The organism is Runella defluvii (assembly GCF_014195535.1).
Lineage (GTDB): Bacteria > Bacteroidota > Bacteroidia > Cytophagales > Spirosomataceae > Runella > Runella defluvii.
Map to the genome: position 1 here is coordinate 1 of NZ_JACIBY010000013.1, position 208,704 is coordinate 208,704.

Genomic DNA, 208,704 nt, shown 5'->3' on the forward strand with positions numbered 1-208,704 from the left:
GTCTAACCGTTTTTCAACAACCATTTTTATCACTAAGATACAATATGTCAAAGAACTTTAAAAAGATGTGTATATCGGGTAGGTTTCAAAAACCTTATAGGTCTAAAACCTTATACATCTTCCAACAACTTAAACCCTTCGCCGTGGAGGTTCATAATTTGAAGCGCAGGGTCGTCTTTGAGGTATTTTCGTAGCTTGGTAATATAGACATCCATGCTTCGGGCATTGAAGTAAGAATCATCTCCCCAAATCAATTTTAACGCAAAACTGCGGTTGATGGGTTGGTTTTTATTTTCGCAAAACAACTTCAACAAACCTGATTCTTTGCTCGTCAGCTTCTGAGGAACGCCGTTTCTCGTGAGTAATTGATGGTCTGCGTCGAACGTATAACTTCCCAGTTGAAACACACTCGGCTGAGCCTCCAACGTAAAAGTTGTTTTTTGATAACGACGCAGTACTGCCTGAATCCGAAGCAGCAATTCTTCCATACTAAATGGCTTGGTGATGTAGTCGTCGGCGCCTACTTTAAAACCCTGGATTGTATCTTCTTTCATGCTTTTGGCCGTCAGAAAAATGATGGGCACGTCTTTGTCGGTCAGGCGAATTTCTTTGGCCAATGAAAACCCGTCTTTTTTGGGCATCATTACATCAAACAAACATAAATCGTACGTCCCCTCTAAAAATGCCTTTAACCCCGCATTCCCGTCGGTGGCTAATTCTGTTTTATAGCCTTTACTGATGAGGTATTCTTGTAAAAGTTGCCCCAAATTCGGGTCATCTTCGGTCAAAAGAATGCGGGTGATGGGTGGTTTAGTCATGTTTCAATGGCAATTTTACAGTAAATGTACTTCCTTTTCCTAGTTTACTTTCCACGTCGATAGCTCCGCCGTGCGCTTCCACCATCTTTTTGACGTAGCTAAGGCCAAGGCCAAAGCCTTTCACATCGTGAATATTTCCCGTCGGAACGCGGTAGAAAGGGTCAAAAATTTTGGTTTGTTGCTCTTTGGTCATTCCGCGCCCTTGGTCGCTTACGCTTACATAGACAAAATCATCGTCGTTGTGGGTGCCAACAGCAATGTGAGGCGCTTCGGGCGAGTACTTGTTGGCGTTATCCAGCAGGTTGGTCAAAATATTGGTCAGGTGCAACTCGTCGGCTTCTACCAATTCATTGGTGGCCTCAAAACTCAGTTCGATTTCGCCCTCGCGTTGCTCCAATTGTACACCCAAATTGTTGAGCACTTTCTCAATCACATCATGGATGTTCACCACGGTAGGTTTGAGTTTGATTTCGCCGCGATCGAGCAGCGCCATTTGTAATACCTTCTCTACGTGCCCGCCCAAGCGCTGCGTTTCGTCTCGAATGATGCCCAAATACCGCTGGATTTTGGCTTTTTCACTTTGCGGCGTTTCCACTTGTTCGCGGGCCATGCTCACGGCCAACGAAATCGTCGAAAGCGGTGTTTTGAACTCGTGGGTCATGTTGTTGATAAAATCATTTTTGACATCCGAGAGTTTTTTCTGCTTCAAAATGGTCGTCACGGCCACGTAAAAACATCCCAAAATCACCAATAATAACAACGCGGAGCTAATCAGCGTAAAGCTCATATTTTGTAAAATAAACGCTTGCCGTTCGGGAAAATAAACCAGTAACTGACTCGGCAGCGTATTGATTTCGTTGGGAAATAAACTCGCCCGAAACAGCTCGCTCCCCGTCGTGTCGGGGCGGTAAGCAACGGTTGAGAACAGCACATTCGACTGATTGTTGTTTTGAATCGCAAATTCATAAGGCAGCCCAATGCCGCGTTCGGCCAACGATTTTTTCAACAACGAATCAATCATCAAACGGTTTACGCGCTGTTCCATCGGGCGTTTGCTAAACAGCAGGTCTTTGAATACATCTTTCAGCAAATCAGTCTGCGAAGCCAGCGTTTTTGATTTTGCCTCGTTTTCGTCACGTATTGCCCTTTTTTCGAGGGGGTGACGGGCTTTTTGCACCGACGAGCGTACTGTCATCATTACCGAACTATTGCCGAGCGTATCAGCGGGTATTAGTACCCGCCCCATTTGGTCAAACCACGCTTCAAACATCCGTTCTTGTTCGGCGTGAATCCGCAAAAACCGCTCAATATGCGGCAATTCGTCGTTGCGTTGTCGTAAAATTTCATTGATAAGATTGGCCTGAAAATCAGTCATCGACCGATTGCGCGGCGTCAGTGCATCGGTCGGGTTGGTGCCCGTCAGGTTGCCATCTCGCCCCGCCGAAGCCGTATATTCGTCGGGCAGTCGGTGCTTGGGGGTTTGGGTTTTTTGGGCCAAACGGTTCTTATTCAGCGCTTCCAGTTTACGCTGCTGCTGTTCGATTTCCTCGCGTTGTCGAATCAAATAAATGATTTCCTGTTTTTCCAATTTACGGACGACATCCTGCAACGCATCCGAGACTTTGAGTTCAAACTGCTCATTGCGCAACGCCAACGCACTCGTAATCCAATACCATTGAAACCCCATCAGACTGAGCGCCGCCAGCCCCATCAGAGAAATCAATAAGCGTATTTTTTGTTTCGTCATCATTTTTTTTCCAACTCATGCAACGTTTCGTTTCCCAACCCCGACCTTCTAAACGTATCCGTCGATTGTGCATTCAAAATAACGCAATTCGGTCAACCCTTTAACACATTTTAAGAAACTTTAACACGGTCAACGTCTGAAAGTTGCCGAACTTTCGGAGCCAATTCACCAATTAACAACCAAGCAATCCTATGAAAACAAACATGACTTTTTTTGCGCTGGTAGTAGGGCTGGGAGTAGCCACTACGGCAATGTCGCAAGACGTTAAAAAAGAAGAAAAAGCCGCCGACAAAGACAAAGTGACGATTCGCGTGCGGATGTCGGAGGAGAAAGACGGTAAAGTAGAAACGTTTGAGCGGACTTATACGTACAACGGCCTTTCGGAAGAAGAACGCGAGAAGAAAGTGAAAACCATCATGGATTCGCTTCGCAACGACAGCAAAGCCGCCGCCAATCGCCGTTTAAGCGTTGAAATTGAGGAAGGGTCGAGCGTGTTACGTGACAGAGAACGTTGGGGCAACCAAGAACAGATTACCGTTATCCCAAAAGATGGCCGCAAACGCGACGTGCAAATTTATCGCTACGAGCAGCCGTCTGACCGACGCGAGCGCAATGGTGACCGCAAAAGCGAACGTACGTACGAGTTTAAGTTTGACGACGAAGCCTTTGCCGACCGTATGCAGCGGGTTGAAAAGCGGATTGAGCCTCAGATGCGTAAATTAGAACGTAATATGGAAGAATGGAGCCGCGATTTTGAACCCAAATTCAAGGAGTTTTGGCACGGCGACATCAACATCAGCGGCGCAGGAAAACCTGCTTCTATCCGTGGCCTAGAGGCGTATCCTAATAACCCCGAAAAAAATGAATTGAACGTTCGTTTTTATGCCCCCGCCAAAGGCGACGTGACCATCTCGGTAACTGACACCAAAGGCAAACAAATCGCCAAAAAAGAAGTGAAAGATTTTACGGGCGATTACGTAGGTCAATTGGATTTGGGTAAAAACGTCAAAGGCACTTATTTTATCAGTGTTGTTCAGAACGAAGACGGCACTGTGAAGCGTATTGTGGTAGAGTAAAAAAATAACTATTATAATGGCTATATAAAAAGGCGATTCCTCAAAAGAATCGTCTTTTTTATGTAAACTAAAAATATTATTTAATAATCAAAAACTTCCTCGAAATGATTTTTTTGAAGTCTCCATTCGGACGGCAGTACTGAACGATTACTTTTCTTCCCGTTGGATTGGGGTACAATTCTAAGATATTGGGCGCGCTGTCTGAGCACAAATTCTGGCTTCGGCCTTGAACTCGATCCAGCCGTCGGGAGTAGCGGTTTTGGTAAGGGCTTTGAAAGACCTGTTGTTTTCACGCAGGTATTTGGGCTGGTACTGCGAAACGCTGCCTGTTTGAGCAATTAGTTATTTTTCTCCATAGACTAAGAATAAAAAATAAAATATTATCGTATTTCTCATAATGATAGCTGTTTAGTCAATTTTTTCAATTTTGTCAATTACAATAAACGGAGATGGTCCAGCCACTAACGTAGGGCAAGAATCGCAATTAAATGCTCGTCCCCAAATACGGTATTTAAAAGGCTGAGGTTGATTAAGTATATAAGTATTCTCATAAGTAGAGAACTTTTCCAATTGAGAGGGACAAATAAAGCGCGTACCTTCTCCTTCTATCACAAACCCAGCACTTTGATATAAATCAGCCCGTGCATTTTTAATACTTTTAATGTACCTGAATTTGTTATCACTTGACCCACAGGAAGTGGGGTCTTTTTTTTCGCAACTTACGCTCACCAGCATCACTGCCGTGGCGTATAGAAATGGTTTGACTAATCGTTTCATGTTCATACGTTGTTTTTTTAGTGTGAATTTTTTGTTACTAGAATGAAGGGTATTTCATAGGCAGCAGCGTGTAAAAGGGTGGATGATCAATTGATATGCTCGTCTATCTGTTTTTGGTAGGTATCTTTGTCTTTTTGAGCCGAAGCTGACACCATAGATATAAAAGACAGCCCAATAAGGAGAAGGGTATTAACAACTCGCAATGAATTTTTAAATACTTTTTTCATAACATTGAAATTTAAAATTTGATTTTATTTGGGAAGCATCATGAAATCGTACTGCGTTTTTGAACCAATTTCTGCAGGACAACAATAATCTATTCGATTGCGGTCTTTGTAAGAAAAATAACCACGATATTTCAAAGTGTACTTTAATTTATCAAAATACCTATTTAGTACAGTTATTTTGTGATAACTATTAGGAACATCAATCGTGGTAGAGTAGTAGCCTTGTTTATCAGTATAAATTATCTTGAGTTCATCGGCATTAGAAGCAACTCCCCCTTTTCCTCCAGTAATCATAATTTGCACACTATCTACAGGCAATTTAGTATCGTTATCGGTCACTGTACCAAAGACGGTGGTTGTTCGGCTTTTAAAGGGGCTGGAAAAGCAGCCTTCTGTCAGGAGTAGCACAGCGGCGGCGTAGAGGAGCCCCTTAGCCCCTAAGGAGGGAATAACTAATCGTTTCATGTTCATACGTTGTTTTTTAGTGTGAAATTTTTTGTTACTATAATGAAGGGTGTTTCATAGGCAGCATCATGTAAAAGGGTGGATGGATGGCCAAAGATACCTACTATGTTTTTAAAGTAAATATTATTTTTTTAACGATTTAGTAAGCGGTAATTGTGTAAGTATATAAAAAGCTGAGTATTTGGCTGTGAGGGGTAATTAGTTTTCTTACATACTAGATAAGTTAAAGGGAGTATTGGGCGCTATTTTACGGTTTTGAAGATTTAGTTGACTTTCTCGATTTTGTCAATATGGAAATATTTCAATGTCCCTATTACAGCACTAGGACAGCTATCACAGCTATACAATCTCCCCCAAACTCGGTATTTGAAGGGCTGAGGATTTCCTGTATAAAAATTATAGCTTTGTTGTAACTTACCGTCATACAAAGATTCTTGCTGATAACAAATTAGAGGTTCACCTTCTACATTTTCAATAATTAAACCGCCAAAACCTACATCAGCCCGTGCATTTTCTACAGTTTTGATGTAGCTTAGCTTTTGGCCAGAGGAACCACAGCAAGAGCCGTCGTCGCAGGGGTCTTTTCGTTCGCAACTCACGCTCATCAGCATTACCACCGTGGCGTATAGAAATGGTTTGACTAATCGTTTCATGTTCATACGTTGTTTTTTAGTGTGAAGTTACTTCACCGTATAACTCCAACTGTGCTTGATGACTTTTAGTGAAAAGGTACTATTGAGCGTACCTATATTTTCAATTTTTGATAATTTGTTTCGGACAAAGTTATGGTATTCGTCCAAACTCCCTACGTTGATTTTTAACAAGAAATCCACTTGCCCCGCCATGTGGTAACATTCCTGTACTTCTTCTAATTTTTGAATTTCTTCTTCAAAACTCTCAATAAACGCTTTGTCGTGGTAACGCATCGATACTTGGCAAAAGATGGTAATCGGCTGCCCAAGCAAGTCTTTGTCCAAAATAGCCACGTACTGTTTGATAAACCCAAGCTGTTCCAAACGCCTGATTCGTTCATAAACGGGCGACAGGGTAAGGCCCAATCGGGCGGCCAATTCTTTGGTTGTGAGCTTGGCGTCGGCCTGCAAAAGCCGTAGAAGTTTTTTGTCAATATCATCGAGCGATTCGAGTGCCATAAAATTTTCTTTTTATCCTATCTCAATTAAATCCTGTTTAGCGAAATTTTCTTTAAAAACAATGATGCTCAGTAAAATTAATGGATTTTATTGGAATATATACGTCAATAGTAGTGCCTATATAACTTTGTGCCGTTAATTACACTTCATCAAAAGTTAAAAATCAGCTAAAACGCCACAGTTATGAAACAGGAAACGATTTTAGTGATTGGCGCAAATGGTCAGATTGGAACGGCATTGTTGCCTCATTTACAACGCCTCTACGGCTGGGAGAATGTCATCGCAAGTGACCTCCGAGCGGGAGAAAACCAACAAGCGATTTTTGAACGCCTAGACGCCACCGACGCCACGATGCTCGCCAGCGTTGTGCAGCGTTACCGCGTTACTCAAATCTATCATTTGGCGGCGATTCTTTCGGCCAAAGGCGAAGCCGACCCGCTTTGGGCGTGGAACCTCAACATGCAGACCCTGCTCAATGTATTGGAAGTAGCTCGCCTCCACCAAGTCAACAAAGTATTTGTGCCGAGTTCCATTGCGGCTTTTGGCACGCAAGCCCCCAAGTACGAAACGCCTCAATCGGCCCTTCTCGACCCCTCGACGGTGTATGGCATCAGCAAAGTGGCCGCCGAAAACTGGTCGGTTTATTACCACAAACGCTATGGCCTCGATGTGCGCTCGTTGCGCTACCCAGGCGTCATTAGCTACCAATCCATGCCAGGAGGAGGCACTACCGACTACGCCGTTGCCATTTACCACGAAGCCATTCAAGGCAACCGCTTCGAGTGTTTTTTAGCGGCTGATACCTTGTTGCCCATGATTTACATGGACGATGCCCTCCGTGCTACGTTGGAATTGATGGAAGCCCCCGAAGCGGCCATCACGGTACGGACGTCGTACAATTTGGCGGGAATGAGCTTTACCCCCGCCCAAGTAGCCGCTTCTATTCAGACGTATTTTCCTGATTTTCAGGTTGACTACAAACCCGATTTCCGTCAAGCGATTGCCGATTCGTGGCCCAAAACCATTGACGATTCGGTCGCGCGGCGCGATTGGGGCTGGAAACCCCGCTTCGATTTGCCCAAAATGACGAAAGAAATGATTACCCACCTCACCGAAAAAGTTATCTAAACGTATGTACGCAAGCATCAAAAACGAACTCCAACAGGAACTAGACGCCCTCAAAGAAGCAGGGCTTTATAAATCAGAACGAATCATTGTATCGCCCCAATCGGCCGAAATTACTGTTCAGAATGGCAGCGAAGTACTAAATTTTTGTGCCAACAATTACTTGGGTTTGTCGTCTCATCCAGAGGTAATTAAGGCCGCTCACGAAGCCCTCGAAACCCACGGCTTTGGCCTTTCGTCGGTACGGTTTATTTGTGGTACGCAAGACATTCACAAAGAACTTGAGCGCCAAACGGCGGCTTTTGTGGGAGCCGAAGATTGTATTTTGTACGCCGCTGCGTTTGATGCCAACGGTGGGGTTTTTGAGCCGTTGTTGGGAGAAGAAGATGCCATCATCTCCGACGAACTCAACCACGCATCCATCATCGACGGGATTCGTTTGTGCAAAGCCAAACGTTTCCGCTATCAGCACAACAACATGGAGGATTTGGAGGCACAACTCCGCGCTAGTGCCTCGTGCCGCCGCCGATTGATTGTCACCGATGGCGTATTTTCGATGGATGGCACCATTGCGCAATTGGATAAAATTTGCGACTTGGCCGACCAATACCACGCATTGGTGATGGTGGACGAATGCCACGCCAGCGGTTTTATGGGCAAAACTGGTCGCGGAACGCCCGAACACAAAGGCGTGTTAGGCCGTATCGACATCATCACTGGCACCTACGGCAAAGCCTTGGGGGGCGCGTCGGGCGGTTTTACGGCGGCCCGTAAAGAAATCGTCGAATTGCTTCGTCAGCGTTCGCGGCCGTATTTGTTTTCCAATACCCTCGCGCCATCCATTGTGGGTGCTTCGCTCAAAGTATTGGAATTGTTGCGCCAATCGACGGCCCTGCGTGATAAACTCGAAGCCAATACCCGTTATTTCAGAGAGGCCATGACGGCCGCAGGTTTTGATATTTTGCCAGGCGAACACCCCATCGTGCCCATTATGTTGTACGATGCACCCTTGGCGCAGGAGTTTGCCAAGCAGCTATTGGAAGAAGGCATTTATGTCATTGGCTTCTTCTATCCCGTCGTTCCCAAAGGCAAAGCGCGGATTCGGGTACAGATTTCGGCAGGCCACGAGCCAGAGCACTTGCAGCGCGCCGTCGAAGCGTTCGTGAAAGTGGGTCAACGTTTGGGCGTTATTGCTGGCTAAACTTTTCCCCGCAGATGCACGCAGATTTAAAACCGCAGTTGGTCGCAGACTACTATCAGCGCTATTCTGAGGGTATTCCATCTGCGCCAATCTGCGGGGAAAAAATGGATAAAAAAAGCAATTTAACGTAAAGTACTCATCTGAGCCCGAAATTCCCTGGGTGTACGTTGGTGTATTTTTTTGAACGAACGGTTGAAATACGACACGTTACTGTAACCACTTTCAAAAGCTACTTGCGTAATCGGTAAGTCGGTTTGCTGTAAAAGCTGACAGGCAAAGGCGATGCGTACTTCGTTTAAAAAATCTGAAAAAGTACGGTAAGTAAGGTTTTTAAAGAAACGGCAAAACGAATGCAATTGTAACCCTGCCACCGAAGCAGCCTGCTCAATGGTAATGTCTTCCCTGAAGTTCTGCTGAATATACTCCATCAATCGCGAAACGCGGTTCTGATTTTTATCCGTAAACGTAGAAAGCAAAGGGGCTCTATTGAGCCAAATCATGTCTTCGGGGTCAAGCAAAAGCACCATAATCTGTAAGAAAGAGGCCAACAACTGCATATTCTTACTTTCTAACATGTCCTGCAAATAGCCAATAATCCGCTCCTTTTTCTTCCCAGAAAAGCTAATTCCTTTTTTAGACTGCACAAAAAACTCTTCCAACAACTTTGTGTCCACAAAAGGCTTCAGGTATTCCGTCAGTGTAGTGGGATTGATGTACAAAGCCACTGACACCGCAGGCTCGTGCTCGCTTGCAGCGTTAAATTCACTGTACCATACGTGAGGGACATTGGGGCCAACAAAAGTTAAATCCCCGCACTCAAAACGTTCGATGGTTCCCCCGATAATCCGAGTACCAGCACCCGATAAAATATAAACCAGCTGACATTCATTGTGAAAGTGGAAGTCGGTAGCAAACGACGACCGTACAATTTGCTTCACTACAAAGGGCTTTTGAGCCGTAGTAAAATCGGGCAAAAGGGTATAGGTAGCTTTCATTTTTGCAGGGGTGGCTGGTTTTTGCAAATATAGTATTGATAAATAGCAACCAAAAATAGGTTTTTGCCAAAAATCGCCCATTATTTTGTGCAATTCCTTTGACTTACCTATTCTCATTTTCAATGAAAAAGCTTTTTATCATCCTTTGCCTATTTGCCCATGTACAAGTCTCGGCACAACAGTTGGCTAAACCTTCGGCTGTTCAGTACAAATGGCAGGAACAGGGACGCATTATGTTTGTCCACTTTGGGGTGGCAACTTGGCTCGGTCAAGAGTACGACGAAACGGGCGAATTTGACATTTCCCGCATCAATCCTACCCAACTCGACACCGACCAATGGTGCCGTGTGGCCAAATCGTGGGGCGCTAAAGAAATCATTTTTGTGGCCAAACATGCGGGTAGTTTTTGTTGGTGGCCTACCCACACCACAGAGTATTGCGTTAGGAATATTCCGTGGAAAAACGGCAAAGGGGATTTGATAAAAGACTTAGCAGTTTCCTGCAAAAAAGCGGGTTTAAACTTGGGTATCTACATCTACCCTGGCGACATCAAATGGGGCGCGGGGCTTGGAAGTGGAGGAATCACCAAAGACCCTTCCAAACAGGAAGCGTACAACAAAATTTTCAGACAACAACTCACCGAGGTATTGGCCAATTATGGCGAGATGCTCGAAGTATGGTTTGATGGCTCGTGTAAAGTGCCCGTGAGCGATATTTTACAAAAATATGCCTCCAAAGCGGTCATTTTCCAGGGCTCAGATGCCACCATCCGCTGGCCAGGCACCGAAAGCGGCATCCTTCATTATCCCGTTTGGAATTCGCTCCAAGGAAAGGTCTTAAAGTCGGGGGTAGCAACCCAATACGACGATGACCCCGACGGCGATGTTTGGGCGCCTTTGGAGGCCGATGTTACTTTGTACAACCATAATTGGTTTTGGTCGCCCAAAAACGAAGCCAAACGCCGCTCGGTGGACGAGTTGATGGAGATTTTTTACAAATCGGTTGGCCACGGAGGTACGTTACTGCTCAACTCTAACCCCGATACAACGGGGCTTATCCCAGCGGGAGATGTAAAAAGATATGCTGAATTTGGGGCAGAAATCAACCGTAGGTTTGAGCGTCCCTTGGCAGAACTAAACAACAAAGCCGCGAAAGAAGCCGTCTTGTCGCTCGAAAAACCAACGAAAATCAATCACTTGCTATTAAAAGAAGACTACCGACAAGGCCACCGAATCAGAAAATATGAAGTGTGGGGACTTACCAAAAACAAGTGGGAAAAACTGACCACAGGTAGCTCAATTGGGGTGACTAAAATTGATTATTTCGACGATGTTGAAGTCACGGCGATAAAGTTAAAAGTAACCGAACACAAAGGCACTCCCCTAATTCGGAGTTTGGCGGCCTATTACGTAACTGGCTTTGAACTCCCAAAAGCGGAGAAAGAAGCCAAAGAGTACACTATTTTGCAGGAATGGGATACCAAAGATTTTGTCAACGGTAAAGGCCAAATGAGTATCGATTTAGGAAAGTACATTACCGCCCCAGGCCAATACGAAGTAAGTTTTACCAATGCCGTCAGCGTGACGGGGATGTGGGTAGAAAAAGCGGAAATTATTTTTGATAAAGACCCCAATACATTGCAGGAATTTATCCAACGAAAACCCAAAGAGAACGTGTTTTTTATCAACCGAACGGGCCAGATTGATAAAGGAACAAGCTCCATCCTGAAAGTAGAAATGCGTTCAGACAACAAGTCGTTTCAGAATAAAGGCTTTGTCAAAATCAGAAAACGTTGAGAAGGAAGTAATTCGTTAAAGAAATAGAAACCACTATATCCTCACAACCGTTATGGTTATCTCTGCGATTCAGGTACTTGACCGACGTTTCGACCTCCCCAATGGGTCGGGTTCCGATGCAACCCACACCAATCCCCAATATGCCTATGCGGTTTGTGTGTTAAAAACCGATACCTCTCTGGAAGGAATAGGGTTGGCTTTTACCTTAGGGGCGGGCACTGAGTTGGTTTGCCAAGCCATTCAATTTTTATCCGAAAAACTGGTAGGTCAGGAGATTGAAGCCTTAATGGCCAACTTCGGGACGACCTATCGCTCACTGGTTGACTCCCCTTCTTACCGTTGGTTGGGGCCGCACAAAGGGGTTGTTCATTTGGCATTGGCCGCGATTGTCAACGCGTGCTACGACCTTTGGGCAAAATCGCGTCAGGTTCCTCTTTGGAAACTATTGCTGGACTTATCGCCCGAAGAGCTTGTCAATACGTTGGATTTGAGTTATTTAGAAGACGAGCTCACCCGCGAGCAAGCCATTCAATTACTCACTGAGCAATACAAAACGAGAGAAAATAGAAATTCGGTACTCACGACTGGCTACAAAGGCTACGATACGTCGGTCGGTTGGTTTAATTTTTCGGATGAACTTATCGTTGAAAAAACCAAACAGGCCCTCGACAAAGGTTTTACGGCGCTTAAACTCAAAGTAGGTTCTGATGACCCTCTCCGTGACCTCCGCCGAGCCACGTTGATTCGGCAAACGGCGGGAGAGGCCGCCACCATCATGCTGGATGCCAACCAAAAATGGAATGTACCGCAAGCCTTGGATATTTGTCGGCGGCTGGGCAGCATCAACCCGTATTGGATTGAAGAACCCACGCACCCTGATGATGTTTTTGGGCACCAAGCCATTGCCCGAGCCATCGCCCCTTTCAAAGTAGCCACGGGTGAGCATATTCCCAACAAGGTGATTTTTAAGAACTTTCTGCAAGCCAAAGCCATGGATTTTTGTCAAGTAGATGCCGTGCGCGTAGGGGGTATTTCGGAGTTTTTGACGATTAGTTTATTGGCCAAAAAATTCAATATCCCAGTGTTGCCACACGTCGGAGATATGGGGCAGATTCATCAGCATTTGGTGCTTTTTAATCACATCGGAATGGGGCACGAAAACCTGTTTTTAGAGCATATTCCGCATTTACGCTCCTATTTTGTGCATCCTGCCAACATCGTTGAAGGCTATTATCAAGTGCCGCAGGAAGCAGGCAGCAGCAGTGATTTGAAACCCTAAGCCACCAAAAACATGACACTATTGACCCATAAAGTAATTTTTCTCACGGGAGGTGCTTCGGGCATTGGCGAAGCTTGTGCTGAAGCGTATGTAAAGGCGGGTGCTCGGGTTTTGGTGATGGACAAAAACGAGACTTCTTTGAATCAGTTAATGAGCCGCTTGGGCAATGAACACGCTGGTTTTGTGGGAGACGTGCAACAGGAAGCGGACGTAAAATCAGCGATTGAAACGGCCATTACTCGGTTTGGAAAAATAGATGTGATACATAACAATGCTGGGATTGCCAGTCCTTCAAAACCGCTCGACCAAACCACCGAAAACGAATGGGATAGCTTGTTTTCTATCAACCTGAAAAGTGTGTATTGGACGACCCGTTATGGCATCGAAGCCCTGAAAGCGACCAAGGGCTGTATTTTAAATACCTCCAGCATGGTGGGAACGATGGGGCAGGAAAATCACGCGGCGTACGTGGCTACCAAAGGCGGTATGAGCGCCCTGACCAAAGCCATGGCCTTGGATTATGCTCCTTTTGGCATTAGGGTCAACGCCATTTGTCCTGCGGGTGTATGGACGCCCATGCTACGAGATTGGGCAACCCAACAGCCTAATCCAGTGGCCATTGAGAATTATTTGGACAACATTCACGCCCTTGGCTACTGTCCTGAAGGCGACGTCATTGCGGATGTGGCGGTGTTTTTGGTTTCTGAGGCCGCTCGGTTTGTAACGGGCTGTATCATGCCCGTAAGCGGGGGAGCTGAGTTGGGCTATAAAAAATAACGAAGATGAACACACACAGAACTTGTTTGGCGCTCGATTTGAAAGACGACGACGAACTCATTGCCCAGTACGAATACTTTCATCAGCCCGAACACATTTGGCCCGAAATTCCCCGAGGAATCAGAGCGGGCGGAATTGTGGACATGCAAATCTATCGCATTGGGACGCGGCTGTTTATGATTGTCGAAACCGAAGAAGGCATTGACGTGAATACGGCGTTTGAAGCCATTGGTAAAATGCCTCGACAGCCAGAGTGGGCGGCTTTTATGGCGGGCTTTCAACAACGGTTGGCCGATGCGAAACCCGACGAACATTGGGCGGAAATGAAACCTATTTTTATGCTAAATGAAGTTAGCAAGTAGTTTTAATTTTTTACCCGCAGAAAACCGCAGAATTACAAACGCAGATTTTCGCTGAAAAAGGACTGAAAGAAGCCATTATTCTGCGCCCATCTGCGACTTTCAATCTGCGCACATCTGCGGGCAAATTTCAAAGAAACTTACCTGACACTATAATGAATGCCTAAAGTGAAAAATCGCAATCAATTTTTGATACCACTTTTGGTGGTCATGAGCCTGATGTTTATCTGGAATTTAAGCCGAAACATCAACGATGTCCTCATTCCGCACCTCAAAAGAGCTTGTCAATTGACTGATTTTCAGTCGTCGCTGGTGCAGTCGGCTTTTTTTGGTGGGTATTTTTTGTTGGCCTTACCCGTGGGCCAATACATCCGTCGGTTTGGGTATCGGGCAGGCATGATTACGGGTCTTTTCATGGCGGCATTAGGCGCATTTTTATTTTTCCCAGCGGCCGAAACCCGCTTTTATCCGCTTTTTTTGGCCGCTTTGTTTATCATGGCCGCAGGTTTCACCTTTCTGGAAGTGACCGCCACACCTTATGTCTCGGTTTTGGGTGATCCCGAAAAAGCCTCGGGTCGGCTGAGTTTGGCGGCGGCGGTGGGTTCGGTAGGCGCTACCATCGGTCCCTACATTGGGGCGGTGTTTTTGCTTCATACGACTGATACGCCCGAAACGGTGGTTCAGCAATTTAGCCCGAGCCAATTAGCCGATTATCTCAACGCCGAAGCCCAATTGGTCAAAATGCCTTACCTAAGTTTGGGGGCTTTGTTTATGGTATTGGGGGGAATGTTATTTTTTATCAAAATGCCCGCCATTCATGAAGAAGGAGAAGAAAATGTGCGGTTAAAATCCATTTTTAAGTTTAAACATACGGTGCTGGGCGCATTGGGCGTATTTTGTTATTTGGGTGCCGAAGTCGGGATTGTCAGTTTTCTAATTCGTTATTCTAAATCACTGAATATTGAGGGAGTAGGGGAACAGAAAGCCGCGTTGTTTATTACCTTATTTATGGCGCTGGTCTTGGTGGGGCGCTTGGCAGGGGCGTATTTTTTGCAAAAAGTAAATCCCTCCAAAGCATTGATGGCCTGTGCGTTGGGAGCAATTACGCTGGTTACAGTCGCTATTTTGAGTACTGGTTATGTTTCGATTTTTTCTCTTTCCATCGTGGGGCTTTGCACGTCGGTGATGTACCCCATCTTGTTTACGTTAAGCATCAAAAATTTGGGGGCTTATACCAAAACAGGTTCGTCGTTGATTATTATGAGCATTGTAGGGGGAGCCATTGTACCTCCGCTTATGGGACTCATTTCTGATATGTACAGCATTCGCTTTGCCTTTGTGCTACCTATTTTGTGTTATGCTTACATTTTGTACTACGCCCAAAAAGGTCATATTATCCGATAGTTAAACGCCATTTTCAATGAAAAAAACATCCGTCATTCTCCTGCTTTTTCTAATTGCTTTTAACGGTACTGCTCAAAAAAACAGTTCAAAAGAGCAGCGCCTAAAGTGGTGGCAAGATGCCAAAATGGGCTTGTTTGTCCACTGGGGACCTGTGTCACTGATTGGAAAAGAAATCAGTTGGTCGCGCAATGGCTACGGTAAAAGCAAGTACGATTCGTTGTATTTGAGATTTAACCCCAAGCAATTCAACGCCAAAGAATGGGTGAAGTTGGCCCAGGCAGGGGGGATGAAGTACTTGGTTTTGACGTCAAAGCACCACGACGGTTTTTGCCTTTTTGATACCAAAACCACGTCTTACAATAGCATGAACAGCCCTTTTGGAAGGGATGTTTGCAAAGAACTTGCCCAAGCGGCCCACGAAGCGGGGATGCCCATTGGCTGGTATTTTTCGGTGGCCGACTGGAAAGACCCCGATTGTCGCAACCCCAAAACCAACGATATTTTTGCCGATCGGGTGGAGGAACAAGTTCGTGAATTGTTGACCAACTACGGAAAAATTAGCTTGTTATGGATAGATTACGAAGGCTCGCCCAGCCCAATTCACCCCAAAAGAGTATTTGATTTGGCGCGTACGTTACAACCCGAAATCATCATTAACAATCGGCTCGAACCTTTCAATCCCGACGAGTCGCACGCTCGGGTAGGGCCTTACGCCGACTATGCCACGCCCGAAGGTTTTGTGGCAGGCTACGGTGCTGTGCCTTGGGAAACCTGCACCAACATGGGGCATCAGTGGGCGTGGCGGTTCAATGATACGCCGCGCAGTTTGAAAGAATCACTGCATACGTTACTTCGATGCGTGGGTGGAAACGGCAACCTTTTGTTCAACATCGGCCCCGACAGTTTGGGCGTTTTTCCACCCAACTTTGTCGCACGGGCAACCGAAATGGGCAATTGGCTAAACAAAAATGCGGAAGCCGTTTACCAAACCAAAGGGGGGATTTATACGCCGTCAAAAGACTACGTGAGTTCGTACCGAGGAAATAAATTGTATTTGCATGTATTGAACAACACGGGCGATGAAATCAAACTCCCGCCGATGACAGCCAACGTCAAAAAAGCCTCTTTATTAGACGGAAGCACTGTTTCATTCGTACAAACGAAAACCGACGTTACCCTGAAACTCCCCCAAAAGGGACGCGATTCCATTGCTACCATTGTGACGCTTTTGTTGGATAAACCCGCTTCGCAATTGGGGCAAATTATTCCTTTTACAACCACTCATTCATTGGCGTACGGCAAAAAGGCAACGGCTTCGAGCGCGTTGGGGGCTTTTTTGCACGACCCCTCGGCAGCTTTTGATGACAACCCTGCCACGCACTGGAAAATGGGGCGACGTACCGACGTCGATTTTGAGGCGTATTATGGAAAAGACGTACATTATCAGTCAGAAGCGGCGTTCAATTTATTTCAGAACAAAGGTTGGCTGGAAGTTGATTTGGGTACTAAACAAACGGTGAAACAGCTTAAAGTGAGTGAAGCGGTGTATCAAAAGTCTCAAATTAAAGGCTTTGAAATTCAGTACGAAAAAGACGGTCAATGGCTGACGCTGGCGCAGGATGAAAAAATGGGCAATTGGAGCAAAGACATCAGTCCCGTGGTTGCGCAAAAGTTTCGGTTGGTGATTTTAGATTCTCATGGTTTTGCAGGAATCAAGGAGTTTCAACTGTTTTGAAAAGCACATTTTAGAGAACTATGTTTTCCCCGCAGACTTTCGCAGATTTTAAAACCGCAGATTTACGCAGAACTACCATCAGCGCCATTCTGCGAGTTAAATCTGCGCCAATCTGCGGGGGAAAAAACCTCAACAATTCACAGAAGACCCGCGCACAACCAACCTAGTAGGCAACTGATAGGTTTCGATGCGGGGGTTTTCCATTTGTTCCAACAAAATCCGCGCGGCTTGTCGCCCCATCTCCCAAACGGGCTGCTCGACGGTCGTAAGTGGCGGCTCAATGATGGCCGAAATGGGGTCGTTGCTAAAACCGACAATGCCTAGTTCTTGCGGAATTTTAACGCCACGGCTTTTAGCTACCAACATGATTTCGATGGCCGTAGGGTCATTGATGGCAAAAATCGCGTCGGGGGGCTGCGGAAGACTCAACAGGTAATTGGCATAAATCCGCGCTTTTTCTTCGGTCAAGTCGTAGTGAATAATCAACTCATTGTCCACGGGCAGGCCGTGTTTTTGCAGGGCATCCAAGTAGCCTTTCATCCGTAATCGGCTGACCAACAACGACACGGGCCCCGCCAAATGCGCAATGCGTCGATAGCCTTGCTGTACCAAATGCTCCACCGCCTGAAACGCTCCCGCATAATCGTCCACGATGACTTGGGGCGTATCCAGTTCAGGGCAAACACGGTTAAAAAACACCAAAGGCACTTCTTTCCGAAGCACCGTCCGAAAATGATCCACGTTGTTGGTTTGGGTAGTGACCGACACGAGCAAACCGTCCACTCGGCTGTTCATCAAGGCTTTAACATTAGCCACCTCGGTGTCGTACGACTCATCCGATTGGCAAATCATCACATTATATCCTGCTTTTGACAAAATTTCTTGCGCTCCCATGATGACGGTGGGAAAGAAGTAATGCCGAAATTCTGGCACAAGAATCCCTACGATGTTTGTCCGACTTTTCAGAAGTGCATTGGCCAAAGGATTAGGCTGATACTCCAATTGTTGGGCCAAATCCAGAATCATTTTGCGCGTTCCTTCGTGTATGTCCGTATGCCCCCGCAGCGCCCGCGACACCGTCGATTTTGAAATTCCTAACTCATTGGCAATATCAATAATCGTGACTTGATGCCGAGGTTTATTTTTGCGATTTTCGACGGCTTCGGGTAGCGTAAAATGATAATCGCATGCCTTACAAAAGTAACGTTGCTTTCCCCGCACAATCCCCGATTTTTGAACAAAATCTATTTGTCGGCATTTTGCGCATTTAATCATAACTTCTTGTACTTTTTTAATTTTTTGCTTCTTCTTCCCAAATCTATCTCTGCATCGGGATACTCCCAAACAAAGACGTATAGGTAGTTCAATTACTACTATCGCTACCAGTTTCGGGAAAGTTCCCGATAGTTTTTGTGGTTAAAATTCAATTTTTTCTGTTGATTATTTAAAATCACCTCCTAATTTCCCTCAAAATCGTCATTTCAATAGCTCATAGGGCATTTTGATAGCCGATGATTCAAACCCTTAAAAATTGTATATTTTCAATTTATTAAAACATTCAAATCCTATGCTGGGAAAATTACGAATATGGTTGCTTGTAGTAGGTCTTGTGACCCATGCTTACGCCCAAGACCTGACCATCAAAGGAAAAATCACCGACAATTCGGGAGATGGACTTCCAGGAGTAAATGTGACGGTAAAAGGTACGCAGAAAGGAATTGTTTCTGATGCTGAAGGCAAGTACCAACTCAGTGGGGTTCCTACCAAAGCAACGTTGGTGTTTTCGTTTATTGGTTACCTCAAACAAGAAATTGAGGTAAATAATCGGACTGTGATAGACGTGGTACTTGAAGCCGACGTCAAGTCCATCAATGAAGTGGTTGTAGTAGGATATGGTACGCAGCGAAAAATCGAAACTACGGGTTCGATTGCCTCCGTTAAATCTTCGGATTTAGTGCAAACACCCGTTGCCAACGTGGCACAGGGGCTACAAGCGCGCGTATCGGGGATTCAGATTAACCAAAACTCAGGCTCTCCAGGCGGAAATGTCAGCGTCCGAATTCGCGGTACCAACTCCATCAACGGAACTTCTGAACCGCTTTACGTGGTGGACGGAATTCAGATTTCTAACGGTGGAGGTATCAACGACGTGAGTCCGCTTTCGACCATCAACCCCAATGATATTGAGAGCGTAGAAGTGTTAAAAGACGCCTCCGCATCGGCTATTTACGGAGCTCGTGCGGCCAACGGCGTGGTACTAATCACCACCAAACGGGGTAAAAGCGGTGGAACGCGCGTGACGCTTGATAGCTATTTTGGGGTTCAAAAAGTAACCAAAACGCTGCCCGTGCTCAATGCTGCCGAATTTGCCCAGCTAGAAAATGAAGTGTTCAAAAATAGCTATTACAAAGACCCTGCGTCGTTGGGGGAAGGTGTCAATTGGCAAAACCTCATTTTCCGTGAAGCGCCCATTCAAAACCATCAATTATCCATCAATGGCGGTAATGAAAAAACCCAAGTAGCGCTTTCGGCCAATTATTTTGACCAAGATGGAATTATCATCAGTTCCAATTTCAAACGGTACTCGTATCGACTAAACCTCGACCATAAAATCAGCAATCGCGTCAAAGTCGGGACGAGTATTTTGGGCAGTTATTCGGTCAACTCGGGGATTCAGACGGGTTCGACCAGCCAAGGTGATGCCGACGTCGTAACGGGTACCATCTTGGGTGCGGCCATCGGTGCACCGCCCACCTTGAAACCTTATCGCTCCGACGGCAGCATTTTTCCGTTTGGCGAGCAAGAAGACGGGCGGTATCGTGAGGTGACGAATCCGCTTGGACTTGCAGCGGTGTTGAACAAAACCGCCCTCAAACGGACATTGGTGAATCTTTACGGTGAAGCTACTATTTTGAAAGGATTGACGTATCGGGCATCTTTTAACGTGGATTTACAGAACAATATCAACGACCGCTATTCACCGCGTTCAATCGTTAGTTTGAGAGACTTAAACGACAATTCTGGTTCGGGTTCAAAATCCAATAGCAATTTCTTGGGACTCTTGCACGAAAGCATTTTGACCTATTCGCAAACCATTGCCACAAACCATAGCCTGAAGTTTACGGGAGTTTTTGCCTCGCAAGCCGAGTTTTCTAATGCCAATTCTATTAGTGCTTCGGGTTTTCCCAACGACGCTACCCAAAACGAAGCGTTGCAACTCGCCCTCAACCGCACCGTCAGCAGTAGCCGTAGCAAGCAACGTTTGGACTCGTACATGGGTCGGGTAAATTATGGCTACAAAGACAAGTATTTCTTGGATTTGACCGCCCGCGTGGATGGTTCAAGCCGCTTTGGAGCCAACAATAAATACGGATTTTTTCCTGCCGTATCAGCCGCTTGGCGCTTGATTGAAGAGCCATTTTTGAAAAGCGCAACTTGGCTTTCTGACCTCAAACTACGGGCAAGCTACGGAATCACGGGGAACGCTGGCGGCATTTCGCCGTATCAGTCGCTAAGTACAGTAGCCGCCACGGGAAGCGATTATGTTTTTAACAACGCTTACGTGACGGGCATCAACCCAACGGGTATTGCTAACCCTGACTTGCGTTGGGAAAAATCAACCCAAGCCAACGTCGGATTGGATGTGAGTATCCTCAACAACCGCTTTAGCTTGATTGTGGACGTATATGATAAAATCACCCGCGACTTGCTGTATATCAAAACGTTGCCACTTTCTTCGGGTTATGCAAGCATTACGGGAAATTATGCTTCGTTGGAAAACAAAGGGGTTGAATTTGCGGCCAATGCGCGCATTTTGGACGGGCCACTCAAGTGGAACGTATCGGCCAATTTGACCCGCAATCGCAACAAAGTACTCGACCTCGACGGAGGCACCACCACGGAGCGTTTTATCACGAGCTACACTATTTTGAAAGTTGGGGAACCGTTGGGATTAATCAAATCGTATATTTTCGACGGCATTAATCAAACGGGCGAAACCATCTTGCCAGGCTACGACGGGCGTTTGGGTGGTCATAAAGTCAAAGACCTCAACGGAGACGGCACCATCACTTCTGCCGACCAAACCATTACGGGGAACCCTAATCCCAACTTTATTTTTGGTTTCTCTACCAATTTGTCATTCAAAGGCTTTGATTTGAGCGCTTTCTTGTCGGGTTCGCAAGGCAACGATATTTACAACCTCAGCCGTTTGTCGTTCGAAAACCCACTCGGACAGCGCAACTTGTTGAAAGGCGTTGTTAATCGCTGGTCGCCCACCAATCCAAGCAACCAGTACGTCAGTGCTGCGCAAGGAGGACGTTTGCCCGTGAGCAGTTATTACGTAGAAGACGGTTCGTACATTCGTTGCAAAAATCTTACCCTTGGCTACACGCTTCCTGCCATCAAAGGCGTACAAAATATTCGGGTGTATGTCTCTGGAAATAACTTATTTACCCTTACCAACTACAGTGGGTTTGATCCCGAAGTAAATACGTTTGCGGGTTCTAATACCGTCATTGGTATCGACAACTTTGTGTATCCACAAGCGCGTTCGTTCTTGGGCGGTATTCAAGTTACGTTTTAAGCCTACCCCCGATGGGACGCATTTTAGTTCAAATAATAAGAAACTTCGTACAAGACATATGAAATCAGTAACCAAAAAGCTCTTCTTTTTACTCCCTCTTTTGGGGCTGGGGAGCTGTAGCTTAGACGAAACCATTTATTCCTCCATCTATACCGAGGCTTTTTATAAAACGGCCGCCGATGCCGAAAAAGGGCTTGTCGCTGTCTATGACCCTTTGGGTGACATGGGCGTTGGGCCTGCGCTCACCATTGTGTCCGATTTTAGCGCCGACCAGTCGTATCCACGGGCGGTAGTAGGTCGCAATACCCTGACGCTTTTTGCTTATGACGCCAATTACACCACCCAACGCACGGCAGGACGTACCAACGAATCGCCACAGCAAATTTGGGCGTCGTGTTACGATGGCATCGAAAAAGCCAATTGGATTATCGAAAAAGTGCCCGCAGCGGTCATGGACGAAACCCGCAAAAAACAAATTATTGGAGAAGCCTATTTTATGCGGGCGTTTTACCACTGGAATTTGGCCAAGAACTTTGGAGACGTTCCTGTCAAAACAAAACCAAGTACATCCGAAGCCGAAGCAACCATTCCCAAAAGCGCCAAGGCCGATGTATATAAGCAGATTTACACCGACTTAGACCAAGCCCTCGCCGCAGGACTGCTCTCATATCCTGCTGTGGAAAAAGGTCGTCCTTCAAAGGAAGTTGTAAACGCCCTGTATGCGAAAGCGGCGCTGTACAACGAAGATTGGCAAAAAGCAATGCAAAAAGCCCAAGAAGTCATTAATTCGGGCAAGTACTCACTTATGCCCGATGTACGCGACGTGTATCGTTATGACAAAGAAGATGCGGCGCGGGTTGAAAACATGTGGGCGTTTGAAGTAGCACCCATTTCACCAGGGCGCGCTCACCAGTTGACGGGTCTTTGTGGCCCTCCAGGCAATGCGGGAGCAGATTACGCTCGCACCTCGTTTGGGTCGATGTTTGCGTATCAGTCATTCTTTGATTCGTTTGACCCCGCCGATAAGCGTCGCCAATTGCTAGACACAACGTACTTGGATAGAAGCGGTAAAACCGTGCCTCAACGCAGCATTACGCCGATTACGACGCAAGGGGTATTAATCAAAAAATACCAAGATCCGAACACCATCGTCGGACAGATACCGAACATTCCGATTTTGCGTCTGCCCGATATGTACCTGATTGCGGCCGAAGCTGAGGCTCGATTGAACGGAGCAACTGCCGTGGCGTATGGCTTTGTAAACATCATTAGAAAACGCGCAGGCTTACCTGATTTGAAAGCAGGATTGAGTAAAGATGCGTTCATTGATGCGGTGTTGCAGGAGCGTTCGTGGGAGTTTTTTGCCGAAGGTGATCGCTGGTACGACCTAACCCGCACCGACAAATTTATGAATGTCATTCCGAAAGCGGTGAACAACGTCTATCCAACGCGTACGCCAACGGCCAAAAACAAGTATTTCCCAATTCCATTAGACGAGATAAATGCCAATCCTAAGTTGGAACAAAACCCCGCTTGGAAGTAGTAAGTAGCGAAGCAATTGAAAAAGGGACGTATGGAGTTATAAATCCGCGTCCATCTGCGTGGATTTAATCTGTGCCATCTGCGGGTAAAATTTAAAGCAACATTAAAAATGAAAAAGAAGCGTATCCTGTGTTTGTTGTACCTTATTGGCTGGTGGCTTATGAGCTATCCTCAAGCATTTGCCCAGATTTTGGTCAACCAAGCGGGGTACAATCGCGGAGAATCAAAGCATTTTGTATGCTTAGGAGCCAAAGATGGAGCGAAGTTTAAAATCGTGAATACCGCTTCTGGTCGTGTCGAATTTCAAGGCGAAATTATCAACCAAGAAGGCTGGTTTACAGCTTTTAATCCCGTCTCCAAAGACGAATTTCGGGTCGAAATCGAAGGCTATAATGCCTCTGTTCCTTTTTGGATTGCCGACCATCTCATTGAGAAATTGTCGTCAAAACTAGGCTACGAGTTTTTTATTGATGTACGCGGTTCTGAAGACCCCATCAACGCCAATTTGCCCAAAGTCTATGGTGGAGGCCCTTCGCGCGACGGGGGAGCGTATGGCTTAGAAACAATTTTTGAGTGCCTCCAGTACGCCTCCAATCCTTCGTTGTACGACCGTTGGAAAACCGAATTTGGGGACAAAAATACGCCCGATTTGATTGACTTGATTTTGTGGCACGCGGAGTTTGCCTATGCCCACGTGGCGTACCAAGGCCCTGTGGGCACTCGCCACGGCTCACTCGGCTACGAAGGACAACCGCGCATGAATTACGATTATTGGAACCTGCTCGACCAACTTTCGGTCGTTTGTGCCGCTTACCATGATTTTCTAAAGCCCTATTTGCCCCGCGAAAAATACCTCAAGTACCGACAAGTCTGCCATGAAAAATGGACGCAGTACGACCGCCACAAAGTAGTGCGCTACTGGACGTACAGCAACAAATGGGTGGATGCAGGTTTTCAGGAATTCAACGAAATGGGCAATGCCTACGGGCAGTCGGTGTTCAGCAATTTGTTCATGTATTTGTGCGAAAAAAACGAACCCGATGGCAAGCCGCAACAGTACCTCGCGTGGGCGCAAGAAAGTGCCAAAGACATCATCCAACACTGGGATTTCAACAACCCCCGCCACATGTGGTGGATTCGGAACGCCGAGCATATCACGCCGCAAGCGTTGGCCTATTTTTTACTGATTGCTCCCGAGCACGCCCCCCAAGGCACGAAGGAAAAATTGCAGGCTTGGGCTACGCACATGCACCAAAAAACCAGTAATTTTTGGAAATACCGCGTCCACAGCGAAACCGAATGGGCTCACCCCAAAACCAAGGAATTGGGCGGTGCTCCTGCCTTGGGTGGGTCGATGTTTGCCGTGGCGCATTTGCTCAACGACCGCCGCTTGCGCGACATCGGGTGGGCACAAGTCGATTTTGTGTTTGGGGTAAATCCCGTAGGTGCGCATTTGAGTAACAAAAGTCCCGAACGACTAGCTATCAATGGTTATTGGGAAGGCGTCGAGAAAGGTTGGCCGTCGGCTCATCCCAATGGCTACGGAATGCTGGGCAAAGTGCGCGGCACGCTTGATGGCTCACCGCTCGACAAAGATTTTCAGAAATCAGCCACTACCACTCCGACGGGCAACGACCCCAAAGACTTGATTGGCAAAGATGCTTATGCCACCGAAGGCTGGTGTGTTTCGAACCGAGGCTGGCAGGCCACGCTGACGTTTTCGACGCTGGGTAGTCACCGAGTGACCCTTTTGGATGCTTCCGAAAAAGAAATCAAGCAAACCAAGGCGGGACAAACGGTAACTATTGAGCTAAAAGCCGCTTTGAACATGGACTGGAATAAGGTCGAGAAGGGGCTTGTCACGTTGAAAATAAACGGCAAAAAAAACGATACGTTAGAGGTAACCGAAACGGGTGAAAACACGGGTATTTTTAGGGCTACCTACAAAATCCCAACCGACTGTCGTTCGTTGGAAGTTGCCTACGGAACATTGGGTTTTGCCAAAAAAGTAGCGCTTTTAATCAAATGAATTAAACAAAGTTGAGTGACAAAAAACAATACGATGACCAAAACAATACGCACCTTATTGGCAGTGGTTTTCTCAATGATGTATGGGGAAATATGGGCTCAGAAAGCCTTGGTTTTAGAAAACTCATCGGTGAAAATTCGCTGGGAAAACAGCGCGGCAGGTTGGCAAATCAAAGCGTTATCGGTTAAAAAAGGCAGTAAGTGGGTGCCATTAAAAACGCCTTCGGGAGAAGGCACGTTGCTATTCAGCACCGAAAAACCCAAGCTAGAGTCAGACTCCGTTTTTAAGAGCATTACGGGCAATAAGTTTCCCGAAGATGCCTACCATTACCAAACCAAACAGTGGGCAGAAAGTACCAACCCCGTCTCGCTCAATACGGCAGGAACTGCGGCTCATTTTTACCCTCAAAAAGGGATACAAAACGCACCCAATCAGCTGACGTTTGAGCACGAAACCGAAAAGGCACGTGTGCGCTCTACCTGGCGTTTTGACCCTAAATTTCCCAACGACGTCCTCGTAACGCAAACGCTCACGTCCAAGCAAGCGGGCTATTTTTCGTTGGCTACCCCAACGTTGAGCTCCATCAGCGAGGCTGACATGGCCTGGGCGGCTGTTCCTGGGTATTTTCAGGGAAACTACATGCAACCCAATTTTGCCTTGGCGTATGCCTACGGGCATGGGGTTCCGACGTTGCCCGTGGTCTATCGCGAGCGCTCGGCCAGCACGCTTAGCCCACTCGTCACGATCAAAACAGGCATTACGGTTTCGGTCATTCCTGACCCCGATTACTGTCGTGACCCTTGGGCCAAAGACAAGCTAACCCTCCACGATTGGAATATTGGACTTTCTCACAAAAACCGCAAAGCGCAGTTAGCGCCTACGTTGTATTATCCCGTTTTGGGCGAGCCGAAATCCGACCTAAAAGCGGGCGAAACCGTCACATTTTCATTTCGTTATAGCCTGTCGGAAGGCGATTGGTTTAGCATGATTAATCACGCCGCCTATGACATTTACCAACTCAAACAAACCTTGGAGCTTCGCCAAAGTAAGCAGTCGCTGACCGACCGCATCCAAAAAATGCACCATTATTTGACCAATCCGAAAACAGCACTTTGGAACATTGAAGAATACAAAGGATTGAAAATTGGGGCGCAGTCGTACTTGGGGGGCGTGGTAGGTTCGCAGCGCGACGCCATGAAAAACTCCGACTACGGCGCTATTTGGATGCTGGCCAACGCCACCAGAGACACCCTGCTTACCAAAAATGTACTTCCTTACGCCCTCAATTTTAAATTTACCCAGCAAATCACCGAGCCAGGTTTCTTCAACGGGGCGTTGGCGGGTCAGTATTATTTGGCTAAACGAAAAAAATTCACGGAGGAGTGGGGTGAGGTAGTTGAACCCATCGCAGTGACGTATTACACTATGCTCGATTTGGGTAATATTTTATTGTTCGAGCCCGATAATCAACCACTTAGAGAGCGTCTTCAAGCAGGGGCTGAATGGTTGTTAAAGACCCAAAAAGCCAACGGAAGTTGGAGTGTTGCCTACGACCGCAAAACCGAACAAGAGGCTTTCCTCGACATCCAAGACGTACGTCCTACGTTTTATGGGTTGTTGGTGGCGTATCGTATATTGAAAGACCCCAAGTACCTCGCGGCGGCGCAAAAAGGGGCGGATTGGTTGGTGAAAAATGCGGTCGAAAAGGGAAGTTTTCTGGGCGTATGCGGCGATGCCCGCTACGCTCCCGACTTTGCCACGGCGCAGTCGGCACAAGCATTGCTGGATTTGTACGACATTACACAAAATCCTACCTACAAAACCGCTGCTATCCAAGCCGCCAAAGTCTATACCACGTCGATTTATACCCACCCTATTCCGAATCGTACCTTAAAAACTGTCAACGGTACTCAGCGCGAGGATTGGGAGATTTCGCAAGTAGGTTTGAGTTTTGAACACGGCGGGATTTTTGGCTCATCCAATGCCCACGGGCCTATCCAACTGGCAAGTCATGCGGGCTTGTTTATTAGGATGTACCAACTGACTAACGAACGTATTTTCGCAGATTTAGCCCGCTCGGCCGCTTGGGGGCGCGATGCGTTTGTCGAACCCAAAACCAGCGTAGCTTCCTATTATTGGCGGGTGATGAACCAAGGTTCGGGGCCATATCCGCACCACGCTTGGTGGCAAATCGGCTGGCTTACCGACTACCTCATGTCAGAGGCAGAATTACGTTCGGGTCGGCAAGTTACATTCCCGCGCGGTTTTGTGACGCCCAAAGTGGGGCCGCATCAGAGTTACGGTTTTGCACCTGGCGTAATCAATGGCCAAAAAGCATGGTTGAAAATTGACGAAAACCTGGTCAAAATTGACAATCCTACGGTCGATTACCTCTTGGCAGAGTCGGAGAAGAAAGATACGCTTTTTGTGATTTTGTTAAACAATTGCTTGCAATCCACTGATTTTCAAATTACTATCAACGGAAAGCCTTACAAAAAGCAATTGGCAGGTGCAGGCTTTGAAGTGATGACTGTGGCGAAGTAAGTGACCATTTCAAGACTTCTTGATAGGAAGCGGTACTTTTTTAAGTATTTCGTTTGCTTTTTCTAATTTAGGAGCTGTGGCTACTTTAAGAGCATGGTGAATTCTTTCCCATTCTTTCTCGTCAAGCACTGTCTTAGTCGTTTTCATAAAGGATTAATTTAAAGTGAAATATCTCATTTTATTTTCTATTAATCAAAAATAGCATCCATTTTCAAAATCTAACATACTTTAGACGCTTGAACTCACTGATTGATACCGCCGTCATCTTTATTTTCTCGGCTTTTGTGCTCGGAATTGGGATGCTGTTTGCCCGCACGGGGCGCAACCTCAAGTCCTTTTTTGCGGGAGGAGAAGCCGTGCCTTGGTTCATTGGTGGACTGTCGCTATTCATGTCCTTTTTTTCCGCAGGTACGTTCGTGGCGTGGGGGTCAATTGCCTACAAACACGGCTGGGTAGCCGTTACGATTCAATGGACGATGTGCATTGGAGCCATTGTAACGGGCTTGTTTTTATCTCCACGTTGGCGCGCTACGGGCAACCTCACAGCGGCAGAGTTTATCCGCGAACGCCTCGGCGAACGCGTCCAGAAAACTTATATTGGCATTTTTACCTTGGTGTCAGTTTTTATCAAAGGGTCGGTGCTGTACCCCGTGGCTAAGCTGGTGAGTGTTTCGTTAGGCTTTCCCCTGATTGAGTCCACCATCGTGTTGGGAGTTTTTATGATTGCTTACACGGCCGTTGGCGGGCTGTGGGCAGTGATGGTCACGGACATCTTGCAGTTTGTTATTTTGACGGCAGCGGTGTTTATTTTGCTTCCATTGTCGCTCAGTAAAGTCGGTGGTTTTGAGAGTTTTACCCAGCAAGTGCCCGATGATTTTTTCAACCTTCTTCACGGCGAATACACCTTCGGGTTTGTGATGGCTTTTGTGTTTTACCACATTGCGTACATTGGCGGCAACTGGACGTTTGTTCAACGTTATACCAGTGTCGATAGCCCTAAATCGGCCCGTAAAGTCGCATTTTTGTTTGCGGCGTTGTATTTCATCAGTCCCATGATTTGGATGTTGCCTCCGATGATTTATCGGGCTTTGAACCCTAGTTTGGAAGGATTAGACACCGAAAACGCCTACCTGATGATTTGCAAGGCTGTTTTGCCGCCAGGCTTGCTTGGCTTGATGCTCACGGGAATGTACTTCTCGACTTCTGCCAGTGCCAATACGACCCTTAACGTCGTTTCGGCCGTTTTTACCAATGATATTTACAAAGGTTTTATCAATCCTCAAGCCTCTGACGAACAACTCATTAAGGTAGCAAGACGCTCATCGTGGGGATTTGGGCTGGGGATGATTGTGATTGCCTTGTTGGTGCCTGCCGCGGGCGGGATTGTCGAGGTAGTACTGAGCATTTCGGCCATTTCGGGTGGGCCGCTGCTGGCTCCACCGCTTTGGGCGTTGTTTTCCAAACGTATCAACGGCAAAACCACCTTCTGGATTACGATTATTGGCCTGACCGTCAACCTGTTCTTTAAAGTGTTGTCTCCTTGGTTATTAGATTTTAAACTAAGCCGAGCCGTCGAAACCATCGTGGGCATTGGTCTGCCGTTGGTGTTACTTTTAGTTTATGAATTGTACGCCCGCTCAAAAGGACTCATAGCCGAAGAATACGAATCGTACCTGACCTCCAAAGCGACGCGTAAGGCCGAAAAGCTCGCTGAAACCGAAGAAGAAGCGACCGAAGTAAAACGCCAAAACCGCTTCGGAATGCAGGTCATTGCGGGAGCGTTGGTGTTTGTCGCAGTTGTATTGCTGGGATTAAGTGCTTTTGCAACATCGGGCGGAATGTTCACGGCGGGGATTGCAGTGGCAGTTTTGTTAGGAGCCATTATTCCGTGGCGTGCTGCTAGACGAATTACCGTCATGGGAGAAAAAATAGAGGAAGTCAGTCAGGGCTGAAGCCCGCCCATTGGGTCACTTAGCCCCTTCTCTAACCCCATGGCTTTAGCCTGGGGTAATGCAAATAAATAAAAATAGGCTTTAGCCCTGATAATCAATACATATCACACATGAAATTAACAAGTTTATTTTTCTTACTATCATTTTCAGCTTTTGCCCAATTTAGCATTCGTCACTCCGACGCCATTCCGTTGCATGGACAATGGTCGTTTGCCATGGATACGCGAGAAGTCGGAGCGACTAAAGGCTGGTACAAAGACAACTACGCCGTAGGAGCGTGGGACAAAGTGAGCGTGCCTCACTGTTTTTCGGTGGACCCGCGCTATCAGTTTTACACAGGAACCGTCTGGTACCGCAAGTCGTTTCCGTGGCAAGTGCAGTCGGGTAAACGTATTTTGTTGCACTTTGATGCAGCTTATTATGCCACAACCGTTTGGGTCAACAACCAAAAAATTGGAACGCACGAAGGTGGCTATACGCCGTTTCATTTTGACATTACTGACTACCTAAAATCGGGCGATAACATACTGGCTGTTTCTGTCAATAACGATACGTGGCAAACGGGCTCTATTCCTGGCGCGAAAGACAACGGCAATGCCAACGACCCTTTTCCAGGGTGGATTAACTACGGAGGATTAGTTCGCCCCGTTTATCTAACCATTGAGCCCGAACTATACCTCGAAAACCTTAAAATTGACGCTCAGCCCGACTTAGCGACGGGAACGGCGACCCTCCGCTTGCAAGCCCGCGTCCGCAACGCTTCTTCCCAAACCCAAAATCCCAAACTCGCTACTTCCGTTTTGTTGGGAAATCAAGCCTTAAAATTGGTTTGGAAAAATGCTTCAACCTCCGTTGGTGCTGGCAAAACGGGGCTGCTGGAAGCCGAAACTTCACTCAAAGCCGCCGATGTAAAATTGTGGAGTATCGACTCGCCTCAGCTTTATCAGCTTCAAGCCGTGGCAGGTAGCGATACCCTTTCAAGCTCGTTTGGAATTCGTAAAGTAGAAGTTAAAAATGCCCAATTGCTCCTCAACGGACAACCTATTCGCTTGGCGGGCGGGAATCGGGTGGTTGATTACCCAAGTTTGGGCTCGTTAGAACCTGATTGGTTGGTCGAAAAAGATTTTCGCTTGATGAAAGAAGCGGGAATGGAGTTTCATCGCCTGACCCACTATACCCCCAGCGAAACGTTTTACGACTTGGCCGACCGCTACGGGATGCTTATTATTACGGAAGCGGGCAACTGGCAACTGACGCCTGCTCAGATGGATAATGACACCATTCGTCAGAAGTTCAAACAGCAGTTTCGAGAAATGGCCGAACGCGACTGGAATCATCCCAGCGTGATTGCGTACAGCGTTGGGAATGAATATTTGTCCGAAACACCTTCGGGACAACGTTGGACCAAAGACATGATGGTTTATGGCAAAAGCCTTGACCCCAGTCGTTTGTTTACCTTCGCTTCCATGCGTCTGAATATTTTACCCGCCAAACCTGAAGACGAAGCTACTCAATACTGCGATTTTGTATCGACCAATACTTATGGCAACCATGCCAAGATATTTGACCACATCCACGCACTGTACCCCGACAAGCCCATTCTCATCAGCGAGTGGGGAGTCCGCGCCGATACGCCCACGGGCGAAGCAGGGCAAGTCAGCCATTTGGAAAAGGTGATGGCTGAGATTCGCCAGCGTCCATACATCGTGGGCGCTTCGTGGTGGTCTTTTAATGATTACCAAAGCCGACACGTAGGTACGAACCCCAACGGCTATCGTCCGTGGGGGTTGGTGGGGCCAGAGCGCAACAAGCGTCCCCTTTACCACGCCCATCGCCGTGAAATGTCGCCCGTTACGCTCGAAAAAGTACGTTTTCAGGGAGGAGGGCAAGGTATTCATCAGTTGGTTATTCGGGTCAAAAACCGCAGCGACTTTCCTGCCTATGCGTTGAAAAACTACACATTAAAAGCGGGCGAAGCCACTTTTAACGTCCCCGATTTAGCCCCAGGACAAAGTGTCGAAATAACGCTTCCTGTACGTGGTTTTGAACAAAAACTCACGCTGGAAGTCGTCAAACCGACGGGCTATTCGGTCATCAGTGAGACCTTTGAATTAAAATAGATGCTAGATAGACATTCCAAGTTTCCAAAACTTGGAATGTCTGACAAGGATTCGGTCATCAGTGAGACCTTTGAATTAAAATAGATTTCAGACCTGTAAGCCGGGCCGCCGGAGCGGTTTTGAAAACCTTACAGGTCTCATAACAAATAACTTTTGCAAACAAGCATGATAAAAGCAGAAGCCATAGAAAAAAGAGCTCCAAAAAGTGTTCACTATCATACCGATTTGGTCGTTGTAGGCGGAGGATTGTCGGGGCTGTGTGGTGCCATTACCGCCGCGCGCGCTGGAATCAAGGTCGTATTGGTCACCGATCGCCCCGTATTGGGCGGCAACGCGTCCAGTGAAGTTCGGCTGTGGGTGTTAGGAGCCACCTCCCACATGGGCAACAACAACCGCTGGGCGCGCGAAGGCGGCGTTCTCGACGAATTGTTGGTAGAAAACATGTACCGCAATCCCGACAGCAATCCGCTTATTTTTGACACCATTTTGCTCGAAAAAGCCATCAACGAACCCAATATCACGCTTTTGCTCAACACGAGCGTTTACGAAGTGGAAAAATCGGGGCCAGATACGATTTCGAAAATTCACGGGTTTTGTTCCCAAAACTCCACGCATTACGAACTCTCTGCACCGCTCTTCTGTGACGCGTCGGGCGACGGAATCGTAGGTTTTCTGGCAGGCGCGGCCTTTCGGATGGGGGCCGAATCTCGGGAAGAGTTTGGGGAAAAATTTGCGCCTTCCCAAGAATACGGCGAGCTGCTGGGACATAGCCTTTATTTTTATTCCAAAAACGCAGGTAAGCCCGTCAAATTTGTCGCGCCGAGTTTTGCCCACGATGTTACCCAAAAAGTCCCCAAATTCCGTTCTTTCAATGCCAACGAGTTTGGCTGTAAACTTTGGTGGGTCGAATACGGCGGTCGCCTCGATACCGTCCACGACACCGAAACCATCAAATGGGAGCTCTGGAAAGTGATTTATGGCGTTTGGGACTACATCAAAAACTCAGGAAAGTTTCCCGAAGCCGAAAATCTTACCCTTGAGTGGGTGGGGCAAATCCCTGGGAAACGCGAAAGTCGTCGCTTTGAGGGCGATTATATGCTGATTCAGCAAGACATAGTAGAGCAACGGACGCATTACGATGATGTGGCTTTGGGCGGCTGGTCTATCGACCTGCACCCTGCTGATGGTGTTTTTTCCGAAATTGGACAATCGAGTTGTAATCAGTGGCACAGCAAGGGCATTTACGGCATTCCGTACCGCTGTTTTTATTCACGCAACATCAACAACCTGTTCCTCGCGGGGCGCATCATTTCGGCCAGTCACGTGGCCTTTGCGTCGTCGCGCGTGATGGCTACGAGTGCGCACGTTGGGCAAGCCGTGGGAATGGCTGCAAAATTGTGCATCGAAAAAGGACTTTTGCCTCGTCAGCTTTCTGAGAAGCAACATATTGCGTCTCTACAGCAAGCATTGCTAAAAACGGGACAGCACATCCCTCAACTTCGCCTAAAAGACGACCAAGATTTAGTACAAACGGCCATCCTTTCGGCCAGCAGCGAGTTGGTGTTAGATGAATTATTACCGTCGGGTGAACCCCAACCGATGGTCTTTTCGGTGGCTCAAATGATTCCTTTCTCCAATGCGCCTTTAGGAAAAGTGATTCTCCATCCCTACGCCGACGAACCGACCGAGCTTCAAATCGAACTGCGGGTTTCGAGTAAGGCCGATAATCATACGCCTGATGTAACGCTTTGTCAACAAACCATTTCATTGCAAAAAGGCCGCAACTGTGTGCATTTGGCGTTTGATGAGGCTGACTATCGTCCCCAACTCAATCAACTTCGGGTCGCCCAATCCGAAAGTCCACTGGGCTACGCGTTTATGACCATCCTGAAAAATGAGAAAGTACGCTTACAATACTCAGACCAACGAATAACGGGCTTACTGACTGTCTTCAATCAAATCAACGAAGCGGTTTCTAACTACGGAAAACAGGAGCCTACGCAAGACATCGGCGTGGATACGTTCGAGTTTTGGTGTCCACAGCGCCGTCCTGCGGGTAAAAATTTATCCTTAAAGTTCGAGCCACCTCTAAGCCTATTTCAAGCCAATCACCTAAGCAATGGCCTTCAACGGCCTACTTGTCAGCCCAATGCTTGGGTCTCTAGTCCAACAGACGCACACCCAACAGTGCAGCTCTCGTGGGACAGTCCCCAGCAGATTCGGGAGCTTGTCCTGCACTTTGATACCGATTTTGACCACCCGATGGAAACGGTCTTGATGTCGCACCCCGAAAATGAAATGCCGTTTTGTGTGAAAAATGTGCGGGTTCTCAACCAGCAACAAGAAGTCATTGCCGAAATCAAAGACAACCACCAAAGCCAACGCATCATTACGTTCCGCGAGCCGATTGAAACAACAACGCTCACGATTGAAGTAGAACATCCGTCAAACGTAGTTCCTGCGGCTTTGTTTGAAATTCGGTGTTATGGAGGCTGATGCGGAGTGGAGTAGCGAAAAAAGCATTTAGGGTTTATAAAAAAGGTGATTCTTTTAGGGAGTCGCCTTTTTATCTAGGTATCATCCTAAAATCATACTGTGCCTTTGATCCCATCTCTACCTTACAACAATTTTGAGTTTGTTGTCCATTCAAATAAGTATGATAGCCTCTGTATTTCAATGCCACGTTTGGGTCGCTGTTATAGTTGTTTATCAATTCAAATGAATGAAATTCTTTAGGAAGAACAATAACTATATTGTATTTCCCAGTGGAGTCCGTATATACAGTTTTTAAATCGCCACTAACAGAACTCCATACCCCCTTTTGGCCATAAACCATAATTTCCACATTAGGTACGGGTAATTGAGTGACATTGTCAATGACCGTACCAGATATAGTTGCTTGTCGATTTATAGTAGGGTCAAATGAACAGCTTTGTGCCAATAGAATAATACCAGCGGCGTATAGCCATGGCTTGATTAATGGTTTCATGTTCATACGTTGTTTTTTAGTGCGATTTTATTAAATCAGGGGTGTTTTATATACGTATATAAAAAGTTAACTATTTGGTTGTTAATTATTTGTGTGTGTGCTTTGCTTGTTAAATTTTGCCTGCAAGACGATTTCGCAATTTTTGATGGGCCTTTTGTTAAGGCTTTTAAATGCCCTGTTATCCTCTCACATAGGTATTTGAGTTGGCACTGCGAAATACCGCTTATTTGAGCGATTTATAGATACAGGGTAAAATATTACTGTATTTTTCATGATGCAGGTTGGTTAATCAATTTTTACAATTTTGTCAATGACAATGAAAGGAGCAGGGCCAGTGGTAAAAGTAGGACAGGCATCACAGTTGAATATTCGTCCCCAAATTCGGTATTTAAAAGGTTGAGGCTTTCCCCTCACATAGGTATTTTCATAAGGTAATATTTTCTCTTCTTGAAAGGGACAAATAAGCGGTGCATCTCCTCCTTCAATGACAAAACCAGCACTTTGGTATAAATCAGCTCGTGCATCTTTGATAGTTTTGACGTAGCGGTAATGCCCATTATCTGGTCCACAAGCACTTGGGTCTTTTTTCTTACAACTCACGCTCATCAGCATTGCTACCGTAGCGTATAGAAATAGCTTGCTTAATGGTTTTATGTTCATACGTTGTTTTTTAGTGTAAAATTTTTTGTTGCAAAGTCAGAAGTTTTTCATAGGTTGCAGCGTGTAAAAGGGTAGATGGATATTCAAAGATACGTATTTTTTTAAGGTTAATGTTGTTTTTTAGTTATTTAGTAAACGGTAGATGAGTATTTGTATTGTTTAATTAGGTGTTAGATAAATAAACATAACTACGTTTTACTATGTATTGCCACTGTTGAAGTTTGGGGTGCATAGCTGTGGGAGAAGAGGGAGTGCGATGACAGTGAGACAGGGTGGGTGAGGGGAGCGTAAAAGCACCTTCGCACTAGCCTAGTTGGATAAACCTACTCCATTTTAGCAAATTCCTTTGTTAATTTGTGAGGAAAAACCGTTGAGGAGTGTTACGAAATTGTAAATTTGCATTTTATACACTTTAAACCGTAAGACTCCCTCTTCTAAACATCCTTGTATCAGATGCTTAACATTGTACTTTTTGGCCCTCCCGGTGCGGGCAAAGGCACCCAAGCGGCAAAGCTCATCGAGAAATACCAGCTATTTCACATTTCTACGGGAGATTTGTTCCGGATGCACATCAAAGAGCAAACCGAGCTCGGTAAGCGGGTGAAAGATTTGCTCGATAACGGGATTTTGGTTCCAGATTCCATCACCATCGATATGTTGGAAGAAGAAGTGCAAAAAAATCCTGACGCAAAAGGAATTATTTTTGACGGATTCCCCCGTACTGTTCCCCAAGCCGAAGCTCTCGATGCGTTTTTGGAGTCAAAAAACACCAATATCAAAGCCGTATTACAGCTGGATGTCAACGAAGAAGAATTGAAACGCCGTATTGCCGAACGCAAAAAAGTAAGCGGACGGGCCGATGACGACGAGGATAAACTGGTAAAGCGTATAGATGAATATTTCAACAAAACGGTTCACGTACTGCCTTATTATGAAGCCCAAGGCAAGCTGACGGTGGTGAACGGGATTGGCGAAATTGACCATATTTTTGGTCAACTTTGTGAGGCAATCGAGACCGAATAATAAATTTTAACGGGAGTTTCATACAGACTCTCCCTTTTCTTTCTCAACTTTGTAACTCGTGTGATGCCATTTAGGTCCATCACGCGAGTTTTTTATTTTACTATGGCAACTTCCAATTTTATAGATTACGTTAAAATAAACTGTCGCTCGGGAGCGGGTGGAGCAGGTTCTGCACACTTCCGACGTGAAAAATTTGTGGACAAAGGTGGCCCTGACGGTGGCGACGGCGGACGTGGTGGGCACATCATTATGAAAGCAAACTCGCAGCACTGGACGCTCCTCCACTTGAAGTACCGCAAGCACATCAAAGCGGAGGCTGGTGTAGGTGGCAGCGGGGCGCGTTGCAACGGAAAGCAAGGAAATGACGTCATCATAGAAGTACCGCTCGGAACCATCGCGCGCCACCCCGAAACTGGGGAGGTGATGGGCGAAGTAACCGAGCACGATCAGGAGGTGATTTTGTTAAAAGGAGGACGCGGTGGTTTAGGAAACTGGCATTTTAGATCAGCAACCAACCAAACGCCCCTCTACGCCCAACCTGGCGAACCCGGACAAGAAGAATGGATTGTTTTGGAGCTAAAACTCCTTGCCGATGTGGGATTGGTTGGGTTTCCAAACGCTGGAAAATCAACGTTGCTCTCGACGGTATCAGCGGCAAGACCCGAAATTGCCGATTATCCGTTCACAACGCTTGTCCCGAACCTCGGAGTGGTGGCTTACCGCGATTTTAAATCGTTTGTAATGGCCGATATTCCTGGGATTATTGAAGGGGCTTCGCAAGGAAAAGGACTAGGATTGCGCTTTTTGCGACACATCGAACGCAACTCTATTTTGTTGTTTTTGGTGCCCGCCACTAGCGAAAACGCAGGGGATGAATACCGTACCTTGCTTCGTGAATTAGAATTGTATGACCCAACTCTATTAGATAAGGAACGACTTTTGGCCATCTCGAAAATGGATTTAATTGACGACGAAGCCAAAGCTGATCTCATCAAAACACTTCCTACCGACATACCGTACGTATTTATTTCGGCGGTGATGCAAGAAGGAATAAACGAGCTGAAAGATTTGATTTGGAAGGTTTTAAATCCTTAAAATAAACATCCAATAAAATCAAAATAAGGTGGGTTAGTACCAAGCGTAAATAGCTATTTATTTGCGCTGTTACTAACCTTTTTTTTGCGGTAGTAAACATATATTCCACCATAAAGCTGAACAAATGAAATTTAGTAAAGCATACTTATTCTATTTTGTCAACTTTTTACTATGGCTCTTTCTACCACTTACTATAGTTGCCCAAATTAGCATTACGTTCCCTAGCAGTCGAATCGTTTTTCAGCGCGATAATGCAGGCAACGGAACGATTCCTATTACGGGGCAGTATGCTCAAAGCATCGACCGAGTGGAGGCACGTGTGGTGCCAATGGTCGGTGGGCAAGGAGAGCAAACCGACTGGCGAACTATCCAAGAAAATCCGCAAGGTGGGTTTTACTCAGGAAGTATTTCGGTCAGGGGAGGCTGGTATGAATTGCAAATCAGGGGAATGGCCAATGGAAATGTGGTAACTACTACCGAGCTTCAACGGGTGGGTGTCGGAGAAGTATTTGTCGTGGCAGGACAATCAAACGCCCAAGGTTTTTTCAACTACGGTGCACCTAGCCCTGGCGATGATCGCGTCAACTGCGTGAATTACTATAACGGTACGCACCAAAATAACTCCTTGCCTGCGCCGTCGTTTGTCAAGATGAGCGACAACAGCAATATAAGTCCGCGCGGGTTGTCTTCTTGGTGCTGGGGAAGGTTGGGAGATATTTTGACCAATCGGCTGAATGTCCCAGTGCTATTTTATAATGCAGGTTGGGAAGGAACTGCTTCCAAAAACTGGTCTGAAACCGTTGATGGAGGCACTACAAGTAGCATTTATATCAACGACACCTATCCACCTGGGCAACCCTATGCCAATTTACGTTTAGCCCTCAACTATTATGCAAGTCTTACAGGCGTGCGGGCAGTACTTTGGCACCAAGGCGAAGCCGATAATATTCTCAATACCAACGCCAACCTGTATGCGTCTAATTTGCAGACAGTCATCAACAAATCGCGGCAGCATTTTGGTAAAAATGTAGGTTGGGTAGTGGCAAGGGTTTCTCATTATAAAGGGAAAAATAGCCAAGAGGTGATTAACGGTCAAAATCAAACCGTTTTTAATACATCGGCTGCTTATTTTGGCCCTAATACCGATGAGGTTCAGATTCCGCGTCCTGATGGAGCTCACTTGCAAAATGGAGGATTATCAGATGCCGCCAACGTATGGGCTAATTCGCTCGATAATAATTTTTTTAATAATTGTTCTCCACAAACAGGTACTTATCCTTCTTTTTCGGTTCGTTGTGCGGGAGGAAATCAACTCAATATCAACGTTCAAGGGCCGTTTGTTTCGGTGCAGTGGAACAACGGTGCCACGGGGTCTTCTGCCAACTTTGGTCCAGGTACGTATCAGGCTACCGTCCGAGATGCCCAAGGAAATACCTATTTTACGCCTTCCATTACCGTTCCTAACAACCTACAAAGTGCTCCCGTTAGTATTGCGGTTGACGGGAAAGTTCCTCTTTGTCAAGGAAGTAGCATTGGCCTAACGTCGAGCAGCAGCATTGATAACAATTGGAGTACAGGAGCCACCAGCCAGCGTATTGATGTATCTTCGGGAGGAACATATACGGTGACTACTAGAAACCTGTATGGTTGTAGCAGTGCAGCCTCGTTTACCGTGAGTACCGTCAATTCGCCTCCGCCAGCCAAACCTACCATTAATGCGTCAGGAGCGCTTACTTTCTGTCAGGGTGGTTCGGTGAGCTTAACGGCCAGTGGTGCCAACGAATACCGCTGGTCAAACGGCGAGCGTGGCCAAACGATTGCCGCCCGTACGTCGGGAATTTATGAAGTACGGGTACTCGATAGCCAAGGTTGTACGTCGGAGCCTGCGAGTGTGGTGGTGGTAGTAAACACGCCACCTGCCGCCCCAAGTATTAGTGCTTCGGGTAACACCTCGTTTTGTGAAGGGGGAGAAGTGACATTATCTTCCAATTATTCGGCAGGAAATGTGTGGAGCAACGGCGAACAAGGCACTAGCATTAAAGTAACGACGTCGGGCACATATAATGTTCGTTTTAGGGATAACAATGGCTGCGATGCCATTTCTAACTCCATCAAAGTAACGGCTAATCCGCTTCCCGCCAAACCCGTGATTACGGCGGAGCGCCCACTTACGTTTTGTGAAGGCGATAGTACGGTTCTTACTTCTACCAATTCGGCCCAGTACAATTGGAGTAATGGAGCTCGTAATCGTCGCATCAGTATTTTACAAGCGGGGACTTTTACTGTGGCTATCACAGATGTCAATGGCTGTTCTTCACCTGTTTCTGACCCTGTTACTATTAAAACCAATCCGCTGCCAGCTGCCCCAACCATCAGCGCTGATCGGACGCCTACTATTTGTGAAAATGAAGTGATTACGCTAATTTCTTCTGCTCAAGCGGGCTACATTTGGAGCAATGGCCAGAATACAAGGACTGTGACGGTCAACCTCACGGGGCGTTATTCAGCACGCACGGTGGACGCCAATCAGTGCCAATCACCGTCTTCTAATGTCATTGCCGTAACCGTCAACCGCCTTCCTGACAAACCTACTATTACGGCACTTGGTGCCACAACTTTTTGTGTAGGTGGGCAAGTACAGTTGACAACCAATTATAGCTCGGGTCTTTCGTGGAGTAATTTTCAAACAACCCAAACGGTCACAGCCACTACTGGGGGCGACTACCGAGTGCGGTATCGGGATGGCAACAACTGTGAGGCCATTTCTGATCCATTTAAAGTAACGGTTCATCCTTTACCCACGGCTCCTTCGGTGATTAGTGAAAGACCTACGACTTTTTGCTTGTTTGATAATACGGTGCTCACCATTACCTCGGCGGGGAGTTCGTTTAAATGGAGTACGGGCGATGAAGGCCGAAGCATAAAAACGTACTCGGCGGGTAGTGTTACCGCCACCGTTTATGACCCAACCACGGGTTGTACTTCCCCTTCTTCAAACCCCATTAAGATTACGGTTAATCCGCTCCCTGAAAAACCGACCATCAATGTAACGGGCTCAACGACGATTTGTGCGGATAAATCTGTAACCCTCACCGCCTCACAAGCGGCGGGCTATCAGTGGTCTAACTCCGCAACGACGCAAAGTATCAATGCCAACGTGGCGGGAAATTACACGGTTGCCGTCAAAAATGAATTTGGCTGTTTTTCTTCGGCCTCTGATCCTATCACGGTTCGGGTGATTCAACTGCCTAATCCGCCATCCGTTATTGCTGAAGGGCGCACTACGTTCTGCGAAGGCGAACAAGTGGGGTTGAGGGTAGAAAGCCCCTATCAGGTGATTTGGAATACGGGCGAAACAACAAGTAGAATTATCGCCAAACAATCAGGTAATTACGCGGCTAGTATTCGTGATGAATCGGGCTGTCAGTCGCCATATACGGGTGCGGTTCGGGTGGAGGCTAAAACCCTGCCCGCTACGCCCGTCATTCAAAAATCGGGAATTTATGCCTTACAAGTGAGTAACCCGACCGAAGGCGCGACTTATGCTTGGACAAACAACGGCCAAGCCCTCAGCGAAACCGCCGCGACCATCCGAACGACACAAGCAGGAAGTTATACGGTGATTTCGTCGATTAAGCACAGTACTACGTTGACATGTACGTCCAAAGCATCGGCGGCGTATGAGTTTGTGCTGGAAAGTGGCAACGCCCGCATAGGTGTTTTTCCCAACCCAAGTACCGATGGAAATGTCACCATCGAAGCATTAGAAAATTTGAGCGATGTCACCATCATCGTCTATGACCAAACGGGGCGTACGTTGATGACCAAAACGTTTGCTAGTTTGGTAGGTCAACAAAAACTAGATTTGAGCGACCTGCCCTACGGAACGTATCATATCAAAGTCCGAACCCCAACATTTAACGAAAGTCAAAAAATTGTTTTAAGCCAACCATGAGATTATTTGCCCTAATTGGATTCCCGTTGACTCACTCTTTCTCAAAAAAATATTTTACCGAAAAATTTGAAAAAGAAGGCATCAGCGGATGCCGCTATGAGTTGTTAGAATTGCCGAATTACCAAGATTTTCCCCAACTCATTGCCGCACATCCCGATTTGGTTGGCCTCAACGTGACCATTCCGCACAAGCAAAACGTTATTCCTTTTTTGGATGAATTGGACGCGGCCTCTGCGGCGCGGATTGGGGCGGTCAATACCATTAAAATTCTTCCCAATGGGAAATTAAAAGGGTATAACACCGACTATTACGGTTTTCGGTCGTCGTTGGAGCAATGGCTCGACTCGTTGCAAAGAACGCCTGTCAATCTCAAAGCATTGGTATTAGGCAACGGAGGTGCTGCTAGGGCGGTTTTTGCAGCTTTGAACGACTTGCAAATTGCGTATCAGGTGGTTTCTCGTCAAAAAACTGAAACGACCATCAGCTACGATGACCTTACTGAGGAAGTTATCCACAGTCATTCGTTGATTATCAACACTTCGCCCGTTGGAACTTACCCCAAGGTAGAGGATTGCCCCGCGATTCCGTATCATTTATTGGGAGAGCAGCACCTTTTGTACGACTTGGTGTATAATCCTGCGGAAACGTTGTTTTTACAAAAAGGAAAAGAACAAAACGCCCAAACGCACAACGGCCTTCCGATGCTCCATCTACAGGCTGAAAAAGCGTGGGAAATCTGGAATGCAGCACAATAACTATATTTTCACCAGCGAGCGTCTCGGTTTTCGACAATGGCAGGACAGCGATGTGCCTCGGTTCGTGGCTATGAACCAGGACGCACGTGTGATGAAGTTTTTCCCAAACCTTCTTCCCGAAAACGAAACCCGCGAGATGGTCGAACGAATGAAAGCGCTCATCGACCAGCGTGGTTATAGTTGGTTTGCGGTGGACGAACTTTCGAGCGGTCAGTTTATTGGATTCATTGGCCTCAACCATCCTCGTTTTGAGAGTTTTTTTACACCTTGTTTGGAAATAGGCTGGCGGCTTCATCCCGATTTTTGGCACAAAGGCTATGCCACGGAAGGTGGTAATGCCTGTCTTGATTTTGCGTTTAATACCCTCAAAGTAGAAAAAGTATATGCCTTTACGGCTGATACCAACCAGCCTTCTGAGCAGGTAATGGTTCGACTCGGAATGACGAAGGTAGGTGAGTTTTTACATCCTCTTTTGCCTAATCATCCGTTGAGTAATCATGTATTGTATGTAACTTCGAAGCGGGTTGTGAGCAACTCTTGATACTTAATCGGGTTATGAGCAACCCTTAACACTTTTTTTATGATACGTCGCGAATTTCTCCAGCTTTCCGTAGGTCTTGTAGCGCTTGGTTGCCAACCACCTTCGACCAAGTCTTCCCGTCGATTGCGTTTTGCTGTGGCCTCCGATGGCCATTATGGGCAAGCAAAAACCGATTATAAAGCCTACCACGAAAACATCATTAAGTACTTTAAGCAAGAACGGGCTGAAAAAGGGCTTGATTTTGTGGTTTTTAACGGAGACTTATTTCACGATAACATTCAGTTTTTGCCCGAAGTCAAGCAGTACTTTGACCAATTGGGCTTTCCGTATTACGTTACTCGTGGCAACCACGACCACGTTACACCTGCTCAATGGCGCGAAACTTGGGGATATGACCTTAATCACAGCGTAGAAATTGGTAAAAATGCGATTATTTTGGCCGATACGTCCAACGAAAAAGGAGAATACCTTTGCCCTGATATTCCGTGGATTGACGCTCAATTGGCCAAATTTACCAAAAAAGAACACGTATTTTTGTTCATGCACATTCCTGCCAAGCTTTGGTCTGAGCACGGCACAACGTGCCCCGAATTAGAAAAAACGCTGGCTAAATATCCCAATCTCCGAGCCATGTTTCACGGGCATGACCACGCCATCGACATGGGTAAAACGCTTTCAAAACCTGCCTTTTTCGACGGGCATTTTGGTGGAAACTGGGGCGTTGACTACAAAGGTTACCGCATTGTAGAGGCCCGTAGCAGCAGCAGTTGCTACACGTTTCAGTGGAATCCCGAGAAACAATTAAAAATCAACGAGCAAGTATTTTAGATTTTGTCGAAACAAAGTGGGAAGGTAGCGTGTTATAAAAACGTTCGTCGTACCTTTGCAGCGACGGTCTAAGCAACCCATTTTTTTATCCACGTCTAATTCTGCTCCAACAGCATGAAGACTTTCCAAATACCCGAATTTTATCGTAGTCGGATTATCACTCCTATCAAAGAGCTACGTCGCAAAAACGACAAGTTGAAGCGCGATTTGTCGCCGACCGTGCTGGATTTCGGGTCGGTGAAGTTTCTCATTGCGCGGCATTTTGGGTTTTGCTACGGCGTCGAAAACGCCATCGAAATCGCCTACCGGGCCATCGAAGAAAATCCTGATAAGCGTATCTTTTTGTTGAGCGAAATGATTCATAATCCTGACGTTAATCGGGATTTATTGGAACGTGGCGTGCGTTTTTTGATGGAAACCACTGGCCGTCAAATCATTCCTTGGGAAGAATTAAAGTCGGACGACATCGTTGTTGTTCCTGCTTTTGGAACGACCATCGAAATCCAAAATCGCTTGCAACTTCTTGGCATCGACGCCTACAAATACGATACTACTTGCCCGTTTGTGGAAAAAGTGTGGAACCGCGCCGCCCAAATCGGTCAGAAAAATTATACGATTGTCGTACACGGAAAACCGTTACACGAAGAAACGCGGGCTACGTTTTCGCATAGTAAAGAGGATGCTCCCACGGTTATTGTTAAAAACCAAAAACAAGCCGAACGCCTGGCCCGTTACATTACGGGAGAGGCCAATAAAGAAGAATTTTTTGAGGAGTTTAGTGGGCAATATTCCGTAGGTTTTGACCCAGAACAAGATTTGCAACGCATTGGAGTTGTCAACCAAACAACGATGCTCGCTTCGGATACGCAGGGAATTGCGGATTATCTTAAGCAGGTAATGATAAAACATTTCGACCTTGCCCCGCACGAAGTAGAAAGTCGTTTTGCCAACACGCGCGATACCCTTTGCTACGCCACCAACGACAATCAAGATGCGACCTACGCTTTGTTGAAAGAACAAGCTGATTTTGTGTTGATTGCAGGCGGCTATAATAGCTCCAATACTTCCCACATTGTAGAACTTTGTGAGACCAAATTTCCAACGTATTTTATTGAGTCGGCCAACAAAATTTTGGATCGCAACCTCATCAAACACTACGACTTACACCGAAAGAAAGAAAAAGTCACCGAAAACTTCATTCCAGATAAAGATTCGGTGACTGTCATGCTCACTTGCGGGGCGTCTTGCCCTGATGCCATCATTGAAGGCGTCTTGACGCGGGTGTTGTCCTTTTTTCCCGATGCCCGTTCGTTGGACGAAGTAATGGGAGAGGTGTTGTAAGGTCGAACAAAAACATTACGGTTTTTCTACCCGAAACGTTTTTGTTTGGGTAAACGTCCGCCCAAACATGTCTTTGGCACGAACTTCAATCGTGTGCGTACCTTCTACTTTGGTATTTGGAAATGCCACCGACCACAAGTGCGTTGACTTGACGGGATTGCTTGGCCGACGTCCTGGCATCAACTTCTCCGAGGCATCCCAGCGGTAAAGAGCCGCCACATAGCGAGGGTCGGCTTCCCGTGTGTAGGTCATGGGTTTCCAATCGCCGTTATCGAGGCGGTATTCAACCACATCTTTTTCACTTCCCATAAAAAAGTTGGCATACACTTTGGCCGCCGTTCCACGGTCAGACGGAATGACGTTTGGCGCATAAATATCAATCTGATAATCGCTAGGTTTGCCCACCACTTTGTAGTCGATGGTATATTGATTGCCGTTGAAATTTAGGAAAACGTAGCCCTTGGGTGTGCCATCGCGCATGGTAGAAGCAGGGACGCCCTGGTCATTTTTTTCGCCCGAATACCAGTCGCCCGAGGTTGTGCCAACGTTAAATTCATAGAAAGGTTTAGCGCCTTGCCATCCCTCTTTTGCACCGAAAAAGTTTTGTTGCTGGAAGTGCGTGTGGGCCGAAAGTGCGAGTGTATTGGGATAGTCTTTGAGGATAGAAAAAAGACGTTGGCGGTCTTCCAAACGAAACGATTCTCCCTCTAATTCCAAAGGAATATGGAATGCTAAAACCACCAAATTTTCTTTAGGAACAAACTTGAGGTCATTTTCTACAAAATCGAGCTGGTCTTTGCGGAAGCCACCCCAATAGCCCTTGCCGTCGCGCGGGTCAGGATAGAGGATGTCGTCAAGCACGATAAAATGGACTTTGCCGTAATTGAACGAATAATTGACGGGGCCTAAATGCGATTGAAACGCCTCGTTGGCATGTTCGTCTTGGGTCACGTCGTAGTTCATGTCGTGGTTGCCTGTAAGATTATACCACGGAAGTCCCACTTTTCGAATCGTTTCTTTGTACGCTTGGTGAAGGTCGAGGTTGTCGCCCACCAAATCGCCCAGACTCAACCCAAAAGCGACCTCTTTGATGCCTGCTACCTCTTGGACAACCCCTTTTTCAAAGTGTTTTATTTCGTCTAAAGTATAGGGTTGTGGGTCACCAAAAATGAGGGCTTTGAAGTTATCGGCTTCGGGAGAGGCCGTCAAGGCAAAATCCAATGAAGCAGGAAGTGCACCCGTTGGTGCTGCTCCTTTGTACTTCAATTCGGGTGCACCTTTGGGTTTGTGCAAATAGTAAGATTTGGGGAGGTTGTTTTCGTCCAAGGCTACTTTATAACCTGTGGGTTTGATGACAAAGAAGATATTATCGTCGCCAACGGGCAACTGATATTCACCCTTTGCGTTGGTAAGCACCACGTCTGTACCGTTGGAAACGGCAACGTTGGCAATGCCTTTTTCTTTTTTGTCTTTCTTAAAATTGCCATTTAGGTCTTCGTAAACAATTCCTTTGGCAACATTTTGGGCCGTAGCCGTGCCGAGCAGGAACGTGGATAAGAGCAGGAGTGTAAATTTGTTCATAGGGGAGAGGTTTGATTGAAACGGGGATAATTAACTGCAAAAGAACAATTGGTATGTTAACTCATGATGAAGGCAGGATTATTATACGCGCTAACCCATAAAAAAAGGCAGCTTTTGAGGGCTGCCTTGGGGTTTCGCGCGGAAGGTTTACCAGTTGATACCTGACTCTCCAAATCCTAACTTCCTAGTAAACTGCGACGAAAGCTTTGACTTACTTGAGATATAACGCACACTGGCTCCAATGAAGGGGGCAATGTTTGGGTTCTGAGTTCCGAGGTTTTCGCGAGCGGCATTGAAGGTGCGGATTTGGCGGAAGGTGCCCAAACCAGCCTCTAACGACACATTGAAAACGGTAAATAAGTGTGCATTGGCGGCAACCGAAAATTTCACCTGCTGGTAATTGCTCCGTCGGAGCATTTTTTCTACACTGGTTACTTGTTGAAAACCACCACTATAACCGTCGAATGCTCCAATCATGTCGAAGTTTAGCCATTCATTGAAACGGTAGTTGACATCAGCACGAAACGGCAACAACGCCGACACGCGCCATTGTTTGTTGATGCGTTTATTAATACCGAAAACGGGTACAAAGCGAATTTTTTGGTTATAAATCAGCACCGTTCCGTAAGCGATTTGGGTATGGATTCCTAAAATTCGCATCCGCGCCCCTCCGCCCCAAAAGAAAGGCTGAGGTGTAAAAAACGTCTCGTTTGACTCCGTTAGTCCCAGACCACCGCCATAAATCCACAGGCGGTCGCGGAGGCTGGCTTGAAGCATCAACACACCCGCAGAAAACGTTTTGTAGCCATTGTCGGGCGTGATGGTACTGTTGATACTTGGGTTGATTTGTGACGCATTGGCCAACATCAAAAAGTGACGGGCGCGTAAGTCCAGTTTTTTACGAAGACTAAATGCCACATCCACTTCGCTGCGGAGTGGAATGATGGCATTGAACGACGTTCTAGTAAGCCCAAAACGTTGATTGTTTCCCATATTGGCATCGGCCATCATATCGGCGCGAAGCGTAGCATTGGGGTAAAAAAGACGACTCAAAGCAAAGTGCTGGGCGCGAGCGTGGGGAAAAATGAAAATCAAGAAAAAAGGAACGCACAAACGCAGTCTGGTCATAAAAATGTCATTTGGTGGAATTAACGTGTAAAAATGCACGATATTGCAAAAAAACTCAATTTAGGCAAATGTGAGGAGGGTTGCTAACGTGAGGAGGGTTGCTCACAACCCGACCGATTTGGAATGTCGAGTGCAGAGGGTAGAATGTCGAATGTGAGGAGGGGGGGTAATGTGAGGAGGGCTGCTAACGTGTGGAGGGTTGCTCACAACCCGACCGATTTGGAATGTCGAGTGCAGAGTGTAGAATGTCGAATGTGAGGAGGGGCGTTAATGTGTGGAGGGTTGCTAACGTGAGGAGGGTTGCTCACAACCCGACCGATTTGGAATGTCGAGTTTAGAGTGCAGAATGTCGAATGTGGGAAGGGGGGGGAATGTGAGGAGGGTTGCTCACAACCCGACCGATTTGGAATGTCGAGTGTAGAATGTCGAATGGGAGGAGGGGTGTTAATGTGAGGAGGGTTGCTAACGTGTGGAGGGTTGCTTACAACCCGACCGAATATGGGGCTCGCAACCCGATGAGTAAAAACAAGAAATAGATACTTCCTATCGTCAGCATGACAGGGAATTCTAAAGAAAAAACAGGAAACCGAATATAAATGAACCTAACCAATAAAGTTGTTTGGATAACGGGGGCTTCGTCGGGAATTGGCGAGGCTTTGGCCCATGAATTTGCCAAAGAAGGTGCCAAACTAGTGCTTTCAGCACGGCGTCTCGAAGAACTGGAGCGCGTCAAACGAGAATTATCTTTGCCAGAAAACGCGGTGATGACACTGCCGATTGACATGCTTCGCCCCGAAGAATTTGCGGCTAAAACTCAGAGCGTATTGGCGCATTTTGGTCGTATCGACGTGCTGGTACCCAACGCAGGAGTAAGTCAGCGCGAAAAGTTTTTGGACATTGCCCCTGCTGATTTTAAGCGATTGATGGATACCAATTTTACGAACCTTGTCCTGCTCACGCGCGAAGTCCTGCCGCATTTGTTGGCACAAAAATCGGGAGGAATACTGGTAACAAGCAGCGTAAGTGGCAAAATTGGTACGTCATTTCGCACGTTTTACAGTGCTTCCAAACACGCCATTCAAGGTTTTTTTGATTCGTTGCGCGGGGAAGTATGGCAAGAAGGAGTGCAGGTGACGATTGTGTGTCCTGGCTATATCAAAACCAATATTTCGTACAATGCCATTGGAAAAGACGGAAAACCCTTTGGCAAGATGGACGAAAACCAAGCCAAAGGGATTCCAGCCGATGTGTGTGCGCGTAAAATGATCGCAGCCTTCAAAGCAGGAAAGCGTGAGGTTGTTATTGCAGGTTTTATGGAAACCCTTGGCACGTACCTCAAGCGTTTTGCGCCAGCGTTGTTGTGGCAGTTTACCAAAAATTACAGTATCAAATCCGTTGACCAATAGTTGATTACCAATTGAGCAAGGCTGTTACGGCGTCATCGCCGATGGCCGCATTGCTAGGGCGTGGGTGGTCGGCGTTGAATACTTCCAACAGCTTACGGTCGAGCAGTTGCGCATTACTTTCGTCGATATTGCCATCGGCCTTGGTCACTTTCGAAATATCTAAACGTAGGTGTTTAGCCAAAAAACGATAGGCTGCGGCTCTTTTTGAAGGGCCGTAGTCGTGTTTTTCGGTGGGTAAGTGGACGTTTTCTACCAAATTAGCTTTTCCGTATAAGCTATAAATCTTCTGCAAATGCGGGTATTCCACCTCAGGATTGTGCTTGGTCCAGTCGGCACCATCCGAAACGATAAGCAAGGGTCGAGGTGCAGCAAGAGCTGCAATTTCTACGTTATTGGTCTGAAAATCTCCTTTTTTATGAACAGGCATGCCACTTTCGCAGGTACATCCGCCAAAAAAGTGCGCCGAAACCATCACGACAGGAACGGCCACTTTTACGCGCGGGTCGAGGGCGGTAAGCATGAAGGTTTGAGTACCTCCGCCTGATTCACCTGTCACACCTACCCGATTTTTATCGATACCAGGTTGGTCTAGCAAAAAATCCAATGCCCGAATGCTATTCAAGGCTTGCAGTTTAAACGCTTTGGGAAGTTTGTGTTGGCATTGTTGGGCGTCGCTGTACCCCAGCATGTCAAACGCAAAAACAACGGCACCCATGCGGGCCAGGTTGGCACAACGAAACTGCATTGCCTCCAAAAAACGAGCATCGGCGTTTTGGGTATGTCCGTGTGGACAAAGTACGGCCGCAAATGGCCCTTTTTGCTGGAGGGGGCGGTACAAATTTCCCGTTACATAATAGCCCTCTACGCTCTCAAAAGCCACATTTTCAACGCTGTATCCGTTTAGCTCTCGTCGGCTGTGGACAATAGGTTTAGATGTTGGGCGGGGTGGAAGGTTGTTGAGTTCACCTCCTTCCAAAATGCGATTACGGATTTGGGCAGCGCGGTTTTCCCATTCTTTTTTGGAAGAAGGAACGTGTTTTTCTAAAAATTCTTTGCCCTGTGCTTCGGTAAAATAGCCACCCTGACATAATTCTGGGGTTGTTTGACCAAAGGCTAACTGACAACTCATGCCAACAATGAGAAAAGATAAAAGACGGTTCATGGTGATGGGAAGGATTGGTTTTATCCAAAAGCCATCGTTGCTTCCAACCTACCGTTGGGATAGGCAGGATGTAACCGTACAACTTCTCCGATAACGATGATGGCAGGGTTGGCCAATTGCTCTTTTTCAACCACTTCTACAATCGTATCAACGGTGCCTAGGCCAAGCTTTTGTTGGGGTGTGCTGCCGTTCTGGATAATAGCGACGGGCGTATGACCACGTCCTGCCTCCGAAAGCAGGGCGGTAATTTGGCTGAGGTGTTGCATTCCCATCAAAATCACGAGGGTAGCCGTGCTATGAGCGGCTTTGGCGACGTCGTTGGAGAGGCTGTGGTTTTTGGTGGTGCCCGTGAGTACCCAAAAACTTTCGCTCACTCCTCGGCAGGTAAGCGGAATACCCGCCAGGGCAGGTACCGAAATGCTGCTCGAAATGCCAGGAATTACGGCGGTTTGAATGCCAAATTCTTGGGCGAACGCAATTTCTTCGTATCCCCTGCCAAAGACAAAAGAGTCACCACCTTTGAGGCGAACGACATGCCCATACGTGAGGGCATAGTCAACAATGAGTTGGTTGAGGTCGCTTTGGGCAAATTCGCAGCGCCCACGCCGTTTGCCTACATAAACCAGCTGCGCGTGAGCAGGGGCGTAGGTGAGGAGTTCGGTGGATACCAAAGCGTCGTAAAGAACAACGTCTGCTTGTTGTAATGCTTTGATGCCTTTGAGTGTGATGAGTTCGGGGTCGCCAGGGCCAGCCCCTACCAGTGTCAATGTTGGTTTCATAATCAGTCCCTAATTTAACTTATTTACTCACCAAAGAGCCGCCACCCTTTTGGTGTATTTTGTACTTTATAAATACTTTTTTGAAATATTATTTTACCAATGTGCATATTGATAGAATAATAAATTAAAATTAAGTATTTTTTCAAAATTAAGTATTATTTTTAAGTATTCGTAGGAAATAATATTCTATTTTTGCAAAAGCTAGTTTTAAAAATAGCCATCATTGGTGTAAAAATTGTAAAAATCAGAATATTTGGTTTTTGTTCTAAGTAGCACAGGATTCAACTTTTATAAGAATTACTCATTAAAAATTGAAGTACATATAGAGGATTAAATTAGGGATTGTAAAAACAATTTTCTCCATGACACAACCGCTAAAGGTAGTGGTAGTAGGCAACGGAATGGTAGGCTATAAGTTCTGCGAAAAGTTGCTGACAAAAGTAGGTGGCGGCCTATTTTCTATCACGGTAATTGGTGAAGAACCTCGTCCAGCGTACGATCGGGTTCATCTCTCCGCGTATTTTTCGGGCACGTCAGTCGAAGAACTGACAATGGCGCCCGCAAGCTGGTATGCCGAGCACGGCATCCAACTACTTACTGGGGAGTGTGTGGTCAAAATCGACCCCGCAGCTCACTATGTTCAGACCCACACAGGGCTACAAATTCCTTACGACAAGCTGGTGTTGGCTACGGGCTCAGGGGCCTTTGTACCTCCTGTGCCAGGCGTAGAAAAAGAAGGGGTGTTTGTGTATCGAACCATCGAAGACCTCGACGCCATCATTGGTTATTCCAAAGGGGCAACGCGTGCTGCGGTGATTGGAGGAGGGCTTTTGGGGCTAGAAGCCGCCAAAGCAACCCTCGATTTGGGCTTAGAGACCCACGTAGTGGAGTTTGCACCGCGACTTATGCCACGGCAATTGGACGCGGCAGGGGCTGGGATGCTCAAACGAAAAATGGAAGCGTTGGGGATTCAAATTCACCTCAATAAAAACACGTCACAGTTTGACGGAGGAGCGGCAGTTGTTGGGCTTTCGTTTGCGGACGGAACCTCGCTGGAGGTGGATATGGTCGTGATTTCGGCAGGAATACGCCCCCGCGACGAGCTGGCAAAACAAGCCGCTATCGCCGTTGGGCCAAGGGGGGGCATTGTGGTGAATGACCAACTTCAGACGTCGCATCCTGATATTTATGCCATCGGTGAATGTGCGCTTCATCAAGGAATGATTTATGGACTCGTTGCCCCTGGCTACGAAATGGCCGAAGTGGTGGCAAACAACCTAGTACAAGGCCCAACTGTCAAGGAATTTAAGGCGTTTGATATGTCCACAAAACTGAAACTCATCGGTGTCGATGTGGCAAGTTTTGGCGAGCCTTTCTGTGAACAAACTCCCCACGATACGATTGTGGTGGAAGACAAACTCAAAGGTATTTATAAGCGTCTGAATGTGACGACGGATGGGAAATACCTGTTAGGGGGGATTTTGGTGGGAGAAGCCGAAAACTACAACATGCTTCTTCAAACGGTCAAAAATCGTTTGGTATTGCCACCTAACCCCGAAGATTTGGTGCTGCCTGCGCGTAAAGGTGATGGTGCCTCGGCGGGAGCAGGCGTTGCTGCCCTGCCAGACGAGGCCAGTATTTGTTCGTGCGAAAACATTACCAAAGGAGCTATTTGTCAGGCCATTGAAGAACACAACTTGCCCGATGTAGCGGCCATCAAGAAGTGCACAAAAGCAGGAACAGGCTGCGGAGGTTGTGTACCGATGCTGTCTGATTTGTTGACAGAAACCCTCAAAAAGCAAGGTAAGGTTGTAAAAAAAGTGCTTTGCGAGCACTTCGATTATTCGCGCCAAGAAATGTATCACTTGATTCAAACGTCGGGGACACGTACCTACGATGAAGTGGTAGCGAAGTTTGGAAAAGGGTGTGGCTGTGAGGTGTGTAAACCAGCCGTCGCTTCGATGTTGGCCAGTATTTATAACGATGTCATTGCCAAACAGGCGGTAATTCAAGACACGAACGACCGTTTTATGGCCAATATTCAACGAGGAGGGACGTATTCGGTCGTGCCCCGTGTGCCAGGTGGGGAAATAACTCCCGAACAACTCATTGCGCTCGGAACAGTCGCTAAAAAGTATGATTTGTATTGTAAAATTACTGGTGGACAGCGGGTTGACTTGTTCGGAGCGCGGGTTGAGCAACTGCCTTCAATTTGGGAAGAGCTGCTCGAAGTAGGCTTTGAAAGTGGTCATGCCTACGGAAAATCGTTGCGTACGGTCAAAAGTTGTGTGGGAAGTACGTGGTGCCGATTTGGGGTACAAGATGCGGTCGGATTTGCGATTCGGGTAGAAAACCGATACAAAGGCATTCGTTCGCCACATAAACTTAAAAGCGCCGTTTCGGGCTGTACGCGTGAGTGTGCCGAAGCCCAAAGCAAAGATTTTGGCATCATCGCAACCGACAAAGGGTGGAATTTGTACGTATGCGGAAACGGCGGAATCAAGCCTCAGCACGCGCTGCTGCTAGCCAGCGACCTCGACGATGAAACTTGTTTGAAGTACATCGACCGCTTTTTGATGTTTTACATCAAAACCGCTGAACCACTCCAACGCACCGCTACTTGGTTCAATAAATTAGAAGGGGGAATGGAGTACCTCCGCGACGTGATTATCAATGATAGTTTAGGGATTGCGGCTGAATTGGAACGCGAGCTGCAATACTTGGTTGATACGTACCACGATGAGTGGCGAGTGGCCGTAGAAACGCCTGAAATCAGGGCTCGTTTTTCTCATTTTGTCAATGTGGAAGAGCCTGATCCAACGTTGGAGTTTGTGGAGATGCGTGGACAAAAACGCCCCGCTGATTGGTAATCTATCCAAGTTTCACCCTAAAACTGAATTAAAATGAATAATCAACCTACTACTTGGTTCAAAGCAGCACCCATTTCTGCTTTTCCCGAAAATGGGGGGGCTTGTGTTAAATACAACGACAAACAAATTGCGGTGTTTCATTTCAAACAACTCGATAAATGGTACGCGACCGACAACGAATGCCCCCACAAGCATCAAATGGCCTTGAGCCGTGGGATGATTGGCGACCAGCAGGGGCATCCGAAAGTAGCGTGTCCTTTTCATAAAAAAACGTTTTCCCTTGAGACAGGACTGAACTTACAAGGCGAAGATTATTGCATCAATGTGTATCCCGTTAAGATAGAAGACGGATTTGTGTTTATCGGAATTTAACATTCCAACTTATGCCATTACGCGTACCTAAACGTTTTACTCGGCTGTATATCATGGCCTTATCGTTGGTTGCATTTCTGACGATACTCGGACAATTATTGGTTCAAAATTCCTTGGAGGGGTCGCTGCACGACTCTTGGCTGGTGAATTATGCGGGCCGTCAACGCTTTCAAAGTCAGTTGATTGCCAAATGCGCCCTTTTACTTACCCAGCGACCAGATTTGGCCGATAAAGCAACGCACGTGACAGAGTTAAAAAAGGTGTTACGCGATTGGGAAGATCACCACGACCAATTAAAAACGGGAAACCTTCGGGATATTAAAGCGACTTCGGTAAACAGCGATACCGTACGGGCGATGTTTGAGGACATTGATGTGCATTTTCAGGCAATTGCGCGCAGTACCCATGCGGTCATCGGCTGGCTCGAACAGCCCGTCCGCGAAGGAACTGTGGATGTTCACCTAAAAAATATCTTTGCGCATGAACTTGTGTTTTTGCGCAAAATGGATCGAATCGTATTTCAATACGACCAAGAAGCCAAAGCCAAAGTGACAACGCTCCGACGCATTGAACTTTGGCTGATGGCTTTTACGCTTTGTGTTTTGTTAGTGGAGGGATTATTTATTTTTCGCCCTGCCGTCGTAAAACTTTCCGAAACGCTTCATCAGCTCATAGAAGCACGTGAAAAAACGCATCAGGCCAACCAAGAACTTCAAAAAGCCTATCAAGAGCTGCGCGCTACGCAAGCCAAGTTGCTAGAAGTCACGCAACATCGGCACCGCCAAGAACTGAAAGAACAAAAAATTCACACTTCAGCGCTGCTGCAAGGGCAAGAAGAAGAGCGTCGCCGCCTTTCCAAAGAGCTTCACGACGGGGTAGGGCAGATGCTAACTGGGCTGAAATTGATGGCCGAAAGCTTTTCAAATGGAACGGGATGGTCAGAAAAAGACCGCCAACAAGCTATCAATCTTCGACAATTGGTAGGGCAAACAATCCAAGAAGTACGAGGAATTTCTAACAACCTGATGCCTACCGTTCTGAATGATTTTGGGGTGAAGTTAGCTCTGAAACAGCTTGTGGATTCTACCGTCCGAAATACAGGCGCGCCGTTGGTTTTTGAGTCAAATCTTAACGACGAACGTTTTGATCCACGGATTGAAATAGGGCTTTACCGAATTGCCCAAGAGGCCATTCACAATGCCGTCAAACACGCGCAAGCCACCACTATTGCTGTTCGCATTTTTCGTCAAGAAAAAGACATTGTACTCAAAATTACCGACAACGGCAAAGGGTTCCGAATCAATAAAAAAACGCAATCAACGCTCGTGCCTACGCATGGCTTGACCAACCTCCAAGAACGTACGCGTTTGCTGGATGGGAAAATCAAAATTCATTCAACAGTAGGCCAAGGCACCGAAATCATTGTAAATATTCCTCAACATAACTAACAACATGAAGAAAATCCAAGTAGTACTCGTCGATGACCACACAATAGTCCGAAATGGGCTGCGGTCGATTTTAGAAAGTACCGACGAAATCGAAGTCATTGGCGAAGCCGCCAATGGGGAAGAAGCCCTCGAAAAAATTGCCTACTTAAAGCCTCAGGTGATGCTCATTGACATTTCGATGCCAGGCATGTCGGGTATTGAGTTGGTAGGTAAAGTGGTGAAGCAAAGCACTGCCATCCGACCTGTCATTTTATCAATGCACAACGATGACGCGTACATCCTCAAGTCTGTGGAGGCAGGGGCGTACGGTTATTTGTTGAAAGATGCCACGCGTGATGAAATTTTAGCGGCCCTACATTCGGTTAAAAATGGCGAAAAATATTTCAACCCTTCAGTAGCGGCGGTGATTGTGAATGGGTATTTGTCGCAGGTTCAAAAAGTGGAAAAAGCGTCAGAATCACGAAAAACATTACTTTCCAAAAAAGAAAAAGAAGTGCTAAAATTGCTGGTGGAAGGCATGAGTAGTCGTCAAATTGCTGATACTCTTGATCTTAGTGTTCGTACCGTTGACAACCACCGTGCCAACATGATGCGCCGCCTTCAAGTACATAATGCGGCCGAATTGGTAAAATTAGCCTTAGAAGAAAAGTTACTGTAAATTTGTAAAGCACAGTTAGTCGCCAAACCATCCTCCTAGCTGTGCTTTACTTTTATGGAAATCATTGGGTACGCAGGAGCGCTTGTGATGGGGCTTTGCTTGGGACTTATTGGTAGCGGTGGAGCTATTCTTACCGTACCCATTTTAGTATATTTGTTTGGCGTTGAGCCACTTCTAGCCACCACTTATTCTCTTTTTATTGTGGGGCTCACGAGCCTAGTCGGAGCCACGGTCCGAGCGGGTGCGGGGCATATTCATTGGCCACTGACGTTAACTTTTGGAATTCCCTCAGTGGTGAGTGTGTTTTTGACGCGTACCTATTTGCTGCCCCTTATTCCCAATCCAATACTTCAAGCTGGTACTTTTATTCTTTCTCGTTCGAGCTTTTTACTGGCATTGTTTGCGGTATTGATGGTTTTTTCATCATTTTCGATGATAAAAAATCCGCCAAACCAATTCCCAAGGAATAGCAATCCATCAGCAGGTGGGTACTGGCACGTCATAAATATGTTGCTCAAGGGTTTTTTAGTGGGCGGAATCACGGGATTGCTGGGAGCGGGAGGTGGTTTTTTGATTATTCCAGCGCTGGTGCTGATTGCTCGCCTTCCGATGCAACAGGCTGTAGGGACATCGTTAGTCATCATTGCTACGAACTCCCTGACGGGTTTTTGGCGCGATTACGAATTCCATTCGCGCATCAACTGGCCATTTCTTGTGCATTTTTCAACCCTTGCAGTCATCGGTATTTTACTGGGGAGTTCGCTGGCTCGCAAAATCAGTGGTGATAAATTAAAGCCAATTTTTGGTTATTTTGTGCTCGTGATGGGCTTTTACATTTTATTCAAAGAACTGTTTTTATCTTAACTTTTTTCACAACATGAAAACGCTGCTTGCAACTTTTACTTTTGTTATTGTGCTATTGGCTGGCACCTCTTTGCGTGCCCAAGAAAACTTAGCCCCTAAAGACTTTATTCAAAAACTCAAGACCACACCCAATGCCCAATTGTTGGACGTCCGTACCCCCAACGAATGGAATGCGGGAAAAATAGCGTCGTCGAAATGTATTAATTACAACGACCCAGCATTCAAAGAGCAAGTCCAAAAGCTTGATAAAAACAAACCCGTCTTTGTCTATTGTGCCGTAGGAGGGCGTAGTACGAAGGCATCACAAATTTTAAAAGAGTCAGGCTTTAAATTAATCTACAATTTGCAGGGTGGTGGCTACGCCGACCTAGCCAAGGAAGGAATAAAATAGGGATTTGTAACGTAGAAGTGGCGTCAATAACCTATATTTGTTTTGAAACAAAAACGTTTTTATGGAAAAATTGTTCTCATTTCAAAACAATATACTGCAAAATACGCCTCTATCGTTTAAACGGTATTTATATCAGCAGATCCCTTTTCATAGCCGTTTAGTAGGTGTGAAGGGAATTCGGGGAGTAGGAAAAACAACGTTATTGTTGCAATATTTTAAAACACAGTCGTTGTCAACGTCCTTGTACGTCACAGCTGACCATCCGTGGTTTTACCAACATTCATTGCTCGAAACCGCTGAAGAATGGCACAAACAGGGCGGGCGTTTACTAGTTATTGATGAAGTGCATAAATACGCTCATTGGTCGGCGGAGTTAAAGAATATTTATGATGGCTTTCCTGAAATGCGGGTACTTTTTACGGCTTCATCTGCCCTTGATATTTACCGAGGAGAGGCCGATTTAAGCCGTAGGGCTTTGAGTGTTACCTTACATGGAATGTCGTTTCGAGAGTATTTATCATTATACCAACTGGCTGATTTGCCTTCTTTTCCATTAAGTGACCTGCTCGAAAACCATCAAATAATAGCAATGGAGTTGATGCAAACACTAAAGACTCCATTGCTCCACTTCAAAAAATATCTTCAAACTGGCTATTTACCACTTGGAGTTCAAACTTCTTCTGAGCAAGAATATGGGATGAGAACTTTCCAGCTCATTGATGCTGTATTGGGCTTTGATTTAGCTTTTTTGCATGATTATTCAGCGAGTCATCAATCTAAAATTAGACGATTGTTGGGAGTTCTAGCTGATACAGTTCCTTACATTCCCAATATTCAAGAACTAGCTACGGTACTACAAGTTAGCCGAAATACCGTACTAATGTGGCTTCAACATCTAGAACAAGCGGCGATCATTCGTAATATTCACAAAGAAGGCCATGGAACTTCGGTACTTCAAAAGCCTGATAAAATTGTTTTGGAGAATACGAATTTCAATTACGCGTTAGGTAAAACGCCCAATGAAGGTACCCTACGTGAAACATTTGTGGCAAATCAACTCTGTAATAAAGGACACCATTTGGTATTAGCTGAACAAGGTGATTTTATGGTAGATGATAAATATACGTTAGAGGTAGGAGGAAAAAACAAAAAAAAGAAGCAAATAGCGGCATTATCCAACGCTTGGATTGTGAAAGATAACATTGAAATAGGCTATACTAATGTTATCCCCTTGTGGCTATTTGGTTTTTTATATTGAACCACAGTTTTGAGAATATTTTTCTCCAAATAGCATACTTACTAAAAAAACTTAGCGTATATTCTTGGTGATCAGAAGATAATCTTCTATTTTTGCACTCCCATTTTTGGGGTGGTATAACCATTTTTGAAAAAAACAGTATAAAATGCCAACTATTTCACAGTTAGTACGCAAAGGACGCGAACAAATGACGTGGAAATCTAAGTCACCAGCCTTAGATTCTTGCCCACAACGTCGCGGTGTATGTACGCGTGTATACACCACGACCCCGAAGAAGCCAAACTCGGCTTTGCGCAAAGTTGCGCGTGTACGTTTGTCAAACATGAAGGAAGTCAACGCTTATATCCCAGGCGAAGGACACAACCTCCAAGAGCACTCAATCGTATTGGTGCGTGGTGGTCGTGTGAAAGACCTTCCAGGGGTACGTTACCACATCGTTCGTGGTGCGCTTGATACCGCAGGTGTAAACGGTCGTAAACAAAGCCGCTCACTTTATGGTGCTAAACGTCCGAAACCAGGACAAGTAGCTCCAGTAGGAAAGGGTGGAAAACCAGCACCAGGTAAGAAGAAGTAATTAAAACGCGTTAGCGTTCGTCCTTTTGTTTGCATAGTACATTATAGCATAAAAGGGTAGTAATCCCGAAGTTAGTTTGGGATGAATCAGTTGAAAAACGAAACCTACATTGATTAACAACTCAGTACAATGAGAAAAGCAAAACCTAAAAAAAGATACCTATTGCCTGACCCTAAGTACAGGGACGTAATGGTAACCAAGTTTGTGAACAACTTGATGTTGGAAGGTAAAAAAAGTACAGCGTACGAAATTTTCTACGGTGCATTGGAAATTGCTGAAAAACGTCTTAACGAAAGTGGCCTTGAAGTATGGCGCCGTGCGTTGAACAACGTAATGCCTGCTGTAGAGGTAAAAAGCCGCCGCGTAGGTGGTGCTAACTTCCAAGTTCCAACTGAAGTTCGTCCAGATCGTAAAGTTGCTTTGGGAATGAAGTGGATGATTAAGTACGCTCGTTTGCGCGGTGAAAAAACCATGCGTGACCGTTTAGCAGCTGAAATCGTTGCGGCATCAAAAGGTGAAGGTGCTTCTGTGAAGAAGAAAGACGATACGCACCGTATGGCTGAAGCCAACAAAGCGTTCTCGCACTTCCGTTTCTAGTAAACTGAAGCGCCTGACTAGGCAAAATATAAAAGCCGACTCTCTTGAGGGTCGGCTTTCTTTTTGTTCGTGCTTTTGGGCGGTTATTTCTTAAATAAAGAATCGACAAATTGGGTACGGTCAAACACTTGTAGGTCGTCCATACGTTCGCCTACGCCAATGTATTTGACAGGAATTTTGAACTCGTCCGAAATACCAATCACAACGCCCCCTTTGGCAGTGCCGTCGAGCTTCGTAATCGCCAGTGAAGTAACTTCGGTGGCTTTGGTAAATTCACGTGCCTGAATCACGGCATTTTGGCCGGTACTTCCATCTAACACCAATAATACTTCATGAGGAGCGTCGGGCAATACTTTTTGCATGACACGCTTAATTTTCGTTAGCTCGTTCATCAAGTTTACTTTGGTGTGTAAGCGTCCAGCAGTATCTACAATCACCACGTCAGCACCCATTTCTACCCCTTTCTTGACGGCATCGTGTGCCACGGCAGCAGGATCGGTATTCATACCATGCTCGATGACGGGCACGCCGGCGCGCTGTCCCCAGGTTTTGAGCTGATCTACAGCAGCAGCGCGGAAAGTGTCACCTGCGCCCAAGACTACCTTCTTACCACGTTTGTTGAACTGGTGGGCCAGTTTTCCAATGGTTGTTGTTTTGCCAGCGCCGTTTACCCCCACAACCATAATAACATAAGGTTTCGGTAGGTTGTCGGTTTCAAAGCTGTCTTTAACATCAAGTGATTGATTCTCGGTAAGCAAGGCAGCAATCTCGTCACGAAGGATACGGTCGAGCTCGCCAGTGCTTGTATATTTGTCTTTTGAGACGCGTGCTTCGATGCGTTCAATGACTTTGACGGTCGTACCAACGCCCACGTCTGAGCTAATCAGAATCTCCTCTAACTCATCTAAGACTTCCTCATCGACGGTTGATTTACCGACGAGTGCGCGGCTCAATTTCCCAAAGAAGCTTTCTTTTGATTTTTCGAGCCCTTTATCGAGCGTCTCTTTTTTTTCTTTCGAGAAAAAATCAAATAAACCCATGTTATCGTTTGTATAAATTCTGTCACAAATGTACAACAAAAAAAGTCCCTCATGGGGACTTTCTTAGAATATCGTTACGGTAACAGAGATTGCGAATTAGTTTTTCAACGCAGCCTGTACCTCATCGGTAGGAACGATAACCTCTTTAAAAGTGTAAGCACCAGTCTTTGGAGATTTCACAGCTTGAATCACCTTAGCATAAGTCTTACCACCTTCTTTTTTCAGGGTTGCAACTACTTTCTTTGCCATTGTAAGTATCAGTTAAGATTGTTAAAAGTTAGTGTCTAATCGTTTAACAGTACCAATTAACTAGTTAACGATCAACAAATAACAAATTATTTAATTTCTTTGTGAACCGTTACTTTCTTCAAGTATGGATTGTATTTCTTCATTTCCATACGGGCAGGTGTGTTTTTACGGTTCTTTGTCGTGATGTAACGCGACATGCCAGGAACGCCTGATTCCTTTTGAACCGTACATTCCAAAATTACTTGTATTCTGTTACCTTTCTTTGCCATTGCTTTTCAAAAATTTCAAAACGGAGCGCAAAGTTACAGATAGTCAAGCATAAGACAAAACATTTTCTTAAAATTTCAGGAAAAATATTTGCGTAACTTTGCGGCAGAGACATCTTTACCCTCATGCGATTTACGCCACGTATCATTGCTTTCTTACTTGCTTTGGCCATTTCGGCCATTACTGTCGCCTTTCTTTCGTTTGTAAGTGGTACCAACGGAAGTATGTTTTTTGTGGCAGGTCTCGCCAGTTTTTCGGCCGCTTTTTTTCTCATAATGTACGCCATTGAGATTTTGGTGTACCGTGAAGTGACCAAAATGCACCAGACCATTCAACGCCTGAAACTCAAGGACTTTAGCTTTCCAAGGAAGTCGATTGTGAGCGATGCCAATCCGTTGAAAAAACTCAACCAAGAGATTTTTGTCTATGTGGCTCGAAAGCAGCAAGAAATCGACGAACTAAAAAAACTAGAAATATTCCGTCGGGAGTTTTTGGCGGATGTTTCGCACGAATTGAAAACGCCCATTTTTGCGGCGCAAGGGTTTATTCATACCCTGCTGGATGGTGCCATGGACGATGTAAAAGTGCGGGATAAGTTTCTGCAAAAAGCCGCCAAAAGCTTGGATGGGCTCGATGCACTCGTCAAAGATTTAGTGGCGCTGTCGCAGATGGAAACGGGAGAAATCCGAATGCACAAGGAAATGGTGGACTTGCGTTTGCTGACCTTGGAAGTCTGTGAACAGCTTGAACACAAAGCAAACTTGCGCAAAACCCTCCTAAAAATTAAACCCGATCAACTGGCGCACGTTTGGGTAAAAGCCGACGCCTATCGAATTACGCAAGTGATGACAAACCTCATCGAAAACGCCATTAAATACGGAAATGACAACGGAAAAGTCGTTGTCCATTTTGAGGAAGAGAAAAAACATTTTGTGATATCCGTACGTGACAATGGCCCTGGGATTCCGTCGGAACACTTGCCGCGCTTGTTTGAGCGGTTTTATCGGGTGGACAAAAGCCGCTCGCGTGAAAAAGGAGGAACGGGGCTGGGACTGGCCATTGTGAAGCATATTTTGAGTGCGCACGGGTCAAAGATTTCGGTAGCGAGCAAAGTGGAAAAAGGGACAACCTTTAGTTTTAAACTGGAGAAAGCTGACTAACTGACTTATTTTACGGATTAGGCGAATTGAACTTTTTTGACTTATTTTACGCCTTTAAAAGAGAAAAATAGAAATTTTCCAATATACATAACACTTCAAAAGACGATTCTTGTATGAACATTGCACTTGTCACTGGTTCGGCTGGATTGATTGGAAGCGAGTCGGTCGCTTTTTTTGCTGATAAATTTGACCTCGTGATTGGGGTAGATAATAATTTACGTCAATATTTCTTTGGGCAAGACGGAAACACGGAATGGAACCGTAACCGTTTGCAAGATGCGTACACGAATTATAAGCACTACAGCGCTGATATCCGTGAAGTGAGCCAGTTGGAGCCCATTTTTAAAGAATATGGTGCCGACATTAAGCTAATCGTTCATGCCGCGGCCCAACCAAGCCACGACTGGGCGGCACGTGAGCCTTTTACTGACTTCGGAGTAAACGCGGTCGGAACGCTCAACATGCTTGAAATGACCCGCCAAAACTGCCCAGAGGCGGTGTTTATCTTTACTTCGACCAACAAAGTATATGGCGATAACCCTAATTACTTGCCATTGGTAGAACTAGAAAGCCGTTGGGAGATTTCGGAAGACCACGCGTACTTCAAAAATGGTATCGACGAGCACCACAGCCTTGACCATACCAAACACTCTATCTTCGGAGCGTCGAAAGTAGCGGCAGATATTATGTGCCAAGAGTACGGTCGTTATTTTGGCATGAAAGTAGGCGTATTCCGCGGTGGATGTTTGACTGGTCCTAACCATTCAGGTGCGCAGTTGCACGGCTTTTTGGCGTATTTGATGAAGTGTACGATTACCAATAACCCTTACACCATCTTCGGTTACAAAGGAAAGCAAGTACGTGACAACATCCACAGCTACGACTTGGTGAATATGTTCTGGCATTTCTACCAAAACCCACGTCCAGGAGAAGCCTACAACGCAGGTGGTGGCCGCTATGCCAACTGCTCGATGTTGGAAGCAATCGCCATTTGTGAGAAAATTGCGGGCAAAAAATTAACGTATCATTACTCAGAAACCAACCGTATCGGTGACCACATTTGGTACGTAAGTGACTTGACGAAATTCAAGAGCCACTATCCAGATTGGAACTGGACTTATAACCTCGAACAAACACTTGTTCAAATCCACGACGGTATCGCCGCTCGTTTGGCGATGGCGGTGTAGAACTGTTATCTGTTAAACTGATAACAAACTCAATGACTTCAAAATACGTCATACTCATACCGCAATACAACGATTGGGAGGCGTTAAACCTGCTTATCGAACGCATTAATCAAGACGTAGTGGCCGAACTGTTGGCCACTACGTCTTTGGTTATTGTAGATGATTGTTCTAGCCAAGATTTAGAGCATTTGGTGGCGTTTCGGGGGCAACAGGTGCAAATTGTGCGTCTATATCGCAATTTGGGCCATCAACGAGCCATTGCGATTGGGTTGTCTTACATTGCCAAGGAGGTATCGTGCGAAAAAGTGATTGTGATGGATGCCGACGGCGAAGATGCGCCCAAAGACATCAATGCCTTGGTGGCTGCCTCGGAGCAATCGCCTGACCGTATCGTTTTTGCGCAACGTACCAAACGCCAAGAAAGCTTTACTTTTCGTTTTTTCTACGGTATTTATAAATTTATCTTTCGTCAGTTGACGGGGAAAGTGATTACGTTTGGAAACTTCTCTTTGATTCCGCAACGACGTTTGCAAAACCTTGTGCGCGTTTCCGAAATATGGAACAATTTTCCTGGGGGCATTATTAGGTCAAGGATTCCGTACGTAGCCATTCCTACCGAACGTGGAAAACGTTTGGCGGGCGAAAGCAAGATGAATTTTGTGTCGCTGGTATTGCATGGACTAAGTACGATTTCGGTACTGATTGACGTAACGGCGGTTCGCATTTTAATCTTTTCGATTGGGATGTCATTGGCGGCGTTGCTGGTCATTTGTGTCGTATTGTTTTTGAAATGGATGAACGACGCCTCGCCAGGCTGGGCATCTACGCTCAGTTCGGCTTTGTTGATTGTGGTACTTCAGTCGTTTTTGATTTCGCTTTTTCTTGTTTTTATGGTGCTTCAATACCGTACCCAACAGCAGTTTATTCCCGTGCTTCAGTACCGCGATTTTATCGAGAAAGTAGAAGACATAAGTTAAAATCAGTGTTCATCAGCGAATAACCAATAAGCAATTGTGTTGAGTTTCGACGATTTTCCAATAGTGTATTTTGCCCTTGGCTATCTCCTTGCAGGAGCGATAGTGGTGCTGACATTATTGAAAAATAAGCGCTTTCAAGAAATTCTTTTTCTGGGTTTGTCGGCGGCATTGTTGTTGTTTATGCGCCTGCCCGTGGTGATTTTCAACCAAGAAATTAACCCCGACGAAAGCCAAATGTTGGCGCACGCCATTACCCTCAAACAGTATCCTATTTATTGGCAGTCGGTGGATGGAACTACCATTGGCCCACTCGATAATTATGCTCTTTTGCTGCCCTCGTTTTTTGGACGTGCGATAGACTATACCTCGGGGCGTTTGGTGGGCTTGCTTTGTGTGCTGGGAAGTTTGTGGTTTTTTTACCGCAGTGTGAAAAATTGGTGGGGAGAAAACGCTGCTCGCGTTGCGCTACTGCCGCCGTTGTTTTTGCTCGCATTTACCCAGGAAGCGGATTATGTGCATTATTCGAGCGAACAACTCCCCGTTTTGGTACTAAATATAGGGCTCTGGCTACTGTCCAAAAATTGGAATCCTTCGCCCAAAATAGCCCCTTGGTTTTTGCTTGGGCTGGTCTTAGGCATAAGCCCATTTGCTAAAATTCAAGTAGTGCCTCAAGCTGCGGTGATTGGGCTATTTGCAATCATACAGGGGTGGAATACGGAGAAACGGATAACCAAACTCAGTGCCTTGGTGCTTGGGGCAGTGACATTTCCGATATTGACCTTAGTGTGGGCGTGGGCGTACGACGTGCTCGACGATTTTTGGAATTTTTACGTTCTTGGAAACCTCATTTATGCAGGTGGTAGTTCGTTGATAGATTCGATTCTTCGTTTACCGCATTTTTTTGCCAAAAGCCCCAGTTTTATGGCGTTTTTGCTGACTACCTTGCCGTTGGTATTGTTGGCTTTTAGAGGAGCAAAAAATAAAACAACATTGTTCTATTTTGCCGTGCTTTGGCTGTTGACAGCGTTGTATGCCGCCACCAAGTCGGGAAATGATTTTGTACATTACCTCAACCTGTGTATTTATCCATTTGGATTGATGGCGGCGTTGGGTATCAATACCTTGGTGGCCCAATCCAAAACAATGGCGGCGCTGGTAATACTTACCGTGGGGGTGTGGGTAGGCTGGTTTGGCTACAAAGTGCTGAAACGCGAACCGCTCAATGCTTATCTTTCGACGGCCGACCACCGCGTGCCTGTAAGTCAAGTGTCAAAATTGATTCAACAGTACGCTTCCTCTAACGACCGCTTGGTGATTTGGGGTTGGATGTGTCGGTATCACGTAGAAACCCAAATGCCTCAAGGAACGGCCGAGAACCATTCGGAGCGATGTATTTATCCGCATCCGATGCGGGAGATTTATTACAAACGTTATCTAGCTGATTTAAAACAGAATACCCCTAAAGTATTTGTAGATGCCGTAGGGCCGAATAGCTTGTGGCTCTACGATCGCGCAACGCAAGCGCATGAAGCTTTTCCAGAACTAAAAGCCTTGATTGCAGCGCACTATCGACTGGTGGGAGAAGTAGAAAATACCCGCGTTTTTGTACGAACCGAATAATAAATCCCTCCTTTGGCCTAGAAACCATCTTTGCCAAAGTATAAAAGTTGCGTTAATTTTGACCCTCTTGATGATTAGTTTAGAATCCTAATAGAATGACACATACTCAATTCCTTGCTTCATTGGTTTGCCCTAAAACGGGACAGCCGCTACAAGTTGCCGAAGATGGCCAATCGCTTACTGCTCCTGATGGTACAGTTTATCCTGTGTTGGATTCAAACATCATCGACATGGTGCATCCGCGTGAGTTGTTTGAAGATGATGCCCGCGAGCAGCATCTCTACGACCAAGCGTATCAACGCTACGACCGTGGCGTTTCGTGGGTGTTTGAAACATTGAACCACTCTGACGAAGCAGCCACTCGCCAATTTATGATTGGATTGATGAACTTGCAACCTGGCCAAACTGTGCTTGAAGTAGGAGCAGGAACGGGAAAAGATTCGGCTTTGATTATTGAGCAAATTAGCCCAGGTGGAACGGCGGTGTTGTCAGATCTTTCACCTAATATGTTGCGCCTTGCTACGCAGAAATTGAAGGCGGAGGACGTAAATATTCATTTCTTTTTGGGAAATGGCTCATACTTACCTTTTGCGGACGGGACGTTTGATTCTGTATTCCATTTTGGAGGTATTAATACATTCTCAGAGCGTAAAAAAGCCTTTGCGGAACTTACTCGCGTGGTGAAAGTAGGAGGGAAAGTCGTGATTGGAGACGAAAGTATGGCGCCATGGCTTCGCAACGAGCCTACGTACCAAACGCTTTGGAAAGCCAACCCGTTGTTCCGTGCGGAGGTGCCCATCGCCGATTTGCCTGCCAACGTAGAAAACTTTAAGTTACACTATATCTTTGGAAATTGCTTTTATGTGATGGAATACACCGTCGCTGCGAAAGCCCCTGAAATTGACATTGATTTACCAATTCCAGGCAAAGATTTTGTGGATAACTGGCGCTTGAGAGCAGAAAAAGCCTAGTGTTAGTGTTGAGGGTTGCTCACAACCCGACTTTAGCGCGTCTGACTGTCGTCTGACGCATGACAACAGTAAGTACGGCGTCAGACGATAGTCAGACGCAAAACAGATTGTACGTGCAAAGGGTTGCTCACAACCCGACTTTAGCGCGTCTGACTGTCGTCTGACGCATGACAACAGTACGGCGTCAGACGATAGTCAGACGCAAAACAGATTGTACATACAAAGGGTTGCTCACAACTGACTAGATGATACAGTATCAAAATACAAAGCAGAAAATCTGAAAACAGTAAACTGCAAACAAAAATGGCTTGGCAAAAAAAAGGAGTAATTTATAAACCAGATGGGTCGTTGGCGCACAGTCGTTCGCACGCACAAGTGCCGTATGCGTACAAGCACCCTGATTTTTTACGTATTTATTTTTCGTCACGCGATGACAAAGGGCAGTCGCGTCCTACGTTTATCGACGTGGACTACGACGATCCTAAAAAGATTTTATACATCCACGACAAGCCCGTATTGGAGCTTGGCGGCCCAGGTGAATACGACGAAACAGGCGCCATGCCAGCGTGGTTTGTTGATATGCCCAACGGTGATATTTGGTTGTACTACACGGGCTGGAACCGCACGCACAACTCATACCGCCTTTCGATGGGACTTTCAGTAAGTCACGACGGGGGACTGACTTTTAATAAGATGTTTACGGGGCCTATCATGGACCGTAGCATTCAGAATCCCATTTGGGCAGCGCAGCCATCGGTAATGCGCGAAGAAGATGGAACGTGGCGGATGTGGTACATTTCAGGGCATAAATGTGAGTACATTCACGGCTACCCTGAGCCCTACTATCGTTGTCAGTCGGCCACTTCTACCGATGGCATTCACTGGAATATCAGCGACGTACCAACGCTCGATTTTGACGATTTCTTGCACGCCGTTGGTCGTCCAAGTGTATTTAAGGAAGATGGTGTTTATAAAATGTACTATTCATTCCGCCACACGCGCGACTACCGTACCGACCGCAACCAAAGTTACCGCCTTGGCTATGCCGAGTCGGTGGATGGAGTGCATTGGGAGAGAAAAGACCATTTGGTGGGTATTCATAAATCAGAGACGCCAGGTGACTTTGATTACAACATGATTGACTACGCTTATTGCTACGAACACAAGGGTAAAAAATACCTATTGTACAATGGCAACGGTTTCGGAGCGGCTGGTTTTGGCTATGCCGTGTGGGAAGACTAAAAGTTGGAAGGTTTGTTGTAACTTTACTTTTGATTTTTGACCAAGGTCATTCTTTCAAAAGGCCGTGATTCGTAACATTGGGGGTTGTTAAACCAAACAAATCAGTACCATGTCAACATTAGCAGAGCAATTTCGTCAAGATGGGTTTTTACTCATTCGCAACTTCTTAGATAAAAGCGTGGTGGAAAACATCTACCGCGAAGCACGTGAAATATTTGCCGTTCAGATAAAGCACGTTACAGGCCGTACGGTTGATATCGACGACCGAGACGCCTTTGAAAACGCTATGTTTGAGTTTTTTCAAAAAGACTTTACTGCATTTCGAAATACAGGCGTTACGGTACAGCACAGCTTGTCGCTTCACCAGTTTGCTGTGAGTGAGAAAATTGTCAATCTGTTGAAAGAAGTAGGCATCGAACAACCCGTTGTGGGTGCGCGTCCTGCCATGCAGTTCAACAGCCGTTTTTTGTCAAAAGATGGTAGCAAACACTGGAAATTGGATGCGCACCAAGACTGGCGTACGGGCCAAGGCTCGCTCGATAGCACGGTGATTTGGTTTCCGATGGTGGATGCAGGGGCTGACTTGGGAGCATTACAGGTGATTCCGCGTAGCCATACGTGGGGACTGCTGGAGTCGAGTACGTCGGGATATCAAGGAGGAATTACTGCTCAACTGAACGACGAGGATTTTGTCCAAACCGAATTCCAAGTAGGAGATTTGCTGATTTTCTCAGCCTTTTTGGTACATCAATCGGGCAATAATATCACTAATAACATTCGCTGGTCGGTACAGCTTCGTTACAACAACTTGGCCGAAGCCACTTTTATTGAAAGAGGTTACCCAATGGCCTATATATACAAACCAGAGGCTGAATTGGTGACACCAAATTTTCCAACTGTAGAACAACTTGAAGCTGTTTTTGCTTCACCAACACCTGCCGTATGATTAAAGTAAGCGTCACGATTCTTACGTACAACCAGAAACAATTTATTGGCAAAGCCATTGAAAGTGCGTTGTCTCAGAAAACAAATTTCGATGTTGAAATATTGGTAGGAGACGATTGCTCGACGGACGGTGCGCAAGAAACTATTTTAGCTTACCAAGAAAAATATCCTGATAAAGTAAAGGCCGTTTTGCATTCCAAAAACTTGGGGCAAAATGGCCTTTTCAATACTATCGAAACCCTCAAACTGGCCAAAGGAACGTACATTGCCCCGATGGACGGGGACGATTACTGGACCGACGACCAGAAACTGCAACGCCAAGTCGATTTCATGGAGGCTCATCCTGATTTTTCGGCTTGTTTTCATAATGCCCTCATTACCTACGAAGACGGTACGCCCTCGCACGAACTCAATTCGCCCGACCAGAAAGAAGTCATTACGGCGGCAGATTTGGTAGGAGAAGACGAAATTTGGTTCATGGCGACGTCAGCAGTCATGTTTAAAAATGGCATTATGCACTATCCTGACTGGTTTTTGAAATCGTCGAGTGGAGATATTCCCCGTTACGTGATTTTGGCCAAGCATGGCCCAATTGGGTACGTACCAGGGGTAATGTCGGTGTATCGAAAAAATAGGGGAGGGGCAAGTTTTAAAGACCACTACCGCGATGCACGCTTTTTGTACAACCGAATTGCGATGTACGAAGGCATTGATAAAGAGCTTGATTATCGCCACCATGATTTGCTACGGCTCAACATCGCGCGCTATTATCGCATGCTTCTGGATGCCAAGCAGTATCAAAAAAGCTACTTCCGCCGCGCAAGGTTGGCGTTGAAATACCTTCAATTGGGGCAACCACCCCGCGAAATTTCCAAAGAAGTTATCCGAGATTACGTGCTTCCAAAGTGGATGATGAATGTTTATAGCTTTTTTGCGCTGTTGCCTCACCGTTTGAAAGAATCTTCCCGATGAAAGTTAGCGTTTGTGTTCCCACTTTCAACCACGAAAAATACATTGCACAAATGCTCGAAGGAGCGTTGATGCAACAAACGACGTTTCCATTTGAGATTGTGGTGGGCGACGATGCTTCTACTGACGCAGCCCCGCGTATCATTCGGGAATACGCCGAGCGGTTTCCTGATAAAATCAGGGCGTATCTGCATCCCGAAAACTTAGGACCGAAAGAACCTCGGGAGTTTGGCGGGCGAAACAACGTGCTTTTTTTGCTCAAAGCTTGCCAAGGCGATTACGTGGCGCTTTGCGAAGGCGATGATTATTGGACCGACCCGCTGAAGTTGCAAAAGCAAGTCGATTTTATGGAAGCTCATCCCGATTTTGCCATTTGCCACCATAATTTGGAGGTAATTTACGAAGATAATTCCCCTAGCCACCCCTTCAATGAACCCGACCAAAAGGCGATTTCTACGGTAAAAGATGTGTTGGAAGACCGTTGGTTTATTGGAACGGCCAGTTTGTTGTACCGAAATTTTTTCCGTACCGAAGATTTTGCCGAATGGCATCATTGCGCGGCGGCGGGCGATTGGGCGTTGGTGATTCAATTGGCAGCGCGCGGGAAAATTGGGTATTTGCCCGAAACAATGGGGAAATATCGAAAACACCGTGGAGGACTCAGCCATGTTCACGCAACGACCAACCCGTACTTTCTCCAAAACCGACGCCAAATGTTTGCCGATGTAAACGAATGGCTTGATTTTATTTACGACGATACGGTTCAGAAAACCTTGCAGTATTACGACCGTTTACTGGAAAAAATTGGAAATTAGGTCAAAATGACCCAATTTTGCTGTATAATCCTCTTAGGGTCATTCTCTCAAAATCATTCATAAAACGCCCGCGCCCAGACAATTGTCGTAGCGAAAGCGGGCCTGCCACATAGATGAAATTAAGCGTTGTCATACCCGCCTATAACGAACAAGATTCTTTGCCACAAACATTAGGCACGTTATACCAAACGTTGTCGAAGTACGACATCCCGCACGAGATTTGGGTGACCAACGACAACTCAAAAGATAAAACATTACAGGTTTTACAAGAGCTGTCGAAAGAAATTCCGACCTTAGTTTACGAAACCAACCCTGGGCCGAATGGTTTTGGGTACGCCGTTCGCTATGGCCTTGAGCGTTTTTCGGGCGACTGTGTGGCGGTTTTTATGGCCGACTTATCGGACGACCCTGAAGACTTGGTGAAGTTTTACAAAAAGATGGTCGAAGGAAACTACGATGCAGTGTTTGGGTCGCGTTGGGGAAAAGGCGGCAATGTGTATGATTATCCGACGATCAAAAAAGTAATCAACCGTTTGGCCAATTTTATCATTCGGATGGTGATGGGCATTAAATACAACGATACCACCAATGCCTTCAAACTCTACAAACGCGAAACCATGGAAGGGCTCAAGCCTTTTCTTTCTCCTCACTTTAACTTAACGGTAGAATTGCCGCTCAAAGCAATTGTGCGAGGATATAGCTACGCTGTGGTTCCCAACAGCTGGACTAATCGTAAATACGGCGAATCGAAACTCAAGATCAAAGAAATGGGAAGCCGTTATTTCTTTATTTTGATGTACTGCTTTATCGAAAAAACGTTCTCTCGCGGTGATTATCGCAAGAAAAATTAACGTGCCGAGGGTTGCTCACAACCCGACCTTTGTCACTTTCCTTCCCGAAAGTTTTGAACTTTCGGGAAGGTCTAAAAACCCGAACGTCTGGTTGTGAGCAACCAGACGCACATTCCGTGAGCAATCAGACGTACATCCCTCTTAATTCGTATCGACAGTCACGGTGGCAGAAGGGCCGTTAATTACGCCCGTTCCGCAGGTGTTGTTGAGCGATACTACTTTGTATTCGGTGGTAGTACGAGGGTTGACCGTAATTTGGTAGGGATTGATGAAGGTACCGTTTACGGTAGTTCCGTCAGACAACACAAACGACCAAGGCGGCAAACCATTTTTGAACGCTACTCGAATCCGAGCCGCTCCCCCAGGCCGAATTACTCCCCCGCCCGTAACGGCCGTCGAAGCCGCGTTTTGCATCATCACGTTGATATTGGTAGGAACCCCCTCGGTAAATGGAAACGTACCAATGACGCGTAATTGATGCGTAGTGAGGGTGTCTTTGAGAAACGGTGGGGAAATCTTGGCACGAAGTGCACTTAATCCTCCTACCGTAGGAAGGTTTACCCACTTACCGCTCGTATCGGCAATTTGTACAATGAATTTATTGGCATTCTCAAAACGCCCCGTCGTCGTGAAAGGCACGGTAATTTCTGTGCCCGAGCAAATGATTTTATCCGAAAGGTTACCCGTGGAGATGGTCGCAGGTGGAATTTTCACTTTGACCACGGCTGTCCCCGAAAATGTTCCTACGCCGCAATAGCCTCCCGCCGACGTAATTTTATAAGTCGTTGGGTCGTTAGGACTTACTTTTAATGTGTAGGGCGTCACCCGAATGTCGTTTTGGTACGTGCCGTCCGATAGCAAGACAAACCAAGGACCACCACCCCCAAAATTAACGGTAAGGTTGGTAGAGCCTCCTTCGGGGATTTCGAGCGAGTCGCGGCGAAGGGTTGCTGTGGCTGGAGCCGAAACGTTGACATCGACGGTATCACTGGAAATCGTTGGAAAAGTAGAAACGACCCGAAGTTTATAATTGCCCGCCTTCAACGAAAAAGGCGTTTTGGCCATGATGGGGCTTTCGGTGGCGAGTTCGGAAATGTTGGTAAAATTTTGTCCTGTGGTATCGCTAAGTTGGACGACGAAGCCGTTGCCAATGTTGTATTTCCCCGTCGCGTTAAAATTTATTTGAAAGGGCGTTCCTGTACAAATACGAAATCCTGCTTTGGGCACGGCTTTGAGGGCAATGACGGGCAAGGTATCTTGGCTTACTTGTACGACCAATTCGCCCGAGCTAGTACCACTTCCGCAGGCATTGAGGATGGACGTAACTTTGTACGAACTGGTTTCTTTGGGGCTTACTTGGGTCACGTAGGGGTTGACCAAGGTATTGGTGACAACGGTGCCGTCCGAAATGGTGAATGACCAAGGAGCGGCTCCCGTGAGAGATACGCGGTAAGTGGCGGCTTGGCCTGGGCCAATTTTAGCGATGCTTCCGCCGTCGTTGGTTTCTATTTTAGCTTGGGGCAAAGGCAAGACCATCAGGCGCGTAGGTGTACTGACCACGCTAGGATGCGTCGAAATCACGCGAACAGCGACCAAACCCGCGCGATTTTGGGGAAGGACAATGCGGGCAGGCCCGTGTCGAAGGGAGTCAGAAATGGTACTAAACCGTCCTGATACGTCCGAAATCTGAACCAAAAAGCGATTTTTTTCTTCAAATTTGCCATCGAAGTCGAACGGGACAAAGATGGTGCTGCCAGGGCAAACCGAAACGTGCGATAAGTCGTAGATACGGACGGCGGCGGTGATGACTACAGCGGCGGTGTCGGCGCGGTAGGTAGTGTCTCGTTGAAGGCCCACAGGGCTGGGAGCCGTTTGCTGTGCGTACGAACTCAACCCTATCCCTGCGCAAATGACTAAAAGACAACTAACAATGATTCTGTGCATAATGAACAATTTATGCACAAAATTAGGTGTTAAGGCGTTCTTTTTACCAGTAAATGCCGAAAAATACTTAAAATACGTTTCTTAACTGTATGAAAATACCACTATTTGGCGATTTTTACAAGTTCCCCACCGCTTGGTGAATATGCGCGGCCATTTTGGGCTCATACACTACGCACGGAAACCCAAACAGACACTTGTTTTTAATCATGTCGGCTACTTCGGTGGGTACGCTCTCTTCCCAGCCAGGCTCGCCTCGCTTGATGAGTTCGAGAACGCGGTCGGTCGAAATCCGTAGGTTTTCTTCGTTGTAGTCGCGGATGTCCTCGATTTTATCGTTGCACACCAAATAGTGGAAAAGCGGCTGCAAATTGGTGGACAACTCGAAGTTTTGGCAGTTGTAAAGCTTCCCGTTTTTAAACGTAGGATACACAAACAGCTTCACGTTGCGACTAAACAAGGTCGAAAACGACTCCAAAATGCCGCCTGGGAGGTTTTGGTAATAACTTTCTTCAAAAATGTACTCCAAATTAGGAACTCCCAACACCAACCCAATTTTGAGGCGGGTGGTTTTAGCCAAAAACGCCACCAAACGGTGGTACTCGTGGTAGTTGGAAATCATTACCGTTTGACCAATCGAACTCAGCACGTCCACGCGGTCGAGGAAATCCTTCTCGTTGATGTCTTTTTCGAGGCCACGGAGGTTTTGGAGCGTCAGCTCGGCTACCATCATCACTTTTTTCTCGTCCACGTCGGGTTCAGCCTTAAACTGTTTGAGGCCATTGCGAAGCATGTCGATGTGGACGTTGGTGATGGGACGAAGCCGCCCGCGCAGTAGCAAAATATGTTTTTTGTAGAGGGCTTCCGACGGCTGCAATACTTGCCCGTCGGGGCCAAACATGGCTACTTCGGTAAAGCCGTGTTTGACCAAATACAAACTTAAAAGTCGGTTGTCAACGTGGTTAAAATCAGGGCCTTGAATCCGAATCATGTCGATATGGACACGGTCGGGGCCGAGGTCGTCCATCAACGACATCAATAACGTTTCGGGCGATTTGTAGTAATTAAAACAAGCATAAATCAAATTCACCCCAATCACCCCCAGGGCTTGTTGCTGCAAAATGCTGTCGTTGTCGAGCATTTTGATGTGAATCACCACGTCGTTATATGGGGCACGGGGCGTGAGTTGAAAACGCAGCCCGAGCCAGCCGTGGCCTTCGTTGCTTTTTTGGTAATTGAGGGCAACGACGGTGTTGGCAAATGCAAAAAACAAACTATCGGCGCCGCGCTTTTCGGCCAAACGCTGTTCGACGAGGTCATACTCGTGCTGAATCATTTTCATCAAGCGCGATTCTACCACGTAGCGACCGCTAGGTTCGGGACCGTAAATTTCGTCGCTAAACTTCATGTCGTAGGCCGACATGGTTTTGGCGATGGTTCCTGAAGCACCTCCTGCCTTAAAAAAGTGAGCGGCAGTGTCTTGCCCCGCCCCGATTTCGGCAAAAGAGCCATAAATGCGGCGGTCTAAGTTGATGCGAAGGGCTTTTTGTTTGGTGCCGATGTGTTTATCGTACTTGATGCTCATGGGAAAGACGTTTGTTGATACCCAGTTTTGTAATCTTTTCAAGGTTTTTTAAGACAATAGCTTGAAAAGAAAAGCGACTACTTGGTCTTGACAAAAATACAATAAACTCCCATATCAGCACGCTTGCTCGTGGACAAACTACTCTTTTTCTGACATAAAATATGCTACGATGGTATAGGCAACGCCTACTAAAATCACCCTGAAAAACCAGTTTATGATTGTTTCCATGGTCGAATGTGAATGTTCATTGACCTCAATCAACGCGTGGACAGCGTAAATGGCTACAAGGATAAACAATGCCCAACCAACGGGGGAGGTGGGCTTAAAAAAAATACCTTTTCGAACAAACCAGTGCATAAAAGTGGTGATTGTATAGTATATGGATGAAAAAATGAGTCTGAAAACATCAATGGAAATGCTGGAGAAGCGCGTGGAATCCGATGAAGAGGGCAGCTCCAAATCCCACAAAAATCAAGAAAAGATTCCAGAAACGTACTTTGAGTGTGATGATAAGCTCACGGCGTTCGGCATCGTAAAGCACGTTGAGGAGCGAGAGCAGGTTCATCCCCGCTGCTACCATTGGAAAAAGTACAAAGACTAAAGGAGAAAACCAGCCGCCGTGCGAGCGGTCAAAGGTTTCGAGGGTGCTGAATAGCATGTCCAATACGCGAATGCTACCGCCCGAGATGAGCTGCATGACAACGCAGGCCAGCAACAAACATGGAAGTGCCACCAGCCACCAGCCCATGGCCGCCGATTTGCGGGTGTTGAGGATGGGTAATTTTAAATACGCTTGATGTTCGGTCATCACCTGAGGTTTTTTTAGGTTTTGTAATTTTTTTTCGAATTCGTCCATTGGTTCCATGGCCAACTTGAGTTAAAGTGGTTGGGTAATTAGCCGCATTTTTGCCGTAAATAGTCGATGCCCCGCGACAACAGCGACTTGATGGTGCCTTCGGGTTTGTCTAAAATAAGACTGATTTCAGCAATGCTTTTTTCTTCAAAATACTTGAGCGCAATCACCTCTTGGTACTTGATGTCAAGGGTTTTGAGGTGACGTTGTACGTCGGCAAATGCTTCATAGTCGGCCATTTGGCGCTCGGTTTCGTTCTTTTCGCGTTCAAAAACGGTGAGCAGTTCGCGGTCAGAAAGCATGTCGTCCGACAACTGTCCAAACAAATCGGGGCGGTATTTTTGGTTACGAAAAAAGAGCTTGATTTCGTTGGTGGCAATTTTGTACAACCAAGCCGAAATGTGGTGTCCTTCAAAACGGTATTTTTTTAGGTTTAAAAACGCCTTTAAAAACGTTTCGGCGGCCACGTCGCGGGCAATGTCATAATCTCCTACCCGACGAAAAGCGTATCCAAAAATTTTGGAATAATACGCATCATAGAGATGCCCAAATGCCTGCGCATCGAGGGGTTGAGAGACGTTTATGGGGTCAGCGACGGTTTTCAAACTCAATAACAATTTGAATCCATAATGCAAGAGAAGAAAAAAGGTTGCAGTTTTCCACCAAAATAATTTCTGATTCCTTCAAATTGTGGATAAAGTGATAATTTTGTGGAAAAATTGAGAGAATGCAAATAGATAAAGATACGCTTCACAAGATTGCGCATTTGGCGCGTTTGGAAGTGAAACCCGAAGAAGAAGCTCCGTTGTTGAAAAGCCTAGAAAGCGTGTTGTCGTGGATGGAGCAGTTGGATGAATTGGATACGACAGATGTAGCACCTCTGACGCATATATCGGCCGAAATCAACGTGATGCGCGAAGATGTGGTCGGAAATCACTTGCCTAGAGAACAAGCGTTGGTCAATGCGCCTTCGCAAGACGGAACGTACTTCCGCGTGCCTAAGGTGATTGAATAAAAAACGGAACCTCCCGAAAGTTTTAAACTTTCGGGAGGTTTGAACTTTCGGGAAGTTGTATATTACACGGGCAAAACAATTTGCTGCACGGCTTCTTCAAACTGCGCCAACTCCGCCCGCATTTCATTTAAGTAGCTTTCGGCCTCGTTTTTGAGGTGAGGAATCAGCCGCTGATAATACGAAATCCCCTCCAAAAGATTGGCCTTGAACAACTGTAGCGACCGAAGTTTTTTGGCCGTAAGCTGTTCGGTATTTTTCTTCAAATCTTTCTCAAAATAGTCGATATACATCCGCAGTTCGTTCACAAACAAATTGGAACGCTTCACCGAATTGAGCAAATTAGTGCGTCCGTAAATGTGGTCCACCATTTGTTTGAACGAAAATATGCCCGAAAAATACGCCAAGTTAGGGCCTGGGCATACCGATACTGCCTTTAAGTTGTGAGCGGGAGCAAGGCCGTCTTTCAACAAAGCCGAAGCACCTAGCCCTTCACATAAACAATCTTTTTCGACTACTGTCGCAAGTTGTGTTTCGTAGTCGGTGGTAGGTAGCCCTTGTTCTTGCAATTGCTTGATTTTTAGGTGCTGATACTGGCGAGAGGCGGCACAAATGGGGATTTCGGTAAACTCGGTATTGGATACCAAAAATTTCTTGTAGCAGGGACTTCCAGGGCGGTTTTTGGCAATGCGTTTTTCAATTTGCAGGTGCGCGGAGCTTTTACGAAAATTGTTGAACGGAATCCCAAGCGGCGACGCGTGGCTCAAGTAATAATCGTCGGGCTTGGCCGTGGCAAGTTGATGAAGCGTGACCTCATCGACACTGGTTGCTTCAGGAACCAATAAAAACGGACTCCCCCAGCCAGTGGCGTCGGCTTGGTAGTAGTCGAGCAAAAATTGGTTTTCGTTGGCCGTGCCAATGCCTCCTTGTACCGTAATCCTAAGGTGAGGAACGGTCGCGAAGGTAGGCACTCCTTTAGCTAAGAGTGCTTGGTTGCAAAGTGTCCAAAGCTCAGTGGCAAGGGCTTCGCGGTTGTTTTTGAATTCCTCCATGATGGGGCCTAACAATAAGCCGTCGGTAGCGAACGCGTGCCCGCCGCAGTTGAGACCCGATTCAATCCGAAATTCGGAAACCCATAAACCTTTTTTTGCCAATATTTTTCCTTGTGTAAGCGCTGAACGGTAGTCGCTTACTTTTAGGATAATTTTTTTCTTCAACCGCCCCGTTTCGTCGGGCAAAAAGTCGGGGAAGGTGTCGATGTAGGCGTACAAACGCGGGTTATAACCTGCCGAAAACACCACTGACGATTCCAATTCGCTAGTCGCAAATCCGCGTAAGCTCGACAACGCATCCGAAAATTCTTTTGGAAGCATTTCGCCGTCTTTGGTGTAGGTATTACGATCGACTTTGGACATAATATTGACGTCGATAGCCCCTACTCTTACTTCGCTCCGAAGTTGTTCTTGAAGCTCTACTTTGGCAGGGCCGTCTTCGAGCGTTGTCATTTTTTGGTAAATAAACTTGACGGGTGAGTCGTCAGGAAGGAGTTCAAAGTACTTCACGAGGTCGTTTCCAAGGGAAAAAGGAAGGTTTCGCAACGTTTCGATTTGTTGTTTGACGATACGATTGACCAAGTTGAGGTACGACGCAATCCGACGCGCGCGGTAGTCTTCTTCGTGGGGAGCGATGGGGGCAAAAGAATCGTTTACCCACGGACTGTATAATTCGCGGAGGCGTTCCATGAGTTCGTCTTCGATGATTGAAATCACGGACGAAATCCCGTAACGAGCGACTTTAATGGGTGTTTCCATTGTAAACCCCAGCCCCATGACAGGAATATGAAAGGTGTGTTGTTTGGCCATGTGAAAGCAGTTGTTAGTAAAATCAAATACATAGATAGGCAAGCATACCTCTTCAAAAGTCGCGATATTCTGCGGGGGAAAAGATGACGTAGGTCAGGAAAAGTAGGATTAAAAACGTAGGCAGGTGAATTTTTTAGCCTCCGAATGAGTTTGTAGAATAGCTAATAGCCTATCGAATGTATTAGTTTATTTCCCAAAACAAAATCCTAAAAATTCAAATGAAAAAAGTCGCTGTACTTCTTTTGTCCCTCATTTCGTTGGGGTCAATGGCGCAAGGAATCAAGACGCCTGCTCCTAGTCCAACCCAAACCCTCAAGCAAGATTTTGCTCTTTCTTCTATCGAAATCAACTACTCACGCCCTGCTGCGAAAGGCCGTAAAGTATTTGGTGACTTAGTGCCTTTCGGAAAAATCTGGAGAACAGGTGCCAATGGCGCTACAAAAATTACGTTTGGCGAAGATGTAAAAGTAGGTGGAATGCCCGTAAAAGCAGGTTCGTATGCTATCTATTCAGTGCCTAATGCCAACGAATGGGAAATCATCATCAACAAAGGCGCAAACAACTCGGGTTTGACAGGTTACAAAACGGAAGACGATGTAGCTCGTTTTAAAGTGAAGCCTATGCAATTGCCAATGAACATTGAATCGTTCACAATTTTGTTGGGCAACTTAACGGCTTCATCAGCAAGCGTACAAATTTTGTGGGAAAATACGGCGGTAGAATTCCCTGTTGTAGCCGACATCGACAGCAAAATCATGGCGCAAATCAACTCGGCCATGACCGTAGATAGCCGTCCCTATTTCCAAGCGGCTAGTTATTATTTCGACAACGGAAAAGACAATAGCAAAGCGTTGGAGTGGGCAAATAAAGCGGTAGAAGCGCAGCCTACGGCGTTTTGGGTAATGCACTTGAAAGCTAAAATCCAAGCAAAAGCAGGTGACAAAGCAGGTGCAAAAGCAACTGCGATGAAGTCGATTGAATTGGCCAAAGAAGCTAAAAATGACGACTACGTAGTGCTTAATCAAAAATTGATTGCTACACTTTAGTCTTTAAATGAGTTAGTTGGAGATGATTACACCTCCAACTAACTCTCATATTCTCCTTCTATTTTTTCTTCCGTTTTTTCTTATCAGTCGGAGCAGGTTCTGGGGCGGGTTGTTCAACGGGCGGAACCACCGTCAAATCTTTTACGCGAATGTTGCGGAAACGAACCACATCGCCGTGACCCAAAAAGCCGATGTATCCCGAAGTACGGTTCACCCCTGGGTGTTCGCGGTGGTCGGCAGTTCCATTTTTAGAAGCTTCGGCTAGGTCGCCGTCCAAAATGACCGTTCCGTTGAGGGTTACTTTTATTTTTGATCCTTTTACTACTACTTCTTGGTAGTTCCATTGTCCAAGCGGTTTGTGGAATCCTCGTTTGGCAGGAATAATTCCGTAAGCCGAGCCGTGGTACTGGTAAGGCTGCAACGACTTATAAATCTCCGCGTCGTTGTCCAAAATCTGTAATTCAGTCATGCCTACATAAGCCGCATCACCTTGGAGTGGAGCGCGTATTCCTAGGCCGTTGTTGGCGCCAGGTGTTAGTTGGAACTCAAAACGGAACTCAAAATCGCTGTATTCGTCTTTGGTATAAAGATTGCCTTTTCCACCACGATTAGGATAAATCACCATATCGCCGTTTTCGATGATGTAGTCGGTGGTGTTTCCTTGCCAGTCAAACATGTTGGTGCCATCAAACAGTACCTTGAAACCATCTTTTTTCTCTTGTTCACTCAATACAAATGGCTCAGGACTAGGCAATTCTTTAACATAAATGTCGCGGTAGGCTACCAACGTTCCATGGGCTTGAAGTTCAAGCTGCTCGCTGGCAAAAATGGGAAGTTTTCTATCCCAATAATTTTCCAAAATCACGTTGTCCACCACTAACTCACCGTTCAAATACACCGTCACGCGGTCGCCTTTCATGATAATACGGAAGGTGTTCCAGTCACCAATCGCATTGTCGGCTACTTTGAGTGGCTTGCTTGGGTTCTTTTGGTTGTTGTACAATCCTCCCGAACCAACTTGCGCACCCACCTCTACGCGTGAGGTATCCCAGACTTGCACTTGAGGAGAGCCGCGCAAATAAATACCTGCGTCTCCTTTGGGTTCGATTTTCCAGTCCACAAACATCTCAAAATCGCGGTATTTTTTCACCGTGCAGAGGTTATCGCCGTGGCCCGTGAAAACCAAATCACCCTCTTTGACGACCCAGCCTTTGCGCATGTTTTCGTCGGCTTTGAGTTGTTTGGCGGCGAGTGTATCGGGGTGCATTTTGGCGCGGGCAATTGGGTTGGCGACCAATCCTTTCCAGCCTGTCAGGTCTTTGCCATTAAACAATGAAACAAAGTCATCTCCCGCAGGAAGCTCGGCCAAATGTTTGCGCACTGCTTCTTTCTGCGCATCGCTAGAGGCAAAGTTGAGGGCTTTGTTAAGGTAAGAACGAACGGTCGTACCGTTGAAGTCTTTGTTGGATAGCGCGGCATTGATGACCACTTGGGCGGCTGTTTGTTGGAGAGAAGCATCGTCTAAGTAAGGGCCTGCCAGCAAGAGTGCATTGAACGTACGGTTGCGCACCAATTCTTTTAAAACACTTTCTTTTTGTGCCGATGTTTTGGCGATGGACAAGGCTTCGCGCAGTGAAAGTACACGCTGTGTCGGGTTTTGTTTCGATGCCGTTACCGCGCGGATAATTCCTGCCACGGCTTGCTCGGTGACAGAGGCGTCGGTCGCGCTTTTTCCAATGTTGTGCAACTCAGGAATGGCACTTACATCCGACCAATTGGCCAGCGCAGAAAGTGCTGCTTGTTGGGCTGAACTTGAACCATTGGCAAAAGAAGAACTCACAAATTGCAACGCTTTACGGGTACCAATGTTGGCCAAAACGCGCAAGTAAGCAGGCTTTTTCTCTGCACTTACGTTGTTGATTTGACCCAATAAAAGTTGGGTTTGTTGATTGGCGTTTCCTGTACCTTTGAGGGCAGCGGTGATGGCTTCTTGGGTGGCGAGCAGCTCAGTAGGTGCAGAAACCGTGCCTAATAGTTCGTACAAGGTTGGTAAATCCTTCGGCATCGAAACGCGCTTGAGGGCAGAAAAAGCCGCATTTTTAACGCTGGGGTCGTTATTCTTTAATTGTCCTACTACCACGTCAATTTTTGAATCAGCCGCGCGGGCAGCCAAAAACTCAAGCAAAGCCACTTGGGCGTTGGCTGGTTGTGTCGGCAGTGCCGTGGCTACTTGATTGACCACATTGTCTCCTTTGAGCGACAAAAGCGCCGTTTTTACGGCCTTCACTTCGTCGTCTGAGCTTTTTTTCAAGACGTCCAATAAGTTCTTTAAGACGCTTTCTTGGCCAATCTTTGCGGAAGCGCCAATCGCCGCAATTTTAACCATACTTACTTTGCTAGAAAGTTGCTTGAGGAGGGCAGGAAGGGCAGTTTTGGCGTCGGCTTGTCCTAACATCGTAATCACCTCGGCTTGGGCTTCGGGTTTGAAACGTGGCAAAGCGGCTATCCATTGTTGCGTATTGGCGGGAGTAAGGAATTTTTGAGCCAGTTTCAAAGCGGCAATTCGCTCCTCAATGGCAGGACTAGCTACTGCTTTTTGGAGACTTGGGACGCTCAACGCTCCTTGTGCATCGGCCAAAATTTTTAAGGCAGCCGTGCGAGTAGGCGTTTGTTTGTCGGAGATGGCATTCTTTAAGAGCGCAGTAGCGCTTTTAACCGCCAACGCTTTTTGACCATTTTCAACCAAACGTTCTAAATAGACAAGGTACGACGAGGTAGCGTTCGCGACGTCGTACGAATAATTGGCTTTAGCAGCGGCATTCGATAACGTATATACAGAGGTGTTACCCCCAATTTGGGCCAAAGCGTAAAGTGTTACCTTTTGCAAATTGCCCGTAGCACCCGCAGCGATTCGCTCAATGGCAGGGGCGGCGTCGCTAACTTTGGCGTCGCCAAGGGCTTCGATGAGGGAGATTTGTGCCTCACCCGTTGCGGTGGAAAGCGCTTGGTTCAAGGCTTTTGTTGCTTGAGCGGTTCCAATTTTACCAAGAGCGCGTGCGGCAGGGCCACTCAATTGTGCGTCTGTCAAGTAGTTGGCCAACGTGCCTACGACCTCGTCTTTACCCACTTGTTGAAGTTGAAAAATCAAAAAGGCTTGGTTGTTTTTATCGCTCACGCGGGGCAGTGCTTCGGCGTAGGCTTCGGCCGCCATTTTCCGCCATTCGTCCTTGCCAGCTTGGGTAACGTAATACGTAAATCCACCCACTGCATATTGTACTTTGGCGTGTTCTGCCTTATCGGGTGATGAGAGTTGGGAAGCCAACGCCGTGATTCCAGTTTTGCCAAGCGCGGCCATGTCATCCATGTTTTTTTGCTGCTGTTTGGCGTTTTGGGATGGAAATTGCCGTAAAAGATTGGTAATTCGGACATCCACCTGCGCCATGGCAGCGGTGGTACTTAGCCAGAGTCCTAAAAGTAAATGTATGGTATATTTCATAGAAAGTCGAAGTTTTAATTTTGCAATTTGAAAATGAGTAAATTTGAAAATGAAGTCCTAAATTGTCTCAGTAATCATTCTTCAAATTTTCAAATTACCACATTATCTAATTAATTTACATAGTCCAAGGGCCGCGCATGGGTTGGTCGATGAGGCGGTTGGCACCTTCGTCGTCCACAAAAAGCTGCTTAACGGGGTCAAATTTGAGCGAGCGACCCAAACGCAATGCCGTTAATCCCATGTTGACAATCGTGCAAGAACGGTGGCCATTTTCTTCGTTGAGCGCAAATTTTTGACGTTTTCTTACCGCTTCGGCAAAGTCCGTTACTTGAGGTTCGGGGTCGGGGAAAGCGGCTAGTTTTTTCTCCAAATCAGGAATATCTGACCTGAAATTGGGGTAAAGCTTGCCTTTTGGTCCTTCGATGTACGGAACATTTTCGTCTTTTCCTTCGCCGTCGAGGATGATTTTACAGCCGTCGGCGTAGGTGTATTCGATACGGCGCCAAGTACCTACGGCGTCCGTATGTTGCTGTGGCGCATCAATTTCCACGCTGATGGGGCTGGTATCGTCTTTGCCTAGGAAATACTGGATAGGGTCTAAGTAATGCTGCCCCATGTCGCCCAAACCGCCGCCGTCGTAGTCCCAGTAACCACGGAAGGTATTATGGACGCGGTGGGTGTTGTAGGGTTTGTATTGCGCAGGGCCGAGCCACATGTCGTAGTCGAGGTCGGCGGGAACGGGTTCGGGCGTTAGGTCGGTTTTACCTACCCAGTAAAACTTCCAATCGAAGCCCGTGTGGCGGCTTACGGTGACCTTGAGTGGCCAACCCAATAGTCCACTTTCTACCAATTTTTTGATGGGTCGAACGGTAGAGTTCATGCCATAAAAGTTGGACTCGAACCGAAACCAAGTATTGAGGCGGAAAATCCGACCGTGTTGCTGTACGGCTTCTACCAAACGTTTCCCTTCGCCGATGGTTCGGGTCATGGGTTTTTCGCACCATACGTCTTTGCCTGCGCGGGCGGCGTCGGCGGCAATGATACCGTGCCAGTGGGGGGGAGTAGCCACGTGAACAATGTCCACTTCGGGCAATTGAATCAGTTCTCGGTAATCCCCAAAGGTTTTTACGCCAGAGGCATTGGTGCCCAGTTCATCGAGGGCTAGTTTGATGTGTCGTTTGTCCACATCGCACACGGCCACTACCCTCGTTCCTGCGTATGGAATGTGGCCGCGGCCCATGCCGCCTACGCCGACGATTCCTTTGGTAAGTTGGTCGCTAGGAGCGAGATAGCCTTTGCCCAGCACATGCCGAGGCACAATAGAAAACGTGGCTAAGGTAGCCAGCGAACCTTTGAGAAATTTTCTCCGAGAAGTCTGTGAGGTCATAGCAGATAGTCAATTAGGTGCTTATGTCAGTAAGGCAACAGTGACTATACATTACTCATTTTTTTTAAAATAAGGCCAAGGGTTATTGAAGAAAAATAGAAAAGGGGGAGGGGCGAATTACAAAATATACAAGCACAGCCTGTCTTCGAGAAGACAGGCTGTGTCCATTTGCTTACTTAGGCGTAGCGTAAATATTAATGGTTTTTTTCCATTTTGTAATTTCTTCCTTGGTGTTGATTGGAATGACCTCAGCCGTTGTTTCAAACGCTTCAACGTAATAAATTTCGTATCCGTGTTGGGCAATCGTGGTAAAAAGCTCCATTTTTTCGGCATCGGTATTTTTACCAAAGCTCTCAGCGATAATCACGGGTTTATACTGGGCAATCAAATCCGCAATCGACTTGAGAATTTCTTTGTCATAGCCTTCGGTATCTACCTTAATAAACGACAACTTAGGCAACGATTCGGCATAATTTTTTTCTAAAAATTGCTTCATTGGCACCCCTTTGATTTTTTCGGGATGGACAAATTTACCATGACGACTCTCTTTGGTGGGCGAAATCCCTCCGTTGACAAACGAAGCTTCGGAAGAAATAAAATAAAACTCTTCTTCTTGCACCGAAATAGCAAACGGCAAAGGATGAATCGTTGCTTTATCCCGATTGAGCAAAGCATTTTCCTGTAGAATTTTAAAGACGTACGGATTTGGGTCAAACCCTAAAACAAGACCTTTCGGGCCAGCAGCCAAGCCCATCGGAACGGTGGTATCTCCAATATTGGCACCAATATCAATGGCCAAATCCCCCTCTTTGATAAACTGACGGAAAAAATCTACCGTTTCTTGTTTCAGCCCAAGTGGTGTCACAAAAGGGTTTGTCCATTCGGCAAAGTCAACTTTACCTTCCTTTTCTAAATAGTAGGGATGAATGTGTGACGGGTACTCTTTGGTAAAACGCCGAGCAATTTTTCGCCGAAACGAATTTTTTAAATACGTGAGCATGTAGAGTGTAATGGTTTTAATACAGTAGTTGAATTCGGAGATAAGCTACAGGTTTTTCTTGATATAAACTAATAATACTTTTTATTTTAATTATTAGGTAACAAAAAAGCCTGTCTCCTCGAAGACAGGCTTTCAAATATAAAAATCGTTGGGGATTAGCCTTGCGATAAGGCTTCGGCACCACCCACGATTTCGAGGATTTCTTTGGTAATGGCCGCTTGGCGTGAGCGGTTGTATTCCAAACGCAACGCTTTCAAAAGCTCTTGGGCGTTGTCGGTGGCTTTGTCCATCGCCGTCATACGCGCACCGTGTTCCGAAGCGTTTGATTCGAGTACGGCACGGTACAATTGAATTTTGAGCGTTTTAGGAATCAAATCTTGCACGATTTGCTCTTCTGATGGCTCAAATACGTAGTTAGCACCCGAAGCGGATACATTTTGTGATGCTGTTTCGTCAGCGACGATAGGCAAAAACTGCTCGGTACGGATGATTTGGGTTGCAACGTTTTTAAATTCGTTGAAAACCACTTCTACCGCGTCGTATTTTCCAGCTTCAAAGTCGGCCATGATGCTTTCAGCGGCTTCTTTTACGACGCCAAAGCTCAAACGAGTATATACATCCATGTAGGTTGTATTTACGTTGAAGCCCCTGCGCTGAAATGCCTCACCTCCTTTTTTTCCCAACGCCAAAATTTCTACGTTGCCTTTGGCAGCTTGCGTAGCGTATTTTTCGTTGATGAGAAGGTTGGCGGCTTTAGCGATATTGGAATTGAACGCCCCACAAAGGCCACGATCAGAAGTAACAGTGACAATCAACACTTTTTCTACCGAACGGACCTGCTTAAATGGGCTTTCTGCGGCGGTTTCAGCTCCTGCTGATACCGTTGCAAGCATTTCACTCAACTTCTTGGCGTAAGGGCGCATCTGAATGATGGCGTCTTGCGCACGGCGAAGTTTAGCGGCGGCCACCATTTTCATGGCCTTCGTAATTTGTTGCGTCGAGTTAACCGACGTGATTCTACTGCGAACTTCCTTCAGTGAAGCCATTGTGTGTTACCGTTAACTGTTATTTGTTAATAGTTTCCGTACAGGATAAAACTATTTAAACTTACTGCTTTTTACTTGGTTTTTCTCAGCCATATACTCGACCCTCGTCCACGCGTGGCGTAGGTTGGCATGTGCTGAGCTAACCACTCTGAATGAAACGTTTGAAGAAAATCGTTGTAAAACAACACTTCAAACTGGTTTTGGTACATCAAAAATGCCCGCATCATGTAGGCTTCGTTCCAGCCAAAACGCCCGTTTCCGTCGATTACCCACGCTTTGGGGTACTCAAAAGGATAGAATACGTCGTGAACGTGAACGATAACCCCAGGTTGGAGGCGAGGGAATATCTCGAACAAGAAATAGTTGACGTCGCTTCCTGTTTTTGAGACGTGGGTCGAATCAATAAACAAGATGTCGTTTTCGCCTAATTGCTCAAAATACGTCACAGGAATATCCTGCAATGTTTTTTCAAATATGGTTGTCTGTTGGCGGTCGGCGGGAGTCAACAACGAATACAAACGATCAGGATAAGGCTCAATAAACGTGAACTTTACGCTTTGGTTCAAAAACCGTTCGTTGGTATCCAACATCACAGCCGACGAAAACCCAGACCCTGCTTCAATAATGTGCTTGGGCTTAAAGTGCCGCATCATGCAATGCAGCGTGGTGGCGTCGGCGTGAATAAAATATTTGTTGACAAAATAATACCGAAAGCCTTCTTGAGGATTGTCCGTAAACGGAACACTCCCAAAGTAAGACGAGGCAAACGTCTGCATCAAGGCGACTTGCGCTTCTTCGCGAAGATCAATACCTGGCAACGTCCGTGGTGGAGGGGTGGGGTAAATCTGTTCTTCACGTTTACGTATTTCGTCCACCGATACAATCGGGCTATAAAAGTGCCCTGCGGGTACCCGTGTGCGATATTTTCCGATAAATCGGGCTACGTCCCCAATGAGGGGCGTAGCCTTTACGATTTCTTTGATGCGAGACATTCGATATGAACCTGCTAATGCAGTAAATTAAGCGTATTTAGGAGCGAGTTCGCGACCTAGTTTCTTGATAGTATCTGTTACTGAATCGTCCAATTTACCAGCAGCCAATGCTTTCAACACTTCTGGATGCGAAGCTTTCAATTGGTGGATAAATTCGGTTTCAAATTCTTTTACTTTTGAAACGTTTACTTTATCCAATACTCCGTTGATAGAAGCATAGATAATCGCTACTTGGTCGCCCACACTTACTGGTGAGAACTGACCTTGTTTCAAGATTTCTTGGTTGCGGCGACCACGGTCGATGGTCAATTTAGTAGAAGCATCAAGGTCTGAACCAAACTTGGCAAACGCTTCCAATTCACGGAACTGCGCTTGGTCAAGTTTAAGCGTACCTGCTACTTTCTTCATTGACTTGATTTGTGCGTTACCACCCACGCGAGATACTGAGATACCTACGTTGATGGCTGGACGGATACCTGCGTTGAAGAGGTTTGATTCCAAGAAAATCTGACCATCAGTGATCGAGATTACGTTGGTTGGAATATACGCCGATACGTCACCCGCTTGTGTTTCAATGATTGGAAGGGCGGTCAATGAACCACCACCTTTTACTTTGTCTTTCAACGAAGGTGGCAAGTCGTTCATGTTTCTCGCAATTTCGTCTGACGTGTTGATTTTCGCGGCACGTTCTAGCAAACGGCTGTGAAGATAGAATACGTCTCCTGGATAAGCTTCGCGGCCTGGTGGGCGACGGAGCAAAAGAGATACCTCGCGGTAAGCAACGGCTTGTTTTGACAAGTCATCGTAAACTACCAAAGCAGGACGGCCAGTGTCGCGGAAATATTCCCCGATGGCAGCACCCGTAAATGGTGCAAAGAACTGCATTGGTGATGGATCTGCTGCTGACGCCGAAACGATCACAGTGTAGTCCATTGCTCCATAACGACGGAGGGTAGCTTCTACTTGCTTCACGGTAGAGGCTTTCTGACCGCAAGCTACGTAGATACAATATACTGGCTCACCTTTGTCGTAGAATTCTTTTTGGTTGATGATGGTATCGATACAAACGGCTGTTTTACCCGTTTGACGGTCACCAATCACCAATTCGCGTTGGCCACGTCCGATAGGAATCATGGCGTCGATTGATTTGATACCTGTTTGAAGAGGCTCAGTTACAGGCTGACGATAGATAACCCCTGGTGCTTTACGCTCAAGTGGCATTTCGTACGTTTCGCCTTGGATAGGTCCCATACCGTCGATAGGTTCCGCAAGCGTGTTTACTACACGTCCGATGATTCCTTCACCTACTTTTACAGAGGCGATTTCGCCAGTACGTTTTACGGTATCACCTTCTTTAATTTCGGACGATTCGCCGAGCAATACCGCTCCGACGTTGTCTTCTTCGAGGTTGAGGGCAAGGGCTTTGAGGCCATTTGCAAACACGAGAAGCTCTCCTGCTTGTACTTTGGTAAGGCCATAGATACGGGCTACACCGTCACCTATTTGGAGCACCGTACCTACTTCTTCGAGTTGGGCGTCGGTTTTGGCTCCTGCCAATTGTTCCCGAAGTATCGCCGAAACCTCATCCGGTCTTACAGCTACCATATTATGATATAAAGTTTATAGTGATTCATAAATTTGCCGCAAAATTAACGATAAATTTTCTTTGATAACAGACGAGCGTATAAAAAATGTACAATTTTTTGCTAAACAGCAGGTAGATGCTCTTGTGAGACCAAACAGCCTATTTTTGAGGCCAAAATTACAAAGCATAACTACCGAGAGAATAAACCCCCATCGGGGGCTGATTTGAAAGGGTATCGGTAAAATTTTATTTTGGATGCACTTTTTCTTGTACCTTTGAGGGTCTTTTGTTACCCCAAAAAAATCAGCACCAACCCAGAGGTGGTATGAACCCAGTCGTCGTCGTTATTCCTGTATATAAATCTAATTTTACTGCATACGAACGGATTGCTTTTGTTCAATGCCTGAAAGTTTTAGGAAAATACTCCATTCAAATTGTTAAACCTCAATCACTCGACCTTCAATTTTTGACAGAAGTTCGGCCTCAATTGCATTTTGAGTCTTTTGATGATAGCTATTTTAAAAGTGTTCAGACGTACAACCGATTGATGCTTTCGACGGAGTTTTATGAGCGTTTCGCTAGGTATGAGTACATGTTGATTTACCAATTGGATGCGTTTGTGTTTCGGGATGAGTTGCTGGAATGGTGCCAGAAAGGATACGATTACATTGGAGCACCTTGGCGTCTTGAACGCGATTTTTCATCGGTAACGGACAAGCTGATTTTTCGTCTCAAGAAACAATTGGCGATTTGGTTTGATTTGCGCGACAAAAACCGGAACAATCAACCGTTGGATGTTATTCTTAAAATGACCGTAGGCAACGGTGGTTTTTCGCTTCGTAAGGTTCAGAAAATGCTTGATATTGTGCGTTCACAACGCCCTATGATTGAGCGCTATTTGGCAGGAAAAGGTTCTTTTTACAACGAAGACGTCTTTTTTTGCATCGAAATGAACCGATACTTCCAGCGGGTACGGGTACCGCATTGGCGCGAAGCATTGCGGTTTGCTGTGGAAGATAAACCGTCCAAATCGTTTGAGCTCAACGGCCAACAGCTTCCGTTTGGATGCCACGCTTGGGATATTCATGAGTTAGAGTTTTGGAAAGAGAAATTTAGCCAACTGGGTTACACTTTGTAAATAAAGAATTATAATTGATTGATGAAGCGATATTACAGCGGCACCCCTCGCGAGACAATTCCAATGCGTTTGACTGATTTTTTTATAGATGCCTATGCAAGGTGGTTCTATAAAAGGAGAGAACGTGGGTCTATTTCGAGTAGCCCCAAGGTGTTGATTGCTTCGTTGGGGCACATGGGCGATGCCCTGACGGTTTCGTACCTGTTTCCGCTGATTCGTCAAAAATACCCCAATGCCATCATTGATGTGATTACGCCGACGTGGTGCAAGGCCGTTAATGAACATAATCCTTACATTCGTCAGGCTATTTACCTCGACCACATCTTGAGTAATCGTGCCAAAAGTAGTAACTGGCAGAAAATCAAGCAGTTTTGTGCTACGTTCAAAACGGCAATTGCGATTTTAAAACAGGAGGAGTACGACTATTATATTGATGTACGTACCTCCAACTCAGTTTCGCATTTTATTTTACCCTTTACGACGGTTAAAAAAGCCATTGGTTTCAACCGTCGTGGGCAAGGGGGATTGTTGGACGTAGAGTTAACAATACCAGAAAATACGTGTTTCCATCATTTTGACACTTATGCAGCGCTCTTGAAAGAGATGAATATTACGGCCAAACTCGAAGATGTAAAGCCGTATTTTCATATTCTTCCGTCAGTTTCTTGGGAATCCGTTGGGACAAAACTTCCCTATCCGCTGGTCAATTCCTACGTCATGCTTTTTCCTGAAACGGGAGAGCCGCATCGACAAATGAGCCTTGCTTTTTGGGCAGACATTGTCCGAAAAGTTTTGCAAGAATCGTCTTATTCAGTAGTGTTTTGTGGTCAAACTGATTTATCTGCCCGCATTATCAACGAAATAAATCCCTCGTCAGTCGATTCAAATCGCCTTTTAAATGCGTCGCGGCTGTTGTCGATTCAGGAGTTGGCATTGGTGGCTACCCAAGCAGAATATGCCTTAACGCTTGATTCTTTTCCTGAACATTTGGCCTGTATTTTTTGTAAAACCATCACCATTTATCGGGTTTCGGGCTTGCCGTTTTTCCCGATTGCTAATTTTCCTGCATTGCTCTTCCACGGGCATCAACCCAGCGTAGGCATAGAATACGTCCGCAAAAATGTTGAAATCCATTACTATCCCGAAACGGACATTCCTGAAGTGAAGAATAAGATTACGGAACGAATACTACTAGAGAAAGTGGTTAGCTAATCGGGTTGTGAGTAATCCTTTACACTTGTTTTCGGGTTTTGAGAAACCCGACTCACCGTGCTGAGGGTTTCTCAAAACCCGACTGATTCACCGCTACCACTCAAACAAATACTCTCCACTCCCAACTTCCAATGCTCCTTCTACAAGCTTGAGGCGTTGGGTTTGGGCAAGTTGATTTAACTTATCTGCACCAATGCTAGGAAGTTTGACAAGGGCTTTTGAATTGGCAGGTACGCTTATTTTTAAGGTAGTTTTTCCGTTTTGCTGTTCCCACGACGAAGCTATCGTTCCATACGGAGATTCATAGGTAGCTTTGGTGGAAGTAAACCCGCCGCCAAGTTTGGGTGCAATCACAAATTTTTTGAAACCAGGCTCTACCAAATCAATCCCTGCCATGTTTTGATACATCCAATCGCCAATGGCACCGTAGGCATAATGGTTGTAAGAGTTCATGCTAACATCCTGAAAACTTCCATCGGGTTTAATTCCGTCCCAACGCTCCCAAATCGTGGTTGCGCTTTTCTTAACGGGGTAGAGCCACGAAGGGTACGTTTCTTGATTCAGTAGGTCGTAAGCGACGTCGTTTTTGCCAAAACGAGTCAGGACGTGGCACAAATAAGGCGTACCCAAGAAGCCAGTAGTGAGGTGGTTGCCGTGTCGCTTGATGTCTTGCACGAGTCGCTCAACGGCCTGTGGACGAAGGTTTTCGGGTAATAAATCGAAATGAAGTGCCAACACATAAGCCGTTTGGGTATTGCAAACCAACCGACCATTGGGTGAAACGTATTCTTGCAAAAAGGCCTTTTTGATGTTTTGGAACAATTCCCCGTATAAGACTGCATCCGTGGCTTTGCCTAGGGTAAGTGCCGCTTTGGACGTTAGGTTAGCCGAATGGGCAAAAAAGGCCGTCGCAATAAAGTCATTGTCGGTAACAGGCTCTCCAAATTGTGCGGCACCACGGTACGACAGCCAGTCACCAAAGTGTTCGCCGTTGGTCCATAGAAGCTTAGCCCCCGCGTTTTTACGGACATACTCCACCCATTTTTTCATGGATTCGTACTGCGTTTCTAACAGACGACGGTCGGAATATACTTGGTAAAGTGTCCAAGGGGCAATCGTAGCGACGTCGGCCCAGCCTGCCGATGACTTAATGTCGTCAGGGTTTTTATTTTGAATCACGTCGGGTATGACGTGCGGAACGCCGCCGTTGGGCTTTTGATCAATCGCCACGTCGCGTAGCCATTTGCTAAAAAAGCCTGCTACTTCTTTGTTGAACGTAGCGGTACGAACAAATGCTTGGGCGTCGCCCGTCCAGCCTAGGCGCTCATCCCGCTGCGGACAATCGGTGGGTACGTCCACAAAATTGCCAATTTGCCCCCAAACAATGTTTTTTTGAAGCTGATTTACCAGCGGTTTTGACGTTTCAAACGTTCCTGAATTGGGGAAATCAGAGTGAATGACGATGCCCGTGAGGTTATCGAGGACGGGGGGATTGGGAAGCCCTTCGATGCGGGCATAGCGAAAACCCATGAACGTAAAATGAGGTTCATAGACTTCGATGCTGTCGCCTTTCAGGGTGTAATTGAGTTCACATTTGGCCGAGCGGAGGTTGGCGGTGTAAAAATTGCCTTTTTGGTCGAGGACTTCGGCGTGGGTAATGCGGATTTTGGTGCCAGCAGGACCTTGCACGCGCAACCGAACCCATCCGACCATGTTTTGGCCAAAATCATAAACGGTTTCTCCCGCGGGCGTTGTCAGTACCTTGAGGGGTTTCAACTCTTGGGTACGGCGTACGGGCGGACCAGCGGGGGCAATGAGGTTGTCTTTGGGGTAATTGCCAAGACGGACATTCCACCACGCGCTTTCGTCGAAACCAACGGCTGCCCAGCCTTTTTTCTCCAAACGTGCGTCGTAGGTTTCACCGTTGTAGAGGTCATTTTCGCGGACGGGGCCGTTGTTGTTGGCCTTCCATGTTTCGTCGGTACCAATGATTTGTTCGGTTCCGTCTTCGTATTTAATCACCAATTGACTCAGCAGGGCGACGCGTTCACCCCATACGTTGCGGTTGTTTTCCCACACCAAATAGCCACGGTACCAGCCATCGCCCAGCATGGCGCCTATCGCATTGTTGCCTGCTTGAATAAATGCTGTGACATTGTAGGTAAAATACTGAATACGAGCTTGGTAGGCCGTCCATCCTGGGCTGAGGACGTCTTTGCCGATGCGTTGGCCGTTGATGTACATTTCGTTGAGTCCACGGCTGGTGACGTACAAACGGGCGGAGGCTATTTTTCCTTTGGGTTTGGTGACAAACTCTTTGCGGAGAAGCGAAGCGGGCTGTTGTTTTTTGAAATCAATTCCTTCTTTTTCGGGTTCAATCCACTTGGCTTGCCAGTCGGAAGAGGCCAAAAGCCCCATTTCAAAGAAATTGACGGCTGATTCTGCTACATTTCCATAATTATCGATGACTTTGACTTTCCAGAAATACCGTTGGCGACTTTGGAGGTTAGGGCCTTGGTAATCAATGAGGTGAGAAGCGTCAGAAACAACGTCGCCCGATTGCCAAATAAGCCCTTTTTTGGAAAATTTATCGTCTTTTGAAACTTGGATTTGATATGATTTTTGAAGGGTATTGCGCTCCTTGGAAAAGAGCTTCCAGCTGAAACGAGGCAAAAAGGCATCAATACCAACGGGATTGGTTTTGTACTCTACCCGCAGCTGCTCCACGCGCAAAGGGGAAGGCGGAGGTGTTTGTCCAATTACCGAAAGCGACAAACACAAAAAGAACAACAAAAAACGATTCATTGGGGAAAACGATTGATTTACTAGATAAAGGCTGAAAAAGCCGTAATCTACACACCCTCTCCCTATTTAGAAGCAAAAGCTGTTCGTAAATTCTTCGTAATATTGTAAAAATTAAGAACCGTTGAAACGGCGAAAAACATGACAGATAAGCTAATTGTGACAAATTTTGGCCCGATTCGCCATGCCGAAATGGACATCAAAAAAACGACTGTGCTCATTGGCCCTCAAGGAAGTGGTAAAAGTACGTTGGCGAAATTGGTGGCCTTAATGATTGATAAACCTAATCATAGTTCTGACCCTGAACTTTTTAATTTTAATAGTGAAAGCCAACGATATGGAATTGCAGGTTACGGAGGAGAAATGACAGAAATAGATTATGATAGTTTAAAAATCAAATTTAATGTCAAGGCAAATAAGTTTGATTTTGAGAATAGGGATTTAATGCTATCTGTCTTCATTCCTACCGAGAGGATTTTACTTCCTGTTTTATCTATCTCTATCATGGGACTTCTAAATAATAATGTTGCTTTACCAAGATTTATAACAGCATTTGGAACAAAATATGAGTTTGCTAGAAAATCGTCAGATGGATTAGTTGTTGATTATCTTGATTTGGAGTATAGGTTTCGAGGGGAAGAGTACTTAGTTAAAAATGGAATTCCCGTAAAATTGAGCGAGAGTGCATCTGGTTATCAAGCTATTATTCCTTTGAAAATTGTAGTGGAAAACTACTTGCCTAATAGAGAAAAAGTCTTCATCATTGAAGAACCCGAGCTTAATCTTTATCCAACAACTCAAAAAAGCTTAATTTATTACTTGGCTGACCGCTGTACAAAAGGGGACAATGAGCTAATGATGACCACGCACAGCCCTTATGTACTTGCCGCGCTCAATAATTTGATTTTTGCTCATAAAGTAGCCTACGAAAGACCCGAACTAGCGCCTGAAGTAGAGAAAGTAATTCCACGAGATTCTTGGCTTAACCCAGCTGATTTTGCTGCGTATTTTGTGGCCGATGGAACTGTACGCTCAATCATCAATCCTAAAACGGGGCTGATTTCTGAAAATGAATTGGATAGTGTTTCAGATGAAATTGGGGATGAGTTTGATAGTTTAATGGATTTATACCGACAAAAAAGGAATGAAGCAGTCCGTTGAAAGTGCTTTCCCGCAGGTTTTAGCGGGAAATTGTCTTGAAAGTACAACGCAGCCCCAATTTGAATTATTTGACAGTCAAGTCCCTCCTCAGCGTTGTTACATAAAGCATAGTGATGAGCAGGAAGGCCATTTCTCGGTGACAAATGATTCTCAAAAAACAATTCATTTTCTAGCGATTGATAAGTGTGTTTTTGGTGATGACGCCGAGACGCATTGTGATTGTGCATTGTTTGACGAAAATGTGTTTTGCTTTATAGAAATAAAAGATGCGGGAAAACGAACGCGTAAAGAGCACCGCCGTAAAGCGTATCAACAGCTTAAATCAACAATTCTAGTTTTTAGATTTAGGGAGGTGTTTAGGGAAGAAACTCAGGTGGAAGCAATTATCAGTTTTGTTAGCAAAAGTAGTTACCCCGTGCGGACTAGCAGCAGTGCGGATGCTGCTTTGATGTTTGAGTTGGAGTGTAATGCCCAACTCATGGAGGGAAATCAAAAAGAGTTTTAGGACATAAAAAAGCGGCGGCCAGTTCTAAACTGACCGCCGCTTTTTTATGTGTAGAGGGTTGCTCACAACCCTCTAAGCTAGTACAGTCGGGTTGTGAGCAACCCTCTACACCTATTAGTGCTTAAAGTGACGAACGCCTGTTGTCACCATTGCCATGCCGTTGGCGTCGCAGTATTCAATCGAATCTTTATCGCGGATAGAGCCACCTGGTTGTACCACTGCTGTTACGCCTGCATTGTGCGCGATTTCGACGCAGTCAGCAAAGGGGAAGAACGCATCCGAAGCCATTACCGAACCTTTCAATTCAAAGCCAAACGACTTCGCTTTTTCAATGGCCTGACGAAGGGCATCCACGCGTGACGTTTGACCCGTACCACTTGCAATAAGTTGGTTTTCGTTGGCCAATACAATTGTGTTTGATTTGGTATGTTTACACACCTTCAACGCAAACTCCAATGCTTTTACTTCCGCGTCAGTGGGAGCTACTTTCGTCACGGTTGTAAATTGAGAAGCGGTTTCTACCACCAAATCTTTGTCTTGCTCCAGTACCCCGTTGAGGATGGTTTTGAACATTTTGGTAGGCAACTCAATGTTTTTACGTTGGAGAAGAATGCGGTTTTTCTTCGATTGCAACAACGCCAACGCATCTGCTTCGTAGGCAGGAGCAATCAAAATCTCCATGAAAAGCTTGTTAAGTTCTTCAGCCGTAGCCAAGTCCACCGTTGTGTTGGTGATAATAACCCCTCCGAAAGCCGAAACAGGGTCGCAGGCCAAGGCATTTACGTAAGCCTGATGAGACGTAGCGGCCGTTGCTACGCCACAAGCATTGGTATGTTTGATAATCGCAAAAGTAGGTTCATCGCCAAACTCGTCGATGAGCGCAACGCAAGCGTCAACATCGACTAAGTTGTTGTACGACAACTCTTTGCCGTGAAGTTTGTCGAACATCGCATCCAAATCTCCGTAAAACGTCGCGGCTTGGTGCGGGTTTTCGCCGTAGCGAAGGGTTTGTTGTGGACAGTTTGCTGTTTGCAGTTCAGGGAAATTACTAACAGGCTGGTTCAAAAACCACTGATTAATCGCGGTGTCGTAGTGGCTAGTAGTAGCAAAAGCCTCTTGCGCATAACGACGACGGTCGGCAAGGTCGGTAGCGCCGTCTTTTTCAGTAAGAATAGCGAGTACGTCAGCGTATTGATTCCGCGACGAAACGATAAGTGAATCTTGGAAGTTTTTAGCACCTGCCCGAATCAATGAAATACCTCCGATGTCGATTTTTTCGATGATGTCTTCGGCACTTGCCCCCGACGCAACGGTTTCCTCAAAAGGATACAAATCGACAACCACCAAGTCAATCGATGGAATGTTGAACTGAGTGGCTTGAGCCAAATCGCCAGCGTCGTCACGACGGTACAAAATACCTCCAAAAACAGCAGGGTGAAGCGTTTTTACGCGGCCTCCGAAAATAGAAGGGTAGCCTGTAAGGTCTTCCACCGCAGTCACAGGAATTCCCATGTTTTCGATGAACGTCTGTGTTCCACCCGTTGAGTACAGCTTTACGCCGTGTTGGTGGAGGAGTCTTACGATTGGTTCAAGACCGTCTTTGTAATAAACCGAAAGTAAGGCCGATTGGATTTTTTTCATTGGATTGGGAGTTTGCGCACTTCAAATAGTTGCTTCTAAATCGTGTTTTTTGGTTTAAAATACTTTGATTATTAGGCAATTAGTGCGGTATGTGGTGGTAAAATAACTAGGGATGACTTAGTTGTAAAAAATGAAGCCGCAAAATTACGGCTTTTATAACAAAAAATCGCCTTGTCGATGAAGACAAAGGCGATTTTTAGGGTAAAAAATGAGAATCAATTACCAAATTTTCACTCGGTTGGCTTCAGGACGGTACATTTTGTCGCCAGGTTGTACGCCAAATGCTTTGTAAAATGGCTCAAAGTTGGACAACGGGCCATTGGCGCGGAACTGCCCTGGAGAGTGCGGGTCGGTGTTGACTCTCAAGCGAAGGGCTTCGTCGCGGAGTTTGGCACGCCAGATTTGCCCAAAGGCCAAAAAGAAGCGTTGCTCAGGTGTAAAACCGTCGATTTTTTCGTTGCCTTTGCCTTGCTTCGTAAATGTCTTGAAGGCTTCATACGCGACCGAAAGCCCCCCAATATCGGCAATGTTTTCGCCTAACGTCAACTGACCTTTTACGTGCAAATTATCCAAAACGGTAAAGCCGTCGTATTGGTCAATCACCACTTGGGCGCGTTGTTTAAACTGGTCGTTATCGTCTTTTTTCCACCAATTCTTCAACATTCCCATGTAGTTGTATTGACGTCCTTGGTCGTCGAATCCGTGCGTCATTTCGTGGCCAATCACGGCACCGATGGCACCGTAGTTGAAGGCATCATCGGCTTCTGGGTCAAAGAACGGCCACTGTAAAATTCCCGCTGGGAACGCGATTTCGTTGCGCAATGGGCTGTAGTAGGCGTTCACCGTTGGCGGCGTCATGCCCCATTCGGTTTTGTCAACGGGCTTGCCCAAACGACCCAACATTTCTTCGTAACGCCATTTGCCAAAGGCTCGCACGTTGCCGTAAAAATCGTTGCGTTTTACGGCAACGCCTTCGTACGTTTTCCATTTAGACGGATAACCGATTTTGGGCGTAAATGCTTTGAGTTTTCGGAGGGCTTCTACTTTGGTTTCAGCAGTCATCCAGTCGAGTTCGTTGATACGTTTTTCAAACACCTTCTGAAGATTGGCTACCAACTCGTCCATGCGTTTTTTGGCTTCTGGTTTGAAGTGTTTTTCTACATAAAGTTGTCCCAACAAATCACCCGCTAGGTTGTCGGTAAGGCTCGAAATCCGCTTCCAGCGGTCTTGTTGCGCTTTTTGCCCGTTAAGGGTTTTGCCACTGTACTCGAAACTAGCCTCTACAAAGGGTTTGCTGAGGTAGTTGGCCGCGCCACTGATGACCGAAAACTTCATTTTGGCTTTCAGCGTTTCGATGTTAGCCTTGGGCAACCATTCGTTGAGGGCTTCGTAGTACTTTGGTTGGGCTACAATGATGCTGTCGGTTTTCATACGCATCGTCGTCAATCCATTCACCAAGTTGAGATTGGGCACTTTGGCGGCAAAATCCTTGGTGGCAAATTTGTTGTACATCGCCACAGGATTTCTCATTTCGATGCGACCCATGTGCGAAGTAGCGATTTGGGTTTCCAAAGCCAAAATATCGTCGGCCAACTGTTGGGCTTTGGCGGCGTCGGTACCTGTGAGGGTAAACAGCGTCGCAATGTATTTTTTGTAAGCATTCCGAACCTTGATAGTAGGCTCATCGGTCTTGGTGTAATAGTCTTTTTCGGGAAGCCCTGTGCCCGTTTGGCGCATACTCACGATGTACGTATCGGGGTTTTTAGCATCTTGCCCAATGCCTGCACCAATAAATGTGCTTCCTCCGTCTTGGGGGTGAGTGGCCGAATAACGAAGTAAATCTTCGTAGTTTTTGATTTTGTCGATTTCAGTCAAAACGGCTTTAATGGGTTCGTAACCAAGCTTTTCGATGGCAACGGTGTCCATACCCGACGCAAAAAAGTCGCCAACGCGCTGTTTGACACTGCCCTTGGGAGATTTGCTCGTGGCGGCCTCTTCCAAAATGGCTTTGAGGTTTTTAGAGTTGCTGTCTCGAAGAATGTTGAACGACCCCCAAGCCGTTTCAGAGGCAGGAATGTCGGTTTTATTTAACCAGCTACCGTTGGCATACAAAAAGAAGTCTTCGCGTGGGCTAACGCTCAAATCCATGCCCGAGAGGTCGAGTCCTTTGTTGGGTTTTGGGTCGTCTGATTTGATGAATGCGACAGAAAGTGCCCCTGCGAGCATCCAACTAGCCGTAAATCGTAGTCTTTCCATTTTTGGGTTGTTAGTTTGAATGATTATTGGGCAAAATTCCGCATTAACCAAGGAAAACCGATGGCGTATAGCCCACTTTATGTACTAACCCGACGATTTTGTCGATAAATCAGTCTTTTATATCATGCTCCAACCATCCCAAAGTAAAGTTAAAGACCTCCAATTTTTGAGGTTCGTTGTGAATTTCGTGATACATCCCATGCCACTTTTTGTAAGTCACCGTCGCGCCCACCCGCTGTGCAAACTCTTCGCTGGCGGGTTGAGAAGTAAGCAAGTCTTCGTCGCCGTGCATGATGAGGGTTGGGACGGGCATGGCACCTTCGTACGAATTGAGAAAAGCAGCGGCTTCAAGTAGCCCAATGCTCGCGGAGGCAGTGATGGTCCCGTGAACCAACGGATCATTTTTATAGGCTTCTACCACGGCGGGGTCTTTGGAAATATGGTCTTGCACTAAGCCACTTCCTTGCGAAAATCCTGGGAGTATCTTGCGAAAAAGCTTTCCTATTGTCACCAAAATAGGTTTTGGTTCAAACGCCAGTCGAATCCACGGCCCAGTGGCAATCACGCCTTTGAGGGCAGGTTTGCGTCGAAGGGTGTAATTAAGCACCAAATTTCCTCCCATCGAGTGTCCGTAGAGATAGATAGGTAGCTGAGGTACTTGTTGTTTGGCATAGTTGAGAAGGGTTTCAATGTCATTGAGATAGACATCGTACGAAGGGGCGTGGCCTCGTTTCCCTCCCGATTTGCCGTGGCCGCGGTTGTCCATCGAAACGACGGAATAGCCGTTTTGGTTAAAAAAGTCGGCAAAATGAGCGTAGCGACCACTGTGTTCGCCAAATCCGTGAATGAGTACGATGACTGCTTTGGAAGAAGGTGCGAGCCAAGCGCGGGCAAAAAGAGAGGTGCCGTCGCTGGCCGTGAGGGTAGTAGTAATTTCAGACATGGTTAAGGAGTTTTTGGGGGAAGATACAGAATTTGCGTCTATATCCATTCTAAAACACATAGAGCACATTAGAATTTTCACATAGAAAACATAGCTCTGTTCTCTGTGCTCTATGTGGAAATTCTATCTGAACTATTTGTTTACAAAGTAACTGAAGCAATTGATTGAGAAAAAGAGACTCCAATTTAAAACACATAGAGCACCTTAGAATTTTCACATAGAAAACATAGCTCTGTTCTCTGTGCTCTATGTGCAAATTCTATCTGAACTATGTGTTTACAAAGTAACTGAAGCAATTGATTGAGTGAGAAAAAGAGACTCCACGCCTTTTATAAATGGAAAGGCTAGATTTGATTTTTGAAGAAAACAAGAAAATGAAATCAAAATGGATACTAACGGGAGCGGCGGCGATTGTGCTGTTGAGTTCCTTTTCGTTTTTAAGAATTTTTAGTCACCAAATCAATTTTAATGAGGAGGTAAAACCCATTTTGAACAAGCACTGCATGGCGTGTCACGGTGGGGTTAAGAAAGCAGGAGGCGTGAGTTTTTTGTTTGAAAAAGACATGTACGACCCTGCCAAATCGGGGAAACCTCCTGTGGTGGCGGGAGACGCCGAGGAGAGCGAAATGATGCGGCGGATTTTGCTGCCCGAAGGCCACGAAGATAAAATGCCCAAAGATGGCCCGCCGCTTTCAGCCGAAGAAGTCGAGATTCTTACCAAATGGATTGACCAAGGGGCTAAATGGGGCAACCATTGGGCGTACAACCGAGTCGAACGGCCAAGTGTGCCTTCTGTTGGTAGTTTTTGGGCGCGATTGGGCTTTACCGACGATGAGGAAACGCACTGGGCTAAAAACGAAATTGACCATTTTGTGCTGGAAAAGCTGCGCGAACAGCAGCTAAAACCCGCTGCCGAAGCCGACCGCGCTACGCTGATTCGTCGAGTGAGCTTGGACTTGACGGGATTGCCTCCGACGGATGCCCAAGTACAGCGATTTTTGAAAGATACTTCTCCCAAAGCCTACGAAAATTTAGTGGATTCGCTCTTGGCCTCGTCGGGCTACGGGGAGCGCTGGGCGGGAATGTGGCTCGATTTGGCCCGTTATGCCGATACCAAAGGATACGAACGCGACCCTGGGCGAAGCATTTGGCGCTACCGCGATTGGCTCATCAAGGCGTTTAACGAAGATAAACCCTACGACAAGTTTGTGGTGGAGCAGCTCGCGGGCGATTTGTTGCCTAACCCAACCGATGCTCAGTTGATTGCGACGGGTTTTCACCGCAATACGATGAACAACGACGAAGGAGGAACGCAAGACGAAGAGTTTCGGGTAGCGGCGGTTATCGACCGAGTAAATACGACTTGGGACGTTTTTCAGGGGACGACATTCGGATGTGTGCAATGCCACAGTCATCCGTATGACCCATTTACCCACGAAGAATATTACAAATACGTGGCCTTTTTCAACAATACCCGCGACGAAGACGTGACGAGCGATACGCCGACGCTGCGTTTTTATGGAAAAGAAGACTCGGTGCGGGTTGTAAAAATTGGGCAGTGGATAAAAGCGCATCAAGGGCAAAAAGGGATGAAATTGCCCGATTTTCAGCGCTTCGCGAGGATTATGGAGCCCAAGGTCAATTCGCACGATTTTGACCAACACGTCAATGCGTCGTTGTTGGATGCCAAATACTTTGGGATTCAAGACCAAGGAACGGCGCGCTGGCCGAATGTGACGCTGACGGGCAAAAATAGATTATTGTTGAACATCGGTACCAACGCCGAAAATGCGCTTTTGCAACTTCACCAAGATAGTACGAAAGGGAAAGTCATTCTTTCGCTCGAATTATCCAAAGTAGGAGATACCGTGATGGTGTTGCCTGTAGCGCCTGATGGGGGGAAACGTTCGCTATTCTGGACGCTCCATAGCCCCAAAACGCCCAAAGAATGGGTGAAAATCAAGTGGGCGGCGTTTCAGGAGGCTTTGCCAGGGAAAGACGAAGCTGGCTTTGCCGATGTTGAAAAATTATACGCCGAAATTCTGACGGGTGGGGTGGAAAGTACGCCCATTATGTACGATGGACACGGCGATTTGGCGCGTACGACACACGTTTTTGAACGAGGCAACTGGACGGTCAAAGGCAAGAAAGTAAACCCTGACGTGCCTAATCTCTTCAAAGAATCTGGGGCAAAAAACGCTTCTATGAAAAACCGTTTGGATTTGGCCCAATGGATGACATCGCGAGAGCATCCACTCACGGCGCGGGTGGCGGTAAATCGGATTTGGGAGCAGTTGTTCGGAACAGGCATCGTCGAAACGGTCGAGGATTTTGGCTCACAGGGCATTACCCCCACCCACCAAGAATTACTGGACTGGCTGTCGGTGGAGTTGATGGAAACGCACCAGTGGAGTCTTAAAAAACTGCTCAAACAAATCACGCTTTCGGCTACGTACCGACAAAGTGCTGCCGTCACTCCCGAAAAATTGGCTCAAGATCCTTTCAATAAATGGCTGTCGCGGGGGCCACGGGTGCGCCTTTCGGCCGAGCAAATTCGCGACCAATTGTTGGCCACCAGTGGTTTGTTGTCGCACAAAATGTACGGACGTAGCGTGATGCCCTTGCAGCCCGATAATATTTGGCTTTCGCCCTACGATGGGGCAAAATGGCAACTGAGCGCAGGCGAAGACCGCTACCGTCGGGCGTTGTATATTTATTGGAAACGGACGGCTCCTTACCCGTCGATGGTGATGTTTGATGCCCCAAGCCGCGAGTTTTGTCAAGTAAGGCGCATCCGAACCAACACACCTTTACAGGCATTGGTAACGCTCAATGACCCCGTCTATTTGGAGGCGGCGCATTGTTTTTCGGAAGCTATTGCGGCAAAATATGCGAGTCCGCAGGAGCAAATTCGCGAAGCCTATCGCCGCTTGACGTACCAATCCATCTCGCCCAAACGTTTACAAGTTTTACTTAATTTGTATAACAAGTCATTGGCAAACTACCGTAAAGATACTGGCGCTACCAAAAAACTGTTGGCCAACGATGGCAACGCCACGCCCGAACTGGCTGCCTTGACCGTCACGGCCAATGCCATGCTTAATTTGGACGAAGTAGTGACAAAACCGTAAATTAATGACGAATGTCGAGGGTAGAATGCTGAATGTCGAGTGAGGGAAGTTTAGAAAATCCTTATAAAATAGAAAAGACTGCTGTTTATTGCTCCAGAGGAGCCGAATCTTAGTAGAAAGAAGTAATTGGGTTCTCCACAAAGCCCCATCGGAGTGACCTCTTTCACTAATGCCTAAGATAAAATCCAAAATGTCGAATAAATACGTTTAATTCGAGACTCGGGGCTTTACGTTTAAACAAAAAATCAGATGAAAATACAATTCTTTGGCGCGGCGCGCCGCGTGACAGGTTCTAAGCACCTGATTACGACCGAAAAAGGAACAAAAGTTTTGCTTGATTGTGGGATGTTTCAGGGGATTAACACCCAAGATCTTAACCAAAATTTTGGCTTCAAAGCCAATGAAATTGATTTTGTGGTGCTTTCCCACGCCCACATTGACCACACGGGGTTGCTGCCTCGCTTGGTTCGTAAGGGCTTCAATGGCCCCATTTATTGTACGCCTCCTACGGCCGACTTGTGTAATATTATGCTGCTTGATAGTGCTTTTATTCAACAAAAAGACTTGGAGCGAATCAACGAACGCCGTCGAAAGCGGGGCGATGAAGAGTTGGAGTTGTTGTACGATGAAAACGACGTGCGCAAAACCCTTGAATTGCTGGTGACAGTCGATTATCACCAAGATTTTTGGCTTAATACCGACGAGATAAAAGTACGCTTTACCGACACAGGACATATTTTGGGAAGTGCGGCGGTGCATTTGACCATCAAAGACCAAGGAATTGAAAAACAAATTACGTTTTCAGGAGACGTGGGTCGCCCAGACGACAAAATCTTGCGTAGTCCTGAGCCATTCCCACAGGCCGAAGTGATTATTTGTGAGTCAACCTACGGGAATCGTCAGCACGAGCCTGAACCTGACATGAAGGCGCACTTACTGCGGGTAGTACGCGATACGTGCGTAACACGAGGAGGAAAACTGATTATCCCTGCCTTTGCCATTGACCGTACCCAAGAACTGATTTATGCCCTAGACCAATTGGCCAACGAGGGACTTTTGCCCCGTCTAAAAGTATTTATTGATAGTCCGTTGGCCATCAAGGCAACGTCTATCATGCGCAAGCACGATGAATATTTTAATCCTGATATTTTGGAATATATTGAGAAAGACGGCGATGCGTTTAACTTCCCTAACTTACACTACGTGTCTGATGTACAGGAGTCGAAGGCTATCAACGACCTCAAAGAGCCTTGTGTGATTATTTCGGCATCGGGGATGGCCGAAGCGGGACGGATTAAACATCACATCAGAAACAATATCCTCAACCCTGATAACACAATCATGTTGGTAGGTTACTGTTCTCCTGATAGTCTTGGGGGAGCGCTAAAACGCGGTGATGCGGAAGTGCGGATTTTTGGAGAAACGTACCCAGTAAAGGCGAGAGTAGAGGTGATGGATTCGTTTTCGGCCCATGCTGATTACAACGAATTGATTCAGTTTTTGAAATGCCAAGACCCCGCGCAGGTGAAGACGTTGTTTTTGGTGCACGGGGAGTATGACAACCAACTTGCTTTTAAACATCGCCTCGAAGCGGAAGGCTTCCGCCATATTGAGATTCCAGACCAGTTTACGGTCTTTGAGGTGTAGAAGCCAACCTTCCCGAAAGTTCAAAACTTTCGGGAAGGTGAAAGGAAGTTGAAAACCTTCGGGAAGGTATCTACGAAAGAGAAGTTACTTCCACCACGGCTTCGCGATTGATACCACCATAAATGTGCGGGAACAATTCTCCGTTGTGCGGGGCAGGTTCGTAAAGTAGCGTTGAGGTAAGTTTTGACTCGTCGATGTGCAGCAAAACCAAGCCTGTGACGCCCACATAATACCGCTCCAATACTCCCGCAATCTGCTCTTCGAGGCTACAATGGATGAACGTTTCAGCGTCGAATGTTTCGCTGAAATAAGCGGGTTGGCCTTCAAAGCCTTTCCAGTAATCTTCCGAAACAATGTGATAAATCATGCTTTAGCAGGGGTTTCTTCTTTGGGAGGAAACAAAAGCGAAGCAATGACTGCCACGGCCAAAATTCCCACAATGATGTACAATGAATAGATGGTTTTGAAACCCCATTTTTCCAAGTAGCTGTGGGCAATCATCTTGGTTCCAATGAACGAAAGCAAGATACCCAAGCCTGGCTTGAGGTAATGGAATTTGTCCATGATGCTCGACAAGAAAAAGAACATCGAACGTAGCCCCATGATGGCAAATACGTTAGAAAAGAAGACGATATATGGGTCTTTGGTGATGGAGAAAATCGCGGGAATAGAATCCACGGCGAAAATCAAATCAGTGAAAGCAATCACAATTACCACCACAAAAATAGGTGTGATGTACCATTTTTTGAACCGCTTATGATAGACAAAAAAGTGGTCGATGACGTTGCGTTTATACACATTGAAGTATTTTGACGCAAACTTCACCGCAATGTGGTCGTTGGGGTTCATTTGTTCGTCTTCTTCTTTTTCGAACAAAATTTTCACCCCTGTGTAAACCAAAAAACCACCAAAGATGTAAATAATCCACTCAAACTGCTGGAGCAAGGCCGAGCCCACAAAAATGAAGATAAAACGAAGCACAACTGCGCCTGAAATTCCCCAAATCAAGACTTTTTTGTAGAACTTTTCGTGGACGCCAAACGAATTGAAAATCAGGATAAAAACAAAAATATTGTCGGCCGAGAGCGAATATTCCACCAAATAACCTGTGATGTACTCCAGGGCCATGTTGTTTTCAAAGATTTGGAGACTCGCGTCAAAGTTATCGGGCACAAGGACGAGGTGTTTGGCGTATTTATCTACAATTTCTTGCAAATGAGCCATGTCCGACACGTCGTGGATGAGGTAGCCATATTGTTTGATAAAGAAATAGAAGGCAACCGACAACGCCACCCAAATGGCACTCCAGATACCTGCTTCTTTAAAACTAACGATGTGGCTTTTTTTCTTGGAAAACACACCAAGGTCGATGAGCATTACGAAGATGACAAAAATCGTAAACGCTCCAAAAAATAGAGTTTCGTTCGAGAGCATATTTGTTTAGTGGGTAAAATAGCTTGAAAACATCCGCACGGAGGCTTTCGCAGGCGCCGTTTCTAGGGGTAGAAGCGAGAACTGTTGGTCAAAGTTCCATAGATTCTTTCAGAAAGCCAAGAATAGCAGTTCCTTATTCGATATTTTTCAGAAACTCCGCCAGCGCATTTGCGCAGGCTTCGGGCGCTTCAAACATACCCATGTGGCCTACTTCGGCCAGCACGAGCGTCTGTGCATTTTGGGGAAGTTCGCTGAGCCCGATGTTCTTTTCAAAAGGAATAAATTTATCTTCTTTCCCAAAAATGAATAAAACAGGAAGAGACGTTGCCTCCAAAACCGCCGTACGGTCGGGGCGATTCATAATGGCTTTGAAGCCTGCAATCACCGCATCGGTAGGAAGTTGGGAGTACGTTTGAATATGATTTGAAAGTGCTTCTGGATTCGTTTCGAGGTAGCTTTCGGCATACATGTTGGGAGAGGCCTGTTTAATAAACGCCGCTGCCCCGTGGGTTTCCATGAACCGAAGCGTTTTGATGCGTTGCTCGCGCTTGGCCTCGTCGTCGGCGTAGGCTGTGGAATGAAACAACCCAAATCCAGCCAATAACTCAGGGTATTTTTCGGCAAAAGCCAACGCAATGTAGCCACCCATCGAATGCCCCACCAGCACACAGCGCTCAATGCCTTGCTCCAACAACCACTCCCGAAGCCCTGCGGCATAGTCTTCGATGCTCACAAAGCGAGTTTCGGAGGCAAGTTCAGGGGTAAAGATAGGGTACTCAGGAAGGCATTTTTTGATGCCTTCCCAAATTGAACTATCAATACCGTGGCCGTGAAGAAGTACGAGCGATGTCATTAGGCGACTGATTTAAGGATGTGTATAGACGAACGCTCAAACTTCTCGCGGGCGTAATCGAGCGTAAGGGTAAACTCGGTAACGTCTTTGTTGGATGGCAAATCGAACATCGCATCGGTCATAATGGCTTCACAGATGGAGCGAAGACCACGGGCCCCGAGTTTGTACGCCAACGCTTGGTCAACAATGTATTCAAGCACTTCATCGTCGAAAGTGAGTTTAATCCCTTCCATTGAAAATAGCTTTTTGTACTGTTTCGTCAACGCGTTTTTAGGCTCAGTCAAAATCTGACGAAGTGCATCGCGGTCGAGCGGATTGAGGTATGTCAATGCTGGAAGACGCCCGATTAGCTCAGGAATCAAACCAAACGACTTCAAGTCTTGGGCCGCGATGTAGCGAAGCAAGTTGCCCTTGTCGAAAATTTCTCCCAAACGGCGGTCGGTCGTAAACCCAATCGGGCGCGAATTAATCCGTTTGGCAATGTGGCGGTCGATACCATCAAAAGCCCCTCCGCAGATAAACAAAATGTTTTCAGTATTAAGCGGGATTAGCTTTTGGTCGGGATGTTTACGACCTCCTTGCGGCGGTACGTTCACCACCGAGCCTTCCAACAATTTAAGAAGCGCTTGCTGAACCCCCTCGCCACTCACGTCGCGGGTGATAGAAGGATTGTCGCTTTTGCGCGCGATTTTATCAATTTCATCAATAAACACGATGCCGCGTTCGGCCGCTTCGGCGTTATAATCGGCCGCTTGGAGAAGGCGCGTCAAGATGGTTTCTACGTCTTCGCCTACATAACCTGCTTCGGTCACGACGGTCGCGTCGGCAATACAGAAAGGCACTTGGAGCATTTTGGCGATGGTACGGGCCAAATAGGTTTTTCCCGTCCCTGTTTCACCTACCATGATGATGTTCGATTTCTCAATCTGTACATCATCGTTCGACTTTGGCTGCATTAGGCGCTTATAGTGGTTATAAACGGCCACCGAAAGTGTTCTTTTTGCCTCGTCCTGGCCAATGATGTATTGGTCGAGGTAGCGCTTCATTTCCAAGGGTTTAACAAGGTTAAACTTCGGGGTAGAAGGCTTTTCTTTTTTCTTTTTTGGGTACAACTCTTCTTGCACTACCCCGTATCCTTGTTCGATACAGAAGTTACAAATATGGGCATCGATGCCCGAAAGCAGGAGCTGAACCTCGTTCTTGCGTCTGCCGCAAAATGAGCAATTAATTGCAGCCATGGAAGGTGTCAAAATAGGCGAAGTATGATTTTAATATGCAAAGGTAGATGATAACAACCACAATCGCGAATAAGTTTATCTTGCGAAATACGCATAAACCGCAAAACATGTTGCTAGTTTCGCAAAAACGGCGACGAAGCTACCAACTAACGAGACGTACTAGGACAGGTCTCAACGTTGAGTAGTTAGAAAAAATCCCCCTCGAAAGAAATTCGAGGGGGATTTTTTAGTCCTTGAGAAGACCCAAAAACAAGCTTACGCTCCTTGGAAAGTAGCTTCTGCTTTGTTCCAATCTACAACGTTCCAGAAAGCGTCCACGTAGTCGGGGCGTTTGTTTTGGAACTTCAAATAATAAGCGTGCTCCCACACGTCAAGGCCGAGGATAGGTGTGCCTTTTACTTCGGCAATGTCCATCAACGGGTTGTCTTGGTTGGGAGTCGAAGTGATGGCTACGCCTTCGGCAGTTTTGATAAGCCACGCCCAGCCCGAACCAAAACGGCCCAACGCTGCTTTTTTGAACTCGTCTTTGAACGCATCAAATGAACCGAACTTAGCGTCGATAGCCGCCGCCAAATCGCCTACTGGAGCGCCGCCACCGTTGGGTGAAAGGATATTCCAGAAAAACGTGTGGTTCCAGTGGCCACCGCCGTTGTTACGAACGGCTGGTGAAATAGCGCCTGCGTTGGCTACCAATTCTTCGAGGCTTTTGCCTTCGTTTGGCGTACCAGCTACGGCATTGTTGAGGTTCGTAACGTAAGTATTATGGTGACGACCGTGGTGGATTTCCATTGTCGTTTGGTCGAAATGGGGTTCCAACGCGTCAGATGCGTATGGAAGCGGATCTAATGTAAAAGCCATGTGATTGGTTGTTTATTTTAAAAGTAAGATTGTATGTTCGAGAGCAAAACATCATGCCCGCGTTTTATGTTCGCAGCTTGAGGAAAAAATTCTTCAGCAATTGCGTATTTTCTTCTTCAAGCACGCCTCGGCGAACCAACGTTTTGGGGTGGAGCAGGGGCTGTTTGACGAGCGAAAAACCGCGTTTTTCGTCGGAAGCACCATAGACGACTTTGCCAATTTGTGACCAATACAGTGCGCCCGCACACATCACGCAAGGCTCAAGCGTTACGTAAAGCGTACAATCGCGCAGGTATTTTCCACCCAAATACGAAGCCGCCGCTGTGATGGCCAAAATTTCGGCATGAGCAGTGACATCCGTCAATTGTTCGGTTTGATTGCGGGTTTTGGCAATGATTTTACGTTGGCATACGACCACCGCTCCCACGGGGATTTCGCCTGCTTCGGCGGCGGCTTCGGCTTCGTAAAGGGCCAATTGCATGTAGTATTCGTCCGAAAATAAAGGGTACATAGTCGTGTACAGTAAGTCACAAAAATAAAGAGGATATGACCATCATAGCCATATCCTCTTAAAAGTGTTTGAATGGGTTGCTTGCCTTAGGCGGCCATCGCAACGCTTTGTTCTTCTTCAAGGTACTGGATAAGTTTACTCAATGTAGTGAGTTTGTGATAATCTTCGTCGGGGATGCGCAAGCCAAACTCTTGCTCAAGCTTCATCATTAAGTCAACAGTGTCGAGGCTGTCAAACCCTAAATCTTTTACAAAATGAACATTTTCTGTGACGGCGCGGCGTTCAACGCCAAATTCTTCAAGGATGTTTAAAATACGATCTTTCATGGCACTGTACGTTATGGTGACTACTGGTTTCTACTATGCTTGTTTAACGTCGAGTTAGGCATAAAAATTTCACAAAATAAGATGAAACGAATGCTTGGCTGGCGGTCTTTTGCACAACCTCCTTTGAAACAGTAAGATAGGGGAAACGTTTTTTGTAAAAAAAGTAGAATCTGGCTTTTTTGCTGCCTAATTTATTCTGAGGGGCTGAGTAGTCACTTGCAAAAAAAATGACGTATAGTTTGGAAAGATTTTTGTAAATTTCGCTTTGAGCGGCACAGTACCGCACAGTTATTTGAAACAAGTTTTTTAAACTTGCCCACTTTCTTCTGAAATTGATATTTATACTAAAAATACTGATAGGTTAAGGAACGAATGAAAGCAAATGGTAGTAGTTAATCACTACTACCATTGTCCATTTGGTTATCTTTTTTTAGTAGCTTGCTCCCTCGATTTTTCTCCCTGTCGTTTTTTTTAAATTAACACAGAATTTATGAAACAGCTAGTGGCTAGTTTTTGCCTTTTGATGGCTTTTTTTTCGGGATTGGCGCAAGATTTTCGACCAACGTTTCATTATACTCCTCCCAAAAACTGGGTAAACGACCCCAACGGCTTGGTCTATCTTGATGGAGAGTATCATTTGTTTTATCAGTACAATCCTTTTGGGAACAAATGGGGGCACATGAGCTGGGGACATGCCGTGAGCAAAGACCTAGTGACGTGGGAAACGCTACCCGTTGCGCTACCCGAATATCCCAATACCGACGGCACAACGACCATGGTGTTTTCGGGCTGTGCGGTAGTTGATAGCCTCAATACGTCAGGTTTTTTTGAGGAAGGGTTTCATAAAGGGCTGGTCGCCATTTATACGTCGCACATTGAAGGAAAAGCACAGCACCAAAGCATTGCGTATAGCAGCGATAAAGGGCGTACTTGGCAACTGTATGAGAAAAACCCTGTGCTAGATTTGGGAATGAAAGACTTTCGTGACCCCAACGTAATTTGGTATCCTGAACACAACGCTTGGATTATGACGGTGGTAAAACCGCTGGAATACACCGTACAGTTTTATGAATCCAAAGACTTGAAAACGTGGGCGTTGTTGAGTGAATTTGGAAAACAAGGCGACATGACCAAGATTTGGGAATGCCCTTCGCTGATTAAAATACCTGTAGAAGGGAAAGGCAAAAACCAATCGAAGTGGGTATTGATGATTTCGAGCGGGCATCGGCAAAAGGGTTATTTGGCGATGCAATACTTTGTTGGGGACTTTGACGGGAAGCAATTTACGCCTCAAAAACAGGAAGAAATTTTGTACGTGGACGAAGGGAAAGATTTCTACGCGGGAATTCCGTTTAGCAATTTGCCCCCAAAACACAAAAAACCAATCATGATAGGATGGATCAACGATTGGGAATATGCCAACGATATTCCTACTGGCGATACTTGGCGAGGGGCATTTTCGGTGCCACGTGAGATGTCGTTGCGGATGACACCTAACGGGTATCGGCTTTTTCAACGGCCTGTTCCTATGTTTCAAAAAGTGATGAGTAAAAAGGCGTTAGTGGCTAAAAATGCGGCCATCAGTGGTGTATGGAAAGTGCCTTTTCAGGGAGATTCGTACGATTTACTGCTGGTGATTCAACCTCAAAAAGCAGAAGGATTTACCCTTCGGTTGCTTCAAAGTGGAGAGGAAGCGACCGTGTTACGCTATGATGTGGCTACCCAAGAACTTTCGCTCGACCGCACCAAATCGGGCTTGACCGACTTCCACCGCCGTTTTTCGGGCATTGATCGGGTAAAAGTACCACTCCGAAAAGGTAAACTGTATGTGAGGGTATTGGTAGATAAGTCCATCGTGGAGGTGTTTGCCCAAGGGGGAGAGAAAGTAATGACCAATTGGGTATTTCCCACCAAAAACGCGGGTGAAATCTCTATTGCTTCAGAAGGTAGCAGCATTAAAGTAAATTCCTTGTCTATCAAGACCTTCTAGTTTGCAAATCACGAAAGCATTTCTAACTTGCAGGTCATTACTAATATACCTATGATGAACAGAAAATACGCTTTAGTATCGGTCGGAGAACTGCTGGCCGACCTCATCGGAACGGAGTTTACCCAAAACTTAACTGACACCACTACCTTCCAACGTTTTCAGGGAGGAAGTCCCGCCAACTTAGCCGCTAACATGGCGCGCTTGGGCAACCAGACCGCGCTGGTGTCGTGCGTCGGTACCGACAATGTGGGCAATTATCTCATTGAAAAAGTGGCTGAAACGGGCGTTGATACAGCTTACATTGCCAAAGATGCCTTGGCTCCTACGAGTATTGTGCTGGTGTCACGTACCAAAGGAACGCCCGATTTTATTGCGTACCGTACGGCCGACCGAATGATTCAACGGGAACATATTTCGGATGAATTACTTCAAAATGCCTCGTTTTTTCATACTACTTGTTTTGCCCTGAGCCAAGAACCTGCCCAAAGCGCCATTGTAGATGCGGCAGCACGGGCGCAAGCAGCGGGCTGCATCGTAAGCCTTGATGCCAATTATGCACCGCCCATTTGGCCTGACCGTGCGCACGCCCAAAAAGTGATTGCGGATTATTGTAAAAACGGTGCTTTTGTAAAACTAAGCGAAGACGACGCCGAGCGAATTTTCGGTGAAGTTCGTCCAAATGCAGCGGTTATTCAGACTTTCCACCAAATGGGGGCGCAGTTGGTTTGTCTTACGTTGGGAGGAAAAGGAAGCATTGTTTCGTCTAATTATGGCAAAGACTACGTCGAAATAGAAGGCCGTCCGATTGAAGTAAAAGATGCCACGGGTGCGGGTGACTCGTACTGGTCAGGGTTTTTGACGGCGTGGCTGGACGGAAAAACGCCTGCCGAATGTGCCCAAGCAGGTGCCAATATCGCCGCGTTGAAAATTAGCACCGTAGGCCCGCTTCCTGCCAAAGTCGATAGGGCTATCTTGTATTGATTTTGTCGGGTTGCCTTGATTATGTCGGGTTGTGAGCAACCCGACTCACGGTGAAGCTGGTTGCTCACAACCCGCCTTACTGATTCTATTTAGTAGAGGTAACTTGCAATCGATTTTCGTCGCCCGTTCGGTAGGGAACGTAATAAATCACCATTTCCATCATTTCGGAGGTGGTATTCCAGCCAAAGCCTACGTCGCGGGCAGGCTTGAAGGGATTGAGGAGGTTTTCTTCCGTATTGTCATAGGCTGCTTCGGCCAAAATAACGGTGCCGCGGGGTACTTTCACGAGCTTTTCAAACTGGTAGGTCATTTGCCAATTAAAATCCCAATTGTCAATTTTAATAAACGGTGCCAAGTCACCGTCGGGTGTGATTCCAAACGACTTGAAGGTTTTGCCCAAATAGTGCATGTGGGGCAAAATCGAAATCGCTGAAATGTCTTCTTTGAGCGGGCCTAAGCTCATAAAAAATGACGCTTTTTGGTTGGCGCGAATCAAAAAAGGTGGGTTGGTGATGTGCTGCTCGTGAAGAATCAATGACTGAACTTCTCGCTCGACGGGCTTACGGGTGTAGTAAAGACGGATTTCAGATTGATCGGTTTGGAAGGTGGCCGAGGGCGAGTAGTGCATGTACAAAATCAGGTTGGAATGCGCCTTGATTTTCTTGGCAACGCCATCGGGAAACTGAATGCGGTCATTGCCAGGCACCCAGCCGTACAGAAACTCATCAGCCATCGGAATTTTTTGAAATTCGGCCAATTTTGGATCAGCGCCGTGCATCCCTTCCAACCCCGCCATGCGCCCACTGGTATCGACCATCACACGGCTGTGGTGTACCACCTTGCGGTTGCCAGGCAAAAACTCGATGGCTTCCACCATCACATCTTCGGTCAGCCCAGTGGGAATGTGAAAATACCTAAACTCCTCAACGCCCGTATTGGGAACCGTAAACGCATTTTGCATTTTCAGAACTAAATCGGGTTGGCGCATTGTCATGCTGACGAAGGAAGCATCTCTTTCCTTGCCCTTTGCCAATTTTTGCTCCTTGCTTTTTTTTCCTTCCACACTCCCTTGCGCTACCCATTGCTGAATCAACGCAATTTCTTCATCGGTAAGTCCGCGTTCGTTGGCATAATGCTGAAAAGAGCGGTCGGCAGGAAAAGGAGGCATGTAACGAATTTGGGTTACTTTGGCCACAAATTCGGAACGTTTGGAGACTTCTTGGTAGGTTTGAAGACTAAATGGCCCAATGCCGCCAGGGCGGTGGCAACCCGTGCAGTTTTTGGCAATGAGGGGTTCTATATGCTCATAAAACGTTAGCTTCGTTTGAGCCCACGAGTTCGTAATAAAAAACAGTAAAGAGAGCGTTAACCCCAGTCGCATTAGTTGAGGGCATCAAAGTTTGCGTCTAAAAAATGCCGTATTTTTAGTTTCAGAAAATCTTCACGCAATTGCCGATTATCTCGCTCTGTGATAATAATAAAATCAGATTGGCTCATGCGTCTCACCTCGTCTTTGAATTCCATGTTTTATGACACTTTATTGCTCTTCAAAAATAAAACAAAACCCACCAAAAAACAAAAATAGCAGACCCCGAAGAATCTGCTATTGATGAAGCATTTATGAATGCTTATTTTACTATAAAGTTCAAGCGGCAGTTTGCGTTAGCTTGAGACACTGGAGTAGGGTCAAGGCAGATACTGTCTTCGTTCCATGTTTTGAACACCAAACCAGTAGAAGTGGTCAATTCCCAAGTGACTACAAAAGCATCGGCAGCAGCACCAGTTTTAGCTCCTTGCAAGCGTGCTCCCGCAGGGCGAGGGCGAGCAGGGTTATCAAATACTTTTACCGCATTTACTTTGTCATACTTAACCGTCGCATCTTTGTAAAGGTTATAAATTTCCGCAGGGGTGATGCTAAATGCATTCCACTGACGATTTCCAGCAGGTGCATCTATGGTTTTTACTACCTTTCCTCCGCTACCCAAAGAGACTGTTTTAGGGTTGCCATCAGGGTCAGTATATGACTCAATCATATCAACTTTGATAACAATCTTGTTGACTGTTAGTTGATTGTCGAGAGACACCCAGCGGATTTTAAAATCAATTTTAGAAGCGTCTTGGCCTGTAAGAGGGAAAGTTTTTGCATTTGCTGCAATATTAGCTTTTGCAGCTTCAGCTACTCCGTCAAAAACGCCCCAACCATGCACACCTGGTTCCCAAGGTTTGTTTGGATTCAACGATTCATCACGGCATCCTACCAAAAGGAAAATCGCCAGAGATAGTGAGTATATAAGTGTTTTTTTCATTGTGTATCTTTCTTTAGGTTTGGAGAATGAAGAGTGCCAACGTTAACATTCGGCATTCTTCATTCTAAATTCGTCACTATTTTAAAACTCCCACTTCACTTTAACTTTGTCCCAGAAGATTGGGTCGCGGTCAAAAATCACATCTGTGATGTACTTAGAGGCGTTAGGGTTTAGTGCACCTTCTGACTGAGGATAAGGCAAACGCAACGCGTACTGACGTGGTGGTTTTGAGATTGGAGTCATAATCCCTACCGAAAACTGCTTAAATTGACTTTGGATAGGATAACCTGTGCGGCGTTGGAAGTTCCACAAATCCATTCCTTGTCCCCAAGAACAGAACCAAATCTGTTTAGCTACTACATTAAGTTTAGCCGAATTTGTAGCAGCAGCATCGTAAAGTTTCAACCACTCATTTACGTAAGCAGTAATATCAGCCGCAGCAGGTGCTTTAGCACGAGTTGGGTCAGACTTTAGTCCTTGTGCTACTACTACTGCAATTTGCTCACGCATGGCTGCTTCAAACAATGCTTTTGCATCGCCTGTTACTCCCGTATTATCCAAGATAGCTTCAATTTGGTAATACTTAGTGTTCCAGCTATGGATGATAGGCCATTGACCATCACCACCCGTGTTAAGGGCTGCTTGTCCAGTCAGTGCTACTGCAGCGGTGGTTTTATCAGAATAAACACCACCAGCAGGATAACATCCAGGAGCCGTCCGCAACGGTCCATCGGCTGCCGCTCCTGAAACATCACCACGATCGCGGCCAAAGAAACCAGCGATGTAAGCGATTTCAGTAGCTGGCAAGTCTCCTGTGAAGCCAAAAACTCTTTTGTACTCTTCCAAGAACGTAGAACGTAATGGCAAATAAGAACCTCCAAAAGGAGTCGTACCGCGGTCGGTCGGGTTATTTTGGTCTAGAACGCGGCTTGTCTGACGATAAAAGTAGAAAGGCAAGCGTGGATCTTTGTTCAAAATCATTTCACCCATCAACTGGTGGTTGATGTAACCTGGGTCACCAAGACCTGCGTATGTTCCGTACCAAGGGTGGGTATTTCTTTCAGGCGCTACTTGCTTAGAGTACAAATAAGTCCAGTTTTGGGCAGCAGTAGTAATATAACCACCCGCATCAAAAGCGGCTTTTAATTCTGCATTTCCGTTGGCGCGGCCTTTACGAGAAGTAAGCAATAAGCGTAGCTTCACTGTTTTTGCAATGCGCGTCCAAGTAGCAGCACTCCCACCACCGAAATAATCGTTGGCTACGGCTACCGCCTGTGGTTTTGCCAATTCTGCAATCGCTTGGTCGCACAATTTGAGCAAGTCTTCATAAATCTCCGAATCTTTATCAAATTTCGGCGTTTTATTAGGCTCTGTGGCGTTTCCTTTCCACGCTTCAGTGTAAGGAATATCGCCAAACATATCCACCATGTGACCTACCGAAAATGCTTTTAAAGTCAAGGCGATTCCACGATAAACGGGATTTTTTCCATCTGCTGATGCCTTTAGCATCTCTTCAATGGTCTGCAATGATCGATAGTTAGCATTCCAAGTGCCTTGAAAAGACGTATTACTCAAGTTGTAAGAGTCTGAACTTGTGCTTAGGCCAGCAAAACCCATTGCAGCGTCGTTAACAGCAAGGTGTGCATTGACGGCTGCGTTTTCTGCCACAGGTAACAAAAGCGCTAACGAGCCCGTTGCTGGTCGGTTAGGGTCGGTGTTAATATCCAATTCTGTCAGTTGGCAAGAACTTGCAATGGCAATAAGTCCTCCTAGCGACAGGGTTTTAACTATGTTTTTGTAATTCATTGTATGTCTCTTTTGAATGATGAATGAATTGGGCTACTGATTAGAACGTTGCCGTTATGTTCAGACCAAAACGACGAGTCGATGGTGAAGCCCCTAAATCAAATCCTTGGATGTTTGAATCAGAGAAGTTTGATAAAATCTCTGGGTCAAAGTTCAAGCCAGGCAACATGTTTGGAGCGTAGAACCACAAGTTACGACCCGAAGCAGAGAGGCGAAGCCCACCGAATACTTTCGTGTATTTTTTTAGGAATGTTTTTGGAACTTCATAACCCAAAGAAATTTCACGCAAGCGGATAACTGTCGCGTCGTAGATGTTTACTTCATCAGCACCATAGGCACCATAACCATCTGTGAAGTGGTACTGGAAGGCAGACATGGCAATCGTGTTTTTGATAGGCTTACCGTCGTCACCCAACAAAGGCTTGTACGTAGCTGGATCACCCAATACACCTGGAATTACGCGCATTCCTTCACGATCTTCTGAAGTTTTCAACTGACCACGCAACAACAACGACGCTGCCGTAGATGAGAACAAGCTTCCACCCGCTTTGTAATCAAGCAAGATATTCAAGTTAAATCCTTTGAAAGACACTGTGTTTGTCCAACCTAAAGTATATTTCGTGTTAGGATCTCCGATGATTGATGCACTAGCCGCGCGGATTGGCAAACCAGTATTAGGGTTAATCAACAAGTTACCGTTTTCGTCGCGAGCATTTACTGAACCGTAAATTTGGCCATAAGGCAAGCCGTTACGGAAGATAGTTCCCAATGACGAAAGACCTGTACCGCCAATGAAGATTTCGCCTCCAGGGCCTGCATCTTCCACTTTAGAGCGAATACGTGTGTAAGCCACAAACGAAGTCCAAGTAAAGCCATTGCGTAGTTTCACTGGTACAAGCGTTAAGCCCAATTCCCATCCTTTGTTTGAAATTTTACCTGCGTTGGTAATTTCCGTGTTAAAACCAGTGGTATTTGGCAACTGGCGCGTTACGATCAAATCGGTAGAAACACGGCTAAAATGAGCTAGGTCAACACCGATGCGGTTGTTTAAGAACTGAAGTTCTGCCCCTAATTCTACTTCAGACGTAAATTCTGGTCGTAGTGTAGCGTTGTTCAACTGGCTTGGCAAAGACGCGGTTGAAATGGCCGTTGCATTGTAGAAAGTACGACTCAAGTTGTAAGCCGTATTTACTTGGTATGGATCGGCATCTTTACCTACTTTAGCGTAGTTAGCTCTGAGCTTACCAAAGTTGATGATGTTTTTAGGAAGCGCTAAGAGGTCTGTAAAAATAAGTGATCCCGAAATAGCAGGATACAAATAGCTATTGTTAGCCGCAGGTAATGTCGAAGAATGGTCTTGACGAACTGATGCCGTAATAAACGCATAGTTGCCATAGCCCAAAGTCAATTCAGAGAAAACACCATACAAACGACGCTTGCGAGAATATTCGTACGCAGTTTGGGTCAACGTTGCTGCGGTTGTCATTACGTTTGGATCAATTACAGGAGATCCTGACACGCCTGACTCACTATAGCTACGTTCGTTAGGGTTAAAACCAACCAATAATTTTGCGTTGAATTTTTCGGTGAAGTCGTGTTGTGCGGTTGCTAAGAACGTGAAGTCAACCTCTGAGTTGGTCAAATCTTGGCGTAATACAGACCCAAGCGGCTGGAAAGTACCACCTGGACGAACTTGGTTGCGGCGAATTTCTGAATAAGTATTCAAACCACCCCGAGCCGTTAGGTTTAACCAAGGCGTTACGTCGTAGCTCAATGCCATGTTTCCGTAAACACGGTTTACGCTTGAGGTATAGAGATTGTATTTAGCTGTCCAAAGTGGGTTGTCAAGTGCACGGTAGAATACGTTTGAACCATCCACTGGGTTTTCAAAAGGATAGCCGTTCAAATCATAGTTACGTGGCAAATAAAATAAACGACTATAGATAGAACCAGCTGAAGCCAAACCGCCGTAATCAGCATAATAACCAGCACCTGATTGTGGGCTTGTTTGATTAGTACGGGTATAGGCTACGCTACCGCTCACGTTTAAGCCATTGACCAAGGTAGCATTTCCACCGAAACTCAATGTAGTACGCTCTGTCGATGAGTTAGGAACAATCCCATCATTTTTTGTACGTGACATTGACGCATTGATAGATGTTTTGTCGCCCGTAGAGTTAATTTGGATACCGTTTTCCAATACTTTTCCCGTACGGAAGAATCCACCTACAATGTCGTATGCTTTCAAAGGTACTGCAATACCACGGCCATTTGCTTGCAATAGCTCAGGGAAAGCTGTTTTGTAACGCGCGGCACCGTATGGAACAGTGGCATCTACCAATGGGTGAGGAATTGTACCTGCAGGATAATCAGGGTCAATGATTTTAGAATAGCGTTCAAAGCCCAATCCTGCATTAATACGATCTACTGCATCTGGCATGGCAGTACCCCAGTTTCCGATAAACCCACCATTATACGTTTGATTTGAACCCTGAGAATAGCTATCTTGGTACTCAGGTAATGAAGATATTTTTTCAACTGAATAAGAAGAGTTGTAGGTTACTTCCAATCCTTTGCGAGCCGATTTGCTACCTGCTTTTGTGGTGATAACGATAACCCCGTTGGCTGCACGTGAACCGTAAAGTGCCGAAGCCGCCGCACCTTTCAATACCGTCATTGACTCAATGTTGTTAGGGTCGATGTCGTACGCACGGTTTGAGGTTACAGTGTTTTGGTTGTAACCTTGGGTTGAGTTTACCCCGTTGTCAAAAGGAATACCGTCCACAACGAAAAGTGGCTGGTTGTTACCTGTAAATGAGTTGTTACCACGGATGGTGATACGTGTACCCGCACCTGGGGCACCGTTACCTGCTGTGATGTTGACCCCTGGTACTTTTCCACTCAATGCACGAAGTGGGTCAGGCTCAGAGCGTTGCTGTAAGTCAGTGCCTTTTACGTTAGAAACGGCAAAGGCCAACGCCTTCTTGTCGCGCTGGATACCAACCGCCGTTACCACCACTTCCGACAATTGCTTGGTATCAGCTGCCAAGGTAACGTTGATTTGCGTGCGGTTACCTACAGCAATTTCCTGAGAAACAGTACCAACAAAGCTAAACACTAATGTAGAGCTGTTAGAAGCATCTATTGAATAGCTTCCATTCCCGTCGGTATTCACACCTTTCGACGTACCCTTTACTACTACCGACACACCTGGCAGGGCACTCCCGTCCTCTGCCGAGGTCACTTTTCCTGTAATCTTGCGATCTTGAGCCACTACTGTGACACAACCTGCGCATATCAACAGGAAGCTCAGAAATAGAATTTTCCTCATAGGGATGTTTGATTTGATTTAGTTTGGTTAGATAAGTGAAACATTAGTTATGGTTAAGAAAAACGCGTGAGCGCAAAAGCAAAAACGGCTATATAATCATCGCAGAACTGTAATAGAATCCACACCATAGAATAACTATATAAGACTACTATGCTAAGAACGTAGCTTGTGTTATTTGATGTTTTGAACCTGTCTGTCTGGAATGAAAAATAGCAGCGCTATAAGAAATACGAAGAAATTGAGAAAGTAGAGTTTTTTGTCATATCAAGATTTAGTTAGGTTAAGAAAATTCCGTTCGTAAAGTAAATCAAATAATCCAAGAAATCAAATAGGAAGTAAATTCTGCAAAAGTGCCAATTTGCCAAAAATCATCTATGGAAAAATGGGTACTTTGGAAAGAAAAATTTGCTATTATAAGCGTTTTTAAGCGAATATTCTAGGTATTTTAGGCGAATGATAAGCTATGATAATCCTAGTGCAACGTTTTTTTTTCGATGCAAATTTAAAATAAAATTCTTCAAAAAATACAATAAAAAAGTGAAAAAAGAATGTTAAATTTTATTGACACCAAGGTGTGTCATTCAGGTTTTCGTCTTCAAAAAAAGGTAGTTCGTCTATTTAGTGTGTCAATTTAGATAAAATTGGAAGCCTTACTTTTTGGAGAGGGAAGAAAGAAGCATGGGTTGCTTGAGCGCACAACGATAACCTATCTGAAAAATCTCACGTGCTTTGCGCACGTCGAAAATATCATAACGGCCTACTTCTTTGGGTTCGAGCACAATATCACAGCGTTGGAGTCTTTCTTGGGTTTTGTTGCGAACAGCCAAAAGCAAGCTCCGTTCAATGATGGTGCGCGTAGAGTTGAGGGGCTTGTCTAGGGAATGTGGGTTGCAGTTGGAAGCGATGAGAAAATCGGCCTGGCGGTCGAGTAGGGGTTCAATGGGAAGGTTATTGAGAACTGCCCCATCGACTAACATCCTTTTTTGAAAATTAACGGGGGCAAAAATACCTGGCAGGCAGCTTGAAGCCATAAGCGGACGAATGAGCTCGCCCTGGTCAAAATAAACAATTTCGCCTTGTGCGATGTCAGTAGCCGCCACAATCAGCGGTGTTTGAAGCTGAGCAAACGAATTATGGGGAATGAGCTGGAGGTATAAATCTTCTACTTTGTCCATTTTCAGTAATCCTGGGGCTGAAAATGAGGGACGTAAGTATTTGAGAAAATTGGTCTTTAACAGGATTTGCAATACTTCGTCGGGGCTGTATCCATGAGCTACCAAAGCACCTGCAATGGCTCCTGCGCTTGTGCCAGCAATAAAATCGGGGACGATTCCTTGTTCGTTCAATGCTTTAATAACGCCTAAGTGTATGATGCCACGGGCGCCTCCCCCCGATAGTACAAGTCCGATTTTCATATTATAGTTTTATATTTGTCGTCTGTATCGCAACAAATTTGTATAAAATAAAGATTCAATCATTCGTCACTCGACAATATAAATAACATGTCTATTGATTTTACAACCCTTCCGTCGCCTTGTTTTGTATTGGAAGAGCGCTTATTGCGTCAGAATCTACAACTTATCAAAGGAGTGATGGACGAGGCTGGCTGCCAAATCATCTTGGCTCTGAAAGGTTTTTCAATGTTCAGTGCTTTTCCGATTGTAAGGGAATATTTACCTGGCGCAACGGCGAGTTCGCTAAACGAAATTAAACTGATTAATGAGTATTTAGAATACCCATCGCATACGTACATTCCTGCCTACAAAGACAATGAGTTTGACGAAGTATTGGAGCGTAGTAGCCACATTACCTTCAATTCGCTTTCTCAGTGGAATCGTTTCAAAGACAAAGTAAGTGCTTACAATGCTGCTCACCCAGCGGCAAGTGTTTCGTGTGGGATTCGGGTCAACCCGCAGTATTCGGAAGTAGATACTGACATGTACAACCCGTGCGTGCCTGGTTCACGCTTGGGCGTGACTCGCGACCACTTTGGAGAAACGCTCCCCGAAGGTATTGAAGGGATTCATTTTCATACACTTTGTGAAAATGGTTCGGATGTGCTTGAGCGAACACTGGAAGCCTTGGAAGCGCGGTTTGGAGATTTGTTACACCAAGCAAAATGGCTAAACATGGGTGGAGGTCACCTCATGACGCGCGAAGGATACGATATTCCAAAACTCATTCAATTGGTAAAAAGGTTAAAAGAAAAATACCAATTAGAGGTTATTTTAGAGCCAGGCTCGGCGATTGCTTGGCGAACAGGGTATTTGACTTCTACGGTTTTGGATATTGTCAATAGCCAAGGAATTGAGGTGGCGATTTTGGATACATCCTTTGCGGCACACATGCCCGATACCCTCGAAATGCCGTACAAGCCGCGTATTTTGGGGGCTTACCATGAGCCGCAGGCAGGAAAACCAACTTATCGCCTTGGCGGAATGACCTGCTTGGCGGGTGATTTTATGGGAGATTATTCCTTTGACCAGCCGCTGGAAGTGGGGCAAACGTTGGTATTTGATGACATGATTCACTACACAATGGTTAAAACGACGACCTTTAACGGGGTAAATTTGCCCTCGATTGGTATATTTCAGCAAAATGGTACTTTTAAACTTGTCAAAGAATATGGCTACGATAGTTTCAAAGACCGCTTGAGTTAGGACAAGTGTAATGTACTCAAATTTAATAGACTATTGAAAAAAGTCGTAAAAAATATGAGTTGAACATGATAATCTATTGTTCAAATCGACTAAATTTGCAAAAAAGTCTTTTTCGTTTATAACCCTCAACCATAATGATTAACTCATGATTTCTAAAAAAGCCAAATACGCCCTCAAAGCTTTGAAAGTTTTGACCGAAGAGCACGGCAAAGGCCCAGTGCTTATTTCTCATATTGCAGAGCGCGAAAATATACCTAAGAAGTTTTTAGAGGCTATTCTGTTGGAATTGCGTAATCACGGTATTTTATCAAGCCAAAAAGGCAAAGGCGGAGGGTACATGCTGAGAGTTGATCCAGAACGTGTCAATTTTGCGCAAGTGATTCGGGTTATTGATGGTCCCATTGCCCCAACGCCGTGTGTGTCTTTGCATTTTTATGTAAAATGCGACGACTGCATCGACGAAGCTACCTGTGCTTTACGACCTATCATGGAAAATGTTCGGGATGCAAACTTGGGCGTATATGAGTCAACAACCCTTTCAATTTTTGTGAAATAGTTGAAAGTCTGGTATTTAGTCAACAATTAACAAATAACAGTGGCTCGCCACTTTAAACAACCCAATCCCAAATGGAAATTCTCGTTCGTGCACATTCAGGCTTGCGATATGTTGTATTAGGGCTTTTGATAGCGGCTATTATTACAGCATTCGGTAAGAAAAGTGAAAGCAATGCCCCGTATTCTAAAGTGTATTTGTTTGCCATGATTGCGACGCATACACAATTACTTATCGGTTTGATTTTGTACTTCATGAACATTGGTGTGAAAGTACGATTTGATATGATGAGCGATAAATTTTATCGCTTCTATGCCGTTGAACACCTCGTTGGGATGCTTATTGCCGTAGCCCTTATTACGGTCGGCAACGCCCAAGGGAAAAAAGGAAACCACGCAAAAGTGTTTACGTTTTACTTAATCGCATTGGTCGTTATTTTCTTGTCGATTCCTTGGCCTTTCCGCAACTTGGGTTCAGGTTGGTTTTAATACTTGGTCAGACGACAGTCAGACCGAACCTACGATTTTAGCATTCAGTCTGACTATCGTCTGACTGGGACTCTACAAACAAAAATCGGTCAAATAAAGGTATGCAAACCTTTGTTTGACCGATTTTGCTTGAAAAGCATCTGACATTTTCGTATATTAGCCACAGATTCAGAATTTTAACCCTCCCTGCCCATGAAACACGGTTACGCGCTTGCTGGATTGTTGTGGTGGTTTTCGTTGTCGTCAGGATTTTGCCAAAACCGCCTTTTTAGAGGACACTGGTACGTAGGTGCCGACGTTGGTATTTTAAGTAGTCAAACCCGCATGGTGGCGGGAGAACTCCAGAAATATAGCTCGGGAGGGTCGGGGATTATGCCCATCTACGGCCTCAAAGTAGGAAGAATCTTGAACCCTTATTTTTCGGTAGAAACGGGGGCGTATGCTTTACCGCTCAATCTTGTTTATCTATACCAAACCGACCGGGTCATTGGAACCAACTCCTTTCGTTTCTTGAGTATTCCTATTCGTGCCAATTGGCGAGTACGGGTTTTTCATGATAAACTGGAAGCACACCTCGGTGCAGGGTTACAATACGTTCGTTCTAATACACCCTATAATTTTACTAAGTTTAGTGGCCTAATCACGTCGCGTGGGCATACGTGGACTGATTCGTTGGCGTATTCAGGTTCGGTTGGGGTGGTTCGCCAACATTCGATAAATGCCGAACTCAACGCAGGCATTCATTGGGCATTGTCACGCCGCTGGACATTGAGCATGTATGCTCGCCAAATGTTCGGTATGATGAACATTGCGCAGATGGAAGTGGCGATTAAAAATAACCAAGAACCCACCGATAAAGCAAGGTTTGTCTCCAAAGGAGCGGGCTTTACCACTGGTGTAGGTATCCGATACAACCTTGCTCCTAAACGACGTTTCAACTAGCCCCCAGTACGAATGGCTTTACAAACATCCTCACTTTTACGACAGCTCACGGCTTTTTCGCACCGTGGTGTTGGTAGTAGCTCAAACACAAAAACGGCGACCCTGATTGCCGAAACCCTTCAAAAAATTGGCTTTACCGTCGAAAAACAAACATTTCAAACCCCCGCGACTTATGTTCCTATTGTTTATTGGCTGATTGGGGTTTTGGCGCTTGGGCTGTTGAGTGTGCAGTGGTGGGGGTTGGTTTCTGTATTGTTGGTAGCCATATCTGCGGTCAATGGTGTTCTTTACTTCGATTGGCGTCCCTCTTGGCTGCTATACGCCCCGCCTTTGGTACGTGCCGAGAACGTGATTGGGCGTTATGGAAAAAAAGCCAATGGTCAAAAAGTGATTTTGATGGCACATTTCGACTCTGCTCCTGTCTCTTTTTTGTACCGACGCCAAACCAAAGATGGTTTCCGCAATTCCATTCGAGCAAGTATGGTTTTGATGGCTTTGGCGGTTCCTGTGGTAGGGTTAAGTTATCATTTGCCCCAAAACCAGTATTTACTGGTGATTCGGGTGTTGTTAGTCACTTATTTTCTGGGGCAAGCCATTTTGGGGACAATAGGTTTTTGGCAAAAAGGGTTTACCAACGGTGCGAGTGACAACGCCACGGGCGTAGTGGCTGCGTTGGCAACTGCGGAGAAATTGAAGGCGTTACTGAAAGATGCGGAGATAGAAGTCGTACTGACCAACGCCGAAGAGGCAGGCATGATAGGAGCCTATCATTACTTTCAGAAAAAGTTTGATAAAAGTCGCCAAAATTACCTCATCAACTTCGATACATTGGGAAATGGCCAGTTGAATGTCATTACAAAAACGGGTAGTTTGTCGTTGATTGAATACAACAATGACCTAACAAAAACGGCATTGGCATTGATTGAAACCCAGCCCCAATTTAAAGAGATAGCCGTAGGAGATTGGCATACGGCTGATTTTGACTCCGCTTGGTTTGTCAGGGCGGGAATTCCTTGCATGACGCTTTCGGCCTTAGACGCCGAGGGAACCATGCCCAATATTCACCGCCCAGAAGATACCATTGACCATGTGGACGAAGCTCCTATGCACCAAGCGATTGATTTTGCGGTGGCCGTTGCCCAAAAAAATTCCCAGTAATTATTGGCTCTATTTGGAATAATTTCGGTATTCCTTTGTCCAGTTGTAAGCCCCAAAAGCGGCGATAAAACAGAAAACAAAGTAAAGCAAAGCATACAGCTTCACGTCTTTGAGCGAATACATGTAGGTAGAAATGGCATCGATCAAGAGCCACACGTACCACGCTTCAATTTTTTTGCGAATGAGCATAAAAGTAGCAACAATGCTCATCACCGTAGTGAAAGAATCCATGTAAGGAAACGCGCTGGGCTGACTAAATAAGGTAGGAAATAATCCGTGCAAATTTTTGGCAAAAGTGCCTAACAGTACCGTACAGATAAGCCCACCGACGCCCAGAAAAAGCCATTGTTGCACCGATAATTTGCTAATTCTAAGTTCGTTTTTGAGGTTGGCTTCTGCTGCTTGCGGGTATTTCCATTGCCACCATCCGATGAGGTTGGTAATGAAAAAGAATACCTGCAAAAACATATCGGGATATAATTGTATCTGATAAAACAACACAAAAGCCAGTACGACATTGACCAAGCCAATGATCCAGCTCCACACATTTTCACGGGCTGAGAGCCAAACTGCCACGCCGCCAGTGATGGTTGCCCAAAATTCGAGGTGGCTCATTTGGTAGCCTAATGCCTCAAAAAAGATGTTATTGATGTCAAAAAAATCCATTTGTGTAGGTAGCCCGTTAAAGAGATAGGGGGAGTATTTTAATTGGAAAAAGATTTTTTAAACTTAATAGTACAATTATGGCTCGAAAAAATCTATTTTGCGGCATATAACCTATAGTGAACCAACTCTAAGCTCAATATTATGGCAAAATCAACCAAAACAAAAAAAGAAGTTGTAGCCGAACCCTCTGTCCCTAAAAAAACGCGCAAGAAAGCCGAACCCGTTGTAGAAGCAGCAGAAACTGCCGAAATAGCGGTGGAGTTGAAAAATGTTGAAGAATATTCCCTGTTTTCCGAATTTGATATTTACCTTTTTAAATCAGGAAAGCACTACAAACTGTACGAAAAACTCGGTTCGCACGTCGTCGAGTTCAAAGGTGTCATTGGTACGTACTTTGCAGTATGGGCTCCCAATGCGCGTTTCGTCTCGGTGATTGGAAATTTTAACGGCTGGAACCGTGGAAGCCACCCACTAAGCGCTCGCTGGGATGGCTCAGGTATTTGGGAAGGGTTTATCCCGAATATTGGTCGTGGCGAAGTTTACAAATACTTTATTCACTCCAATAACCACGGCCAAGACCTCGAAAAAGCCGACCCGTTTGCTTTGTGGTGCGAAGTGGCGCCCAAGACGGCTTCGGTGGTTTGGGATACGTGGTACGAATGGCAAGATGAGGCGTGGATGCGCGACCGTCGGAAAAACAATGCCCTCAATGCGCCGATGTCGGTCTATGAAGTGCATTTGGGTTCATGGATGCGCGACCCCGCCGATCCCGAACGGTTCCTTAATTACCGCGAGATTGCCGATGCCATGGTGCCTTACGTCAAGGAAATGGGCTTTACCCACGTAGAGTTTATGCCCATCATGGAAGCGCCTTATCCGCCGTCGTGGGGCTACCAAATCACAGGCTATTTCTCGTGTGCGTCGCGCATGGGAGCGCCGCAAGATTTGATGTACTTGATTGAAAAGCTTCACGAAGCAGGGGTTGGGGTGTTGATGGACTGGGTACCTTCTCACTTCCCAGGCGATGCGTACGGGTTGTACAATTTTGACGGAACACACCTCTATGAGCACGCCGACCCACGCAAGGGTTACCATCCCGACTGGAAGAGCTATATCTTTAACTACGGCCGCAACGAAGTGCGCTCGTTTTTGATTTCTAATGCCTTGTTCTGGCTGGAACGCTACCACGCCGATGGTTTGCGGGTGGATGCCGTGGCGTCGATGCTGTACCTCGACTACTCACGCAAACACGGAGAATGGATTCCTAACGAATTTGGAGGCCGTGAAAACTTGGAAGCAATTTCGCTCTTGCGCGAAATGAACGAAGCGGTTTACAAAGAGTTCCCCGATGTTCAAACCATTGCCGAAGAATCGACGGCCTTCCCTGGCGTTTCTCGTCCTGTGTATTTGGGCGGTTTAGGCTTTGGTATGAAGTGGATGATGGGCTGGATGAACGATACCTTGAAGTATTTTGAAAAAGACCCAATGTATCGTCGTTGGCACCAAGACCAAATCACGTTTAGTTTGGTTTATGCCTTCTCCGAAAACTTTATGTTGCCACTTTCGCACGATGAAGTGGTGTATGGTAAAGGTTCGCTGATTGGAAAAATGCCAGGGGATGATTGGCAACGCTTTGCCAACCTCCGTTTGTTGTTTACGTACATGTACACACACCCAGGAACGAAGCTAGTATTCATGGGTGGGGAGTTTGGACAAGAACGCGAATGGAATTTCCAGCAGTCGCTCGACTGGCATTTGCTCAACCATGGCTCGCACCAAGGTATGAAAGCCTGCATGAAGGCCCTCAACCAAACACTGCGTAGTCAGCCAGCTTTACACGATTACAACTTCTCACCCGAAGGGTTTGAATGGATAGATGCCCAAGACCGGGACAACTCGATTGTGATTTATATGCGCAAAGGCATCAATCCAAGCGACACCATAGTGGTAGTGCTCAACATGACGCCAACGCCACAGTATCAATACCGCATAGGTGTTCCTGCGGCGGGTAGTTGGGAAGAGGTGTTTAACAGCGATTCGACTGCGTATTTTGGTAGTGGCGTGAGCAATGCGACGCCGATTGAGGCCGAGCCTATCAAGTGGCATGGACGGGAACAGTCGGCTTTAATTACGATTCCACCGTTGGCGGGTATCGTGTTGAAACGCAAAGGATAATACATTAGACCTACGCATAAAAAAACTCCCTCGGTACATGCCTGAGGGAGTTTTTTTATGGTTATGTAAAACCCAAAATTAGAAGAGTAAACTTAAACCTCCTCCAAAGCTCAATAAACCTATTGGGTGTACTTCTCTGATTTTGTCATCTACCTTATCTTCACCGATGGTGAGGGTGCTGGTGAGGTTGTTGTACGACGCACGCGTGCTGATGTAGTCGGCATGGACGGCGAGGGCAAAATTGCGAGTTACTTTCACGCGAATGCTGCTACCAGCACCTACAGAAAACGAACCGCTTTTGGTCTGGGAGGTTTTGATGGTCAAAGGTACATCATAAAACTGCCCTTTGAGTTCTGTCGATGGACGCTCAATCCAAGAATAACCACCTGTGACGCGGGCATCAAACATCAAAAGCCCTTTGGACAAAGTCATGTAAGGGCCTACCATGAAGTGCGAGCAGTTCCAAGTACCTCCTGTAACACTCCAACTTCCTCCAGAGTGACTTGTTTGGATATTTTGAACTAGCTTTTGGGTACTTGATTCATTTAAACAATTGGTAAACGAACCTACCACCCCCAAACGGCGCGTAAGACGATAGCCGCCTGTGATTTGCATAGAAGTACCACGCAGCGCTGATACGTCCGAAGGTGCTGTGGGGTCGCCTTTCATGAGCGACTTTACAGGCATACTGATACCTCCTGAAAGGTTGATAAAACCACGGTGGTCGATGTGTGATAAAATAAAAGTTTGCTGGCCAAAACTCATACCTGCGATGAGCATAGCAACAACCGATGTATATACTTTTTTCATTTTATTGTATGGATTAAGGTTACTTGATTAGGGTCTATCAAACTCCGTGCCAAACTTTTAAATCGCTGATTTACAGTTGGGATTTGGTGCCAATGTTTTTGGTGAAAAAGATTTTGCGATATTCGTACATGGATTTAACTAGCGCAGAACTACTGGAGAGAATCATCGGAAAAATTGCGGCTTTGCAGTCGAAAGGGGAAGGATGTTTTGATGAAGGGCTTTTTCCAGCCCAGCGCGTCAACCGCTCAATTGGGTACGTAAGGCCAGATACGACGGTGTTTTTTACGGCCGTTGTTGTGTTTACACTACAAAAAATAAAATCAACGCTACCCAAGAAAGCCCAACAACAGGTGGAAGTAATGGAAGAAAAAGCGTTAAAAACGTACCCGCTTTTTCGGAACAAAGATGGCTTGAAAACGTATAATTTTTGGAAAACACGGCCGTCTAATCATTTTCCAAATGGCTATTTATTTCGCCGATTCGAACATTTTCGGATTCCCGATGACGTGGACGATACAGCCATGATTTATCTGACTTCATCGCCTACCAACGAAGAGGTAAAATGGCTAAAAGAGAAGCTGATTTTACACGCGAACCTCACGAAACTACAGGTGAAGAATACCTACGCCGATTATCGGAATTTACGGGCGTATTCCACGTGGTTTGGAAAAAATATGTACATCGAATTTGACGCTTGTGTGTTGGCCAATTTGATGTATTGTATTTATGAATACCAACTTCCGCTCAATCGACACGACGAGGATAGCTTGACCTACATTCGGTCGGTTATTGAAACAAATCGATACCTTGAGGAGCCGTTTCGCTGTGCCCACGAATACCCAAGAACGGTTCCGATTATTTACCACGTAGCTCGGCTTATGGGTGCTTTTGTCGTTCCAGCGTTGGAACCCATTCGGGAAAAATTGATGGCAGATACGCAGCAGTTGTTGACCCAAAAACAACCGATTTTGGACGAAATTGTGTTAAAAACATCATTGATACGCTTAGGGGGGACGGAAGGGATAACCGTGAGCCGTGATTTGTCAACCTTGACAAAGGCCGACTTTGAAGGGTTTTACTTTTTTATTGCGGGTTTGTTGACGGCCTACGAACATCCTTGGCTTTACCGATGGGCCAAGTCGCCACTGGTGCAAATGCGTTGGGAGTGTGAAGCGCATTGTTGGACGCTCATTGCTGAGTATGTGGCCTTATCACAAAGCTTGTAACGGTACTTCAAGCCATTGCTCACTGCTTGAAGTACCGTTGTTGGAATTAGAAATTAAACCGAAGTTTACCAAAGAAAGAGCGACCTACGTAGCCCATCTGTACAGATTCGTACATGCCTCCCGTTTCGCTTTCGTTGGGGTTGTGGTTGTTGGTATAAGTGCCAAGTAGGTTAGAGCAGCCGATGATTAACCGAGTCCCTTTTTTGAGCAAAAAGCCGACGGAGGCATCAGAAATAACACGGGCGTTGTAGATGTTTGAGATGTAATTCCCTTGGTCGTCTTGGCCGTGGCTTTTGATGTCAATTTTAGAAAACCCAATAAAACGAAGGTTCGCATTAAACTTGGGTTGTTGAAGCGCAAAGGTCAGGTTGAATTTATATTTTGGCGCAGCATATAAAACGTAAGACTGGTCACGTTCCGAAAAATAGTACTCTTCTTTTCCTGCCAAAGACGCCGTTGTGTTGATTTTTCCCAAAGAAAGGTGGTTGTAATTCATGGAAAACATCGTTTCGAGCTTCCCTTTTTCGCCAATTTCTGAAAAAGCCGTTCCCACAATGTCCACCCCATAACTTTGTGTACTCAGGGCGTTGGTAAAAAATAAGGCCGATTTTACGTCCAAAGGTTTGAGGTATTTGGCAAGGTCGGGGTCGTCTTCGCTAAAATCGCCTGTCAACAAAATACGGTTTTTGACTGATACATAATAACCATCCACGGTTAGGCTAAAGTTGGTATTGGGCTTAAAAACAGCACCTGCACTGGCGTTAATGGCGGTTTCTTGCTTGAGAGGTTGGACCCCAAGCGCGCGCGTAATGGAGCTATTGTTGGCGGCCAATACTTTTTCAAAAGAGGCTCCATCTACCACGTCGTTGAAAATAGAGCTAAAATGCGATTGGGCCAACGAAGGCGCGCGGAATCCCGTACTGGCTGATCCTCTGAGGGCGAAGGTTTCATTTACTTTCAGTCGAAACGAAACTTTGGCATTGAGGGCATTTCCAAAATCGCTATAACGCTCAAAACGAGTCGCAAAAGTGGCCAACAGCGAGCGTGTAAGGTCGGTTTCTAGGTCGGCATAAGCGCCCAAATTGGTACGGACTGCATTCACTTCGTTGTCGGGCCGATAGCCTGGGAATGTCTGAGCGCCGCCAGGCAAATCAGCGGCGTTGGGGTATTTTTTCCAAGAAGCTTCTTCACCTGCAAACACGTAATAGTCTTCAACCCGTAATTCGGTGCCCAACGCTACGTGGGTTGTACGCAGGCCATTTCGAAATTTGCGTGTTAGGTGCGCTCCTGTCACGTTTTGCAATAACCCAAAGCCGCCTGCATCAAACGAACGGGGCGAGTTTGCTCCCAACGAAGCGTTGAGGGTATTGGCAACGGTATAGTGCATTTGGTTTTGGCCAAAGGTATTGTTGATGTCAAAGTTCCATGCATTGTTGGTTTTGGTTTTTACGCCCACGGAAAACGTTCCATCCCAAATTTGTGACAAAATACGGGGTTCAAAACCATTGGGATAAATCGCTTTGATGTTCCGTTCGTTGTCGGCCTCATACGTCCAAGAATTCGCATCCGTACCACGTGATTGAATACCGCCAAAAGCATAGAAAAACAGTTTTTTCTGACGGTTAAAAGGCGCTTCAGTGTTAAAATACACACTATAACTGTTCACTTTGGCATCGCCAAACTTGGCACGTGGCACTTCGCTATAGGCACTATAAGAGGGGCGGTATAAGCGACCACGGCCCATGTAGTCGGCGGTTACATCAAAAAAGCCGTCGTTTTTAAGTGCTTTCCCGTAGTGTAAACTGTAGTTTTGAGAAAAGCCATCTCCTTGGTCGGTAATGCTGTGGTTGGTATTGACTTTTAGTCCATTGGTGCTAGATTTCAGTACAATGTTAATAACGCCCGCAATGGCATCCGAACCGTACTGGGCACTGGCGCCATCGCGTAATATTTCGACGCGGTCAATCGCCGCTACTGGAATGGTGTTGAGGTCGGTAGGGGTGTTGCCACGACCTGTGGTTCCAAACAAGTAAATAAGCGAAGCTTGGTGCTTACGTTTACCATTGATAAGTACCAAAACTTGGTCTTGTCCAAGCCCCCGCAATACCGACGGGTCAACATGGTCGGCACCATCCGAACCCGACTGGCGGTTGGAGTTGAACGAAGGGAGTACAAAATGGAGTAGTTGACTCAAATCTAACTGCCCAAAGGCATCGGCAAACTGCTCAATCTTGAGGTTGTCGATGGCCACGGGGGTGTCGGTGTACGTACGGGTATTGGCGTCGCGCGTGCCGACTTCGGTTTCTTCCTGCGTAAGGTCGCTAGAAACGCGCATGGAGATGTTGAGTTGATAATCGACAACGCCAAAACGAATGAGGGTGCGGTAGGTGACGTAGCCTGGCATTGTAACTCGGACAAAATACTCACCTCGACTGACGGGGATACTGTACCTTCCGTCGCGCCTTGTCGGGGCTGAGACATCAAGTCCTTCGACTGTGACTTGGGCTCCGATGAGAGGCTTGCCTGTTTGATTTTCATACACGCGCCCTGTGAGTTGTTGGGCAATGACGGCAGAATAGGCAATAATGAGCAAGAGTAAAGTTGTAATAACTTTTCTGGTAGAGAATAGCAGCATGATGGATTAGAGTAGTGTTGAGGTCAATAATTTCTACTTTGTTAAAGTGGTTTTTTATGAGTTACGTCTTGACTTTGGTATATGCCTCATTTTTGAGCCACCTAAAAAGTAGCGTTATATTAAATCAATTGTTTGAAAATAACAATGATTTGTAAAAGGAACATTTTGTATTTGAATGCTTTTAAGAATAAATAGGCTTAATTCAATAGATATGAAGAGATTATCTGCGTTTTTGGGATTCATTTTATGTTTATTAGTAGGAATGGCATTCGTTCCAAAGGAAAAACAACAGTTGAAAATTCCGCCAAAAAAGTCGGTATTACATGCTGTTTACGACTCAAAAAATTCAACCATTTCGGTGGCTCGTTTAGGTATAAAGCAGCCGATTTTGGTACAAAATGTAAAACCCGACCACCGACCTTATCTGCACCCCATCGTGGCGCCCGATGGTAAGGGGGTTTTGACGGAGTACAGCCCTGGTCATCACAAACACCAAACGGGGATTTACTGGGGATTTACGCGGGTCAACGGCCGCGATTATTTCCATCATCCCGAAGGCGATTATTGGCGTAAAGTTTCGGCCAAAGTCATCAAAGCACAGGGCACGGAAGTGAAATGGGAAACGGTGTATGACCTGCTCGACGAAAAAGGCAACGCCGTACTGACCGAAACCCAGACGTGGGTGATGCGCGAACAGGATGGCCGCTATTTGCTGGATTTGGAATGGGCAGGAGAAGCCCAAACCGATGTGACCATCGGTAAGTACGACTACGGCGGGCTGTTTGTACGGATGCCGTGGAAGCAGGGCATTAAAGGAGAGGTAATTAATGCGGCTCGCCAGAAAAACGAGAAGGCTGAGGGGCAGCGTGCGGGCTGGGTTGATGTAGGTATGCAGATTGAAGGTCGTTCCGACTGGGCGCATATCGCCATACTAGATCACCCCGAAAACAAAGGCTTTCCGCAGCATTGGCGGGTGGACGGTCAGCTGGGAATTGGCCCTGCCAAGGCACGCCTGAGCGACTGGCAGATTCCGAAAGGGAAAGTGGAAGTGATTAAACACCAGCTGGTGATTTATACGGGCGAGCTCAACGACGTGAAAATGAACAACACGTGGAGCGACTACAGCGGACAGGAAATGATGTATTCGTTGTGGGGCATTGCGCAGCAGGAAGGCCGCGACGCTAAATTTCTGACGCCCGAAGAAGCTATTGCCAACATGACGTTGAAGGAGGGTTTCAAGGTAAATACGTGGGCGTCGGAACCGATGATGACGCAGCCAATGGCCTTTTGCTGGGACGACCGTGGTCGCTTGTGGGTGGCCGAAAACCGCGATTATGAATCGCGCGGAAGTGGTTTTTCCAACGCAGGGAACAGCCGTATCTTGATTCTGGAAGATACCAACCACGACGGCGTGGCTGATACCAAAAAGGTGTTTCTGGAAGGCATTGCCTTTCCTGCGGCCATGGCGGTGGGTTTCGACGGGCTGTATCTGGGTGCTCCGCCAAACCTGCTTTTTGTACCCGACCGCAACCACGACGACGTGGCCGACATGAACGATATTGAGGTGCGCTTAACGGGCTGGGGCATTCGCGACCGTCACGAAACCCTGAACAGCTTGCATTGGGGACCCGATGGCTGGTTGTACGGTTGTCAGGGATTTGCAACCCCGTCGAAGGTGCGTAAACCGACGGGAAAAGGCAAACTGTATCGCCACAAAGACCCGTTCCCCGAAGACTTATTGCAAGGGGAAGGCGTGGACATCAACGGCGGGGTGTGGCGTTATCACCCGACTAAAGATAAATTTGAAGTGGTAGCGCACGGGTTCAGCAATCCGTGGGGAATAGACTACAACGCCAAAGGGCAGCTGTTTATCAGCGCCTGCGTGATTCCGCACATGTGGCACATCATTTTAGGCGGAATTTACCACCGTCAGGGGGGGCAGCATTTTAACCCTTACATGTACAGCGACATACGAACCATTGCCGACCACAGCCACCGCTCGGCTCACGGCGGGGCGCGGGTGTATCAGTCGGACGCATTTCCTGAGGAGCATAAGGGGCGTATTTTTATGGCCAACATCCACGAACACGCCGTTTTATCGGATGTGCTGGTGCCGCGCGGGTCAGGGTTTGTGGCCAAACACGGTGACGAACTCCTGATGGCAAACAACGCTCAGTGGGTGGGATTCAGCATGGAAGTCGGGCCTGACGGCGGGCTGTATGTGCTCGACTGGCACGATGCCGACATTTGCGGTAAGGAAGTGGTGAACGGCGAAACGGGGCGAATTTTTCGCATTATGCCGAAAGAATCACTGGCCAAAAACTGGGACGGCCGCTACGATGATTTGTCAAAACTAACGGATAAACAACTTGCCGCCCTGCAAACCAGCCCGAGCGATTGGCATGCGCGCCGTGCACGGGTGATTCTTCAGTCACGCGCCGTCAAAGGAAGCATCGCTGCCGATGCGGTGACGGAACTCCAGACGATTTTTCAACAAAACGCCAATCCTGATTTTCGTCTTCGGGGGATGTGGGCGTTGTACGTGACCAACCGGTTGTCAGCCAACGATTTACAGGCATCGCTGGCGGATAAGGATGAATACGTTCGGGCGTGGGCGATTCAGTTGTTGTGCGAAGACAAAGCCCCCAGCTCGGCGGCATTGGCCGCATTTGCAAAAATGGCCAAAGACGATCCTTCACCCGTCGTTCGGTTGTATCTGGCATCGGCCATGCAGCGGGTAGATACTGAAACGGCGTGGAAAATAGCGGAGCAATTGTCCCGTCACGGCGAAGACAACGAAGACCACAATTTGCCTAAAATGATTTGGTTCGGACTGGAACCACTGGTAAAAACCAACCCGCAAAGGGTGCTGGAGTTGGCCGCTCAGGCGCAAATTCCGCTGGTTTCAAAATACGTAGCCCGTCGGTTGATTGATGCCAATGCGCCAGAAAGCGTAGTGGGAGCTTTGGCAAAGTCTGGAACTTTGCCAAAGCTCAATGTTGTCAGTATGCTGGAAGGGATGCGGGACGGGCTGGAAGGCCGTTTTGACCTCAAAGCGCCTGCCAACTGGTCGGGGTTGTACGCTAAACTCAAACAAAGCGGGGGTGAAACCGCCCAATTGGCGTTACAGATTGCTCAGCGTTTTGGCGATACCGAGGCCACGCAGAAGTCGATGGTGACGCTCAAAAACAAAAATGCGCCGTTGGTGCAGCGTCAGCAGGCGTTGCAGGCCATTGCCGTCCGTAAGCGCGAGGAACTGGTGGCCGAAATTCCCGCCTTGCTCAACGAACCAAAACTGCGTTTGGACGTGATTCGTGCCATTGCCGATTATGACAAAGAACCGCTGGCGAAGTTGTTGATTTCGAATTACAAAGACTTTACGGCGACCGAAAAACAACAGGCCATTCAGACCCTTTCGTCGCGGCCAAAATACGGCTGGCAGTTAACGCAAGCTCTTAAAAATCAGGTCATCCCCAAGCGGGACGTGCCGCCGTATGCCGCACGACAGTTGCTGCGGGTAGTCGGTAGCGGGTTCATCGAAGTGTGGGGGCCGATTGAGCAGGAGCCATCGCTGGAAAAATCGTACGCCAAGTACCAGCGCATGATTACCGAAAAAGCCGTTGCGACGGCCAATCCCGTGAAGGGTGAGGCGGTGTTTCAGCGGACGTGCGGAAGCTGCCACAAAATGTACGGAAAAGGCGGCAACATTGGCCCCGATTTGACAGGCTCCAACCGCGCCAGCCTCGACTACTTATTGTTCAACGTGCTGAACCCCAGCGGCGAAATTCAGGACGATTACAAACTCGTCGTCGTCACTACCCGCGACGGGCGCACGTACTCAGGCAACGTCATTGCCGAAAACGAGCGTCAGTTGACGATGCGCGTTGTTGGGCAAGATGCTGTGGTTGTCAACAAATCCGCCATTCAGTCGCGGGAAGTAATGCCGACATCGTTGATGCCCGTCGGTTTGTTCGACAACCTGTCGGAACAGGAAGTGCTGGATTTGGTCAAGTACCTGCGGTCGGTGAAAGGTGAGAAGCAAGCAAAGAAGTAAAAAGATTCGCGCTGCCGAAAGTTTGAGCTTTCGGCAGCGGGGAAAGTAATTAAGTACTTACTGACATTTTTGAATTTAAATTGTACTTCAGTTGCTTCCCTTCGGTTGTATGGAGACCCAATAAAAATTAACTTTCTCACAACCTTTGTTCAATAAGTCATCCATTACCCTATGCGAAACCACTATCTTCTAGCTTGTTTATTGATACTGAGCCACTGTTTTGGTATAGTGGCACAAACCAAAACCCAAACCGTGCGTGGACGAGTGATTGACCGTGTCAATCGGCAACCGATGGTGGGTGTATCGGTGATGGTAGTGGGGACAACGCAGGGAGCCCAAACCAATACCTTGGGTGAGTTTGTGCTGCCAAATGTGCGCATTGGTCGTACGTCGGTGAAGTGTTCGATGGTTGGTTATGAGGATTTTACAACGGAAGAGTTTATCCTGAACTCAGTTCGAGAGGTGGTATTGAACATCGAATTGAAAGAAAATCTATACAATTTACAAGAAGTAAAAGTTGTGTCGGCGCAAAACCTCAGTCGGCCTGTCAACGACCTCGCGTATGTCAGTGCGCGTTCGTTTACGGTGGAAGAAACCGAGCGCATCCCTGCGTCGGTCAACGACCCTGGGCGGATGGCGTTGGCGTATCCAGGCGTAAAAGCAGGGCGTGACGAAAACGAGAATAAAATCATTGTGCGAGGCAATTCTCCTTTTGGTATTCTGTGGCGTTTGGAAGGTATCGATATTCCCAATCCCAATCACTTTGCCCAGCCTGGTTCGGGGGGCGGTGGGATTTCGGTGTTTAGTGCCCAACTTCTCGGGCGATCCGATTTCTTTACGGGAGGAATGCCCGCCGAATACGGGAATGCCTTGTCGGGGGCTTTTGATATTCGTTTTCGGGAAGGAAACCTACAAAAACGAGAATATCGCGCCAAAATCGGGGTACTGGGACTCGATTTCTCGATCGAAGGAGCCATTAAAAAAGGACGTTCGTCGTACCTTATTAACTACCGTTATTCGACGTTGGGACTGCTGAGCCAAATGGGTTTTTATTTAGTGGGCGAACGCGTCACCAACCTTTTTCAAGACCTGTCGTTCAATTTGGCTTTTCATAGCAAAGATGGCAAACGTACTACGACCGTTTTCGGGTTAGGAGGTCTCAGTGAAGAACATTATATGCCCGTAGAGCCCGCCGATAAACGGATAGTGGGCAAAGCCGATAACTGGGAAGACCGCGTACGACCTGCCAACATGGGGGCGTTGGGCGTGACGCATACGGCCAATCTCAGCGAAAAATCGTCGATAAAATACGTAGTAGCGGTGATTGGAAGTGGCATTAAACGCAACTCGGATACGCTCAATTTGCAAGATGTACGGTTTCGGTACGATACCCAACAGTACGATGAGTTTCGACTGGCCGCCACTGCCGCTTACAATTATAAATTTGATGCCAAAACACGCCTAAAAGCAGGGCTTATTGCCAATTATATTCAGTTTTCGTTCTTTAAAGAAACCGCCCCGCGCGCTTCCGTGACCGATATTAATGTCATCAACGCGGGTCGTCAGCAGTCGGTCAATGGCAAAGGAACGACCCAAACGGTGCAAGCGTACGCGCAAATTGTCCGTAACCTTACCGACCGATTAGTAATGAATGCGGGCTTACATTCGATGTACTTGGCGTTAAACAATACAACTTCTTTGGAGCCACGCTTATCGTTTCAATACCGTTCGCCCAAGGCGCATACGGTGAGCTTGGCATACGGGCTTCACAGCCAATTGTTGCCGATGAGTACATATTTTTACCTCAAAAAAGACACCATTGCGGGAAAAATTGTGGAATCTTATCCCAACCAAAACGCTGCTTTCCCACGGTCACATCATTTGATTTTGAGCTATAATTACATCACACCAAGCTTGTGGAAGTTTTCGACCGAAGTGTACCTACAACTGTTGCGCAAAGTCCTTGTAGAACCCAATGCGGGTTCGGCGTATTGGATGCTTAACGGCGCAGATGGCTTTCCTGAGTTTACAACGGTGGCGAAAGGCAAAGGAAAAAACTACGGAATAGATATGTCGGTCGAGCGCTTTTTCTCGAAAAAATACTACTTGCTTATCACAGGTTCGTTGTTTAACTCGACCTACCAAACCGCCGATGGAAAAACCTATAATTCGGCTTTCAATGACCGATTTAGCACAGCGCTGACGTTCGGACGAGAGTTTACGTTTAAAAATGGTTCGGTATTCCAACTAGGCGCTCGTTCGATGTACAATGGCGGGTACCGATATACCCCGATTGATGTGGTGGCATCGGCCAAAGCCAAGCGTTTTGTCCCGCTCGCAGGGGCTGATTATGCTGCCCAAGCGCCTGCTTATTTCCGCGTTGACGGGCGGGTTTCGTACCGTTCCAACCGCAAAAAGTACGCAACGGTGCTTTCACTCGATGTCCAGAATGCGACCAATTACATCAATTATACCAGCACCAGCTACAACGTCGCGACCAATACCCTCGAAGCACGCCGCGCAGGAAACGGTTTTGTGCCAGTGTTGAGTTATCAAATTGATTTTTAGGCGCTTGTGCGCCGTTAACTGTTATTCGTTAACCGTTATCTGTGGAGGGTTTTCTATGCAGTCGGAACTTGATTTTATTACGTATTTAGAAGCATTTATTCCGCTGTCGGTGGAGGCGAAAACGGCTTTGTCGGACGTTCTGAAAGTGAGGCAATACGCTAAACGTGAGCATATTGTACCGTTGAATGGCGTCAATGATGTGATTTCGTTTGTGGTAAAGGGATGCGTTCGAGAATATTATCTCAATGAACAAACCGAAGAAGTAGTGGTGTGGTTTGGACTCGAAAAAGACATTGCGGTGTCGTTGCCAAGTTTCATTTCCCAACAACCGAGTCACACGGCGATTCAGGCCATTGAACCTACCAAAGTGATTCAAGTCAGTCGCGCGGATTTGTATCAACTGTACGACCAATTTCACGAGATTGAACGTTTGGGACGCATCATTGCGGAACATTATTTGATGAACAGCGATGCGTACATCAAAGAGCTACAAACACAAAATGCTGCCGAACGCTATCAGCATCTGATGGAACAAAAACCCCAAATTTTGCAGCGCGTGCCGCTGTCGATGGTGGCCTCGTTTTTAGGAATCAGCGGTGAAACCCTCAGCCGAATCCGCGCCAAACGAGTAAGTCGATGATTTTTTGACAAATGTCAAGAAACAGTCTGCCAATAAGACGGTACTTTTGTCCAATAACCATAAACCTCTCACCTGTACATGAAATTATTAACAACCCTCGTCGGGGCTGTCATGGTAGCCGTCTTGATGACCGCCTGTGGTTCCAAAGAAACCAAAAAAAGTAAGCTAGACATTGCCGCTTTGCCCAAAGCTACGCCCGAGCAAATGGAGGCGCTGGTTGCAAAGTTTATTGAAGCAAAAGAAGGCGAAACGATTGAAATTCCCGAAGGCTTTTACGAAATGAATACCCAGTTGATTTTAGATAAAGTCAACAAAGTAACCATCAAAGGAGCAGGGATGTATAACACGGTGTTGTCCTTTAAAAACATCAAAACGGGAGGCGAAGGGGTAAAAATCGCAGGCGATGGCATTACGCTGCAAGATTTTACCGTCATGGATGCGCCTGGGGATTGCATCAAAACGCAACATTGCAACAACATCACGTTTCGGGCAGTGAACACTACTTGGACCAATGATAAAAATTCTAAAAATGGTACTTACGGCATTTATCCTGTTCAGTGCAAAAATGTATTGGTAGAAAAATGCGAAGTTTCTCACTCGCGCGACGCGGGGATTTACGTGGGGCAATCGGAAAATATCATCGTTCGCGACAATTATGTGTTTGAAAACGTAGCGGGTATCGAAATCGAAAATTCGGACAATGCCGAAGTGTATAATAACCTTGCCGAAAACAACACGGGAGGAATTTTGATTTTCAATTTGCCAGGTTTGCCCAAGGCTTTTGGTTCGCGTACGAAAGTATATAACAACACGCTCAAAGAAAACAACCACGAAAACTTTGCCGAGGTGAGCAACGGTCAAAATGGCAATGCCGTAACGATGATTCCTCCAGGAAGTGGCATTATCGTGTTGGCAGGAAATGAGGTGGAGATTTTTAATAATAAAATCTTGAATCACAAGACGTACTCAATTGCCATCGCAAGTTATCACATCACCGAATTGCCCATTCCTAACCACCCAGGTTGGTCGCCATTTACCACGAATATATCGGTACACGACAATACCTTTGAGCGAACGTTCGGGGTGCCTGACTTAACCAAAGAAATGGGGAAATTGGTGGCGGCGAAGTGCTTTAAATCGCAAGATGTGATTTATGATGGCATCATCGACGAGAAAAAAGGAAAATCGGCGGAGCAAAACCCGATGAATATTTGCATCAAAGAAAACCAGAAAGATTTTCGTTTTTCGCGCTTCTTAATCCCTGCCAGTGGGGCAGTCACCGAAATTGAGGTATTCAATGATGTCAAGCCGTTTGCGGCGTGTAATGTAGAGGTAAAAACGGACGTGAAAAACCTAAACCTGTAAGGTTTTTAAAACTTGTAATAACTGTTTTTAAATTTTATGTTTAAATCAAAACTCATCTGGTTATCGCTCGTAATGATAACAGTAGGTTGGTTATACAGTTGTAGGGTTCAAAACAGCTTAACGGCGCACCCTTCCCAACTGAATTTTAGCGAATTTCCCCTTAAAAAACTCTCAGAATACGGTTTTTATAAAGGAGAATTAAAGCAATTGTCCCCCAACGATAACGTACTTGAATACGAACCTGCCGCGACGTTGTTTACCGATTATGCCTTTAAAAAACGCTTTGTTTGGATGCCCGAGGGTACATCGGCGACGTTTGACGTGAGTCAGCCCAACGAACCGTTGGATTTTCCTGATAAAACAATTTTGGTCAAAAATTTCTACTATCCCCAAGATTTCTCCAAACCGACGGGCGAACGTCGTATTCTTGAAACGCGCCTGTTGGTAAAAGACCAAGGAACGTGGAAAGCCTATCCCTACCGTTGGAAGGACGACCAAACCGAAGCCGATTACAAAATAACGGGTGAAACGATTCCCGTAAACTGGAAAGACGAAGCAGGGCAAATGCACCAGATAAATTATGCCATTCCCAACAAAAATCAGTGCAAAAGCTGCCACAATCGGAAGGACGTTTTTATGCCTATTGGGCCAAAAATCAAGCAGTTGAACCACGAACTTGCCTACCAAGACGGCAAAGAAAACCAGTTGGCACGTTGGCAAAAAGTGGGGTATCTAAAAGCCAAAGCAGAAGATATTGCTAAAATTGTGCCTTTGGTGGGCATGAACGAGGCGAAGGCGTCACTCAATGACCGTGCGCGGTCGTATTTGGATGTCAACTGTGGGCATTGTCACCACGCCAATGGCCCCGCTTCTACGTCGGGTTTGTACCTGAATTACGAAGAAAAAGACCCGTTTCATTGGGGGGTGTTGAAATCGCCAGTGGCAGCGGGGATGGGGGCAGGGCCTTACCGATTTGACATAAACCCAGGCAAAGGAAAAGAATCCATTCTTACCTACCGCATGAATTCGGTGCACCCGGGCGTAATGATGCCCGAAATTGGCCGAGTGAGCATCCACAAAGAAGGCGTAGCGCTGATTACGCAGTGGATTGATGGGTTGGAGAAGAGGAAATAGGAGGTGATATAAAATAGTGCCTATTTCAAGAGGGAGATGTTATTTTTATATCAAATAGAGGTTTTTGGCGTATTTTGTTGACTAAGTCGAAGTTTATAGGGTCAGGTTCAAAGAAGTCTTTTGCGGGAACCGTTTCAATTGTAGTAGTTTGGATAAGGTCTAACGTTTTGAGTCTTTCAATTAACTCGTGATATGACAGTAGAAACTTACTGTAAGAATTGATATTCGAGTTAAAGGGAATACGATCAAGGTCAGAGCCTCTTTCTGTTCTCACGTAATCATTTAAAAAAGGCTCTTCTTGTTCTGGAAGGTTTTTAAACTTGTCTTGAATTTGATGAAGTGTTGGGTGATACAACTCAAAAAAGCGACCCAGGACAATCTTAGATTCATTTAAAAAGAATGCTTTATGTTGACTTGTTAAGTTAAAAGTGGTTGTCGAATCAATTAAAAGCACTACGCTGCCAAGTTTATCAATTACCTTATTTAAAAATACTTGCCCGTCTGTGTAAAGAAAGATGTCAAGTACATTTGGAATGGTGGTTTTATCAGCAGGATTATGAAGGTCTTTGAAAGAAGCAGGGTACTCAATATCCAAATTCTGATAATGCCTTTCTAGAGCTTTTAATAACAAATCAAGATCTGTGGCACTTTTGGAATGATTATTTGAGGAATGTTGGTCTTGAAAGGTACGATAAACAAGGACAAAGGTTATGAGTCCAATAACAGGGGAGAATAGTCCACCAAACGTATCTCCAAGAGGACCTGAAACAGCAACTGTATCTTTGAGGTTGCCATAGTGTAATATCAGAGACCCAAGAAAAACGACGGCACAAATAGCAGTAAGTACAACATTAATGACTAATCTAGGATCTTTCAGGAGATTTTTCATACCTTCATTTGTCGCTGTAATGTCCTTTAACGGAGATAATTAAAATAAGCTCATCAGATTCCACTCTATATACCAAACGGTGCTCATCAGTTATTCTGCGAGACCAATATCCTTTCAAATCCCCCTTCAAAGGCTCCGGTTTTCCAATGCCTTCGAAGGGATGTCTGCGAATATCTTTTAAAAGCTCATAAATGCGCTTGAAAACATTGCGATTGTAAATTCCCCAATCTGCAAAATCATCAAAGGCATCAGCATCAAAAACCAACTTTCTCATTTTTGTAATAGTCGCTTAGCCATGTCATCTAGCTCATCCTCTGAAACTTCTACGACCTGAGTCCTTGATTCTACATTGGCAGCGGCCTTTTTTAATCGTGTCCAATAAGCATCTGCGCTTTCAGGTTCATTAAGCCCAAAATCGTGCGAGGCGGTAACCGTAATTTGTAATTCCTGTTGATTTTTAAACAGCGTTTTGATTACCTCAATAAATTCGGTATTCAGTTCGTCGCGGCGTAACACAAAGGTTGATTCCATAACTTTATTGGTTTTCTTCAAAATTACAAATTACTCCAACTCCATCTTCAAAAACTTCCCAGTAAAGCTTTCCTTTACCTTCGCTACTTGTTCTGGTGTGCCTTCGCCGATGATGCGCCCGCCGCCGTTTCCACCTTCGGGGCCAAGGTCGATGACGTGGTCTGATACCTTGATGACATCCAAGTTGTGCTCAATAATCAGTACCGTGTTTCCCTTGTCGGCGAGTTTGTCTAAGACATGAAGCAAATGTTTAATGTCCTGAAAATGAAGCCCCGTCGTAGGTTCGTCCAAAATATAGAGCGTTTTGCCTGTGTCTTTTTTAGAAAGTTCTTCGGCCAATTTTACCCGCTGTGCTTCCCCTCCCGACAAGGTAGTGGCGTGTTGGCCAAGGGTAATGTATCCTAAGCCCACGTCGTTGAGGGTCTGAACTTTACGGTGGATTTTGGGAATACTTTCAAAAAACTCCAGCGCTTGTTCCACCGTCATGTCGAGGACATCGGCCACGGATTTTCCCTTGTAGCGTACTTCTAACGTTTCACGGTTAAAACGCTTGCCTTTGCAGGTGTCACAATCAACGTAAACGTCGGGCAAAAACTCCATTTCGATTTTTTTCATTCCCGCGCCTTCGCAATCCTCACAACGGCCGCCTTTTACGTTGAAGGAAAAACGTCCAGGTTTGTAACCACGAATTTTGGCTTCGGGAAGTTCGGCAAACAACGTACGGATTTCCGAAAATAAGTTGGTGTAGGTAGCAGGATTGGAGCGAGGCGTGCGGCCAATCGGTGACTGGTCCACCTCAATTACTTTGTCGATATGCTCTAGTCCCTCGATGTTTTTAAACGGTAACGGTTCGCGTTTTGAATTGTAAAAATGGCGGTTGAGAATCGGGAACAACGTCTCGTGAATGAGGGAAGATTTCCCGCTGCCGCTCACGCCCGTTACGCTCACCATTTTGCCAAGCGGAAGTTTGAGCGTTACGTTTTTGAGGTTATGCCCCGTTGCACCTTTCAACACAATGGCATTACCGTTTCCTGCGCGGCGTTTTTTAGGAATTTCGATGGCGCGGCGTCCACTCAAAAAGTCGGAAGTGAGAGAGCCGTTCTCAAGAAACTCAGCGGGAGTTCCGTGGCCTACCACTTGTCCGCCGTGGCGTCCCGCGCCAGGGCCGATGTCGAGGATATAATCGGATTCGAGCATCATGTCTTTGTCGTGTTCGACGACGAGGACAGTGTTGCCCAAATCCCGTAGTTTTTTCAATGAATCAATCAGACGAACGTTGTCGCGTTGGTGCAATCCGATACTGGGTTCATCCATGATGTAAAGCACGCCCGTAAGCTGCGTCCCGATTTGCGTAGCCAGACGAATACGTTGCGCTTCCCCGCCCGAAAGGGTTTTCAGAGGACGGTTGAGCGTTAAATAATCCAAGCCAACGTCCAATAAAAAACCAACTCGCTTGCGAATTTCCTTGAGCACTTCACGGCCAATCAACCGCTGACGTTCGGTGATACGCTCTTCCAGTCCGTCGTTGATCCAGCGGCTCAATTCACTAATATCAGCTTCGGCTAATTCGGCAATGTTTTTATCCCCAATTTTAAACCAAAGCGCTTCTTTTTTCAAACGAGCTCCCTTGCAATCGGGGCAGGTATTGATGTGCATAAAATCCTTGAGCCATTCCTGAATTTTCTCCGTTCCGTTTTCTTGCTGACGGCGCAAAAACGGAATGATGCCCTCGTATTTGGTGTTCCACTCGGTGCCTTCGTACTTTTTGGAAGGCACGGGCACAGGCTCGTCGGTGCCGTTGAGCATAATGTCAATGGCCTCAGCGGGAAACTTCTCAATCGGGGTATTGAGGTTTACTTTGTAAGGTTTGAGTAATACTTCAAGTTGTTTGAAAATCCACAAATCGCGGTACTCGCCGATGGGAGCAATAGCGCCTTTGCTGAGACTGAGGGTTTTATCGGGCAAAATACTTTCTTCCGTAATTTCCTCAATCACTCCTAGACCTTGGCACGTAGGGCACCAGCCGTAAGGGGAGTTGAAGGAAAAACTGTTGGGAGCAGGGTCGTCGTAACTGATTCCCGACTCAGGATCCATGAGGTTTTGGGAGAAATAATGCACTTGGTTTTTCGCGTCCAAAAGCATCATTACCCCTTTTCCTTGTTTGAGGGTGGTTCCGACCGATTGACTCAATCGAAAACGATCATCCGTTTTTGGAATCAACCTATCAATAACAATTTCGATGTCGTGGATTTTGTAACGGTCGAGCTGCATTTTGGGCGTAATGTCCTGCACTTCACCGTCCACCCGCACTTTGGTGTAGCCTAGTTTGGCAATTTGAACAAACAATTCGCGGTAGTGCCCTTTCCGTCCTTTGACGACAGGGGCGAGTAGGATAGACTTTTGATTCTCAAACTGACCGAGAATTTGGTCAATGATTTGGTCTTGCGACTGCTTAATCATGGGTCGCCCCGTGGCGTAGCTGTAAGCATCGCCTGCACGGGCGTACAAAAGGCGCAAAAAGTCGTAGATTTCGGTTACCGTCCCGACCGTAGAGCGGGGGTTGCGCGAGGTGGTTTTTTGTTCAATGCTAATGACGGGACTGAGTCCTTCGATTTTGTCCACGTCGGGGCGCTCCATGTCGCCCAAAAAACCACGGGCATAGGCCGAAAAGCTCTCCATGTAGCGGCGTTGGCCTTCGGCGTAAATGGTATCAAACGCAAGGGACGATTTTCCACTGCCGCTGATACCCGTCACTACCACGAGTTTATTTCGCGGAATGGTAACGTCGATATTTTTTAAATTGTGTTCTCTGGCTCCCATAACCTCAATGCGGTCGTGGCCTGTGAGTTCGATGTCTGTTAAAATAGGCTGATTGTTCTCCATGAATTGGTAACGCAAAACGAAACCGTAAAGTTACCAATTCTATTGGGAGGGCGTATTAGGGAGCAGCTCTGTTTCGAGCGAAGATTGAAATTTTTTGTGCAAACGCCACCCAGGAATAGTGTTTAAGTACTCTTCATAAGAGACTCCTTCAGGAACTTCTATGATCGAATCAAAACCGCTAAATTGGAATTGTGCTTCATAGAGATCTTGAAATTTATCTAGTAGATTGATGAGGCGAACTTTTATTTGTTTTGGCAGTTTCCTGTTTTTTAATTTATGTTTGATATCATCCATCATACTAGTAAGTATCTCTTTATTGAGAGCCATATCTTCTTCACCGTAACTTTCCTGATATGAGATACGCAAAGACTCCATAATATCATGAAATAGCAAGTCAGGCTTTTCTTCCTTTGGTTTATGAGTAAGTATAGCCATAATCAAATTTCGTAAAGTACCACATTTAACAAATTACCGTGCTCGTCTTGCAAAATATCAACAACCTCAAAATTAGTATTACACCGAAATAATACTTCTCGCTCATTTTGAGAGTCATTTATCCCAAAGTTAGCAATATGCTCAATCTTTTTACCCGTTTTACTGTAAATTTTTATGGATGTCTTTCCAAACATGTAAGCCGTTTCTTTGCTTCGACTTGAGGAGTAGAATTGACTTTTGGTTATAATCTCATCTTCTTCAAATGCTCTAATGTATATTTCTGCTTGCTTTTGAGATAAATCTTCACCTCGATAAACAACTCCTTCATAGTCGGGTAGTTTTGACAAACATTCATTAAGAAGTTGGGCGAAAAGTGGTAAATTCTGACCTTGATTTAATCGCAGTTGTTCATTTACATCTTCGTATCCAGTTACAGAATATTTATAGATAATTGCCTTCTCAAAATTTGTGAGTAAAGGCTCTTGCCTATCTTTTACTAACTGAATTTCTTGCTGTAAATAAGCTATAGCGTATTCTTCTACTGTCATATTTTAACGATAATTGTCCAAAAACCCCATTGACAGACCCTAATTGGAGCCATCAACGAGGCTTTTGAAGATGCTTCCTCTACTTCACCTCTTTCACCAATTCTTCTACGGCACGTTCTAGCTGTTGGTCTTTGCCTTTGCCTACTACGTCGTACTCGTTAGAAACCTTGATGTTGGGTTCGGTTTGGGCGTTTTCTAGGTAGGTGCCCGCCATGCTTTTCACTCCCACAGGCGGTACGCCCCAGCGGATGCTTGGGTCTTGTAAGGTTTCCCAACCTGCAAATGTACAAGTTCCTGGTACGGGCATCCCGACGAGCTTATTGAGCGAAGCCGCTTGTGTCATGTGGGCATAACAGTGGCCGTCGGAATAGTTGGCTTCGTTGGCCAACGAAATGCTCGCTTTGCTCCAACGATAGCTTGGCTCCGAATAAATAACCCGTTTGTCGGTGGAGTTGTACATGTAGGTTTTACCCGAAAAGAAAGTGGCCAAATCAGATACCAAGTCGCCACCGCCGTTGTTGCGGGTATCGACCACAATGCCTTTTTTGAGGGCATATTTACCCATTACTTCGTCGTACGTAACGCGGAAAGGCCCATCGGCCATGCCAGGAATGTGAATATAGCCCAGTGTTCCGTTGCTCTGTTTTTCTACTTCGTCTTGGTTGCGGCGTACCCAGCGTTTGTACAACAATTGGCTTTCTTCGCCCACCGAAATAGGTTTTACCACTACTTCACGACGTGCTGTGCCTTCAAGCAAGGTCAATAAAACATTTTTGCCCGACTTACGATTCAAAAACTGCGCGTAGTCACGGTCAGGAGTAAGGGTTTCGCCGTCGATGGCTTCGATGATGGTTCCTGCTTTGATGTTTAAGCCTGCTTTGTCGAGCGGGCCATCTTTTATCACTTCTTCTACGCGCATTCCTGTTCCTGTAAAGCTTTGGTCGTAAAAAACACCCAAAGCAGCTGTAGCGTCGGCCCCCGCAGTTCCTCCTCCAAAATACGAAGCACCTGAGTGTGAGACGTTAAGTTCGCCTAATAACTCTGAAAGTAATTCTGAGAACTCATAGTTATTTCCGATATGAGGAAGGTGTTTTTCGTAATCAGGTTTGTAGCTATCCCAATCCACACCGTGGAAAGTAGCTGTGTAAAAGGTCGTTTTGGTACGGCGCCATACGTGCTCAAACATAAACGCCCGTTCGGCCGCCACGTCGAGGTTCATTTCGCCGCTGATGCCAATGCTTTCTTGTTTGCCAGAAGTAGGGTCAATTTTCGAAATTCGCCCGTCGGAGTTCAAGAAAATAGATTTCTGTTCTTTGTCCCACACCATGCTGCCACCGCCGTTGGCATTGAGTGCCACAAGCTGTTTGGTTTCGCGGGTGCGTAGGTTGGTGCTCCACAGGTTATAGCCTTTTTCAAAGCGCGAAAGATAATAAAGCATATCGCCATCTTTGTTGATAAGGGCATCCGATAAGTTGGATGAATGAATGGTCAAACGGGCTTTGCGCAATTCCAACCCGTCGAGTTCAATCACCACCGTCGAATCTTTTTTGGCATCTTTCTTTTTGGTGGTATCAGCTTTCGCCGCTTTTTCTTCTACTTCTTTGGCCAAAGCGGCTTCTTCTTTGCTCAATTTGAACTTATCAAAAGCGGCTTGGGTGAAAAACATCGCATAAACGTCTGATTGAGAATTGCCTCCCTGAGAAAGGCTTTTCAAACCTTCGCGGTTGCTAAACCACAACATGGTTTTTCCGCCTTGCACCCACTTGGGACTTTCGTCTTCAAAGCCACTTTGAGTAAGGTTGGTGATTTTACCTTTGCCGTCGGTAGAAATAAGACCCACTTCGCCTTCGCGGAGATTGGGGATTTTATAATCAAACAAAAACCACTTTCCGTCGGGGCTCCATTGAAAATACTGGTCGTGGTCGCCCCACGAAAACAAGTCTTGGTTAGTCAGAATGGTACGGGTTTGTTTGGTAGCCAATGTAAGGATTTTGAGCGTCGCGCGGTCTTCCACAAAGGCGATTTCTTTGCCGTCGGGAGAATACTTTGGCAGGTAGTTTTCTTTCTCATTGGCAATGAGTTCGCTTTCTTTTAACAAAGTAGAGGCATAGAAGTACGGTTCTTCTTTGCGACTAATGCGCGTCTCGAAGATTTTCCAACGGTTGCCCCGTTCCGACGAATACACCAAGGCTTTTCCATCGGGTGAAAAACTTACGCTCCGCTCTTGGCCTGCGCTGTTGGTGATGCGTTTGGTGATACCGCCTTCCACTGAACTGACAAACACTTCGCCGCGAAAAATGTACGCTACTTCTTTTCCATTGGGTGAAACGGCCATGCTGCTTACGCCACCGTTGACCGAAAGTACGCGGTCGTTGTTGGCGCGGGTATCTGCCGCGATGCTGATGTTGACTTTCTTTGGATTTCCTCCCTCGGCGGGGTTAAGGGTGAAAATTTCGCCATTAAATCCAAAACAAAGTACTCCGTCGTTGGCGCGGCTCAGAAAACGAACAGGGTGTTTTTTGAACGAAGTAATGGCTTGCGACTGAGCCGTATTGTCCAAAGACAGTTTGTGAATATTGAACGAACCATTGGCTTCGCTTAGGTAAAAGAGCGTTTTGTCATCGCTCCAAACGGCGTTGCGGTCTTCGCCCGCGAAATTGGTGAGCTTGGTATGTTTCTGGGTTTTGGTGTCATAGACCCAAAGGTCTCTTGCGATGGCAGAAGTATGGTGCTTACGCCAAGCATTTTCGCCTCCTTTGCGGTCGTGATAGACAAACTTGCTGCCGTCGCGGTTGTACTTGACGTCTTCGGCAGGAGTGGTCAAGAGTTGTTTGACGCGACCTCCGTTGATTGAAACACTGTACAATTCGGTCATGTAACCTGCGGGATACTGACGGTTGGTGGCCAAATCTTGCCGAGCACTTCCGAAAACAACGCTTTGGTTGTCGGTGCTAAAATCATAAGGAAGTTCATTGGCCGAATGGAACGTAATGCGCTTGGCTTCCCCACCTTCGACAGGAATGGTAAATACATCGAAGTTGCCGTGGCGGTCGGAGGCAAAAGCGATTCGTTTGCCATCGTGCGACCAGACGGGCATGTAGTCGTGGGCTTCATGGAGGGTGAGTGGAACGGCCGCTCCGCCCGAAGCAGCAACTTTCCAAATGTCTCCTTTGTACGTAAAAACGATGGTTTTGCCATCGGGAGAAATGCTAGGATAACGGAGCCAAGAAGGGGGTGTTTGTGCGTGGCTCAACGTACTCCATACCACTAGGCAGAGCGTAGAAAAGTTAAAAATGTTTTTCAATGGACAAATAAGGTTTAATGATGAAATGTAAATGGGAATAAAAAAGGGCCTAACCAGAAAAACCAGCATAAATATCCTAATAGACAGGCGATACTACCAAAAAAGAGAAAAGAAATTCGTTGAAATGGAGACCAATGCCGTAAAATAATCTTCAATCCAACGTAAATATAGAGACAGATTAGCAGTGAAGAAATCCCGAATTCAATCCAGCGGTAATAATAAAAATTACCTAAAATAGGAAGTGGTGTTGAGCACAATTGTTCTTTGTTTTTGAGAAATCCGAAAGGCCTGTGCAAAAAATTTACTAACCAAACTCCTGTGAAATGAACGACGGGCATAAAAAGAAGTGCTCCTAAGAGTAATTGAGGGAAACTATTTTGAAAATGTGCTTTTTTACTGGTAAAATAACCTAGAAGCATGAATGTTGTGATAAGTATTTTGAAAATTGAGGAACGAACAGGGTACATCCAATTTTGGGGAGGGCAGCCCAAAATACCTAATGCACTAGGCTTGGACTCGGTAAATCCAATCACGAGCCTGTCTATGGCTAGAAATGTATAGTTGCTGAAAATAAAATAGAGCGTAGGTGCAAGAAAACAGGTAAGTATTATTCCAAAAAGTTCTCTTTTATTAAATGACAATGACTGGATATGCATGGCTGTAAGTGTTTTTAAACAAAGGTATGAGGCGAGAGTAGCCTTTGAAAGAGGTTAACATTTTTTAATAGCAGTTTGATTGATTTCATTGAATATCAGATTGAACGCATCAAAATAAAAAGTGACTATTTATGCTCCAGCAGGAGCCAAATCTTCGTAGAAAGAACGAATGAGTATCCTCTAAAGCCCCATCGGGGTGACCTCTTTCACCAAACGTTGGTCATCCCGATGAGGCTTTAGGGAGGGGTTTATTTACCTTTTTCTACAAAGGTTTCACCTCTCCGAGGCTGTTTTTTAATGCGTTTAACCTGATTGAATGATTGAATAGTAAGACAGAATAAAACACATAATCAATGAAACAGATAGCCGTAGCCTTGGTGCTTGGGTTGGCAGTTGGAAAAGCAGTTGCACAAAAAATCCCCGTCAACTACGATGAAAGCCAAATGCCAGCTTATACGTTGCCCAATCCGTTGGTTCTTTCCAATGGAAAACCCGTGACGTCCGTTTCGGTATGGGAAAAAACACGTCGCCCCGAATTACTCAAGCTGTTTGCCGAAGAACTCTATGGCGTGAATCCTTTTCCGAGTACTATCAAAAGTACGGTGGAGGTCAAAACCGTCAACGAAAATGCGTTGGGTGGGAAAGCCATTTCCAAACAAATTACCCTACGTTTTCCAACCATTTCGCCTACTGCGGCGCTGAATGTTTTGTTGTATTTGCCCAAAAATGTGAAGAAAGCCCCCACGTTTGTGAGTCTCAACTTCACTGGAAACCACAGCACTACCCACGAAAAAGAGGTGCTGGTGACTGAAAACTGGGTCAACTCAGGTTTTGATAAAAGTTTTGTCAACAACCGTGCGACCGAAGCCTCACGCGGTATTGCCGAACGACGTTGGCCTTACGAAGCGATTGTTGCCCGCGGATACGCCGTCGCGACGGCCTATTACGGCGACCTTGAGCCAGACCACGCCGAAGGTTGGAGAACGGGCATACGCTCCGTGCTGACCCCTGAGCAACGCGAAAAATGGAGCGCTTTGGGCGTATGGGCGTGGAGCATGAGCCGCATGGTCGATTACTTGATTCAGCACGAAGGGCAAATAGACGCAAAAAAAATCATTGGCGTTGGACATTCGCGCATCGGAAAAGCGACGCTCTGGGCGGGTGCCGAAGACCCGCGTTTTGCAGTGGTGATTTCCAACGACTCGGGCGAAGGAGGGGCGGCATTGGCTCGCCGATGGATTGGTGAGACCGTCGAACATCTGAACACGCAATTTCCCCATTGGTTTTGTGCCAACTACAAAAAATATAACAAAGCCGTGGCGGAGTTACCCGTCGATCAACACGAGTTGTTGAGTTTAATTGCTCCCCGACCGCTTTACGTGGCAAGCGCTTCCAAGGATACGTGGGCCGACCCCAAAGGTGAGTTTTTGAGCGCTGTGGAAGCGGGAAAAGTGTATCAGTTGTACAAAAAAACGGGTTTAGGTACTTCCGAAATGCCTGCAGTAAATACGCCTGTAGGACAAACAATCGGCTACCATTTGCGCGAGGGAGGTCACGATATTTTGCTTTACGATTGGGAACAATACATGAACTTTATCGACAAGCACATTAAAATCCAATAAACCCACTATTTTTGCAAAATAAAAATATCAAATAAGCTCAGTTTGTCGTGGACGATTCTTCTAAAAATCCTTTGCAAGCGTGGATTTTACTGATTCTGGTAGCCCTCACTTGGGGGACGTCCTTCATTTTAATTAAAAAGAGCTTAGGAACGTTTAGTGTTACGGAAGTGGCAGCGGGGCGATTGTTTTTGGCTTCGCTTTTTTTTGTGCCCATTATGCTCAAAACCCGTAACCAAATTCCGCTCGACCGTTTCCCGTTTATATTGGTATCGGCATTGATGGGCTACGTGATTCCTGCGTTTTTGTTTGCCAAAGCAGGTACGCGCCTCAATAGCTCGTTGTCGGGGATGCTCAATTCGCTGAGCCCACTTTGTACGCTGGTGTTAGGCGTCGTATTTTTTGCCCAACCGCGCCGCCCCATGCAAATTGCGGGTATCATTTTGGGGTTACTTGGGTCTTTGTTACTAATTCTGTCGAATCTGACGGGGGCCATTAACGTGGCTGACCCTTACGCGTTCCTGATTTTGAGTGCTACGCTGATGTATGGCGTCAATATCAATACCATTGCGTTTCGATTGAGCCACTTGCCAGCGCTGACCATGACGGCTTGGACGTTTGTTTTCATCGGCCCTATTTCATTGATTGCGCTGTTTACCACTGACTTTTTTACCAAAATAACAACTCCCCAAAACTTGCAGCCTTCGCTGTATTTGCTGGCGTTGGGTGTGGTAGGTTCAGGATTGGCATCGGTGTTGTTTAATCGGGTAGTTCAGTTGGCTTCGGGACTGTTTGCATCGTCGGTGACGTACTTGATTCCGATTGTGGCAATTGGCTGGGGAATTATGGATGGCGAGCGAATTAGCTTTCAACAATACCTCGGAATGGGGGTAATTTTAACGGGTATTTATTTAGTAAATCGCCGAGTGAAATCCTCGGAAGTAGAGTCGTAGGCACATTCATCTCACAATTTATAAACTACCTAGTACCATGTTAAAAGTAATCATCAACGAACAACAAGCTTTTGAAGTAGAAACAAAAAACGAAACTACGACGCTCAACGGGCAACCGTTTGCGTGGGATTTGGTAGCCTTGGACAATGGTCATTTTCACATTATCAAAGACGACCGCTCGTTTAATGCCGAAGTAGTAGAAGCCAACTACGCCGATAAGAGTTTCAAAGTAAAGGTAAATGAAACCATTTATAACGTAGCTGCCAAAGACCGTTTTGACCTGTTGCTTGAACAAATGGGGATAAACAACAGCACCAAAAACAAAGTAAATAACCTCAAAGCGCCGATGCCAGGGCTGATTTGGGACATCAAAGTACAAGTAGGTGATGTCGTAAAATCGGGTGATGTGGTGTTGGTATTGGTGGCAATGAAAATGGAAAACGCCCTCAAGTCCTCAGGCGATGGCGTGGTAAAAAGCATTAAAGTCAACAAAGGCGATAGCGTTGACAAAAATCAAGTACTTATAGAGTTTGAATAAACCGATTACATTTATTATGCAACAACCTAAATACAAACGTATTCTCCTAAAACTCAGCGGTGAAGCCCTCAGCGGCCCCGATAAAAAACAAGTCATCGACTTTGACGTTCTACAGCAATTTGCCCAAGAAGTAAAAACAGTGGTTGATGCAGGCGTTCAAGTCGCGATTGTGATTGGAGGAGGAAATATTTTTCGCGGTGCCTCGGTCGAAAAATCGGGCATTGACCGCGTGCAAGGAGATTACATGGGGATGCTTGCAACCGTCATCAACAGCATGGCGATTCAGAGTTCGCTCGAAAAACATGGCATGTACACTCGTTTGATGTCGGCCATTAAAATGGAACAAGTGGCTGAGCCGATGATTCGCCGTCGGGCGGTACGCCACCTAGAAAAAGGTCGGGTAGTGATTTTTGGAGCAGGTACTGGAAACCCTTACTTTACAACCGACTCGGCAGGGGCGCTTCGCGCCATCGAAATCAATGCCGATGCGGTATTGAAAGGGACGCGGGTGGATGGTATTTACACGGCAGATCCTGAAAAAGATCCAACAGCGACGCGCTACGAAAAAATCACGTACGATCAAGCCTTGACAGAAAACCTGAAAATCATGGATTTGACGGCTTTTGCCCTTTGTAAGGAAAACAACTTGCCAATCATTGTTTTTGACATGAATAAGCCAGGCAACCTCTTGAGATTGGTCAATGGTGATTCGGTCGGGACGCTGGTGTCGAATTAACTTTAGAGCATAATTATCAATAGAATAACGTAAATCAACCAATGGAAGAAATCGAATTGTATCTCGACGATGCGAAAGATACGATGGACAGAGCCATCAAGCACTTGACGATCGAGTTGTCGAAAATTCGTGCGGGGAAAGCTTCCCCTAACATGCTAGACGGAATCCAAGTAGAATACTACGGAGTGATGTCGCCTATCCAAAACGTAGCTTCGATAACCACCCCCGACGCACGTACGATTGCGATAAAGCCTTTCGAGAAAAAGATAATTGGAGAAATTGAGAAAGCGATTCGTAATAGCTCGCTCGGGTTGTCGCCCAACAACGATGGTGAAAACATTCGTTTGAGTATTCCAATGCTCACCGAAGAACGTCGCCGTGATTTGATGAAGCGGGTAAAACAAGAAATCGAAACGGCAAAAGTGAACGTTCGTAATATTCGCCAAAGTACAAATAACGAACTCCGTAAACTAACCAAAGAAGGGGTTTCGGAAGACGAAGTAAAACGCGCCGAAGAACGCGTACAAAAACTAACGGATAGTTTTGTCGCTAAAATCGAAACGATTTACACCGCCAAAGAACAAGACGTAATGTCGGTATAAAACAAAAAAGGGGAGCCGAATGCTCCCCTTTTTTGTATGGCGCACGGCGAAACCTAATCAAGTTCGTTGTAGGCAAGAATGCCGCCAATGACGTTACGAACATTCGTAAAACCTTGGCTTTGCATAAAACGTTGGGCGGTTTCGCTACGCTTGCCTGAGCGGCAATGGACCAATACCTCTTGTTCTTTGAGGTGGTCGATTTCGGAGAGGCGATGCGGAAGATCTCCCAATGGAATCAACACGCCTCCAATGTTATCGGCTTCGTATTCGTAATCTTCGCGGACATCAATGAGGTTGATTTCTTCGCCGCTTTCGATGCGTTGTTTTAGTTCTTCTACTGTAATATCCATCGTTGTTCTTAATTTATTTGCTCAACAAAATTTTCTTCACGACAGTTTTCTTTTCGTTGGAAAGCCGTAAAAAATAAATTCCATCCCCTAACGGCGTCAAGTCAATGCTGCGTTCGGCAGGCTGAACAGGCTGAGAACGCAATCGTGTACCGTTGAGTTGATATACTTCAATGTATTTTACATCTCCCGAATTCCAACTTACGCTGCCTCGAGTAGGGTTTGGATATACCTCCCATTCGGCCTCTTCGGTAGGTTCGACTGACGTCAGCGGGTCTGATGGCTTCACGGTTCCTAACACGGGGCGCAGCATCAAACTTCCTTGAAAATACGCCAAACTCGCGTCGTTTTTGAAACTCGTATAAGGTACCCACTCTTGTCCAGAATTGATAAATATTTGGTCTTCGTGAGCATTGTTGCGGTCGAGGCCAACGGGGATGCCATCTTGCCCAATTTGAAGCCAGCCAACGTAAAATGTATCACGAACAGCCACGCCATAATCGAACGGAAACTCAATAAACTGGTTAAACTGGGCAGGATATGATACTTTATAGGCTTTTTGGTATAAAATACTTTTAGGACGGCCTCTTTCACTGCTCCATACTTGAATTGTGATGGATTGGCCCGAAACATCTTTTACAACGGGCACGATATTCATCCGAACTCCCGAAAGGTTATCAGGAGTATTGACCGTAAACCGAACCGCAGTACGTCCCAGCGAACGGTTGAAATAAACCGCGCTTTCGGCACTGCCGTCGTCGTAGGCATAGTAGTCAGAAAGCTCCGTTATGCCCGAAATGCTATCATTTCGGCGTAGGTCAATGCCTGGAATGGACGAGTTTTGGTTGTCCGTTGTGAGTACTTTAAACTGCGTTTTCAAGACCACTCTTTTAAGGGTATCCGAAAAAGAGATAGGGGCGGGTTTGAAAATAACGGGTTTTTGAGACGAAGACGAAATGTTGTCAGGTAATTGGGTAAAATCTATGTGCAAGCGATTATTGGCAATATCTCGAACTGTATATGAAACTGTAATAGGGTTAAAACTATTAAAGAGGTTGTTGAGCTCGCTCTTTAGGGAGTCTGTGGTTTCGGCAACGGGGCGGGCCAAGTATTGTTTGATTGGCATGGCTGTATAGCGCTTCAAGAATGAATTGACTGGAAGGCGATAGGCAACATCTCTGGTAAATTGATCGGGTAGCCGACGACGACTGTTGAGATAAACATAATCCAAGTGCCACATATCAAATTGTCCCGACAAGCGGCCATAGGAAATGAAGCGAAACTGGAAGCTGGGATGAAGATATTCAGGCTGAAGAGCTAGTTTTGTGTAATTAAAGTTATTATCAGGCTTAAGTCCTTCTTTTTGCCAGACATTTTTCCATTCTCCTTGCTGATTTAAAAAATACAAACGGAGGAAATCGGTCGTATCAGGAAGTTCTCCCAAGCCGCGCATTTGCGCATAAAAACTTAAATAAGCTGAAGTATCTTTAACCGAAGATAAATCAATGGGTTGAGAAGTGAGCGTATCGCCGTTTCCTTGGGCGTAGGGACTAGCAAAGTTATAGGGACGGCCTGTGGCGTCTGCACCATCGAAAGTAACGACATTGAGGGTAGGCTGGCCTATTGTTAATGTGTTGTTTACGTAAGTGCCGCCATTTTGCCACAAGTTAGGGTCGGGGCGGCCATTGGTTGACAATGAAAAATCGTCAAAAAAAGGCAATGTAAGCGCTTGGGTACGCGCTGCTTTTTGGGGGCTTTTAGAAACCGACGGCCCAACGGGGACAACGACCCACTGAGCAGCTACGGATTGGAGTATCCCAAAGAAAAACAGAAGAGACAGGGACATGTTCTTTGCCCTATCTCTCGTAATAAATGACTTGCCGCGATGGCTACTTTTCTGCACTGTGACGTTCTTACTTCTAAAGTTGTTCATTCTGTGGTTGCTGTTGCGTATCTGGCGACCCGACTACCCACAAGTCGATGATTTCACCGACGTGAATTTTGTTGCCTGCTCCCGCCTCAGGGTTTTGTCGTACGATAGTTCCTGGCGGCTGACTTGGGTCATCCACGTATTGAATAAGCGGTTTTCCTAAGTTGGAGCCTTTTAAGACAAAAAGGGCATCTTCGAGTGTTTTACCTACAACGTCAGGAACATCAAATTCAGTATTTCCGATGCCATCTCCTAGGTTAAGATCTATTTTAGAACCCTGCGGAATCAGTGTTCCTGGCAAAATAGGCTTGCCGTTGTACAATTGTTCTAGCACGGCATCGTGGGCAGGGTCGGGTATGTAATTGATACGGCCTAACATTAACCCAAGACGTTTTAGCTCGGCGATGGCGCTGTTTTTGGTGCGATCCACTAGCTGCGACATTTTTACATTAGGCGCATTGAGGGTCGTTATATACAAATACAACTTCCGCCCTTCTTTTACCCGCATTCCTGCTTTGGGATGTTGTCGAATGACACTGAGCGGCTTTTGCCCAACGACAAACGTACAATCGGCCACTTCATACCGAAGATTACGGTCATCGAGGTAGTCTTCAATTTGTTCCAAGGTCATGCCTTTGAGGTCAGGCACCGTGATACTTTGTCCGTGATTGGTTGTAAATGGTAAATACACGAAAAAGAACCCCAAAAATAATGCCACAACCAGAGCTACTACCAGAGCAATATGTACATAAAGGTCTGTGCGCGAATTGGTACTGATTTTCATACAATAGACTGTGCTAACTATGAGTTTCCTGCAAAGAAAATCTAAATTTCTGAATTGGTACTACATCCAACGCCACTTTTATCGTCACCAATTAAACTACGGGATTGCCACTTGTGTAAAATGTTTGCGAAAAAAGCGTCATAAATCGAATTTTGTTTTCAATACCGAAAATTCCGTAACAACTTAACTATTAGCGGCCATGAAGTTTTTTCGACAAACCTTTGAGAGTTTGCGTTTTGCTTGGCAAGCACTTCGCTCAAATATTCTTCGTACTACCCTTTCTTTGTTGGGAGTAACGGTAGGGATTTTTGCGATTGTGGGCGTATTTACCATTGTGGATTCGTTGGAAAAAAATATCCGTCAGAGCTTGGCCGAAATCGGTACCGACGTACTTTATGTCCAAAAATGGCCTTGGGGTTTTGGGGGCGAATACCAGTGGTGGAAATATTTTCAATGGCCAGAGACTTCCTACAGCGATTATAAGTTCCTAGCCGAACGCATCGAAGGCGCCGAAGCTACCGTTGTGATGGACTTTAAAGGGGGATTGACGGCAAAAAATGGCAATAATAGCATGGATGCGCTCCTTCAAGGGGTGTCGTACGAATACAACAAAGTTTCGGAAGTAACCGTAGAAAAAGGCCGCTATTTTACCCCACAAGAAGTGGATGCAGGCCGCAGTGTGGCCATTATCGGGGCAGAAATCGCCGAAAACCTCTTCCCAAGCGACCCCGACCCGACGGGAAAAAGCTTTAAAATCAAGGGTTTAAAGTACATGATTGTGGGGATTCAGAAGAAAAAAGGAAAAAGTCTGTTTGATATTGCGGGTAATCCCGACACCAAGGTGTTGTTGCCGTACTTAACTTTTGCTAAATCTTTTCAAAATCGGGTTGAAAACAGCGTCGATATTGTGGTGAAAGGAAAGCCTGAAGATGAAGGGCAAGTAGAGCTAGAAGCGGAGATTATAGGGTTGTTGCGTACCAAAAGAGGGCTTAAACCGACTCAAACTACCAACTTTTCCATCAACCGCCCCGAGGCAGCAACCAAAGCCGTGTCGGGGGTATTTGGTGTGATTACCATTGCTGGGTGGGTCATTGGTAGCTTTTCGATTTTGGTAGGTGGTTTTGGTATTGCCAACATCATGTTCGTATCGGTCAAAGAACGTACCAACCTCATCGGGATTCAGAAATCATTGGGAGCGAAAAACTATTTTATTTTATTCCAATTTTTGTTTGAAGCCATTTTCTTGAGCTTGATTGGTGGCTTGGTTGGCATTGGGCTGGTGTATTTGCTGTCTTTCATTTCGTTAGGAAGTTTGGATATTATTCTTTCGACCCAAAATATCATTCTAGGGCTCAGTGTGTCGAGCATCATTGGGGTAGTGGCAGGCATCGTTCCTGCCCTTGGAGCCGCTCGCATGGATCCTGTAGAGGCCATCCGTTCAAAATAGCTGCGCTTTTTATTCCAACATATTTTTGGGAAGTTTGTACGTGAGATTCAACGACAGCTTCCCATGTATTACTTTTTTCTGCTTTTAGCTTTTTTGATTGGCGTGACCAACACCTTTCAGTCGGGAGTGAACTCTCAGCTTCGGTTGGCGACTCAAAATCCTATTCTTTCATCCATCATCTCGTTTGTGACGGGGCTGGTTGGCTTGTTGGTTTGCTATGCCTTGTTCAACAAAGCCCCCATGCCCTCGTGGGACACCCTGCGCAGTATTGCTTGGTGGAAGTGGCTGGGAGGGGCTTGCGGGGCGTTTTATGTACTCACGGTTATTTTTATTGTCAAAGACATTGGCCCTGCCAATTTGCTGTGCCTGATTATTGCGGGGCAACTAGTGGCAGGTGTGCTTATCGACCACTTCGGGTGGGTGGGTTTTGCGGTGCATCCCATCAATGCGTGGCGAGTACTGGGCATTGCGCTGATTATGGGCGGCGTGTGGCTGGTGCTCAAAAATTAAAACATTTTTATGCGATTGGATGCTTCCAAAACACCTTGGTTTACTTTTATCGACTTATTTGCGGGAATTGGTGGTTTTCGTATTGCTCTACAACGCTTGGGTGGACGCTGTGTATTTAGTAGTGAATGGGATGTCCAAGCCCAAAAAACGTACGAGGCTAATTTTGGCGAACGACCTTATGGAGACATCACGCTCGAATCGACCAAGGCGCATATCCCCGACGGCTTTGATGTGTTGTGTGCTGGGTTTCCGTGTCAGGCATTTTCGATTGCGGGGCGGCGAGGTGGTTTTGAAGATACGCGAGGAACGCTGTTTTTTGACGTAGCCGATGTCATTCAACGAAAACGACCCAAAGCGTTTTTTTTGGAAAATGTCAAAGGGCTACGAACGCACGACAAAGGAAAGACCTTGGCCACCATTCTTGCGACACTGCGCGATGACTTAGGCTATTTTGTGCCCGAACCTCGTGTTCTCAATGCGCGTGATTTTGGCGTGCCACAGAATCGGGAACGTATTTTTATTGTGGGGTTTCGTGGCGACTTGGGCGTGGATTCGTTTGAGTATCCCGCGCCTACCAACTCAGCAGCCGTGTTTGAAGACGCAAAAGAGCCACAGCCTGTTTCGGCAAAATATTATTTATCGACCCAGTACCTGCAAACGTTGATTAACCATAAAAAACGGCATGAGAGCAAAGGAAACGGTTTTGGTTACGAAATTATCTCAGACAAGGGTGTGGCCAATGCCATCGTAGTTGGGGGCATGGGACGTGAGCGAAACCTCGTATATGACCATCGGCTTACGGATTTTACGCCCCAAACGCGCATCAAAAGCGAAATAAATCGGGAGGGAATCCGCAAAATGACCCCGCGCGAATGGGCACGTTTACAGGGTTTTCCTGAAGATTTCCAAATTGTAGTGGCCGATATTTCGGCTTATAAACAGTTTGGAAACTCGGTAGCTATCCCTGCCATTCAGGCAACGGCCGAAAAAGTGCTGGGAAAATTGAGGTTACGTTAATTCTCTTTCTTCGCTTCTTCTTTGGCGTCGGGGCGGGGAGCGTTGGGGTCGTATGAGAGTTTGTTGACATAAAAAACGTCGCGAGAACTGCTTGTCCACTTTTCTCCGCCCACTTTCTGGTATCCGTACGCCACAAAAAAACGGTCGTACCAAGCTGCTAATACGCCTTGCTCACTGTCAACAATTTTTTCACCTTCAACGGCAGTTTTTAGTTCGTGGATTTCTTTTTCTCGTACTACGCGACTGCGTTCGATGACTTCCGTATGAATTTTTTCCTCTTTGGGATAGGCCAATACCAGCAGCCCATCGCGTCGGGTGACTTGTACCATTGGCAAAAGCTCAATATTTTCGACGTTTTCGAGGGCAAAGCAGTTGTCCCACAGTAGTTTGCCCGATTTATCGAACCCACAAACGATGGCGTGGGTGTATCGAAAAGCATCGTATTCGCGGTGAATGTTTGACCGCCCACCACCGTAATACATATTTCCACTTTTATAAACTGGATAATAAACTTCGGCGACTAAGATAAACTCCTCTCCATTTTTAATGATGTCGTGTACCAGCATTCGGTAACGAAACTTGGGTTCTTTTCCTTCTTCTTTTTGTTTAGAAATTTTCTCGACCACACGTTGTTTTCGCTTGGGTTTGAGGTAGTTGAAGAAGTTTTCTAGTTTAGAAAAATCAACCCACTGAAATCCTTCGGGTTCGGCATCTTTGATTTTAGAAAAATACAATCCTTGCGAATATTGCGTACAACCTTGGGCATAATTGCCAACAATAAGCGACGACGACTCGTCGAGTGGTAAGATTTTTCCCGTAATCAGTCCGTTATCGTTTTCAAAAGGCATGGCGGTGGTTTTGACGAGTTTGCCTTCGTACGAGTAGGTTTTGATGGAAAAATGGCAATCGCCGCGCTTGGTCGTGTAAAGCAACACATGGAGCTGATTTTGCTGTTCGTCAAGTTCGAGGTTGCTGATTTCGGTATTGGTGGTGTACAAAAACGGCAGTGCTTTCACACTTTTATCAAAAAATGAAAAAGCCATTACCATGGGGCGGCTGTTGTGATAACCGCCAATAAAAGCCACATTACCAAGCACTTTGAAGTGAACGATGTCGGCGCGGGTGTGCAAATCTCCTTTGAAGGTTTCGGTTTCGCCATTTTGAAGGTCAAGACGCAGTACCATTACTTTGTCGGTATCGGTTTCTTGAAGCAGCCAATACAAAAAGTGCTGATTGTGGTATGACTTAATCGGGTGAAGCTGGTCTTCTAACGTAAATTCTGACATCCACCGCTGTTTGAGCAAGCTGTCGAAACGGTAAAATGTCCATTTCTCTTTTTTAAAATATTCTTCTTTACGCTGGGTTACGAGCAGCCCATCTTCGTCCAAAGGAGTGACATCGAAGTATTCTTCGAGGCTTTGGTTTACTTTAAATTCTAAACGCACTGACTGTTCCAACTGCGCCGATGCAGGGAGTGTTAGCCAACTGATGACCAATAACAGGAGGGTAACTACCTTATTTTTCATTTCATGGCAAAGCTAAATGTGGAGAATGATACGAAAATAGAACCAATTTTTGGGAATACAAGTATTTGCTTGTCGAATTTGCCGTACTTTTGCGGCTTATTTAGCTGTCTCCGCTTACTAGGAGGAGCAACCAACGAACCACGTCTTATGCAAATCGAAGCCATTATCAAAACTTCTCTCCAAAGTGCATTAAAGGAGATTTATAATGTTGAAGAGCCAACAATCGCACTTCAACCTACCAAAAAAGATTTTGAAGGTTTTTATACATTCGTAACGTTCCCGTACACCAAAAGCCTCCGCAAACCTCCCGTTGAAATCGGGAATGCGCTCGGGGCATACGTGTTGGAGAAGTCGGGAGTAGTAAGCAGTTTCAACGTCGTACAAGGGTTTCTGAACCTTAGTATTGACGAATCAGCTTGGGTGGGCGCCCTTAATGCCTTGGCCCTCGACGAAAATTTTGGCTTTGCCGCTCCCAATGGACAGTCGGTGATGGTAGAGTTTTCTTCGCCCAATACCAACAAACCGCTGCACTTGGGACACTTACGGAATAACTTTTTGGGAGATTCCGTTGCCCGTATTTTGAAAGCCAATGGCTACGACGTTATCAAAACGTGCCTTGTCAACGACCGTGGGATTCACATTTGTAAGTCGATGCTGGCCTATGCCAAACTGGGCAACGGCGAAACGCCCGAGTCGGCCGAAATGAAAGGTGACCACTTGATTGGAAAATACTATGTGTTGTTTGACAAAGAATACAAACAGCAAATCCAAACCCTTGTAGCGGAGGGAATGACCAAAGAAGAAGCCGAGAAAAAAGCGCCGTGGATGCTCGAAGCCCAAGAATTGCTCCGCAAATGGGAGCAGGGCGATGAAGCCACCGTTACGCTTTGGAAAACCATGAACGAGTGGGTGTATGCGGGCTTTAACGATACGTATCAGAAAATTGGGGTGAGTTTTGACAAAACCTACTACGAATCGAATACGTATTTGCTCGGGAAAGATGCCGTAGAAGAAGGATTGGCCAAAGGTGTGTTTTTCAAAAAGCCCGATAATTCGGTATGGATTGATTTGACCGAAGAGGGACTGGATGAAAAGCTGGTTTTGCGCGGCGACGGCACCTCGGTGTATATTACCCAAGACTTGGGTACAACGGATTTGAAGTTTACCGATTTCTCTACCAATAAGTCGATTTGGGTCGTTGGAAACGAACAGGATTATCACTTCCAAGTGCTTTTTGCCATCCTCAAACGCCTTGGTCGTACTTACGCCGAAGGTTGTTATCACTTGAGTTACGGAATGGTGGACTTGCCATCAGGAAAAATGAAGTCGCGGGAAGGAACGGTGGTGGACGCCGATGAACTCGTAGCAGAAGTAACCGCCGCCGCTGCCGAAGAAGGCAACGCCAAAGGCAAAATCGACGATTTTACGGAGGCCGAAAAGCAAAAACTCTTTTCGATGCTTGGGTTGGGGGCGTTGAAGTATTATTTGTTGAAAGTAGATCCGCAAAAACGGATGTTGTTCAACCCTGCCGAATCGGTGGAGTTGCACGGACATACGGGGCCGTTTATTCAATACACCCACGCCCGTACGCGCTCAGTGTTGCGCAAGGCGGTGCAGTTGGGCATTGATTGGAACAAACCTGCCTCGACGGTAGCATTGACGGCTTCTGAACAAGAAGTGATTTTTGCCCTTACGCAATTCCCTGACCGAGTAGCAGATGCGGGCCGTAACTACTCGCCTGCGTTGATTTCGCAGTATGCGTACGAATTGGCGAAGGTATATAATACGTTTTACGCTGAAGTTTCGATTTTACAAGAGCCAAACGCGGCAGCACAGCACGTTCGTTTGTTACTAACCCAAGCTATCGCTGATTCGATTCGTAAAGCGATGGAACTCTTGGGGATTGAAGTACCCGATAGAATGTAGGAGAATGTCGAATGTCTCTCAAAACCGCAAGGCCGAATGTGCTTTGCGGTTTTTTTATGGGTTTGCGATTTCTAGCCCTCTATAAAGCCGTTTGAGAGACAGTGGGCATTGTTGAATGGCGTACAAAATAGCGGTGGCATCGTCGCCGTCGTAGTCGCGGACAATCCAAGTGGCATCGGGTTGTTTGGTATAGACCGATACGTGTTTTCGGTCCTGATGTACCAATACGTATTCTTTGAAACTTGGAATGGTGCGGTAATACTCGTATTTGAGGGTTCGGTAGTACTCTTTGGTGGAATCGGACAGTACTTCTACGACGACGAGAGGATTGCTAATTGTATCTTTTCGATTTTGATAAAACTCTGGCTTTTCACAAATCACTACTGCATCGGGATACACAAATTTGTTGTACTGCTCAATTCGAATTTTAGTGTCGCTACCATTGACTAAGTAGAGCAAATTATTTTCCTCCAAAAAAAGATTGATAAAGGTGACTACTTTACCTGCTAAATTATCGTGATTGAAAGTTCCTCCTGCCATTTTTTTGATAATGCCGTCGTGGTATTCGTGTTTATAAATGGATTTGCCTTCTGCCCTGAAATATTCTTCAATAGACACCTTTTGAGGAGGCAGTAGTGCTTTTCGACGAGAGGTTTTCGTTAACATGGTCAGTTTCTTTAAAAAGTATCTTTGGTAAAGATAAATAAAAACCCTGAAAAAGATAGGTTACTTTTTCAGGGTTTTTCCACTTATAACGTCAGAGACGTGATACCATGAGCGTCCCGAATTGCATCTTGGGACTAACTTTTAATTAAGCTAAAACGCGAACTTCTTTGCTCAATGCTTCTAAAAACAAATCAGCTTCTTCTTTTTTGAGCGCAAGCGACGGCAACAAACGAATGGTGTTTTTGCCTGCTACTCCCGTGAATAATTTATAGTCGAACAACAGCTTGTTGCGGAGGTCTTCAATGGCGAAATCGTATTCGATTCCAATCATCAACCCACGTCCGCGAAGCTCTTTGTAGCCACCGATTTCGGCAATGCCTTTCATCAAATAATCCCCGATTTCTACGGCGTTGGCCATGAGGTTTTCGTCTTTCATGATGTCGAGCACGGCAATACCCGCCGCACACGCCAAGTGATTTCCACCGAATGTCGTACCCAACATGCCGTATTTGGCTTGGAACTTAGGCGAAATCAAAACCCCCGCAATCGGGAAACCGTTGCCCATGCCTTTGGCCGTGGTGTATAGGTCGGCGTGAAGGTCGGTGTAGTGTTGGTTTGAGAAAAATTTCCCCGAACGACCATAACCGCACTGTACGCTGTCCAAAATAAAGGTAGCGTTACTTTCGTCGCATTTCTGACGGATGGCCCGCAAAAACTCTTCTGATGCTACTTGGATACCACCCACGCCTTGGATGCCTTCAACGATGATGGCACACACGTCGGTCATGTCGTGCTGACGAACGGCTTCGGCGTCATTGAACGGCAAAAACGTGACGTGTTTGTTGTAGTTGACAGGTGCAACAATCGACGGGTTGTCGGTCATCGCAACTGCTCCTGCCGTACGGCCGTGGAACGACTTCGTAAAGGCGACTATTTTACTACCGCCATTGTAAAAAGAGGCCAACTTAATGGCATTTTCGTTGGCTTCGGCACCTGAGTTGCACAAAAAGAGCGTATAATCGGGATAGCCAGCGAGGTCGCCAAGTTTTTGGGCCAATTCATCCTGTAACGGTATCCTGACAGAGTTGGAATAGAAGTTAATTCGTCGCAACTGTTCTGTCATTTTTTCGACGTAATGGGGGTGACAATGACCCACCGAAATCACGGCGTGACCGCCGTAAAGGTCGAGGTACTTCTCGCCTTTGCTGTCCCAGAGCCAAGAGCCTTGCGCTTGGACGGGTTCGATGTCGTAAATCGGATAAACGTTAAACAGGTTCATGATACTAAGTGGCAAGCCACCGTTAATTGTTATTAGTTAGTCGTATAACGAACACGTTATCAAACTAACTTGAAATAAAAAAACTCCGCAAAGATACCGAATCTGGCGGAGAATGTGGTGGAATAGATAAAATGTCTTTTAAGGGATAGTACGCTTGTTGGCAATAGACCCAACAGGTTAGTGGTGGTTAATGCCCAGGTCTGTCCACTGTGCTTTTACTTCGGCATTCGCCCATTTCAGTGCTTCTTCCAACAACGTTAACGTTTGCTTGGCTTTCTCCCTTTGACCTTGGCTGACCTGTGCTTTGTAAATCCCCGACAACGCCCATCCATTGCGCGGGAATTGGCTGAGATCTTTGGCAAAAATAGCTTCAGCTTCCTGGTAGCGATTTGCTTTTTGCAAAACCAAACCCAAATGATGACGAACGGAGAAAAACCAATCAGGAGGTTCGTTATAGTTTAATTGGTCTTCCAAATGCACGGCTTCTTCAAGTAATTTGATACTAGCAGGAAACTGTCGTTCGTGAGCCAGAATTTCTGCTTTCAATACCCGACGTGCTATCTCTAAAATGGAGTGCATTGAATTAATAGACCAAATGGTTAGAGAGGCGATACTAGGGTCGTTTGTTAATTTATCAAGTTGTTGAAGTTCCAACTTAGCTTCGGCGATTTGTTGTTTGCCTACCAAAGCCATTCCACGGGCATAGTGGCGGATAGCAGTAGGGTATTTTAGCTGAACAGTATCGGCTTTGCACCTATTGAGGAGTTCGTCCCATTGCCCAAACTTAATCGCTACGTGATAGGGAATCGTATAATAATGCTGTAGTGTACTCCAGCTAGGGTTGGCCATCAATGTTTTCTGGGTATTTGCGGCTAATTGCTGTGCTGAGTTCATTGCCCATTGATAATTGCCTTCCAGCGTGGCAGTGGCTACTAAAAAGTGATAATTGTGCGGGAAATAACTAAGCGGAAAAGCTCCCTGCGCATACTCGCCCATGAGATAAAGGCTATCTGCCTTGACTGCCTTCCAGTTGCTAAGGGAGCCTTCATGGTAGTGGCCTGTGCGAATGTAAATATGGGAAGGCATATGTACCAAATGACTGGCTTTGGGAGCTACTTTACTGAGTATTTCGGCACTCTTTAGACCACGTTCGGGCGTTTGAGAGGCTTCTACGGCATGAATGTAATAATGATTTAGCGCAATGTGGTTGGGGTTTTGTTGGAGCAGTTTTTCAAGTGTCGTAACGATGGCAGGAGTCCACGGTTTGGGGGTGCCATCACGTTCCCACAAATCCCAAGGGTGGAGATCCATAAGCGATTCGGCATAGAGGGCTGCAACATCTGCATCGTCTGGAAATTGTTTGTGAACTTGCTCCATCGCCTGCGAATAGGCTACATCATACGGTTTTCGGTCTTCAACGGGCTGGGCCGAGTAGCGTTTTGCAAGCGCATTGATTAATGCTTTTTCTTTGGCCGTACCATTACTCGACAGTTGACGCGCCTGCTGAATAGCTTTATAAGCGCGTTCATAATTATCGGCTTCCATGCCTGCGTTATAATTAGGCCCCAGCACATAGCTAAATCCCCAATAAGCCATAGCACAAGTAGAATCTAGCCGAATAGCTTCATAAAAGGAACGAGCAGCTTCGGCGTGGTTGAAGCCCGCTGCGAGCATTAGTCCTTGATTGAAGTAACGTTGCGCTTCTTGGCTGCGTGTAGTAATGGGGAAATTCAATTCTCCCAAGCTATCAAAAAGCGCTGCCTTCTGCCCTGAGCTGTACCAAGCTTTGTCAATGGGCTGTGTACGACAGATGACCTGTGCGGTGGTGAGCGTACTAGTGGATTCTGAACGAGGCTGACAAGACATTACTCCTCCTATCAGCAATAATATCCACAACAAGTGTTGGTAGTCTTGGTGCTTGAGTATCATTGTCTTATGCGAGATATAAAACGCGTGTAAAGATAACTTATATTACCAATCACTCATACTTAACATCAAAGCGTCCTTCGGTAACTTTTACGGTTTCTTTGGAAACAACGAATTCGGCATCAAACGCAAATCTGCCTGAGACGATTCGGTTCACGGTGTCCAATCGAGAGATGACGACTTGTCCAGGATTGGATGATTTTGTCTTGAAAAGCTTGAAATTGTTGTCGTAATAAATCCCGAAAGGTTTGTCGTACAAATCTTCCAATAGATTAGTACCCACGACACCTTTGGGCAGCGTTAGCTGAACGCGGTCTTTGGTACTGGCATTGGTATGGATAAACAGATAAAAAGTAGTGGCGCTCAACCGCTTAAACTCTACCTCGATGGCCTTGGCGGCGGGGCCTTGGTCGTTCCGAATGCCGTCTGCAATCCATACTTTTCCGTTGATTTTACAACCAAAAGTATTGAGCCCCTCGGTCGTAGGAGCGGGTAAGGCGTCTTCTTTGGGTTGGCAGCTATGGATGATTAGTAGCCCCAAGAGTAGTAGTGTTAGATGGAAATTCTTCATAAGAAATTGTGGAAATAGTAGTTATATTTATCAGATAGCTTTGTAAGTCTCGTTGGATCCTACGGCTAAGAATTAACCAATGAAAAAACGCATCTTCATTTATCTTCTTTTCTTCTTGTGCAGTAGCGCAAATGCCCAAGAAAAACTCTTTGGAGAAAGAGGGTACGAGGCTAGATATACTCCCACGGAAAAGGATAGTCTCGTCGTGTATGTAAAAGATGCTCAGGATAATAGGCCAATGCCGAGTGCGTTTATTTGGTTAAATAAACATAAAGTTGGCGAGGCTATGGGAAGGTATGTGACGGATTCGTTGGGAATGGTAAAAATTAGCTTGGCGGAGAAACTAAGGGCAGTAACAATCAAAAGTTTGGGATACCATCACGCCAAAATTGATCGAGTGTTTAGGGGGAATAATAGAGGTAAATGGACGCTGACTGTTTACATGATACCTGTTCAGGCTAGTTTTCCCAATGAGGTTTTTTATCCGAGAAAGAAGAAATGATAGCTAATTTTTCTCGGATAAAAAAACAACTTATGCTTTCTCAAACAAATGCCCCCAAATCACGTCATACACATCCGTAGCTTGGAGTTCGGACTGCGTGAGGGGAGCGTCTGTAATACAAATGGGATAAAATTCGCGGGGTGCACTGATACCCCCGTGTGAACCTTTGATGAGCGTAGCATCCAGCGGAATAACGTCCATTAAATAACGGAAACCGAGGAGCTTACGCGCTAATTTATAGCCCGCTCGAAGTTTGATAAACGGATTTTTGGGGTCCATAAACATCTCAACGGGGTCGTAGCCTGGTTTGCGGTGGATGTCAACCAAATGCGCGTAATCGGGCGCTTTGGCGTCGTCGAACCAATAGTAGTAGGTAAACCAACTGTCGGGCTTGGCTACTGCGACCAAGTCGCCCGCCCGCTCGTGGTCGATGTGGTGCGCTTTTTTACCTTCGTCGTCCAGTACAAGCTCAATTCCTTCGGTTTGTTCGAGGCACTTTTTTACCTGCGCTTTTACGGCAGGGTCGTTGATATAAATGTGGGCAATTTGGTGGTCGGCAGCGGCAAATGCTTTCGAAGCTCCCGCGTCCAAAAGCTCGTACCAACGCTCCGTACGCACTGAAATCAACCCTTCCTCGCGCAAAATACGATTGATATGAACAGGACGGTGAACGGGATTAATGCCGTATTCGGAAAGTAAAATAATGCGGGTATTTTTGGCTTCGTAATGCCGTACCAAATCGGCCACCACTTGGTCGATTTCATTGAGTTCTTTACTGATCTTTGAAAAATCAGGGCCGAATTTTTGCAGACAATAATCCAAATGCGGTAAGTAAATGAGCGTCAGCGTAGGGTCGTGTTTGCGGTCAACCCACAGCGAAGCATCCGCAATCCACTTCGTTGATTTGATATTGGCATTGGGACCCCAAAAATTAAACAACGGAAATTGTCCCAAATCTTGCTGAAGTTCGTCGCGCAACGACGCAGGGTAGGCGTAACAATCGGGTGCTTTCACCCCGTCGGCGTGGTATTGGGGGCGGGGCGTGACCGAAAAGTCGGCGGTGGAGTACATGTTGTACCACCAAAACATCTTGGAACAGGTAAACGACGCATCTTGACGTTTGGCGGCATCCCAGATTTTTTCGGCCTTCACCAACTTGTTGGATTGCTTCCAAAACTTCATTTCTGCATCGTCGCGGTCGTACCAGCCGTTGGCCACAATCCCGTGTTCCGATGGCCATTTACCCGTTACATAACAACTCTGCGAAGTGGTCGTTACGGCAGGCAGCACGGGCTTAATCGGCGTTGTGTGGCGTGATTTAACGTACTCACTCAAAAAAGGAGTATGCTCTCCAATCAAATTGGCACTTAGGCCAACAATATCTATGACAACGGTTTTATTCATTATTTTAAAAGTGTCGAATTTAGAATGCAGAATGTCGAATAAGCGTGTTGAGGGTTGCTTACAACCCACTTATCCTAAGTAGTGAATGTCGAAGTCAGAATGTCAAATAAAAAACCTTCTGATTCGACATTCTGCACTTTGCACTCGACATTTCAAACAAGTTGTTCTTGTACCCATTGCATTTCTCGGACGATAGACTCGCCGATGGGTTTTTGCATATCGGTAGGCAACACGCCCCAGGTATAAGTTTCGACTTCAAGGTGTTGGGTAAATGGCGTAGCCTTATGTACATTGAGCGTCTTCACAATTTCAGCCTGTGTTGAGTCAAGTAAGCCGTACGAATCAATAAACAGCGGCACGTGGAAATGAATCCGCCATTCGTTGTGGGTACTTGCGTCGGCTTGGAGGGCTTCGGCCAAATCAGGGAATTTCTGGAACGTGCCTTCTTCGGTTTTGGCTACGACTTGGTGCAAATATACGGGTTCGTCGAAGCTTCGAATGGCGTCTAATTTTTCGGCACGTTGGTTGTTCAATGTCATTTTTACGGCCGAACTAATCTGAATTTTTCCGACTCGGATTCCTACCTCTTTGAGTTGGTCAACAATGACTTGTGGCTCTTCGTAACTGACCGCAAAGTGGCAAACATCGTAGCAAAGTTGTACGTGCGTTAACAAGGTTTCTTGGGCAGCTTCGGGCGCAAGACCGTATTTTTCGACCAAGAAAGCAGTGCCTTTTGGTAAAAAATACTCACTGTACCACTCGATAAACTCCTGTCCATTTTCCAAAATCCCGTCGGGCTCAGGCTCAATGTCAAGGTGCATCAGTTTGCCTGTCGATTTCCACAATTCCATCAGCGTTTCGACCACCTGCAAAATATTTTCGGTCGCCGTTTTGATGGCTTGTTGTTTATCTTCTTCGGTTTCCCACCAATAGCGGTACGAAAGCGGAGAAGTAGAAATTCCGCCTTCCATTCCTTCGGGGAGTAACTGGGCCAAAATCCCAAACAAACGCTGCGTATAAGCCGTGCGGTCGTCGGTGGTCCAGTCGGGCGTGTGCACATCGTCTTTCACGCGGGTCGCATGAAACCCGCCGTACGGGAAGCCGTTCATGGTAAAAACGTAGATATTATTGGCGCTCAACCATGCCTTAAATTCAGCCAATTTTTCGGGCTCAGCCAACTCGACAGACGCGTCGTTGGCAAGGCGAAGTCCCAACGCAAAAGGAGCATTGGGTGAAAGCTGCGATTGGATGTACGGCAGGTTGTCGCGCAGGGTTTTAAAATGATCCTCCCATCGTTCGCCAGGGTGAATATTGCTACAATAAGTGAGGTGTCCGTAGGGAGTTTTCATGGGTATAAACGTTTTTTAACCGACCATCAAATTCGCATAATGCCCTTCCAAATAATCCACTGACTCAGCAATGAGGTTGGCGTCCATTTCGTGGACTTCAACGCCCTTTCCTATGCGGTCGAGGAGCATGATGGTCAGGCGGCCGCCCAAGTGTTCTCTAAATTCTTGCAGGCCGTTGCGAAGGTTGATTTTATCGTTTTCGGCGAGTTTGGGGTGGTAAAGGTCAAAACCTAATTTTTGGATAACCGTTAGAATACGCTGCAATTCGGCGTCGGTGAGCTTCCCTACTTTGACCGAATATACGCAGTCGAGGGCAATGCCAATGGCGACCGCTTCGCCGTGGCGCACTTGAAAATCAGTGAGGTATTCGAGTTTGTGAGCCGCCCAGTGGCCAAAATCCAGAGGCCGTGATGAGCCAAACTCAAAGGGGTCGCCGCTGCGAATGTGTTCAACGTGCATTTCGGCGCAACGATGAATCAAGTAAGCCATCACCTCTTCGTTGCGCTGGGCAAGGGCTTCGGCGTTGACTTCAATCCACTCAAAAAATGATTGGTCTTTGATGAGCGCAACTTTGATGGCCTCTGCAATGCCCCCCCGCCAGTCGCGGTCGTCGAGGGTTTGAAGAAATGTCAAGTCGTTAAATACCGCTACGGGCGGAGCAAACGTCCCCAAAAAGTTTTTCTTTCCACGGTAGTTGATGCCATTTTTTACCCCTACGCCCGAATCATTTTGAGACAATACCGTCGTCGGAATCCGAATGTGTTTCACGCCACGGTGCGATACAGCAGCGGCGTATCCGACTAAATCTAAAATGGCTCCTCCACCGATGCCAATGACAAACGAATGACGGTCAATGCCGTAATTATCAATGGCTTCTACTAGTTCGTCGAACAAGGCGGGGTCGTTTTTGGCCGCTTCTCCGCCAGGTAAAACAACGAGTTGAGGCACAAGTTTCACTAGGTCTTCAAGGGATGAAAAATAATGGTTAATCTCTTCTTGAAGTTGTGGATGATGGGCTAGAAAACCTCCATCAATGGCTATCAATACTTTACGTTGAAAGCCAGCTTGGCTAAACGAGCCAAAGAACGAACGCAACGTATCGTTGGCAACGTCGAATAGCCGTTTGGTGAAAAAAATAGAATAGGTATAAGGTACCTGAAACGTTTGTTGTAAGATTTGCATAAGTTTAAACTCGCTAAGTCACCGCAAAAATACGGGCCAATCGTATGGATAACGGAAGTAGTAGCAGAACACCAAGGGCTAGAGGCCAGTTCCCAAATACTACGCACCAAGACGCATCCATCACAATAAGCGATAAAACGCCAGATTTTACCGCTTTACCGATGTTTGGACCAATAGGATTTTGTATGGCTATCCATAACGGACGCCCTACCAACCACGCATGAAGAGCAATGAGAAGGAATGCCAATGGCGCATTTCCTTGTTGAAGTGCCACCAGAAATTGCACCGCATGGACAGTAGTATATAAGGAGGCGGCGATGTACAACGAGCGCCGTTTCCCTCCGTGAACTTCGTCCTGACTAATGAGTGTAATGGCTCCGATGTAGGCAATAGGCACCAACGCCACCCAGCCCCATTCCGACAAAGAAGGCTCAACGGCACTCATACCGAGGAGCAAATTTCCTCCCCGACAAAGCCCCATGGTGAGTGGCCCCCAAAAGGCACTATGTTTGGCAAAACGGTCGTAAACGACGGCCAAAATAGCCACTGTAAAGGCAATTTCGGCGCTTAAAATGCTAAACTGCGCAGCGGCCAACACGCCTAAAAGTAGTAAGCTAACCCCCAAAATGGCGGCAGCTTGTACTGATACTTTACCGCTTGGGATGGGTCGTTCGGGGCGCTCGATGGCGTCGAGTTGGGCGTCAAAGACATCGTTCATCACCACGCCGCCGCCGTACAAACCTATCGTGGCTGGAATGAGCCAATAGGCGCTGTTGGGAGCGGGTTCAAAAACGAACTGGGCAATGGTCATCCCTGCCAAAATATCGGCGATTGCTGTCACAATGTTGGCAGGACGAGCGAGTTGAAAATAGGGTTTGAGGCTACTCACGTTACTTGATGATAAGCGTATTTGTTTTTTTTGCGCCAGGTTCTTGGCCGCCGCGCAAAATGGTATTGCCATTAAATTTCTGGCTTTGGTCAACGGTCAGGCCATTTTCAAAATCACTGACGTCGATTTGACCACTTTTGGCAAAGGCGTCGATGGCATTTTGGTACGTAACCAACCGAATAGCTTCGTCCGAAATGCCGTTGAGTTTCATCAAAACGGCCGTTTTTGGAATCGCTAACGGGTCAGAAATCCCCCAATCGGCGGCGGAGTTGACCATGATGCGTTCGGGGCCGTATTGCTCCACGATTTTTACCATGCGTTCGTTGCTCATTTTGGTGAAAGGGTAAATCGTAAACGCCGCCCAAAAACCTTGGTCGAGTACACTTTTTACCGTCTCTTCGTTGTTGTGGTCCACAATCACCCACGACGGGTCGATGCCGTGCTCCAATGCGATGGCCATGCTGCGCTCGGTGCCGCGCTTTTTGTCGCGGTGCGGGGTGTGAATTTGGACGGGCAACTGCGCCTTTTTTGCCAACTCCAACTGCATACGGTAGTATTTTTCCTCGACAGCGGTTTGGTCGTCAAACCCAATTTCTCCCACGCCTACTACCCCTTCTTTGTACAGGTATAGCGGCAATATTTCCATCACCTGCTCGGCCAAAGGCTCGTTGTTGGCTTCGCGGGAGTTGAGGCCAATCGTGCAGTAATGTTTAATGCCAAACTGAGACGAACGAAAGCGCTCCCAGCCGACTAAGCTGCTAAAATAGTCTTTGAAGGTGGAAAGTCCTGTGCGCGGCTGCCCTACCCAAAACGCGGGCTCAATCAGCGCCACGATGCCTGCGTCGCGCATGGCCTCGTAGTCGTCGGTGGTGCGGGATACCATGTGGATGTGCGGGTCAAAAAAGCGCATTCCCCGAATCAGGTCGCGGTGCGATTCCCAACTCAAGTCAGTGTGGGCGACTACCTCCTCTGACTCTTCAAAATGAGAGGGGTTTTGTTCAAGTTCTTTATGGTTTTGACACATAGGTATTCAGGTCGGAAAATTCAAGATTAGTCCACGTAATGTGGTGATTGTTAACAACTTTTTCTAAATGTGGATAACTCGCCAATAATTGCAAAGCGGGCTCATAGTTAGAATGAAAACAAGCCAAGGCGGCGGCTTGTTGGTCGTATTCAACGTCTGACTGAAACAAATGTTTCATATCTTCCAACAACGTTTCGTTCAAAAACTTGGAAGTCAGTCGCCATACTTGAGGCGCTACCCACCGTCCTGCGGCCCAGCGTTCGTGTGCGAAATCAGAAAGCGTGAGTACGAGTTTTTCGTTGCTACGCTCTTCCAACCCATAAATCAGGTGGAGCGGTTTGTCGTTGAAAATTCCCTTCAAAACCAATTGATTCCACGCCAATTCGGAAAAATGATGGTACGGATAGGGGTTACCCAAAGCAATGGCTTCATAAACCACGCCCATGTTGGAACGAACGGCATCGGTCGCCCTAAACAGCCATTGTTCGGGGTAGGCCAGAAGAGGCAACGCCGAATAAAGCGCCACCAACTCGTTCATTTCGGCCGTATCAAAGAGGGTTTCGATGTGGCGGCAATACGCTTCTTGGTTGGAAGCATCCAAGCAACTCAACAACCACACGCGGCTGAGGCGTACAAAACTCCAGCCTTCTACCGAGAAACCTTCAATGAGGTTGTCAAGCTCAGCGGCTTGTTCGGGACTGGGTTGAACGAATCGTTTGGACAAAAACCGCGGGGCGGCCACAAAAGCGGTCATCAATTCGAGCGGGTGAGCGACGCCCTGTTTTTCGAGCCATTCCGACTCGGCAGTGGTGAGGTGGGTGGTTAAAATCTCCCACAACAAGCTCTTTATTGGTTCATACATAGCATTCAGTCGTTCTTTGTTCAAAGACCCATGACAAAGGTACAATGGTAGTCAATGAGCGCAGACAATACAATGATAAAAATTAGGAAATCGACGTGTTTAGACTTTCTTAGATAACCACATAGGGAACCTAGAAGTTTTCACAATAGGAATCATAAAAAACTAAGTGGTTTATGTGGTTAAAAAGAGAATCAAACCCTGTTACTTTGCATATAAAAACAAGAAGGGAATGTCTCTTACTCATTTGAATGCCGACGGAAATCCCAGCATGGTTGATGTGTCGGAAAAAGCAGTCACGAAACGCGTCGCCAAAGCGCGGACTATTGTGGTATTGGGCGATGAAATCATGGATTTGCTCCAAAACGACGAAATTAATACCAAAAAAGGCCCCGTTTTTCAGACCGCGATTATTGCAGGAGTGATGGCGGCCAAGCGCACGGGCGAGCTAATTCCGCTTTGCCATCCGTTGGGGCTCGAAAACTGTCAAGTAGAAATATCGGTCAACGAAGCCCGCGAGGTCGTGATTGAATGTACCGCCAGCGTGACGGGGAAAACTGGCATTGAAATGGAAGCGTTGACTGGAGCAAGCGTAGCTGCGCTGACTATTTATGACATGTGTAAAGCCATGAGCCAGCACATTATCATCAAAGAAACCCGCCTTATTGCCAAAACAGGAGGCAAAAGAGATTTTATTTTGTAGCGAAAAAAAAGTATTTTTGGTTAGGAAAAACATCCATTATCATGACTTTGGAAGAAGCTATTGTGTCAGACCCTGAAATTTTGGGAGGAACACCTGTATTTAGGGGAACGCGAGTCCCCGTCAAAAACTTGTTTGATTATTTGCATCATGGAGATTCGTATCACGCCTTTTTGTCTGACTTTGATTATATCTCAGAAGAACAAATACAGGCAGTGCTAGATTTTGCTAAACGTAATTTTACTTCTCATGATACGTCTGCCCTTGCGAGTGCTGCTTGATGAAAACCTGCCGTTTATTGATTTATAAAAAAATGGGCTGGTCGATAAGGCCAGCCCATTGAAGTTTGTGAGGCTATTGGTCTTTGATGACCAGCACTTTTATTTTTCGCTCGGCCTCAACTAGCTGCAATCCTATTTTCCTTAATTCTTGATGAATCTGTTTGGGATTTTCATTGTACCAAGGAATGTCCAAATCGTACAAGCTTCCCAGACCTGTTTCGTCGATAACGGGTTTATTAATCTGACTTTCCAAAAAATCGGCAAGGGTCGCCACGCCCGACGCTTTCATGGATAATCCTTTTCCACTGTAACTTGAGGAGGGCTGAGTTCCTGCTTTCGATTCAATGAGATTAGCACCAGTATCTTTGATTTTCTGAAGAACTTTAACTGGACGAACCCTTTCCTCAATAGACGCTTGATACCCAAAATAGATTTCCAATTGTTGCTTCATTAGCTCAAACCGTTTGTCGCCAAGCTTTTCGGGTACGATTAAGTCAAAGCAGACAATGTTTTGCTTATTGTCCCACGAAAACTTTGAAGGGTCAGCTACTTCCAGCGCTGTTCGGATGCCTGGCGGAAACTGGTGAGCGATTTCAAACAATGTTTTGGCAGAAACGTTGACCGCCACAATTCGGCGACCTTCATAGGGGCTTCCCCCGAGTGAATTCGAGAAGGAGGGAAAACCTTCTTTGAAAGGCGTCATGGTGAGCTGATACGTAAAGTCGCCATTGCCAGAAAGTGGCAAAGAAGGGTCAAAATCAATGACATCTTTTTTCTCCCTTACACTCACTGCGTTGCCAGCAAGAATGTTCTTAATCAATTCTTCTGATACTTCGGAAGAGGTCGTGATGGCTCGTACAATCCCCGACTTATCAATGACTACCGTGTGAGGAATGGTGCGGTGGGGGAAAATTTTTGCCAACGCTCTTTTTTCATCAATCACAACGGGAAGGGTTGTTTTTCGTTTTTCCAAAAAACGTTTTATCCGCATTTCGGGGTCGTCCGTAATGGTAATGATCTGAAGGTCGTTGCGGAATTTGGCTTGAAGTTTTTCTAATTCTGGAAACGATTGAATGCAAGGCCCGCACCAAGTTGCCCAAAAATCAAGGATGATAAGTTTGCCACTGAAGTCGTTGAGGGTCGCTTTGGTTTTCTCAAAATTGACGATAGTTTCAAATGTCAGTTCAGGAGATTTTTTGCCCAGTAAAGATTCCGTTTGAGCAACTACATTCAACGAAACGGCCAGAAATACGAAGAGGACTAAATGCTTCACGCGTTTTTATGGTATTATTTTAACAAGGTGGGATGGCTGTTTTAGCATTGAGGCTGGCTTTTTCGGCCAGCCTCAATGCTAGGGCTTACTTTTTCTTTCTCAAATAAACATTGCCCTGCGTAGTGCGAAGCATGATTTTGGTTTGTGGCTCGTTTAGTACGTATTTTGGGAATGATTTGTCGCTGTCAAGCCACGCATAAGACAAGCCATTGGTTGAGATAATGCTATTCGCATTCCATTCATTGCCATCCCATACATAGACGCTACTTGGAGCAGGTGCGGAAGCACTCGCCGCTGAGCCAGAAAAAGTCCTAGACTGCCCCCAGCCCGAAGAAGATGCATATCCGTTTACAGTTACGGTACGGTCACGGTCAGCATCTCGCTGGGCAATGACAGCATCCAACGCGCGTTTTTCTTCTACCGAACCTTCGGTTTTGGTCGGTGTCGTGTAAGATTTCAAATCAAGGTCAGTAAACATATTGCCGTTGGCCGATGAAATACTGAATAAAACCTTGGCTTTATCAGGAACGGTTACGTCCACATCATTGCCATACGTGACAATCGACGAAGGTTTATCGGGCATTTTATCGTTAAAAATTACCTTGATTTTTCCTTGCTGCGAATTGGCCACAATAGGGCCCGATACGTCGGTGAGCGTAATAGCTTCGTAATTGGTGTTGATTTCGAGCGGGCCTTCCATGCCAGATATACTCATTCCGTTTTCGTTACAAGAGCACGAATGGCGTTTTTTGACCGTAATACCCAATTCTTTTGGCACCCGAATTTTGTACATCGTTTTACCTTTCATCACGGTGGTGATGGTAAGCGTGTTGCCATTGGCGTTGACTGATAGCCCAATGTTGGTATTGTCAACTCCTGTGGCCGACAAAGGGCGGAGTCCTTCGGCGTCTTTGGGTACAGAAGGAACATCTTTGGCTTCAATGATGACCTCATCGCCGTTGTAGCCTTCCATATCGAGTTGTTTGGCATCGATGTTCATGACGAGGCTTTTGCCTGGGCCGCTAAACTTGGTCTTGAATACTTTGGCGTCTTGCGCTACTACGGTGGTTGCAACGACGAAAAGGGCTATGAAAAAAGAGGCTGTTTTCATGGGATTGTACATAAATGTGTTAATGAAAAGAGTTGATAATGTGTTAATTGTCGGTTTACTCGGTAAGCATGGTAAGCTCATTCATGCTGCTTTTGGCTAGTGCCCTTACCGATTCATCCACGTTGGTGTCTTTTTGTAATTTATCAAAGACAGGCAAACTTTCACGAACCCTCATGCGCACTAAGGTTTCGATTAAGGTTGTTTGTTCGGTAGGCTCACTGGTTTGGGTAAGTTGACTTACCAGTACTTTTTTGACCTCGTCGGTAGGTTTAAACCGTTCCAATGTTTCGATGGTCGATAAGCGAACGTTCAGACTTTCGTCGTCCCGCAAGGTGTTGATAAGCGCTTGAATCACGGAGGGTTTGGGGTCGTTGAGCGCGGCGGCGTAGTTGATGCCTTTGAGGCGTTCAGAGGCCGAATGGTCTTTCAATAATCCCAAAATAACCAACTCCTGCGTCATTTTCATCTCTTTCCGAAGCGACGCAATTTCTTGCATCATGTTGGGATTCGATGATTTTGAGACGTTGGCCAACTCCATCGGGAGTTCGGTAGAAGTTTGAGGTTCTGCTTTTGTCTTTTGTGGAACCTCCGACGGCGTTTGTACGGCCACAGTGCGGTACTGAATTTCGACGGGGGCGGTTTGGCGACCTACCCAAAACGTAAGCCCTAGCCCTGCGACCGCTGCCGCATACCGTAAATAACTTTTCCACGGAGTGGGTTTAAAGGCAATTACTGTACGTTCGAGCATTTTTTCGCCTTGCAGGGCTTTGTAAAACGCATCGTCCATGTCTTTATCCGTATCGGCTTCGGTGCGTTGCAGTGCTTGCCAAACTGCTTGCAGCTCTTCCACTTCTTTTCGCAAAAGCGGGTCAACGGCCAAGCGTTGTTCAAATACAACCCGCTCGGCTTCGGATAAAAGCCCCAGCAAATAGTCGGTTATGATTTGTTCGTTTAGCATGTTGTTGCTTTGTGGAGTTGGATTCTCCGTCTGTGGAGTTGGATTCTCAAATCCAACTTTTGTTGTTTACTTTTATTTTACTCGTTGTCGGGGTTTTGAGAAACCCCATCTCAGGATTTGAGAATCCTGAGTCACGTGTGGAGCAGGATTCTCAAATCCTGCGTCTGTGCGTCTGTGGAGTTGGATTCTCAAATCCAACTTTTGTTGTTTACTTTTATTTTACTCGTTATCGGGGTTTTGAGAAACCCCATCTCAGGATTTGAGAATCCTGAGTCACGTGTGGAGCAGGATTCTCAAATCCTGCGTCTGTGCGTTTGTGGAGTTGGATTCTCAAATCCAACATTTGTTTATTGATTACTGACATTCATGTATAAGTCTCGGAGCTTTTGCATGGCTCGGAAGACCCGCACTTTTACGTTTGGTACTGATAACCCCAAACTTTGGCCGATTTCTTCGTAACTCATGTTTTGGAACCGACTCAGCAAAAGCACTTCGCGGTATTGGTCAGGCAACTGAGCCAGTGCACGGTGCAAAAACTGATGTTGTTCTTCGGTTTCGTCGTAGCTATCGCCGATGTCTGCAATTTCAGTAAGGTCTGTATGGGTTGGATTTTTTTTGAGGTAATCAAAGAACACATTGCGCGCAATTTCCAAAATCCAAGTCCTAAACGACGCACCTTCGCGGTAGGTATGCCGATAGCGTAGCATCCGTAAAAATACCTGTTGGGTAAGATCACGGGCGTTTTCGCGGTCGTTTTGGCGGTAGAGAAAGAAATTAAGGAGCGATTTTTTGTAGCGTTCGTACAAAATGGCCGCTTTGTCCAAATCTCCTTGACTCACCGCATACATAGCCTGTTCGTCGGTCATGCGCTGTTTGGGTTTTCATGAAGAGATTACTAGAGGAGGGGGCAAAGGTTACACGGGAACAAAAAAAATCTTCAAAACTTTTTTGCCAACAATAACAAAAGCCTTTCGATGAATCCATTTCACCAAAAGGCTTTTGTTGTAACTTATTGAAAGATAGTGTTATAGCGTTTCTAAAATCTGCTTCAATACCGCTTGGGCTGACCAGAGGCGGTTTCCCGCCTGTTCGACCACGATAGACTGTGGGCCGTCAATCACCTCGTCGGTTACTTTGACGTTGCGACGAACGGGCAAGCAGTGCATAAACTTGCCTTTGTTGGTCAAGTCCATTTTTTGTTGGGTAATCATCCACGACGGGTCTTTGGTGAGCACCTTGCCGTATTGCTCGTACGAGGACCAGTTTTTGGCGTAAATAAAATCGGCTCCCGCAAACGCCTCGTCTTGGTTATAGACCACTTTGGCGTTGTTCAAATAGTCGGGATTCAATTCGTAACCTTCGGGGTGAGTTACCACAAACTCCACGTCTCGGCGGGTCATCCATTCGCAAAACGAGTTGGCCACCGCTTGCGGAAGTGACTTAAAGTGAGGTGCCCACGTGAGCACTACTTTGGGGCGTGCCGTGGTTTTGTATTCTTCGATTGTAATGCAATCGGCCAAAGATTGAAGCGGGTGGCGCGTCGCCGACTCAAGGTTGACGATAGGGACTCCTGCGTATTTTTTGAACTGCGTCATTACTAACTCTGCATAGTCTTTCTCGCGGTCTTGCAGCCCTGCAAACGCCCGAACGGCCAAAATATCGCAATATTTGCCCATCACGGCCGCGGCTTCTTTCACGTGTTCGGCATTTCCACCGTCCATGATTACGCCCTCTTCCAATTCCAAGCCCCAGCTATCTTGCCCTACGGTCATCACCATGGTGTTCATCCCAAGGTTTTGAGCGGCGCGCTGCGTACTCAGGCGGGTGCGAAGACTTTGGTTAAAAAACAGCAAACCAATGGTCTTGTTTTCGCCGAGGTGTTTGTGGGCAAAAGGTGATTTTTTAAGTTGAAGCCCTTCATTTACAAGGGTATCAATGTTGGTTGCGTCGTGTACAGAAAGAAAGTGTTGCATTGTGAAAGAAATCGAATCGTCGATGCGGTGAGTTATAAAGAAACAAAATTTGAAAAATTGTTTTAATATCGCCCTCTTTTAAGATATATTTATAAAATAACGCTTTTTTGAAGTTAAATTGACTTTATTATTGCCATAAAAAGTATATTATAACATTTTTATCGGTGGGTGGGTTATTCACATCAGTGACGTGGGTTGTTCACATCGGTGACGTGGGTTACTATAACCCACGCCGAGGTTTCTCAAAACCTCGTTAACAAAAAACGGTTGAGCGCAGCCACCTAAGGTAAGCTGCACTCAACCGCTGTAAAAAAATCGTAATTCGTTTATTCGCCTTTCGACATTCCGATTAGATGCCTACGGCTTTTTTGAATTCTTCGTCGGTAGGTTTGATTTTTGAGGCAAAGAAATGCGTCAATTTTCCGTTTTCATCCACTACATACTTGCAGAAATTCCAAGTAGGAACTTTGTCATTCCAACCGTTGAGCGATTTATCCGAAAGCCACTTGTAAAGTGGATGTTGATTTTCGCCTACCACGTCGATTTTTGAGAACATTTGGAACGTTACGCCGTAGTTCTTTTGGCAAAAAGTAGCGATTTCATCGTTTGAACCCGCTTCTTGAGCGCCAAAATTGTTGGCAGGAAAGCCCAAAACCACTACTTTATCGCCGTATTGCTCGTGGAATTTTTGCCAGTCGGCATACTGAGGCGTATAACCACATTTAGAGGCGACATTGAGCAATACAATTTTCTTGCCTTTGTACTTGCTCAACGAAATTTCGTCAGCCCCAGTCAACACCTTCATTTTGTAGTCATAGACAGAAGCAACGGGTTTAACGTTGGCGGTGTTGGTTTGAATTTCTTTTTTGTTGGCAAAAATGCCCGAAAGAAGCGATAATAGCATGAGAAACAAAGATTTAATCGTTGCCATTTGTGAGTTTGAGTTAATGGTTGCTTTTTAAAAACGAACTTTTGGGCTAGATTGTTCGTAGAACGAAATTAAAATGGATACTTTTTGGGATTGTGCTTGATGAATTGTTAGAAGATACTCATCACTTCTTGGTAAGAAATTAAGAAAATGGCCAATACGGCGATGGCCAAACCTACTTTATTGAGCGGTTCGAGGGTTTCTTTGAACAAAAGCCACGCCATAAAAGCCGATGTTAGCATACTTAAAACGTTGTAAATTGGAAAAACAAAGGCCGCGCTGTTGCCAAAATCACTCAATGCTCCGAGTAAAAAATAAAAAGACAGAAAGTTGGGAAAGCCCAAAATCAACCCTCCGACGACGCTTTGCCACTGCACCTTTTCCCCAAAAAACAACACTCGAATCAGCAAGTAACCGTTCCCAATCAGAATAGCGCCCGTGCAGGCAATGGCCGTAAAGAGCGATGATTCGCTGGGCTGATAAAAAGTAGAGCTGGTATAATTGATAAGGGTATTGTTAGTGCCACTGGCAAAAAAGAGAATGACAGGTAAGAATAACACGGCCCCCGTTTTGACCGATTCGGCGTTGCCATTTTTTTTCAACGTACTCAAGGCCAACGCCACAAGCGCGAGCAGCAAACCAAGGTAGTTGAGAAAAGTAAAGTCTTTGTTGTTGTTGTTGAAGACAAATAACCCGAACAACACAGGAATCACCAACGACATGTTTCCTGCCAGCGAAGCCGCCGTGACGCCCACTTTGGTGGTGGTGATGCCAATAAGGGCAAAAACCACGACAAACATCGCCCCCAGTGCCAGCGTAAGTAGGGTTGGCGTAGAGCCCCAGTCGGTAGAAAAATACTGCTGACGGTTGGGCATGAGCATCAGCCCCATCAACACGCACGAATAATAATTGAAAAATACCGCGTGAAAAGGTTGAACTTTGTACTTGGGAAACGCCCGCATGATGAGATACAAAGACACCGTAAAGACAACAGCCAGTAGAAAGTTTAACATAATCGAATGGGGTTGAACAGGGAACAAATTGTGGCGCGCTGCGATTTACTTAAAAATACCTATCAAACCAAAACAGTCCGTAATTTTACAATCCTCATTTGAACTCCAACCAATATGCAATTAGATAGAACGATACCGCCCGCTTTCCGCACTATTCAGACAGTACAGTTTCCATCTCATCAGAGCGTTATGCTCGACAACGGTCAGCCGCTATTTGTGGCCAACGTGGGCGAGCAACCCGTTGTGAGAATAGAAGTGCTGTTTGAGGCAGGAACGTGGCACGAAGACGTCGATGGGGCGTCGTTTTTTGGAGTAAAAATGTTAACAGAAGGTACTCAAAAACGGACATCTGCCCAAATTAGCGAGCATTTTGACCAAATTGGGGCTTTTGTTGATTTGAGCCACACGCCCGACCGCGCCAATATCATGGTGTATGGCCTCACCAAACACCTCGGGGCAATTCTCGAAATGGTGTCGGAACTTATCCACGAGGCAACTTATCCCGAAAAGGAGTTCAATGATTTGCGCAATATCAGCCTTCAAAACCTGCGTATCAACCTCGAAAAGAATGCGTACGTAGCCACAACTACCTTCAAAGAACGCTTGTTTGGCGCGACGCACCCGTACGGAAAAAGCCAAAATGAAAAGTCGATAACAGCCCTTTCGGTAGCTGATTTACAAAATTTTTATACGAATCGCATCAAAGCGCGTCCTTTTCGCGTATTCCTTTCTGGACAGGTAGGTGACGCTGAGGTGGCTTTGGTCAACCAATATTTGGGGCAACATTTGGTGGTGCCTTCGCTCGAAGTGAATAAGTCGCTCGAAATCGTTTCGCAAACCGAACCGTTGTGGGTCGAGAAAGCAGACGCTGTACAGTCGTCGGTAAGGGTAGGGCGGATGTTGTTCAAACGTCAACACCCTGATTTTTACCGAATGATTGTAGCCAACGAAATTTTGGGAGGCTATTTTGGTTCGCGATTGATGCGTAACATTCGGGAAGAAAAAGGCTTTACCTACGGCATTTCGTCGAGTATCGTGCCGATGCGCCAAGCGGGTTATTGGGCGATTGGAACGGATGTCAAAAAAGAATTTGCCCAAGCGACCTTGGACGAAATCCAAAAAGAAATTCACCGATTGCAGACCGAGCTTGTCCCCGAAAATGAGCTTGAAACCGTCAAAAACTACTTAGCAGGAGAGTTTGCGGGGTCACTCAATACACCTTTTGAAATTGCTGATCGTGTGCGATTGATGGTACTGGAAGGACTAGATGTTGAATTTTATTCCAACTATATCCAACGATTGCGCGTCGTTACGGCAGAGGATATTCAAAAAATAGCAAATCAATACTGGCAATGGGAAGATTTGCAACAAGTAATTGTAGGATAAAAAATAGAGTTGATGCCAATCACTCTCAACAAACAAATGAAGAAGATTCACTTAGTAATTGCGGTGGTATCCGCCCTGAGCATTGTTTCTTGTCAAACCATGCTCGAAAACGATGCACAAAAACAGTACGAACAAAACGAGCTGGACATTCAAAACTACATCTCGTCGAAGCAGCTTACGATGCAAAAAAGTACATCGGGTTTGTATTATAACATTTTAAAAACCAACCCCACAGGTCAAAAACCAAACGTCGGGGATGAGGTGTCGATTCACTATACATTGTTCAAAATGTCGGGGGTGAAATTCGACAGTACCGAGCGTGTTAAGAACGTTCCTTTTTCGTACATCTATGGCGTCAATCGCCTCATTCTTGGCATGGATGAAGGCATTGCGATGATGCGCCAAGGCGAGCAAGGGCTGTTTTTGATGAACCATACGCTTGCTTTTGGGAGCCAATCGGATGCGCAGTTGCCTGCTTATTCGGCGGTAGGGGCAGACGTAGAATTGGTAAAAGTGCGTAATGAAGAGCAACAAATGGAAGATTATATTTCGTCAAAAAACCTGACAATTACGGAAAAAACATCGTCTGGCCTGCGGTTTTTCTTAACCACCACTACCACCAATGCCCAAGTGAAAGCAGGAGATGTAGTTTCGGTAAAATACACAGGAAAACTGTTGACTGACAAACAGTTTGATACGGGAGAAATTTCGGTAAAAATAGGCTCAGGCGGTGTAATCAAAGGTTTTGAAGAAGGAATTAGCAAGATGCGCCTCGGCGAAAAAGCCACTCTCATCTTCCCTTCATCATTAGGGTATGGCACCACTGGCTCGGGTTCCGTGATTCGGCCTTACGCTCCGCTTCTTTTTGAAGTAGAGATTGTGAATAAATAGGAAAGTGTGCGTGCGGTTGCTCACAACCGCACGCACTTACAAAACTAAAATCGCTTCAGCGCCAGTTCTGCCACGGTTTGGCCAATCGACAGCGACGAAGTCGCGGCGGGAGAAGGGGCATTGCAAACGTTGATGGCGTTGGGGCGTTCGATGATGCTGAAGTCATCGAGTAAGCCGCCGTCGCGGTCGCAAGCTTGGGCTCGCACGCCTGCACCGCCTGGCACCAAGTCGCTTTCTTTAATTTCGGGAATTAATTCTTGCAAGGCTTTGGTAAAAGCCGCTTTTGAAAACGAGCGATACATTTCTCCTAAGCCCGTTTGCCAATATTTCGCGGCTACTTTCTGAAAACCTGGCCACGTGAGCGTTTGCCAAAGTTCTTTGGCGTGAATGTCCAATTTTTTATACCCTTCGCGGCGGAAAGCCAACACCGCATTCGGTCCTGCTTCGACGCCACCGCCAATCATCCGCGTAAAGTGAACGCCCAAAAACGGGAAGTTCGGGTCGGGAACGGGATAAATGAGGTTTTTGACCAAATGTTGTTTCTCGGGTTTGATTTCGAAGTACTCCCCTCTGAATGGAATAATGCGTAAATGAATCGGGTCTTGCTGGGTAAACTGAGCTACTTTGTCGGAATACAACCCCGCGCAGTTGATTACGAGTTTGGTTTGGTGGTAACTTTGTTCCGTAATGACGTTAGAGAACTTTTCCCCCTGCTGAATCCCCGTAACGCGTTGACCAAAGATAATTTCTCCGCCTAATTCGCGCACTTTTTCGGCGTATTTTTCGCAAACGGCTTTGTAATTGATGATGCCTGTTTGGGGAACAAAAAAACCTTTAATGCCTTGTACGTGAGGCTCGTATTCACGCATACCTGCAAGGTCGAGCATTTTGAAACCTGTCAAGCCGTTTTGGTGGCCGCGTTCGTAAAGCCCTTCCAAAATCGGTACTTGTTCGGGGCGGGTTGCCACCACAATTTTCCCACAAAGGTCATACGGAATGCCTTCTTGTTCGGCAAAATCAATGAGCATCTGATACCCCCGAATGCAATTGGTTGCTTTGAGGCTACCAGGTTTGTAATACAAGCCCGAGTGAATCACACCGCTGTTGTGGCCTGTTTGGTGCATGGCTACTTCATCTTCTTTTTCAATCACCAACAACCGAGTCTTGGGACGTTGTTGCTTGAGTTTAAGCGCCGTTGCCAAACCAACGATACCGCCTCCTACAATGATGATGTCGTATGTTTTTTCCAAGTGAGTATGCGTTTTGTGTGCTACAAAGTTAGGCGAATCTGCTTACATTTGAAGCATGAAGAAAACCATCGTTGCGCTCTATTCGGCTTTTTTAGCCTTCAAAGATTATCTCTTTCGAGAATGGGTCATGTCGATTCCCTTTCATGCTGTTCGGCGTTTTTTCATTCATCAAACCATAAGCAAACTGGGAGAAAAAGGTTTTGTGATGATGAAAGTGGAGTTTCGGAACGGAAAAAACATCGAAATTGGCGACGGCTGCTTTATCAATAAACATACCTTGTTGGATGGTCGAGGCGGACGATTGGTGATTGGAAACCACGTGGACATTGCCCAAGAAGTAAACATTTGGACGCTCTCGCACGACCCTCACGACGATTTTCACCGTGTTTGGGGCAAAGACGTCGTCATCGAAGATTATGCGTGGATTGCCTCTCGGGTGACCATCATGCCTGGTGTGCGAATAGGCCGAGGGGCTGTGGTGGCGGCGGGTAGTATCGTCACCAAAGACGTGGCTCCGATGGCGATGGTGGCGGGAGTTCCTGCCAAAGTAGTGGGCGAACGAAAAAGTGGTTTGAAGTACAAATTAGATTGGGAACCGTGGTTTAAGTAAGGAAATGAGAGCTTTTGGCAACGTTGCCGATAACGATTGCATAAAAAAATCCAATTAATAGGTTGTTTTGTACTACTCTATGGGCTAATCTCGTAGATAATTATGGCTATTCAAACCAACCCAATGAAACTACTTCTTCGAATTTTTCTCCTACTTTCTCTGACGGCTTTTCACCCTGCCGACGATCAATTGACGATATTTTTGTGCGGCGACTCAACTTTGGCCGACAAACTCCCCGCCGACGCGCCCGAAACGGGCTGGGGCATGGTGCTGCCGTCCTATTTCAACGAGGCTGTCAAAGTGCAAAATCACGCCGTGAATGGCCGTAGCACCAAAAGCTTTATCACCGAAGGCCGCTGGCAAAAAGTGGTGTCGCAGGTGAAAAAGGGCGACTGGGTGTTTATTCAGTTTGGGCACAACGACCAAAAAGTGGCCGATACGACCCGCTCGGCTCCTGCGCAGACCTTGTACCGCCAAAATTTGATTCGTTTTGTGAACGAAACGCGCGCCAAAGGTGGAAATCCGTTGCTAATTACGCCCGTGATGCGCCGTAAATTTGACGAAAACGGGGCGTTTGTGGACCAACACGGCGAGTATCCACAGGTAGTGAAAGAGGTGGCCAAAGAATTGAAAGTTCCTATCGTTGACTTGCACGCCAAAAGTCAGAAAGTGATTGAAAAGCACGGGGTAGAGGCGTCAAAGTTGCTGTTTTTGCACTACGGAGCCAATGTTTTTCCAAAAAATCCAAAAGGATTGACCGACGATACGCACTTCTCAAAATACGGAGCGGCTGTGATGGCGAGTTTGGTGATGGAAGGCATCATGGAATTACCGATTGACCTTAAAAGTTTTGTAAAAAAATCGGAGTTTACGAACAAATACGCGTTTGAACTTCCAAAATACGCCACGCCTACCTTTCGTAAAGATACGTTTAACATCGTTCGTTACGGCGCCAAAGCCGATGGTTATACGGTCAATACCAAGGCGATTCAACAGGCGATTGATGTGTGCAACGAAGCAGGTGGCGGAACCGTCCTGATTCCCGCAGGCTTGTGGGTAACGGGGCCGATTGTGCTGAAAAACAACGTGAATCTTCACTTGGCCAAAAACGCATTGTTGCAGTACAGCCGCAACCACGACGATTATCCAATTGTGGTTACGACCTGGGAGGGTCAAGAATCGTACCGTTGTCAGGCACCGATTTGGGGCGTGGACTTGACCAATATCGGTATTACGGGCGAAGGCGTTATCGACGGAGGTGGTGACGTTTGGCGCGCCATCAAACGCGAAAAACAAACGACTTCGCAGTGGATTGCTCTTCAAAAATCGGGCGGAGTCGTGAGCGAAAAAGGCGATATGTGGTATCCGTCGGAGCAGTCGAAAAAAGGAAATAACACGCCCAACGCGGGTCGTATTTTGAACGGAGTGCATCCGACGCAAGCTGAATTGGCGTCGTACAAAGATTTTCTACGCCCCAACATGGTAAGTCTAACTCGTTGCAAAAGTGTTTTGATTGAGGGAGTTACGTTTCAAAATTCCCCCGCTTGGACGCTTCACCCGTTGTTGTGTGACCACATCAGCGTTCGCAACGTGAATGTGCGAAATTATTGGTACGCCCAAAACAGTGATGCCATTGACTTAGAATCGTGCCGTAACGGAATTTTGGAAGGATGTACTTTTGATACGGGCGACGACGGAATTACGATTAAGTCGGGGCGTGACGAGCAAGGCCGCAAACGTGGCGTGCCTACCGAAAATTTCATTGTCAGAGATTGTAAAGTATATCACGCACATGGCGGGTTTGTGATTGGCTCCGAAATGTCGGGGGGCGTGCGCAATATGTTTGTTTCCAACTGTACGTTTATGGGCTCGGACGTGGGGCTTCGATTTAAGACAGCCCGCGGTCGGGGAGGCGTAGTAGAAGACATTTACGTCACCGACATCAACATGACCGAAATCCCAGGCGAAGCCGTCATTTTTGACATGTATTATGCGGCCAAAGATCCCGTGGCGTTGGTAGGCGAATCCAACGAGTTGCCTGTCATTAAAGCTGAGCCGTTGAATGAAGGAACGCCGCAGTTTAAAAACTTTTACATCAAAAATATTGTGTGCAAAGGCGCAGAAACGGCGATTATGGTACGAGGCTTGCCCGAAATGAGCATCAAAAATATTAACATTGACAATGCCTACATCGAGGCCAACAAGGGCTTGGTATGCGTAGAAGGTGAAAATATTAACCTCAAAAACGTCACGATGTTGACCAGCGACAAAACGGTGATGCAAGTGCAAAACAGCAAAAACATCACACTCGACGGCATTACCTACGGAAAAGACAAGGACGTATTGCTCAAAGTAATGGGTGACCGTTCGGAGTCCATCAAACTGCTCCACACCGACGCCACTGGTGCCAAAAAAGAAGTAGAACTTGGCGTAGGAGTAAAGAGCAAAGTCATAAGTAAAAAGTAATGTCGAGTGCAAACGGGGGCGCCCGAGCGATGCAGAATGTCGAATAAGCCCATTCGACATTCTGCATTTGACACTCGACACTTATTTGACTTCTGGTTGGGTCAAAATGGCCATCCACGTTTTTATTCCCTCCACGTAATTGCCGAGGCGGAGGTTTTCGTTGGCGGCGTGTTGGTTGTTGTCCGAGTTCACCATCGGAACGTGAATGGCGGGTAAATTTAATTCCCGCAAAAAGGGCACAATCGGCACCGAACCACCCGTCATCCGAATCTTAATCGGCTCTTTCCCAAACGTACGAACAATCACTGCCGTTAGCCAACGGTCAGGATAAATCCCAAAATCGGTACGGAAAGGCAACATCCGCGCTTCACGTTCGAGTAAAGTGACGATTTTGGGGTATTTCAATCGTTCGGCATCGGTGGGTTTTCGGTCTAAAATAACATAACCTTTACTTTCGATGTGTTTTTTGACCAAGCCAATCAAGCGCTCAGGGCTAGATTCGGGCACCAAACGGATGTCGATTTCGGCCGTGGCTTCGTCGGGCACAATCGTGTTGGCTTTTTCTCCAATATTGGCAGAAACCAACCCACGGATGTTGAGCGAAGGGTATTGCAAGGATTCTTGGTAATTAGCACCTACTTTGTCGGGTTGGGTAAAGACCAGTTTTTGACGAATCAATTCAGGATCGTCGGGGACGGCGGCTAGGATTTTGCGCGCGCTGGCGTCAATCGTGATACCGTCGTAGTAGCCAGGAATGGTCACACGACCGTCTTCATCTTTCATTGAGGCCAACAATTGCGCCATCCGAAGCGCAGGATTGGGGGCATAATTGCCGTAGTGGCCGCTGTGTTGTGAAATTTTGGGTCCATAAGTAGTCAGCGTAATCGACGCAATACCACGGCAGCCGTAGGTAAGGGTCGGTTCGTTCGACAAATGCCGCCCGCCGTCCATCACCATCAGAAAATCTGCGCCTAGTTTTCCCTTGTGCGTTTTGACCATTTCGGCCAAATGCGGCGCGCCAATTTCCTCCTCGCTGTCCAAAATCACTTTGAGGTGGTAAGGCGACTGCACGTTTTCTTTTTGCATCATGTCCAACGCCGCCAATAACATCAAAATTGGCCCTTTATCGTCCGAAACGGCGCGGGCAAAAATCCGCCATTCGGGGTCGTAGGCCGTCTGAAGGTTATCCCAAGAAATGGCTTCCCATTGACCGTTAGCGCTTTTTTTCTTCAAAACGGGTTTATAGGGAGACTCCTGTTGCCATTTTTCAGGCTCCACGGGCTGCCCATCGAAGTGCATGTAAAAGAGCAGCGTTTTGAGTGGCCCAGGAGCGGGTTTAGCCGATTTTTTTTCTGCAAAAAAGACGGGATGACCTGCTGTTGGTAAAAATTCCGTAGTAAATCCTTGTTTTTCAAAGGCTTTTTTGAGCCAATCGAGGTTGGGCTGAATTTGTTCTTTGATGTGCGCATTGCTCGGCAAACTCATAAAATCGTAGAGGTTGCCGTAGTAGTTTTTAACGTGTTTTTTAACGGTTGTTTCTAAGTCTGTTTGAGACTGAGCGTGAGCAATCACGGCAGTGAAGAACAAAAGAGACAGTAATTTTTTCATTAAGGTATAGAGTATTTATTTAAGAAAAAGAAGAGTAGGTTATTTGGCGGCATTTTCACCAAAAACCCATTGGCTAAACCACGATAAATTTTCTTCCATCACCTGCCGCATTTGTTTGGGTTTGGTGATTCCGTGGCCAAAGCCTTTGTAAACGACCATTTTAACGGGAACGTTGAAATCTTCCAGCGCCAAACGAAGCTCATACGCATTAGCAATCGGAACGCGCCTGTCTAGCTCGCCGTGTTGGATGAGCGTCGGCGTTTTAGCGGTTTTGATGTACGAAATGGGCGAGGTTTTGCGGTAAATATCGGGGTCGCTCCAAGGCGTTCCTTTGAGGTATTGGCGGGTAAAAGGAGTGATGTCGGTGTTTTGGTAATACGTGGCCCAGTTAGAAATTCCTGCTCCTACCGACGTGGCTTTAAATCGGTCGCTGAACGTAGTGATAAAGGCCGAAATATACCCCCCTTGGCTCCAGCCCATGGCGCCTACTTTGTCTTTGTCCACTATACCTTTCCCAATCAAAAAATCAACGCCCGAGATGACATCATCGTAGTCACCGACGCCCAAATTGCGGACGTTGAGCGCCCGAAATGCCTTGCCGTAGCCCGCTGAGCCACGGTAGTTGGGACGGAGAATAAGTGCCCCTTTGGCCGCAAACAACTCGATGGGGTAGTAGCGGTCGGCAGCAATGCTTGGGAGGTCGATGCCCGTAGGCCCACCGTGAATTACCACCAACAACGGGTATTTTTTGGTAGGGTCAAAGTTGGCAGGCTTTATCAACACGCCTTCGATGGTGGTTCCGTCTTTTGATTTCCAACTGACTACCTCGCGAGTGGCTGTTTTGAACGGCTTCAATTGTTCACCTAGTTGGGTAAGCGTTTTGGGGGCAAAGGCGTTGGTGGATGAAACCACGATTTCTGCGAGGCGATTGGGCGAAGTCAAAACGCAGGCAAGTTGTTGGAAGTCGTTGGAAAACGAAAATTGAGTGGCCAACGCATCCGAGGGTTGGGTGATTTTGGTGAATTTCTTGGTGCTGGGGTTGAGCAAAAACAAATGAGCGGTTGTTTTTTGGAGCCCACTAAACCAAATTCCATTCGCAGACCATTTTAAAAGGCTGGCGTTTTCGTCAAAACTTTGGCTAATCACCACGGGTGTGCCTCCTTTTTCGGGAACGACGGCAATGTAGCGGTTGGCGTAGAAAAAGAACTCGTCTTCGTTGGTGGTGCTAAACGCGATTTGGCTGCCGTCGGGCGACCAAACGGGGTTAGAATCGGGGCCTTTGAGGGAAACAATTTTAGTCAACGAGCTATCCGCCAACGTCAACACGTAAATATCTGAAGTGTGCGAATTGATTAAATCGGGATTTTTGGCGGCATCAAAGGCGATTTTTTTGCCATCGGGAGACAATGAAAAACCACCCACTGAAAAGTCAGTGCCTTTGGTCAACGCTTTGGGCGTAGGAAGTTTACTGAGGGTATCGGCAAACGGAAGCGTGAATAAATGCGTCATTTTGTAGTCTTCGTGGACTACCTCGTAATCGCTGTACTTTTCGACGCGTTCTTTGAAGGCTTTGGTATCGGGAGCCGAGGCTAAAAAAACGATGCTTTTGCCATCAGGAGCGAAATCAAAGGACGATACGCCTGTTTCAAACTTCGTCAATGCTTTGGCTTCACCACCTTGCGGTCGAATCCAATAAATTTGACTTTTATCGTCGCGGGTAGAAAGAAAAGCCAGCACCTTTCCGTCGGGCGACCACACGGGGCTGCTGTTGGATTTTTTGGAGTTGGTCAACTGAAATTTTTCACCTGAGGCAACGTTGGCGAGCCAAATTTCGGTTTCGTAGGCGTTTTCGTCCCAATTGGTTTCCGTCAAAACGTAGGCGACCCATTTGCCGTCGGGAGAAAGTTGCGGACTTCCGACGCTTTTCATCGAAAGAGATTGGGTAATGGTGGGTGCTTGGGCAAAGGCTCCGACCCAAAAAAGTACAAATAATGGTTGAAGAAGTGTTTTCATTGAAGTAAATGAAGGATTGCCCTTAAAGTTAGAAAATTTACTTTCAGGAACAATACACTGCGGAGTACTTGGCTCAAAACACTTTTCTCAAACTGCGATTTGTGCTATTTTCCTAAGCCGTTTATGATTTGTCGCATGGCTTCGGAAGGAATGACAAAGTTGAAGTTACCCCAAATAAGCTCGTCGTATTTGGGAACGGTTTGTTGGGTGAAGCTTTCGGTGTCTATCAAAATATCCGTTTCAGGAATTCGCATACCGTTGCTTTTTTGGATGTCGGTCGCCACAAATTGTAACTTAATGGTACCTAATGTTTGGGTATTTTTTTGTTCAAATTGGGTGTCCAACAGCATTCGATAATCTTGCAAGTACCATTTCCCACCAAAAGGTTTGTAGCTAATGCAGGTGTAGAGGCGCTTGGCGTCGCGTTTGGTTTTGCCAAACATCTTGTCGGATGCACTGGTTTTCAAAACGTCTTTGACGCCTTCGGGGGTAAAGTCATATTCGATGCGAACGATGGCCGTATCCGAAGAATTGATGTACATAATTCCGTTGCGGGCCGCTTTGATACTCGCGCTCACGGGGCGGAACAAAATCCGATACACTTGCTTGTCGAGGTAGGTGGTAATGGTATCGTCGAGCTCATAGGCGTAATCGTACAAATTTTTGCCGTCGAGGTATTCGGGGATAGAAATGTCAATGGAGTTGGTCACAATACTGGCACCGTTCGGGAAAGCGTATCCTTCCATTACTTTCGAGCGATTTTGACTGGCAAAGTTGCGCCCACGAAGGGCTTTTACCTTCTGAGGAACCAAAATTTTGGGGCGAGGGTCTTTTTCGGCTTGCAATACCGCTTCGCGAATGTCCACGTATTCGCCATTTTGCTGGAGCGATTCGCGGTAAAAACCTGTTAACAAGTAAGGATTAGGCGAGCTGTTTTTCTTGATTTTACGCAACGCTTCCGACACCCAATTTCGGGCTTCAAACGACTTGATGTATGAACTATCCACTACCCGTAGTTGAGCAGGTTGAAGCTCAATGACTACGTCTTTTTGGTTGGGTTGAAACGCCGACGCTTTTTGTTGGAAAGGCTGGTAGCCAAACACCGAGACCACCAAAGCCGAGTCCGACGCAATACGTGGGAAGCGGTAGAAAAACTGCCCGTCTTCGTTGGTGAGTGTTCCTGTGCCTTTACTCATCATCCCAATGTACGCATGAGGGATAGGTTTTTGGGATATTTTATCAATGATTTTACCCGAAAGCAATAAGTAACCTCCCTGGGCATAAAGCGCAGATGACACTAGAAAAAAGCACAACGTTGAAAGCAGACCTCGCATAAGTAGCGTTTTTTATTCGATATAAATTGCCAACAAGAATCAGGCCAAATCGCCCAAATGGTAGCATCTTCGGCAACGCGCCTCGTAAGAGTCGGTTTCGCCCAGTAAAATTTTATCTTGAGACGTTACCTTTCGGTAGGAGTATTGGGCCACCGAGCCACAGGTAACACAAATAGCGTGGACCTTTGTAACATATTCTGCCACAGCCATTAAGAGCGGCATAGGCCCAAAAGGCTTGCCCGAAAAGTCCATGTCAAGGCCCGCGACGATGACGCGCTTTCCGCTGCTGGCAAGTTTATTACAAACTTCGACTAGATTTTGGTCTAAAAATTGCGCTTCATCAATGCCGACCACGTCGCAATCACCTGCGAAAAGTACTATTTCTTCGGAGGTATTGACGGGAGTAGAGCGAATCGAATTTTCGTTGTGCGAGACAATGTCCTCGTCATGATAGCGTTTATCAATGGCGGGTTTAAAAATTTCAACTTTTTGGCGCGCAATTTTAGCACGATTGAGGCGGCGAATGAGCTCTTCGGTTTTGCCAGAGAACATCGAACCACAGACGACTTCTATCCAGCCAAGGCTTGTTTGTTTAGGTTGGGAATGATGATTGGGTTCAATAAACATACGGTAGGGTTGATGTTCTAGTGACTTATGAACTAAAATAATTCGGATAACTGATTTTCGCCGATTACCTTTACAAAACAAACAAATTTTAGGATGCTCCACAAGTTTAATCTCAGCGCACTCAATGACTATAGTCAGCGGTTTGCGCGGAAAGTATGCGATGATTTCTTTGCTCAGAACACCACGGCGTCGGGTCAGCAAATTCTGAATTTGACAGCGATTCCACAGATAAATCTGTTTGTTATCAGTAGTTTATACGAAAAATGGCGAGCCGATGCGGAGACCTTCCGTAGTCCTTATTTCGACTTTGAGCAGGGCGAGGTAAAAGAAGCGTTGAAGCAATTTATGAATGTTGTCTCGCGCAACATTTCGGTAAAGCGAGAAGCACTAGAACCTATTTTATTGGAGGCAACCAAAAATACGTTGGTATTATTGATTGATCCCAACTCGTATTTTAATGAGCTTTTTCGCGACCAAGCTAATTTTTCGGTGACGGCCGATTTGGTGCAGCAGCTTTGCAAGTACGTTCGGTTTAATAAATTTATTCCGCAAGAGCTGGCCAAAGGAATGAAAGACCGCAGCTTCGTTTATGTGAATCAGGCGATTGAATGGTCGGAGCAAGCCTTGCAAAAACACGCTGACGAACTGGATAATATTGAACAGTGGGTAGGGCATTTTTCGGCAAAAGTACCCTTAGATATCACCCATCTTGTCAAAAAAACAACGCGCGTTGAACCGCCAAAGGTAGTTGATGAACCTAATCGCTCCTTCTTTGATACCCTTGTTCCTGAACCTGAGCCAGAAGAAGAACCCGAGCCTGAATATACGCCCGTGGCTATTCCTGCGCCCGAGCCAATACCAGCAAAACCAACAGAACCTGTGCAGAAACAAGAGCCTGTGAGCTATACGCCGCCTGCTCCTGCAAACCCTACGCCCGCCACCCTCAATCAGGTGGTTGGTGGAAGTGAAAATGGGGTAAAAGAGTCACTCAATGACCGTTTGCGGGTAGAGCAATCGAGTATTTCGGATGTGTATCAGAAGCAAGCGATTACCAGCATTTCGCAGAGTATTCCGTTGAACCAGAAGTTTATGTTCATCCACCATTTGTTTAATGGAAGCAACAGTGCCTACGAAACGGCCATTTCGGAATTGGAACAAGCCCCTGATTACGATGCAGCCCGTTCGTTGATTACGTATAAATTTGCGTCGCAGTACCTTTGGGACATGACGGGGGATGTCGTTGGCGATTTGCTTGAAATCGTGAAACGCCGTTTTCGACAATAAAAATGATACGAAAGATTTGATTCGGGAGAATAACCCTCCCGAATTTCCTAACTCATAAAAATCAATGATTTCTTGCCAGAACCTTACGTTTTCGTACAGTCCACAAAAACGTTTTACGTTTCCAGACATAACTTGCGCCGACCGTGAAGCCCTGTTGATTTTGGGGCAGTCGGGGCGAGGAAAAACTACTTTGCTTCACTTAATGGCACTTTTGTTGCGTCCCGAAGGGGGGAGCGTCATGATTGGCGACAAAGACATTACTCCCTTGTCGGTCGCAGAAGCGGCAGCGGTTCGGGCGAGCCAAATCGGGATTGTCTATCAAAAACCTCACTTTGTGAGTTCATTGAGCGTGTTGGAAAATGTGCTTTTGCCCAATTATTTAGCCCAAAAATTTCAAGATAAAAACCGTGCTCGCGCGCTGGCCGAAGAGTTGGGCTTTGCCGAACATTTATCCAAAAAAACGCATCAATTGAGCCAAGGGGAGCAGCAACGCGTGAGCATTGCCCGTGCTTTGATGAACAATCCTGCGGTGATTTTGGCCGATGAGCCTACTTCGAGCTTGGACGATGACAACTGTGACAAAGTAATTACGCTTCTCAAAAATCAATCGGAGCAAATTGGGGCAAGCCTCGTCGTTGTAACCCACGACCAGCGCCTCAAAGACGTAGTAGCGAATCAAGTGAAGTTGTAGTGCATCGTGCGCTCAAATGCGGAAACGCGGTTGCTCACAACCACTTTCAGTGCTTCCTAGAATTTTGGACAAGACAATTGCTTGTCTTTCTTCACCCGACGTTTGCGGGGCGAAGGCTCGTAGTCGAAGGTGTAAGCGAGCGAAATCTCGTGCGAACCGCCGCTAGGTAGCCCCAACGACGACACCGTGATGTCGTAGCTATACCCAAACGAAAAACGGTCGTGGCGGTAACCTACCAAGGCAATGAGCGACTCGCGGTTAGAAATGTTGGCGACGTACTTTTTGATGGGCAAGCCACGGTACCAAAGCCCAAGGACAATGGGTGAGTAGGTGACATATACCCCCAAATCGAGCTGGTCGTATTTTCCTTGAAACTTATAATTGATAGCGGGCGAAATGCTCATTTCGCGGTCTAATTCATCGCCTAAGCCCGTGTATCCCCCAAACGGAATGCGCAAACCCGCGTGCAAACTTCCTTTGAGGGGAAGGCGCGTCCCATCCGCTACTTGAAAAAAGCCTTGTTCGGGGCGGTTGATGTGGTGCGCTGCCACGCCTATCCAATATTTGTTGGAGTAAAGTAAAAGTCCCGTTGAAAAACTTAAATAATGTATTGAAGGCGAGCCGTTAAGTGCAATCGGGTCGGCGGTAGCATTGCCTGTAAAACCACGGTTGGTGTATTGGTCGCCAAACGTCAAATCCGATAAATTGGCGCGGCGATTTCCGTACGTACCTTGTAAGCCCATGCGCAAGGCAGTGCTTTCGTTGAAACGTAACTGATACGAATATTGTCCCGAAACTTCAGAGCTGCGAAGGCTTCCCGTTCCTTGCGAATCATTGACAAACATCAACCCAACCCCGCTGTTGACATTGGAAAAATAATGATCAACGGCGAAAGAAGTAGTAACGTAGTTGGCCGACAACCCAGGCCATTGATTACGGTAGTTCATCATGACACGAGGCGCCAAGTCTCCCCCCGCAAAAGCAGGGTTAAGGTACAAGGGGTTCGCATAAAATTGCGAAAACTGCGGGTCTTGGGCGTAACCTACTCGCAAACAGAGTCCCAATAAGAAGGTGAAAGCTAATCGTCTCATCATAATACCAAACGCTACCGCAAACATTTTGCCAAAATAATCACTAAATCTCCGAGAAAGTAACGGTTTTTTCTAGTAAATGTTATTCAAGGGTTCAAATCAACACATTTTTATTTGATTTTAAAGCAAAACCGCCCAAATGCAAAGAAGATATGTGTATTGCCTATTGTCTTTGTGAGTAACTGACCCCCAAAAGCTGACTTTAAAAGAAAGCATTAACTTCATTTTTGTTACGTATGAAACGTCTCCTTCCCGTTGCGCTTATCGCCCTCGTGGCTGCTCAGTTTCCTTGGGGAAATAAAATCCAAACTTCTTCGGAAGAATGGCCAGAATACCTCGGCGGCCCTGAGCGGAATCACTATTCTACCCTTACGCAGATTACGCCCGAAAACGTGCAAAATTTGAAAGTCGCGTGGACGTATGCTACACCTGATTCGGGACAAATGCAGGTAAATCCGATTGTGGTCAACGGTGTTTTGTACGGCGTAACGGCCTCCGTGCAGGCGTTTGCCTTGGATGCGGCTACGGGAAAAGAATTGTGGCGGTTTGGCGATCCGCTCAAAAACTGGGCGAGCACCAGCCGTGGCGTGGCGTATTGGCGGGAAGGAAACGACGAGCGAATTTTGCACACGATGGGGCCGTATTTGTACGCCATCGACGCAAAAACGGGTAAAACGATTCCTTCTTTTGGCGAAAATGGTCGGGTGGATTTGCACACAGGATTACCCGAATCGGCCAAAGATAAATTTATGGTGTCGAACACCCCTGGGACCATTTTTGAAGACCTGATTGTGATGCCTGTTCGGTTGTCGGAAGGGGCGGATGCTGCTCCAGGCGATATTCGGGCGTTTAATGTCAAAACGGGGAAATTGGCGTGGACTTTCCACACCATTCCGTATCCTGGAGAGTTTGGGTACGAAACCTTTCCCAAAAATGCCTATAAAAATACGGATGTAGGAGCGGCCAACAACTGGTCGGGGATGTCGGTGGATCGCAAGCGAGGCATTTTGTTCGTGCCGACGGGCTCGGCTGCCTACGATTTTTATGCGGGAAATCGCAAAGGGCAAAACTTGTTTTCTAACTGCTTACTTGCCTTGGATGCGCGTACAGGCAAGCGATTGTGGCATTTTCAAACCATGCACCACGACGTGTGGGACCGTGATTTACCCGCTCCACCCAATTTGGTGACGGTTAAACAAAATGGCAAGAACATCGACGCCGTAGCCCAAGTGACGAAGCAAGGCTATGTGTTTGTATTTGACCGCGTAACGGGAAAGCCGCTGTTTCCTATCAAAGAAGTACCTGCGCACAAATCCAATTTGGTGGGCGAACAAACGTGGCCAACCCAACCCGTCCCGACCAAGCCTGCACCATTTGCGCGTCAGTCGCCTACGGTGACGGAAAAGGAAATCAGCCCCTATGCCGAAAACCGCGAAGAGCTAATTGCGAACGTGAAAAAATACAAGAATGCGCTCTTCGCCGCGCCTTCAAAAGAAGGAACAGTGATTTTTCCTGGCTTTGACGGTGGGGCCGAATGGGGTGGGGCCGCCGTGGATCCTGAGGGTATCATGTATGTCAACAGCAACGAAATGGCGTGGATTTTGACCATGAAAGACACCCCTAAGCAAGACGCGCTGGCGCATTTGCCACTGGGCGAACGTACTTATGCCACGCTTTGTACCTCTTGCCACGGGCCAGAACGGAAGGGAAATGCCAAAAGTGGGTATCCGTCGTTGGTGGATATTTCAACCAAACGCGACAAAGCCTTCGTGTCCAACCTCATTACGTCGGGCAAAGGCATGATGCCAGGTTTTACGACCCTCAGCGCGGCCGACAAGCAGGCGTTGGTGGCATTTTTGTTTGGTGAAGAGAAAAAAGAAGCCAGCGGCGGCGGTAATTCAAAAATGCCTTACTTACCTTACACAAGCACGGGTTACAATAAGTTTTTGGACAGCAAAGGGCTCCCAGCCATTACGCCGCCTTGGGGAACACTCAACGCCATTGACCTCAATACGGGGGAATACCGTTGGAAAATTCCTTTTGGATATGAGCCTGCATTGCTCGAAAAAGGAATAAAAAATACGGGGGTAGAAAACTACGGTGGCCCCGTGATTACGGCCAGTGGACTGCTGTTTATTGCCGCCACGAAAGATGGAATGTTTAGGGCATTTGACAAAAAAACAGGTAAATTGCTTTGGGAAACCAAACTCCCCGCGGCCGCCTTTGCAACGCCTGCTACCTATCAGGTCAATGGCAAACAGTACATTGTGATGGCCTGCGGAGGAACGAAACTTGGAACAAAAAAAGGTAATCAATACGTTGCTTTTACGTTACCATGATGTATAAGAATGTTTTGGTCACCAACAGCCAGCTATGTTAAATTTAGTTCAGACACAGAAACAATCGCTCAAAATATCCCCAGCGCAGATACAGTTGCTCAACTTTTTGCAACTCAATACCCTTGAGTTGGAGCAACATATCAAAAACGAGCTGGAAGAAAATCCTTTTTTGGACGAAGGGAATGAAGACTCGACAGACGACGACTGGGATAATGCCGCCGAGGGTGGTGTCAGTGACCGTGGCGATGACCGTACCCAAGATTACATGGATTGGGATGAATTTAGAGACGATGATGTGCCTGATTACAAAACACGGGTCAATAATTATTCTGACGACGATACAACTTATACCCCTGCCGTAGTTGAAAATGTTTCTTGGCGACAAGAGTTAAAGGAACAGTTTCATTTGCTCTTGCTGACGGAGCGGCAACAGATTTTATCCGATTTTTTGGTAGATTCCCTGACCGACGAAGGATACTTGACTTATACCGCCGAGGCGTTGGCAGATGATGTTTCGTTTACGAGCGGAATTTACGTGGAAGTCACCGAAATGGTGGAGTTGATTGACCTGCTACGCCACATGGAGCCTGCGGGTTTAGGAGCTAAAAACCTGCAAGATTGTTTGTTGTTGCAGTTGGAACGGCGTCAGGAGCCTGAAGCTACGTTGGCCAAAGAACTGGTCAAGAAACACTTTGATGACTTGGCGGGGCGTAGTTACGAAAAGCTCATGAAAGGGCTGGGAATCAATGCTAATCAACTCAAAGATGTATTGGCGTTTGTCGGAACACTTAACCCTCAGCCTGTTAGTACAAGCAACCAAGCAGAGGTGTTGGGCGTAAAAGATAACGTGATTCCCGATTACATCGTCATGGTCGATGGGGATTTGATAGAAGTGGAACTGAACAATCGACGGATTCCGCCGCTGAAAATCAACAAATCATATACCCATGACTTGGGGAAATCACGAGCGGCCAATACCTACGTCAATTCCAAAATTAATGCCGCTAACTGGCTCATCGACGCCATTCAGCAGCGTCAGAATACGATGTTGAAGTCGATGCGTACGATTGTGAAATTGCAGGAAGACTATTTCCGAACGGGCGATGTGCGGATGCTCAAACCGATGGTACTTCGCGACGTGGCCGAACGGATTCAGATGGACGTTTCGACGATTTCGAGGGTGACCAGCGGGAAATACGCCCAAACGCCTTTTGGCGTCATTCACCTCAAAGATTTGTTTACGGAAGGTGTTAAGACTGACTCGGGTGAGGAAGTATCGAATCGGCAAATTCAGCTGGCCTTGGCGGAGTTGGTGGCGCAGGAAGACAAACAAAGCCCGCTAAACGATTTCCAATTGGCCGAATTATTGGCCGAAAAAGGGTATCCCGTTGCCCGCCGAACCGTGGCAAAATACCGCGAACAACTTGATATTCCGACGGCTACTTTGCGCCGAACTTTGTAGAAAAAAAGGTAAAAAAACGTATTTTTAGCCTTCTATTGCCAATTGTGTAATAACCCAACTAATAATCCCCAAACGCATGTTTGTTCATCACGTATTCTTTTTCTTAAACAACCCTGATAGTGCCGCTGATCGCGAGGCGCTTGTGGCAGGTTTGCAAACCTTGACGTCGATTGAAGGTGTAAAATTGGCCCATATTGGCAAAGTTGCCGATACACACCGTGGGGTAATTGACCGTTCGTATTCGGTGTCGTGGTTGATGCTTTTTGATACTAAAGAAGCGCAAGATGTCTATCAAGACCACCCTGTTCACCACAAATTTGTGGAAAACTGCGCGCACCTGTGGGAAAAGGTCATCGTCTATGATTCGGATGATGTCTGAGAAAGAGCCCATTCACATTCGGCAAGCGCACCTTTCGGTTCCGTTTGTGTATCGGACGATGCAGGAGGTGGAAGAACGGCGCAACCAAACGCCTGATTTGCCCCACCGCCACGATTACTTTACGGTATTGGTGGTGGAAGAAGCCGAAGGAACGCACCAAATTGATTTTACCAATTATCCGCTACGGCCCAACACCGTTTATTTTGTGTCGCCTGAGCAAATTCACCACGTGACCCTGATGCAGCCCACGCCGCGCGGTCACGTGGTGTTGTTTCGCCCCGATTTTCTTCAAAATTATAGCATTGCTCCCGCGCAGTTGTACGACATGGATTTGTTTTTCAACTGCGACGAATCGCGCCCTATCGAACTGACGGCCACCGAAATGCGCCAACTTCAACCGTTTTTGTCGGCCATTGCCAACGAAGTGGCGGAGTCAAATCTGCAAAAATGGGAGGCCGTGGGGGCGTGGTTAAAACTGTTTTTAGTGCAGTGCAAACGTTTCAAAGCGGCCAACTATTTGCCCAATAAACCCCTCGATAAGCGTAAGTCGGAGATTGTGAAGCAGTTTAAAAACGATGTGGAGCAGTTGTTCAAGCAGTTTCACAAAGTGGGCGATTATGCCGACCGACAACTCCTAACGGCCAATCACCTCAACGACGTTATCAAAGCTGAAACGGGGACATCGGCCAAGGATTTTATCCAAAACCGTTTGGTATTGGAAGCAAAGCGCTTGGCGCGTTATTCCGAATTAAGTGCCAAAGAGATTGCGTATCAGCTTGGTTACGAAGATGTGGCGCATTTTAGCAAAGTCTTCAAAAAAGCAGAAAACGTAGCTTTTACTGAGTTTAGAACTAATCTTCCGAATGTCTAGTGCTAACCTCCCGAAAGTTGTTGTGCGCTATAAAGTTGAGTATGTTCTTAGTGTCAAAAAGATTAGTACATTCGTTCATTGAAATATGGTCATTAAAATTTTGTAAACCGAT

173 protein-coding genes are annotated in these 208,704 nt (G+C 46.3%); 87 read left to right on the top strand and 86 right to left on the bottom strand.

The annotated features are described in order from the left end of the window. Positions 1-110: 110 nt before the first annotated feature. A complete protein-coding gene (locus tag FHS57_RS23935) occupies positions 111-803 on the bottom strand; it encodes a response regulator transcription factor (RefSeq protein WP_183978407.1) in 693 nt (230 codons plus the stop codon). A 7-nt stretch (positions 804-810) separates the two neighbouring features. Then, positions 811-2,568, bottom strand: coding sequence for a sensor histidine kinase (locus tag FHS57_RS23940; protein WP_229601442.1), 1,758 nt, complete (start codon positions 2,566-2,568; stop codon positions 811-813). A 188-nt stretch (positions 2,569-2,756) separates the two neighbouring features. Between FHS57_RS23940 and FHS57_RS23945 the strand changes: the two genes are divergently transcribed. After that, positions 2,757-3,641 carry a T9SS type A sorting domain-containing protein gene (locus FHS57_RS23945; protein ID WP_183978130.1) on the top strand — a complete coding sequence of 295 codons (885 nt, stop codon included), beginning with the start codon at positions 2,757-2,759 and terminating at the stop codon, positions 3,639-3,641. 408 nt (positions 3,642-4,049) lie between these two features. On the opposite strand, the gene FHS57_RS23950 is transcribed toward FHS57_RS23945, so the two are convergent. The 5 genes from FHS57_RS23950 to FHS57_RS23970 all read right to left on the bottom strand — a co-directional run bounded on the left by FHS57_RS23950 (position 4,050) and on the right by FHS57_RS23970 (position 6,261). After that, on the bottom strand, positions 4,050-4,418 hold the full coding sequence (locus FHS57_RS23950) for a hypothetical protein (protein ID WP_183978132.1): 369 nt from the start codon (positions 4,416-4,418) through the stop codon (positions 4,050-4,052). A gap of 86 nt (positions 4,419-4,504) precedes the next feature. Next, on the bottom strand, positions 4,505-4,645 hold the full coding sequence (locus FHS57_RS23955; RefSeq protein ID WP_164490139.1) for a hypothetical protein: 141 nt from the start codon (positions 4,643-4,645) through the stop codon (positions 4,505-4,507). Between the two features lie 24 nt (positions 4,646-4,669). After that, the gene (locus tag FHS57_RS23960) at positions 4,670-5,110 is read right to left on the bottom strand and encodes an Ig-like domain-containing protein (RefSeq protein WP_183978134.1); all 441 of its coding nucleotides are present in this window, start codon (positions 5,108-5,110) and stop codon (positions 4,670-4,672) included. A gap of 263 nt (positions 5,111-5,373) precedes the next feature. Further along, complete coding sequence (locus FHS57_RS23965) at positions 5,374-5,763, bottom strand: hypothetical protein (protein ID WP_183978136.1); 390 nt, start codon at positions 5,761-5,763, stop codon at positions 5,374-5,376. Between the two features lie 27 nt (positions 5,764-5,790). Beyond that, entirely contained in the window at positions 5,791-6,261 is a 471-nt protein-coding gene (locus FHS57_RS23970) for an Lrp/AsnC family transcriptional regulator (protein ID WP_122932620.1), read from the bottom strand. Positions 6,262-6,444: 183 nt separating this feature from the next. Here FHS57_RS23970 and FHS57_RS23975 point away from each other — a divergent pair, with 183 nt between their 5' ends. Together FHS57_RS23975 and kbl are read left to right on the top strand one after the other, a co-directional pair. Beyond that, positions 6,445-7,389, top strand: a complete 945-nt coding sequence (locus FHS57_RS23975) for an NAD-dependent epimerase/dehydratase family protein (protein WP_183978138.1) — start codon at positions 6,445-6,447, stop codon at positions 7,387-7,389. Positions 7,390-7,393: 4 nt separating this feature from the next. Beyond that, positions 7,394-8,587 carry a glycine C-acetyltransferase gene (gene kbl, locus FHS57_RS23980; RefSeq protein WP_183978140.1) on the top strand — a complete coding sequence of 398 codons (1,194 nt, stop codon included), beginning with the start codon at positions 7,394-7,396 and terminating at the stop codon, positions 8,585-8,587. 122 nt (positions 8,588-8,709) lie between these two features. On the opposite strand, the gene FHS57_RS23985 is transcribed toward kbl, so the two are convergent. Next, positions 8,710-9,582, bottom strand: a complete 873-nt coding sequence (locus FHS57_RS23985; RefSeq protein WP_183978142.1) for a helix-turn-helix domain-containing protein — start codon at positions 9,580-9,582, stop codon at positions 8,710-8,712. Between the two features lie 122 nt (positions 9,583-9,704). Here FHS57_RS23985 and FHS57_RS23990 point away from each other — a divergent pair, with 122 nt between their 5' ends. The 6 genes from FHS57_RS23990 (at position 9,705) to FHS57_RS24015 (ending at position 16,932) form a co-directional block, all read left to right on the top strand. Continuing rightward, on the top strand, positions 9,705-11,378 hold the full coding sequence (locus FHS57_RS23990) for an alpha-L-fucosidase (protein WP_183978144.1): 1,674 nt from the start codon (positions 9,705-9,707) through the stop codon (positions 11,376-11,378). Positions 11,379-11,430: 52 nt separating this feature from the next. Beyond that, positions 11,431-12,657 (top strand): enolase C-terminal domain-like protein, encoded by a 1,227-nt coding sequence (locus tag FHS57_RS23995; RefSeq protein ID WP_183978146.1) that lies wholly within the window; start codon positions 11,431-11,433, stop codon positions 12,655-12,657. 12 nt (positions 12,658-12,669) lie between these two features. After that, entirely contained in the window at positions 12,670-13,434 is a 765-nt protein-coding gene (locus tag FHS57_RS24000; RefSeq protein ID WP_183978148.1) for an SDR family NAD(P)-dependent oxidoreductase, read from the top strand. Between the two features lie 5 nt (positions 13,435-13,439). Then, positions 13,440-13,796 (top strand): L-rhamnose mutarotase, encoded by a 357-nt coding sequence (locus FHS57_RS24005; RefSeq protein WP_183978150.1) that lies wholly within the window; start codon positions 13,440-13,442, stop codon positions 13,794-13,796. 156 nt (positions 13,797-13,952) lie between these two features. Beyond that, positions 13,953-15,197, top strand: a complete 1,245-nt coding sequence (gene fucP, locus FHS57_RS24010) for an L-fucose:H+ symporter permease (RefSeq protein WP_183978152.1) — start codon at positions 13,953-13,955, stop codon at positions 15,195-15,197. A 16-nt stretch (positions 15,198-15,213) separates the two neighbouring features. Continuing rightward, positions 15,214-16,932: an alpha-L-fucosidase gene (locus tag FHS57_RS24015; RefSeq protein WP_183978154.1), complete on the top strand. Its 1,719-nt coding sequence runs from the start codon at positions 15,214-15,216 to the stop codon at positions 16,930-16,932. 129 nt (positions 16,933-17,061) lie between these two features. On the opposite strand, the gene FHS57_RS24020 is transcribed toward FHS57_RS24015, so the two are convergent. Further along, entirely contained in the window at positions 17,062-18,207 is a 1,146-nt protein-coding gene (locus tag FHS57_RS24020) for a LacI family DNA-binding transcriptional regulator (RefSeq protein ID WP_183978156.1), read from the bottom strand. A 292-nt stretch (positions 18,208-18,499) separates the two neighbouring features. Between FHS57_RS24020 and FHS57_RS24025 the strand changes: the two genes are divergently transcribed. The 4 genes from FHS57_RS24025 to FHS57_RS24040 all read left to right on the top strand — a co-directional run bounded on the left by FHS57_RS24025 (position 18,500) and on the right by FHS57_RS24040 (position 27,632). Then, positions 18,500-21,517 (top strand): SusC/RagA family TonB-linked outer membrane protein, encoded by a 3,018-nt coding sequence (locus tag FHS57_RS24025; protein ID WP_183978158.1) that lies wholly within the window; start codon positions 18,500-18,502, stop codon positions 21,515-21,517. A 58-nt stretch (positions 21,518-21,575) separates the two neighbouring features. Continuing rightward, on the top strand, positions 21,576-23,060 hold the full coding sequence (locus FHS57_RS24030; RefSeq protein ID WP_183978160.1) for a RagB/SusD family nutrient uptake outer membrane protein: 1,485 nt from the start codon (positions 21,576-21,578) through the stop codon (positions 23,058-23,060). Between the two features lie 108 nt (positions 23,061-23,168). Beyond that, complete coding sequence (locus tag FHS57_RS24035; RefSeq protein WP_183978162.1) at positions 23,169-25,088, top strand: cellulase N-terminal Ig-like domain-containing protein; 1,920 nt, start codon at positions 23,169-23,171, stop codon at positions 25,086-25,088. Between the two features lie 75 nt (positions 25,089-25,163). Continuing rightward, positions 25,164-27,632: a glycoside hydrolase family protein gene (locus FHS57_RS24040; protein ID WP_374758005.1), complete on the top strand. Its 2,469-nt coding sequence runs from the start codon at positions 25,164-25,166 to the stop codon at positions 27,630-27,632. Positions 27,633-27,641: 9 nt separating this feature from the next. Here FHS57_RS24040 and FHS57_RS24045 read toward each other — a convergent pair whose 3' ends face one another. Next, the gene (locus tag FHS57_RS24045) at positions 27,642-27,779 is read right to left on the bottom strand and encodes a hypothetical protein (protein ID WP_183978166.1); all 138 of its coding nucleotides are present in this window, start codon (positions 27,777-27,779) and stop codon (positions 27,642-27,644) included. 89 nt (positions 27,780-27,868) lie between these two features. On the opposite strand from FHS57_RS24045, the gene FHS57_RS24050 reads away from it, so the two are divergent. The 3 genes from FHS57_RS24050 (at position 27,869) to FHS57_RS24060 (ending at position 34,200) form a co-directional block, all read left to right on the top strand. After that, a complete protein-coding gene (locus FHS57_RS24050; protein WP_183978168.1) occupies positions 27,869-29,584 on the top strand; it encodes a sodium:solute symporter family protein in 1,716 nt (571 codons plus the stop codon). Positions 29,585-29,694: 110 nt separating this feature from the next. Beyond that, positions 29,695-31,704, top strand: a complete 2,010-nt coding sequence (locus FHS57_RS24055) for a glycoside hydrolase family 2 protein (protein ID WP_183978170.1) — start codon at positions 29,695-29,697, stop codon at positions 31,702-31,704. A gap of 165 nt (positions 31,705-31,869) precedes the next feature. Beyond that, positions 31,870-34,200, top strand: a complete 2,331-nt coding sequence (locus tag FHS57_RS24060; RefSeq protein ID WP_183978172.1) for an FAD-dependent oxidoreductase — start codon at positions 31,870-31,872, stop codon at positions 34,198-34,200. A gap of 70 nt (positions 34,201-34,270) precedes the next feature. Here the strand turns inward: FHS57_RS24060 and FHS57_RS24065 are convergent, their stop codons facing one another. Beyond that, positions 34,271-34,693, bottom strand: a complete 423-nt coding sequence (locus tag FHS57_RS24065; protein WP_183978174.1) for a carboxypeptidase-like regulatory domain-containing protein — start codon at positions 34,691-34,693, stop codon at positions 34,271-34,273. Between the two features lie 285 nt (positions 34,694-34,978). Next, positions 34,979-35,353, bottom strand: a complete 375-nt coding sequence (locus tag FHS57_RS24070) for a hypothetical protein (protein ID WP_183978176.1) — start codon at positions 35,351-35,353, stop codon at positions 34,979-34,981. 453 nt (positions 35,354-35,806) lie between these two features. On the opposite strand from FHS57_RS24070, the gene FHS57_RS24075 reads away from it, so the two are divergent. The 7 genes from FHS57_RS24075 (at position 35,807) to FHS57_RS24105 (ending at position 44,891) form a co-directional block, all read left to right on the top strand. Next, the gene (locus FHS57_RS24075) at positions 35,807-36,376 is read left to right on the top strand and encodes an adenylate kinase (protein ID WP_183978178.1); all 570 of its coding nucleotides are present in this window, start codon (positions 35,807-35,809) and stop codon (positions 36,374-36,376) included. A gap of 102 nt (positions 36,377-36,478) precedes the next feature. Then, entirely contained in the window at positions 36,479-37,471 is a 993-nt protein-coding gene (gene obgE, locus FHS57_RS24080; protein ID WP_183978180.1) for a GTPase ObgE, read from the top strand. A gap of 124 nt (positions 37,472-37,595) precedes the next feature. After that, positions 37,596-41,426, top strand: coding sequence for a T9SS type A sorting domain-containing protein (locus tag FHS57_RS24085; RefSeq protein WP_183978182.1), 3,831 nt, complete (start codon positions 37,596-37,598; stop codon positions 41,424-41,426). Continuing rightward, positions 41,423-42,181, top strand: coding sequence for a shikimate dehydrogenase family protein (locus FHS57_RS24090; RefSeq protein WP_183978184.1), 759 nt, complete (start codon positions 41,423-41,425; stop codon positions 42,179-42,181). Before FHS57_RS24085 ends, FHS57_RS24090 begins: the two co-directional genes overlap by 4 nt. Further along, positions 42,168-42,722, top strand: a complete 555-nt coding sequence (locus FHS57_RS24095) for a GNAT family N-acetyltransferase (RefSeq protein ID WP_221225721.1) — start codon at positions 42,168-42,170, stop codon at positions 42,720-42,722. Before FHS57_RS24090 ends, FHS57_RS24095 begins: the two co-directional genes overlap by 14 nt. A gap of 39 nt (positions 42,723-42,761) precedes the next feature. Continuing rightward, positions 42,762-43,550: a metallophosphoesterase family protein gene (locus tag FHS57_RS24100; RefSeq protein WP_183978186.1), complete on the top strand. Its 789-nt coding sequence runs from the start codon at positions 42,762-42,764 to the stop codon at positions 43,548-43,550. 114 nt (positions 43,551-43,664) lie between these two features. After that, positions 43,665-44,891: a 4-hydroxy-3-methylbut-2-enyl diphosphate reductase gene (locus FHS57_RS24105; protein ID WP_183978188.1), complete on the top strand. Its 1,227-nt coding sequence runs from the start codon at positions 43,665-43,667 to the stop codon at positions 44,889-44,891. Between the two features lie 15 nt (positions 44,892-44,906). On the opposite strand, the gene FHS57_RS24110 is transcribed toward FHS57_RS24105, so the two are convergent. Both FHS57_RS24110 and FHS57_RS24115 read right to left on the bottom strand, forming a co-directional pair. Continuing rightward, on the bottom strand, positions 44,907-46,472 hold the full coding sequence (locus tag FHS57_RS24110) for a calcineurin-like phosphoesterase C-terminal domain-containing protein (RefSeq protein ID WP_183978190.1): 1,566 nt from the start codon (positions 46,470-46,472) through the stop codon (positions 44,907-44,909). Between the two features lie 147 nt (positions 46,473-46,619). Continuing rightward, positions 46,620-47,600, bottom strand: coding sequence for a hypothetical protein (locus FHS57_RS24115; RefSeq protein ID WP_122932586.1), 981 nt, complete (start codon positions 47,598-47,600; stop codon positions 46,620-46,622). A 596-nt stretch (positions 47,601-48,196) separates the two neighbouring features. On the opposite strand from FHS57_RS24115, the gene FHS57_RS24120 reads away from it, so the two are divergent. After that, positions 48,197-49,006, top strand: coding sequence for an SDR family oxidoreductase (locus FHS57_RS24120; protein WP_183978192.1), 810 nt, complete (start codon positions 48,197-48,199; stop codon positions 49,004-49,006). Positions 49,007-49,010: 4 nt separating this feature from the next. On the opposite strand, the gene FHS57_RS24125 is transcribed toward FHS57_RS24120, so the two are convergent. Both FHS57_RS24125 and cobA read right to left on the bottom strand, forming a co-directional pair. Next, a complete protein-coding gene (locus FHS57_RS24125) occupies positions 49,011-50,168 on the bottom strand; it encodes an alpha/beta hydrolase family protein (RefSeq protein ID WP_183978194.1) in 1,158 nt (385 codons plus the stop codon). A gap of 20 nt (positions 50,169-50,188) precedes the next feature. Continuing rightward, complete coding sequence (gene cobA, locus FHS57_RS24130) at positions 50,189-50,947, bottom strand: uroporphyrinogen-III C-methyltransferase (protein ID WP_183978196.1); 759 nt, start codon at positions 50,945-50,947, stop codon at positions 50,189-50,191. A gap of 362 nt (positions 50,948-51,309) precedes the next feature. Between cobA and nirB the strand changes: the two genes are divergently transcribed. The 9 genes from nirB (at position 51,310) to rpsG (ending at position 59,979) form a co-directional block, all read left to right on the top strand. Continuing rightward, positions 51,310-53,817 carry a nitrite reductase large subunit NirB gene (gene nirB, locus FHS57_RS24135; RefSeq protein WP_183978198.1) on the top strand — a complete coding sequence of 836 codons (2,508 nt, stop codon included), beginning with the start codon at positions 51,310-51,312 and terminating at the stop codon, positions 53,815-53,817. 33 nt (positions 53,818-53,850) lie between these two features. Beyond that, entirely contained in the window at positions 53,851-54,189 is a 339-nt protein-coding gene (gene nirD / locus FHS57_RS24140; RefSeq protein ID WP_183978200.1) for a nitrite reductase small subunit NirD, read from the top strand. 11 nt (positions 54,190-54,200) lie between these two features. Then, positions 54,201-55,637 carry an ATP-binding protein gene (locus FHS57_RS24145; protein WP_183978202.1) on the top strand — a complete coding sequence of 479 codons (1,437 nt, stop codon included), beginning with the start codon at positions 54,201-54,203 and terminating at the stop codon, positions 55,635-55,637. 4 nt (positions 55,638-55,641) lie between these two features. Beyond that, on the top strand, positions 55,642-56,295 hold the full coding sequence (locus FHS57_RS24150) for a response regulator (protein WP_028523852.1): 654 nt from the start codon (positions 55,642-55,644) through the stop codon (positions 56,293-56,295). 54 nt (positions 56,296-56,349) lie between these two features. Continuing rightward, positions 56,350-57,159, top strand: coding sequence for a sulfite exporter TauE/SafE family protein (locus FHS57_RS24155; protein WP_183978204.1), 810 nt, complete (start codon positions 56,350-56,352; stop codon positions 57,157-57,159). A gap of 13 nt (positions 57,160-57,172) precedes the next feature. Further along, positions 57,173-57,550 (top strand): rhodanese-like domain-containing protein, encoded by a 378-nt coding sequence (locus FHS57_RS24160; RefSeq protein WP_183978206.1) that lies wholly within the window; start codon positions 57,173-57,175, stop codon positions 57,548-57,550. A gap of 61 nt (positions 57,551-57,611) precedes the next feature. Beyond that, the gene (locus FHS57_RS24165) at positions 57,612-58,808 is read left to right on the top strand and encodes an ATP-binding protein (protein WP_183978208.1); all 1,197 of its coding nucleotides are present in this window, start codon (positions 57,612-57,614) and stop codon (positions 58,806-58,808) included. A gap of 145 nt (positions 58,809-58,953) precedes the next feature. Beyond that, positions 58,954-59,382 carry a 30S ribosomal protein S12 gene (rpsL, locus tag FHS57_RS24170; RefSeq protein ID WP_028523856.1) on the top strand — a complete coding sequence of 143 codons (429 nt, stop codon included), beginning with the start codon at positions 58,954-58,956 and terminating at the stop codon, positions 59,380-59,382. Between the two features lie 129 nt (positions 59,383-59,511). Continuing rightward, entirely contained in the window at positions 59,512-59,979 is a 468-nt protein-coding gene (rpsG, locus tag FHS57_RS24175) for a 30S ribosomal protein S7 (protein WP_122932575.1), read from the top strand. A gap of 83 nt (positions 59,980-60,062) precedes the next feature. On the opposite strand, the gene ftsY is transcribed toward rpsG, so the two are convergent. The 3 genes from ftsY to rpmG all read right to left on the bottom strand — a co-directional run bounded on the left by ftsY (position 60,063) and on the right by rpmG (position 61,537). Further along, positions 60,063-61,019 carry a signal recognition particle-docking protein FtsY gene (gene ftsY, locus FHS57_RS24180; RefSeq protein WP_183978209.1) on the bottom strand — a complete coding sequence of 319 codons (957 nt, stop codon included), beginning with the start codon at positions 61,017-61,019 and terminating at the stop codon, positions 60,063-60,065. Between the two features lie 96 nt (positions 61,020-61,115). Next, positions 61,116-61,268 carry a DUF4295 domain-containing protein gene (locus FHS57_RS24185; protein WP_084332196.1) on the bottom strand — a complete coding sequence of 51 codons (153 nt, stop codon included), beginning with the start codon at positions 61,266-61,268 and terminating at the stop codon, positions 61,116-61,118. Positions 61,269-61,354: 86 nt separating this feature from the next. After that, positions 61,355-61,537, bottom strand: coding sequence for a 50S ribosomal protein L33 (gene rpmG, locus FHS57_RS24190; protein ID WP_028523859.1), 183 nt, complete (start codon positions 61,535-61,537; stop codon positions 61,355-61,357). Positions 61,538-61,660: 123 nt separating this feature from the next. Here rpmG and FHS57_RS24195 point away from each other — a divergent pair, with 123 nt between their 5' ends. From FHS57_RS24195 to FHS57_RS24240, 10 genes are all read left to right on the top strand, one after another. Beyond that, a complete protein-coding gene (locus tag FHS57_RS24195) occupies positions 61,661-62,695 on the top strand; it encodes a sensor histidine kinase (RefSeq protein WP_183978211.1) in 1,035 nt (344 codons plus the stop codon). Between the two features lie 113 nt (positions 62,696-62,808). Then, a complete protein-coding gene (locus FHS57_RS24200; RefSeq protein WP_183978213.1) occupies positions 62,809-63,882 on the top strand; it encodes an NAD-dependent epimerase/dehydratase family protein in 1,074 nt (357 codons plus the stop codon). A gap of 32 nt (positions 63,883-63,914) precedes the next feature. Then, positions 63,915-64,859 (top strand): glycosyltransferase, encoded by a 945-nt coding sequence (locus FHS57_RS24205; RefSeq protein ID WP_183978215.1) that lies wholly within the window; start codon positions 63,915-63,917, stop codon positions 64,857-64,859. 36 nt (positions 64,860-64,895) lie between these two features. Further along, positions 64,896-66,479: a glycosyltransferase family 39 protein gene (locus tag FHS57_RS24210; RefSeq protein WP_183978217.1), complete on the top strand. Its 1,584-nt coding sequence runs from the start codon at positions 64,896-64,898 to the stop codon at positions 66,477-66,479. Between the two features lie 95 nt (positions 66,480-66,574). Then, complete coding sequence (locus FHS57_RS24215; protein WP_183978219.1) at positions 66,575-67,450, top strand: class I SAM-dependent methyltransferase; 876 nt, start codon at positions 66,575-66,577, stop codon at positions 67,448-67,450. Between the two features lie 303 nt (positions 67,451-67,753). After that, positions 67,754-68,692 (top strand): glycoside hydrolase family protein, encoded by a 939-nt coding sequence (locus FHS57_RS24220; protein ID WP_183978221.1) that lies wholly within the window; start codon positions 67,754-67,756, stop codon positions 68,690-68,692. Between the two features lie 109 nt (positions 68,693-68,801). After that, complete coding sequence (locus FHS57_RS24225; RefSeq protein ID WP_183978223.1) at positions 68,802-69,638, top strand: phytanoyl-CoA dioxygenase family protein; 837 nt, start codon at positions 68,802-68,804, stop codon at positions 69,636-69,638. Beyond that, positions 69,635-70,609 (top strand): glycosyltransferase family 2 protein, encoded by a 975-nt coding sequence (locus tag FHS57_RS24230; protein WP_183978225.1) that lies wholly within the window; start codon positions 69,635-69,637, stop codon positions 70,607-70,609. The genes FHS57_RS24225 and FHS57_RS24230 overlap by 4 nt, the downstream gene beginning before the upstream one ends. Next, positions 70,606-71,421 (top strand): glycosyltransferase family 2 protein, encoded by an 816-nt coding sequence (locus FHS57_RS24235; RefSeq protein ID WP_183978227.1) that lies wholly within the window; start codon positions 70,606-70,608, stop codon positions 71,419-71,421. The genes FHS57_RS24230 and FHS57_RS24235 overlap by 4 nt, the downstream gene beginning before the upstream one ends. 113 nt (positions 71,422-71,534) lie before the next feature. Then, positions 71,535-72,272 carry a glycosyltransferase family 2 protein gene (locus tag FHS57_RS24240; RefSeq protein WP_122932564.1) on the top strand — a complete coding sequence of 246 codons (738 nt, stop codon included), beginning with the start codon at positions 71,535-71,537 and terminating at the stop codon, positions 72,270-72,272. 141 nt (positions 72,273-72,413) lie between these two features. Here the strand turns inward: FHS57_RS24240 and FHS57_RS24245 are convergent, their stop codons facing one another. The 5 genes from FHS57_RS24245 to FHS57_RS24265 all read right to left on the bottom strand — a co-directional run bounded on the left by FHS57_RS24245 (position 72,414) and on the right by FHS57_RS24265 (position 77,256). Further along, entirely contained in the window at positions 72,414-74,216 is a 1,803-nt protein-coding gene (locus tag FHS57_RS24245) for a hypothetical protein (protein WP_183978229.1), read from the bottom strand. Between the two features lie 115 nt (positions 74,217-74,331). Continuing rightward, positions 74,332-75,798: a TonB-dependent receptor gene (locus tag FHS57_RS24250; RefSeq protein WP_183978231.1), complete on the bottom strand. Its 1,467-nt coding sequence runs from the start codon at positions 75,796-75,798 to the stop codon at positions 74,332-74,334. A 138-nt stretch (positions 75,799-75,936) separates the two neighbouring features. Continuing rightward, positions 75,937-76,155, bottom strand: coding sequence for a hypothetical protein (locus FHS57_RS24255; RefSeq protein ID WP_183978233.1), 219 nt, complete (start codon positions 76,153-76,155; stop codon positions 75,937-75,939). A gap of 49 nt (positions 76,156-76,204) precedes the next feature. Beyond that, on the bottom strand, positions 76,205-76,654 hold the full coding sequence (locus tag FHS57_RS24260) for a hypothetical protein (RefSeq protein ID WP_183978235.1): 450 nt from the start codon (positions 76,652-76,654) through the stop codon (positions 76,205-76,207). Between the two features lie 38 nt (positions 76,655-76,692). Continuing rightward, positions 76,693-77,256: an RNA polymerase sigma factor gene (locus FHS57_RS24265; RefSeq protein WP_183978237.1), complete on the bottom strand. Its 564-nt coding sequence runs from the start codon at positions 77,254-77,256 to the stop codon at positions 76,693-76,695. 122 nt (positions 77,257-77,378) lie between these two features. Here FHS57_RS24265 and gatC point away from each other — a divergent pair, with 122 nt between their 5' ends. Then, on the top strand, positions 77,379-77,666 hold the full coding sequence (gatC, locus tag FHS57_RS24270) for an Asp-tRNA(Asn)/Glu-tRNA(Gln) amidotransferase subunit GatC (protein ID WP_183978239.1): 288 nt from the start codon (positions 77,379-77,381) through the stop codon (positions 77,664-77,666). A 62-nt stretch (positions 77,667-77,728) separates the two neighbouring features. Here the strand turns inward: gatC and FHS57_RS24275 are convergent, their stop codons facing one another. Next, complete coding sequence (locus tag FHS57_RS24275) at positions 77,729-79,525, bottom strand: hypothetical protein (protein WP_183978241.1); 1,797 nt, start codon at positions 79,523-79,525, stop codon at positions 77,729-77,731. 218 nt (positions 79,526-79,743) lie between these two features. Between FHS57_RS24275 and FHS57_RS24280 the strand changes: the two genes are divergently transcribed. Next, positions 79,744-80,571 carry a DUF2911 domain-containing protein gene (locus FHS57_RS24280; RefSeq protein WP_183978243.1) on the top strand — a complete coding sequence of 276 codons (828 nt, stop codon included), beginning with the start codon at positions 79,744-79,746 and terminating at the stop codon, positions 80,569-80,571. 58 nt (positions 80,572-80,629) lie between these two features. Here FHS57_RS24280 and FHS57_RS24285 read toward each other — a convergent pair whose 3' ends face one another. The 6 genes from FHS57_RS24285 to atpA all read right to left on the bottom strand — a co-directional run bounded on the left by FHS57_RS24285 (position 80,630) and on the right by atpA (position 90,097). Continuing rightward, positions 80,630-84,067: a 3-keto-alpha-glucoside-1,2-lyase-like domain-containing protein gene (locus tag FHS57_RS24285; RefSeq protein ID WP_183978245.1), complete on the bottom strand. Its 3,438-nt coding sequence runs from the start codon at positions 84,065-84,067 to the stop codon at positions 80,630-80,632. Between the two features lie 115 nt (positions 84,068-84,182). Further along, on the bottom strand, positions 84,183-85,454 hold the full coding sequence (locus tag FHS57_RS24290) for a Gfo/Idh/MocA family oxidoreductase (protein ID WP_183978247.1): 1,272 nt from the start codon (positions 85,452-85,454) through the stop codon (positions 84,183-84,185). Between the two features lie 172 nt (positions 85,455-85,626). Beyond that, entirely contained in the window at positions 85,627-86,454 is an 828-nt protein-coding gene (locus FHS57_RS24295) for an FkbM family methyltransferase (protein ID WP_183978249.1), read from the bottom strand. Between the two features lie 155 nt (positions 86,455-86,609). Beyond that, complete coding sequence (gene atpG / locus FHS57_RS24300; protein WP_028523885.1) at positions 86,610-87,500, bottom strand: ATP synthase F1 subunit gamma; 891 nt, start codon at positions 87,498-87,500, stop codon at positions 86,610-86,612. A gap of 71 nt (positions 87,501-87,571) precedes the next feature. Then, positions 87,572-88,492, bottom strand: a complete 921-nt coding sequence (locus FHS57_RS24305) for a class I SAM-dependent methyltransferase (protein WP_183978251.1) — start codon at positions 88,490-88,492, stop codon at positions 87,572-87,574. A gap of 27 nt (positions 88,493-88,519) precedes the next feature. Beyond that, positions 88,520-90,097, bottom strand: a complete 1,578-nt coding sequence (gene atpA / locus FHS57_RS24310) for a F0F1 ATP synthase subunit alpha (protein WP_183978253.1) — start codon at positions 90,095-90,097, stop codon at positions 88,520-88,522. A 305-nt stretch (positions 90,098-90,402) separates the two neighbouring features. On the opposite strand from atpA, the gene FHS57_RS24315 reads away from it, so the two are divergent. Beyond that, a complete protein-coding gene (locus FHS57_RS24315; protein ID WP_183978255.1) occupies positions 90,403-91,215 on the top strand; it encodes a DUF5672 family protein in 813 nt (270 codons plus the stop codon). 21 nt (positions 91,216-91,236) lie between these two features. Continuing rightward, entirely contained in the window at positions 91,237-92,427 is a 1,191-nt protein-coding gene (locus FHS57_RS24320; protein ID WP_183978257.1) for a glycosyltransferase family 9 protein, read from the top strand. Between the two features lie 93 nt (positions 92,428-92,520). Here FHS57_RS24320 and FHS57_RS24325 read toward each other — a convergent pair whose 3' ends face one another. Further along, complete coding sequence (locus tag FHS57_RS24325; RefSeq protein ID WP_183978259.1) at positions 92,521-95,232, bottom strand: family 78 glycoside hydrolase catalytic domain; 2,712 nt, start codon at positions 95,230-95,232, stop codon at positions 92,521-92,523. A 138-nt stretch (positions 95,233-95,370) separates the two neighbouring features. Between FHS57_RS24325 and FHS57_RS24330 the strand changes: the two genes are divergently transcribed. After that, positions 95,371-96,390: an AAA family ATPase gene (locus tag FHS57_RS24330; protein WP_183978261.1), complete on the top strand. Its 1,020-nt coding sequence runs from the start codon at positions 95,371-95,373 to the stop codon at positions 96,388-96,390. Next, complete coding sequence (locus tag FHS57_RS24335; protein ID WP_183978263.1) at positions 96,374-96,895, top strand: hypothetical protein; 522 nt, start codon at positions 96,374-96,376, stop codon at positions 96,893-96,895. Before FHS57_RS24330 ends, FHS57_RS24335 begins: the two co-directional genes overlap by 17 nt. 114 nt (positions 96,896-97,009) lie before the next feature. On the opposite strand, the gene purH is transcribed toward FHS57_RS24335, so the two are convergent. The 3 genes from purH to FHS57_RS24350 all read right to left on the bottom strand — a co-directional run bounded on the left by purH (position 97,010) and on the right by FHS57_RS24350 (position 101,735). Beyond that, positions 97,010-98,536 (bottom strand): bifunctional phosphoribosylaminoimidazolecarboxamide formyltransferase/IMP cyclohydrolase, encoded by a 1,527-nt coding sequence (gene purH / locus FHS57_RS24340; protein ID WP_183978265.1) that lies wholly within the window; start codon positions 98,534-98,536, stop codon positions 97,010-97,012. A gap of 219 nt (positions 98,537-98,755) precedes the next feature. Continuing rightward, complete coding sequence (locus FHS57_RS24345; protein WP_183978267.1) at positions 98,756-100,792, bottom strand: M13 family metallopeptidase; 2,037 nt, start codon at positions 100,790-100,792, stop codon at positions 98,756-98,758. Between the two features lie 109 nt (positions 100,793-100,901). Continuing rightward, entirely contained in the window at positions 100,902-101,735 is an 834-nt protein-coding gene (locus FHS57_RS24350) for an alpha/beta hydrolase (RefSeq protein WP_183978269.1), read from the bottom strand. A 374-nt stretch (positions 101,736-102,109) separates the two neighbouring features. Here FHS57_RS24350 and FHS57_RS24355 point away from each other — a divergent pair, with 374 nt between their 5' ends. Together FHS57_RS24355 and FHS57_RS24360 are read left to right on the top strand one after the other, a co-directional pair. Next, positions 102,110-104,866 carry a PSD1 and planctomycete cytochrome C domain-containing protein gene (locus tag FHS57_RS24355; protein WP_183978413.1) on the top strand — a complete coding sequence of 919 codons (2,757 nt, stop codon included), beginning with the start codon at positions 102,110-102,112 and terminating at the stop codon, positions 104,864-104,866. Between the two features lie 249 nt (positions 104,867-105,115). Next, positions 105,116-106,513 carry an MBL fold metallo-hydrolase RNA specificity domain-containing protein gene (locus FHS57_RS24360; protein WP_183978271.1) on the top strand — a complete coding sequence of 466 codons (1,398 nt, stop codon included), beginning with the start codon at positions 105,116-105,118 and terminating at the stop codon, positions 106,511-106,513. A 70-nt stretch (positions 106,514-106,583) separates the two neighbouring features. On the opposite strand, the gene FHS57_RS24365 is transcribed toward FHS57_RS24360, so the two are convergent. From FHS57_RS24365 to acpP, 7 genes are all read right to left on the bottom strand, one after another. After that, the gene (locus FHS57_RS24365) at positions 106,584-106,880 is read right to left on the bottom strand and encodes a DUF952 domain-containing protein (RefSeq protein WP_183978273.1); all 297 of its coding nucleotides are present in this window, start codon (positions 106,878-106,880) and stop codon (positions 106,584-106,586) included. Then, positions 106,877-107,947, bottom strand: coding sequence for a TerC/Alx family metal homeostasis membrane protein (locus FHS57_RS24370; protein ID WP_183978280.1), 1,071 nt, complete (start codon positions 107,945-107,947; stop codon positions 106,877-106,879). Before FHS57_RS24370 ends, FHS57_RS24365 begins: the two co-directional genes overlap by 4 nt. A 133-nt stretch (positions 107,948-108,080) precedes the next feature. Continuing rightward, on the bottom strand, positions 108,081-108,800 hold the full coding sequence (locus FHS57_RS24375; protein ID WP_183978281.1) for an alpha/beta fold hydrolase: 720 nt from the start codon (positions 108,798-108,800) through the stop codon (positions 108,081-108,083). After that, a complete protein-coding gene (clpX, locus tag FHS57_RS24380) occupies positions 108,800-110,038 on the bottom strand; it encodes an ATP-dependent Clp protease ATP-binding subunit ClpX (RefSeq protein WP_183978282.1) in 1,239 nt (412 codons plus the stop codon). The genes FHS57_RS24375 and clpX overlap by 1 nt, the downstream gene beginning before the upstream one ends. Positions 110,039-110,293: 255 nt before the next feature. Then, positions 110,294-110,896 carry a superoxide dismutase gene (locus FHS57_RS24385; RefSeq protein WP_183978283.1) on the bottom strand — a complete coding sequence of 201 codons (603 nt, stop codon included), beginning with the start codon at positions 110,894-110,896 and terminating at the stop codon, positions 110,294-110,296. Positions 110,897-110,960: 64 nt separating this feature from the next. Continuing rightward, complete coding sequence (locus FHS57_RS24390; RefSeq protein ID WP_028523908.1) at positions 110,961-111,407, bottom strand: nucleoside deaminase; 447 nt, start codon at positions 111,405-111,407, stop codon at positions 110,961-110,963. Positions 111,408-111,493: 86 nt separating this feature from the next. Then, complete coding sequence (acpP, locus tag FHS57_RS24395; RefSeq protein ID WP_028523909.1) at positions 111,494-111,733, bottom strand: acyl carrier protein; 240 nt, start codon at positions 111,731-111,733, stop codon at positions 111,494-111,496. Positions 111,734-112,223: 490 nt separating this feature from the next. On the opposite strand from acpP, the gene FHS57_RS24400 reads away from it, so the two are divergent. Both FHS57_RS24400 and FHS57_RS24405 read left to right on the top strand, forming a co-directional pair. Next, complete coding sequence (locus tag FHS57_RS24400; RefSeq protein WP_183978284.1) at positions 112,224-113,723, top strand: glycoside hydrolase family 32 protein; 1,500 nt, start codon at positions 112,224-112,226, stop codon at positions 113,721-113,723. Positions 113,724-113,774: 51 nt separating this feature from the next. Next, positions 113,775-114,704: a carbohydrate kinase family protein gene (locus tag FHS57_RS24405; protein WP_183978285.1), complete on the top strand. Its 930-nt coding sequence runs from the start codon at positions 113,775-113,777 to the stop codon at positions 114,702-114,704. Between the two features lie 85 nt (positions 114,705-114,789). Here FHS57_RS24405 and FHS57_RS24410 read toward each other — a convergent pair whose 3' ends face one another. The 6 genes from FHS57_RS24410 to FHS57_RS24435 form a co-directional block, all read right to left on the bottom strand. Then, a complete protein-coding gene (locus FHS57_RS24410; RefSeq protein WP_183978287.1) occupies positions 114,790-116,085 on the bottom strand; it encodes a c-type cytochrome in 1,296 nt (431 codons plus the stop codon). Beyond that, positions 116,085-116,228 (bottom strand): hypothetical protein, encoded by a 144-nt coding sequence (locus tag FHS57_RS24415; protein ID WP_183978289.1) that lies wholly within the window; start codon positions 116,226-116,228, stop codon positions 116,085-116,087. Before FHS57_RS24415 ends, FHS57_RS24410 begins: the two co-directional genes overlap by 1 nt. Positions 116,229-116,332: 104 nt before the next feature. Beyond that, entirely contained in the window at positions 116,333-117,010 is a 678-nt protein-coding gene (locus tag FHS57_RS24420) for a hypothetical protein (protein ID WP_183978291.1), read from the bottom strand. A gap of 81 nt (positions 117,011-117,091) precedes the next feature. Continuing rightward, a complete protein-coding gene (locus FHS57_RS24425; RefSeq protein ID WP_183978293.1) occupies positions 117,092-118,816 on the bottom strand; it encodes a SusD/RagB family nutrient-binding outer membrane lipoprotein in 1,725 nt (574 codons plus the stop codon). 40 nt (positions 118,817-118,856) lie between these two features. Beyond that, on the bottom strand, positions 118,857-122,147 hold the full coding sequence (locus FHS57_RS24430) for a SusC/RagA family TonB-linked outer membrane protein (RefSeq protein ID WP_183978295.1): 3,291 nt from the start codon (positions 122,145-122,147) through the stop codon (positions 118,857-118,859). Positions 122,148-122,797: 650 nt separating this feature from the next. Further along, positions 122,798-123,562: a patatin-like phospholipase family protein gene (locus FHS57_RS24435; protein WP_183978297.1), complete on the bottom strand. Its 765-nt coding sequence runs from the start codon at positions 123,560-123,562 to the stop codon at positions 122,798-122,800. 87 nt (positions 123,563-123,649) lie between these two features. Between FHS57_RS24435 and nspC the strand changes: the two genes are divergently transcribed. The 5 genes from nspC (at position 123,650) to FHS57_RS24460 (ending at position 127,948) form a co-directional block, all read left to right on the top strand. Next, positions 123,650-124,807 (top strand): carboxynorspermidine decarboxylase, encoded by a 1,158-nt coding sequence (gene nspC / locus FHS57_RS24440; protein ID WP_183978299.1) that lies wholly within the window; start codon positions 123,650-123,652, stop codon positions 124,805-124,807. A gap of 145 nt (positions 124,808-124,952) precedes the next feature. After that, entirely contained in the window at positions 124,953-125,363 is a 411-nt protein-coding gene (locus FHS57_RS24445) for an RrF2 family transcriptional regulator (RefSeq protein ID WP_122932518.1), read from the top strand. A 71-nt stretch (positions 125,364-125,434) separates the two neighbouring features. Next, positions 125,435-125,848 (top strand): cytochrome B, encoded by a 414-nt coding sequence (locus tag FHS57_RS24450; protein WP_183978301.1) that lies wholly within the window; start codon positions 125,435-125,437, stop codon positions 125,846-125,848. Positions 125,849-126,040: 192 nt separating this feature from the next. Beyond that, a complete protein-coding gene (locus FHS57_RS24455) occupies positions 126,041-126,790 on the top strand; it encodes a hypothetical protein (RefSeq protein WP_183978303.1) in 750 nt (249 codons plus the stop codon). A gap of 12 nt (positions 126,791-126,802) precedes the next feature. Next, a complete protein-coding gene (locus FHS57_RS24460; RefSeq protein ID WP_183978305.1) occupies positions 126,803-127,948 on the top strand; it encodes a M28 family metallopeptidase in 1,146 nt (381 codons plus the stop codon). A gap of 9 nt (positions 127,949-127,957) precedes the next feature. Here FHS57_RS24460 and pnuC read toward each other — a convergent pair whose 3' ends face one another. Further along, positions 127,958-128,614 carry a nicotinamide riboside transporter PnuC gene (gene pnuC / locus FHS57_RS24465; protein ID WP_183978307.1) on the bottom strand — a complete coding sequence of 219 codons (657 nt, stop codon included), beginning with the start codon at positions 128,612-128,614 and terminating at the stop codon, positions 127,958-127,960. A 141-nt stretch (positions 128,615-128,755) separates the two neighbouring features. On the opposite strand from pnuC, the gene glgB reads away from it, so the two are divergent. Continuing rightward, positions 128,756-130,789 carry a 1,4-alpha-glucan branching protein GlgB gene (glgB, locus tag FHS57_RS24470; protein ID WP_183978308.1) on the top strand — a complete coding sequence of 678 codons (2,034 nt, stop codon included), beginning with the start codon at positions 128,756-128,758 and terminating at the stop codon, positions 130,787-130,789. 78 nt (positions 130,790-130,867) lie between these two features. Here the strand turns inward: glgB and FHS57_RS24475 are convergent, their stop codons facing one another. Further along, positions 130,868-131,599, bottom strand: a complete 732-nt coding sequence (locus FHS57_RS24475) for a hypothetical protein (protein ID WP_183978309.1) — start codon at positions 131,597-131,599, stop codon at positions 130,868-130,870. 128 nt (positions 131,600-131,727) lie between these two features. Here FHS57_RS24475 and FHS57_RS24480 point away from each other — a divergent pair, with 128 nt between their 5' ends. Continuing rightward, entirely contained in the window at positions 131,728-132,825 is a 1,098-nt protein-coding gene (locus tag FHS57_RS24480; protein WP_183978310.1) for a hypothetical protein, read from the top strand. Between the two features lie 46 nt (positions 132,826-132,871). On the opposite strand, the gene FHS57_RS24485 is transcribed toward FHS57_RS24480, so the two are convergent. Further along, positions 132,872-135,460, bottom strand: a complete 2,589-nt coding sequence (locus FHS57_RS24485) for a TonB-dependent receptor (RefSeq protein WP_183978311.1) — start codon at positions 135,458-135,460, stop codon at positions 132,872-132,874. A 211-nt stretch (positions 135,461-135,671) separates the two neighbouring features. On the opposite strand from FHS57_RS24485, the gene FHS57_RS24490 reads away from it, so the two are divergent. From FHS57_RS24490 to FHS57_RS24510, 5 genes are all read left to right on the top strand, one after another. Beyond that, positions 135,672-139,514: a PVC-type heme-binding CxxCH protein gene (locus FHS57_RS24490; RefSeq protein WP_229601443.1), complete on the top strand. Its 3,843-nt coding sequence runs from the start codon at positions 135,672-135,674 to the stop codon at positions 139,512-139,514. 228 nt (positions 139,515-139,742) lie between these two features. Then, positions 139,743-142,082 carry a TonB-dependent receptor gene (locus tag FHS57_RS24495; protein WP_221225722.1) on the top strand — a complete coding sequence of 780 codons (2,340 nt, stop codon included), beginning with the start codon at positions 139,743-139,745 and terminating at the stop codon, positions 142,080-142,082. Positions 142,083-142,137: 55 nt separating this feature from the next. Further along, positions 142,138-142,722 carry a Crp/Fnr family transcriptional regulator gene (locus tag FHS57_RS24500; RefSeq protein ID WP_183978314.1) on the top strand — a complete coding sequence of 195 codons (585 nt, stop codon included), beginning with the start codon at positions 142,138-142,140 and terminating at the stop codon, positions 142,720-142,722. A 78-nt stretch (positions 142,723-142,800) separates the two neighbouring features. Then, a complete protein-coding gene (locus FHS57_RS24505) occupies positions 142,801-144,087 on the top strand; it encodes a parallel beta-helix domain-containing protein (protein WP_183978316.1) in 1,287 nt (428 codons plus the stop codon). 36 nt (positions 144,088-144,123) lie between these two features. Beyond that, complete coding sequence (locus FHS57_RS24510; protein WP_183978318.1) at positions 144,124-145,221, top strand: SO2930 family diheme c-type cytochrome; 1,098 nt, start codon at positions 144,124-144,126, stop codon at positions 145,219-145,221. A 25-nt stretch (positions 145,222-145,246) separates the two neighbouring features. On the opposite strand, the gene FHS57_RS24515 is transcribed toward FHS57_RS24510, so the two are convergent. The 8 genes from FHS57_RS24515 to FHS57_RS24550 form a co-directional block, all read right to left on the bottom strand. Beyond that, positions 145,247-146,110: a hypothetical protein gene (locus FHS57_RS24515; RefSeq protein WP_183978320.1), complete on the bottom strand. Its 864-nt coding sequence runs from the start codon at positions 146,108-146,110 to the stop codon at positions 145,247-145,249. 4 nt (positions 146,111-146,114) lie between these two features. Next, positions 146,115-146,384 carry a Txe/YoeB family addiction module toxin gene (locus FHS57_RS24520; RefSeq protein ID WP_183978322.1) on the bottom strand — a complete coding sequence of 90 codons (270 nt, stop codon included), beginning with the start codon at positions 146,382-146,384 and terminating at the stop codon, positions 146,115-146,117. After that, positions 146,381-146,641, bottom strand: coding sequence for a hypothetical protein (locus FHS57_RS24525; RefSeq protein ID WP_183978324.1), 261 nt, complete (start codon positions 146,639-146,641; stop codon positions 146,381-146,383). Before FHS57_RS24525 ends, FHS57_RS24520 begins: the two co-directional genes overlap by 4 nt. A gap of 30 nt (positions 146,642-146,671) precedes the next feature. Beyond that, complete coding sequence (gene uvrA / locus FHS57_RS24530) at positions 146,672-149,524, bottom strand: excinuclease ABC subunit UvrA (RefSeq protein ID WP_183978326.1); 2,853 nt, start codon at positions 149,522-149,524, stop codon at positions 146,672-146,674. Between the two features lie 39 nt (positions 149,525-149,563). Beyond that, positions 149,564-149,959: a hypothetical protein gene (locus tag FHS57_RS24535; protein WP_183978328.1), complete on the bottom strand. Its 396-nt coding sequence runs from the start codon at positions 149,957-149,959 to the stop codon at positions 149,564-149,566. Positions 149,960-149,961: 2 nt separating this feature from the next. Further along, the gene (locus FHS57_RS24540) at positions 149,962-150,507 is read right to left on the bottom strand and encodes an ADP-ribosyltransferase (protein WP_183978330.1); all 546 of its coding nucleotides are present in this window, start codon (positions 150,505-150,507) and stop codon (positions 149,962-149,964) included. Between the two features lie 79 nt (positions 150,508-150,586). Beyond that, positions 150,587-153,811: a S41 family peptidase gene (locus FHS57_RS24545; RefSeq protein ID WP_229601444.1), complete on the bottom strand. Its 3,225-nt coding sequence runs from the start codon at positions 153,809-153,811 to the stop codon at positions 150,587-150,589. Positions 153,812-153,825: 14 nt separating this feature from the next. Continuing rightward, positions 153,826-154,467, bottom strand: a complete 642-nt coding sequence (locus FHS57_RS24550) for a hypothetical protein (protein ID WP_183978334.1) — start codon at positions 154,465-154,467, stop codon at positions 153,826-153,828. 353 nt (positions 154,468-154,820) lie between these two features. Between FHS57_RS24550 and FHS57_RS24555 the strand changes: the two genes are divergently transcribed. Genes FHS57_RS24555 through frr form a run of 5 tightly spaced genes read left to right on the top strand, consistent with a single transcriptional unit; the run spans position 154,821 to position 158,915 of the window. Next, the gene (locus tag FHS57_RS24555) at positions 154,821-156,089 is read left to right on the top strand and encodes a glucuronyl esterase domain-containing protein (protein WP_183978336.1); all 1,269 of its coding nucleotides are present in this window, start codon (positions 154,821-154,823) and stop codon (positions 156,087-156,089) included. A gap of 47 nt (positions 156,090-156,136) precedes the next feature. Continuing rightward, entirely contained in the window at positions 156,137-157,039 is a 903-nt protein-coding gene (locus tag FHS57_RS24560) for a DMT family transporter (RefSeq protein WP_183978338.1), read from the top strand. A gap of 37 nt (positions 157,040-157,076) precedes the next feature. Then, positions 157,077-157,577: an acyl-CoA carboxylase biotin carboxyl carrier protein subunit gene (locus FHS57_RS24565; protein ID WP_183978340.1), complete on the top strand. Its 501-nt coding sequence runs from the start codon at positions 157,077-157,079 to the stop codon at positions 157,575-157,577. Between the two features lie 16 nt (positions 157,578-157,593). Further along, the gene (pyrH, locus tag FHS57_RS24570) at positions 157,594-158,313 is read left to right on the top strand and encodes a UMP kinase (protein ID WP_028523940.1); all 720 of its coding nucleotides are present in this window, start codon (positions 157,594-157,596) and stop codon (positions 158,311-158,313) included. 41 nt (positions 158,314-158,354) lie between these two features. Next, complete coding sequence (gene frr, locus FHS57_RS24575) at positions 158,355-158,915, top strand: ribosome recycling factor (protein WP_122932497.1); 561 nt, start codon at positions 158,355-158,357, stop codon at positions 158,913-158,915. Between the two features lie 53 nt (positions 158,916-158,968). Here frr and FHS57_RS24580 read toward each other — a convergent pair whose 3' ends face one another. From FHS57_RS24580 to FHS57_RS24590, 3 genes are all read right to left on the bottom strand, one after another. Then, entirely contained in the window at positions 158,969-159,265 is a 297-nt protein-coding gene (locus tag FHS57_RS24580) for a rhodanese-like domain-containing protein (RefSeq protein WP_183978342.1), read from the bottom strand. Between the two features lie 13 nt (positions 159,266-159,278). Further along, positions 159,279-161,108: a T9SS type A sorting domain-containing protein gene (locus FHS57_RS24585; RefSeq protein ID WP_183978344.1), complete on the bottom strand. Its 1,830-nt coding sequence runs from the start codon at positions 161,106-161,108 to the stop codon at positions 159,279-159,281. Positions 161,109-161,181: 73 nt separating this feature from the next. Continuing rightward, positions 161,182-161,976: a PASTA domain-containing protein gene (locus FHS57_RS24590; protein ID WP_183978346.1), complete on the bottom strand. Its 795-nt coding sequence runs from the start codon at positions 161,974-161,976 to the stop codon at positions 161,182-161,184. Positions 161,977-162,175: 199 nt separating this feature from the next. Here FHS57_RS24590 and FHS57_RS24595 point away from each other — a divergent pair, with 199 nt between their 5' ends. From FHS57_RS24595 to FHS57_RS24605, 3 genes are all read left to right on the top strand, one after another. After that, the gene (locus FHS57_RS24595; RefSeq protein ID WP_183978348.1) at positions 162,176-163,423 is read left to right on the top strand and encodes an ABC transporter permease; all 1,248 of its coding nucleotides are present in this window, start codon (positions 162,176-162,178) and stop codon (positions 163,421-163,423) included. Between the two features lie 63 nt (positions 163,424-163,486). Then, positions 163,487-163,933 carry a DMT family transporter gene (locus FHS57_RS24600; RefSeq protein WP_122932492.1) on the top strand — a complete coding sequence of 149 codons (447 nt, stop codon included), beginning with the start codon at positions 163,487-163,489 and terminating at the stop codon, positions 163,931-163,933. A 9-nt stretch (positions 163,934-163,942) separates the two neighbouring features. Then, a complete protein-coding gene (locus FHS57_RS24605; protein WP_183978350.1) occupies positions 163,943-164,950 on the top strand; it encodes a DNA cytosine methyltransferase in 1,008 nt (335 codons plus the stop codon). Here FHS57_RS24605 and FHS57_RS24610 read toward each other — a convergent pair. Then, positions 164,947-166,476 carry a hypothetical protein gene (locus FHS57_RS24610; protein ID WP_183978352.1) on the bottom strand — a complete coding sequence of 510 codons (1,530 nt, stop codon included), beginning with the start codon at positions 166,474-166,476 and terminating at the stop codon, positions 164,947-164,949. The genes FHS57_RS24605 and FHS57_RS24610 overlap by 4 nt on opposite strands. Before the next feature lie 147 nt (positions 166,477-166,623). On the opposite strand from FHS57_RS24610, the gene argS reads away from it, so the two are divergent. Next, positions 166,624-168,402 carry an arginine--tRNA ligase gene (gene argS, locus FHS57_RS24615; protein ID WP_183978417.1) on the top strand — a complete coding sequence of 593 codons (1,779 nt, stop codon included), beginning with the start codon at positions 166,624-166,626 and terminating at the stop codon, positions 168,400-168,402. 54 nt (positions 168,403-168,456) lie between these two features. On the opposite strand, the gene FHS57_RS24620 is transcribed toward argS, so the two are convergent. From FHS57_RS24620 to FHS57_RS24635, 4 genes are all read right to left on the bottom strand, one after another. After that, on the bottom strand, positions 168,457-169,068 hold the full coding sequence (locus FHS57_RS24620) for a Uma2 family endonuclease (protein WP_183978354.1): 612 nt from the start codon (positions 169,066-169,068) through the stop codon (positions 168,457-168,459). Positions 169,069-169,213: 145 nt separating this feature from the next. Beyond that, positions 169,214-170,350, bottom strand: coding sequence for an aspartate aminotransferase family protein (locus FHS57_RS24625; protein WP_183978419.1), 1,137 nt, complete (start codon positions 170,348-170,350; stop codon positions 169,214-169,216). A 174-nt stretch (positions 170,351-170,524) separates the two neighbouring features. Then, complete coding sequence (locus FHS57_RS24630; RefSeq protein WP_229601445.1) at positions 170,525-172,276, bottom strand: tetratricopeptide repeat protein; 1,752 nt, start codon at positions 172,274-172,276, stop codon at positions 170,525-170,527. Positions 172,277-172,325: 49 nt separating this feature from the next. After that, positions 172,326-172,844, bottom strand: coding sequence for a Riean_0653 family protein (locus FHS57_RS24635; RefSeq protein ID WP_183978355.1), 519 nt, complete (start codon positions 172,842-172,844; stop codon positions 172,326-172,328). Between the two features lie 79 nt (positions 172,845-172,923). Between FHS57_RS24635 and FHS57_RS24640 the strand changes: the two genes are divergently transcribed. Next, entirely contained in the window at positions 172,924-173,346 is a 423-nt protein-coding gene (locus tag FHS57_RS24640; RefSeq protein ID WP_183978356.1) for a hypothetical protein, read from the top strand. A 30-nt stretch (positions 173,347-173,376) separates the two neighbouring features. Here the strand turns inward: FHS57_RS24640 and FHS57_RS24645 are convergent, their stop codons facing one another. The 6 genes from FHS57_RS24645 to FHS57_RS24670 form a co-directional block, all read right to left on the bottom strand. Further along, the gene (locus FHS57_RS24645; RefSeq protein ID WP_183978357.1) at positions 173,377-174,750 is read right to left on the bottom strand and encodes an alkaline phosphatase family protein; all 1,374 of its coding nucleotides are present in this window, start codon (positions 174,748-174,750) and stop codon (positions 173,377-173,379) included. A 152-nt stretch (positions 174,751-174,902) separates the two neighbouring features. After that, on the bottom strand, positions 174,903-176,099 hold the full coding sequence (eboE, locus tag FHS57_RS24650; protein WP_183978358.1) for a metabolite traffic protein EboE: 1,197 nt from the start codon (positions 176,097-176,099) through the stop codon (positions 174,903-174,905). A gap of 15 nt (positions 176,100-176,114) precedes the next feature. After that, positions 176,115-177,281 carry a 3-dehydroquinate synthase gene (locus FHS57_RS24655; RefSeq protein ID WP_183978359.1) on the bottom strand — a complete coding sequence of 389 codons (1,167 nt, stop codon included), beginning with the start codon at positions 177,279-177,281 and terminating at the stop codon, positions 176,115-176,117. Between the two features lie 13 nt (positions 177,282-177,294). Then, the gene (gene eboC, locus FHS57_RS24660) at positions 177,295-178,242 is read right to left on the bottom strand and encodes a UbiA-like protein EboC (protein ID WP_221225724.1); all 948 of its coding nucleotides are present in this window, start codon (positions 178,240-178,242) and stop codon (positions 177,295-177,297) included. Next, positions 178,172-179,194, bottom strand: coding sequence for a TatD family hydrolase (locus FHS57_RS24665; RefSeq protein WP_183978361.1), 1,023 nt, complete (start codon positions 179,192-179,194; stop codon positions 178,172-178,174). Before FHS57_RS24665 ends, eboC begins: the two co-directional genes overlap by 71 nt. Next, a complete protein-coding gene (locus FHS57_RS24670) occupies positions 179,178-180,056 on the bottom strand; it encodes an EboA domain-containing protein (RefSeq protein WP_183978363.1) in 879 nt (292 codons plus the stop codon). Before FHS57_RS24670 ends, FHS57_RS24665 begins: the two co-directional genes overlap by 17 nt. Before the next feature lie 229 nt (positions 180,057-180,285). On the opposite strand from FHS57_RS24670, the gene moaC reads away from it, so the two are divergent. Further along, the gene (gene moaC / locus FHS57_RS24675) at positions 180,286-180,756 is read left to right on the top strand and encodes a cyclic pyranopterin monophosphate synthase MoaC (RefSeq protein ID WP_183978365.1); all 471 of its coding nucleotides are present in this window, start codon (positions 180,286-180,288) and stop codon (positions 180,754-180,756) included. Positions 180,757-180,797: 41 nt separating this feature from the next. After that, the gene (locus FHS57_RS24680) at positions 180,798-181,034 is read left to right on the top strand and encodes a DUF433 domain-containing protein (RefSeq protein ID WP_183978367.1); all 237 of its coding nucleotides are present in this window, start codon (positions 180,798-180,800) and stop codon (positions 181,032-181,034) included. Between the two features lie 73 nt (positions 181,035-181,107). On the opposite strand, the gene FHS57_RS24685 is transcribed toward FHS57_RS24680, so the two are convergent. From FHS57_RS24685 to FHS57_RS24715, 7 genes are all read right to left on the bottom strand, one after another. Then, positions 181,108-182,307 (bottom strand): redoxin domain-containing protein, encoded by a 1,200-nt coding sequence (locus FHS57_RS24685; RefSeq protein WP_183978370.1) that lies wholly within the window; start codon positions 182,305-182,307, stop codon positions 181,108-181,110. Positions 182,308-182,392: 85 nt separating this feature from the next. Beyond that, the gene (locus tag FHS57_RS24690) at positions 182,393-183,418 is read right to left on the bottom strand and encodes a hypothetical protein (protein ID WP_183978372.1); all 1,026 of its coding nucleotides are present in this window, start codon (positions 183,416-183,418) and stop codon (positions 182,393-182,395) included. Positions 183,419-183,473: 55 nt separating this feature from the next. Further along, positions 183,474-184,376, bottom strand: a complete 903-nt coding sequence (locus FHS57_RS24695) for a HEAT repeat domain-containing protein (protein ID WP_183978373.1) — start codon at positions 184,374-184,376, stop codon at positions 183,474-183,476. A gap of 347 nt (positions 184,377-184,723) precedes the next feature. Next, positions 184,724-185,242, bottom strand: coding sequence for an RNA polymerase sigma factor (locus FHS57_RS24700; RefSeq protein ID WP_183978374.1), 519 nt, complete (start codon positions 185,240-185,242; stop codon positions 184,724-184,726). Positions 185,243-185,401: 159 nt separating this feature from the next. After that, positions 185,402-186,349, bottom strand: a complete 948-nt coding sequence (locus tag FHS57_RS24705) for an N-acetylornithine carbamoyltransferase (protein WP_183978376.1) — start codon at positions 186,347-186,349, stop codon at positions 185,402-185,404. Between the two features lie 349 nt (positions 186,350-186,698). After that, positions 186,699-187,280: a glutathione peroxidase gene (locus FHS57_RS24710; protein WP_183978378.1), complete on the bottom strand. Its 582-nt coding sequence runs from the start codon at positions 187,278-187,280 to the stop codon at positions 186,699-186,701. Between the two features lie 107 nt (positions 187,281-187,387). Beyond that, a complete protein-coding gene (locus FHS57_RS24715; RefSeq protein ID WP_183978380.1) occupies positions 187,388-188,290 on the bottom strand; it encodes a hypothetical protein in 903 nt (300 codons plus the stop codon). A gap of 114 nt (positions 188,291-188,404) precedes the next feature. On the opposite strand from FHS57_RS24715, the gene FHS57_RS24720 reads away from it, so the two are divergent. Then, entirely contained in the window at positions 188,405-189,676 is a 1,272-nt protein-coding gene (locus FHS57_RS24720) for a M16 family metallopeptidase (RefSeq protein WP_183978382.1), read from the top strand. 36 nt (positions 189,677-189,712) lie between these two features. Continuing rightward, the gene (locus tag FHS57_RS24725) at positions 189,713-190,567 is read left to right on the top strand and encodes an FKBP-type peptidyl-prolyl cis-trans isomerase (protein ID WP_183978384.1); all 855 of its coding nucleotides are present in this window, start codon (positions 189,713-189,715) and stop codon (positions 190,565-190,567) included. A gap of 44 nt (positions 190,568-190,611) precedes the next feature. On the opposite strand, the gene lhgD is transcribed toward FHS57_RS24725, so the two are convergent. Further along, entirely contained in the window at positions 190,612-191,817 is a 1,206-nt protein-coding gene (lhgD, locus tag FHS57_RS24730) for an L-2-hydroxyglutarate dehydrogenase (protein ID WP_183978386.1), read from the bottom strand. Between the two features lie 55 nt (positions 191,818-191,872). Here lhgD and FHS57_RS24735 point away from each other — a divergent pair, with 55 nt between their 5' ends. Together FHS57_RS24735 and FHS57_RS24740 are read left to right on the top strand one after the other, a co-directional pair. Continuing rightward, positions 191,873-192,427, top strand: a complete 555-nt coding sequence (locus tag FHS57_RS24735; protein ID WP_183978387.1) for an acyltransferase — start codon at positions 191,873-191,875, stop codon at positions 192,425-192,427. 123 nt (positions 192,428-192,550) lie between these two features. Beyond that, on the top strand, positions 192,551-194,893 hold the full coding sequence (locus tag FHS57_RS24740; protein WP_183978388.1) for a glycosyl hydrolase family 28 protein: 2,343 nt from the start codon (positions 192,551-192,553) through the stop codon (positions 194,891-194,893). Positions 194,894-194,974: 81 nt separating this feature from the next. Here the strand turns inward: FHS57_RS24740 and FHS57_RS24745 are convergent, their stop codons facing one another. The 4 genes from FHS57_RS24745 to FHS57_RS24760 form a co-directional block, all read right to left on the bottom strand. Further along, positions 194,975-196,501: a M20/M25/M40 family metallo-hydrolase gene (locus FHS57_RS24745; RefSeq protein ID WP_183978390.1), complete on the bottom strand. Its 1,527-nt coding sequence runs from the start codon at positions 196,499-196,501 to the stop codon at positions 194,975-194,977. Between the two features lie 39 nt (positions 196,502-196,540). Beyond that, positions 196,541-198,514, bottom strand: coding sequence for a S9 family peptidase (locus FHS57_RS24750; RefSeq protein WP_183978392.1), 1,974 nt, complete (start codon positions 198,512-198,514; stop codon positions 196,541-196,543). 104 nt (positions 198,515-198,618) lie between these two features. Continuing rightward, complete coding sequence (locus FHS57_RS24755; protein ID WP_221225725.1) at positions 198,619-199,848, bottom strand: carboxypeptidase-like regulatory domain-containing protein; 1,230 nt, start codon at positions 199,846-199,848, stop codon at positions 198,619-198,621. Positions 199,849-199,887: 39 nt separating this feature from the next. Continuing rightward, entirely contained in the window at positions 199,888-200,475 is a 588-nt protein-coding gene (locus tag FHS57_RS24760) for a thymidine kinase (protein ID WP_183978395.1), read from the bottom strand. 93 nt (positions 200,476-200,568) lie between these two features. Here FHS57_RS24760 and FHS57_RS24765 point away from each other — a divergent pair, with 93 nt between their 5' ends. Next, positions 200,569-201,759: a DUF8457 domain-containing protein gene (locus FHS57_RS24765; protein ID WP_183978397.1), complete on the top strand. Its 1,191-nt coding sequence runs from the start codon at positions 200,569-200,571 to the stop codon at positions 201,757-201,759. A gap of 64 nt (positions 201,760-201,823) precedes the next feature. Further along, entirely contained in the window at positions 201,824-202,450 is a 627-nt protein-coding gene (locus FHS57_RS24770) for an ABC transporter ATP-binding protein (protein ID WP_122932462.1), read from the top strand. A 56-nt stretch (positions 202,451-202,506) separates the two neighbouring features. On the opposite strand, the gene FHS57_RS24775 is transcribed toward FHS57_RS24770, so the two are convergent. Further along, on the bottom strand, positions 202,507-203,544 hold the full coding sequence (locus tag FHS57_RS24775) for a PorP/SprF family type IX secretion system membrane protein (RefSeq protein WP_229601446.1): 1,038 nt from the start codon (positions 203,542-203,544) through the stop codon (positions 202,507-202,509). A 233-nt stretch (positions 203,545-203,777) separates the two neighbouring features. Between FHS57_RS24775 and FHS57_RS24780 the strand changes: the two genes are divergently transcribed. The 4 genes from FHS57_RS24780 (at position 203,778) to FHS57_RS24795 (ending at position 208,592) form a co-directional block, all read left to right on the top strand. Next, the gene (locus FHS57_RS24780; protein ID WP_183978401.1) at positions 203,778-205,880 is read left to right on the top strand and encodes an outer membrane protein assembly factor BamB family protein; all 2,103 of its coding nucleotides are present in this window, start codon (positions 203,778-203,780) and stop codon (positions 205,878-205,880) included. Between the two features lie 34 nt (positions 205,881-205,914). Then, entirely contained in the window at positions 205,915-207,342 is a 1,428-nt protein-coding gene (rpoN, locus tag FHS57_RS24785; RefSeq protein WP_183978403.1) for an RNA polymerase factor sigma-54, read from the top strand. A 76-nt stretch (positions 207,343-207,418) separates the two neighbouring features. Next, positions 207,419-207,721, top strand: a complete 303-nt coding sequence (locus FHS57_RS24790; RefSeq protein WP_028523984.1) for a Dabb family protein — start codon at positions 207,419-207,421, stop codon at positions 207,719-207,721. After that, on the top strand, positions 207,702-208,592 hold the full coding sequence (locus FHS57_RS24795; RefSeq protein WP_221225726.1) for an AraC family transcriptional regulator: 891 nt from the start codon (positions 207,702-207,704) through the stop codon (positions 208,590-208,592). Before FHS57_RS24790 ends, FHS57_RS24795 begins: the two co-directional genes overlap by 20 nt. The last annotated feature ends 112 nt before the right edge of the window (positions 208,593-208,704 follow it).

Coding starts and splice junctions, on each gene's coding strand:
- FHS57_RS24375 (WP_183978281.1), bottom strand. CDS start 108,800: ATGACATCGCTCGTACTTCTTCACGGCCACGGTATTGATAGTTCAATT.
- FHS57_RS24755 (WP_221225725.1), bottom strand. CDS start 199,848: ATGCGAGGTCTGCTTTCAACGTTGTGCTTTTTTCTAGTGTCATCTGCG.
- FHS57_RS24760 (WP_183978395.1), bottom strand. CDS start 200,475: ATGTTTATTGAACCCAATCATCATTCCCAACCTAAACAAACAAGCCTT.
- FHS57_RS24430 (WP_183978295.1), bottom strand. CDS start 122,147: ATGAGGAAAATTCTATTTCTGAGCTTCCTGTTGATATGCGCAGGTTGT.
- FHS57_RS24320 (WP_183978257.1), top strand. CDS start 91,237: ATGAAGCGATATTACAGCGGCACCCCTCGCGAGACAATTCCAATGCGT.
- FHS57_RS24505 (WP_183978316.1), top strand. CDS start 142,801: ATGAAATTATTAACAACCCTCGTCGGGGCTGTCATGGTAGCCGTCTTG.
- FHS57_RS24645 (WP_183978357.1), bottom strand. CDS start 174,750: ATGAATAAAACCGTTGTCATAGATATTGTTGGCCTAAGTGCCAATTTG.
- purH (WP_183978265.1), bottom strand. CDS start 98,536: ATGAAAAAAATCCAATCGGCCTTACTTTCGGTTTATTACAAAGACGGT.
- FHS57_RS24525 (WP_183978324.1), bottom strand. CDS start 146,641: ATGGAATCAACCTTTGTGTTACGCCGCGACGAACTGAATACCGAATTT.
- FHS57_RS23995 (WP_183978146.1), top strand. CDS start 11,431: ATGGTTATCTCTGCGATTCAGGTACTTGACCGACGTTTCGACCTCCCC.
- FHS57_RS24420 (WP_183978291.1), bottom strand. CDS start 117,010: ATGAAAAAAACACTTATATACTCACTATCTCTGGCGATTTTCCTTTTG.
- FHS57_RS24145 (WP_183978202.1), top strand. CDS start 54,201: ATGCCATTACGCGTACCTAAACGTTTTACTCGGCTGTATATCATGGCC.
- FHS57_RS24480 (WP_183978310.1), top strand. CDS start 131,728: ATGGATTTAACTAGCGCAGAACTACTGGAGAGAATCATCGGAAAAATT.
- FHS57_RS24165 (WP_183978208.1), top strand. CDS start 57,612: ATGGAAAAATTGTTCTCATTTCAAAACAATATACTGCAAAATACGCCT.
- FHS57_RS24045 (WP_183978166.1), bottom strand. CDS start 27,779: ATGAAAACGACTAAGACAGTGCTTGACGAGAAAGAATGGGAAAGAATT.
- FHS57_RS24015 (WP_183978154.1), top strand. CDS start 15,214: ATGAAAAAAACATCCGTCATTCTCCTGCTTTTTCTAATTGCTTTTAAC.
- FHS57_RS24515 (WP_183978320.1), bottom strand. CDS start 146,110: ATGAAAAATCTCCTGAAAGATCCTAGATTAGTCATTAATGTTGTACTT.
- FHS57_RS24445 (WP_122932518.1), top strand. CDS start 124,953: ATGATTTCTAAAAAAGCCAAATACGCCCTCAAAGCTTTGAAAGTTTTG.
- FHS57_RS24355 (WP_183978413.1), top strand. CDS start 102,110: ATGAAATCAAAATGGATACTAACGGGAGCGGCGGCGATTGTGCTGTTG.
- eboE (WP_183978358.1), bottom strand. CDS start 176,099: ATGAAAACTCCCTACGGACACCTCACTTATTGTAGCAATATTCACCCT.
- FHS57_RS24185 (WP_084332196.1), bottom strand. CDS start 61,268: ATGGCAAAGAAAGTAGTTGCAACCCTGAAAAAAGAAGGTGGTAAGACT.
- FHS57_RS24350 (WP_183978269.1), bottom strand. CDS start 101,735: ATGTCTGAAATTACTACTACCCTCACGGCCAGCGACGGCACCTCTCTT.
- FHS57_RS24425 (WP_183978293.1), bottom strand. CDS start 118,816: ATGAATTACAAAAACATAGTTAAAACCCTGTCGCTAGGAGGACTTATT.
- FHS57_RS24795 (WP_221225726.1), top strand. CDS start 207,702: ATGATTCGGATGATGTCTGAGAAAGAGCCCATTCACATTCGGCAAGCG.
- kbl (WP_183978140.1), top strand. CDS start 7,394: ATGTACGCAAGCATCAAAAACGAACTCCAACAGGAACTAGACGCCCTC.
- FHS57_RS24535 (WP_183978328.1), bottom strand. CDS start 149,959: ATGGCTATACTTACTCATAAACCAAAGGAAGAAAAGCCTGACTTGCTA.
- FHS57_RS24600 (WP_122932492.1), top strand. CDS start 163,487: ATGTATTACTTTTTTCTGCTTTTAGCTTTTTTGATTGGCGTGACCAAC.
- FHS57_RS24020 (WP_183978156.1), bottom strand. CDS start 18,207: ATGATTAAATGCGCAAAATGCCGACAAATAGATTTTGTTCAAAAATCG.
- FHS57_RS24215 (WP_183978219.1), top strand. CDS start 66,575: ATGACACATACTCAATTCCTTGCTTCATTGGTTTGCCCTAAAACGGGA.
- FHS57_RS24070 (WP_183978176.1), bottom strand. CDS start 35,353: ATGAACATAAAACCATTAAGCAAGCTATTTCTATACGCTACGGTAGCA.
- ftsY (WP_183978209.1), bottom strand. CDS start 61,019: ATGGGTTTATTTGATTTTTTCTCGAAAGAAAAAAAAGAGACGCTCGAT.
- FHS57_RS24695 (WP_183978373.1), bottom strand. CDS start 184,376: ATGCTAAACGAACAAATCATAACCGACTATTTGCTGGGGCTTTTATCC.
- FHS57_RS24385 (WP_183978283.1), bottom strand. CDS start 110,896: ATGGCTTTTACATTAGATCCGCTTCCATACGCATCTGACGCGTTGGAA.
- rpmG (WP_028523859.1), bottom strand. CDS start 61,537: ATGGCAAAGAAAGGTAACAGAATACAAGTAATTTTGGAATGTACGGTT.
- FHS57_RS23940 (WP_229601442.1), bottom strand. CDS start 2,568: ATGATGACGAAACAAAAAATACGCTTATTGATTTCTCTGATGGGGCTG.
- FHS57_RS24370 (WP_183978280.1), bottom strand. CDS start 107,947: ATGCTCTCGAACGAAACTCTATTTTTTGGAGCGTTTACGATTTTTGTC.
- FHS57_RS24715 (WP_183978380.1), bottom strand. CDS start 188,290: ATGTTAAACTTTCTACTGGCTGTTGTCTTTACGGTGTCTTTGTATCTC.
- fucP (WP_183978152.1), top strand. CDS start 13,953: ATGCCTAAAGTGAAAAATCGCAATCAATTTTTGATACCACTTTTGGTG.
- FHS57_RS24280 (WP_183978243.1), top strand. CDS start 79,744: ATGAAAAAAGTCGCTGTACTTCTTTTGTCCCTCATTTCGTTGGGGTCA.
- FHS57_RS24705 (WP_183978376.1), bottom strand. CDS start 186,349: ATGCAACACTTTCTTTCTGTACACGACGCAACCAACATTGATACCCTT.
- FHS57_RS24725 (WP_183978384.1), top strand. CDS start 189,713: ATGAAGAAGATTCACTTAGTAATTGCGGTGGTATCCGCCCTGAGCATT.
- FHS57_RS24745 (WP_183978390.1), bottom strand. CDS start 196,501: ATGAAAAAATTACTGTCTCTTTTGTTCTTCACTGCCGTGATTGCTCAC.
- nspC (WP_183978299.1), top strand. CDS start 123,650: ATGTCTATTGATTTTACAACCCTTCCGTCGCCTTGTTTTGTATTGGAA.
- FHS57_RS24065 (WP_183978174.1), bottom strand. CDS start 34,693: ATGAAACCATTAATCAAGCCATGGCTATACGCCGCTGGTATTATTCTA.
- FHS57_RS24500 (WP_183978314.1), top strand. CDS start 142,138: ATGCAGTCGGAACTTGATTTTATTACGTATTTAGAAGCATTTATTCCG.
- FHS57_RS24590 (WP_183978346.1), bottom strand. CDS start 161,976: ATGAAAATCAGTACCAATTCGCGCACAGACCTTTATGTACATATTGCT.
- FHS57_RS24100 (WP_183978186.1), top strand. CDS start 42,762: ATGATACGTCGCGAATTTCTCCAGCTTTCCGTAGGTCTTGTAGCGCTT.
- FHS57_RS24485 (WP_183978311.1), bottom strand. CDS start 135,460: ATGCTGCTATTCTCTACCAGAAAAGTTATTACAACTTTACTCTTGCTC.
- FHS57_RS24405 (WP_183978285.1), top strand. CDS start 113,775: ATGATGAACAGAAAATACGCTTTAGTATCGGTCGGAGAACTGCTGGCC.
- FHS57_RS24700 (WP_183978374.1), bottom strand. CDS start 185,242: ATGACCGACGAACAGGCTATGTATGCGGTGAGTCAAGGAGATTTGGAC.
- FHS57_RS24360 (WP_183978271.1), top strand. CDS start 105,116: ATGAAAATACAATTCTTTGGCGCGGCGCGCCGCGTGACAGGTTCTAAG.
- FHS57_RS24720 (WP_183978382.1), top strand. CDS start 188,405: ATGCAATTAGATAGAACGATACCGCCCGCTTTCCGCACTATTCAGACA.
- clpX (WP_183978282.1), bottom strand. CDS start 110,038: ATGGCTGCAATTAATTGCTCATTTTGCGGCAGACGCAAGAACGAGGTT.
- FHS57_RS24000 (WP_183978148.1), top strand. CDS start 12,670: ATGACACTATTGACCCATAAAGTAATTTTTCTCACGGGAGGTGCTTCG.
- pnuC (WP_183978307.1), bottom strand. CDS start 128,614: ATGGATTTTTTTGACATCAATAACATCTTTTTTGAGGCATTAGGCTAC.
- FHS57_RS24680 (WP_183978367.1), top strand. CDS start 180,798: ATGACTTTGGAAGAAGCTATTGTGTCAGACCCTGAAATTTTGGGAGGA.
- FHS57_RS24710 (WP_183978378.1), bottom strand. CDS start 187,280: ATGGCAACGATTAAATCTTTGTTTCTCATGCTATTATCGCTTCTTTCG.
- FHS57_RS24195 (WP_183978211.1), top strand. CDS start 61,661: ATGCGATTTACGCCACGTATCATTGCTTTCTTACTTGCTTTGGCCATT.
- FHS57_RS24115 (WP_122932586.1), bottom strand. CDS start 47,600: ATGACCAGACTGCGTTTGTGCGTTCCTTTTTTCTTGATTTTCATTTTT.
- FHS57_RS23970 (WP_122932620.1), bottom strand. CDS start 6,261: ATGGCACTCGAATCGCTCGATGATATTGACAAAAAACTTCTACGGCTT.
- FHS57_RS24305 (WP_183978251.1), bottom strand. CDS start 88,492: ATGTCTCGCATCAAAGAAATCGTAAAGGCTACGCCCCTCATTGGGGAC.
- FHS57_RS24155 (WP_183978204.1), top strand. CDS start 56,350: ATGGAAATCATTGGGTACGCAGGAGCGCTTGTGATGGGGCTTTGCTTG.
- FHS57_RS24580 (WP_183978342.1), bottom strand. CDS start 159,265: ATGGATATTACAGTAGAAGAACTAAAACAACGCATCGAAAGCGGCGAA.
- FHS57_RS24435 (WP_183978297.1), bottom strand. CDS start 123,562: ATGAAAATCGGACTTGTACTATCGGGGGGAGGCGCCCGTGGCATCATA.
- FHS57_RS24540 (WP_183978330.1), bottom strand. CDS start 150,507: ATGACAGTAGAAGAATACGCTATAGCTTATTTACAGCAAGAAATTCAG.
- FHS57_RS24415 (WP_183978289.1), bottom strand. CDS start 116,228: ATGGAATTCAAAGACGAGGTGAGACGCATGAGCCAATCTGATTTTATT.
- FHS57_RS24295 (WP_183978249.1), bottom strand. CDS start 86,454: ATGCTCACGTATTTAAAAAATTCGTTTCGGCGAAAAATTGCTCGGCGT.
- FHS57_RS24735 (WP_183978387.1), top strand. CDS start 191,873: ATGAAGAAAACCATCGTTGCGCTCTATTCGGCTTTTTTAGCCTTCAAA.
- atpG (WP_028523885.1), bottom strand. CDS start 87,500: ATGGCTTCACTGAAGGAAGTTCGCAGTAGAATCACGTCGGTTAACTCG.
- FHS57_RS24125 (WP_183978194.1), bottom strand. CDS start 50,168: ATGAACCGTCTTTTATCTTTTCTCATTGTTGGCATGAGTTGTCAGTTA.
- FHS57_RS24510 (WP_183978318.1), top strand. CDS start 144,124: ATGTTTAAATCAAAACTCATCTGGTTATCGCTCGTAATGATAACAGTA.
- FHS57_RS24740 (WP_183978388.1), top strand. CDS start 192,551: ATGAAACTACTTCTTCGAATTTTTCTCCTACTTTCTCTGACGGCTTTT.
- FHS57_RS24400 (WP_183978284.1), top strand. CDS start 112,224: ATGAAACAGCTAGTGGCTAGTTTTTGCCTTTTGATGGCTTTTTTTTCG.
- atpA (WP_183978253.1), bottom strand. CDS start 90,097: ATGGTAGCTGTAAGACCGGATGAGGTTTCGGCGATACTTCGGGAACAA.
- FHS57_RS24025 (WP_183978158.1), top strand. CDS start 18,500: ATGCTGGGAAAATTACGAATATGGTTGCTTGTAGTAGGTCTTGTGACC.
- FHS57_RS24670 (WP_183978363.1), bottom strand. CDS start 180,056: ATGTATGAACCAATAAAGAGCTTGTTGTGGGAGATTTTAACCACCCAC.
- FHS57_RS24780 (WP_183978401.1), top strand. CDS start 203,778: ATGAAACGTCTCCTTCCCGTTGCGCTTATCGCCCTCGTGGCTGCTCAG.
- FHS57_RS24410 (WP_183978287.1), bottom strand. CDS start 116,085: ATGCGACTGGGGTTAACGCTCTCTTTACTGTTTTTTATTACGAACTCG.
- FHS57_RS24460 (WP_183978305.1), top strand. CDS start 126,803: ATGGCTTTACAAACATCCTCACTTTTACGACAGCTCACGGCTTTTTCG.
- FHS57_RS24110 (WP_183978190.1), bottom strand. CDS start 46,472: ATGAACAAATTTACACTCCTGCTCTTATCCACGTTCCTGCTCGGCACG.
- FHS57_RS24085 (WP_183978182.1), top strand. CDS start 37,596: ATGAAATTTAGTAAAGCATACTTATTCTATTTTGTCAACTTTTTACTA.
- FHS57_RS24205 (WP_183978215.1), top strand. CDS start 63,915: ATGACTTCAAAATACGTCATACTCATACCGCAATACAACGATTGGGAG.
- gatC (WP_183978239.1), top strand. CDS start 77,379: ATGCAAATAGATAAAGATACGCTTCACAAGATTGCGCATTTGGCGCGT.
- FHS57_RS24040 (WP_374758005.1), top strand. CDS start 25,164: ATGATGTATGGGGAAATATGGGCTCAGAAAGCCTTGGTTTTAGAAAAC.
- FHS57_RS24790 (WP_028523984.1), top strand. CDS start 207,419: ATGTTTGTTCATCACGTATTCTTTTTCTTAAACAACCCTGATAGTGCC.
- FHS57_RS24245 (WP_183978229.1), bottom strand. CDS start 74,216: ATGCACAGAATCATTGTTAGTTGTCTTTTAGTCATTTGCGCAGGGATA.
- FHS57_RS23975 (WP_183978138.1), top strand. CDS start 6,445: ATGAAACAGGAAACGATTTTAGTGATTGGCGCAAATGGTCAGATTGGA.
- FHS57_RS24160 (WP_183978206.1), top strand. CDS start 57,173: ATGAAAACGCTGCTTGCAACTTTTACTTTTGTTATTGTGCTATTGGCT.
- FHS57_RS23960 (WP_183978134.1), bottom strand. CDS start 5,110: ATGAAACGATTAGTTATTCCCTCCTTAGGGGCTAAGGGGCTCCTCTAC.
- FHS57_RS24325 (WP_183978259.1), bottom strand. CDS start 95,232: ATGAATCGTTTTTTGTTGTTCTTTTTGTGTTTGTCGCTTTCGGTAATT.
- FHS57_RS24260 (WP_183978235.1), bottom strand. CDS start 76,654: ATGGACGAATTCGAAAAAAAATTACAAAACCTAAAAAAACCTCAGGTG.
- FHS57_RS24315 (WP_183978255.1), top strand. CDS start 90,403: ATGAACCCAGTCGTCGTCGTTATTCCTGTATATAAATCTAATTTTACT.
- FHS57_RS24585 (WP_183978344.1), bottom strand. CDS start 161,108: ATGTCCCTGTCTCTTCTGTTTTTCTTTGGGATACTCCAATCCGTAGCT.
- FHS57_RS24620 (WP_183978354.1), bottom strand. CDS start 169,068: ATGTTAACGAAAACCTCTCGTCGAAAAGCACTACTGCCTCCTCAAAAG.
- FHS57_RS24235 (WP_183978227.1), top strand. CDS start 70,606: ATGAAAGTTAGCGTTTGTGTTCCCACTTTCAACCACGAAAAATACATT.
- FHS57_RS24250 (WP_183978231.1), bottom strand. CDS start 75,798: ATGAGCATCAAGTACGATAAACACATCGGCACCAAACAAAAAGCCCTT.
- FHS57_RS24775 (WP_229601446.1), bottom strand. CDS start 203,544: ATGATGAGACGATTAGCTTTCACCTTCTTATTGGGACTCTGTTTGCGA.
- FHS57_RS24690 (WP_183978372.1), bottom strand. CDS start 183,418: ATGAAAACAGCCTCTTTTTTCATAGCCCTTTTCGTCGTTGCAACCACC.
- FHS57_RS24605 (WP_183978350.1), top strand. CDS start 163,943: ATGCGATTGGATGCTTCCAAAACACCTTGGTTTACTTTTATCGACTTA.
- nirB (WP_183978198.1), top strand. CDS start 51,310: ATGACACAACCGCTAAAGGTAGTGGTAGTAGGCAACGGAATGGTAGGC.
- FHS57_RS24455 (WP_183978303.1), top strand. CDS start 126,041: ATGAAACACGGTTACGCGCTTGCTGGATTGTTGTGGTGGTTTTCGTTG.
- FHS57_RS24550 (WP_183978334.1), bottom strand. CDS start 154,467: ATGCATATCCAGTCATTGTCATTTAATAAAAGAGAACTTTTTGGAATA.
- acpP (WP_028523909.1), bottom strand. CDS start 111,733: ATGAAAGATCGTATTTTAAACATCCTTGAAGAATTTGGCGTTGAACGC.
- FHS57_RS24640 (WP_183978356.1), top strand. CDS start 172,924: ATGAAAAAACGCATCTTCATTTATCTTCTTTTCTTCTTGTGCAGTAGC.
- FHS57_RS23985 (WP_183978142.1), bottom strand. CDS start 9,582: ATGAAAGCTACCTATACCCTTTTGCCCGATTTTACTACGGCTCAAAAG.
- glgB (WP_183978308.1), top strand. CDS start 128,756: ATGGCAAAATCAACCAAAACAAAAAAAGAAGTTGTAGCCGAACCCTCT.
- FHS57_RS24095 (WP_221225721.1), top strand. CDS start 42,168: ATGCAGCACAATAACTATATTTTCACCAGCGAGCGTCTCGGTTTTCGA.
- cobA (WP_183978196.1), bottom strand. CDS start 50,947: ATGAAACCAACATTGACACTGGTAGGGGCTGGCCCTGGCGACCCCGAA.
- FHS57_RS24765 (WP_183978397.1), top strand. CDS start 200,569: ATGCTCCACAAGTTTAATCTCAGCGCACTCAATGACTATAGTCAGCGG.
- FHS57_RS24075 (WP_183978178.1), top strand. CDS start 35,807: ATGCTTAACATTGTACTTTTTGGCCCTCCCGGTGCGGGCAAAGGCACC.
- uvrA (WP_183978326.1), bottom strand. CDS start 149,524: ATGGAGAACAATCAGCCTATTTTAACAGACATCGAACTCACAGGCCAC.
- FHS57_RS24150 (WP_028523852.1), top strand. CDS start 55,642: ATGAAGAAAATCCAAGTAGTACTCGTCGATGACCACACAATAGTCCGA.
- FHS57_RS24635 (WP_183978355.1), bottom strand. CDS start 172,844: ATGAAGAATTTCCATCTAACACTACTACTCTTGGGGCTACTAATCATC.
- argS (WP_183978417.1), top strand. CDS start 166,624: ATGCAAATCGAAGCCATTATCAAAACTTCTCTCCAAAGTGCATTAAAG.
- rpoN (WP_183978403.1), top strand. CDS start 205,915: ATGTTAAATTTAGTTCAGACACAGAAACAATCGCTCAAAATATCCCCA.
- FHS57_RS24665 (WP_183978361.1), bottom strand. CDS start 179,194: ATGTGTCAAAACCATAAAGAACTTGAACAAAACCCCTCTCATTTTGAA.
- FHS57_RS24030 (WP_183978160.1), top strand. CDS start 21,576: ATGAAATCAGTAACCAAAAAGCTCTTCTTTTTACTCCCTCTTTTGGGG.
- FHS57_RS24565 (WP_183978340.1), top strand. CDS start 157,077: ATGTTAAAAGTAATCATCAACGAACAACAAGCTTTTGAAGTAGAAACA.
- FHS57_RS24055 (WP_183978170.1), top strand. CDS start 29,695: ATGAAATTAACAAGTTTATTTTTCTTACTATCATTTTCAGCTTTTGCC.
- FHS57_RS24655 (WP_183978359.1), bottom strand. CDS start 177,281: ATGCAAATCTTACAACAAACGTTTCAGGTACCTTATACCTATTCTATT.
- FHS57_RS24105 (WP_183978188.1), top strand. CDS start 43,665: ATGAAGACTTTCCAAATACCCGAATTTTATCGTAGTCGGATTATCACT.
- FHS57_RS23945 (WP_183978130.1), top strand. CDS start 2,757: ATGAAAACAAACATGACTTTTTTTGCGCTGGTAGTAGGGCTGGGAGTA.
- FHS57_RS24595 (WP_183978348.1), top strand. CDS start 162,176: ATGAAGTTTTTTCGACAAACCTTTGAGAGTTTGCGTTTTGCTTGGCAA.
- obgE (WP_183978180.1), top strand. CDS start 36,479: ATGGCAACTTCCAATTTTATAGATTACGTTAAAATAAACTGTCGCTCG.
- FHS57_RS24520 (WP_183978322.1), bottom strand. CDS start 146,384: ATGAGAAAGTTGGTTTTTGATGCTGATGCCTTTGATGATTTTGCAGAT.
- FHS57_RS24450 (WP_183978301.1), top strand. CDS start 125,435: ATGGAAATTCTCGTTCGTGCACATTCAGGCTTGCGATATGTTGTATTA.
- FHS57_RS24330 (WP_183978261.1), top strand. CDS start 95,371: ATGACAGATAAGCTAATTGTGACAAATTTTGGCCCGATTCGCCATGCC.
- FHS57_RS24555 (WP_183978336.1), top strand. CDS start 154,821: ATGAAACAGATAGCCGTAGCCTTGGTGCTTGGGTTGGCAGTTGGAAAA.
- FHS57_RS24035 (WP_183978162.1), top strand. CDS start 23,169: ATGAAAAAGAAGCGTATCCTGTGTTTGTTGTACCTTATTGGCTGGTGG.
- FHS57_RS24285 (WP_183978245.1), bottom strand. CDS start 84,067: ATGAAATATACCATACATTTACTTTTAGGACTCTGGCTAAGTACCACC.
- FHS57_RS24630 (WP_229601445.1), bottom strand. CDS start 172,276: ATGATACTCAAGCACCAAGACTACCAACACTTGTTGTGGATATTATTG.
- FHS57_RS24220 (WP_183978221.1), top strand. CDS start 67,754: ATGGCTTGGCAAAAAAAAGGAGTAATTTATAAACCAGATGGGTCGTTG.
- FHS57_RS24090 (WP_183978184.1), top strand. CDS start 41,423: ATGAGATTATTTGCCCTAATTGGATTCCCGTTGACTCACTCTTTCTCA.
- eboC (WP_221225724.1), bottom strand. CDS start 178,242: ATGGCAATACCATTTTGCGCGGCGGCCAAGAACCTGGCGCAAAAAAAA.
- frr (WP_122932497.1), top strand. CDS start 158,355: ATGGAAGAAATCGAATTGTATCTCGACGATGCGAAAGATACGATGGAC.
- FHS57_RS24225 (WP_183978223.1), top strand. CDS start 68,802: ATGTCAACATTAGCAGAGCAATTTCGTCAAGATGGGTTTTTACTCATT.
- FHS57_RS24060 (WP_183978172.1), top strand. CDS start 31,870: ATGATAAAAGCAGAAGCCATAGAAAAAAGAGCTCCAAAAAGTGTTCAC.
- FHS57_RS24490 (WP_229601443.1), top strand. CDS start 135,672: ATGAAGAGATTATCTGCGTTTTTGGGATTCATTTTATGTTTATTAGTA.
- FHS57_RS24610 (WP_183978352.1), bottom strand. CDS start 166,476: ATGAAAAATAAGGTAGTTACCCTCCTGTTATTGGTCATCAGTTGGCTA.
- moaC (WP_183978365.1), top strand. CDS start 180,286: ATGTCTCTTACTCATTTGAATGCCGACGGAAATCCCAGCATGGTTGAT.
- FHS57_RS24275 (WP_183978241.1), bottom strand. CDS start 79,525: ATGGCCAAACAACACACCTTTCATATTCCTGTCATGGGGCTGGGGTTT.
- FHS57_RS23950 (WP_183978132.1), bottom strand. CDS start 4,418: ATGAAACGATTAGTCAAACCATTTCTATACGCCACGGCAGTGATGCTG.
- FHS57_RS23965 (WP_183978136.1), bottom strand. CDS start 5,763: ATGAAACGATTAGTCAAACCATTTCTATACGCCACGGTGGTAATGCTG.
- FHS57_RS24750 (WP_183978392.1), bottom strand. CDS start 198,514: ATGAAAACACTTCTTCAACCATTATTTGTACTTTTTTGGGTCGGAGCC.
- FHS57_RS24390 (WP_028523908.1), bottom strand. CDS start 111,407: ATGTACCCTTTATTTTCGGACGAATACTACATGCAATTGGCCCTTTAC.
- FHS57_RS24005 (WP_183978150.1), top strand. CDS start 13,440: ATGAACACACACAGAACTTGTTTGGCGCTCGATTTGAAAGACGACGAC.
- FHS57_RS24475 (WP_183978309.1), bottom strand. CDS start 131,599: ATGAAAAAAGTATATACATCGGTTGTTGCTATGCTCATCGCAGGTATG.
- FHS57_RS24770 (WP_122932462.1), top strand. CDS start 201,824: ATGATTTCTTGCCAGAACCTTACGTTTTCGTACAGTCCACAAAAACGT.
- nirD (WP_183978200.1), top strand. CDS start 53,851: ATGAATAATCAACCTACTACTTGGTTCAAAGCAGCACCCATTTCTGCT.
- rpsG (WP_122932575.1), top strand. CDS start 59,512: ATGAGAAAAGCAAAACCTAAAAAAAGATACCTATTGCCTGACCCTAAG.
- FHS57_RS24345 (WP_183978267.1), bottom strand. CDS start 100,792: ATGGAAAGACTACGATTTACGGCTAGTTGGATGCTCGCAGGGGCACTT.
- FHS57_RS24240 (WP_122932564.1), top strand. CDS start 71,535: ATGAAATTAAGCGTTGTCATACCCGCCTATAACGAACAAGATTCTTTG.
- FHS57_RS24230 (WP_183978225.1), top strand. CDS start 69,635: ATGATTAAAGTAAGCGTCACGATTCTTACGTACAACCAGAAACAATTT.
- FHS57_RS24365 (WP_183978273.1), bottom strand. CDS start 106,880: ATGATTTATCACATTGTTTCGGAAGATTACTGGAAAGGCTTTGAAGGC.
- rpsL (WP_028523856.1), top strand. CDS start 58,954: ATGCCAACTATTTCACAGTTAGTACGCAAAGGACGCGAACAAATGACG.
- FHS57_RS24120 (WP_183978192.1), top strand. CDS start 48,197: ATGAACCTAACCAATAAAGTTGTTTGGATAACGGGGGCTTCGTCGGGA.
- FHS57_RS24255 (WP_183978233.1), bottom strand. CDS start 76,155: ATGCACTGGTTTGTTCGAAAAGGTATTTTTTTTAAGCCCACCTCCCCC.
- pyrH (WP_028523940.1), top strand. CDS start 157,594: ATGCAACAACCTAAATACAAACGTATTCTCCTAAAACTCAGCGGTGAA.
- FHS57_RS23955 (WP_164490139.1), bottom strand. CDS start 4,645: ATGAAAAAAGTATTTAAAAATTCATTGCGAGTTGTTAATACCCTTCTC.
- FHS57_RS23990 (WP_183978144.1), top strand. CDS start 9,705: ATGAAAAAGCTTTTTATCATCCTTTGCCTATTTGCCCATGTACAAGTC.
- FHS57_RS24335 (WP_183978263.1), top strand. CDS start 96,374: ATGAAGCAGTCCGTTGAAAGTGCTTTCCCGCAGGTTTTAGCGGGAAAT.
- FHS57_RS24290 (WP_183978247.1), bottom strand. CDS start 85,454: ATGACCTCACAGACTTCTCGGAGAAAATTTCTCAAAGGTTCGCTGGCT.
- FHS57_RS24200 (WP_183978213.1), top strand. CDS start 62,809: ATGAACATTGCACTTGTCACTGGTTCGGCTGGATTGATTGGAAGCGAG.